Origin of the sequence: Iodobacter fluviatilis (genome assembly GCF_004194535.1) — a bacterium.
Lineage (GTDB): Bacteria > Pseudomonadota > Gammaproteobacteria > Burkholderiales > Chitinibacteraceae > Iodobacter > Iodobacter fluviatilis_A.
In genome coordinates this window covers 2533501-2764186 of sequence record NZ_CP025781.1, presented here as the reverse complement: position 1 = coordinate 2764186, position 230686 = coordinate 2533501, and the positions used below count along the sequence as shown (strand labels likewise).

Below are 230686 nucleotides of genomic sequence, written 5' to 3'. Positions count from 1 at the left end.
TTTAGCCTTAGCAGCGCTCATTAACATTACCGCAGCAGCGCCATCGTTAATGCCCGATGCATTACCTGCAGTTACCGTGCCTTCTTTATCGAAGGCAGCGCGTAATTTGGCTAAAGATTCGGTGGTTGTAGCGGGTTTGATAAATTCATCTTGATCAAACACGATAGGATCGCCTTTCTTTTGAGGGATCAGCACTGGGAAAATTTCATCAGCAAAACGGCCAGATTCTTGTGCTGCTGCTGCTTTCATTTGTGAAGACAGCGCTAATGCATCTTGCTCTTCACGCGTAATGCCGTATTTTTTAGCGATGTTTTCTGCCGTAACACCCATATGGTAGTTATTGTAAGCATCGGTTAAACCGTCATACACCATGGTATCGACAAGTGCGGCATTACCCATGCGAAAACCATCACGGCTGCCTGGTAAAATATGGGCCGATGCCGACATATTTTCTTGCCCGCCCGCAATAACAATCTCGCTCTCACCCGATAAAATAGCTTGCATACCTAGTGCTACGGCTTTAAGGCCAGAACCACACACTTGGTTAATGGTTAATGCAGGAATGGAATCGGGTAACCCCGCACGGCGCAGCGCTTGGCGAGCAGGATTTTGACCTAGGCCTGCGGTCAGCACATTACCTAAAATTACTTCGCTGATTTGATCTGCTGCAACGCCGGTTTTTGCAAGCAAACCACGAATTACGGTCGCACCTAACTCTGCAGCCGGCACTTTGGCTAGGCCTCCGCCAAAATTTCCTAAAGCAGTACGGCCAGCAGCAACAATCACGATCTCAGTCATGCGGTAGTTCCCTTAAAAAGGCTGTATCAAGAGTCGGCTTAAATACCCTCGGCACGATGGCGGTAGAGGGTATTTAAGCCTGTCAGTGGCAAGATGCCGATCAACATACAAATTAAAGCGTGTAAAACCTAACAAGATATCTAATAAGTTCTGACTAAATAATAAATGAGCAATCGCTTACTCTAAACGCTCTTTCACATAACGACCAGGCGCAGGTTCAATCGGTTTAAATGCCGCATTGCCATGTGTTTTAGGCGCTGCAACTTGCTCCCCTGAAAAGGGAATCAGCCATTGGCTCCAATCTTGCCACCAGCTACCTGGGCGAGATTCTGCCCCATTCAGCCAAGCCTCTGAATCCCCCGATAAATCTTCATTTACCCAGTAATTACGCTTATTGGCTTTTACCGGATTAATCGCGCCTGCGATATGGCCTGAAGCCCCAAGTACATAGCGTAGTGGACCTTTGAAAATACGGGTGCTTAAATAGGCAGATTGCCAAGGCACAATATGATCTTCGCGCGCAGCAAAGATATAAGTAGGTGCAGTAATCGTGGTTAAATCAATAGGCACCCCACAAAGGCTGAATGAATTAGGCTTTGTAAGATTGTTTTCTAAATACATATTGCGTAGGAAAAAAGTGTGCATCGGCAAAGCCAAATTCGCCGAATCATTATTCCAATAGAGTAAATCAAACGGTGCTGGTGTTTTACCCTTTAGATAATTATTAACCACGTAGTTCCAAATTAAATCATTTGAACGCAAGGCCGAAAAGGTGCGAGATAGCTCTTTGCCACCAATCACACCACCTTCGCTTAACAGTGCTTCACGTTTGCGAATCAGATTCCAATCAATAAAGTGCTTGATATCGCCAGGCTCAGTGTGATCGATCATCACGGTCATTAAAGTAACCGATTCGATCCAATCTAAACCACGCGATTGCATCACAGGCATAGAGGTAGACACTAATTCGCCACCAATGCAGAAAGACAGCACATTGATTTTTTCGGACTTGCCAATCTTGCGCACCACATCACAAGCGCTAATTACCCCATTTTCAACGTAATCATCCCACTCTAAGTGCCCCATCTCTGGCGTCACTGATTTCCAAGAAACCAAGAAGGTTTTAAAACCTTGGCTCACGGCGTAGGCCACTAAGGAATTATCAGGCTGCAAATCCATAATGTAGAACTTGTTTACACAAGGAGGAACAATCAACAAAGGGCGAGAATAAACTTGAGAAGTAGCGGGGGTGTATTGCAATAATTGGAACAATTCGTTTTCAAAAACGACTTGCCCTGGGCTGATACCAAGATTTTTGCCGACCTCAAATTGAGATTCGTCAGTCATGGTGATTGTGCCTTTTTGCATATCCGCCATTAACTTTTTCATACCTTCCTGCAGACTTTCACCTTTACTTTCTAAAGCCAGTTTCATGACCTCTGGATTGGTAAAAGCAAAGTTTGCTGGGCTCATCGCATCGACATATTGACGAGTAAAGAAACTCATTTTTTCGCGTGCGGCGTCGTCCGTATTGGCTTGGTCTACTAGCTGTAATAACCAGCGCGAGGTAACCAAATAATTTTGTTTAATGTAATCAAATAGTGGCTGTTCCCACTCTGGCGCATTAAAACGCCGATCACCTTTATCAGGAACTGCAACGGACGCCTTTTCTTTGGCACCAATTAAGCCCAGCCATAAATCGAGCTGCTGCTGATAGAAATCACCATTCTGAGCTAAAAAAGGATTGCTTTGCGTTAATCCAGACATCATCTGATGCATTGGAGCTAGCTCGGCGGCAGGTTCGCCTGGTTGAGCCAGATTTACCCAGCTTTGCAACAGTTTCTGGTTGGTGTCAGTAAGCTGCTTGAAAAATTCATCCATCGGTTTGTTATTAAACATCGGTTTTCTCCGAAAGCAACTCGAAAGGAACACCATTCTAGCAAGTTATTGCTGCGGTGCAACAACAAACTTGCCGCAAAAAGACAAAATCACTTAAAAATACTCTAATCCGATTTCTATCAAATCCTACCGTACTATTTGATTTAACATGACATTTTTAAATTCATTGCGTAAAATAAAACTACAATTATGAAGGATGGTAGTGTGATGTTTTGCTGTCCTTAGCCTTCGGAGTCTTATCTCATGCTGTACCGCATATTCTCTTGCTGCACCCTCGTTGCAGCGCTTGGCCTGATCGTGCCGGCCACTGCGGCGGCAAATACGGGTCATAAATCGGCTACAAAATCGTCGATCTCTAAAACCTCAAATCACAGCGCTAAAGCTAAACCTTCAGCGAAAAATAAGTCAGCCAAGGCAAAAACGTCTAAACCGGCGGCTAAAACATCAAAAACAGCCAAATCAAGCAATAAGCAGATCACCAACCGCGCCATTGCCAACGCGCGCAAAGATGTCACTATTTCTCGTACTTTAGCCATGTCCACCACACTTGATAACCCTGGCGTGCAATCCACGGGCGTATTGGTGCTTAATGAGCAAAGTGGCGAAATTATGTTTGAGAAAAATGCTGATGCGGTCACGCCTATCGCATCCATTACAAAACTAATGACAGCAATGGTAACGCTGGATGCGCAATTGCCATTAAATGAATTACTGACGATTAGCCAAGCGGATGTTGATACGCTAAAAAACACCACTTCGCGTCTAACGGTGGGCACCACCCTAACCCGTGGCGAATTACTGCTTTTAGCACTCATGGCTTCTGAAAATCGCGCGGCCGCGGCTTTAGCACGCACTTTCCCATCGGGCCAAGCTACTTTTATTCGTAAAATGAATGAAAAAGCCCAATCGCTTGGCATGCGTACTAGCCGTTTTTATGATTCAACCGGCCTAACGCCAAGCAATGTCTCAACCCCGCGCGAATTAGCTTTAATGGTCAAAGCCGCACATCACTATCCAGAAATTCACGACTTCACCACTAGCAGTGAATACAGCTTTATTTCTAGCCAAACCGGCAGAAACTTGGCATTTCACAACACCAATCCACTGGTCAAAGCAGAAGACTGGACTATCGGCGTGTCCAAAACTGGGTTTATTAATGAGGCTGGCCGTTGCTTGGTGATGCAAGCCACCATTGATGGCACACCTGTGGTCATTGTTTTACTCGATTCAAATGGTAAATACACCCGTATTGGTGATGCACAGCGTGTACGTAAATGGATTGAAACCACCTCAGCGAGCAAATTACGCGCTGGTTAATACTTGATATTCTGCCCATAAAAAAGCCCGACATGGTCAGTCGGGCTTTTCTATATCTGAAGAGTAATTAAGTGTTTTTCTGAATCACAATCTTTGGAAACTTGCTGGAGAAGTCTTGTGACTTAGCGCCAATTTTTACCGCTACTTTGCGTGCAATAGATTTATATAGCCCAGCAATTTTGCCATTTGGATCAGCCACTACCGATGGCTTACCAGCATCGGCATTTAGGCGAATCGACAAATCCAACGGCAACTGGCCTAACAATTCAATTCCGTAGTCAGCACCCATTTTTGCCCCACCGCCCTCACCAAAAATAGGTTCGGCATGACCACATTGGCTACAAATATGCATGCTCATGTTTTCAACTAAGCCTAAAATCGGCACGCCTACTTTCTCAAACATTTTAATGCCCTTACGTGCATCCAGCAGGGCAATATCTTGTGGTGTGGTTACAATCACCGCGCCAGTTACGGGTACTTTCTGGCTTAGAGTCAGCTGAATATCACCCGTGCCAGGTGGCAAATCAATCACCAAATAATCTAGCTCGCCCCACATGGTTTCATTCAAAAGCTGGGTCAAAGCTTGAGTGACCATTGGACCGCGCCACACCATAGGCTGCTCGGTATCAATTAAAAATCCAATCGACATCGTTTTAATGCCGTGATTTTCAATCGGTAAAATATATTTATTCTCTACAGCTTCAGGTTTTTGATCAGCAACGCCCATCATGGTTGGCTGCGATGGGCCATAGATATCTGCATCTAATAGCCCCACGCTCGCGCCTTCTGCCGCCAGCGCCAAGGCCAAATTAACCGCCGTGGTTGATTTGCCCACCCCCCCCTTGCCACTAGCCACCGCAATAATATTTTTAATGCCTTTTTGCAATGGCAAACCACGCTGCGCAGCATGAGCCACGATATGACTCGATACAGAGGCCTGGGCCGATTTCACCCCATCTACCGCCAATAAAGCTTGCTCTACTTGGCTTTTAATTGCAGAAAATTGGCTAGCCGCTGGATAAGCAAGCTCAATATTAAGGCTTACCGCACCCTGATCAGACTTTAAATTCTTAATACACTTAGCCGAAACATAATCGCGGCCCGTATTTGGGTCTATTTGAATAGCAAGTGCGGCAAGGAGGAGCTCGGTAGCGGGCATGGCAGATATTCCAGTGGTCTTGCTAAATAGGCGATTAAGAAATGTCATATTGGGTAGGATACGATAAATAATAAGGATGCTTCCCCCAATAGATTGGGATGATAAGGGCAAATTCAAGTTACCTAAAGCCAGACTTTATTTAAGCACCTTCTTTGTAAAAAGAAGCAGATAAGCTGCATCGCTCTACTAACCATATTCAGCTACAGCACGGCCGATCCTATCACTAGCAGATTAAAGCTGCCCACGTACCCAAATAGCGAAAGGGACAGTCTGAGCAGGCCCATTCGCTATTTATGCCACACAGTCTTTAAGAAGAGAAATAGCTATTCAATAGTTTAAGTGAAATTTCTTTTACAATTGCCCCCCCCATTTGCTTATCAGTAGCACTTGGGAGCGCTGTATCTGTAAGATTACTCACAAATATATATTGTTCACCTGCGTTTTCCACTAAGCCGATATACCAACCATCACGCATTTTATTTTGATTATTGCCATTGTCATCTCTGTTTTTCCAACCACTACCGGTTTTACCGTAATAATCAGCGCCATGGTTTAATTTTCCCACATAAATTATTTTTTTAGTTTCAGCCATGGCTTGCTGGCTAAGCCCTAAGCTACCATTTGCAAAATGCTGCAAAAAAGCCATTTGCTCTTTAGCCGACATTTTTAAACTACTACTCAGCCATGCATTGCTTAAACCATTATTTTTACCTGGGTCACCTGAAAAATCCTGATTGCCATAATCAAAATCAGCTAGATATTGTTTTATTTTATCTAAGCCCAGCTGCGGCGTGATTTGTTGAGACACCCAAACCACGGAGTATTTCTCCCAGCTAGCGGGAGTTTGATCACCACTCCAACCGGGAAGCTCATATCGATTACCATTCCACTTAAATACAGTGTTTTTATTAATCACTTTAGCATCAAAAGCCATTAGCGCTAAAGGAATTTTAAATGTCGAATTTACGGGAATTCGTTGTGAGCAACGATTATTTGGATTATATTCACTTACCATTTTTTTACTGCTGTTATCGTAAAGCATAAAACAGCCATCATAGCCCTTAAATATATTTTCATAATCAGGTTGAAATGCATGTGCAGAATGAACCATTGCAATCAACAAGCCTATTACTAGTGTAGATTTATTTAATAACATCTTTCATTACCTATCTATTAATGGGTCACTTAATCGAGAGGCACATAGTAATAAAAGCCATGCTATTTGGTAAATATGCTATTTTGTAACATCTGTAACCTAGTCATAGCTTTTAAATTTAAATAGATAATTAATTAATTCAATATGATAGTGTATTGCAGCTACAACATTTAATTACGCCTATTGCATAATTGCTATTTACGTTGTTTACTTCACAGCAAGGTAAACACGGTTTTATTTGAATTTAAAGTACCCATGACTAAACCACACCTCCCTATCGTGATTGAATTATCTCCCCCCTATCAAGCAGGAGATGAGCCTATACGCTACCAATCCTTGTGGCTGTTACTGCGTATAGTTTACGCTCAGCAAGTCGAAAAACGCTGCTTAACCGCCGCCGCCATCCGTGCCCATTTCCCACGGGCACAAGCTATTCGGATGCTCATTTCGCGTGCATTTGCAGAATACTCTCGCCTACAAATCACCGTGGGCTGGGGACATGATCAACAGCTAGATGTATCGATGTTAAATCCGGCACAACGCAGCCGAGGGCCATTTTGGCTCGCCAAGCAAAGCCTAGATCGCCTCACATTTACCCAGCAAGGCGCAAGCCTAGCCCCTAGCGATCTGACCTCTTTCTTAGGAATACAAACCTCTACCCACCCCCAAATGAGCATAACAGCTGAGCGTAAGGGCGTGGATTATGTAATGCAGGATATGAGCTTTTGGAAGCATCTCACTCAAGGAATGCGTGAAGGTCACGATGGCTTTGTCCGTCCAGCCGCTCTACGTATGAGTGATCCATTTTTGCTTGCTCAAGAGTGCGCACACGATGATTTCCAGCAGGCGCTCGCCCTAATGAAAGCCAGTTTAGCGTGGCGTCGCAGCGATTTACTACCAGAGAGCAAACAAGCCTTAAAACGCTTTGAACATATTATCGCAGTGGGGCAATTAGCGAGTGCTCAGCCCACATTTGCGGCAATGGCACAAATCGTACACGCATGGGACCGCTACACTCATGGCGATATTGAAACATCACGCATGCTGCTGCTTCAGCTGGAAGCCTCCCCCTCCCTTGGACCTGTGGTGCGTTACAACCCTCGGGTACGCTTTGAATACCTTAATTTAAGTGCCTTATTGTACAAATATGACGCCATGGCCGAAGGCTGCACACTACGGCACGAATCCGCTGATGCCGCATTACAAGCGCTAAGCTATGCCTTAGAAGCCGCATGCGAGGCCGATTCTATCGATGCAGTCCAACATGTGGCGGCTAATATTGGCTGGTGTTTATGGCTATTTAGCCAGCTCAAATTATTAAAGCTCACCCAAGCCAGCGTACAAGTTCAGGCGATGCGCTGGCTGGGCTTATCAGAATGGATCTGTGATCGGTTTGGAGTAGGGAGTGCCTCGGCATGGAATACCATTTTTATTCTGCGTATTGCACGGGGTAATTGCTTGGCTGAGGGCGCGGCTTCCTTAGAGGGATTTCGCCTACAGCAGCCTTTGTCATTAACAGCAGCTGCCACAGCATTACAGCCTTTCCCTGCCCCCTTTTCACCTAGCAAAGGCTTTAGCAGTTGGTTTTCTTGGGCGCAATTTACACTAGAAGAATACGATAGTGGCCATGTTAGCTTCCCCTCCTTACAACTCGCTAATCTCTTACTGGAAGCAGCATGGTTTTGTGTATATGAGCAAGGGGCAAGCCTGACCGCCTATCAAATCATAGAGCGATTGCGCGCCCTGCTATTTGAATTACTCCCAAGCGAGCGGCTCTTTTTTCGTGATGCTTTGGCGTGTATCCCCCTACCCTAGCAGCCTGTCGGACTTAAGACTGATCTACTACGGAAAAGCCGGATTTGGCCATATTTCACGCATTTTCTCGTTGAATAGCCAGCTATTCGCCTCGAAAACCCACGAAATCTGTCTCAAACCGGCCTTTCCCTCGCTACGATCGCTTAAGTCCGACAAGCTGCTAGCAGCCATACGCTATACGGGGAGCGTGAAAAGGGTCAGAGCCGAAACTACAGTAGCGCAACTTAATATCGGCCAGACTCTGCATCTGGCCGATATTAAGACTTATTTTTTCAGGCAAGTACTCATAAAGGCTTTACGCTCATCACCTTTCTTACCCGTTGCATCTTTATTGCATTGCTTCATTTTATCTTGCTGAGTCATGGGTGCTGAAGCAGGAGCGGCCTTTAAACAACTACTCATAAATACTTTTCGTGCATCACCTTTTAAAGATTGTGTTGCCGCATCTTTATTACACGTTGCCATTTTTTCTTGCTGTAGGCCCGCATTAGCAGTGCCAACACACAATGCCAACAAACTAGCTACTAGACTTAATTTCAACATTGCCATCTCCCTTTAAAAAGCAAATTAAAACTGATTTCCCAGCATCAAGTAATAACGCAGCTTTTTATTATCACCATAAGCAGCACCTAAATAGAAAGGCCCAAGGTAAGTGTCTGCAGCCCAAAACCCAGTTACAGAGTTATGCCAACCTTCTTTGTCAATATCCGAAGAATTAAACGCCCGCCCCATTTCAAATGCTGCCCCTAAATAGCTCCCCCCTACGCTCAAACCTAATAGAGTAACCGGCGAATAAATCTGCGCCTTAGCATAAAGAGTATGCTTCCCAAGCAATTCATTTTGGCGATAACTCGATAAATTTAAAAAACCACCTAAAGATTGAGAGTCTGGCATAAATGGCGCTTGCTTATGCGAGTAATGGCCGCGTACAGAGAAATTACCTTTTACCTCCCCCACAGAAAACGCGTGTTCCGCATCCATGACTACTCGACCATATGGATTAAAATCACCCTGCCCTTTTAAAGCATAATAAGAAGATAAATGAAATAAATTACCCTTACCAGGGAAATTAAGATTATCTAATTGATCATAATACATGCTCATACTAACGCCATAATCCCCAAAAACATCATAGGGCCCAAAGTTTTCTCCGATTTGCTTTGCGGCATCATAGTGCTGATACGCCACGCCTAACCGCACCTCACCAAAACGCGTCAAGCTTGATCCTAAATCTAAACCAATCCGCGATTGTTTATAGCTATATTGAGCTACATTTTCACCATTAAACCAAAAAGATACGGGGCTAGATTTAAACTGTATTGAGGGCGCAATAAAAGCATAGCCATCTAATTGTAATGGCTGGTAAAACTCTGACTGAAACGCCATCGTGTCCCCAACCCTAAGTGAGGTCTTCCACTCCGCCCTAAAGAATTAATCCAGGTACGGCGGTACATGGCCGTTAAACTATAAGGATTATTACCTTCAAAATCAGTACCCATCCCCAAGCCAAAAGATAAGTAATTTGGCCCCCAATCTTTTTCTATGGGGATTAAAGTCAGCCGCTGCGCGCCACCGTGCTCTGTAAGCTCATAATCTAACTGAGAAAAATCACCTCGGGCGTAAACTTCAGACAAACGCTTGTGAAAAATATCTGACTCTAATGGGATGCCAATTCGCACATCAACCGCTTCTTTCAAAACGTCTGGATTAATGTTGCGCATAGGGGTTACTTCAACCATTTGCACTGGTTGAGGTGACATTTTTTTAGCTAATCTTTGCTGTTGCCAAGCTTTATACTCCGCCTCAGGTAATGCATATTTACTCAGTTGATATAAGCTGAGCGTCGCTGCCTCTTCACCCTTGCTAATCAAATCTTTACCGCGTTTAAAATCAGAAGAACTTAATTTAGCTAAATTAGGCGTAATCAAAATATCACGCAAAGTAAGGCTATCTAATTGCGGCTTAACATTTTGAGCCACCATCAAGCGAGTATATTGATCAGCAGTACTTAAAATACTATTAATATCTTCTCTATTTAAGGGCTGAGCACCTACATCCACGGCAATAATCACATCAGCGCAAAGTGAGCGGGCCACATCCACCGGTACATTTCTGGCCAATCCCCCATCCACTAATAAACGTGAGCCATGAGAAACGGCTGGAAATAAGCCTGGTACGGCCATACTTGCCCGCATGGCGGTAACAATGTCCCCATCTTTTAACACCACCATTTCACCGTTTTCAATATCAGTTGCCACGGCCCGATAAGGAATGGCTAGCGCATCAAAAGATGAAACCGTGCCGCCAAAAGTCATTTCACGTAAAAATAATTCAATTTTTTGTGTACTAATTGCAGCAGAAGGCAGAGCTACTTCGCCAGAATCTTTCAGCCCCAACTCAATACCCACTAAATTGAGCTTATCATCTTGTTTTTTACGAATAGCACTTAATTGCCTTGGCAAGTTAGAGCTTAATAAGTCATCCCAATTAGCTTCCGTAGCCCTTTCTTCCATTTCAGCCGGTGTGCGGCCCGCCGCATAAGCTCCAGCCACTAAGGACCCAATGCTGGTTCCCACTACGCAATCAATAGGGATTCGAGCTTCTTCAAGTACCTTTAATATACCGATGTGAGCCAAGCCACGAGCGCCGCCCCCGCCTAACACCAAACCAATACGAGGACGCTCAGACGCAGATACAAGTGGTGATAAGCCCATCACTGCTAATAAAAAAATAATGCCGGATTTCTTCAGAAAACCTCTAGCATGAAACATGCACCGCATCCTATTATTGAAAGATTGAATTTTTCCAAAAGTGTAACCCATTCTATGTTGCAACTAGCACATCGCGGTTTACACCGTACAGCACCTGAAAATACACTTGCCGCCTTTGCATTAAGCCTAACTGCAGGTTTTAAAGGAATAGAGACTGATGTTAGGTTGGCAGCCGATGGCGAAGCCATTTTATACCATGATAGAAATGCCCCCAATGGCATTGCAGTATCAGCATTAAGCCGCAATGAATTATCTCATTTAACGGGTTATTTAGTTCCAACTTTAGCCGAAGCGCTCGATGCGTTTCCAGATGCTTATTGGAATATAGAAATAAAAACACCATCTGTATTGCCTAGCTGCATTAATATACTAAAAAATTATATCGATCATTGCCAACTACTTGTCACCTCTTTTCGGCATGAAATCATCATTGATGTTGCTAAAGAGTTAAAAATTGATTGCGGCTTGCTGATTGCTCATCGCCCCGCGCAAATCCATGAGCTTCTGCTCTGCGCCCTGCCATACCCACGTTTACGAGCCATAGTTTGGGATTATGAAGCTCTAGATAATGAGTTAATCCAACAAAGCCATGCACAAGGGTTTAATAACTTTGTCTATGGTGCACACACAGAAGCTGAGCACCTTATTTGCCAAGCATTTCCCTTGCAAGGCATTATTACTGATTATCCAGAGTTTATTGGCTTAATGCCTCCTCCCGCACGGCAATAAATACTCGATTAGCATAAGTGTTTAGTTTCGGATAATCATGTCCCTGTGCGTAGCTGCCCCTTGTGTCTAGCGAGGTACATCATGCATGATCTGATTAACCAAATAACTCACCTCTACTAATCATGTGCCTTAGAAGTAGCCCATAAAGGAATATTTGGTGGTAGCTTTGGCTGGGCTATCTCTGCAGATCGGCAGCTAGATTTTCTTTATACCGATCCAGTTATTACTACCAATATGGTTTTTTTAGTAAGTAAAAAAATCAATGGGATAAATTAAGTGATTTAAAAAATGCCCGTATTGGCATTACTACCAGGGTCTGTTGACGTTTTCCGGCTCAGCGTAATTGCGAATGAAACGTCAACAGATCCTAAGCAATTTTTATTCTGAATAATTTGCTCTACTGCAAAAACAGCGAATATTGGTAACTGATACCGGTGCAGATGATATCACTGGCTTTCGCAAGCTGCTGGCAGCGCATATAGATTTGTTTCCTATCAAGATAGAAGTAGGCCAGTATTTATTGCAGAAAAATTTCCCTGCGGATAAACGCGCGCAAATCAGCTGGAAAAAGCATCCCCGAGCCAAAGAGCTTATTTCTCGCTTTAATCGAGGCCTTAAAACAATAAAAAGTAGCGATGATTTTTAAAAAATGATTATTGAACCTCGCAGTAAAATAAATCAATCAAAGAAAAAAGGGGATCAACTCGCCTTTTTACTCTGTGCTTTTTGTAGCTACAAAATTGTTCTACATAACTTCCGCAAAAAAAGCCGTAAAATGCAACGCTTCATGTACTTATTAGAATCTGCCTTATGCTGCCTTCCATTCACCAACGTATTGCCAGCGAAATCGCCTGCCGCCCCGCCCAAGTTGAAGCGGCAGTTCAGCTTTTAGACGATGGAGCCACCGTCCCCTTTATCTCCCGCTACCGTAAGGAGGTAACCGGAGGGCTGGATGATACCCAGCTGCGTAATCTGGAGGTGCGGCTTAGCTATCTGCGTGAATTAGAAGAGCGCCGTAGCGCCATCATTAGCAATATCACCGAGCAGGGTAAACTTAGCCCAGCGCTAAATATTCAACTGCTTAGTGCAGATAATAAACAACGACTAGAAGACCTCTACCTACCATTCAAACAAAAACGCCGCAGCAAAGCACTGATCGCCAGAGAAGCCGGCTTGGCCCCGCTGGCCGAACAGCTCCTTGCCAACCCGAATCTCACCCCAGAACACGCCGCCAATGCTTTCCTGAATGCGGATATCACAGATGCCAAAGCGGCACTAGATGGTGCGCGCGCCATCCTGATTGAAGGCTTTAGCGAAGACGCAGAGCTGATTGCTAAGCTTCGCAGCCATTTGCATAGCCAAGCCAGCAGCAAAACGAGCGTGATTGAAGGCAAGCAAGAAGAAGGCGCTAAATTCACCGATTATTTTGATTACCATGAAAAAATATCGGCCATGCCATCGCACCGTATTCTGGCGATTTTGCGCGGTAGAAACGAAGGCATTTTGCAATTATCGGTGCTGCTACCCGAAGAATTAGAGGCAACTAGCCTGCGTAATGCGCCCCCAAATAGCTGTGAGATGCGCATTGCCGAGCGCTTTGGCGTGCAAAACTTAGGCCGCCCTGCTGACAAATGGCTCAATGACACCGTACGCCAGAGCTGGCGCACCAAAATCTTTACTAGCCTTGAGGCGGAGCTGCTCAGCCAGCTGCGCGAACAAGCCGATATTGAGGCGATTAAAGTCTTTGCCAGCAACATGAAAGATCTACTACTGGCCGCACCTGCTGGCCCCAAAGTCACCATCGGCCTAGACCCTGGCCTGCGTACTGGTGTAAAAGTGGCCGTAGTAGACCGCACCGGCAAGCTGCTCGATATCGCCACGATTTATCCGCACGAGCCGCGCAAAGCTTGGAACGAATCAATCGCTACCCTTGCTGCGCTAGCCAAAAAACACCGCGTAGAACTGATCTCTATCGGCAATGGCACGGCCAGCCGTGAAACCGACAAACTAGCCATTGAGCTGATCAAGCTGCTGCCTGAGCTGGCGATGCAAAAGCTGGTGGTATCTGAAGCGGGAGCCTCAGTTTACTCCGCGTCCGAGCTGGCTGCTAAAGAATTCCCAGAACTGGATGTCAGCATCCGTGGCGCGGTATCCATTGCTCGGCGCTTGCAAGATCCGCTGGCAGAACTGGTAAAGATCGATCCTAAGGCCATTGGCGTGGGCCAGTATCAGCACGATGTAAACCAAAATGAGCTAGCTAAAATGCTCGATACCGTGATTGAAGATTGCGTAAATGCGGTGGGAGTGGATGTGAACTCTGCATCAGTGCCGCTGCTAAGCCGCGTCTCTGGGCTAACGGCCACTATGGCGGCCAATATTGTGAGTTATCGCGATCAACACGGCGCTTTTGCAGAACGTAAAGCACTACTAAAAGTACCGCGTATTGGCGATAAAAGCTTTGAGCTGGCGGCAGGATTTTTACGCGTAATGGCGGGCAGTAACCCTCTAGATGCTTCAGCGGTTCACCCAGAAGCCTATCCGCTGGTGGAAAAAATCATCGCTAAGGTTGGCAAAAATATCGGCCAAATTATTGGCGACAGCACGCTACTCAAAAGCCTAAACCCAAGCGAGCTGGCCGATGTGCAATTTGGCATACCCACCATCAAAGATATTCTGAGCGAATTGGAAAAACCCGGCCGCGACCCACGCCCAGAGTTTAAAACCGCCAGCTTTGCCGAAGGCGTAGAAAAAATTTCTGACCTAAAGCTAGAAATGGTGTTGGAAGGCGTAGTGACCAATGTGACCAACTTTGGAGCGTTCGTCGATATTGGCGTACATCAAGATGGCCTTGTACATATCTCGGCACTGGCCAACCGCTTTATTAAAGACCCGCGTGAAGTAGTTAAAACCGGCGATGTTGTCAAAGTGAAAATACTGGAAATCGACGTACCACGTAAACGCATTGCACTGACCATGCGCCTGACTGATAACGCAACGCCAAGCGCAGATATCTCCAAGCAAAGCATGACACCAAAAGACAGGAAAATAGTGGAGCGCCAGCCAGAAGCCCAAGGCGCAATGGCTGCAGCGTTGGCTGCCTTAAAAACGAAGCGGTAAAAGGATGAAATATAACTTGGGCTTACCAAGCCCAAGTTATATCTTTATCATCGCCTTCAAAATCAATTTAACCCAACCTAAGCGCTGGTTGACAAGCCTGCTTCAGACTCTGCCTCCCCAATGGAGGCGATAGCCTGATACTTTGCCAGCGCATTTTCAATCCGCTGCGCTTGCCGAGGATGAAAAGGTGTTTCCTGCCTGGTACTTGCTTGCTGAGCCGCATAGATGGCGGGAGCCATCCAGATCTGCGATTGCATGAGTTGATTCTCTACCGATTTGCTATCGGCGATATTTCTTGCTGGCCCATCAGAGAGAGCAGCACTCACGATCTGATGAGCACTGTGATTAACTTGCTGCGCCTTAATCTCGGCCTCGGCTCGCGCAGCCAACACTTGCAAGCGAAACTGCTGCTTTTGGTTCGCAACATCAAGTTGATTGTGCGAGCTCCTAGCCGGAGCAGAGATTTGCATTTGGGCGTCCATAGCCCCTATCATCTGCGATTTTTCTAAGATACGGCCAGTGAGCATTACCCAGAGTTAAAGGTAATATTCTTTATATTACAATAGGATACGTGCCAAAGCGAAGCCAGAACCCACAGAAACCACGGAACAGACTAGCCCTGGCAACATAAAACTATGATTTAGTAAATATTTGCCAATTCGTGTTGTTCCAGTGCGATCAAAGTTAATCGCCGCAATCACGGTTGGATAATTAGGAATAAAAAAGTAACCATTAACGCTCGGAAACATAGCAATAAGAGCTGGGGCAGGTATGCCTAAGGCAATCCCCAAAGGTAGCAAAGCGCGAATCGTTGCAGCTTGCGAATAAAGCATAATTGACATACCAAACAAGGCAATCGAGAACAACCAGGGTTGTGCCGTTACAATCTCTTTTACTGATCCAGAAAACAGCGTCATATTGGCGTGAATAAACGTATCCCCCATCCAAGCCACACCAAAAATCCCAATCACAGCAGCAGAGCCAGCACGGAATACCGATCCCTTCACCACTTCATCTGGCTTTACTTTGCAGAACAATAAAATTAGCGCCGAAGCAGACAACATCACAATTTCAATCGCCTGAGACATCTCGAGCTGCACGCTTTTACCTGCCACATCCCAAGTAGGGCGCAAGGCTGGGAAAGTACCGAGCATCACCACCGCAATCACCGCAAGCAAAAAAACCCATACCGAACGACTTGCCTCTTTAGGAAGTAGTTCTTGTTCTGCTTTTTGCAGCGCTTGAATTTCACCCCGCTCTAATTTCTCGCGATAAACTGGATCAAGCTGTAATTCACAGCCTTGTCGACTTGCTGCAAATGCCCCTGCCAAGGTTCCCAATAGTGTTGCTGGGATAGCAATCTGTAAAATATCCCCCAAATGAATCCCCGCAGGGGAAAGCAAAGATAACAATGCTACCGTTGCCGCAGAAATAGGGCTCGCTGTAATCGCGGCTTGTGACGCAATCACCGCAATGGATAAAGGCCGTTCAGGCCGTACCCCAGACTCATGAGCAACTTCGGCAATGACTGGCAATACGGCATAAGCAACGTGGCCAGTGCCTGCAAAAAGAGTAAAGCAGTAAGTCACTAAGGGCGCATACAAAGTGATGCGCTTAGGGTCTTTGCGCAGTAATTTTTCAGCAATACGCACCAAAAACTCCATCCCACCTGCAGCCTGCAGCCTGCAAACACCCTGCCGTGGTGATCACGGCAAGAATCATCAGCATTACATCGATTGGGGCCGTTGTGGGTCGCAAACCAAAGATAAATACCAAGATTGCCAAGCCTAAACCGCCCATCACTCCAAGGCCAACTCCAGAAAGCCTAGCCCCAAGCAAGATGGCAGCAATGACCACCAAAAACTGTAACGCAATCACAATAAATATCCTTATAAAATTCTAGTAAGCATACTGCCATGACCTTAATGAAACGCTAATGAGGTAACGCAAACCTAATCCAGATTTAGATATATTGACCACAGGTCTGTGTTATGGCGCGCGATGATTGAAGCTGTTCAGCAAGCGGAGTATGGTTAAGGAGTACTTCTGTTGGAGAGCAAATCATGGCTATCGGAATCACTACTAATCTGCCCTCGCTTAATGCGCAAAATAGTTTAAGCGGCACACAAAAAGCACTCGGCAATACGCTCAGTGAGCTTTCTTCTGGCCAGCGCAGCTCAACAACAAACCCTGCTAGCACCATCCTGATAGAACAATTTGCGGCGCAAATTGCTGGCAGCAATCAGGCTAGATCAAATCTTAATGATGGTATTTCACTCACCCAAGTTGCCGATGGCGCACTTGAAAGCCTGCAAGATAATACCCAGCGTATCCGTGAGCTATCTGTCGCGGCGGGCAACGATACGCTTAGCAGCCAAGATCGATCTGCTATTCAAGAAGAAGCCAATCAACTGGCTTTATCTAATAGCGATATCGTAAAAAACAGTAGTTTTAATGGGCAGCCTTTGCTGCAAGGCCAAGGGAATTTGAATTTTCAGGCAGGGGCTAATGCGGGGGATCAGCTATCTATTTCAAGACCAGACCTTACTCAACTTAATAGCAGCTCAGGGCAAATCAATTTATCCAGTGCAGCATCTGCTGGTCAGGCGCTATCTAGGTTGGATAGTGATTTAGCCTCGGTTTCTAGTGCAAGATCTGATTATGGCGCAGTTAGTAATCGGCTAACGGCAAGCGCCGCCAATTTGCAAAACCGGGCAGAAAACCTTTCGGCAGCAAAAAGCCGGATTGCCGACACAGATTACGCAGCCAGCACTGCAAACCTCGCGCAACAACAAATCCGCGCACAGGCAAATACCGCAGCGCAGGCTCAAGCAAACGCCTCTCCACAGCAAGTATTGTCTTTGCTTAAATCGACCTAAACTGGTTCATCAATCCCATATTGGCCGCTGCTAGCAGCCTGTCGGACTTACGCGATCGTAGCGAGGGAAAGACCGGTTTGAGACAGATTTCGCGGGTTTTTGAGGCGAATAGCTGGCTATTCAACGACAACAAGAAGAATAGGCTGGTGAATCAAGACAAGCTCCAATGCATTAAACGACCTCAAACTTGGTCGGAAACCTTTAGAGCGCGATATCTGCGCTTATAAACTTAAATTATTTAGCCAAAATCACTTTTAATATCAAAGGATTGCAATGCGTTTCTTGCCGTTTGAAAATCCAACTGATCTAAAGCTTGTGCCATCATCAGCGCCTTACTTTTATTGAGTTTACGCAAGCTAGTTTGTAGCTCTAAAAAGCACTTACGAGCTCGCAAACTTCTGAGCCTAAGCAGCTCATCTAGCTCATTTACCCGCTGCAAGGTAATCTCTTCAGCGCAGTTCGGCTCTTCAAGCAGTGGCTCTGCCGAACCTTTCACGCCCAGCCAAGTATCAATACTTGCCACCACCACGGCTAAGGCTGCGTGTAACTCTGCCAGCAAGATCTCTAGTTCTGTACGCCCAAGGTGTAACTGGTCTTCTAACTTCTGGGCAATCTGATAAATGACAACAGCTTCTAATGTGCCAGCCACCCCTTTAAGGGAGTGAGCCAAGCGCTCTGCCTCAAATAGCTCCCCATTCGTAATCAAAGCTTGAATTCTAGGGGCCGCATCGGCGTATTGATCTCGCAGTCTAGGTAACATACGCTTTAATAAAGCCAAGCTACCTAAACGCTCCAAAGCCTTATCCAACCCCAAACCTGCCAACTCGGGCAGTCTCTCGGGGGCATTATCAGTAACAAATAACACGCTTGAAGCGCTCACATTACTTCCTATCCAACGCAATAATACTTTCAACAAATGCTGAGGGTTAATGGGTTTTGCCAAATGATCATTCATCCCCACTTCTAAGCAGCGACGACGTTCTGCATCCATTGCATGCGCGGTTAAGGCAATAATGGGTAAATCGCTGGCACTTAATTTCATCCGAATAATACGCGTTGCCTCCATGCCGTCCATTTCCGGCATTTGCACATCCATTAAAATGGCATCGTATTTTTTATGTTGCTGCAAAATAAGATCAACCACCTCACGCCCATTTTCAACCGTATCTACTACTGCGCCTAAGGAAGTTAATAAAGCCGAGCTCATTTCACTTAATAAGAGGGTGTCTTCTGCTAATAAAATACGCATGCCTCGTAATGGCTCGGCTTTAGGGGGAAATAACATATTTGAAATTGCAGTGTTATTTAATTTCAAGCTAGAATCTATTGTTGCATATAGTGAATGCGCAATAATAGGTTTACTTAAAGAATAAACACGAGATTGTGGCCCCCAGCGGCTCATTATTTCATCATGGCTTAATACCGAGGTAAGAAAGACAGCGGCAATTTTTGAGCGGATATCCCATATTTTTTGCACAGCCTCTACATTTGTATCCTCTAATATATAAGCGTCAATAATCAATACATCATAGGGTTGCTGCTGTGCCCTTTCTAGTTCCTGCACTACTTCAACGGCAGTACAAACCGTCTTAACTTGCAGCCCCATTTTCTCTAAATACAAGCACAACTGAATTCGTGTTGCCGTGTGCGCTTCAGCCAATAAAACTCGACGGCCTATATACTGCGGTATTTGCATTGCTGCTTGATGACTTTGTTTTAAACAAAGTGAAAAATTAAAACAAGACCCTCTTCCAAGGCTACTCTCAACACTAATCTCCCCGCCCATAATATGCGCCAACTGCTGACTAATCGCTAAGCCTAGGCCAGAGCCGCCGAAACGCCGAGTGGTAGAGGAATCTGCCTGAGTAAAAGGTTGAAACAAACGGTTTAATGCCTCAGAGCTAATTCCAATCCCCGTATCATGAATACTAAAGTTAAACTCAAATTGCTGATCACCTTTATTGTAACAAGACACCGCCAACTCAACTTCTCCCGATTCAGTAAATTTAATTGCATTATTAATTAAATTTAGTAAAATCTGCCCAAGGCGTAAAGAATCACCAATCAACCATTGTGGGGAATTAACATCCACGCTATAAATCAGAGCTAATTTCTTTTTTTCGGCTTGAATAGCACCAATTCCCGCCAAGTTTTCCAACAAAATAAACAAATCAAAGGGCGACTCTTCTAACTCCAACTTGCCCGCTTCAATTTTTGAAATATCTAAAATATCATTAATTACCCCAAGCAATAAATTAGCCGAGGATTGCACCTTGACCAAATAATCGCGTTGCTTATTTGCTAAGGGTGTATCAAAAAGCAAATGGGTATAGCCCAAAATTGCCGTTAAAGGCGTTCTTATTTCATGGCTCATATTAGCCAAAAAATCACCTTTAACTTGTAAAGCCTCCTGAGCCTGATCTCTAGACACGACTAACTCTGCTGATTGTTCTCTTAATAAGGCACTTGCATTCCTGAACACCAATAAGCTTTGTGCCATAACTGAAATTTCATCTTGGCCACTGGTATTGATTTCTACATCCAAATGTCCATCAGCAATGTGATGCATATTACTTGATAAATCAACAAGCCTAGAGCTAATTCTTTTTCTTATATAAATTGAGCTAATCCCCATCGACATAAACAAACTAAATAATGCAAGCCCAGTCAATAGCCATGTACTTTTATTTAGCCGCTGTGAAAGCGTAGACATCTCTCCATCAAGCTCATTCTTTAGCCTGTATTCAGTGGTTAATGCTTGATTTATAAGTGATTGAGTCGCAGTTTTATTTCTTAAAACAAGCTGTTGTAATTCACTATCTAATTTAATTTTTTTCAAACTAATCGAGAAAACACCATCCTCTCCATTGGCCAAAAAAATCAAGCTATACAGCTCTCGTTGTAGCTTCTTTAGCTCACCACTATACTTAATTTCAATTAAAGTTTGTTTCGCTTTAGTGGTGGCTTGCGCGAATGTTCTTTTTATTTCTTCTAATTGAATCACACTTTGTGCATTTGCGGCTTGGGCAATTAAACTAGCCAATAGCACCACATCCCCGCGAAAATGCTGCACAGCACTTAAAGACGCCACCTGCTCAGCCACCAAAACCACCACTGCATTGGTAGAATCCAGCGTTATTTGATCACTGCGGGAAATCATTTTTAGCGTTGTTTGACTAATTAATGGTACTAAAATGGCATCAAAGTTCGCCACCGATCGCGCAACTTCCCGCCTTACATCCTGCAAAGGGTGATACAGACTGGCCGCTAAGTCTTTTCCAGCCGCTTGAGCGTAAGGGTCAGCGTGTAGTAAATGGGCTTGGATGCCCGCTAGTAAGCTGATACCCCGTTTTGAAAAGCCCGTCTCCCCCTGCTCCCCCACTAGTGCTGCCAATCGGAAGGCGTCAGCCCTAGCCTGCTGCAAGGAATGTAACTCTGAAAACTCAGTATCAATTAAAGAGTGAACAGATGCACCTGCAGCAATTGATGCTCGCCTAGTGGCAGAGAGCAGATCTGCATTTTTAGCCAATAAGATAGGATCAATCGCCTGCAAAAACCGCTGTTGAGCATCCCCCGTGTTTTGCAAAATAATGTTTTTACGCTCGCTAAGCAGCAGCTGTTGAATCACTAGCTCATCTGTTGGAGCTACGTTTTTTGATAGCTGTTGCAACAAAACGGTCAGCGCTTCAGTATCTTTTGTGCGGCTTAAAGCCAACGCATTAATTTGCTTAGGTAGCTCTGATAGCGCTAAGTGCACACGGGATAAGGCGCTATCGCGCGCGGGTACATTTTGGGCATTTGCAAGACTGGCAAGCGCAGATGAAAACTCCAAACTACTCGCCTCTAAACGTGCAGATGCAATCGCAGCAGGAAAGCTTTGCTGAGAAACGACCGAGTATGTATTGTCAACGGAATGAAAAGCCCATAGAGCAGCGCCCGATGCAAGTAGTGTCGTGGCAGCAACCACACCAAAAGCTAAGCGAAGGCGCAGCGCAATCGACTGCATAAATAAACGTTTTAGTGTGGGCATTCGCCCCATCTCCAGCAAAACAGCCTTAGGGCTAGGGTTTATTTCACGTGTTTGAATATTAAGCTACCGAATAGAAACATTCTTTAAAATTTCCAATACCTTACACTTAAATACGATATATGATTTTAAAATCAACTTTTTCATGAAATTATAACGTCATTTATGTGTAACCGTTATCTGGAGCCCATCATGCAAAACGCATCGCTTATGTTCGCAAACGTTCCCAGCAAACAACCATCATTACGTGCAGCTTATGAAGCTTGGCTTAAAGCCCGCTCTGCGCTGCCTAAAATTGAAAAACAAAACAACGCTAGTCAATTAAAAGTGGGTATTGTTGGTGCAGGCATGGCGGGGCTTTATGCGGCTTTATTGCTTAAGAGTAGGGGGATAGATTGTCATTTATATGAAGCTCATCCCACACGATTAGGCGGGCGCGTATACACCCATCGCTTTAATGATGAACCCAATCAATATTTTGAAGCGGGCGCAATGCGCCTACCAGAAACGCCTGAGCAACAACCGGTATTTGATTTGATTAGCTTTTTAAATGAACAAATCGCTCCTGAATCGAATATCGAACTCATTCCTTATAATTTATATGATCCGAATGGCAACTTAGTGTATGTCAACGGCAAGCGTGCTTTTAGTGGTGCCACAATGACTTTGGAATACGCAAATCAGCACCCAGAAGCGCTTGGTTTTAAGCTACCACCCGATGAGTGCAACAAAACGGCCTCGCAGCTATTAGATGAAGTGTTGCAGCCCTTTTTTGACTTACTAGAAGTCGATTTCGACTTAGGCTTTGCCAAAATTGTGCAGTACGATAATTACTCGCTCTATACCTATCTGACAGAAATTGCAGGCTGGAGTATGGAGAAGGTTAATTATGTAGAGGTTATGACCTCGGCCACCAATCAGTTTCACAGCAGCTTTACCGAGCTGGTCATTGAAAGCATGGATTTTTCTGGCGCTAAATGGCGCACCATTGCCAATGGCATGGATAGATTACCCAATGCTTGCGCCCAGTTAATTGGTGAAGACGCGATTTCAATGAATACGCCTGTTCGGCAAATTGAGAATCTGGCAGATGGCCGAGTGGCCGTGCATTACGGTGATATGGGCGAATTCGCAATTTATGACCGTGTAATTATGGCGATTCCGCCTGCGGCACTGCGCATGATAGACACCCCACAATGGTCGCCCACCAAGATGCAAGCGATTCGCGCCATGCATTACGAGCCGCTATATAAAATTGGCCTGCGCTTTAAAACACGTTTCTGGGAGCAAGTTCCGCAGCCTGCTATGGGCGGGCAGTCTGCCACTGATTTACCAATGCGCTGGTGCGTTTATCCCTCCTATGGCCTTGGCGATTCGGGTGCGGGGGTGTTGTTGCTGTATTCATGGATGAGCGATGCTTATAACTGGCTGCCACAAAGCCAAGAAGAACGCGTACGTTTGGCCCTCAGGGATTTACAAAATCTCTATCAAGATACGGTAAATATAGAGGCCGAGTTTATCGAATCCTATGATGTGGCTTGGCCTTCAGAATGGGCCACTGGGGATGCGATGTTTTTCCCTGGGCAATTTAGGCAGTTATTTAATAACGCCCGCCAGCCAGAACAGCACATTTACTTTGCAGGTGAGCATTTAAGCGTGCATCACACTTGGATTGTTGGCGCATTAGACTCTGCACTGCTCGCCTGCCAACAGCTACTTGGCGATGACTCACTTAGTCCATTGCGCGCCAGCGCTATGCCCGCCTTGAGCCCACATCAGCATGACTACAGCAAATGTGCTGCCGCCCCCTTGTTGCAGCGCTAAGGGCGCCCCCATGTGGATGAGTAAACTCGCTATCGCCATTGCACTACTCTTTAGCCACAGCCTATACGCTGAAGACAATGTCGCCACCGAGCCACTGAAAGCCATAGGCTCTTGGAGCATGCTGAGCCAGTTTAAAGATTATGAAAAACCCTTCTGGACTGAGCTGCTCCCCAAGCAAAGCCAAGGCAGAATCCAAGTAAGCCTCAACGCTTTTAATGATGTGGGCTTAAAAGGCAGCGAAGTATTACGTTTGATGAAGTTAGGGATGACCGACTTTGGCACCACCATCTTGTCGTATATCTCGGAGCAAGATCCACGGGCAGAAGCGGTGGATCTTGCTGGACTGACCATCAATGCCGAAATGGAGCGCAATGTAGTTAACAGCTACCGCCCCGTGCTAGAGCAGTATTTTGAGCACAAGCATGGTATTAAAGTACTGGCCATGTGGCCCTATTCTGCTCAGCTTTTAATGTGCAATGGGCCTGTTAAAAACCTAGAAGGGCTAAAGGGTAAAAAAGTACGCGTTAGCATGCGTACTACCAGCGATCTAATCGAGGCCTACGGCGCAATCACGCTGAGTATTCCTTTTGATCAGGTTTATAACAAAATGAAAGATAAGCAGCTCGATTGCCTGATTACTTCGGCGCTAGCCGCCCACACGGCGCACTTTTATCAAGTTGCAACACATATCTACAATCTGCCGCTAGGCTGGAGCGTAGTGATGCTTGGGGTAAACCAAGCCTCATGGGCAAAGATAGAAGCCCGCGATCAAAAAACCATTGAAGTAGGCATTAATAAGCTCGCTGATGATCTATGGAAAGCCGCTGATACACAAACAGCCTTAGGAATCGCATGCAACACAGGAAAAAACTGCAGCCTTGCCGAGCAGGGATCAATGACGCTGATTACCCCAAGTGCAAATGATGAAGTGAGATTAGCCAAGACAGTCAAACAAGTTGTACTTAAACGCTGGGCTGAGCGCTGTGGCAAAGAGTGTGTTAATGAATGGAATAAAAGTGTTGGAAAATTGCTAAATATAAGCTTGGTAGAATAATAGCCAGTTTATAAGCAGCGCCCTTGGCTACCTAGCAGCCTGTCGGACTTAGCATCAGTCAGCTGCACAATCACCTGATCGGCCTATATTTCACCAGATTTTTGACCAATAACTCGTTATCGGCGCTGCAAATCCGGCAAAATCTTATCTCGACCATGCGATTTTTCGCTTCGACCGTCTAAGTCCGACAGGCTGCTAGCCTGAATTAAACAGGGTAGGCCACACTTATTTCCAGCCCTTTAGCACCGTTTGTTTACAAAAAAATGACCGTCAAGCAGCAGTGCACAAAAAATAATCAATGCTATTTACCATCAAATAAACAACAACTTAAACACAGCATCAACAGCTTATCCACAGCACAGCACTTGGTTTTAGGGGATAAAACCCAAGATACCCACAAGACGCTCAAGTAAGCTGCAGTGCAGCACTTATTATCCTTTGGACACCATGCTTATTCCTCTAAAACGCTGCGCTTGGTGCAGCGACGATCCACTCTACCAAAACTATCACGATCATGAATGGGGCGTACCACTCCATGATGATCAAGGGCTATTTGAGTTGTTATGCCTAGAAGGCGCGCAGGCGGGGCTATCGTGGATCACCATTTTAAAAAAACGCGCTCACTATCGCGCCGTATTTGATGGCTTTGAAGCACAAAAAATGACCAATTACAACGCAGAGAAAGTCGCCAGCCTGCTCGCAGATGCGGGCATTATTCGCAACCGCGCCAAGGTAGCGGGCTTTATTAGTAATGCCGCAGCTTATTTAAAAATCCAAGCAGAGGGAGAGCACTTTGCAGATTTTATTTGGCAGTTTGTAAACCACCAAACCATAGTTAACCACTGGGCCACAGCCCAAGACACACCTGCATCTACACCAGAATCAGAAGCCATGAGCAAAACGCTCAAAAAACGCGGCTTTAAGTTTGTTGGCCCCACCATTTGCTACGCTTTTATGCAGGCCAGCGGCATGGTAGATGACCACAGCCCCGATTGCTGGCGGCGTAGCGGTAGCGAATAAATATTGACCAACATGATCAAAAAGTACGGAGCACACTATGCGCACAAAAAACACGAATACAGGCTCAAACACTCATTGACCCTGCTCGTGTTTTTTAGTGTTTATGATTGGCGAACAATCCGTCGCAACCCTTTTTAAGTCTCCGCCATTTCATCCGCAGTAAATAAGCGTGAAATCAAAGATTTTTCAAAGCCCTCTTCCATAGGAATAGAGATTTTCACACCATTACCAGCGGCGATATCGCATGGATTACCACTTTTATCGCGCATTGCTGCCAAGGTGATAATCCGATTGCCACTTGGGTGGATAATTTCTAGCTGATCGCCAACGGCAAAGCGATTTTTTACTTCGATTTTGGCCCAGCCTTCTTTAATACTGATGACTTCACCGACAAACTGGCTTTGCTTGGCTTTAGAATGCCCATCTAGGTAGTTTTGCGCTTCATGGGTGTAATGGCGCTGATAAAAACCATCGGTGTAACCACGATTAGCCAAGCCATCTAGATCAGCCAAGAGCGCCGGATTAAATGGACGCCCCGCTACCGCATCATCAATCGCTTGGCGATAAACCTGAGCGGTACGCGCCACGTAGTAGAGTGATTTAGTCCGACCTTCAATCTTGAGCGAATCCACGCCGATCTTAGTTAGGCGATCGATATGCTGCACCGCACGCAAATCTTTGGAATTCATAATGTATGTGCCGTGCTCGTCTTCCAGAATCGGCATCAGCTCATCCGGGCGGCTTTGCTCAGCAATTAAATAAGTTTTATCCGCAGATGGATGGCGCTCAGCACCACCACAGGCGGCAAAGCTTTGATTGGCTTCTTCCATGGCTTTATTAAAATCAAACTGAATCACCTGCGGCTTCACATCCCCCGCATCGTCTTCCACCGTATCATTCATTTTGTAATCCCAACGACAGGCATTGGTACAAGTGCCTTGATTAGGATCACGGTGGTTAAAGTAACCCGATAAGAGGCAGCGGCCAGAATAGGCAATGCATAGTGCGCCATGCACAAACACTTCTAATTCCATATCTGGGCAGAGCTGGCGAATTTCTTCGACTTCATCAAGGCTCATTTCACGCGATAAAATGACGCGCTCTAACCCCATCGATTTCCAGAATTTCACCCCAGCGTAATTGACGGTATTGGCTTGCACCGAAAGGTGAATCACCTGCTCTGGCCATTTCTCCCGCACCATCATAATCAGGCCAGGATCGGCCATAATCAGTGCATCAGGCTTCATGGCGATTACCGGCTCCATGTCCGCCAGATAAGTTTTTACTTTGGCGTTATGCGGCAAAATATTGCTAGCTACAAAGAACTTCTTGCCCCGCTGATGCGCCTCAATAATCCCTTGGCCAATTTGCTCAAGCTTAAATTCATTATTACGCGCACGCAGTGAATAACGCGGCTGACCGGCGTAAACCGCATCCGCGCCAAAATCAAAAGCAGCGCGCATTTTGTCTAAAGTACCAGCGGGAAGGAGAAGTTCAGGGGCTTTCATGGTTTAGTGTCTCGTGCGGCCTGAATTATGCAATTCAAGCGAGGAAAAACCGCGATTATAGCACGGCCTTTTTGCCTATTTTTTAATCAGCCACAAAAACACATCTTAAAACAGCAGCTTAATTGGCTTATCCACAAGCCATCCACGGACTTGCTGGATCAATTCTTGGATAAACGGCCAATACTGCTTAAAAAATATGCAGTACAAAAAAAACCTGCCAGAGCAATGACTTGGCTAACTTGTCCACAGGACGTACACAGCCTTGTGCGCACGAGGCGGGGATAAGCTGAGCCAAGAGCTCACATTTCATAAAATGCTGTTTTACAACTTTAAATCCAGCTAATAAACCTTGGCATTGCCAAGCCAGGCGACGTGTAGGTGGTGAATTAATCATCAGCCATTCTGCACTCACAGCACCAGAAAGGGGTTAGCTTAACGAAAGCTCATTTACCCGTGGTAAGTAGTTAGATATAAGTTATCACGCATTTTACAAAGAAAAAAATATGTGCTTTTCATAGGGTATGCAAGTGCCTTTCTTGCGCTCCAGCTCTTGGTGCGCAATGAATTCGTCGTTATCACTCCCTACGAAAAAAATATGATTGATAAATATTGGTTAATTTATGCCAAAGTACTAAACACCATTGATGCAAACAATTAAAAATTTCACGTCATATTACAAAAAATAAATTTTAAAAAAAGATTGGTGTAATTATTCACAAATTATAGATTTCCCCAGTATTACTTTATAGATAAAAAATATTTAATACAGTTTTTCCAATCCGCAAAAGCATTTATAAAAAATGAATAAATACTTAGGCATAAATTAAGCAGCACTTGCCGTTCAGCCTGAGCTTGTCGAGGGGCACTTTAATTAAATTAACGGGTTCAACAGACTCACCCCGAATCGCTGATGTTGGTTTAATTATGCAGAACTTCTTACAAAATAAACCCGCGCTAAATACAAAAAAAGAGTTGTTACTTTATGTTTAAATTCACTGAAACACCTGTAATTACTAGCAAGAAAACATCCGTATTAAACATATTAACTTTTGATATGCAGCAAGCTTTGCAACTTGAAAACGCATCTATAGAATTAGCGAAAATGGGTGGAATACAAGTTGTTGGTGTTCAATTAAAAGCCAAACAATATGCAATTGAAATTTTCGCAACATTAAATAATCAACAAGCAGAAATAGCAAAAAAATTTTCCAATGGGGACATTCCATCATTGGTATTTGAAGGGATGATAGATAGAGAAAAAGGAAAAATTCCTGCATCTCTACCAGATATTGAAGAGCTTCAAATAGATTTCCACTGCCATAGATTATCTTCACGAAGCCAAATTCTTCTACACCTTGTTGGGCATCGAGCTTTTGCTTATGATATTGATAACGAGGGAAAATTGCTTCGATATGTTGCCAATTTCAAAGGTGGCGGACATGAAATTCTCTCCAATGAAAACCTTCCCGATAAAATTGAGTTAAGTTCGCATTCTGGATTAACTCTTGGCCCGCATACAGAGGCTCCATATAACTGCTCATTGCATTCATTAGATGGTCATTCTCCTGCACCATCAGCACTCATTCTTACAGCTCGCTGGAATCCCAAAAATGAGCCTACAAAGGTGATTCCCATCTCACCAATTATTAAAAAAATTAATCCAGATGAAGTACTAGCACTTACCTCTACAGCATTTAACTTTACTCGCAGCGATTCATTTACTGTAGGCAAAGGAATCGCAGGAAATAACATATCTATTCTTGATATATATGAAAATAATTCATTTAGTATACGATATAATTCATACCGATTTTCAGCAAGTAAATTTGCATCCACAACTGAAAAATTAGCCTTTGAAAAGCTAAACATTGAAATAGCCAATGCTGATATAATCGAGTATTCACTCCAGCCAAGCTCAGCACTTATTATTAACAATGATATTGCGCTACACTGTAGAGACATTATTAAGGACAATCGAAGACTTCTTCTACGTATATTTGGATATTCAAACAGAGCGACACCAATTATATTAAATAAAGACCCTCTACTGGTTCAAGGCTAGTCCATAAAAAAAATCATATATACTATTATTTCAATATAATAGTCATTATTGATGAGTAATATATCCAATGGAAAATTTCATGCTTGATGTAATAGACTTAAATACCATGATGGCCTTAGCTGCAGTTGCTATGCTAGCTGGTTTTTTTGATGCCATTGCCGGTGGAGGTGGTCTAATAACTCTTCCTGCTTTGTTTATTGCAGGGATTCCACCTGTCGCAGCCATTGCAACAAATAAATTTCAAGCGGCAGCTGCAACTATTTCAGCCACAATAGCATTCGCAAGGAAAGGACAAATAGAATGGAGATCTGGCTTTCCAATGGCTCTCATGTCACTTCTAGGCGGTGGATTTGGTGCATTATCAATTAGTTTAATTCCTAAATCTGCTCTTGAGTTTTTAGTTCCTATTTTACTTATTTTAGTTGCAATCTATTTTGTGTTAGCACCAAAATTAAATAATGAAGAACGGCATGCTAAAATTTCTTCTTTTTTATTTACCGCTATGATTGCTCCATTAATTGGTTTTTACGATGGTGTATTTGGCCCAGGTGTTGGATCATTTTTTATGATTGCTTGTGTATTATTGCTTGGCCAAGGGATTGTCCGAGCAATGGCAAACACAAAACTTTTAAATGCTTCAAGTAATATTGGTGCATTATTTGTATTTATTTTAACCGGCCATATTATTTTTACTGTGGCAATAGCCATGGCGATAGGTGCATTTATTGGTGCTCAACTTGGTGCTCGCTGTGCTGTAAAGTTTGGTCCAAAATTAATTAAGCCTTTGCTTATAAGCATCTGCGGTCTAATGGCAGTTAAATTACTGCTAGACCCAGATAATCCCCTAAGAGTTTATATTTCAACACATATCGCATGAATGTAAATAATATCAGATTACTCAAAAAATCTCGTGTCGCCGATGAGCTGATTTTCAATGATTCCTACATTGCTAATGTAGGCTATTTTTCTCTTAATCTAGGCTACTATCACCCAGAGGGAAGAATTTTATTTTCACCAACTAAAAAATGGCCATCTTTTCTTGCAATTCATGGGGCACGGTCAGATTATACAAAACTAAATACGATACTTTATTTTCTACAAAAAGAAGGAGTATCGTCATTAAGCTTTAATTTATCAGGCCATAATTTAGCAAGCGGCATTAATTTAGAAGAAACTTCACTCGCTAACAATCTTAATGAATCCTACCGTTTTCTAAACATATTAGATAGAGAAAATATAGCCGTAATGGGGTACAGCTTAGGCGGGGCCCTGGCTTTAAAATTAGCTGCTAGCAATTTAAATATAAATAAAATAATTCTATTTTGTCCAGCGGTGTATTCTGACTCTGCATACCTAGAAAACTTTGGGCCTAAATTCAAAAAAGAAATTTCAATTCCATTTGGTTTTTTAAACACAGATTCTTTTGATTACTTATCAACATATCATGGCGATATCATGCTAATAATCGGTCAGTATGATGGGGTAGCCTCAATACATTCTGGTGGCATTTTAGGTACCTCCGCAGGAATATTTAAAATTAACGGGAAAGAACAATACAGTGCTATACCTGCAGAAGTAATAGAAAAAATTAAAAATTCTTTGCCAAACAAACAACTTAATATTTTACAGATTGCAGGCTGCGATCATGGTTTATCTACTTGGTTTAGAAAAAAGCCTCTGGTAGCTAAACTTGTTGCAAATCATATTTCAAAGTTCTTAAATGGAGAGGCTGGCTTACAGGGACAATTTTTAGTTATCGATTGATCCAATAGCGTATCAAGCTAGCAGCCTGTCGGACTTAAGCGATCGTAGCGAGGGAAAGACCGGTTTGAGACTGATTTCGCGGTTTTTTGAGGCGAATAGCTGGCTATTCAACGAGAAAATGCGTGAAATATGACCAAATCCGGCTTTTCCGTAGTAGAGCAGTCTTAAGTCCGACAGGCTGCTAGCGATAATACTGAGGGGTGTACATAGTGTGCTGGCATTATGGGTGGAGTTACCCGAGCAGCTATCGTCTAAGCGGGTTTTTGATGCTGCGCTCAAACAAGGTATTTTAATTGCCCCTGGGCTGATGTTTTTTAACTCAAATCGCTTTGAGTACTTTATTCGCATCAACTGCGGCTGGCCGTTTAAGCCCAGAAATAGATCGCGCGTTACTAAGCTTAGGCAAGCTCATTGAGGAAATGAGCAGCAGCTTAAGCACGGCCCATTCTGCCTAAATTTAACTTTCCCGCAAATGTAAGATTAAATCTTGTAATGCTTCTTGAGAAACGCCATCCAATGTAGGGGAACGGCGCTCTATTTCATTGGCTAAATCAAAAAGCATCCATTCCATTTCGCTCAGCATGGCTTGCAATTCAGCCAGCATTTCAGGATCTTCTTCCCCAAAGGTATGCATAGACTGCACATCATCGGGATTTAAACCTGCCTGAACAATCAGCGCACGAATGCTTTCCATACGCTCAAATAAAAATCCCAGCGGTGAATTAAGGCTCGCCCCTTCATTTATTTGTCCTTTTAACATGGTATGTAAAGCCAGCCATGCTTCAAGAAAATCAGCAATATGCGCTAACTGCAAGGTGATATCTCTTTCTACCACGCTCTGATGTTCATCATTACTCAGCGAGCCTAATATATCCCTTAAAGCCTTAACCGCTGCTGGATCAAAGCGGGAATGAAGCAAAGTAAATAAAGCGTCTAATCGTTTTGAATCAAAACGATTCAATACCGCATCGGTGACGTCAGCAATGGCAATGATCTGCGCTAAACGACTCACCGCTTCACCGCGTAAACCATGTGGATAACCGCTGCCATCCAGCCGTTCATGATGTTGCAAAATAGCATACTCGGCAGCCAGCGAAAACGCAGGGAAACTATGCACCAGCATATAGCTAGTAATTGGATGCACATAGATATAGCGGCGCTCTTGCTGTGTAATTATATGCGTAGGCGTCAGCAGTTCTGGATCCGTATGCATCTCACCTAAATCGTGGCATAGCGCCGCCAGCACTAAGGCCGTCTTATCTGATTCAGGCAATTTCAGTTGCTGAGCTAGGGAATAAGAAACAATACAATTTCTTAGTGCATGTTCAAATAAATTAGGCCGCTGATTTTGCATCACCGTTAGCCTAAATCGAATAGGCATAGGCAAGACTAATGCCGCTAGCTGATGCTTAATGGCTAAAGGATCACCCGCCCTCGTTAGCAGTCTCGCCAAAATGGGGTCTTTCTCTAGTATGTTGCCAACCTCAAAGGCCAATTGGCCACCATCAAGTGGCCGATCCGTTGCTAAAAGTTGGTCGAGAGGTGTGGCTAATTTGTGCTTAACCAAAAGATCAAATTGGTGACTGCTAATCTTTGCTCCTTTTGCGACCAACTTCATCCCATTGGCCGCAAAAATATCTTGATCAGCAATCACATCAAGGTTATCCCCCATTTGCGTAGCGGCACGCAAATAGTGAGGATTTTCTTCTGGCAATTCAGATAACTGCGATAAAGTATCTGGGCTCATATTGATGTAATTAAATAAGTGAACTTTCTTAGTCTAGGTTATTTAAAACCTTACTGAGGTTTATCTTATTTAAATAAAAATGAATCCCTGAAACACAGTATTTTTAGCCACTATTACCCACTTTAAACCGCTGATAGCATGGACTCATGCATATAAAAAAACGAGGCGATGCCTCGTTTTTTTAACGTAATCAAGCCACAGATTTAGATGGCCCAGCGCTCACGAATACTGGCTTCAATCCCTGCGGCATCTAAGCCACATTCTGCCCATTGCACCTGCTGCTCTGCATGCTCGATATAACGATCAGGAATCCCCAATTGCAGGCAGGGCTTAAAGTTATTCTGCGCCATCATGCTCTCTAATACTGCCGAACCTGCCCCCCCATGATCGAGCCTTCTTCCACCGTAACTAGGTAATCGTGGCTAGCGGCCAATTCAAGAATTAAAGCAGTATCAATGGGCTTCACAAAGCGCATATTCACCACGGAGGCATTCAGCGCCTCGCCAGCCTCTAAAGCTGCAGCAAGCACCGTACCAAACGCAAGGATAGCTATTTTACTGCCACGACGGCGAATTTCTGCACTGCCCATGGCAATAGCGATCATGGTGCTTTGCACCTCAACACCGGGGCCCGTGCCACGAGGGTAGCGCACCGCACTTGGCCCATCGTGTAAAAAAGCCGTATACAGCATCTGGCGGCATTCGTTTTCATCCGCAGGTGTCAGCACCACCATATTAGGGATACAACGCAAAAAGGAAATATCAAAAGACCCTGCGTGGGTTGGGCCATCCGCCCCCACTTGGCCAGCACGGTCAATCGCAAACACCACGGGTAGATTTTGAATCGCTACATCGTGAATCAACTGATCATAAGCGCGCTGCAAGAAAGTTGAATAGATCGCCACCACCGGCTTAAAACCTTCACAAGCCAAACCAGCAGCAAAGGTCACCGCGTGTTGCTCAGCAATGCCCACATCAAAATAGCGCTCAGGGTTTTCTTGCTCAAAGCGCACTAGGCCCGAGCCTTCGCGCATGGCAGGCGTGATGCCAAGCAAACGCTTATCCATTTTGGCCATATCGCATAGCCAATCACCAAAAACCTTGGTGTAGCTGACTTTAGTGGCTTTAGCGCCCAACATGCCGTCTTCTTTTGCAAACGGGGTAACCGCATGGTATTTCACCGGATCGGCAACGGCTTTTTTATAGCCCTCGCCCTTACGCGTTACCACGTGCAGAAACTGTGGGCCTTTTAGCTGCTTGATGTTCGCTAGTGTTGTGACCAGCGTATCTAAATCATGGCCATCAATGGGGCCAATATAATTAAACCCAAACTGCTCAAACATCGTGCCCGGCGTAAGCATGCCTTTGACGTGTTCTTCACCTTTTTTGGCAAGTTCTTTCAAAGGCGGTACAACATCTAGCACGCGGCCCGAGGCACTGCGAATACCGTTGTAAAACTTACTGGAAAGCAATTTAGACAGGTAATTAGTAAGCGCACCTACATTTGGTGAGATCGACATTTCATTGTCGTTCAGCACCACCAGTAAATTCACCTCACGATCACCCGCATTATTAAGCGCTTCAAAAGCTTGACCAGCCGTCATTGCCCCATCACCAATCACAGCAATAGCATGGCGATCCTCACCCTTTAGCTTAGCCGCTTCAGCAAAACCTAATGCCGCAGCAATTGAGGTGCTGGAATGACCCACACCAAAAGTATCGTATTCGCTTTCTTCGCGCTTAGGAAAAGCGGCCAAGCCATGCTGCTTACGCATGGTATGCATGCGCTGGCGACGGCCGGTGAGGATTTTATGCGGATAGCTTTGATGGCCAACATCCCAAACCAAGCGGTCATATGGCGTGTTAAACACGTAATGCAAGGCCACCGTCAGCTCGATAGCGCCTAAATTAGAGGCAAAATGGCCGCCCGTCTGGCTGACTGAATCGAGTAAGCAACTACGTAATTCATTGGCCAGTTGTGGCAAATCATCTCGGGCAAGCTTTTTTAGCTCGGCTGGACAGGAAACCATATCAAGTAAGGGATAACTCATCTCAAGCTTCTTCATTTTTAATGCGTTCCACTTTAAAACTGACCAGCAGACGCTGTTATGGGCTGTGGCAGGCTGTTCTTTACGCGTTTTTTAAGCGCAATGACTCTTGGGATGCGCCTAACTTGAGCGCTCCACAATAAAATCGGCCAACATAACAAGGTGGCGCGCTTTTTCACCAAAAGGTGCAATCATCGCTAATGCATCGGCCTTTAGCTCAGCCGCTTTCTCTTTTGCAGCGGCTAAACCCAATAAAGAAACATAGGTTGGCTTATTATTGGCCGCATCTTTGCCCGCTGTTTTACCCAAAGTTGCCGAATCTGCTTCTTCATCCAAGATATCATCAACCACTTGAAACGCTAGCCCAATGCATCGCGCGTAGTAATCTAAGCGATGTCTATCCTCATCACTGATCGCTTCGCCACAATAAGAGCCCAATAGCACGGCGGCCCGAATCAAAGCACCGGTTTTTAAGCCGTGCATTCGTTCTAGCTCGGTCAAGCTCAAGGCTTGCCCCACGCTATAAAGATCAATCCCCTGTCCACCACACATGCCTAAGCTGCCTGAAGCACGGGCTAAGATATTCACCATGGTGAGTTGGTGGCTCGCCGAATCGGCAAGGGTATGCATGGAAAGTAAATCAAAGGCCAACGTCTGCAGTGCATCCCCAGCCAATAAAGCCGATGCCTCACCAAAAGCCACATGGCAGGTAGGCTTACCACGGCGCAACACATCGTTATCCATGGCGGGCATATCGTCATGCACAAGGGAATAAGCGTGGATAAGCTCCACTGCAGCTCCCACATATTGCAAACGCTCAAAAGGTGCATTAACAACCGCACCAGCGGCAAACACCAATAATGGACGAACACGCTTACCACCATCCAACACAGAGTAACGCATCGCGGTATGCAGCTGGGCAGGAATAGCATCTTGTGCGGGCAGAACAGCCGAGAGGGCTTGTTCCATCTGGGACTGAACGCCTTGCATCCAGAGATTAAATTCTAAAGTCATTTATGCATTATCCGCAGGGAAGGGCTTGAGTTCTGCACCTTCAAGCACTCGAATACGTTGTTCGGCGTCTGCCAAGCGGCTTTCGCAAAATTGTAGTAATTCTGTGCCGCGCTTGTACGTAGTTAGAGCAGTTTCTAGCGGCAAATTGCCCGCTTCCATTTCAGCAATCAAGCTCTCCAACTCTTGGAGGCCTACTTCAAAGCTCTCGGGGGTTTAGTTGCTTTCGGCATGTGCTAAATTTCCCGAATAAAGTTGTAAACGATAGTCCTCAGAGACTACCCAGTCAATCTTGATAATAACGCTCACCCAAGCCCACTTCGCCCATTAAAGATCAGCGAACCGCCATTCATACAGCAATTTATAGGTAAGGGAGCGGCAAAAGCCTTTAATTCTTACAGTAGTCAATACAAACTGCGCCAATTTTACCTCAAAAATTATTTATAAAATATTCGAGTTAGAATAAAGCGCTATTTATTTATGGTTATCTCAATGCGAATTGCCTACTTGATCCTTTGCCACGCCCATCCAGAGCAATTAGGCAGGCTTTGCCAGCAGCTACACCACCGTGATGCCCACATTTATATTCATGTGGATGGCAATACCGCCGATCAAACTGTGCAGGCCATGCAGGCCAATGTACCCAGTGGGGCTCAGTTTATTCACCGGCAAGCTTGCCGCTGGGGGGATTTTCATTAGTCAGTGCCAGCCTTGAGCTCATTAAAGCCGCACTGAAAGATGGTTGTGATTATTTAGTTTTGCTTTCTGCCCAAGATTTTCCACTTAAAACACATGAGCAAATTGTGGCTAAACTCAGCGGGCACGCTGGTTTTATTGAGTTTCTCCGACAGCCAGATCCCCATTTTGATATCCGTTATCGCTATCAAAGCTATCACCCTGAACGACTTAATGGCCGTTTGGCTGGCAAGTTATTGCAAAAAATACTGCGACCTTTAAACCGACTCGGTTTATTCAAGCGCCCACTACCCGCACCTTTAAAAGCAATTTATTCTGGCTCGCAATGGTGGTGCTTATCGGCAAATGCCTGCCAAACACTACTTGATTATTGCGAAATTTATCCAGAGTTAATTCGCTTTTTTCGCCACACATTGGTACCGGACGAAATGTTTGTGCAAAGCGTGTTAATGCACACGCCATTGGCAGATGTGCTGATTAATGATTCTTTGCACTATTTAGAATGGGAAACCGGGGCTTGGTCACCGCGTGTGTTTGAAATAAGCGATCTGCCGCGCTTACAAACTAGCCCCGCACTTTTTGCCAGAAAATTCTCTGCTAATGGCGAATTAAGCGAGCAACTCAAACAGTATTTAAGCCCTATATAATCAAAAATTTATTAAATAAGTCATGCACAATTGACATGTGATTTTTCACGATCATCGACGCATGATCAATCAAGCCCAAACCCCGCAAAAATTACCGCAAGCCACCTAAGCAAAAAGCCCCAATGATGCAGATCTGGGGGCTTTGCTTAGCGACGTTTTTTGATAATAAATCGAGCTATTTGCAATAAGCCCATGCCAATCGTAAGATGCTTTTTCCATCCTTCAGTGCGTAAAGCGAGCCTTGCTAATTTAAGCCAGCCTAAGATTCCTGATTGAGGCTGACTCATGGCTAAACCCTCTTGCAGCATATTCATAGGCTGGGCCAAAGATCTTAATTCTTGCCTCAGCGCTTGCCTCAGCGCTTGGCGCTGCTGCTCTGCTTTTAACTGCAAAAATTGCTTACGATAGAAGCGCGCTAGTTTCATGCTTCATCCTCAGCACTTTGCCGCAGTAAGGCCTTGCGATCCCTCACCAGCTCCGCGCACGTCGCTGGAAATAAATCCGCAGCATGCTTTAAGCGATAACGCAGCCAACATAGGCAAACCAAGGCACCACCGCCGTAAACCAGCATTAACCCTGACGCGACTACAATCCGATGACTATCCCAAAAAATAATCAACAGTAGCACCGCAGCAAGGGCAAGGCTTAAACCACCCAAGACTGCCGCCAGTATGCCTAAAATTAAATGCCCCAGAAAACGCTGCAAAGCATCTTGCAGCTCTAAACCCAGTAGCTCTAGATGCGTACTTGCTAAGCCCACAGCCTGCGCTAAAACACGCCGGACACCTGCAAAATAGGGAGACACGATTAGCGGCGCGAGATCAGCATGCCTACCAATGCACCCACCGCAGCAGCCACGCCAATGGCTTGCCAAGGATGATCGTGGACATATTCATCCGTTACTTTTGCGGCTTGCTTAGCCTTTGCTACCGCCACTTGTTCAACTTCAACTAAACGTGTTTTAGCCGAACGCAAACGCTCAACGGCACGCGCGTACAATGCCTCTGCATCTTTGCCGCCTGCTTGCGAGGCCTCTACCAAGAGCTGCTCAGCTTCTTGTAAAATGTCTTGGGATTGGTCGAGTAAAGTTTCACTTTTGGTATTCATAAGAAATGCTCCTTAGAACTACGTGAGAAAAAAACTGACACTACATTGGATTACTTTAAATAGAAAAAGCTCCATGTACTTGCAACACATGACAACCATAGCAAATAAACATCATCCACGACATCTACAAAAATTACGAATAAATGCAGCGAACCTTATATTAATAAAAAAGCATTAATAAATAATTTCATCGTACAAATTATTTTATTTATCATGAATAAAAATCAAGCAAAACGCATTGATAAATCTATTGCTTGAATATCTTTCGTTAATTTACCAATTGAAATTCTATGCACACCCGTCTCTGCGATCTCGCGCACCGTGCTCTCATCCACGCCACCCGAGGCTTCTAACACAGCACTCTGCCCAGCCAAAGCCACCGCCGCACGCAGATCCGTTAAGTTCATATTATCTAACAACACTGAAACAGCCCCTGCGTGCAAAGCCTGTTCTAGCTCATGGATGGTTTCTACTTCAATTTGAATAGTGACATCCGCCGGAGCCAACTTTGCCGCAGCAGCTAAAGCAGCAGAAATACTGCCCGCCGCCATAATATGGTTTTCTTTAATTAAAATGCCATCATACAAACCAATCCGCTGATTTAAGCCCCCGCCCACTGTTACCGCATATTTTTGCGCCAATCTGAGCCCAGGGATTGTTTTACGTGTGTCATGAATCTTGGCCGAGGTGTGTGCTACTAAATCCACATAACGGCGCGTCTCAGTAGCCACCGCGGAGAGGGTTTGTAAATAATTAAGCGCACTACGCTCGGCAGTGAGTAAGCTACGAGCGGGGCCAAGAATAAGACAGAGCACTTGATCTGCCTCGACACACTCTCCTTCTTTTACCATCCACTGCACTTGCACTTCATCATCCACTTGGCGAAAAACTTCATCAAACCAAGCCTGCCCGCACAGCACCGCGCTCTGCCTTGCTATCACCGTGGCACTACTTTGGGTATCTGGGGCAATCAGCATGGCTGTCCAATCACAGCGACCAATGTCTTCCTGTAAAGCGGCAGCCACTTGAGAGGCGATAAGGTGTGGAGCAGGAATCATTGTTTTTCCAATCGTGGTTCAATGTAGGATATTTTATTAAAAATTGAGCAAAACATTATGGCATTAAAGGGGGCAACTGCAGCGGCGCGATGGCCGCGGCTAATTCGGCGCGAATTCTTGCTAAGCCCAGCGCAGTTTGCGATTCCATTCTTAGCGTTAATACCGGTGTGGTGTTTGAGGCACGAATCAAGCCAAAACCATCGGCGTATTCAATCCGTAAACCATCAATCGCAAAAATACGTAGGGCTAAGGGAAACACTGCTTTTTTAGCAATTTCTGCCACCAATTGATGGCCATCTTGCGCTAATGCCACTTGTAATTCTGGCGTAACGAGCGATCTAGGTAATATTTGCAGGGCCTCTGATAAATCTTGCTCTGCCATCATTTGTAAACATTTTGCCCCAGCAAACAGGGCATCATCATCAGGCCAATCATTAAAGGCAAAATGCCCAGACAACTCACCAGCCACCAGTGCCTGAGTTGATTGCAAATGGCGCTTCATATGCCCGTGGCCAGTTGGGATCGCCTCGCAGCTACCGCCTTTGCTCCTTACCCAAGCTGCAATCAGGCCGCTGGATTTTACATCGTAAAGAATGTGCCCAGGCTGCTTGGCTAGAGCGGCAGCAGCAAATAGCATTAATAACCTATCCCCTGCAATGCTCTCACCATCCCGTGTCACCACGCCTAAACGATCCCCGTCACCATCAAACGCCAAGCCCAGATCTGCAGCATGTGCCACGACGGCCCGCTTTAAATCAGCTAGGTTTTCTTCTACCTGAGGATCCGGATGGTGATGAGGGAAAGCACCATCCACCTGACAGTACAACTCAATCACCTCACAGCCCAAGGCGCGATATAAAGCAGGAGCAAACGCGCCTGGCACGCCATTCCCACAATCCACCACCACCTTAAAAGGCCGTTGTAGTGAAACAGCCGCCACCACAGCAGCGTAATAAGCTTGGCTAATATCTAAGGGCTGAACCTGACCTTGCCCTACAATAAAATCATCGTTTTCTATACGCAGGCGTAAAGCTTGCAAAGCCTCGCCATCAATGGTTTCACCGGCCAACGTCATTTTAATGCCGTTATAATCACTCGGATTATGGCTACCGGTAATCATTACACCAGAGCCATCACTATACTGACGCGCCGCAAAATACAGCAAGGGGGTAGCTGCCAAGCCCATATCCAGCACCGTGATCCCACTAGCAACGAGGGCATCAATTAAAGCGCTTGCTAAGGCCGGGCTAGAAAAGCGGCCATCTCTTGCCACCGCAATTTGCTGTACTCCCCGTGCATGCGCTTCCGCCCCCAGTGCCCGCCCAACAAAATGGGCCACTTCAGGGGTAAGCAATGAGGTTTGAGCACGAATATCGTAAGCTTTAAACAGACCATGAGCTAAGACGGGCACAATCAAATCCCTTTAACGAGGCAACGGTAAATGGTACTGAAAAAAATGATGCAATGTGTGCGGTAACCATTGCAATTGCCCAGGAATAGCACCAGACACAAAGCCAACGTGTCCCCCTTCCAAGGTGTGCAATAAGGTAACGCTATTTGATACTCCTGCCGGCAAAGGCAAAGATTCAAACGGCACAAAGGGATCATTTTTTGCATTAATAATTAAGCTGGGTAAGCGGATCAAAGGCAAAAAAGGCTTACTACTGGCTTCTTGCCAATAATGCTCTACGCTTTTAAAACCATGTATCGGTGCGGTCAATAAATCATCAAACGCTCTAAGCGTATTTACACGACGTAAACCTTCTTGATCTAAGAAAGGATTATCGACAAGCTTCAGCTTAGCAAAGGTCTTCTTGCGTAAGCTGCGTAAAAATTCACGCGTGTACACGCGGCGGTTAAAGCCTTGATCAAGCGACTCGCTCGTCGCCGCTAAATCGATTGGGGCACAGACCGCAGCAGCTGCATCAATCACTGCTACCGCTGCATCTCCTTGCTCACCCAGCCACTTTAATAAAGCATTGCCACCCAGCGATACACCAACGGCAAAAATAGGCACACCTGGATTTTGAGCGCGAATCTGGCATAGTACCCAATCAATTTCGGCAGAATCCCCTGCGTGATAGGCCCTAGGCAGGCGATTGAGCACATTGCCACAGGAGCGAAAATGCGGCACTACACCACGCCAACCAAGCGAATACAGGTAATCGAATAAAGAGGTAGCGTAATGGCTGCGCGAACTGCCCTCTAATCCATGAAACAACACCACCAACGGCGTGCCAGCACCGCCATCCAGACAATCCACGACAATCGAATCTAAATCAGGTGTAATCCACGATTCTCGCCGATAAGCAGGCGTTTTTTTCCACATTAAGGTGGCAGGATAAAGCGTCTGCGCATGCCCGCCAGGTAGCCAGAAAGGTGCTAGATACTCGGTGGCTTTAAAGGGGGTAGCACGAGACATAGCGATTCGCAGCCAAAATAAAATAGAGGGGCGAATAATCGCCCCTCTATTTTACTACAATCACTTACACACTACGTCAATTAAATACTTGCAATAGTACAAGCGCGCTTGCGTTCTCAGCTTTAGCTTATTGAAGCCTCTGCTTAATCTAAACCACGGCTAGCCAAATAGTCTTCGTAACCGCCCACATAGTAATTGTATGTTCCATCACCATTCAGCTCTAGGATTTGCGTCGCCAGCGAGCTTACAAAAATTCGGTCATGCGATACAAATAGCAAAGTACCTTTATATAAATCCAAAGCTAAGTTTAAGGACTCGATCGACTCCATATCCATATGGTTAGTCGGCTCATCCATAATTAATACATTCGGTGTTTCTAAGATCAGCTTACCGTACAGCATGCGGCCTTTTTCACCACCAGATAGCACCTTAACTGATTTCTTAACATCATCACCACTAAATAACAGACGCCCTAAAATACCTCGGATGACCTGATCATCCGTGCCTGGCTGGCTCCACTGCTTAACCCAATCAAACAGCGTAATGTCTTCTTCAAAATCAGCTTCATGATCCTGTGCAAAGTAACCCAGCTGGGCTTTTTCGGCCCACTTAATCTTGCCACTATCTGGATTAATTACATCCATCAAAAGCTTCACTAGCGTGGATTTACCCACACCGTTACCACCAATCACGGCAATCTTTTGACCTGCTTCTAAAATCAGATCCAAATTTTGAATCAAAGGCTTATCGAAAGACTTAGACACACCAGCAAGCTCTACAGCCTGGCGGTGTAACTTGGATTTTTCATCAACCTCAAAGCGGATGTAAGGGTTCTGACGGCTAGAGGGCTTCACCTCAACCATCGCTTCCTTAATTTTATCTGCCAGTTTCAGGCGGCTTGTAGCCTGACGCGCTTTAGATTTATTTGCCGAGAATCGTGCAGCAAAAGAATTTAACTCGGCCACTTTTTCTTTAGCCTTTGCGTTGTCTGTTAGCAAGCGATCACGCGCTTGCGTAGAAGCAATCATATAATCATCGTAAGTGCCTGGGTAAATACGAATTTCGCGGAAATCAACGTCAGCAACGTGAGTACACACTTGATTTAAAAAGTGGCGATCATGGGAAATAATAATCATGGTGGAATCGCGTTCATTCAGCGCATCTTCCAACCAACGAATTGTGTTGATATCCAAGTTATTGGTTGGCTCATCCAGCAGCAGTACTTCTGGGTTAGAAAACAAGGCTTGTGCCAGCAAGACACGTAGCTTCCAACCCGGCGCTACATCGCTCATTGGGCCAACGTGCTGCTCAATAGGAATCCCAGCCCCCAGCAATAGAGCACCAGCGCGCGCTTCAGCAGTGTAACCATCGTACTCGGCCACTTTGCCTTCTAAATCAGCCGCGCGCATATAATCGTCTTCGGTGGCTTCTAAATTGGCATAAATTGCATCGCGCTCGGCCAGCACCGCCCATAGCTCAGTATGCCCTTGCATCACAACATCAATCACGCGGCAATCTTCAAAAGCAAACTGATCTTGCTTAAGCTTACCCAGGCGAACACCAGGCTCTAGACTTACATTGCCAGCAGTAGGCTCTAAATCACCACCTAAAATTTTCATAAAAGTGGATTTACCACAACCGTTTGCGCCAATCAAGCCATAACGATTACCGTCACCAAACTTAACTGAAACCCTTTCAAATAAAGGTTTCGCGCCAAATTGCATTGTAATATTTGCAGTACTAATCATGGTTTGTTTGCCCTATTGCTACCCAGATACATCGTTGTATTCTTTAAAAGAAACGGTCATTGACCTGCGCAGCGCGCAAGCTCATCGTTTCATCACTGATAAAAACTAAAAATTTCCCCGCCCGATCGCGGGTTGGCTTCTACACCGCAGCTTGTCATAAAACACCAATCCTAGCTAAGGATGACTGTTAAGCCCTAAACTAAGCGAGGATCGTTCTTTACCCATAGTAAATTTGATTTTAGCTACGTTTTTTCTTTTAACGATGCCAAACATCATTAAAAGTAAGAATATTGACTCTGCCCGCGCGATTTGAATTCACACTACGCCAACACAAAGCGGCTGATTTTATCACACCGTAGCGCCACTATGCCCTTGCCTCACAGCAGAGGGTTTTAGTTTGCTATTTTTGTAGAAAAAGAAGCGAGTTGAAGTGCTGTAAATCTAAGCAATCCGCCCTTTAATGACAGCGGCCCAGCAACCGCTTGACTATACTCTGACGAAGAAAATTCAAAACGAGGCGCTGCTTTGTTTTTTACACCACACACTTCTTTGATTTTAAATTACACAAAGCGTAAAGAATATATAATCAAAATTTGGTTAGATTAAATTATTACGCCCATTGATTATTAATCATTTTATAACACTGCTGTAAACTGTAATACCTTACTTGTAATACATAACTAGACGCTTTACTCTCAAAACGAATTAGTATCATTGGGTAAAATAATGATGTTTGATATAAAAGGCCTAGTAAACTCACTCTTTCGCCCCACTACACAAGAAGGCGTATTTGATCTTAAATCAGCAACGATCTTTATGGATGAGCTGCCAGAAAGCGATATTTTACAAGCCCAGATAGAAATCGTAAAAGCGTTACAACAGCTTAATCAAAATCCACAAATTAGTAGCAACGAGCTATTCAAAACTATCCCTTATCTTGACGAAAAAGCTGGACCATTACAAAGCCATTTACTCGATATTTACCACGGACGGATTATCGAAGAAGGCATTTCTCCTCACCAAGTCCTGCCTACTGTATTATCATTCTGGCAAGAAATGGCCACAGGCTACCTAATTGGCATCAAGCTAGCCAGTCAAAAAGTTGGTCGAACCCAAGATAAAAAGCTACAGTTATTCACCTTAAGAGCCATCGAGCTTTTTGCGACTCAAGCACGCTACGCTTATATGCGTCATCTGGATTTAGACAACCATATCTGGCGAAATCTTAATCGCCTGTATCATTTTTCCGAGCAAAACAATTTCGCAAAAACACCACAAATTACTTACAGCAGCAGTGAACCATCAAATATTCAAGATCATTATATTCAAACGCTCATGTTATCGCTCGCGAACCCTGACAAAGTTCAATCTAGCCAAATCAACTTGATTGCGACTTGGCTAAAAAAATGGAGCGCGCTTATTGAGCTTGAGCCAGAGCTAAAACCACAAAAGCACTTATTTGCAATAAATATCACCGGAACCGGCAAGCCCAAACGTATACGTCGAGATATGGTTGGCGAAAACTGGCGCTATTGGACAACCACTCCCATTGCAGAGCATATAAACCAGCTTATTCAACAGCTAAACCAAGGCCAATCCGCTGCATCCCTTGGCTTGCCAGAAGAAACATCCTCGCCTGCCAATTTAGACCTATTGCAAACGCTTAGTAATCTTTGGTCACGAGATTCGCTAACTCCAGTAAGACAACATGAAAGGCAAAACAATACAAAATCGATTCATGTTATTACCGGGATACAAAAAATAATCCCGTTTATCACACAGCAAACCACAGCAAGCAGCGCAGACCTTTTAGAGGCACAAAAATGGGAGCTAGCAGACGCAAGCGCGGGTGGATTTGGCTTGAATTATCACAGTGACACGCCATTGGAGGTCGGCGAGTTTCTGGGGCTAGCTAATATTGGCCAACACCCATTTACCATTGGTATAGTGCGCCGAGTGAATCGCAGCCAAAAAGGCATTATGAGTATCGGCGTAGAAACACTCACTCAAAACCCTGTAATCGTTAGCCTCTCCCCTTTACTAACAGAAGAGAGATTCCAGTGCATTTACGCGCCAGAAGGGCCAAGCACCAACCCCGCACGCTTTCTGATTATCCCTAGCGCTGTTTTTGCCGAGAACCAAGAATACAAATTCACCGCACAAGAAAAATCCTACCGCATTCGCTTATCCCCAGCGATGGAGCATACAGAGCAATGTGTGTTAGCTAAGTTTGCGGTGCTTGAGAAACTCTAAAAGACTTGGGTGCAGTGATTAATCAGCGCGTTGTGTAGAATTTCTAAGCGTTTGCAAAAAAAAAACGTTATCTCATTCAAATAGTTTACACAAGCCTAGAAAAGCTGCTAGAATGCGTTCCTGTCTGAGTCGCAAGACAAAGATGAAAGGAAGTGTGGCCGAGTGGTTTAAGGCAGCAGTCTTGAAAACTGCCGAGGATGCAAGTCCTCCGTGGGTTCGAATCCGACCGCTTCCGCCAGGATTCAAAAATAAAGCCCCTGATAAAAATCAGGGGCTTTATGCGTTTATAGCAACGAAAAACACTTCCCCCCAGCCTCCCTTTGCACCCAAATAACAAACGCAAAAAACCCCACCTAAGCGGGGTTTTAATTTCGTTTAAATGACTTAAACGATTAGAAACCTGTCCATGTACCAACAAGCAGACGTTGCATGCTGTCTTTGGTACCAGCAATACCTTGGTTTTGCGTTACAAAGCCAACAGGGCTCTTACCTGCATCACCCAGTTTGATATAACGATACTGAACAAATGCCATCGTATTTTTAGATACGTTGTAACCAAGCTGTGCACTCAGCTGATCAGCTTTTTTATCGCCGCCACCGCTATCCTTGATATTAGTCCAACCCGCGTTCAGAGACAGCTTGTCATTGAAGTTGTAACCAACTTTACCGTGGATCGCATCTTCTTTGATATCTGTCATGCCAAACTTGTCATGCGCCCAATCCAGAGACAAAGTCAAAGCACCAAAAGTACCACGGCCACCCAAGAAGAATGTACTGTCGTACTCAGCACCTTTTTTAGCGGCTAAATAAGAAGCATCAACATGGAAAGCGCCAATATTTGCGCCACCACCTAACTCATAGCCTTGTGAGCCATTTTTCTTATCGGTAAAACCATTGCCCAAATCAGCAGATGCAAATACGTTTACAGCGCCGAAAGAGCCTTCATAAGCAACGGCGTTATCCCAGAATGCCGCTTCAGTAACACCACGGTCTTGCCCAGCGTTACCCGAACCGTCTGTCAGGTAAGGCCAATCTTTTTGCAGGTAAGTTGCTTGGAACATACGACCAAATTTAACAGAACCCAAACCACTCTTAACGCCGATATAAGCTTCACGAGTACCAAATGCAGCAGGGCCAGTAGCTTTATCGCTACCGCCAGGACCTGGCTTTTGCGAAATGCGCCAGATAGTGGACATACCGTTATCCCACTTATCCACACCATCAAAATTCAGAATAACGGGTGCATCAATAGCAAACTTACCCTTACCATCAGCCGTTTGATTGCTGTAGTACATTACATTCAGTTCTGCTGAACCGCTAATAGTGACTTCAGCATAAGCAGAAGCGGAGCAAGCAGCTGCAACAGCAGCCACAATCAGAGCACGTTTAAACATAATTCATCTCTCCTAAAGGCGAATTTGATTTTTTTAACTTCAGTACATCAAGGCATATATTGCTTGTGTTACGAAACAAGAATACTCAATAGGTACAAACCCACGCAATATTGCGTCGTATATCTGCAACATTGTGTGGCCCAAACGCAACACCGATTGGCTATAAGTGGCGCAGATGCTGGCACGCACAAAAAAACGCCACGATTTGCATCATGGCGTTTTTTAAGTGGCTAAGCGTTCAACCGACGTATTGCCGGTGTCTTGCTTATGAGCAGGTTCTAAATTAGAACGCTGTCCATGTACCTACCATCAGACGTGTTGCGTTTTTCTTGTCTGAACCGATAGCAAAACCATCAAGCTGTGAAGCACCTGTCATTACGCTAGCTTTGCCCGCTGTATCCAACATGTGGTGACGAACTTGAGCAAATGCAACAGTGTTCTTAGACAGTGTGTAGTTGTACTGAGCGTTAAGAACGTTCATGCCGTTATCAACTTTTGTGCCATCAGTCTTGCTGTCTTGCACACGTTGATAACCAAGGTTGAAGTTGTTTTTGCCCATAGTGTAACCAGCAGCAACCAAGAATTGGTCAACTGTAGTTTTTTGGCCAGCTACAGCCAAATCAACAGCGCCATTCCATTCGTTACGCTTGTAACCAGCAGCTAAATCAAACGCGCCAGTCTTGTACTTCGCATCGATATTGTAAGTACGCAGTTTGTTTTCTGCATTAGTACCTACAGTGAAGTCACCTGAGTTTCCCCAGCCCTTACCATTGGCACCGAATGTACCAGCTTCAGATGAAGCGCTCTTGCCATTCTTAGCTTCAGCAGCACCAGCAGCAACATTAAAGCCGTAGCCAGTGTAGTTTGCTGTCAATTCCATAGCGCGGGCTGAGTTACGGCCGTTACCTAGATCGTATTGACCAGCAAAGCTAAAGCCGCTGAATTTAGGAGAGAAGTAGCTTACGCCGTTCGCGTATTGAACTTGTTGTGAACCAAAGTCAGCCCACAAGTTGCCTGAACCATTGTTCGCGAAACCATCCATTTCAAGGTATTGGTTAGAGAACTGGTTACCGAAGCGAACTTCACCAAACTTAGTTTCGTAACCGATCCAAGCTTCACGTTGACCGAAGCTATCGTAACGACCTGGAGTTGCTACTTTTTGCGCCAGACGCCATTTCAGCGTATCGCCAGTATCAAGCTTATCTGTACCGTCGATGTTTACGATAACTGCAATTTCTTCAGCAACTTTGCCCTTACCATTTGTACCAGCTTGGTTAGTCTTGTACATCAAGTCCATTTCAGCAGAACCGCTGATAGTTACGTCAGCGAATGCAGGAGCTGCAAACATTGCGGATACGGCAGTAGCGATAAGAACGCGCTTAAACATACTGAGATTCCTTTATCTTGGTTGAGCCACGAATTCACTGTGTGAATTCGGATTCATATGATTTTAAATGGATTACCTTGCAGCGCTTTACTTAAAGCTAATTCATCAATACGAATCCACTTATAAATAAATATGCGTACTAGGTGCTCCGAAGCCCATATATAAACACAGCGATTAATTTTGTTCTGCTGTAAAAATACCAAACCCTTATAAGTAAAAATACCAACAAACAAAAAACCCAAATACACTAAGCAATAAACATTATTTTTAATAAACAGGCGCGATATACGTTAATTTAAAAAAAATATCTAATAATAAAAAACACAAAATAAAACAAAAATTACCAAAACAAATTACTTAAATGGTGATATGTACTACAAGGTATTTATACTAAAACATTAGAAATACTTACAGCAAACTCTTACGGTATAAATAAAAAACAAAGCCAATAAATTCATTTGGCATTTTAATTGGTACTTTAAAACAATTAGCCTCTACACCAAAAAAAGAGCTGATGTTGCTGATCTGCAACATCTAATAGCCTCAAAAGAGAAACAAATAAATTCCATCACACCTCCAGGGGTTTATCCCTAGCTGCCGTAATCATCCCCAAACACATCAAAATCAGAACTCGCCGCTAGCAGCCTGTCGAACTTAAACGATCGTAGCGAGGGAAAGACCGGTTTGAGACAGATTTCGCGGGCTTTTGAGGCGAATAGCTGGCTATTCAACGAGAAAATGCGTGAAATATGGCAAAATCCGGCTTTTCCGTAGTCGATCAGTCTTAAGTCCGACAGCCCGCTAGGGTCTGTTGACGTTTTATTCGCCATTGCGCTGAGCCGGAAAACGACCTGGCACAAAGCATGTGACGAAGGCAATAACGGGTTATTGTCGAGGAGCATCACGCAGTGAATGGCCATTTTCCGGCTCAGCCCTTCGGGTTTAGCCCCTTTTTGGGGCTGAACGAAAGTTAAAAATCGCTCATGGTGCTCGTACCATGTCGCCATTTTCTCCTTGTTCAGCCCCAAATCGGGGCCAAACGCAGCCGTGAATGAAACGTCAACAGAACCTAGGCTTAAGTGAGCGACACAAACCCATCCCACGGCAGGATACTGTGGAATATAAAACAATCACACACGATGCTTTGAGTGCTCAGTGCAGTCTTATTGCATGATGCAAAAATAGTGGGCAAAAAAATACCCACATCGCTGTGGGCACTTTTTTACAAGCAATAATGGACGCTTATTTTGCGTTCCACAAAGCCTTAGTGGTATCTAGCATACGGTTGGAGAAGCCCCACTCGTTGTCGTACCAAGACAGAACTTTCACCAAAGTACCACCGGAAACCTTAGTTTGCGATGCTTCATAAGTAGAAGAAGCGGGGTCATGGTTGAAGTCAATCGACACTAAAGGCAGGTCGTTGTAGTTCAACACGCCTTTTAGTGAGCCTTCCGACGCTTCTTTCATGATTTGGTTAATTTCTTCAACCGTTGTTTCACGCGCAGCGGTGAATGTCAGGTCAACCAAAGACACATTGATCGTTGGTACGCGCACAGCAAAACCATCCAGCTTGCCTTTTAATTCTGGCAATACCAAGGCCACAGCCGCCGCAGCGCCGGTCTTAGTAGGGATCATAGAATGAGTTGCTGAACGAGCACGACGTAGATCTTCATGATAAACATCAGTCAGAACTTGGTCGTTGGTGTAGCTATGAATCGTGGTCATCAAACCAGAAACTAGGCCAATTTTATCGTTCAAAGGCTTAACCAAAGGCGCTAAGCAATTGGTTGTGCATGATGCATTTGAAATAACAGTGTCTGTTGATTTCAGTGTGTCATGGTTTACGCCAAACACGATGGTTGCATCTACATCGCTGCCACCAGGAGCGGAGATGATGACTTTTTTCGCGCCAGCAGTAATGTGCGCAGAAGCCTTTGCTTTACTAGCAAAAAAGCCAGTACATTCCATCACGACATCCACGCCGATCTCTTTCCATGGCAAATCAGCGGGGTTACGCTGAGCGCAAACGCGAATTTTATCGCCATTTACGATCATAAAATCGCCATCTACCGATACTTTGCCAGCAAATTTACCGTGCACAGTATCGTATTGTGTTAAGTGAGCGTTGGTTTTAGCATCGCCCAGATCGTTAATTGCCACAATTTGGAATTCATCAGTACGGCCAGACTCATACAAAGCGCGCAGTACATTGCGACCGATACGACCGTAGCCGTTAATTGCGATACGAATTGCTGCCATTGCCTGGTGCTCCTCAGAGAGTTCAGAAAAAACGCGCCCGTTATAGAGCCGCGCATAAAAAAATCGAATACAAAGAATACCCAACTGTCGCCTTGCTGACGATATGGCTATTCCCTATAAATAATGAAATATTGATTTAAATCTGAGGGTGAGCACGTTTTTATGCCCACCTTACAATTTAATTACTTTCCAAATGCCGCCGCAGCACGAGCAAGCGCTGTAATACCAGCCCAATCACCCGCTGCAACCATTTCCTTAGGCGCCAACCAAGAGCCACCCACGCAACCTACGTTTGGCAAGGCCAATAACTTAGGTGCAGATTCAGGGCTTACACCACCAGTTGGGCAAAATAAGATTTGTGGCAGCGGTCCACCCATTGCTTTCAGCATACCCAAGCTACCGGCTTGCTCAGCAGGGAATAACTTCAGCGCATCAAAGCCTTCTTCCAAAGCAGCAATCGCTTCAGAAGGCGTCATTACACCGGGTAGTAATTCAATTTGTGCAGCACGAGCGGCAGCAGCTAACTTAGGTGTCAGCCCAGGGGTTACAGCAAAGACTGCTCCGGCAGCTTTCGCTTCAGCAAATTGTTCAGGTCGAACCACGGTGCCCACACCCACAATAGCGCCAGGCACATTATCAACAATCGCACGCACTGCAGCTAAAGCTGCTTCGGTACGTAAAGTCACCTCAAGAACACAGATGCCCCCCTCTACCAAGGCTTTAGCCAATGGCACGGCGTGTTCTACTTTCTCGATGACCAAAACCGGCATCACCGGACAAGAGCGCATGATTTCGCGAATTTGCATGGGTTGTTCTTCCTGTTCTGTAGTAAATGATGTGATGAGTAGGATGGGTTAAACGCAGCTCCACCCATCCGATGTACAACTTAATTAATGAGCCAAGCCCATACTGATCGCGCCCTCTTCTGCGCCGGTTGCTGCACCACGGAAAGTCGCGAACAGCTCGCGCCCCATGCCATGTTCATTTGCAGATAAATCTGCAGTATCCACGGTTCGAGCAGCCCATTCAGCCGCATCAACCAAGGCTTCAACGATGCCCGCATCGGCATCTAAGCGAATCATATCGCCGCTTCTCACCTTACCGAGTGGCCCACCATTTAATACTTCTGGCGTCATATGGATAGCCGACGGTACTTTACCCGATGCGCCCGACATGCGCCCATCGGTAACCAGCGCTACTTTAAAGCCACGATCCTGCAATAAACCCAGCACAGGGGTGAGCTTATGCAGCTCGGGCATACCATTGGCACGTGGCCCTTGGAAACGCAGCACCACCACAAAGTCTTTTTCTAGCTCGCCACGTTTAAATGCCGCCAGTACATCGTCTTGATCATTAAACACAATTGCAGGGGCAACTACGTTACGGTTTTCTGGCTTAACGGCCGAAATTTTAATCACGGAGCGGCCCAAATTACCAACCAAAAGACGTAAACCACCATCGGCGCTAAATGGATTACTTGCATGACGAACTACATTGTCATCCACTGGCTCGGTAGGCGCTGCACGCCATACCGCCTTACCATCTTCACCAAGGAAAGGCTCATTGGCATAAGGGCGCAAGCTCTTACCTGCCACGGTCAACACGTCTTCGTGCATCAAACCTGCATCTAGCAATTCACGAATCAAGAAACCCATACCGCCAGCGGCATGGAAGTGATTTACATCTGCAGAGCCGTTTGGATAGATTTTTGCGAGCAATGGAATAATTGCGGATAAATCGTCGAAATCACTCCAATCAATGATGATGCCAGCAGCCCGTGCAATGGCAATCAAATGAATGGTGTGATTGGTTGAGCCACCGGTTGCCATCAGGCCAACAATACCGTTCACAATGCATTTTTCATCAACCACTTTTCCGACAGGGGTAAACTCATTGCCCTTATAAGTAATAGCAATAGCACGTTGTGCTGCCGCAACAGTTAAGGCATCACGCAGTGGGGTATTCGGGTTTACAAAGGCCGCACCAGGCAAGTGCAAGCCCATGACTTCCATCAACATTTGATTAGAATTGGCCGTACCAAAAAAGGTGCAGGTACCGGCACCGTGGTAAGAGCCTTCTTCAGAGGCTAATAATTCTTCACGGCCACATTTACCTTCGGCAAATAATTGGCGCGCCTTGGCTTTTTCACTGTTAGCGATGCCAGAAGTCATTGGCCCAGCAGGAACAAATACCGTTGGTAAATGGCCAAACTGCAAAGCACCAATCAACAACCCCGGTACGATCTTGTCACAAACGCCTAAGCAAACTACGCTATCAAACACATTGTGTGATAGTCCAACCGCAGTAGACATTGCGATCACATCGCGGCTAAACAAGCTCAGCTCCATGCCCGGCTGGCCTTGGGTTACCCCATCACACATTGCGGGTACGCCACCGGCAAATTGCGCAGTCGCACCGGCTTGACGAACGGCTTCTTTAATCAGGGCAGGGAAAGCTTCAAAGGGTTGGTGCGCGGACAGCATGTCATTGTATGCAGAGACAATTCCCAAATTAGGCTGACGCATTTCACGCATCATAATTTTGTCGTTTTCTGGCGCAGCAGCCCAAGCATGAGCCTGATTGGTACAGGCTAAACCTTTACGTGAAGGCTCCTTACTTGCGGCCAACTCAAGGTGGGCCAAATAACGCGAACGGGGGCCTTGGCTTCTTGCAATAATACGGGCGGTGACTTCAGCAAGCTTGGGATGAACAGACATAAACAGGGGCTCCGAGTTACGGCGGCATCACGACGCCACGTACATTTCTATAAAATTGATCGTAGTTTTACTACAAAGCATCTATAACTTCAACCGCATCGACTGGGAAATACAATTTCGTTGCGCTGCATCAATAGTCAACATTTACACAGGGTTACCATTCTACGCTACGTGTTAACCCCCATCATTAACGGCCCTTGGCGAATTTCGTTTGCGCCACTATTTAGCTGTGTAGTAAGATTACAAAGTCTTACGCGCCAAGTAGGCTCTGCTCTGTTTTTACGAAGCAGTTGTGCTAAGGGCCAAAAACCGACTCAAGTATAAGGATTCTCGCGGATGACTCAGATCGACGCTTTCGACATGGTGCTGTTCGGCGGCACTGGCGACTTGGTAATGCGTAAATTATTACCAGCGCTCTATCACCAACATCAAGAAGGGAATTTGCCCCTAGAAGGGCGCATTGTCTGTTTAGGCCGTAGTGTTCCTGATACCGCAGCTTACCTCAATAAAGCCCACGCTTTAGCTGTAGGCTATCTGGGCAAGCACTACAATGACGCCGACTGGGCTACATTTGCTGAACGGATTGAATATTTGCATCTTGATTCCAATCATCCAGAAGAATTCACCAAATTAGCCGATGCGCTGAATGCTTTTCCTAAGCGTGTTCGTGTGTTTTACCTCTCGACTGCACCTGATTTATTCGCTCCTATTTCCAAGAGTCTTTCTGAAGTGGGCCTTGCCGCTGGTAATGCCCGCGTGGTGCTTGAAAAGCCACTTGGACACGATTTAGCCTCATCAAATAAAATTAATGATGAAGTCGGTGAATATTTCCAAGAACACCAAATTTATCGAATCGACCATTATTTGGGCAAAGAGCCCGTCCAAAACCTAATGGCGCTGCGTTTTGCCAATACGCTGCTTGAGCCACTTTGGCGCAGGGAATGGATTCGCGACGTACAAATTACCGTAACCGAACAAGTTGGTGTTGAATCCCGTGCGGATTTTTACGATAAAACGGGTGCACTGCGCGATATGGTGCAAAACCACCTCTTGCAACTGCTCACCATCGTTGCGATGGAGCCACCAGCATCGATCGATGCCGATGCCGTCCGTGATGAAAAACTCAAAATTTTACGTGCACTAAAACCCCTATCCCCTGAAGATGTACACACCAAAGTAGTACGTGGTCAGTACCGTGCTGGGGCCGTGGCTGGCAAACCTGTGCCTGGCTATTTAGATGAGCCAGATGTGCCTGCTGGCTCCAAAACCGAAACCTTTGTTGCCCTTAAGGCAGAGATTCAAACTTGGCGCTGGGCAGGTGTGCCGTTTTACCTGCGCACAGGTAAACGTCTATCTGACCGCCTTGCCGAGATCGTGATTAACTTCCGTGAAACGCCTCATTCTATCTATGGCCGCGCCGCCAGCACGCCGAATCGCTTAGTGATTCAGCTGCAGCCCGATGAATCCGTGCGCCTCTATATGATGGCAAAAGAGCCGGGTAATCAAGGCCGCTTGCGCCCTGTGCATTTGGATATGGATTTCAAAGAAACCTTCCAAACCCGCAGCCCAGAAGCTTATGAGCGTCTGTTGCTAGATGTGATTCGTGGTGATCTATCGCTATTTGTACGCCGCGATGAGCAACGTGCCGCATGGCGTTGGGTGGAGCCTATTATCGATAACTGGGAAAGCAGCCCAGATGGTCCTAAGCCATACACGGCAGGCACTTGGGGCCCAGCGGCTTCTTCTGCTTTACTATCCCGTGATGGCCTATGCTGGCACGAAGAAGATTAATTTAAATTAACAAGCGGGCCGGTTTTCTGGCCCGTTCTTTCATCATCATTAAAGGTAACTACATGTCGTCTCTGTCCTGGCAGGAATTTGTCTCTAAAGGCGAGCTAGATCAACAACTGGCTGACTTTATCGCACAAACATTAAGCGAGGCCATTGCTGCACGTGGCCAGGCAGGGATTGCGGTATCTGGTGGCAGAACGCCAGCAGGCATGTTTAAAGCGCTACGCGTTAAAGAGCTAGATTGGTCAAAAGTCATCATTACTTTAGCCGATGAGCGCTGGGTTGCCCCCGATCATGCCGATAGTAATGAGCGCCTCACCCGCGAGAATCTACTGCAAGATAAAGCGGCAAGCGCCACATTTATCTCACAAGTCTCCAGCGCCCAAACAGCCCATGAAGGGCAAGCCACAATTGAAGCTCGCCTTGCAGCCCTGCCCGCTCCGCTTGATGTATTAATTTTAGGCATGGGAGATGATGGCCATACCGCCTCGCTATTTCCTAAGGCCGCAGAGCTAGAATTTGCCTGTGCCTCAACAGCGCGCTGCGCTGCAGTTACCCCACCAGCCGCACCGCATCAGCGTATTACACTGACGCTGCCGACCTTGGCGGCAGCCCGCTCGGTAATCGTACATATCACTGGTGAGAGTAAAAAAGCATTATTGCAAGAAGCTTTACTTGAGCAAAAAACCGAAACCGAGCTATTTCCTATCCGCCGAGTACTGAATCAGTGCAATGGGCTTAAACAGGTATTTTGGGCCGCATAAGAGATGTAGGGTGGGCATCATTGCCCACGCGTCGATGTCAAAGTTCTGCGTGGGCAAATGCCTAACCTACAGAGAGAAAAATACATGCTCGAACGTATCAAGGCCGCACTCGATAGCCTCAGCAAATCAGAACGCAAAGTCGCAGAGTTGGTGATTGAGCAACCTAATTTGGTGGCTAACGCCCCGATCGCTCAAATTGCCGAACTGGCATTGGTTTCACAACCGACTGTGATTCGATTCTGTCGTTCACTCAACTGCTCTGGCTTGCAAGATTTCAAGCTACGTCTCACACGCAGCTTGGTGTCTGGCGTGCCCTATGTGCACTCTATGGTGAGCCGCGATGATTCAGCACACGATCTAGCACGCAAATTATTTGATAACAATATTTCGCACCTACTGCGTTGCCGTAATGAGCTGGACACCGATGTATTGGAGCGTGCAATTACCATCATGTCGAATGCCAAAAAGATCGAAGTCTATGGTCAGGGGCAATCTGGCGCGGTGGCTATTGATGCGCAAAATAAGTTTTTCCGCTTAGGCGTGCCTACCGTTTCCTATACCGATCCACATATGCATGGCATGAGCGCATCCATGCTTGGGCCAGGGGATGCGGTAGTTGCTGTATCTAACTCAGGCCGCACTTTGGATTTACTGCGCTCAGTAGAAATTGCCCGCGATGCTGGAGCCGACGTAATCGGCATTACCCATTCCAAATCGCCATTGGCTAAGCGTTGCACGCTTTGTCTATATGCCGACACGATGGAAGACCCCGATCTCTACACTCCAATGATTACCCGCATTGTGCATCTGGTAATTATCGACGTACTTGCAGTTGGCGTGGCGCTCAGGCGTGGGCCAGAACTCATAGACCAACTCGAAAAAATGAAGCGCAGCCTTAAAGAAAAGCGCGTTCGTGGTCATGACAATTACAGCTGATTAGATAAGGATAGATTAGATGTCAAACCTCACTCAAACACCCGCGTGGCTGGCGTTAGAAGAGCACTTCAAAGAAGTGTCGCACCTGCATCTGCGTGATTTGTTTAACGACGACCCACAGCGCTTTGACAAATTTTCGCTTGAATCAGGCGGCCTGTTTTTTGATTATTCAAAAAACCGCATCACCGCCCAGACCATGACTTTGCTGATGGACTTGGCACGTCAGTGCGGCCTAGAAGCGCGTATCAAAGCGATGTTTTCTGGGCAAAAAATCAACAGCACCGAACACCGTGCCGTGCTACACACCGCATTGCGCAATCTAGACAAGCATCCATTAATCGTGGATGGCGAAGATGTCATGCCCAAGGTCAATGCCGTTAAAGAAAAAATCGGCGACTTCTCAGATAAAGTTCGCTCAGGTGAATGGCTGGGTTACACTGGAAAAGTGATTACAGATATTGTCAATATCGGCATTGGCGGCTCCGACCTTGGCCCGCTGATGGTGTGCCAAGCACTCAAAGATTACGGCCACAAACGCTTAAAAATGCATTTTGTTTCGACGGTAGACGGCGATCAAGTGATGTCAGTACTAGCGGAACTTAACCCAGAAACAACGCTCTTTATTATTTCATCCAAAACATTTACCACCCAAGAAACGCTGACCAATGCCCGCACATCACGTGCATGGTTTGTAAAAGCATCGGGTGATGAAAAACATATTGCCAAACATTTTGTGGCCGTTTCGACCAATGCCAAAGCCGTAGGCGAATTTGGTATTGATACCAATAATATGTTTGAGTTCTGGGATTGGGTTGGTGGCCGCTATAGCCTATGGAGCGCAATTGGTTTACCGATTGCTATTTATTTAGGCAAACATAATTACCAAGATTTGCTGCATGGTGCATATACCATGGATCAGCATTTTTGCAGCAAGCCATTAGAGCAAAATCTGCCAGTCATTATGGGCATGTTAGGTGTTTGGTACGTTAATTTCTTTGGCGCATCTACTCAGCTGATTTCCCCTTATAACCAATCGCTTTATCGCTTCCCTGCATATTTGCAACAACTGGATATGGAATCAAACGGTAAAACGGTTGATTTGGATGGCAAACGCGTGAATTATCGCACCGGCCCCGTGGTATGGGGTGACACCGGCATTAACGGGCAACACGCTTATTACCAGTTATTGCATCAGGGCAGCCAAATTGTGCCCGTTGATTTTATTGCCACAATCGAGCATCCAGATATTCCTGAACCGCATAACACGATTCTGATGGCCAATGTATTTGCCCAAACAGAAGCGTTTTTACGCGGTAAAAATGAAGCCGAAGTACGGGCAGAATTAGATATCCAAGGCATTACCGGCGAAGCCCAAGATGCTTTAGTTCCGCATAAAGTATTTGAAGGTAATCGCCCAACGAATACCATCTTAATGCAGCGTTTATCTCCGCGGCGTTTAGGTGCATTGATTGCGCTGTACGAGCACAAAGTATTCGTACAGGGCACGGTCTGGAATATTAATTCCTATGACCAATGGGGTGTTGAGCTTGGCAAACAATTGGCAAAAGCCATTGAAGCCGATTTAACTACTCCGGGTTTAACCACAAACCATGACGCTTCGACCAATGGTCTGGTGAATTATTACAAGCGAAATACCCCCCGTTAAACGGGATGTATTTTTATATGGCTATTACAATGCAGCCCTTTTAAAGCTGGCAGGTCCACACAACCCGTCAGCCTCCGCAGCAAAATCTGCGGAGAATTAACCCACTCACAAGGTAGAGAGACCAATGGCAGAGCAGCTTCATGACCTCGATCCCCAAGAAACGCAAGAATGGCTAGAGTCACTCGATAGCGTCCTCGAAAAAGAAGGCGCAGAGCGCGCTCATTTCCTGGTTGAAAAGCTTGTTGATCATGCGCGCCAAGATGGCGTCAATATTCCGTATACCGCTACTACAGCTTATATCAATACGATCCCAGCACACCTGCAAGCCAAGCACCCAGGTAAGCCTAATCTGGAAGAACGTATTCTGGCCTATACCCGCTGGAATGCAGCGGCGATGGTGGTTAAAGCCAATCGCGACGAAGCAGAGCCAGGCGGCCATATTTCTTCATTCGCCTCCGCAGCCACTTTATACGATATCGGCTGGAACCACTTCTGGCACGCGCCTTCAGAAAACCACGGCGGCGACTTAGTTTACTTCCAAGGCCACTCTGCACCTGGCGTTTATGCACGGGCTTTCCTTGAAGGCCGCATTACTGAAGACCAACTGAATAAATTCCGCCGTGAAGTAGAAGGCGGTGGTTTGTCGTCCTATCCACACCCTTGGCTGATGCCTGATTTCTGGCAGTTCCCAACGGTATCGATGGGTCTTGGCCCGCTGATGGCCATTTACCAAGCCCGCTTTATGAAATACCTGGACGATCGTGGCTTTAAGCAAAAAGGCGATCGTAAAGTTTGGTGCTTCTGCGGCGATGGCGAGATGGACGAGCCAGAATCTCTGGGCGCGATTTCCCTAGCTGGCCGTGAAAAGCTCGACAATCTGATCTTTGTGATTAACTGCAACTTGCAGCGCCTTGATGGCCCTGTACGCGGTAACGGCAAAATTATTCAAGAACTGGAAGGCGATTTCCGTGGCTCGGGCTGGAATGTGATTAAAGTTGTCTGGGGCACAGGCTGGGATGCCATCCTTGCTCAGGACAAAAAAGGCCTGCTGCAAAAACGCATGATGGAAGTAGTCGATGGTGAATACCAGACTTACAAATCCAAAAACGGCGCTTATGTACGCGAACACTTCTTTGGTGCTTACCCAGAATTGCTCGACTTGGTTGCGGCGATGTCAGATGACGATATCTGGCGTCTGACTCGCGGTGGTAACGATCTTTATAAAGTGTACGCAGCTTATAAAGCGGCTTCTGAGCACAAAAATCAACCGACACTGTTGCTGGTTAAAACAGTGAAAGGCTTTGGCGTAGGCGCGGCAGGCGAATCGCAAAACGTAGCGCACAACACCAAAAAGTTGTCCGATACCGATCTGCTTTACCTGCGTGATCGCTTTAATATCCCGCTAACCGACGAAGAAGCGATTGCTTGCAAATTTTACCGCCCTGCTGACGACAGCCAAGAGCTGAAGCATATGCACGAGCGCCGTTCGGCACTTGGCGGCTTTGTGCCATCCAGAAAGCCAATCGACGAGCCTCTAGAAGTACCTAGTTTAGACGCATTGCAAGGCTTATTGGGCAGCAGCGGTGAGCGTGAAATGTCCACCACCATGGCCTTTGTTCGCATCTTGAACACCTTGGTTAAAGACAAAAAAATCGGTAACCGCATCGTGCCTATCGTGCCGGATGAATCGCGCACCTTTGGTATGGAAGGCATGTTCCGCCAGCTGGGTATTTGGTCACACGTGGGTCAGTTGTACGAGCCACAAGATGCAGACCAACTAATGTTCTACAAAGAGTCCAAGACTGGCCAGGTATTGCAGGAAGGGATTAACGAAGCCGGTGCGATGAGCGATTGGATTGCTGCGGCAACGTCCTACGCCAACCACGGCGTCACCATGATTCCGTTCTACATCTACTACTCGATGTTTGGTTTCCAACGTATTGGCGACTTGGCATGGGCAGCGGGCGATTTACGCGCTCGCGGCTTCTTGGTTGGTGGTACGGCTGGCCGCACTACGCTGAACGGCGAAGGCTTGCAGCACCAAGACGGCCACGGCCATCTGTTTGCTGAGTTTATCCCGAACTGCGTGTCTTACGATCCAACCTTCGCTTACGAGCTGGCGGTGATTGTGCAAGACGGTATGCGCCGCATGTATCAAAACCAAGAGAACATCTATTACTACTTATCAGTAATGAATGAAAACTACAGCCACCCAGCTATGCCAGAAGGCTCAGAAGCCAGCATCCTGCGCGGCATGTATATGTTCCAAGAAGGTAATAAAGATACTGCACTGAAAGTGCAGCTAATGGGCTCAGGAACGATCTTCCGTGAAGTAATCGCTGCGGCAGACTTACTGAAAGCCGATTTCGGCGTGGATGCAGATATCTGGTCTTGCCCAAGCTTTAACGAATTGCGCCGTGATGGTATGGCGGTTGAGCGTCACAATATGCTCAACCCAATGGCAGCGCAGCAAGTGCCTTATGTAACTGAATGCTTGACTGGTCGTACAGGGCCTGTGATTGCGGCAACCGATTACAAACGCGCCTTTGCAGATCAAGTTCGTGAATACGTTCCTGCTAAATACGTAGTGCTGGGTTGTGACGGCTATGGCCGCTCCGACTCACGCAAAGCATTGCGTAGCTTCTTTGAAGTGGATCGCTACCACGTTGCGGTTGCTGCACTGAAAGCACTGGCTGACGAAGGTAAAATTCCTGCTGCGAAAGTAGCAGAGGCCATCGAAAAGTACGGCATTGCCAACCGCCCAGCGCCTTGGACCGTGTAAAGCAGTGAGACTTTGTCTTAAGCAGCACGCTTAAAAGACAAGGAGAAGGGATTCGTCCCTTCTCCCCTCTCACTCCATACCCCTCACAGGATTCGTATATATGAGCACATTGATTGAAGTAAAAATCCCCGACATCGGCGGCCACGAGGGCGTTGAAGTGATCGAGGTTTTTGTAAAAGTTGGCGATACCATTGAAGTAGAGCAATCACTGATTACACTCGAAACCGACAAGGCAACGATGGAAGTGCCATCGACCCACGCCGGTGTAGTAAAAGAAATGAAGATTAAAATTGGCGATAAAGCGTCTGAAGGCAGCATTGTTTTACTGCTAGAAGCTGCAGATACCGCCAGTGCAGCTGCACCTGCTGCGGCTACCGTTGCAGCTGCGCCTGCGCCTGCTCCTGTAGCTGCTCCAGCACCGGCTGCGGCTCCCGTAGCCAGCGTTGCCAGCAGCATCGAAGTGCGCGTACCGGATATCGGTGGCCACGATGCAGTTGATGTGATTGAAGTGTTTGTAAAAGTCGGCGATGTGGTTGAGAAAGAACAATCACTGATCACGCTAGAAACCGACAAAGCCTCGATGGAAGTACCGTCCCCTGAAGCGGGTGTGGTTGAAAGCATCACGCTCAAAGTAGGCGACAAAATCAGCGAAGGTGGCTTGATTCTGGTACTGAAAGGCACTGCTTCATCAGCTGCCGCAGCACCTGTGGCTGCATCTGCTAGCGTGGCGGCTCCGACTCCAGTTGCAGCGCCTGGTCCCGTTGCAGCTCCGGCAGCAGCAGCGCGTACAGTTGACGAAGCCAGCTTCAAAAAATCCCATGCATCGCCTTCGATTCGCAGCTTTGCGCGTGAATTGGGCGTTGATCTGGGCCGCATCACCGGCACTGGGCCTAAGGGCCGTATCTTGCATGGCGATGTACAAGCTTATGTGAAATCCATCATGAGCGGCCAAGCTGCAGCGCCAAATGCGCCCGCATCAACAGGTACAGGCTCTGGCCTTGATCTATTGCCTTGGCCAAAAGTTGATTTTGCCAAGTTTGGCCCAATCGAAACCAAGCCTTTAAGCCGCATCCAGAAGCTATCTGGCGCTAATCTGCACCGCAACTGGGTGGTGATTCCGCATGTGACGTTTAACGACGAATGCGATATCACCGAGCTGGAAGAATTCCGCAAATCCATCGGTAAAGAGTGGGAAAAGAGCGGCATGAAGCTCTCGCCACTGGCCTTTATTATTAAAGCCGCGGCTGAAGCGCTTAAAGCTTTCCCTACCGTCAACGCCAGCCTCGATGGCGACAATTTGATCTTAAAACAGTATTACAACATCGGCTTTGCAGCTGACACGCCAAATGGCTTGGTTGTACCTGTTATTAAAAATGTCGACCAAAAAGGCCTGAAGCAAATCGCCAAAGAATTGACCGACCTTTCCGCCTTAGCGCGTGAAGGGAAACTCAAGCCAACCGATATGCAAGGCGCAACCTTTACCATTTCTAGCCTTGGCGGCATTGGTGGCACCAGCTTTACGCCTATTGTCAACGCGCCTGAGGTGGCGATTCTTGGTGTGTGCAAATCCCAAGTTAAGCCGATCTGGAATGGCCAAGAATTTGTGCCTCGCCTGATGTGCCCATTGTCGCTGTCCTTCGATCACCGCGTAATCGACGGCGCAATGGCTGGCCGCTTCACCGTGCAACTCGGCAAGCTCCTAAGCGACATCCGCCGCTTGGTGTTGTAAGCAGACAAAGATCTGTAGACACAGAGAAAAAATAAGAACACAGAGCACACAGAGAAAAACAAAGATTAAGGTTTTCTCCGTGTTCTGCTTTTAAGCTCTGTGTACTCTGTGTCTACAGAATTTTTAGACGTTCAGCCCCTTGCACAGATCAAATGGAATAAATGATGAGCAATCTAATCGAAATTAAAGTCCCCGATATCGGTGGCCATGACAATGTGGATATCATCGAAGTCTTCGTTAAAGTCGGCGACACGGTGGCCGTTGAAGAATCTTTGATTGCGCTAGAAACCGATAAAGCGACGATGGAAGTGCCTTCCACCCATGCTGGCGTAGTAAAAGAAGTCAAAGTTGCAGTTGGCGGTAAAGTTTCTGAAGGTAGCCTGCTGGTGATTTTAGAAGTAGCCGCAACGGCAACCGCTACTCCAGCACCAAGCTCAGCAGCTCCTGCCCCAGCACTACAAGCCGCCCCCGTCGCTGGCAGCCACAGCGGCGCTGCCGACTATGAATGCGAAATGGTGGTACTCGGTGGTGGCCCCGGTGGCTACTCCGCCGCTTTCCGTGCTGCTGATCTTGGCATGAAAACCATCGTCGTTGAGCGTTTTTCTAAGCTGGGCGGTGTGTGTTTAAACGTCGGTTGTATTCCTTCTAAAGCCTTGCTACACAATGCGGCGGTGATTGACGAAGTGAAACACCTAGCGGCCAACGGGATTAAATTTGGCGAGCCAGAGATCGATATCGACGCGTTACGTGGCTTTAAAGAAAAAGTCATTGGTAAGCTAACTACGGGCTTAGCCGGTATGGCCAAGGCGCGCAAAGTTGAGTTTGTACGTGGTATAGCGCGCTTTATTGATCCTCACCATATGGAAGTGCAAATCACTTCGGGTGATGGCAAAGAAGTCACTGGCGAGACCAAAATCATCAAGTTCCAGAAAGCGATTATTGCCGCTGGCTCTTCAGTATTTAAGCTGCCTTTCGTGCCGAACGATCCACGCGTGGTTGATTCAACTGGCGCGCTGGAGCTCAAATCAGTGCCAAAACGCATGCTGATTTTGGGTGGCGGGATTATTGGCCTAGAAATGGGCACGGTTTACTCCACACTGGGCGCACGCCTTGATGTGGTAGAAATGCTCGACGGCCTGATGCAAGGTGCTGATCGCGACTTGGTTAAAGTATGGGAAAAATGGAATTCCCATCGCTTTGACAACATCATGCTCAAGACCAAAACCGTCGCACTAGAGGCTAAAGAAGATGGTATTTGGGCCACTTTTGAAGGCGAAAACGCCCCAAAAGAGCCGCAATGCTACGACCTCGTACTCCACGCTACCGGCCGTGTGCCTAACGGCGGCAAAGTTGGCGCAGAAAACGCCGGTGTGATCGTCACTGATCGCGGCTTTATCCCTGTCGACAATCAAATGCGCACCAATGTGCCGCATATTTTTGCGATTGGCGATTTAGTTGGCCAGCCTATGCTGGCGCACAAAGCCGTACACGAAGCGCACGTTGCCGCTGAAAACGCAGCCGATCATAAAGCCTTCTTTGATGCCCGCGTAATTCCTGGCGTGGCTTATACCGATCCAGAAGTCGCCTGGGTGGGTGTTACCGAAGATGAAGCCAAGAAAAACGGTATCAACTACGGTAAAGGCGTATTCCCATGGGCCGCATCTGGCCGTGCCATTGCCAATGGCCGTGACGAAGGCTTTACCAAATTGATCTTTGATCAAGACACCAAGCAAATCATCGGCGGCGCGATTGTTGGCCCGCACGCTGGCGATATGATCGGTGAAATCTGCCTAGCGATCGAAATGGGTTGCGATGCCGTGGATATCGGCAAAACCATCCATCCTCACCCAACCATGGGCGAATCGATTGGTATGGCCGCCGAAGTATTCAAAGGCGTATGTACAGATCTACCTCCGCAAAAAAAGAAATAACACTTCTTCTGTAAAAAAACCCAGCTTGCTGGGTTTTTTTATGCCCCACAACTAGTGTCTGTTAACGTTTCATTCACAATTGCGAATAAAACGTCAACAGATACTAGAGAACAAGCATTTAATTTCAAAAAATTACTTAAAACTTTCTTTATTTTTTATAAAAAACAATAAAATAAAAAGAATATACACGTTTAAAAATTACAATTAGCTTGACGCTTGCCAAGACTAACCTAAGCTAGGAGAAGGAATAAAAAGTATCGCAGAGAGGGCCTTGCTTCATGCCTAGCACTTTACCTGATCTTGTCCAAGCAAAACTGATTGACCAGCTCCCCAGCTGCGTTTACCTCAGCGAAGCCAGCGGGCAATACAGTTACACTAACTTAGCCCTTCAAGCGCTATTTCAGCTTTCTGCTGCAGAGTGCACGGGCTTAGGCTGGTTAAAAAAAATCCACCCCGATGATCGTCATACCGTGCAAGAGCAATGGCTTAAAACGCTCAGCACTCAAGATCATTTTGAAATGTGCTTTCGCATCTTGCCCTCAGCTCAAGATCAGCGCTATGTTCGCTCAAAAGCGCAACCACTTATAGACGAGCAAAGCGGAGTAGTTAGCTATATCGGTAGTGTTGAAGATCTCACGCTGCCCCATACCAGCCATCTAGAAGAACAAGATGCAGGTACTTTTTATACTCTGATTAAAGCTTCGCCGATCCCCAAAATTATTTACGACACTCAGCACCAAGCCATTTATCTCAATCCCGCCTTTAGCCGCACATTTGGCTATTGCTTAGCGGATGTGCCCAAACTAGAAGACTGGCTAAAACAAGCTTATCCAGATCCTGATTACCGGCATTGGGTAATAGAACAAAGCCAATATCCCACTCAACTGGCTAAAAACGAGGTATTTCCTACCTTAGAGCTACGTATTTGCTGCAAAGATGGCAGCTATAAAACCGTAACAGCTAGCCGCGCTGTTTTTCCTTTTGAGCAAAGTGAAGCGCTGCTCATTACCCTGGTTGATTTAAGCGAGCTTTATCAACAAAAAAGTGAATTACAAGAACGGGCCCAGCGCTACCGGCAGTTGTTTGATAATGCCGATCTATCGATCTGGAACCAAGATATGACCGCCCTGCTAAGCCATATCACCACTTTGCGCGAAGCAGGCATTACCGATCTTGCCACCTACCTTGATCAAACACCTGCGGCCTTGCTCAATATGATCAGCATGATTCGCGTCATTGATATCAACCCCGCCACGCTCGTCTTGTTTGATGGTCAAAGCAAAGAAGAATTTATAGAGGGGTTTTCCTCTTTATTTGGCGAGAATGCATTAGCAGTGATACGGCAGGAGCTTCTTGCTTTTTGGCGTGGTGACACCGTTTTTCGTAGTGAAATCAATTTAAAAACCCTACATGGCAAAGCCTTTCAGGCACGGCTTTCCTACCCGATTCCCTCTACGGCAGAAGAAGCACGGATTGTGCCGGTAAGTATTCAGGATATCAGCGAGCGTAAAGCAAGCGAAAGCCGCTGGCAATTTGCAATTGAAGGCTCAGGCGCTGGGCTGTGGGATTGGGATCTCAGCTCAGATACGATTTTTTACAGCCGTCGCTGGAAAGAAATGCTGGGTTTTAGCGAAGATGAAATCAGCAATCATTACAACGAGTGGAAAAACCGCGTACACCCAGACGATTTTCTTCGCGTAATCAGCAATATACAAGCGCATTTACAAGGCTCAACGCCCTTTTTCAGACATGAATATCGGATTTGCAATAAAGAGGGAAAGTGGAAATGGATCGTTGAACGAGGAGTGGTGGTGGCGCGGGATGATAAGGGCTTACCGCTGCAAGTCCTCGGCACGGTTCATGATATTACCGAGCGCAAGGATAATGAAAATGCACTGTCAGCCAGCCAAGCCCAATTGGCAGGCATGATTGATTCGGCTATGGATGCCATTATCAACACCGATGCCGAATTCAATATCATTTTATTTAATCAAGCCGCAGAAAACATGTTTGGCTATCCAGCCAGACAAATGCTGGGTTGCCCTATTGAAGTGCTCATCCCCATCAAGCTTGTGGCTAAGCACCGCGAATTAATGCATCAATTTGGAGCCCAAGGTGAAGGGCATAGAAAAATGGGGGGAAGCGCGGCTCGCCAAGTGATGGGCACACGCGCCGATGGCAATGAGTTTCCAATCGAAGTGTCGATTTCTTACTTAGAGAATTTTGGTAACCCCATTTACACCGCAATGGTACGCAATATTACGGATAGGTTAGCGTATGAAACCAGCCTATTACAATTAACTAACACCTTAGAGCAGCGGGTTATTGAACGTACCCAAGAATTAGAAACCGCCAAGCTACGGGCGGAAGATGCCAATCAAGCAAAAAGTGCTTTTCTAGCCAATATGAGCCATGAAATTCGCACCCCACTTAATAGTGTATTAGGCATGGCTCATTTAGCCCAACTCACCACTTTAAATACCAAGCAAGGGGATTACCTACACAAAATTACCCTATCTGCTAACCACCTGCTTGATTTGATTAACGACATTTTGGACTTCTCTAAAATTGAAGCGGGCAAGCTAGAAATTAGCCATCATGATTTTTCACTGCCTGAGCTGATCAATAATGTTCGAGAGTTAATCCAGCAAAAAGTCGAAGAAAAAGGCCTACAGCTCCATATTGTCATTGGGGCCGCAGTTCCACTGTATTTGCAAGGCGATGATCTGCGAATCAAACAGGTGTTGATAAATTTGCTAAGCAATGCAATCAAATTTACAGAAGATGGAAAAATCACACTAACGATCAGCCAAGCCCCAGATAGTCAGATTATTTTCAGCATTAAAGATACTGGAATTGGTATTTCGCTCAGTGCACAAGCGCAGTTATTTCAGTCTTTTCAACAGGCAGATAACTCCATTACCCGTAAATATGGAGGCACCGGCCTTGGGTTAGCGATCAGTAGCCAGCTCGTGCTGCTGATGGATGGAGAAATCAGTGTTCAGAGTCAACTAGGCTCGGGAAGCGAGTTTACTTTTAGCCTCACCTTGCCGCAAATCCAAACGTTAATCCAACCGCCGCATATTAATAAACAAGGTATGGAGCCGCATTTACTGGCTGGGAAACGCATTTTGCTGGCCGATGATCACCCCTTTAATCAGCAAATTGGCGCAGAACTATTACAAATTGTTGGCGCAGAGGTCGTTATCGCCAGCCATGGCATTAAAGCACTACAACTGGCAAATGAAGGGCATTTTGATGCCATTTTAATGGATGTGCAAATGCCCAAAATGGATGGCATTAGCGCCAGCAAAGCCCTCAGAAAAAACCCAAAATTCAACCATGTTCCCATCATTGCCATGACCGCGAATGTCTCTGGGGAATACCGGCAAAACTGCCTAGATGCGGGCATGAATGATTTTATCGGTAAACCGGTACAGGCAGAGAAGCTGTACCAAACCTTAGCTTACTGGCTGGATCCGCAAGCCAAAGCAATGACAGAAATTAAACCCGCCGACCTTCTCGAAAAGCCACAAGCTGAGCCAGAGAACATCACAGAGCACGCCAGCTGTGTAATAGAGCTTGCCGAAATGCAAAGCATGCTTGGCGATGACCCCGATCGCCAGCGTAAATATTGTAAAAAATTTGCTCAATCGTTTGAAGAAGGGATAGCCGTCATCTGGCAAGCCCACAGCAGTAATCAGCCAATTGGCCCAGAATGCCACCGCTTAAAATCAATCGCCCGCACCATAGGGGCCATGTTGCTTGGTCATCAGCTGGCCTTAATGGAAAAAATAAACGATCAAAACAGCACTGCCGAGCGTTGTGAGCATATTAAAAAACTACAGCAACTTTTCAATGAAGCCTGTGAGTATTTGCAACAGGTTGGCTTGCTAGATATAAGCTCACTGCCTAGCTGGCAAGCCCCAACACTAACTACCCAATCTTCGCTTTGCATCTTTTTGGTCGACGATGATGCCTTTATGCTGGAAGTGATAGAGCAGCATTTAAATGATTCAGGCATCACCCAAGTTTTACCTTTTTTAAGCGCCAAAGCCGCTTTAGAAAGACTGGCTCAACTGCCTCAGCCCGATTGGGTTTTTTGCGATCTGCAAATGCCAGATATGGATGGAGTCGCTTTTTTACGGCAATTAGGCTTACTTAAGTATGAAGGCTATATCGCGATACTTTCTGCGATGGATAAGCAAGTACTTAAAGCCGTAGTGCTGCTGGCCCAATCATTTAATCTAAAACTAGGTGGAACACTCACCAAACCCATCAAAAAAGACCAACTGGCTCAGATGTTGCTGCAAAACCCAGTAAAAAACGATTTGTTACCAAGCGTAAGCCGCCAGCCAGAACTGCAACTGCTTGAAGAAGAGCTCCGTCGTGGCCTAGCGAATGGCGAGGTGGAGTTGTATTTCCAACCCAAGGTCTCCACCAGTAACCGCAGCGTACTAGGGGCCGAAAGCCTTGCGCGTTGGCGGCACCCTCAACGCGGCCTACTTGGCCCACAATTGTTTATCCCTGCTATCGAAGCGCTTGGCTTAATTGATGAATTCACGCTCTGTGTATTTAAGCTCGCCAGCCTCCAATTAAGACAGTGGCTAGATCAGGGCGAGCAGATTCACTTATCCATCAATGTATCCATGGGAAACCTGCATCGCTTGGAGCTACCAGATTTATTTAATGAAATACTCCAAGCCAGTGGCATTAGCCCAGAGCTGATCACGCTGGAAATTACCGAGACCCAGCTCTCGCACGATTATGTACTGAGCCTAGATATTCTAACCCGCTTACGCATTATGGGATTTGGCTTGTCTGTAGACGATTTTGGTACGGGGTTTTCCACCATGGAGCATCTGATTCAGATTCCATTTACCGAGCTAAAAATAGACAAAGCCTTTGTTAGTGGAGCCGCCCAAGACCCCTCCGCTCAAACCATTCTTGAGCACAGCGTTAACTTGGGCCAAAAATTCAATCTAAACCTTGTTGCTGAAGGCGTAGAAACGCAAGCGGACTGGAATTTAGTGACCAGCATTGGCTGCCATGAAGTGCAAGGCTATCTGATTGGCCACCCTATGCCTGCTACTGAATTTATGCAATGGAAACAAATGTGGGAAAGCCACCCTCCCAAAGCCAATAGCCGCTAAGGATTAACTTTATGAATGATCACGACAAACCACTGGTACTCATCGTTGATGATGATCTGTTTATGCTGGATTTTATCTTCGACGCTCTGAGCGAAACGTGTAATGTCATCACCGCTGAAAATGGCAAAACCGCCCTCCTGTTGGCGCAGCAGCAACACCCCAAGCTGGTATTGGCCGATGTCAAAATGCCAGAAATGGATGGCTATGAATTATGCCGCCAGATCAAAGATGATTTTGATATCAGCGACACCCCAGTATTGTTTTTATCTGCCCTTGATGGCATTGAAGACCGGCTGCAGGGCTTTGATGTGGGGGGAGAAGACTTTGTGCTCAAACCCGCTAACCCTAGAGTGCTGCAAGCTAAAGTGGCCCATGTTTTGCAGCTGATTGAAGAGCGCCAGCAATTAAAATCACAGGCCCAATACGCCACCAATACCGCCATGCTGGCGATGGTGAGCATGAGTGAAACAGGGCTATTGATTGAAGGGCTCAAATATTTTAACAACTGTAGCGCACCGCTCGATCTGGCCAAGGCACTGATCAACGCCCTTGCACTATTTGAGGTGGAAAGCGTCGTTGAGCTGATTCTCCCCAATGATGAATCACTCGCCGTGAATGCGCGCGGGCCTGCCAGTGCGCTAGAAGTATCGATCATGCACCATATGTCGAGCATGGATCGCATCACCCAATTTAAAAGCCGGATGTCGATTACCTACCCGCATAGTCGTGCCTTTATCAGCAATATGCCCGTGCATGATCCTGATCGCTGTGGCCGCTTGCGCGACAATTTAGCCATCTTAGTCGAATTTACAGAATATCGACTCGAAGCCCTCAACATCATGCTACAAGCCAAACAGCGCGATATTACCATTGCCGCCACCGTTAAATCGCTGACGATGGCACTCAGCAATATCGACGAAAAACAAAGAAATGGCCGCGCTTCAGCTGCCATTATTTTAAACAGCGTCACCGCGCGCATTGAAGCATCTTTGGTTGGATTGCAGCTTACAGAACGTCAAGAAACATCTTTTATCGATATCGTGCGTTACGGGCTAGAAGATGTCTCCAACACCCTGCATGCCGATGCTGATTTTCAAGATCAACTCAGCCAAGCCATTAAAGCACTACAAAACACGATTACAAAAACATAAACGCGGTGAGCAGGCTCTCGGACTTAGCACTGAGCTACTGTGCAGACGGATGAAACTGGAGCGGTAATGACGGCAAAGCACTGGCCATTGAGCTCACTCAGTACCAGAGTGACTCTTTTTACTCTGCTCATTTTTGTGATCAGCCTATGGGCACAGGCATTTTATGCGCAGCGGATGCTGCAGCAGGATATGCAGCGCCTACTTAGCGACCAACAATTCTCTACCGCCTCCATCGCCGCCGCGCATATCAACCAAGATCTACAAGAACGGCTCAATATACTCAGCAACTTTACAACTAAAATCCCCCCTATCAAGCTTAATAATGCCGCAGCCTTACAATCCTATTTAGAAGACAACCGCTATCTGCTTACGCTGTTTAATGGCGGCCTATTTATTGCCCAAGCCAAGGGCGCTGTCACTGCATCCATCCCCTCCCTCCTTGGCCGACACGCAGAGCACGAGCTCGAAAGCGATTTCATCACCACCACGCTTAACAATAATCGCAACACGATCAGTGCCCCCTTTATGGGAAAGCAGCACCGGCCATTTTTTGTGATGACAGCCCCTATACGCAATGCTCAGGGCAAAGTAATAGCCAGCCTGATAGGCGTCATTGATCTTACCCAGACTAATTTTTTAGATACCTTTATTGGGCACAACTATGGAAAAACAGGCAGTTACCTACTGATTGCCCCAAAAGATAAGCTCATTGTAAGCGCTACCGATAAACGCCTGATTATGACGCATACCCCTGAGCTAGGGATGAGCCCACTGATTGATCAATTTACAGCTGGCGAAGAAGGCACGGGCATAACCGTCACTTCACTCCAAACAAAAGTGTTGATCTCCGCCAAGCGCATTACTGCCGCAGATTGGTATGTCGTCGTGACTCTACCGACAAACGAAGCCTTTGCCCCTATTGAGGCCATGAAGCAGCGAATGTTTTTGATTACCCTGCTGATGACACTGCTAGCGAGCGTGCTAAGTGCTTGGCTATTAAGGCATCAAATGGGCCCATTGCGTGCGGCCGTCAGCGCCCTAAACCGAATGGCCAGCAATGATCAACCCTTGCAAGCCTTGCCGATTCATCATAACGATGAAATCGGCCAACTGCTCGGCAGCTTTAACCTGCTACTTAAAACGCTGGCGGAGCGTGAAGATGCGCTGAAACAAAGTGAGTACTTTATCCGTGCTATCACAGAAAATATTCCCTGTATGGTGTCTTACTGGACACCCAGCTTGCACTGCGCATTTGCTAATAAATCTTACGCCACACTTTTTAATCGCTCGCCAGAACAGATGCAAAACATCCAAATGCAGGACTTGCTAGATGGTGCCTTATTTAAAACAATAAACAGCTATGTCAGCGCCGCACTTAATGGAGAAAACCAATGCTACGAGCGCAACGGTATAGATAGCGCAGGGGAAACAACCCATCTACTGGTGCAATATATTGCAGATAAAACGGATGGTGTACTAAAAGGCTTTTTTGTATTACTGACAGATATCAGCACAATTAAGCGGGGACAGGAGCAATTAAAACTCAGTGACCTTATTCTAAAATCTATTTCTCAAGGGGTGATCATTAGTAATGCTGAGCAAAAAATTATTTCAGTCAATGACGCTTTGCTCAGCATTACCGGCTATCAGCGTGAAGATTTTATTAACAAAAACTGCCGGTTTCTCCAAGGGCCTCAAACAGATCTGCAAACCATTAGCCAGATCCGTAGCGCTTTAGAGCAAGGCCAGCCGTTTGCGGGGGAAATTATAAATTACCGCCAAGATGGCAGTATTTTTTGGAATGACTTAATTATCACTCCTGTGCTTAATCAGCAAGGCATCATCAGCTATTTCATTGGTATTACCCGCGATATCACCACCCGCAAAAACGCTGATGCCGCCCTACTTGCTCAGCAGGCACAACTAAAGGGAATGATAGAAACGGCGATGGATGCCATTATCAGTACCGATGCAGCATTCAATATTATTTTGTTTAACGGTGCTGCAGAAGAAATGTTTGGCTACGCCCAGCAAGATATCTTGGGCCACCCCATTGAAGCCCTCATCCCCCTAGCTCTGGCATCTGGCCTCCGCCAACAGATGCATCACTTTGCAAACATAGATAGTAATCCAAGGCAAATGCATGGCCGATCGGTACGCTCCGTAGAGGGCCGCAAAGCGGACGGTAGGATCTTTCCGGCCGATGTCACCATTTCTTATCTAGAAAACAATGGCAACCCGGTATTTACCGCCATGATCCGTGATACTACGGAGCGCAAAGCACTCGATGATGCACTCATACAATTTACCGCAACCCTAGAGCTGCGCGTCATTGAGCGCACTCAAGCGCTAGAAGCCGCTAAATTGCAGGCCGAACAAGCCAATCAGGCTAAAAGCACCTTTTTAACAAATATGAGCCATGAAATTCGTACCCCGCTCAATAGCGTGTTAGGCATGGCTCAGCTTGCTCAGCTCACCGCGCTAAACCCCAAGCAGCGAGGCTATTTAGAAAAAATCACGCACTCTGGAACGCATCTTTTAGAACTAATGAATGATGTGCTGGATTTTTCTAAAATTGAAGCGGGCAAGCTAGAGCTCAATCCGCAAGACTTTGCCCTAGCTAAATTAATCGCACAGATTGAAGAGCTACTGCGGCTTAAAGCCGAGGAAAAAGGCCTACAGCTCAATATTAATATCGAGCAGCACATCCCTGATTATCTACATGGCGATGATTTGCGTCTCAAACAAGTTTTGCTGAATTTACTCAGCAACGCCATTAAATTTACAGCAAAAGGGCATGTCAGCCTCAACATAAAAGCCAAAGGTGACACGCTGCTATTTTGCATCATCGACAGTGGCATTGGGATTTCAGCGGCAGCGCAAACGCAGTTATTTAACTCCTTTCAGCAAGCAGATAATTCAATTACCCGAAAATACGGTGGCACTGGGCTGGGGCTAGTCATTAGCCGTGAGTTAGTCCAATTAATGGGGGGAGAGTTGAGCCTGCAAAGCCAGCTGGGGATAGGCAGTGAGTTTAGCTTTCAGCTGCAATTACCCGCCGCACATGCCCCACTAGCTTTAGCCCCGCCTCCTTTAAGCCAAGCAGCGCACTTCTTAAGTGGCAAACGTATTTTGCTAGCCGATGACCACCCTTTTAATCAACAAATAGGCAGCGAGCTATTAGAGCTAATGGGGGCCGAAGTTGTGATCGCCAATAATGGTCTTGAAGTGATGCGCCTAAGCAGTGAGTCTGTATTTGATCTTATTTTACTTGATGTACAAATGCCTGAAATGGATGGCATTACCGCCTGCCAACTACTCAGGCAAAACCCTGCCTTTGATCAAATACCTATTATCGCCATGACCGCGAATATCTCGCCGGAATACCAGCAGCATTGTAGTAATGCGGGGATGAATCATTTTATTGCCAAACCGGTGCAGGCCGAAAAACTGTACCACACCGTAGCCGAATGCCTAGGGCTAGGGCTAGGGCTAAACATCACTCAGCCCCAGCCCACCCCTCAAGTACCATTAGAAAACACACCAAACCAAGTGCTTATCGATCTCACAGAGCTAGAGAATATGCTAGGCAGCAACATCGAGCGGCAACAAAAATATTGTGAGAAGTTTGTCAGTGCTGTCCATGAAGGGCTAGGAACACTGAATCAAGCTTTTATCAACAAAGATTTTCTTAAGATACAAGAAGAAAGCCATCGCCTAAAAGCCATCGCCCTAACCATAGGTGCCATGCCGCTTGGAGCCATGCTGGCTGAGCTAGAAAATAACACCTCAGCCACCGAGCTGCCGGAGCAAATAGCTACGCTTAACTCGCTCTTCCAGCAAAGCTGCAATGCGCTCAGCCAGTTGGGCCTGTACCCGCCACAAACTTAAGCTCCGCGCTTTGTGCATCGCCCAGCGTTGATCCAAAACCTAAACAAATTTGGACAGCACCCGATTTGTTACTCATTCGCCTCAACAAACACTCAATGTAATAAATTTTTACTATTTTTATCAAAATAAACCCAATTTAATGTTTTTAATGCTTTCAAAAAATCATCTGACAGAGATCAGAGATTCCCTTTCAATAACGATGGATGAGACAACAATGAATAAATACGCCCTACCCGCCCTGCTGGCCAGCCTGCTATCGCCACTTGCCAGTACTCACGGCAGTATGGAAGTTCCGATAAGCCGCATTTTAAGCTGTTCTAAAGAAGGCCCTGAAAACCCTAAATCTGCGGCCTGCCAAGCTGCTGTGGCTACATCTGGCCCACAAATGCTCTACGACTGGTCAGGTGTAAACCAACTGCCAAACGGCAATCACCAAGCCTTTGTTCCTGATGGCCAACTCTGTGCAGGGGGTAAATCTAATTACGCAGGCATGAATCTGGCCCGCAGCGATTGGCCAGCCACACCGATCGCCGCCGATGCCAATGGCCAATTCGATTTTATCTACACCGCACCAGCACCCCACCAAACGCGCAACTGGCAGTTTTTTATTACCAAAGATGGCTGGAACCCAAACAAAACACTGGCTTGGTCTGATCTAGAAGACACGCCGTTTTGCACGCTGGGCAATACGGCAGCCATAGATAAAAAATACACACTCAGCTGCCCGCTGCCTAAAAAAACCGGTGTGCATATTATTTATAATGTGTGGCAGCGCAGCGACAGTGCTGAAGCGTTTTACTCCTGCTCGGATGTCAATTTCTCCGGAGGCCTTTCTACCTATAAGGAGCTAGGACAAATCCGTGCTCAGCAGGATTTAAAAGCCGATAGCAAAATCACTTTCCGTCTATTTGATAAAGATGGCCGCGACGTAGAAAGCTTCTCCATTACCACCGGCTACGACACCCAAACCGGCGAAAATACCGCGCTGGCAGCAAACTGGCCTTTCTATCTAGCCCAGAAGGTCAATATCAGCTCACGCTATATTAGCGTGGGGGTACTGGCCACCAATGGCAGCGTATCGCCGGTTAAATCTGTGCAGGATAATCGCGTTTACGCCCGCAATAATGGTGAATACACCTTTAAAGTGGATATCAGTGGAGTCATTGTTCCAACCCCCGTGCCGACTCCAGTACCAACACCTGTACCAACACCAGTGCCAACACCAGTGCCAACACCAGTGCCAACGCCTACGCCGTCCACAAGCTGCGCACCGGATTGGAAAGCTGCCAATACTTATGCCACGGTCAATACCAAAGTCAGCCAGAATCTGCATAACTATCAGAATAAATGGTGGACTACTGGTGAGGAACCAGCAAAAAGCGGTCAGTGGGGTGTATGGCAGGACTTAGGTAGCTGCAAGAAATAAACCATGCAAGGCGCGGCATGCCGTGCCTTTTACGCAGGCATCAGGCTTATACTGATGCCTGCGAATACACCTACGGCGAGGAAACACCATGCGTGCACTATTACTTTTACTCGTCAGTGGCATCAGCAGCGCTGCCTGCCCGCCCTTACTCGATTTTCAAAGCAAAACGCTGCAAGGCAAACCATTTGATTTATGCGCCTATAACGGCAAGCCAATACTGGTGGTGAATACCGCCAGTAAATGCGGCTTTACTCCGCAATTTGAAAAACTAGAAAAAATCTACGCCAAATACAAAGAGCAAGGATTACTAGTGGTGGGCTTTCCATCCAATGACTTCAAACAAGAACTAGCCGATAACAAAGAAATCGGCGATTTTTGTAAACTCACCTACTTTGTAGAATTCCCCATGCTAGAGAAATCCAGCGTACGCGGCTCAGACGCAAACCCGCTGTTTAAAAGACTCACCACCGCCTCTGACACCTCGCCCAAGTGGAACTTCTACAAATATTTAATCGCCCCAGATGGCAAAACAGTCAATGCCTACAGCTCAGTCACCGAACCAGACGATAAAGAAATTATTGGCAAAATTGAAGGCTGGCTGAAGAAGTAAAACTTGTAGGGTGGGCACAAAAATGTGCCCACCCTACATTTTAATGACGCATCAAGTAATCAAACGCGCCCAGCGATGCTTTTGCACCATCGCCCATCGCAATCACGATTTGCTTGAAGGGCACGGTAGTGACATCCCCTGCGGCAAACACCCCAGCTAAAGAAGTTTGCCCACGGTTATCAACCTCAATTTCGCCATGTTTACTTAATTCAAGCGTGCCTTTTAGCCAATCGGTATTCGGCAGCAAGCCAATTTGCACAAAGATTCCTGCTAAGTCGACTTGATGCGATTCACCTGTTTGGCGATCGGTATATTGCAGGCCGCTGACCTTTTGCCCATCGCCCAATACGGATGTAGTTTGCGCTTGTTTCAGCACCACCACATTGGGCAGGCTATAAAGTTTTTTCTGCAACACCGCATCGGCGCGTAGCTCGCTACCGAACTCCAGCAGGGTAACGTGCTCTACAATCCCAGCCAGATCAATGGCGGCTTCAACGCCAGAATTGCCTCCCCCCACTACCGCTATGCGTTTGCCTTTAAATAGTGGCCCATCGCAATGCGGGCAATATGCAACGCCTCGACCACGGTATTCTTTTTCACCTGGCACATTCATTTCGCGCCAGCGTGCACCGGTCGCAATAATCACCGATTTGCTTTTTAAGGTAGCGCCACTAGCAAGGCGAATCTGGCTAATGCCATTTTCATCTAGGCTCAGCGATTCGGCGCGTTGCAGATTAATAATATCCACATCGTATTGCTTCACGTGCTGCTCTAATGCGGTGACCAGCTTTGGCCCTTCGGTTTCTTGTACCGAGATAAAATTTTCGATACTCATAGTGTCAAGCACTTGCCCACCAAAGCGCTCGGCCACCACGCCGGTACGAATCCCTTTACGTGCTGCGTAAACAGCAGCCGCTGCGCCAGCGGGTCCACCACCAATCACCAGCAAATCGAACGGTGCTTTAGCAGTGATCACTTCAGCCTGACGCTCTAACGAGCCGGTATCGAGCTTGGCAACAATTTCTTCTACGCCCATCCGGCCTTGACCAAAAGCCTCGCCATTGAGATAAACCGAAGGCACGGACATAATTTGCCTAGCATTCACTTCATCTTGATACAGCGCACCATCAATCATCACATGGCTAATCTTTGGATTAAGCACCGCTAGTAAATTCAGCGATTGCACCACTTCTGGGCAATTTTGGCAGGTCAGCGAAATAAAAGTTTCAAAACGCAGCTCGCCAGGCAAAGCTTTAATTTGCTCAATCAGCGCTGCTTCAATCTTGGGCGGATGCCCACCAACTTGCAGCAGGCCCAGCACCAAGGAAGTAAACTCATGCCCCATCGGAATCCCAGCAAAACGCACACGGGCCTCTTCCCCAATACGTGCAATGCCAAAGGAAGGTTTCAACGCAGCATCATCAAAGCGCAGGGTGATTTTGTCTGAAAGCTCGGTGATTTCTTGCAGCAAGCTTTTCATCTCTAGCGCAGCGCTGCTTTCATCTAAAGAAGCAATCAGCTCAATGGGGAATTGCAGTTTTTCTAAATAGGCAGCAAGTTGGGATTTAATATTTGATTCAAGCATGGTGAATTCTCCGGAATAGTTTTTATTGAAAAAGCGCTTTGCGCTGATAAAGAAAGTGCTTTTGCAATAAAAGCGATAATCGTAGGGCGGGTATAACCCACCCTACGCGTTTAATTAAATCTTACCCACTAAATCAAGCGATGGAGCCAAGGTTGCAGCACCTGGTTGCCATTTAGCTGGACAAACTTCACCTGGGTGCTTTGCAATATATTGAGCGGCTTGCACTTTGCGCATCAGCTCAGAAGCAGAGCGGCCAATGCCGTTATCGTGAATTTCGCACAGCTTGATCTGGCCTTCTGGGTTGATCAAGAAAGTGCCGCGCAGTGCCAGGCCTTCTTCTTCGATCATCACATCAAAATTGCGGGTCAGTGTGCCGGTAGGGTCAGCCAGCATCGGGTAGTTGATCTTTTTGATCGTGTCCGATGTATCGTGCCAAGCCTTGTGAGTGAACTGGGTATCGGTAGAAACCGAGTAAACCTCTACACCCATTTTTTGGAATTCTGGGTAAAAATCAGCCAAGTCGCCCAATTCGGTAGGGCAAACAAAAGTAAAATCAGCTGGGTAGAAGAACACAATCGACCACTTGCCTTTTAGATCGGCTTCGCTTACCGAAGTGAATTTACCTGCATGGTATGCGTTAACTTTAAATGGTTTAATTTCGCTATTAATCAAAGACATGGTGTTACTCCTAGCTAGTGAATGTGTTGTTTGTGAAGCAGTGAAGTCATCTTAACGCCCCTACTCACTGAGGTCTAATTGATAGTTTAAATAATTAACATTGTTAAATACTATTGAGTAAAACTATAGCAAACCACTAGTTAGGCTAGGCTGGGAAAATGAAATCCAGCTAGAATGACATTTCAATATACAAATAAGGGGGAAATCATGGGGGCAATCGGGAAGACACGTTTGGAGGCGTTTAGTGATGGGGTGATCGCCATTATTATCACCATCATGGTATTAGAATTAAAAGTGCCGCATGGCGAAGATGCCCGCGTGCTTTTGCCAATGATCCCCATTTTTTTGGGTTATATCTTTAGCTTTATCATGGTAGGGATTTACTGGAATAATCATCACCATTTATTCCATATGGTGCAGAGAATTAATGGCAGCGTGCTTTGGGCCAATCTACACCTGCTTTTCTGGCTGTCGTTAATTCCGGTCACCACGGGCTGGATGCAGGAAAGCCATTTCTCCCCTCTGTCCGTGGCGCTTTATGGTGTGGTGCTATTGATGGCAGGCATTGCTTGGCCAATTATGATGCATATTTTGATTAAGATTCATGGCTATGAATCACCATTGGCGATTGCAATGGGCAAAGATAGAAAAGGCAAGCTATCAGTTACTTTATACGCGGCGGCGATTCCTCTTGCGTTTGTCAGTAGATGGATTGCAATCGGTCTTTATATTGCGGTGGCGGTGATTTGGTTTATCCCAGACCAGCGCGTCGAAAAAAGCTTGCCTCAGGATTAACGCGAGCAGGCGCTAAATTTGCAGCAAAGGAATACGCTTTCTCTGCTCCATGCAATCAAAATCACCCGCTTCATACTCACGGCAAATCCATGGCCTTTGCTCGTAAATCGTACAAAGCATGGTTTGCCGATTTAGCGCTGCGCACCAGCCATCGCTAAGGCGATGCATAATCTCGCCGCCCCATGCGTCTTGTTCAATATATTGCGGCGGCACATCGTCGTCACCAGCGATAAGCATCACTTCTAGCTGGCAGCAACAGGCTTTGCAAGTACTACAGGTTATTGTTGTCATAGGCCGCCTTTTTACAGCATTTTCACTACCCACTTCAGACCATTATCCTCAGGATGGGTCTGAATGGTGAAACCAAGGTATTTCATAAACGCCAGCATGGTCTTATTGCTACTTAGCACTTCACCCTCGATCACCGAAATACCCATATCCCGTGCGGCGGTAAATAGTGCTTCCATCAGGCGGTTGCCCAAGCCCTTACCCTGCCAAGCATCATCGATCACCACTGCAAATTCGCAGCTATCTTTATCTGGATTGGCAGTAAAGCGTGCCACGCCAATAATTTGCTCACCCTGCCCTGCCTGCACCGTCGCGGCAATGGCCATTTCTCTGGCGTAATCTAGGTGGGTAAAGCGCGCCAGCAGACTTTGCGGCAGGGACTTAAGCACGCTCATATAGCGGTTGTAACGTGTTTCATCCGATAAACGACTCACAAACTGGATCAGCAGCTCTGCATCCTCAGGACGGATAGGCCGTAACACCATCGGCATACCGGTTTTTAACTGAGTAAGCTGCATTAGATGTGATGGATAGGGATGAATCGCCATATGCGCGTAGCGGCGGGCTTTGCTATCCACGGCCCCCACAATAATACTTGCATCAACGGCGATCACGCCGTTTTCATCGGCGACCAGCGGGTTAATATCCAGCTGCTGAATCTGCGGCAGCTCACAAACCATCTCAGAAACACGCAATAGCACATTTTTAACCGCCTCGATATCCACCGCAGGCTGGTTTCTAAACGGTGCAAGCATTTTTTTTATGCGGGTACGGCGGATTAAATTCTCGGCCAGATAACCATTGAGCGGCGGCAAAGAAACTGCAATGTCATTAAATACTTCAACCGCAATCCCGCCCGCACCAAAGCTGATAACTGGGCCAAATGCCGAATCACTGACCACCCCAACCATCAACTCACGCGCATTTTTTTTGCCATGCATGGGTTGTACCGTTAACCCACGCACCCGCTCTACACCTAAGCGATCATGCGCACGGCTCAGCATTTTATTCGCCTCAGTGGCCACGCTAATTAGGCTGTTTAGATTGAGCACTACACCGTCTATATCCGTTTTGTGCATCACATCAATGGCGTCTATTTTCAGCACCACCGGCAGGCCCATCCCCATGGCAGCGTTTACCGCATCATCGGCGCTATTGGCCCTTACAGTGAGCGCAACTGGAATATGAAATGCCCGCAGCACGGCCTTAGATTCGATTTCATCGAGCATGCTGCGCCCTGAAGCCAGCGCGTTATCAATCACCATGCGCGCCGTTTCCATATCTGGCGCAATCCACTCACCAAGCGGTGCAGGCGTTTGTAACAAGAGCTGCTGGTTATGCTGCCAAGCAGCTAAAGAATAAAACACCTCTACGGCGTGCTCTGGTGCAGAAAAACTAGCGCAACCGGCCTTATTTAATAATTTACGACTGGCATCGACTTTCTTGCCGCCTATCCACGCCATCAACAGCGGTTTATCGCTGGTTTTTTTCAGCGCAATCATGGCTTCGGCAGTGCGTAAATGATCGGTACCCGCTTGCGGGGTAAATACCACCAACACACCGTCAATATTAGCGTCCGCCAGCAAGGCCTCTGCCACTAGCTTAAAGCGCTCAGGGGATGCATCGCCCAGAATATCCACTGGATTATTTCGCCGCGCCTGCGCGGGTAGGTTTTTTGTCAACCAAGCGACCGTGCCAGCGGTTAATTCAGGCAGCTCCACGTGTAAATCGCGCGCTCTATCTACCGCCATCATGCCCGCACCAATGCCGTTGGTAACAATCGCAAGACGGCGGCCCTTGGTTTTAAAAGTGCCATTCAGCACTTTGGCTGCGGTAAAGAGCTGATTCATTGAACGCAAACGCAGCACACCAGCGCGTTTCAGCGCCGCATCAAACACATCATCACGGCCAATTAAACGCTCAGAATGGGTACGACCATGCGCTACCGAGTTATCGTTATAGCGGCCGACTTTCAGCGCCATCACCGGTTTGGAACGTGCAGCAGCCCGCACCGCCGACATAAAGGTGCGCGCCTCTTGTAAATCTTCGATATACAGCAAAATACTTTGCGTTTTAGGATCTGCCACTAGGTAATCGAGCACCTCGCCCACATCCACATCCACCGCTGTGCCTAAGGACACCACCGATGAAAACCCTACATCATGCGATTCAGCCCAATCTAAAATCGCAGAGGTAATTGATGAAGACTGCGACACCAGCGCCATGCTGCCGTTTTTAAGCTTGCCTTGATAATTGCCAGCCATCAGCTTGGAGCTAACGCGGCACAGGCCAAATACCGTTGGGCCAATAATCCTCAGGCCATAATGCCGTGCACGCTCCATGATTTTATCGAGCAGAAGCTGGCTTTTTTTATCTGTGCCCACAAAATCGCACGACATAATTACGGCGGCTTTTATGCCTTTTTTGCCACACTCTTCTATTAAATCAGGCAGCGTTTTCGCCGGAGTTGTAATGATGGCTAAATCCACCACCATTGGCACTTTGGCAATCGATTTAAACGCGGCAATACCCAAGACCTGCTCGCGATGTAAATTAACAGGGAATAATTTACCGCCATACCCCCCCTCCAGTACATTGGCAAAGACAGTTGTGCCTACCGCCCCTAGCGTTTCAGAGGCACCAATCACGGCTATAGAGCGCGGATCAAATAATGGGGAAAGATAATGTGGCTTCATCGCAGTCAAATCATAAAAGATTGACCGTAGTGTATACCGCCAAAGTGTTGGCTGCTGCGTAGCTATGACTTTTATGCATAAGCATTTGTACATGGCAGAGCTGCAGGCTTTATAATTGCCGCCGTTCTCAATTGAAACTATGGAATCATCCAATGGACATCAGCAAAATTGCCGCTGGCAAAGATTTACCCAACGATTTCAATGTCATTATCGAAATCCCTGCTAATGCACCCCCAATCAAATATGAATTCGATAAAGCATCGGGCGCTATCATTGTCGATCGTTTTGTTGGCACATCGATGTCCTACCCAATGAACTACGGCTTTGTGCCGCACACCCTGTCCCTAGATGGCGATCCTGTGGATGTGCTGGTTCACACCCCATTCCCGTTGCTGCCAGGTATGGTTATCAAATGCCGCGCGATTGGCGTATTGGGCATGGAAGACGAAGCAGGTATGGACGCAAAAGTGATTGCCGTACCCGTAGAAAAAGTTTGTGCTATGTATGCACACATCCAAAAACTGGAAGACCTGCCAGAACTGTTGTTGGCTCAAGTAAAACACTACTTCGAGCACTATAAAGACTTAGAAAAAGGCAAGTGGGTGAAGATTACGGGTTGGGGCGACAAAGCCGCAGCCCATGCTGAGATCATGGAAAGCTACGATCGCGCACAGAAGTAATAAATACTCGGCACCCTGCCGATAGATACACGATAAAACGCGGGTTTCACCCACCCTACAAGATAATTGATCTTAAAGGGTGGATGGGGCCCGCGTTTTTTATTGTAATTTTAGCTTACAAAACTCAAATATTGAACCACGGAGAACACGGAGAAAAACAAGGCTTGAGTTATGTTGTTTTGTAGATTTTGAGTATTTTAAAGCCCCGCAATAAGGATTCATATAGCGGCTGGTGGCACGGGGCTTAAATCTCCCCTTGAAACACGCCGGAGAGAGGAACAAGCGGGGCGGGGTTTCGGCAAGGGAGCGAGGAACGAGCCAATCCCGCCCGCCGCCGACTCGATTGTCCGCAGCGCAGGGGCCTTCGTGTTTCGTGGGGTCGCCTTCTTTGCTTACTTTCTTGGCGAAGCAAGAAAGTGAGTCCCAGCGGGGATCCCGCACCAAAACCAACGTGCCGAAGGCACTAAAACTGAACTACACCCCCAAATGATCCGCATGAAAACGTAAATGCGCTTCAATAAAGCTGGCGATAAAGTAATAGCTGTGGTCGTAGCCCGGCTGGATATTTAATGTAAATGGCCATTGTTTGGCCAAGGCGATTTTCTCTAAGGCCTCCGGCTGCAATTGCTGTGGCATAAAGCTATCTTGATCGCCCTGATCAATCAGTAGCGGCAACATTCGGCTTGCGTGCTGCATTAAATGGCAGCTGTCATAAGCCAGCCATTTATTTCTATCATCCCCCAGATACTCACTAAACGCCGTTTCACCCCAAGGTACTTGGGCGGGATTCACAATCGGAGCAAAAGCCGAGGCGGATCGATAGGCTTGCGGGTTTTTTAAAGCAATCATCAAAGCGCCATGCCCACCCATCGAATGCCCGCTAATGGACTTTATATTCGTTACAGGAAAATGCCCTTCGATTAAAGCAGGCAATTCGCTGACGATATAATCGTACATCTGGTAATGCCGCTGCCACGGTGCCTCGGTGGCATTCACATAAAAGCCCGCGCCCTGCCCCAAATCATAACGCCCCGCATCGGCGACTTCACTGCCGCGCGGGCTGGTGTCTGGCATGACCAAAGCAATCCCCAACTGTGCCGCCACCCGCTGCGTACCTGCTTTGGTGGCAAAGTTTTCGTCATTGCAGGTCAGGCCAGATAGCCAATAAACCACCGGCACCTTGCCACCTTGAGCCGTTTGCGGCGGCAAATACACCGCAAACGTCATCTCGCACGAAGTGCTGCTGGCCTGATGCTTATAACGTTTATGCCAGCCACCAAAGCTGCGGTTACTGCTGATAAGTTCCAGAGACATAAGCATCCTTTAAATATCCAAAAGCTAAATACAAAAAACCTAAAACAGATCTGTAGAGACAGAGAACACGAAGAAGAACAGCGAGAAAACCATTAAGAAAAACTCAGAATTCATTCGTTTTTCTCTGTGTCTACAGAACTTAGGCTTTTTATACGCGGATAAAACCTTAAAAATGGATCACAGAGCGAATTGATTTGCCTTCGTGCATTAACTCAAAGGCGGTGTTGATTTCTTCCAGCGGCATGGTGTGGGTAATGAAATCAGAAAGCGCAAATTCGCCTTTCATATAGCGATCAACAAAGCTTGGCAGCTCGCTGCGGCCACGCACGCCGCCAAAGGCCGAGCCACGCCATACGCGGCCGGTGACCAGCTGGAATGGTCGAGTGGAGATTTCTTCACCAGCCCCAGCCACGCCAATAATCACCGATTCGCCCCAGCCCTTATGGCAGCATTCCAGCGCCGAGCGCATCACATTCACATTGCCGATACATTCAAATGAGAAATCCACGCCGCCATCGGTCATTTCTACGATCACATCCTGAATCGGCTTTTCAAAGTCTTTAGGATTAATCACATCGGTTGCACCTAGCTGCTTGGCCAATTCAAATTTGCTGGTATTGATATCGATACCAATAATCCGACTCGCCCCGGCCATACGCGCACCTATCACTGCCGAGAGGCCAATCCCGCCCAGGCCAAAAATCGCCACGGTGTCGCCGGCTTTTACCTTGGCGGTATTCATCACCGCGCCCATGCCGGTAGTCACGCCGCAGCCCAGCAGACAGACCTCTTCTAAAGGCGCTTCTTTATTGATTTTTGCCAGCGAGATTTCTGGCAGCACGGTGTATTCAGAAAAAGTAGACGTGCCCATATAGTGATAAATCGGCTGACCATCTTTATAAAAACGCGTGGTGCCATCCGGCATCACACCGCGGCCTTGGGTGGCGCGGATTTTTTGGCACAGATTGGTTTTGCCAGATAAGCAAAACTTACATTCGCCACATTCTGGGGTGTAAAGCGGAATCACATGATCGCCAATTGCAACGCTAGTTACTCCCTCGCCAATAGCCTCCACCACACCAGCACCCTCATGCCCCAGCACCACAGGGAAAACCCCTTCCGAATCCTTGCCCGATAAAGTGTAAGCATCAGTATGGCAAACCCCACTCGCCACGATACGCACCAATACCTCGCCTTTTTGCGGCGGCATCAGATCAAGCTCTTCAATCACCAAAGGCTGATTAGGCCCCCAAGCAACAGCAGCACGTGTTTTAAGCATCTTCATGACGAATCCTTGCGTTTTGATTACCACCATTTTAACCATTACCCAATTAAAGATAATTAGCCTAATAAGAAAGATATTGTTACTGATGTGTAATAATTAATACGCGGGAGAACCCCATCAAGCGAAAAAACCCAAATCTTGACCACTTCGGCCCCAGAGAACACGGAGTTTCACGGAGAAAAATAGATTTTGAATTACGATATTTAAATAGGTTTTAAATGTTTTCAAACCCAGCGAACTAACTTTTTATCGCGACTCGTGACATGGGGCTTAAATCCCCCCTTGAAGCACGCCGAAGCGAGGAATAAGTGGCTCGGGGTTTCGGAAAAGGGGTAGCGAGGCAGCGAGCGAGCAGCCTTTTTCGCCGAGCCGATTATCCGCAGTGAGGGGCCTTCGTGCTGGTCGGGGCGGCCTTCTTTGGCTTCGTTTCTTGGCCGCGCAAGAAAGGAAGGTCCAGCGGGACGCCCGCGCCTAAATCAATGTGCCGCAGGCACTAAAAATAGTTTTTGGACTTAAGTTAAACCGAGAATCAAACCATGCAATGGCAAGGAATTGTTGAATTCATCAGCGTGGCAGAAACGCAAAGCTTTACGCTAACAGCGCAAAAGCTGGAGATGTCAGTGGCGCAGGTTAGCCGCCAAGTCAGCGCACTGGAGCAGCGCCTTGCCGCGCGTTTATTGCACCGCACCACACGTAAAGTCAGCCTGACCGAGCAAGGCCAGCTTTATTATCAATACTGCCGCCCGCTACTCGATGGCCTGCACGAAGCCGAGCTGGCGCTACTGCAAACGCAAGATAAGCCCGTAGGCAAATTGCGTATCACCGCGCCAGTTTATTACGGCGAAACCGTAGTGGCGCCCATCTTGCACCAATACCTGATCGACTTTCCCCAGCTCAATGCTGAATTACTGCTTGATAACCGCAAAGCCGATCTGGTGGCAGATCATATCGACTTGGCCATTCGGCTGGGGCCGATGGATGAATCATCCCTGATGGTGACGCAGCTAGGCAGCCGTATTCACCATGTATGCGCATCGCCGCAATATTTAGATCAACACGGCACACCGCATACGCTGGCCGAGCTAAAGCAGCAGCAATGCTTAATTGGTGCGATGAATATGTGGCGATTTAAGGAAGGCACGCAACACCGCGAAATATCCGTCAACGGGCGTTTGCGCTGTAATAGCGGAGGCAGCCTAGTGCAAGCGGCTTTAAAAGGCTTGGGGCTGGTGCAATTGCCGGATTATTACGTCGATACATATTTGCAAAGCGGCCAGCTGATCAGCGTGCTCGAGCCTTTTGCACTCACAGACGGCATCTGGGCCATCGCGCCCCGCAGCCGCTTTATCCCGCCCAAAGTCAGCCGCTTTATTGAATACTTGAAAGCGGCCTTATTGGCGGAATAAAAATACGGGATAAACCCAAACCTTGAAACACGGAGAAAATCAGGCTTTAAATTAAATCAACTCAGTGATCCCGCCCGACTTGCACGAGACTTGTGCAGATATTCGTAGCGCGGGTGAAACCCCATACACACTAAGCAAATTAGTTTTTCATTAGCAAAAGCGAAAAAGCATAACAACCACGCTCTTTGCTCGGGGCTTAACAATCCCCTTGCAACACGCCGGAGCAAGGACTAAGCGGGGTGGGGGATCGCTTGGGAGCGAGGGAGCGAGCCAATCCCGCCCGCCGCCGACTCGATTGTCCGCAGCGAAGGGGCCTTCGTGTTTTTGAGGTTGCGGCTTTGGTTCTTTTCTTGGCCGTTCAAGAAAAGAACGCCCCCGCGGTGGCCACCGCTCCAAAATCAACGTGCCGAAGGCACTAAAAAGATCTTTTTGACTTTGGTTAGCGCGTATGGGCTGCACCCCGCGTATTTATCCAATATTGCTCGCGGGTTTCACCCGCCCTACATAAAAACACAGCCTAGCCACCCGCCCTCTTCACCACCCAGCCTTTAGGCTTTAAGAATTCCAGCACCACATCGCAATGGTCCCCTTGCACTTCGATCACACCGTCTTTAACCGTGCCACCTGAACCGCAGCGGGTGCGCAACTGCTTAGCCAGCACAGCTAATTCATCATCATCCAAAGGCACACCTTTGATCAACGTGACGCCCTTACCCTTGCGGCCCTTGGTTTCCATAGAAACGCGCACAACGCCATCACCCGCTGGGCGCGGCTGTTTTTTGCAAATGCACGCGTCTTTGGGCTGGCTGCAATCTGGGCACATTGTTCCGTGTTCGGTGGAATAAACGAGGCCACCTAAAGCTTTTTTCATCATGATATTTTTTATAGCTAAAAACTCGACAGCGGCAGTCTAAGCCATTCCAGAACGTTTTATGAAGAAAATATGACTGATTTGCGGAAAGGGCGTTGACAAGCCGCCAGATGAATCGTACTATTCGGGCCTCTGTGGGGGGGTTACCCCAGCGGTCAACGGGTCCGGACTGTAAATCCGGCGGCTAAGCCTTCGAAGGTTCGAATCCTTCCCCCCCCACCAGCAACAAAATCAACAGGCGTTCAGCCTGTTTTTTTTCGCCTGCAGTTTATCGCACGCGGCACTTTGATAACATGCCACAGCGATCAATACCCCAAAACCTAGGATCTCCCCCAAGCAGCTCTTTCATTAATAAACTGATAGTAGCGCAGCAGCATAATCTGGTTATTTCTATCCAAAAGCGCCGGAGGTACGGGGCCAAAGGTGGCTGAGCGGCGCACAATCTGCAAAGCCGCTTCATCCAAAGCAGGGTTGCCAGAGGTTTGCTCTAGTGTCAGTGCGGCGATATTGCCATCACCGTTAAGCACCAGACGAAACTGCAAAGTGCCAAACATTGAGCGGCCATTTTCATCCTTAGGGAAATTCATTTGCCCGATACGCTCTACCTTGCGACGAATTTGTGGCTCCCAAATCGCAAATAAAGCACGTGTATCCACGCTTTGCTGCGCCCGATTAGCCCCATCTTCTTGTCTATCTTCTTTAGGCTTGATATCGGCGTAATGGGTAATCAATTCGCGTGGCTTATTAGTCGTCAACGCGTCCCCTAAGCCATCGATCACCACTTCTTTCGTAGCTAGCTGCTTGCTTGCAACGGCGCTTGCTGGGCGAGCAGGCACTGAGTAGTCTTTCTTTTGGGGCACTCTAGTTGGCGCTTTAGTCATCACCGGTGGCGGGGTAGGTACCAAGGTAGGCTCTGGCGTTGGGCGTGGCTTAGCCTTAGTTGCTGGCTTGGGCTGCAATTGCAGCTGAATCGATGAATCCCCCTGCTGTGGCAAAGCACGCGGCGCAGCAGCAGGTAGCAACAAGAATAACAGGTGTGCAAGAATAGAGATCGCAAGGCCAGACCATAGCCATACCGAGCTTTTCTTGATTTCATAAAACGAAGCGTTATCCATAGCACCCGAATAGAAAACTGTGCGGGGCATTCTACATAAGCACTGGCCCTTATAACAGTAAACTTCTGCCATTCACTGGCATAACTACCAACGCAGCTTAAGTTTCACTTCATATTTAAGGCGTTAAATACAGGCTTAAAGCGTGAATAACAGAGAATCCCCGTGCTAAAGAAACCTATCCCACTCCTCCTGCTACTTGCAACGGTGCTCTACGCCGTTTGTAGCTATCTGCAAAACGGCCTGCCCACTCAATATTGGGATTGGCGGCATGAGCTGGTGCTGCTGAGCGGCGTGCAATTAATGAGCGTGATGTCGGCAGCCATGCTGCTCGCTGCGCGCCCAAGCTGGCTAGAAAAGCCGCTCAATGGCTTAGATAAGATGTATGGCCTACACAAGCAGCTAGGAATTGCTGCGGGCTTACTACTCGCCTGCCACTGGCTGATTAAACTATCACCCAAGCTGGTAATGGCGATGGAGTGGGCTGCCCCAAAACTTAAGCATGGCAAAGGTGCAAAAGACCCGCTGATGTCGCTAGCCAAAGATATGGGGGAGTGGGCCGCTTGGGCGGTATTGGCTATGATAATCCTCGCCCTGCTTCGCGCCGTGCCATACCGTCTGTGGAGAAAGGTTCATAAGCTGTTTGCACCACTGTATTTGATGGGTGTTTTTCATGCGCTGATTCTAATGCCTAAAAGCTTATGGTTCAGCCCTGTTGGCGCTTTAATGGCAGCTTTGCTCGGCATTGGCTCAATCTGTGCGATCTACTCCCTATCGGGGAAAATTGGCAGCCGCAAGCAAGTTAGTGGCCAAATTAGCCAGATCACAGCACTCCCAGCCAATCAGCTCGAGGTTATTTGCCAGATGAATAGCACATGGCCTGAGCATCAAGCTGGGCAATTTGCTTTGCTGAACTTTGATCCAAAAGAAGGCTCACACCCTTACACTATTGCCTCAGCCCCACGTAAATCTGATGAGCTGCGCTTTATTATTAAGTCACTAGGAGACTACACCAGCACATTAAGCAGCACGCTAAAAGTAGGCCAGCGGATCAAGGTAGAAGGGCCTTACGGCTGCTTTGATGGTGGGAAAAACATGCAGCGCCAAGCGTGGATTGCGGGTGGTATTGGCATCACGCCCTTTTTAGCTTGGCTAGAAAGCCCTAGCTTTAGCAACGCTCAAATCGATTTTTATTACTGCGTAAAAAACGCAGCTGAAGCCACCAGATTGGATGAGATTCAAGCCGCTTGCCTCGCAAAAAATATTTACCTACATCTGATCGAAAGTGACTTAGGCCAAAGGCTAAATATCACCCAAATACAGCCCGAAACACTGGCCGATATCTGGTACTGCGGCCCACAAAGCTTAGGCTCGGCGATTAGCGAACATCTAGCCCAGATGAGCCGACCACCACGCTTTCATCACGAAGCATTTTCCATGCGTTAAAAATAGCTATTACCGCCTAAATATCGCGCTTTAGGCGGTAATTTATCTCACCCCTTAGCCCATCAACGCAATAGGCTTAAATAAAAACCAGCCCAGTACACTAGGGTCTGTTGACGTTTCATTCGCGGCGATGTTAGTTGCAGTTTTGCGGCTGAACAAGGTAAAAGACGTGAGGTGGTACGGGTACCATGAGCGTCTTTTAACGCCGTGCAGCCGCAAAAATGTAGCCAAACCGAAGGGCTGGGCCGGAAAACGGCCATTCACTGCATTATACTCCTCGGAAATAACTCGTTATTGCCTTCGTCGCATGCCTTGTGCTTGGCCGTTTCCCGGCTCAGCATAATTGTGAATGAAACGTCAACAGACCCTAGGGCAATCGCATTTAAATTGACTGGTAAAACAAGTTCCTAAGTTTTTCCTTCACCAACAGGCGCTTGGCCAGTCACAACTAGCAGCAAATCATCGTCATTCCAGCCCGCTTTTAGGCATTTGATTTTGACGCCAACCTTGGCAGTTTTCTCAGCACTAACCAAATTTAGCCCCGAATCCCGAATAATCGACATATTGGCCGCACTATTTCCCTCTCGATAGCGCAGCGAATCTTCATCAAATGCCATATCCAATACCCAGTGCAATTGGTTTTCAACGCCCCAGTGCGCACGCACTACTTGCCCAAGTCATTTCGGGTCGGTGGCATTCATACTGCGGATAAAATATCGCGTTTCTATCGTGGTCTGGTCGTCCCCTTGCCCTTGAGTTCGCGCTGAGTCATTCCCCGTTTCCACAATGTGGCAATGGTGCGTCAGCCGATCCAACAACGCCGTGGTCATCTTGGCATCGCCAAATACACTCGACCATTCCGAGAAGTTCAGATTCGTGGTGATGATCACGCTGGTGTGCTCATAGAGCTTCGACAACAAATGAAACAGCAATGCGCCTCCTGCCTGACTAAAGGGTAAGTAGCCCAGTTCATCCAAAATCACCACATCCACTCGCATAAGAGCAAGTGCAATACGGCCTGCTTTGCCTTCACGTTTTTCTTTTTCCAATAAATTGACCAAATCCACGGTCGAATAAAAACGGGCGCGCTTGCCGTGATGCGTGATCCCGCCGATCGCTAGCGCCGTAGCCAAATGCGTTTTGCCCGTGCCCGGACCACCAATCAGTACGGTATTTTGTGCCGTGTCGGTAAAGGCCAATGTCGCCAGTTGACTGACCAGTGCTTGATCTACCTTGCTCGCACTAAAGTCGAATCCCGCTAAATCTCGATGCACGGGGAACTTCGCTGCGCTCATTTGATGCTGAATCGAGCGCACCTTACTATCGCTGTGTTCTGCTTGCAATAAATGCATCAAAGCTGCTGAACTTGATACTTTGCGCCTCCAACCAGATTCGCCGCCGACTATCTTGTACATTCTTTTCAACCACGCCCTTTTCCCAGCCAGAGGCGACATTGCAGAAGTAGGGATCAAAAAAATAATGGGCGCACATCACCGAGAATCGGGCATTCACGATCCGGCCTTTGCCTTTCAATACCTTATCACCAGCGGTTTTCATATTGTCGTAAATGCCCCGGCGCGGCACACCCCCTAAAACCGCAAAGGAACGGGTGTGCGCATCGAACAACATTTCATGCCCTTGGCTGGGATAGGCCACTCACCAGAAGGCGCGACTGGCACACCATTTCAGATGGGAAACTTGAATACGCCGATAAATACCACCGATAAGCAAATGCTCCTCACTCCAATCAAATTGAAAGACTTCGCCCAAAGCAAATTGCAAGGGCACAAAACCCTGTGTGGGGTCTTACCGGCTTTGCCACACCAAGCACGAACGAAATCAGTGACGCCACTGTAAGCCCCTGTATAACCCTCAGCTTGAATTTGCTCGAACAAGGCTTTGGCGGTCGACGATTCTGCTTAGCGCGAAAGGAGTCGGCAGTCAGAGCTTGTTCTAGGGCCTGTTGGCGTTTCATTCACCACTGCGCTGAGCCGGAAAACGGCCAGGCACAAGGCATGTGACGAAGGCAATAACGGGTTATTGTCGAGGAGCATAACGCAGTGAATGGCCATTTTCCGGCTCAGCCCTTCGGGTTTAGCCCATTTTTGGGGCGGAACGAAAGTTAAAAATCGCTCATGGAACTCTGAGGTAGGCTGCTAATTATGGACACCTTCAATTGAGATAAAATCTTCTCTGGAGGTAAGTCATGGCCAGTAGTTACACCACTGCATTTCGTGCAGAAGCCGTTAAATTAGTACTCGAACAACACTTGAATGTGCCGCAAGCGATGCCCAAACAGACGCTGGATAAGTGGGTCAAATTGGCACAGCAAGGCAAGCTAGCGGGCCTGGATCAACATCGCGTTCAGCCTGTCGACGAGCTCAGCGCCGAGGTCGCCAGGCTCAAACGAGAACTGGCCGAAAGCAAAATGGAGTGCGCTTTTTTAAAAAAGGCCGCCACGTACTTTGCCAAGGAATTCACGCTAAGTACGCGTTCATGAAACAGCAAAGAAAGCAGTATCCGATTTCACAAATGGCACAATGGCTTGGCCTGTCGCGCAGCGGATTTTATAACTGGCTACAGTCCAAATCAGCACCAAAGCAGGCGCATCGCCTGCTGCTGGAAGTCAAAATACGTGCAGCACATGCGCACGGCAGAATGACTTATGGGCCACGACGTTTACAGAAAGAGCTTGCGGCTGATGAGGTACAAATTGGCTTGAGTCAATTGCGCTATTTGAGGCGCAGACTGGGTTTGCGCTGCATTCAAGCGAAGAAATTCAAGGCGACGACCCATTCAAATCATAGCTTGCCAGTGAAAGAGAATTTACTCGGGCAATGTTTCGAACCGGTCAAGCCGAATGAAATGTGGGTGAGCGATATTAGTTACAGTACGCCCAGCCAGCGTAGCCTGCATTGATTGGGGTGATGCTGCTTGAGCATGTTTGGAATGCAGTATCCCAGCAAGTCGTTGATGTTGCGCTGGGGAATGCCCTTCTTCTGCTACAAGGGGAAGTGAGCCGAAGCGGCGGTGACCTGCTGACACTGGCAGGGTGACGAAGTCCGTGGGAAACGGGGTTTGCGGCGAAGCGGTTACGCCAAGATGAACCTCTAGGCTGAGCATGGGACGGTTGAGGAACACGTACCTATTAAACCGCATCTGAGGATTGAAATGTCACCACGGCCTACACCGTTTAACAGGCTGGATTTGGATTGGTATCAGTGACATATATCCACTGATGCCGCGATTGTAGCCAGAAATGTAGACTGGTCTGTATGGAGTCATGGGGAGTGTGTAGCTAGACCATGGCATCTAAATCGACTTGCGGAAAGCAAGGATAAAGACTGCGATAGGCAACCTCACCCATGCGTTGAGTCCAGCATGTGAACTGGGGAAGGCTTGCACAAATGCCAAGGGAGTGTGCCCCCGATGATGTGCGAGTTGGCGGAGCCTCCGTAGTAGTCCGAAACTGGGAAAGCCAGTTACATGGCGAAGGGAGGCAGTTTAAGTGGTTTGCTGGGTCGACTAACTGACCACAATAAGGTGAAGACCTTTGATAATCAGTGAAATGCAAAGCAAGCTGGCAATATGGTCTTCAAAGGATAAAGAACGCAAGTTCGATCGTCTGCTGAGGCTCATTGCTGAACCGGTCTGGCTACGCGAAGCTGCTCACACTACGCTGGCGTCAAGTGGAGCAAAGACACCGGGAATCGATGGTGTCACTCGGGTTTATATGGAAAATCATCTCCAGCATGAACTTGAAACCTTACGCACCGAGCTACTTGCTGGCACGTTTCAGCCACAAGCCGCCCGTCGTGTGTAAATTCCAAAAAGCAATGGCAAGATGAGGCCTTTGGGCATCCCTTGCCTGCGTGATCGGATTGTACAGCGTGCCATTTTGATGGTGATGGAGCCGATATGGGAAAGTGATTTCCATACCGTTTCATACGGATTCAGAAAAGCGCGCAGCGTACATCACGCCATTCGCACGGTGAAATTACAGCTACAGGATGGGGGAGAACAAAGCACAGCTGGGCGCTGGATTATTGAAGGCAATCTGGCCAGCTACTTCGATACCATTCACCATCGATTACTGCTTAAAGCAATGCGCAAGCGTATCGCAGACCCGCGTTTACTGGCTATGGAAGTTCATCAAAGCGGGCTGTGTAGATCGCGGTTTATTTCGGGCGGCAAGTGAAGGCGTACCGCAAGGTGGGGTTATTTCACCTTTGTTATCAAACATCATGCTGCATGAGTTTGATACTTGGATGGAAGCGAAATACCTTAACAAGAAAGTACGTAAAGATCGTTGGGCATGGAACTTTGGCATACAAAACCAGCGCCCATTGCGGTACGGGAGCAGCGCCAGTGGAAACCGGCAATATCTTATTGTCGATATGCTGATGATTTTGTTGTGATTGTCAAAGGCAGCAAAGCGCAAGCTGAAACTGCGCGCGCAGACTGCCGAGCATTTCTTGAAGATCAGCTTAAATTGACGCTGAATCTTGAGAAAACCCACATTCCGCATGTTAACGATGGCTTTGTGTTTCTGGGGCATCGAATCATTCGTAAGCGTGGCGCGCGCGGTCAGATGCGGGTGGTGAGTACAATTCCATGGGATAAATATCGGCGCTTTACCGAGAAGTTGGTAAAGCAACTGTCGAGTAATTACAGCACGAATCGAATGGATATGCTGGCGAGTCTTAACCGACACCTCACTGGGTGGGCAAACTTTCACCAATACACCGACTTTACTGCCACTTTATTCAGCAAGTTAGATCGCGCCATCTTCTGGAAGTTTGGCTATTGGCTGGCGCGTAAATACCGACGCGGCTTTAGATCGCTCATGCGAGATTATGTTAAATCGCCAGCAAACGGTGTCGCTAAAACTTGGTTGATTGGAGGGCAAAACACTCATGGCTAGTATGGAGCCCTCACACTCCGGCGGCTGATTACAAGCCGGAAGAGTCGGTTCAAATGGCGAACCTTGACTGAAAATCCATTCATATTGCACGACGAGCCGATCAGCACCATGGAGTCGAGGTATGGTGAGGTTGCCTTTGCGATGAGCAGCACTTAGATGAAGAGCCGGATGCATTGAAAGGTGCAAGTCCGGTTCGGAGAGGAGAGACGGGGAAATAGTACGACTACGCCCCGTCTCTTACTCCACTTCCGACCACAGAAGGCTGGCTTTATTTGGCTGGAATCAAGGATGTGTTTACTTGTGAAATCGTCGGTTATGCGATGGGTAGTCGAATGACAAAAGAGTTGGTGAGTGCCTCATTGAAGCTGGCCTTGGCGCAAAAGCGACCTAAGGAAGGATTGATTTTACATTCGGATCGAGGGAGCCAGGCAAGTGGCATTGGCGGGCTTGCGGGGGTCTATGTCACGCAAAGGGAACTGCTATGACAATGCGCCAATGGAAAGTGGGCTCATTGAAGAATGAATTGGTTCATCACCGTAGCTACAAAACACGAGTGGAAGCGCAGGAGGAAATCACCGAATATATTGAAATTTTTTACAACCGAATTCGCCGTCATTCACGTTTGAACGATGAAGAGCCAGCAGTATTTGCCAAGCAATTTGAGCTAGCAAATCAGGAATAAACCCAAAGCGTGGTGTCCGTGATTGACGCAGCCCTCGGTATTGCGACTCAGCCTTGGCAGCGAGTTTGCGAACCCAAGCGCGAATGGTGTTACGCGCCAGCCCTGTGCGCGTGGTGATTTCCATCATTTCCATGGTGTGTTGACGCCGACCGAAAACTGACCCACCACAGCTAGTTCTGCCGATCCAAAATTGACCCAGGTGCTTTACTTATTCTGCTTAACTCTTGAGCAGAGGATAAAAGGTGATCACCATGGAAATGATGGGCAAAATCCGCAGGATGTATTTTCGCGATAATCTGTCGCTGCACGAAATCACCAAGCGCACGGGGCTGGCGCGTAACACTATTCGCGCTTGGGTTCGCAAACCCGCTGCCAAGGCTGAGCCGCAATACGTACGGCAGCGTAAGCCTGGCAAACTGACGCCCTATCATGCCACTCTAGAACAAGCCCTGACTGCCGACTCCTTCCGATCCAAGCAGAATCGTCGCACCGCCAAAGCCTTGTTTGAGCAGATTCAAGCTGAGGGTTATACAGGGGCTTACAGTGGCGTCACTGATTTCGTTCGTGCTTGGCGGGGCAAAGCCGGTAAGACCCCACAGGGTTTTGTGCCCTTGCAATTTGCTTTGGGCGAAGCCTTTCAATTTGATTGGAGTGAGGAGCATCTACTTATTGGTGGTATTTATCGGCGCATTCAAGTTTCCCATCTGAAATTGTGTGCCAGTCGCGCCTTCTGGTTAGTGGCCTATCCCAGTCAAGGGCATGAAATGTTGTTCGATGCGCATACTCGATCCTTTGCGGCTTTAGGGGGTGTGCCGCGCCGAGGCATTTACGACAATATGAAGACCGCTGTTGATAAGGTATTGAAAGGCAAAGGCCGGATCGTGAATGCCCGATTCTCGGTGATGTGCGCCCATTATTTGTTTGATCCCGACTTTTGCAATGTCGCCTCTGGCTGGGAAAAAGGCGTGGTTGAAAAGAATGTCCAAGATAGTCGGCGGCGAATCTGGCTGGAGGCGCAAAGCATCAAGTTCAGTACCTTTGACGCATTGAATGCGTGGCTGGCCGAGCGTTGTCGCGTCTTATGGGGCGTGCTCAGGCATCCCGAATTCAAAGGTCTGAGCATTGCCGAGATGTTGGAGCAAGAGCGTTTAGAAATGATGCCGATGCCGACCCCGTTTGATGGTTACGTTGAGCATCTGGCTCGGGTTTCCAGCACCTGTTTAATCACCGTCGCGCGCAATCGTTACTCGGTGCCTTGTGAATGGTCGCGGCAGCGTGTGAGTGTGCGCTTGTATCCCACGCAAGTTGTGGTGGTGGCGAATAATGAAATCATGGCCCGACATCAGCGGCTGACGGGGCAACAGCAGGTGAGCTTTGATTGGCTGCACTATATTCCGCTGATTGCCCGTAAGCCGGGGGCCTTACGCAATGGTGCGCCCTTTACGTCGATGCCTGCGCCCTTATTGCAGCTCAAGGAAAGGTTGTTACGGCGTAACGGGGGAGACAAGGTGATGGCGCAAGTGCTGGCCACGGTTCCGGTGGCGGGTTTGGATGCAGTACTGGTTGCGGTTGAGTTGGTACTGGAGTCAGGCGTCATCAGCATTGAACACATTTTAAATGTAGTGGCGCGATTGAATGACCCACCGTCCGCTATTAGCGCTGAAACGCAGCTGCAATTAGTAGAAGAACCGCAGGCGAACACCCAGCGTTACGACGGCTTGCGTGCAGCGAGCGAGTTCGACAGCGACCACGAGGAGTCGAGCCATGCATGAGATGAGTGTTGAACTCAAAGCCTTGCGCTTGCATGGGATGGCGGCCGCTTGGCTGGATCTGAAGAGCCAGGGCGGCCAGAGTATGGAAACGTGTGGCTGGCTGATTGAGCATTTATTGCAAGCAGAACACAGCGATCGTAAGGTGCGCTCGATTCAGCATCAAATGAGCGCAGCGAAGTTTCCCGTGCATCGTGATTTAGCGGGATTTGACTTTAGCGCGAGCAAGGCAGATCAAGCACTGGTCAATCAACTGGCGACATTGGCCTTTACCGACACGGCACAAAATACCGTACTGATTGGCGGCCCAGGCACGGGTAAAACACATTTGGCCACGGCGTTAGCGATCGGCGGGATCACGCATCACGGCAAGCGCGGCCGTTTTTATTCGACCGTGGATTTGGTCAATTTACTGGAAAAAGAAAAACGTGAAGGCAAAGCAGGTCGTATTGCACTCGCGCTGATGCGAGTGGATGTGGTGATTTTGGATGAACTGGGCTACTTACCCTTTAGTCAGGCCGGAGGCGCATTGCTGTTTCATTTGTTGTCGAAGCTCTATGAGCACACCAGCGTCATCATCACCACGAATCTGAACTTCTCGGAATGGTCGAGTGTATTTGGCGATGCCAAGATGACGACGGCGTTGTTGGATCGGCTGACGCACCATTGCCACATTGTAGAAACGGGGAATGACTCCTACCGTTTCCAGCACAGCAGCTTAGCAGCAAAAACGAAGATAAAACAAAGGGAGCAAAGCAGAAAGGAGGAAGCGCGTACCGAGGCTGAGCGGTTTTAAGCCGAACCTGAAGGCGTAAAAATAGCGGGTGAGTGGCCCGCTATTTGCTAGACTTATGCACAGTTGCTCCGATAAAAAGCAACGCTCGGCCCTGGGTCAAAATTCGATCGGCAGGGTGGGTCAAATTTCAATCGGCGTGAACACCATGGTGATCACCTTTTATCCTCTGCTCAAGAGTTAAGCAGAATAAGTAAAGCACCTGGGTCAGTTTTCGGTCGGCGTCAACATGCGTACACCTGCCAGCCGACCATTTTTCGGCTGAAGATATCGAGAAACACATACAGATAAAAATTAGTGCATTCTTACCACTGCCGCCATTTTTTCCGCCCAAAGCAAAACCCCCGCCTCTTTCGAGTACGGGGGTTTTGTTTACGGCTTAGGGTGTCTGGCAATGACCTACTTTCACACAGGTAATCTGCACTATCATCGGCGCTAAGGTGTTTCACTGTCCTGTTCGGGATGGGAAGGAGTGGGGCCACCTCGCTATGGTCACCAGACTTTAACGGGTTAACTCGTTGCACTTATTGCTCTGCAACGCGTTCAGTTCAATAGAAGAAGTAATTCAATACTCAAATTTAACTCTAATCTGGGTAGATTATACCGTCGCACACACGCGCTTCAGGTTATAGGATCAAGCCTTACGGGCAATTAGTATCGGTTAGCTTAATGCATTACTGCACTTCCACACCCGACCTATCAACGTCCTGGTCTCGAACGACCCTTTAAAAGGCTTAAAGCCTTGGGGAAATCTCATCTTGAGGCGAGTTTCGCGCTTAGATGCTTTCAGCGCTTATCTCTTCCAGATTTAGCTACCCGGCGATGCCACTGGCGTGACAACCGGTACACCAGAGATCTGTCCACTCCGGTCCTCTCGTACTAGGAGCAGCCCCCCTCAAATTTCCAACGCCCACTGCAGATAGGGACCAAACTGTCTCACGACGTTTTGAACCCAGCTCACGTACCACTTTAAATGGCGAACAGCCATACCCTTGGGACCGGCTACAGCCCCAGGATGTGATGAGCCGACATCGAGGTGCCAAACTCCGCCGTCGATGTGAACTCTTGGGCGGAATCAGCCTGTTATCCCCGGAGTACCTTTTATCCGTTGAGCGATGGCCCTTCCATTCAGAACCACCGGATCACTATGTCCTGCTTTCGCACCTGCTCGACTTGTCTGTCTCGCAGTTAAGCCGCCTTATGCCATTACACTATCAGTACGATGTCCGACCGTACCTAGGCGACCTTCGAGCTCCTCCGTTACAATTTGGGAGGAGACCGCCCCAGTCAAACTGCCTACCATGCACGGTCCCCGATCCGGATAACGGACCAAGGTTAGAACCTCAAAGGGGTCAGGGTGGTATTTCAAGGTCGGCTCCACGCAGACTAGCGTCCACGCTTCAATGCCTCCCACCTATCCTACACAAACCACTTCAAAGTCCAATGCAAAGCTACAGTAAAGGTTCACGGGGTCTTTCCGTCTAGCAGCGGGGAGATTGCATCTTCACAAACATTTCAACTTCGCTGAGTCTCAGGAGGAGACAGTAGGGCCATCGTTACGCCATTCGTGCGGGTCGGAACTTACCCGACAAGGAATTTCGCTACCTTAGGACCGTTATAGTTACGGCCGCCGTTTACTGGGACTTCAGTCAAGAGCTTGCACCCCATCATTTAATCTTCCAGCACCGGGCAGGCGTCACACCCTATACGTCGTCTTTCGACTTTGCAGAGTGCTGTGTTTTTGATAAACAGTCGCAGCCCCCATTTCTCTGCGACCCATTTCAGCTCCAGCCGCGAGGGCCTTCACTTAATATGGGCTCACCTTCTCCCGAAGTTACGGTGATAATTTGCCGAGTTCCTTCTCCTGAGTTCTCTCAAGCACCTTAGAATTCTCTTCCTACCCACCTGTGTCGGTTTGCGGTACGGTCAATATAAAGCTGAAGCTTAGAGGCTTTTCTTGGAAGCATAGGATCAATCACTTCAGTCCGAGGACTTCGTCGTCACGTCTCAGCGTTATAGCAGCCCGGATTTGCCTAAGCCACACGCCTACTCGCTTAAACCACCTATTCCAACAGATGGCTGACCTACCTTTCTCCGTCCCCCATCGCACTTTATATCGGTACGGGAATATTAACCCGTTGTCCATCGACTACGCATTTCTGCCTCGCCTTAGGGGCCGACTCACCCTGCGCCGATGAACGTTGCGCAGGAAACCTTGGGTTTTCGGTGTGCGGGCTTTTCACCCGCATTATCGCTACTCATGTCAGCATTCGCACTTCCGATACCTCCAGCATCCTTCTCAAGACACCTTCGCAGGCCTACGGAACGCTCCTCTACCATATGCACATCGTGCATATTCGCGTCTTCGGTTATCAGTTTGAGCCCCGTTACATCTTCCGCGCAGGACGACTCGACCAGTGAGCTATTACGCTTTCTTTAAATGATGGCTGCTTCTAAGCCAACATCCTGGCTGTCTATGCCTTCCCACCTCGTTTTCCACTTAACTGATTATTTGGGACCTTAGACGGCGATCTGGGTTGTTTCCCTCTTGACCATGGACGTTAGCACCCACAGTCTGTCTCCCATGCTCGCACTTGACGGTATTCAGAGTTTGCCATGGTTTGGTAAGTCGCGATGACCCCCTAGCCATAACAGTGCTTTACCCCCGTCAGTGATACATGAGGCACTACCTAAATAGTTTTCGAGGAGAACCAGCTATTTCCAAGTTTGTTTAGCCTTTCACCCCTATCCACAGCTCATCCCCTAATTTTGCAACATTAGTGGGTTCGGACCTCCACTGCGTTTTACCGCAGCTTCATCCTGGCCATGGATAGATCACTTGGTTTCGGGTCTACGCCCAGCAACTATGCGCCCTATTCGGACTCGGTTTCCCTACGCCTCCCCTACTCGGTTAAGCTTGCTACTGAACGTAAGTCGCTGACCCATTATACAAAAGGTACGCAGTCACCCCATTTTGCAAGGGCTCCCACTGTTTGTATGCATCCGGTTTCAGGTTCTATTTCACTCCCCTCCCGGGGTTCTTTTCGCCTTTCCCTCACGGTACTGGTTCACTATCGGTCGATGATGAGTATTTAGCCTTGGAGGATGGTCCCCCCATCTTCAAACAGGATTTCTCGTGTCCCGCCCTACTTGTCGCATGCTTAGTACCAACCAATCTCTTTCGTGTACGGGGCTATCACCCACTGTCGCCAGACTTTCCAGACTGTTCCACTAAAGTTTGATTTATCACATGCAGGCTCTTCCCATTTCGCTCGCCACTACTTTGGGAATCTCGGTTGATTTCTTTTCCTTCGGCTACTTAGATGTTTCAGTTCGCCGAGTTCGCTCTACATCACCTATGTATTCAGTGATGAGTGACCCAAAAGGGCCGGGTTTCCCCATTCGGATATCTACGGATCAATGCTTATTTGCCAGCTCCCCGTAGCTTTTCGCAGGCTAACGCGTCCTTCTTCGCCTATCATCGCCAAGGCATCCACCAGATGCACTTAGTCGCTTGATCCTATAACCTCAAACACGTGAAAAATATTCGCCAAGCTACTGCGAAGTACAATGACTGCGTTAAAAAACGACTCGAAATCCTCATTTACATACGTAAACTCCGGTTTCTCGTCTTTTTTTGCCTTGTCCTTGCACTTCTCGCCACGTCTGACAAAGATTTTTATGGCCGAAACCAATCACATCTTTAAAGTATCTGATTTCGCTTTGTTTGCGACACTTAAACCTCAGTTCTGACTTCGAGATTTAAGTTTTGATACAATCTACCCTTATTTATTTCTAAATTTGAGTATTACTTCTTCTATTTTTTTAAAGATCAATGTACTGGCTTGCTGTGAAGCAATCAGAACTAATGTGACTTTTTAATCGCATTAGTGCTCAATCCTTCAATCACAATCCTTAAACCTACAGTCGATGAGTGTGAGTACTCAATCCAAAAGACTTTTCTCTTGAAAGGAGGTGATCCAGCCGCAGGTTCCCCTACGGCTACCTTGTTACGACTTCACCCCAGTCATGAATCCCACCGTGGTAAGCGGCCTCCTTACGGTTAGCCTACCTACTTCTGGTGAAACCCATTCCCATGGTGTGACGGGCGGTGTGTACAAGGCCCGGGAACGTATTCACCGCGACATGCTGATCCGCGATTACTAGCGATTCCGACTTCATGGAGTCGAGTTGCAGACTCCAATCCGGACTACGATCGGTTTTATGAGATTAGCTCCACCTCGCGGCTTGGCAACCCTCTGTACCGACCATTGTATGACGTGTGAAGCCCTAGCCATAAGGGCCATGAGGACTTGACGTCATCCCCACCTTCCTCCGGTTTGTCACCGGCAGTCTCCTTAAAGTGCCCAACTAAATGGTAGCAACTAAGGACAAGGGTTGCGCTCGTTGCGGGACTTAACCCAACATCTCACGACACGAGCTGACGACAGCCATGCAGCACCTGTGTTCAAGTTCCTTGCGGCACTCCCCGATCTCTCAGGGATTCTTGACATGTCAAGGCTAGGTAAGGTTTTTCGCGTTGCATCGAATTAATCCACATCATCCACCGCTTGTGCGGGCCCCGTCAATTCCTTTGAGTTTTAGCCTTGCGGCCGTACTCCCCAGGCGGTCTACTTCACGCGTTAGCTGCGTTACTAAGGAACGAATTCCCCAACAACTAGTAGACATCGTTTAGGGCGTGGACTACCAGGGTATCTAATCCTGTTTGCTCCCCACGCTTTCGTGCATGAGTGTCAGTATTAGCCCAGGGGGTTGCCTTCGCCATCGGTGTTCCTCCGCATCTCTACGCATTTCACTGCTACACGCGGAATTCCACCCCCCTCTGCCATACTCTAGTTGACCAGTTTGCAATGCAATTCCCAGGTTGAGCCCGGGGCTTTCACATCACACTTAATCAACCACCTGCGCACCCTTTACGCCCAGTAATTCCGATTAACGCTTGGACCCTACGTATTACCGCGGCTGCTGGCACGTAGTTAGCCGGTCCTTATTCTTCCGGTACTGTCATCCCCAATGGATATTAGCCACTAGGATTTCCTCCCGAACAAAAGCGCTTTACAACCCGAAGGCCTTCTTCACGCACGCGGCATTGCTGGATCAGGCTTGCGCCCATTGTCCAAGATTCCCCACTGCTGCCTCCCGTAGGAGTCTGGACCGTGTCTCAGTTCCAGTGTGGCGGATCGTCCTCTAAGACCCGCTACAGATCGTCGCCTTGGTGAGCCTTTACCTCACCAACTAGCTAATCTGATATCGGCCGCTCTAATAACGAGAGGTCTTGCGATCCCCCTCTTTCCCCCTCAGGGCGTATGCGGTATTAGCTATCCTTTCGGATAGTTATCCCCCATTACTAGGTACGTTCCGATATATTACTCACCCGTTCGCCACTCGTCAGCGGTGCAAGCACCCTGTTACCGTTCGACTTGCATGTGTAAAGCATGCCGCCAGCGTTCAATCTGAGCCAGGATCAAACTCTTTAGTTTAATCTCTAAGCTAGTACTTACTGGCTTACTTTATTCAGAGCAACCATCGCTGGTCACTCCTTACTAATGCAAGCACTTGTTCGCTTCCGAATCAAGCACTCACACTCATCGACTGTATTTTTTTAAAGATCATTCGCTACTGCTAGAACACCGTGTTGCTGTGTGTGCTGCAGCGAGAGGCCGAAATATACGGCCCTAGCCGGACTAGGTCAACCACTACCGTACAAAAAAAGCGTAGTAATACTGTAAGTATATGATTTAATAGATTACTAATTTGTTGAATTGCTTGCTCACATCAACGCCCCTCTTCCATAGATGGCGCTTAAACCAATAAAAATGACAGCACCACGCATGAAAAAGCCAAGAAATATACAAACTATCCGGCTGCCACGCCCCCCCTCCATGCGATAGATACAAAAAAGACGCTGTATATATACAGCGTCTTTTCTTATTAGCTACATCCTTACTTTTCGCTTAAAACACGGACCACATCGGCTAGAGCGATTTTTTCCATCTCGCCACCGGCACGGGCGATGTATTCGACCATTCCATCAACCAAGCCTTTTTCACCGATGGTAATGCGATGCGGGATGCCGATTAACTCCATATCGGCAAACATCGAGCCCGGACGCTCATTTCTGTCATCCAGCAAGACATCAACGTCTGCTGCAACAAATTCGGCATACAGCGCATCGGCCGCAGCTTTAATAGTTTCTGAGCGGTGATAGCCCATAGGCACAATCGCGACGGTAAATGGTGCGATCGCTGCTGGATATTTAATACCGCGTTCGTCATGGTTTTGCTCAATGGCAGCGGCAACGATACGCGATACGCCAACACCATAGCAGCCCATTTCCATGTTTTTTAGAGAGCCATCGGCATCGGTAAACTGGCACTTCATCTTTTCTGTGTAAGTGCTGCGCAGTTGGAAGATATGCCCCACTTCGATACCACGGCAGATTTCTAATGTGCCTTTGCCATCTGGGCTGGCATCGCCGTTTACAACATTACGAATATCGGCAACGATACTTGGCTCTGGTAGATCACGGCCAAAGTTAACGCCAGCCAAGTGAAATTTTGGCCTATTAGCGCCACAAACAAAATCGCTCATTACAGCCACGGTACGATCACTGATAACACGCATGCCAGCAGGAATGCCAACTGGACCGAGAAAACCTGGTGGGCAGTTAAATGCAGCACGAATTTCTTCATCAGTAGCAAAACGGAAATCCGCCATGCCTTCAATCTTACCTAACTTCACTTCATTTAAGCTGTGATCACCGCGCAATAAGGCAATCACTAACTCTTGAGTAGTGGTCATCAGCGCCAGCAACTTCACTGTGTGCTCGATACTGATATCGAGCAGCGCCGCAACCGCTTCGCATGAGGTTTGCTTTGGAGTATCTACATCACGCATGGCTTCAAGCGCCGCCGCACGAGGTGCCGCAGGTGCAAATGCTTCTGCCAGCTCCGTATTCGCCGCGTAATCAGAATCTGGGCAATAAGCGAGCAAATCTTCACCAGCATCGGCCAGCACATGAAACTCATGGCTGCCGGAGCCGCCAATTGCGCCGGTATCTGCCGCAACAGCACGGAACTTCAAACCTAGACGCGTAAAGATTTTTGAGTAGCTCTGATACATCAAGCCGTAAGTTTCTTGCAGTGACTCATGAGTAGCATGAAAAGAATAAGCATCTTTCATGGTGAATTCGCGTGCGCGCATCACGCCAAAGCGCGGGCGGATTTCATCACGGAATTTGGTCTGAACCTGATAAAAGCTCACTGGCAATTGCTTATAGCTTCGCAATTCTGAGCGGGCGATGTCGGTAATGACTTCTTCGTGAGTTGGCCCAAAACAGAACTGGCGCTCGTGGCGATCGGTGATTTTCAGCATTTGCGGGCCGAACACATCCCAGCGGCCCGTTTCTTGCCACAGCTCAGCGGGCTGCACTGCAGGCATTAGCAACTCTTGCGCGCCCGCTTTATTCATTTCATCGCGGATCACGGCTTCAACTTTACGCAGTACGCGTAAGCCCAGCGGCATCCATGTATAGAGGCCAGAACCAAGGCGCTTGATTAAGCCTGCGCGCAGCATCAGCTTGTGCGAGATCAGTTCGGCCTCGGAAGGCGCTTCTTTTAAAGTCGAGAAATAAAATTGTGACGTGCGCATGGCGGCAACCGAGTTCATTTAAAAACAAAAAAGGGATTTTAAACGATAGACCTACTTGTGTGCCAACCTTGCTCACACATTTCATAAATTAGTTACTTCAGGCAGGAAAGGCTATTCAAAATAGCTGCGGCCATCTGAGCTTGGGTGGCAGGCTCTTGCAGAGTCAGCGCTTCTGCACGGTTCACGATCACACCCGCTTCAAATAAAATAGCAGGCGTTTTCCCCAAGCGAACCACCACAAAATCAGCATCATAAATACCAAGCAGCGGATCAAGCTGAACGCGATCTTCACCAGCGACACCAGGAGCATGATGATTTGTTGGCTTAAAGCCCTTAGCCTGTAAAGATTGCGACATTGCCTGTGCACAAGCCAGTGAGCGGCCAAACTGGGCGCTCTGCGAATGCACGAATAAAGAATACCCACTAAACTGATCGGCATAACGCTGGCTTTTACCCGCCACATCCCATAACTGAAGATACTGCGGCTGTACAGAATCATGATGGATGGATATCAGTAAATCCGCCCCTGCCGCCGCTTGTACGCGCGCGCGTAATTCACGCATCTGCCCATCGCCATTAATCAGATTAACCTGGTGCCCAGCCGCCTGCAGCGTGCTTTGCACGCTACGGGCTAGCGCTAGGTTATAGTTGAACTCGCCCACACCATAAGCACTTATTGCGCCGGGTGCGGCCAAATGATGGCCGACATCCACGGCAATGGTGGCAGATTGCACCGAACAGGCATAACTAAAACTAAGCAGACTCAGTAGTAGCCGCATTCATTTTCTCAGCACGTTTAATAGCAATTTTCGGGCGCAGCACGTTCATCATCACTACATCACGCAACCACATCAACAGCAGTAGCCATACCACCAACACGCCACCATAAGCCATACTATTACTTTGAAAATTGGGCCAGATCGACGCCAAAAGTGGGTTAATCAAAAACTGCACGCTCCCAATGACTAACACCAATAAAACCAGCGTAGACATCGCACGTTCTTTTAAAAATGTACCGCGCAACAAAACACGCTGCTCCCAGCGGCTTAAACCATCGAGTTCAGGAACATTATCAGAGCGGAAATAAAAAGACATGGTTACCTCACAAAAGAGCGACTAGTGTCGCGTCTTGTTTCTACCTTGGCAAGTCAAACACACTAGATTCACGCCTTTTCACGATCTCAGGCAAGCTTGAGCTTCGTTCTGCCAGCAGCAATTGCAATTAGTAAAAATAAAAAATCACAAAAACAAACGAAAAGTCAAGTAACTATTCAATTAGGAAAAAAAATAACGAGTCAGGCTTAATATACAGTTACCCACTTAAATCATAAAAAGCCACAAGCCTTTATTGGTTTATTAAAGATAGCCATTCAGCAAATCCGCTTATTGATGCAATCTTTTCGAAATCTGTCTTTCAAAAAAATGACGGGGTATTCATATGTCCTTTTTTTCAGCAGTACCCATTTCGGAAAATGATCTATGTCTCGTGCAAATTGGGGTTCACGCCTCGGCTTTATTCTGGCCGCCTCCGGCTCTGCCGTTGGCCTTGGTGCCATCTGGAAGTTTCCTTATGTAGCAGGTAAAAATGGCGGCGGCGTGTTTCTGCTCGCCTACTTAGCATGCGTATTCACCGTTGGTATTGCCCTCCTTCTAGCAGAAATGGTGATTGGCCGCGCCGCCAACCGCTCTGCAACCACGGCATTTCGTGATTTAAAAGGCGGCTTATGGCCGTGGGCCGGACGTTTATCCGTGCTTTGTATTTTTATTGTGATGGCTTACTACAGCGTGGTTGGTGGCTGGGTGATTGCTTACATTGGTAAATCAATTACCGGTGAAGCTCTTGGGCATAGCACCACAGAACTAAGCTCCGCCTTCAGCAAATTTATTGCCGACCCTGCCAGCTCGCTCTTTTATACCGCACTATTTTTAGGGGTGACCGTTGCCGTTGTTTTAGGCGGAGTACAAAAAGGCATTGAGCGCATGAGCAAGGTACTGATGCCAGCGCTGTTTATCCTAATGCTAGTGCTAATTGCCCGCTCGCTTACCTTGCCTGGCGCATGGGAAGGGGTTCGCTACTTTATTACACCAGACTTTAGCAAACTGACTTCTGCCATGGTGGTAGATGCACTTGGGCTGGCGTTCTTTTCCTTATCACTGGGCATGGGAATTATTATTTCCTACGGCTCTTATGTAGATAAAGACACTAACTTGGCTGGCGCAACGCTCTGGATTTCTATCTTAGCCACCTTAGCCAGCGTACTCGCAGGCTTTATGGTCTTGCCTGCGGTATTTGCATTTGGGGTTGATCCAGCCGCTGGCCCAGGGCTGACTTTTATCACCATGCCCGCTATTTTTGCACAAATGCCATTTGGCCAAGCATGGGCGATTGCCTTCTTCTTGCTGCTGTTATTTGCCGCACTGACTTCATCAGTATCCATTGTTGAACCTATTGTCAGCTACTTTATTGATGAGTTTGGCTGGGAACGTCGCCGTGCGGCCTATATCACTACTGCGGCTGTTTTTATCGCCAGTATTCCAGCAGCACTATCCTTTGGCCCGATGGCAGAAACCAAACTATTTGGTAAAACGGCCTTTGACCTAATGGATTACGCAACGTCTAATATCATGATGCCTGCAGGCGGTATCTTGGTTGCCATTTTTGCAGGCTGGATCATCTGGCCTCGCATTCACAGCGAATTGCTCAGCAATGGTGGCGGACGCTGGATTCCAGCTTTCCGTGGTATTTGTGCCGTGATTGCACCAGTCATGATCGGCGTAATCTGGGTACATAATCTGTAAAGTCAGAAGTAAATTCACATATAATCTAGCGGGGCTTTAGCCCCGCTTTTTTTAATTTTTCGGAACACCTGCGTGAGTGGTTTTAACTTTCAGCCCATCGGCTATCTCGCAACTCCCTTTGCAGATAAATTTGGCATTCCACGCCAGCCCAACCTTGCTCCTCATGCACAAGGTGTACTCAAGCTACTTTCCCCCTATAACCGAGCCGAAGCGGTGCGAGGCTTAGAAGCGTTTTCGCACGTCTGGCTTACTTTTGTGTTTCACCAAAGCGCCAGCGACTGGAAACCAACGGTCCGCCCACCACGGCTGGGTGGCAATACGCGGATCGGTGTTTTTGCCAGCCGCTCACCGTTTCGACCTAACCCAATTGGCTTATCTTTAGTTGAGCTGATTAAAATTGACACAGATTCTGGCGTTGCCCTGACATTTAAAGGGATTGATTTAGTCGATGGCACGCCCATCTTAGATATCAAGCCCTATATTCCTTACGCAGAAAGTATTCCCACTGCGCGTGGCGGCTTTGCAGGCAGCCCACCGCCAGAGCTGGCGGTGATATTTAGCCCTGAAGCCGAATCCCGCTTAAAACCAGAGCTACGCGCGCTCATTGAAGACGTTTTAAAACAAGACCCACGCCCAGCCTACGCCAATGATGCAGAGCGCATCTATGGCGTAAGGCTTTATCAATATGATGTGAAGTGGCGCTGCGACGGGCAAACTACCTACGTCATCGCCCTGGAGAAAGTTGCATGAAGAAGTTACTAAGCAGCCTGATCACACTGAGCTTTTTGGCAGCTTGCACGACCAACCCTCCCCCTGCCCCCAAACCCCTACCCAAACTAAAAATTGGCCTGGCGCTTGGGGGAGGAGCGGCCAAAGGCTTTGCCCATATTGGGGTAATTAAAATGCTCGAAGCCAACGGTATTGTGCCAGACGTGGTTTCGGGCACCAGTGCGGGTAGCGTGGTTGGCGCTCTTTACGCATCAGGCATGGATGGCTTTACCCTGCAAGAGCGCGCTTTTGGCCTAGATGAATCACAAATCCGCGATATCAGCCTGCTTTCAGGCGGCTTAGTCAAAGGGCAGAAACTACAAGATTACGTTAATAAGTTAGTCGATAATCGCCCCTTAGATAAGCTCAACAAACCCTTTGCAGCGGTTGCTACAGAACTAGATACCGGTACACGGATTTCTTTTGCACGCGGTAATACCGGGCAGGCGGTGCGCGCATCATCCAGCATTCCAGGCGTATTTGAACCAGTGATGATCAGCGGACGACGCTATGTAGATGGAGGCGTCATTAGCCCCGTACCGGTTGATGCCGCTAAAGAACTTGGGGCGGATTTTATTATTGCCGTCGATATTTCATCAAAAGCCAACGGTAAAAACACGCCCAGTAATATGTTTGGCATCGTCAATCAAGCCGTAATGATTATGGGGCAGAAACTAGGCGAGCAAGAAATGATCCGCGCCGACGTGGTCCTGCGCCCTAAAGTCGGAAAAATTGGTCCAGCAGACTTTGATCAGAAAAACGTGGCCATTTTAGAAGGCGAAAAAGCCGCACTGGCTTCTATTTCTGACATCAAACAAAAAATGCTAGAAAAACAAAAAGCACTGGCGCTAAGTAAGTAAGCTCGCCTCTACCGTACAACAGGCCGTGCAGAAAAGTGATTTTCTTCGCGGCCTTTCCTTTTTTAACATCCACTCACCCAGCTAAGGCCACAGGCAAAGCTGCTCGGGCTGCAACCTTTCCTCCTCAAATCTTGCCCCAACCCCCAGTAGGCGCACTGGCTTTTTACCACGCTCAAAGCCCTCAGCCAATAACAGCCCAAATGTTTCTATCGAAGGATGCAGGCAAACGCACTCGACCGTGGTTTGGCTAAAATCATTAAATTTTATTTTTACAAAGGCCTTATGCTGACGATCGCCACTGGCACGCTGCATACGCAGCTGCCAATCACTCACTAAAGCGGGCAAAGCTTGGTAGCAGGCCGCTAAATCAGGCAGATCATGATTAAACGTGTTTTCTACAGAGAGTGATTTTCGCCGCTCATCAGCAGCAACTGGGCGCAAATCAACGCCTCGGCACTGCTCAAATAGCTGGCTACCAAATTTACCAAACTCACGCAGTAATCGCTCTAATGGCCAAGCCTGTAAATCGGCACAGCAGTGTGCGCCCTGCCTTGCTAACCGAGCAGCCGTTACCTTGCCAACACCCCATAGTTTTTTCAGCGGCAGACTCAGCATAAAAGCATCAATATCTTGAGGGCGGATCACAAACTGGCCGTTGGGCTTGTGCCAATCACTGGCAATTTTAGCCAACAGTTTATTAGGCGCTATCCCTGCGCTGGCGGTGATGCCCACTTCGGCAGCAATACGCTTACGAATCTCTAGTGCCATTCTAGAAGCGCTGCCTTGGCAGTTGGATAGGCCCGTTACGTCTAAGTAGGCTTCATCTAAAGACAAAGGCTCGATTCTATCGGTGTAATCTGCAAAGATGCTTCGCATGGCCTGCGATGCGGCACGGTAGCGGGGGAAATCAGGAGGAAGCAAAACTAAATTTGGGCAGGCTTGCTGCGCCCGATAAGTGGACATCGCCGAATGCACGCCAAACTCACGCGCTGGATAGTTACAAGTTGCAATCACGCCACGCCGATCGGCGGCTCCACCAATAGCAAGCGGCACATCGCGCAAAGCTGGCTGATCGCGCATTTCTACCGCAGCGTAAAAGCAATCGCAATCAATATGGATAATCTTGCGCTGAGCGTACACGGCATAATCCAAGGGGAATCTGTGCCATTATTGTACGATCGTTCTATAAAAATGTCAGCATGATCATCATTGATGCTGATGTAAGGCTAATAGATCAAAGAGCTCAGGCTCAAAATACTCGCCTTTTTCATCCCAATGCCGCAATTGAAAAGCGAGCTTTTCTAAGGAAATCTGCCCAACAGCAAAGCGATCACGCGTTCTTTTAAGCTGTTGTGCCTGGCCTAGATAAAAAGCGCGCCGGTCTTCTACTTCTTTTCTTTCCCGCTGATGCGCCCCGCGTGATAAATGCAGCCAAATGACTAAGGGCGCGGCTGCCCACCACCACTCCATAAATAAACAAATCAAGGCCAATAGGGCCAAGCCTATATACCAACACTGATCTGCAAATTCAAAATTTGGCAGCCAATTAGATAAAGAAGGCCAACGGCGCTTTAGTAAAGAAGCGGTCAGTTGATCGTCTAGTGCATCATGTTTTTTACGTGCCAACCCCGTATCCAATGCCAGCGTGACGTACCACTGTGAAATCAACGGGCAATACAACCAAGGAGAAGCAAGATAGCGCTGCATATGCTCGCTTAACTGCACTCGAAAGGCTTCGCTAAGCAAGGGGGGCACGCTGTCATTTTGTGATTCGCCATGCGCATGCTCAACCAGCAAAGGGTAACCGGCCACATCGGTCAACTCACGACGGCGATTAGACAATAAATCAGGTGCGAGTGCTAAGTCAGGGTGATCAAGGCGAACATAATGAAACAGCAGTTTTTCCATCATAGAGAAATCTGGCGTCTTACCCTGCTCATTTTTGAGTTGATTGCGTAACCGTGCGACTTCCTCGGTGATGGCAGCCCCAATTGGCGCAGCTTCTGGCACCCATGCAAAACGTAATAGGTTTTCTGCCTTATAAAAGGCTTCTTCGTATTGACGGGCATAGCCGTCGTAATACATGCCCATTGCTTCAGCATCACGCGTTTTATCGCCAGTTAATAAAGGCGGAGTAGGGGGAGAACGCTTTAAATCCAAACAAATGCGATTTGCATTCGTTTCCAGCTCTGGCGCAACTCCTGCCCGGGCAAATAGCGGATCAAGCTCGCGCTTTTTTTGCCTAGCCTGCTCCAACGCTTTCCAAACACCCCATTCCGCCATTATTTTCCTCATGCTTAATTACATCATTATCAAAAAAAAATTAAAGTCGTGATCACTCACGCCCCGTTAGGCTTTTCAGCATTACTCAATTCGGCAAGCCTGTGCAAAATCTAAACGTGGATTTCTTGGATATAGCTGAGTCTTATCCCCATAGCCTAAATTAATTAAGAAATTAGCGCGCCACTGACTACCGGCAAAAAATATCTCATCTACTTTCGCTTGATCAAAACCTGACATTGGGCCGCAGTCTAAACCTAATGCACGCGCCGCCATAATTAAATAAGCACCTTGCAAACTGCCATTTCTTTGCACCGTGCTATTTATTGCCGCTTCATTACCAGCAAACCAGCTTTTGGCATCTGCTTGTGGGAACAGCGAGGGAAGTTGTTCATAAAACTCTAAATCATGCGCTACGATCACGGTAACAGGTGCCGACATGGTTTTTTCAACATTGCCTTCACTCAAGCTTGGCTTTAATTTCGCTTTTGCCTCTGGCGATTTAACAAAAATAAACCGTGCAGGCGCTGCATTGGCTGAAGTAGGCGCCCACTTTAGTAAATCATATAACTGCTGCAATATTTCATCACTCACCGGCTTATCTTGCCAAGCATTGTGAGTGCGAGCTTCGGTAAATAATTGTGCGCATGCTTTTGCATCGATACTCAAAGTCATCGTTTTTTATCCTTGCGTTGTAAGCGAGACTCTAAAGCCTCACAGAGTTTTTCTAAAATACTGATACGGGCTTGATATTTATTATTGGCCCCAATCATGTGCCAAGGCGCACTCAAGGTATTGGTACGATCAATCATATCGCTAGCAGCCACGATATATTCATCCCATTTATCGCGATTACGCCAATCCTCATCAGTGATTTTAAAACGTTTAAATTCAATTTTTTCGCGCTCTTCAAAACGCTTTAATTGCTCATCTTTACTAATAGCTAACCAGAATTTCAGCACAATGCTGTTCGCGGCATCTAGCTCGGCTTCGAAATCGTTAATTTCGTTATACGCACGCATCCAATCGGCCCGAGCTGCAAAGCCCTCTACCCGCTCCACCAATACGCGGCCATACCATGAGCGATCAAAAATAGTCATGCGCCCATGCTGCGGAACATGCCGCCAAAAACGCCACAAATAGGGCTGAGCACGTTCTTCCTCAGTAGGCGCGGCAATCGGAATTACTCGATACTGCCTTGCATCCAAGGCGGCAGTGATACGCCGAATACTGCCCCCTTTACCAGCAGCATCCATGCCTTCAAACACCAACGTGACCGACATTTGTTTAAATTTAGGGTGCCGGGTTAATAGATTTAAGCGCCCTTGCAAATCCTCTAATTTTTTTGTGTATTCAGCCTTACTTAGATTACTGCCTAATTCTAATTTATCAAGTAATCGCAACCCATCGATTGAGGGTAAGAGTGGCGCAGCTTCAACACGCTTTTGCATTTGTGTGCCACGCTCTAAATGATGCTTGATTGCTTCTTCAACTTGCTTTCCCACCGTTAGCGAGCGGTAGTTTGCGTCGGAGCCTTCAATCACTCGCCATGGCGCATCGGCCAGATTAGAGCGCATTACCATCGCCAACTGCGCCTTCATAATCTGATCGTAATACTTTAAAAATTGCCGATCTTGCTCAGTCACCCGCCACGCGGTGCGATCGTCAGCTTCTAGCTTTTTAATACGCTTTTTCAACTCGTCCTTGGGAAGGTGTAACCAAAACTTCAGCAGCAATACGCCTTCATCAGCAAGCATTTTTTCAAAACGCGCAATGCGTTCTACCTCATGCTCAAACTGCCCAGAGTAAGCCTCTTGCAAGTAATCCCACATCGGCCCCGCATACCAGCCACCAAACATCAGCGCAATTTTTCCCTTAGGCGGCAGTGCTCGCCAAAAGCGCCACATTGCAGGTCTTGCTAGCTCTTCATCACTTTTTACCCCAAAGGCATGACTTTCAATCAACCGAGGATCTAGCCACTCCAGTAATAAATTAGCCGTTTCTGCCTTACCCGCAGTGGGCACGCCTCCCAATAGAATCACCACAGGGAAATTAGCCTGCTCTTTCAATTGATATTGCACGGCGAGCAACGCTTCGCGCAATAAAGGCTCTTGCTCTTTATAAACGACTTTATCTACTTTATGGCCTAACTGTGCAGATTCAAACATAGCCTAACCCCTGAGTTGAGTAAGCTCATTATCAGTCAGGAGTACGGAACTACACCAGCCCCAATATGACTTAACCTAAACCAGCGAACTACAGACGAAAAAAAAGGAAGCAAGCTTCCCTTTTTGCACCGCCACAAAGCGATTTAAACCGAAAATGAAGAACCACATCCACAGGTAGTCGATGCATTCGGGTTTTTGATGGTGAACTGCGAGCCCTCAAGGCTTTCCACGTAATCAATCTCAGCACCTACCAAGTATTGATAGCTCATTGGATCAACCAGCAGAGTCACACCGTTTTTTTCGACGGGGGTATCGTCTTCATTGGTGATTTCGTCAAAAGTAAAACCATACTGGAAGCCAGAACAGCCGCCGCCGGTTACAAATACACGAAGTTTAAGATCCGGATTGCCTTCTTCGATAATCAGATCGCGCACTTTTTCCGCAGCAGAATCAGTGAAAACAAAGGGGATTGGCATGTCGGTCACAGTGTTCATGGGACACTCCAAAAAATAGTTGACTAAAAGGATAAGGTATTATCTACCGTGCAAGCCACAGCGGTCAATCTTGGCTAGTGGTAACGGTCAATCTTTCAGTGTAGCCACACTAGCTAGCTCGACTTCCTCACGCTGGCCATTGCTTAAATATAGCAATTTGCCCTCGATCATCGCACCAGCGTGCATTTCTAATGTTTTATAACTTAAGTCGCCAATAATGCGCGCCTTGGCTTGTAATTCAACGTACTGAGTGACTTCTATCGGCCCAATAATTGCTCCATTATGGATAAGATGAGAGCACTGCACGCTTCCTTCAATACGTGCTTTTTCACTGACTACCAAAGTACCATTTTTAGCGTCACTCGCTGAAACACGGCCAAGCACCGTACCATCAATTCTTAAGCCGCCAGTAAAACTAATATCGCCGGTCACCGTTGTGCCTTGGCCGATCAGGCTATCAATTTTGGTCGAGCCTTTTTTATTTTTAAACACGATCATCCTCCTTTCTTTTGGCAGCTGGCAATCGCCTGCTTATTACTATCGGTAAATACACGCGCTTCAAATACTTGTGGCACTGCGCCAACCGGCAAAGTGAGCTCGCCTTCTTGCCGCAAATAATGACTAAACTTTACAGTTAAAGGCTCAATCTGCTGGCTCTGACGTTTACCGTGCTCTTGAAACTGCACACTCGCTTGCAAGCGGCCAGCAAACTCAGTGCTACGATCCATACCCTGCACTAATAAGAGTCGATAGCGCCAACGCCCAGCTCCTACAGATTGCAACTCACATGCGCTAAAGCTAACCGCTCGACTACGATCATTGCTTTGCAATAGCGATTCAAAAAAAGCCAAGGTTTCTTGCTTGCCCGCCAACTCGCCTTGAGCCGCGGTCAATGCTTGTAGCAAGCCATTACGCTCGCCTTGCCCTACTTTAATTTGCTGCTCTAGCAACTGCTGTTTGGCCTGCACCGCGCCCAGTTGCTCGGATTGACTAGCTAAACGTTGCACTTTTTCGGCAGCGCTAAGCGCATTACGATTCAATGCATATTGGAAGCCTAAATAGCCCCCCAAACCCAAGAGCGAAGCGCTAATACAGAGCAAGAAAAAAATACGCAGTAAGCGACCACGCCAACCTATTACCGGCTGCAGCGACAAAGGCGCGGCGGTGAGCCGAGCTCGTTGTAAACGATAAAAACGTTTAATAGGCACTTAAGGCAGTAATGGAACGATGTCGAGACCCATACTTTCAGGTAGATCGAACAAGATATTCATATTCTGCACGGCCTGGCCTGCAGCACCTTTCACAAGGTTATCGATTGCAGACAAGACCACCACAGTATCTCCCCCCTGTGGGCGATGCACCGCTATCCGGCAAGTATTTGCACCGCGTACTGAGCGTGTTTCTGGATGCGAGCCCGCAGGCAACACATCCACAAAGGCTTCATTTTGATAACGCAGCTCAAACAAGGCTTGCAGATCAACGTCTTTAGTGAGCTTTGCATAGAGGGTAGCGTGAATGCCACGAATCAACGGCGTTAAATGCGGAACAAAAGTTAAATCTACCGAAGCCCCTGCTGCACGTGCTAAACCTTGGCGAATTTCCGGCAAATGCCGATGCCCAGCCACGCCATAGGCTTTAAAATTGTCCCCAGCCTCAGCAAATAAAGAGCCTACTTCGGCTTTACGCCCGGCGCCCGATACTCCAGACTTGCAATCAGCAATCAGGCTAGTCGTATCAATCACACCCGCCTCAATCAGCGGTAAAAAGCCAAGCTGCACGGCCGTTGGGTAACAACCAGGATTAGCAATTAAGCGAGCGCCTTTGATTGCAGCACGGTTGATTTCTGGCAAGCCATAGACGGCTTCTTCAACTAACTCTGGCGAGGCATGCTGCATGCCATACCATTTAGACCATTCGGCAAGATCTTTAATACGGTAATCTGCCGCCAGATCAATCACTTTAACACCAGCATCTAGCAGCTCACGCGCTTGCTGCATGGCAATGCCATTGGGGGTGGCAAAGAACACAACATCGCACTCAGTAAGGCGGGCTTCTTCAGGCGTAGAGAAGACCAAATCGACCCAGCCACGCAGGCTTGAGTACATTTCGGCCACTTTCATACCGGCTTCTTTACGTGAAGTCACGGCTTGTAAGCTCACACCCGAATGACGGGCCAGCAAGCGTAGTAGCTCTACACCGGTATAACCCGTACCACCAACAATCCCCACCTTAATCATGTTTTGTCGTCTCTTTTGCTAGATTTGGCAAATACAGGCTGTATTTGCCCGATACAAGGGAATATAAAGCCGAACCTGTAAGCGCGTCTAGTTTGTAAGTGAATTTGTTTTAGAATAAAATTTCTAAACAGTACAAAACACAAAAGCCACCCGAGGGTGGCTTTTGTAGAAAGCAGTACCAGCGAATTAACGCTTGGAGAACTGTTTGCGACGACGAGCGCCGTGCAGACCCACTTTCTTACGTTCAACTTCACGAGCATCGCGAGTAACAAGACCTGCTGCTTTGAGGCTGCCTTTAAGAGCTGCATCAAATTCAATCAGAGCACGAGTTACACCGTGACGGATCGCACCGGCTTGGCCGGTTTCACCACCACCAACAACATTAACCATAATGTCGAAGGATTCGAGGTTTGCGGTCAATTCTAGAGGCTGGCGAACGACCATGCGACTAGTTTCGCGAGGAAAGTAAGAATCAACCGGCTTGCCGTTGACTATGATATTGCCGCTACCCTTGGCTACGAACACACGAGCAACTGCGCTCTTGCGACGGCCGGTACCGTAATAGTATTTACCTACCATGATACAAATTCCTTAGTAGAAAACGCGTTAACGCTTAGATAGAAAAGGCTTTAGGCTGTTGCGCGGTATGCGGATGTTCGCTACCTGCATAAACCTTCATCTTTTTGATCATAGCGTAGCCGAGAGGACCCTTTGGAAGCATGCCCTTAACAGCCATTTCTAGCACGCGACCCGGGAATTTTTCTTGCATCTCGGAAAAGGTGCGCTGGTAAATACCACCTGGGTGACCAGTATGGCGGTAGTAAATTTTATCTGTTGCTTTGTTGCCGGTTACGCGGATCTTGTCTGCGTTCACCACCACGATGTGGTCACCACAGTCTACGTGAGGGGTGTACTCGGCTTTGTGCTTGCCACGCAGGCGTTTAGCGACTTCAGCCGCGAGACGACCGAGAACCATATCGGTAGCATCAACAACGAACCACTCGCGCTTAACTTCGTGCGGCTTGGCAGAAAAGGTTTTCATGACTGCTCTTCCACGTTACGATTTTGAGAAAGTCGCGGATTTTATCTGAATCCGCATTCACTTGTCAAATCTGGTGACGTGCCATTTTGAAAATATGTTCCAAAATTGACCACGTCTAAAAAAAACGCAACCCAATTGGATTGCGTGAAATCCCACCAAAATGGAGGATGGAGGAGACAACAACAAAGTAAAAAACACTCTGATGTTAGGCGCATTATCGCGTGAGACAGAAAGCATGACAAGACATTTTTGTAATGCAAAAGACTAAGTGTCGCAATTTGCATGCAGCAAATGAGATGAATCATGCGTTAAAATCCCCGCTAATAAAGGGAGAAGCACATGAAAGTACGCGTGAAATGGGTAGAAGAAGTGAGCTTTTTAGCACAGTCTGAATCGGGTCATTCGGTACTAATGGATGGCCCTCCAGCGGGTGGGGGCCGCAATTTAGGCCCAAGACCGATGGAAATGGTGCTGATGGGCACGGCAGGATGCTCGACCTACGATGTGATCCATATCTTAAAGAAGAGCCGTGCCGATGTTAGGGACTGCGTAGTAGACGTTGATGCAGAGCGCGCAGAAACCGAGCCTAAAGTGTTTACTAAAATTCATTTACATTACACCGTTACTGGCAAAGGTTTAAAGCCAGAACAAGTGGAAAGAGCCATCAAGCTTTCTGCTGAAAAATATTGCTCGGCCTCGATTATGCTAGCAAAAAGTGTGCTGATTACACACGATTTTGAAATACTTGAAGCTGCATAAAAAAACGCGCCATTGGCGCGTTTTTTTCTTAATGACCTGCGTCTATTCTTTTAACAAGAGACTGTATTTTTTCAGGCTCGGTATTTCTTTCAGATTTGGTATATAGCCACACATAGGGCAAACCGACAAAAATAGCCCCGCCAACTAAATTCCCCAAGGTAACGGGCACTAAGTTAGCTATGAAAAAGTGGCTCCAAGTCACATCAAAACCCGCCAACATCGCCGCAGGAATAAAGAACATATTTGCAATACTGTGCTCCATGCCTAAAGCCACAAAGCCCATCACCGGCAGCCAAATCCCCACCATCCTGCCTAAAGTATCTTTAGCCGAATAACCTTGCCACGTTGCAATACAGACCAAAAGATTAGCTAACACCCCGCGCATAAAGCTCACCATAAAGGGGTTTTCTAATTTGTGGTGCGCCATACTCAGCAGATATTGAGTCCACGGCTGATCAGGGGTAAATAGATCGGTAGCGCTGGTGTAAGCCCATGCTGCAAAGCATGCGCCCATAAAATTACCTAAATAGGAAACACACCAAACACGCACAACCGTTTTAGGGCTGACATTTTTACGCCATAAAGCCACCACTTGCGTAGCGCAATTAGATGTAAATAAATCAGTACCAGTTAACACCACCGCAATAAACCCCAGTGGGAAAACGGCGCCAAACAACAGTTTAACCAGCCCAGGATTACTTGCTTGCAGAGCAGGTGAGCCCCCCGCAACCACTAAGGCTAACAGGCCGCCCAGCCCGATATACACGCCTCCCATAATGGCCATCACCAGCAATCTGGAAAAAGGTAGTGCAGCTTTCTCTGACGCAGCGTGATCGACATAATCAACAACCTGTGCAGGTGAATTCATTTCCGACATAAATAGCCCCAAATAACGTAATAACGTGAATCGTTAATCAGCGTTATATCTGTAAGCCTAGCTACAAATCTGTAAACTATTTACTCGTCATACACCCTATTTAAACTTGCTCTGATTTAGCGCAAATTTTAGACACGATAAGAAAGTGAAGTCATCACAATTGAGCTGAGTTGCATCGCTTTTGCTATCGGAAATGGCAGCGCTGCCGCACCTAGCTCTTCGGCTTTTTCGGCATGATGCGTTTCATCAATATGCATTTGCGCCACAATCGCGCGGCTTTTTGCGTCTTGTTCTGGTAGCTGGCTCAGATGCGATTGCAAGTGTTCTGCAACTTGGCGCTCAGTTTCAGCCAAAAAGCCCAGATTCCACTTGTCCCCGATCACCCCCGCTGCAATCCCAATCGCCAACGAGCCGGCGTACCACAGTGGGTTGAGCAAGCTTTTATGGCTACCTAAATCAGCAATCCTTGCCTCAGTCCAAGCCAGATGCTCAACTTCTTCGTGTGCCGCTTCACGCAGTGCATCACGGGTAGCAGGATTACGCGCGGTGAGGGCTTGGCCTTGATAAAGTGCTTGAGCGCACACCTCGCCACAATGATTAACCCGCATCAAACCCGCAGCATGTTGCTTATCTGCAGCGCTCATTTCCAACTCGGCAACGCTGGCATCAGGATGAGGGCGCTCGCTCTGTGCAGACGCGGCTAGGGTTCTAAGCACGGTATCAAATTCAGAAATAAACTGATCGATTGAAGGTAATTTCAGCATGGTGGACACTATCCTTGGAATATTGTGATTTTACCCCAGAAAAGCCGCAGATACCGAGCACAGCAAAGACCGGCTTGGCTTGCTGAGGGAGAAGGTCTGCTATAATTGCCCCGAATTTTCACCTCAATCCTTTTTGCAGGAATGCACGATGAAACGTTTTATTATTGCAACGAGCCTTGTCTTAGCTAGCCTGAGCGTATTTGCCGCGAATCCACAGGTAGAATTGATCACGTCAAAAGGTAAGGTCGTGATTGAGCTTTATCCCGAAAAAGCCCCACTTACCGTGGCAAATTTTTTGCAATACGTTAAAGATAAACAATACGACGGCACTATTTTTCACCGTGTAATTAAAGATTTTATGATTCAAGGTGGTGGCATGAACGACAAAATGGCTGAAAAGCCAACGCGCCCACCGGTTAAAAATGAAGCCAAAATTGCTTTTGAAAAAGGCTTGAAAAATGATCGCGGCACCATTGCTATGGCCAGAACTGCCGATCCTGACTCCGCCAGCGCACAATTTTTTATTAACTCGAAGAACAACGATTTTTTAAACTACCCAAGCCGTGATGGCTTTGGCTACACCGTATTTGGCAAAGTCATTTCTGGCTTGCCTGTGGTTGATCAAATCAACGTTAGTCCAACTGCGCCAGGTGATGTACCGATTAATACCATTACCATTCAATCTGTACGCGAACTTGGCAAAAAGTCAGACAAATAATTTTTCTAGCGCATCTGATTTCAGTGATTTTGGCTTTAATTGAAACCATTTATTTATTTCTCATTCAAACTTAACCAGAATGATTACTCAAAAGGAAAAACACCATGAGCAATGTAAAACTCACTACCACTTTTGGCGATATCATCGTTGAACTGAACGCAGAAAAAGCACCGCTAACCGTTGCTAACTTCTTGCAATACGTTGAAGAAGGCCATTACGACGGCACGATTTTCCACCGCATTATTGATGGCTTCATGGTGCAGGGCGGTGGTTTTGCGCCAGGTATGGACGAAAAGAAAGAAGGGCGTGCTCCAATCAAAAACGAAGCCGCCAATGGTCTAAAAAACGACGCTTACACACTAGCAATGGCACGCACTCCAGATCCACACTCCGCTTCTTCACAATTTTTTATCAACGTTGCTAATAACGATTTCCTAAATTATCAGAGCGCTACCGCACAAGGCTTTGGCTACTGCGTATTTGCTAAGGTTATCGAAGGCAAGGAAGTGGTTGATCAGCTAAAAAATGTTAAAACTGGCAGCAAAGGCTTTCACCAAGATGTGCCTAAAGAAGATGTCATGATCATTAAGGCTGAAATTTTAGCTTAATGTTTATAGGCTCTGTTGACCTTGTTAAGAGTACATCAAGCGTTAACAGAGCCTAAGTACCAGCCCAAGCCTGCTCCTCCCGCCCAATGGGCACACAGACCCCGCCCATATCTATGCCTTCTCCCATTTTATTTATCTCTGATCTGCATTTGTCACCGGAAGACCCGGCCACAACAGCGGCTTTTCATGCCTTTTTACAAGGCCCAGCAATGCATGCCAGCGCGCTGTATATCTTGGGCGATTTATTTGAATTTTGGATCGGTGACGATAGCTTAGATGAAGTATTTAATGCCGAAATTGTTGCGGCGATCGCCCAATTGGCCAAGCAAGGCGTCAACATTTTTTTTGTCGCCGGCAATCGTGATTTTTTACCGGGCCAGCGCTTTGCATCGGCTGCCGGGCTTACCCTATTAGCGGATCCCAGCCTCATTGATCTGAACGGGCAAGCCGTACTCATCAGCCACGGCGACGCACTATGCACCGACGATCTGGCTTACCAGCGCTTTCGCCGCATCGTCAGGCACCCAGTGGTGCAAACCCTATTTTTGGCACTGCCACGCCGCTGGCGGCAAGGTCAGGTCGAAAAACTACGCCAGCGCTCTAAAGCATCCAATCAAATGAAGCGCAGCGAAGTGATGGATGTCAACGCACAAGCGGTAGAACAACTGATGGCGCAGCACCACGTTCAAACACTGATTCATGGTCATACGCATCGCCCAGCCATGCACATACTCCCGCAAGGGCAACGCTGGGTCATTCCCGACTGGTATCAGGGACAAGGCGGCTATTTAAAGCTTAAGAATAACAATATCAGCATGCATCAGCTTGATGGTTCACCATTTTAATAGCTTAATCTGCATCAACCTTAAGCCACACCTGATATTGCCTCTGCCCTTTAGACTGCGAGCCTGTTGTGGCTTGTATGGTCTCGCCAGCCAATACCCACTCACCCAATCGGGCAGAAAGATCGCTGCTCATCCGGTGTATGACCACACTATCATCACGCTCAAACCGACTGCTTTTTGGAAAAATACGTAAGTGAATGGTATCTCCCACTAAACGAGGCTCTGCCCAAAAACCACTCGCAGCCGTTTGCCACTCCCCCACAAAGCCTGAGCGCCAAGCCGGTACAAAGCGCTCACTTCCCAGCTCTATCAAGGCTCGGCCACCATCCATCACGCGCAGGGTTTGCAAAGACTGCTGAGAAGATGCCTGATCATCAGCAGAAATTTGTACTCCGCCTCTTATTCCCTGATGAGAGATCACCGCCCGCCCATCCAGTACCCATTGTGCGGATGATGTGCCATCCCGCTGCTGCACGCTAATTTGCAAACGGCGGCTGGGCTGATCCAGCTTGCGCGCCATCGCTGCAATTCGATCAAAACTGGCCTGATCCGCGGCCCGAATCAATAATTGCCCTTGAATCCCTTGGATTGATGCGTCAGGAAAAGCCTCACGTAATATAGGCACAAGTTGATCCGGCACTTGATGCTGTAAGACCAGCGTATCTAGCTGATCAGCAAATGCGAGAGATGACAATACACAAGTCAGTAAGAAAAAACGCATAAGCCTTCCTCACATCACAAAAGCAAGAGCAAGCACACCGCCTGGGCCTCAACCGCTTCTGAGGCCCCCACTGGCCCCAGCTTCTCGTATGTTTTCGCCTTTACATTAACTTGCCCCGATGACACGCCCAAATCGCTGGCGATATTAGCCACCATCGCAGCAATATGCGGAGCCATTTTTGGTTGCTGTATCAAGATAGACGCATCCACATTGCCCACCCTCCAGCCTGCTTCCCGCACGCGGCGCACCGCCTCGCGCAGCAAGACTCGGCTATCCGCGCCTTTAAATTCGATGGCGGTATCGGGAAAATGCCGGCCAATATCACCCAAGCCTGCGCCCCCCAGTACCGCATCGGTAATCGCATGCAGTAGCGCATCGGCATCAGAATGGCCAAACAATCCCTTATCAAAGGGGATATCCACCCCACCCAAAATTAATTTACGCCCTTCAACCAGACGATGTACGTCCCAACCTTGCCCTATTCTCATTGTTTTCTCTTGTTAATTTGCCGATGGGCCCAGATGCTCATGAATAATGACCCACTTCTCACTGTCATTCACAATAACGGTTGTTCCTCGCCCACTACCCTGCTCGCTCACCCCATCAATCAGGCCAGACCAATTAAACTCATAAGTACAAGTCGCACAAAGATCACTGACATAGATCCAGACAAGGTTTTTAATTAAATAATGTTCGCTTTTAATTAAGTCAAAAGTCTTAGTCACGGCAGCTTCAATTGCAGCCTTACCCAAATAAGTGCCCTCACTAAAAATAAAGCATGCATCCTGATGGATCAGCGGGGCCACTTTATTCCAGTCCTGAGTGGCTAAGGCATTTTTATAATCAGATAATAGTTTTTCATAAGCCATTATTTATATCTCCGAGTTATCACCAGTAGCCGCCAAAATCAGCTTAGCCAAGCGTAAATCCTGTGGATAAGTCACTTTCAAATTCCATGGGCTGCCCATGACTAATTTTGGCTGCAAGCCAAGTTTCTCTATGGCACTTGCTTCATCGGTAATATCCGGCCCCATTCCTGCGGCAAGAGCATGAGCCAACTGCGCTACACGGAACATCTGTGGCGTTTGTGCCTGCCACAGTCCATTTCTTGGATGAGTATGGGCAATATGCTGGCCAGCCTGTGCCAGCTTTAAGGTGTCTGCCACCGGCACGGCCAAAATACCGCCAATGGGATGATTGACCAGCTCGATAATCATTTGACTAACCAAGGCAGGATCTAAGCAAGGCCTTGCGGCATCATGCACCAAGGCCCAGTCCTCAGGCCCCGCTTGCAAAGTTTGCAAGCCATTGAGCACCGATTCGGCACGGCTGGCCCCGCCGCAGCGCAGCACTTCTAGGCGCTTGAACTCGCTCCAATCAAAGCTATCCCACCATTCATCTTCCGGCGAAATCACCACCACAATGCGATCCAGCTCGGCCACCTTGGCTAAGGCAGACAGGGTATGCCAAATCAGCGGTTTGCTCGCCAAATCAAGGTATTGCTTAGGCGTGACCGACGCCATGCGCGAGCCACTACCCGCAGCAGGAACCAAGGCAATATTCATAAGCCGCTTTTTCCCATTTGCCGCCACAGGCACTCACCCTTCACGCTTTTATCCAAAGCAGCAAGATAAGCCTCGTGCTCAGCCAGCTCGGCAGCGGTAGCGCTCACAACTCGCAATGGCTTACGATTACTTTTGGCAAAAGCCAACGCCGCATCGTTGCCTGCGTAAGGGTCAAAATCAATCATCAGGCTATCTTGACCACGGGTCAGACCCAGATACACTTCAGACAATAATTCGCAATCGATCAGCGCCCCGTGCAGGGTACGGTTACTGCGGTCGATATCAAAAAAATCGCACAGCGCATCCAAGTTATTACGCTTACCTGGCCGCTGATCTTTGGCCATGGCCAAAGTATCAATCACATTGCCCACGTGCTCTTGAAACTTGCCTCGCCCTAGCTTGGCCATTTCCATATTCAAGAAGGCCAAGTCAAATGGTGCGTTATGGATAATGACTTCGGCACCGGCAACAAAATCTAAAAACTCATCCGCAATTTGCGCAAACTTTGGCTTATCTGATAGAAACTCCGTGGTTAAGCCGTGCACATTCAGTGCGCCCTCTTCACTGTCACGCCCTGGGTTGATATAGCAGTGAAAATGCCGGTCTGGCGAGGATAAACGTCGGTCTATCATTTCAACCGCAGCAATTTCCAAAATGCGGTTGCCGTCATCAACGCGTAAACCCGTTGTTTCGGTATCTAAAATAATTTGCCGCATTATCCACGCCCCAGTGCAACTTCCACACCTTTATTGGCGAGCTGATCGGCACGCTCATTGCCTTCGTGCCCCGCATGGCCTTTCACCCAGCACCATTCGATCTGATGCTGTGCTGCAGCAGCATCCAGCTCGCGCCAAAGATCAGCGTTTTTAACCGGCTGCTTCGCCGCAGTTTTCCAACCGTTTTTCTTCCAACCGTGGATCCAAGTGCTGATGCCATTCTTAACATATTGCGAATCGGTCCAAATCACCACATCACAAGGGCGGCTTAAAATCGCCAGCGCCTTAATCACGCCCATTAATTCCATGCGATTATTAGTGGTGTCTAGCTCGCCACCGCACAGCTCTTTTTCTTTATCGCCATACTGTAACCACGCACCCCAGCCGCCAGGACCGGGATTACCTTTACACGCGCCATCGGTGTAAATCACTACTTTATTCATGCTTATTTCCTGGAAAAACGCACTATTAGACCTACGCTTGTTACATGTGGCTCAAACAAACCCGCCATCTTATTGATGCCTAAGCTCATGGAAAACACACGATGCAACGACGCTTTATGCTTATATCACTAATACTTTGCCAAACAGCCCTCGCCTCACCCTTTTGCCCTTGGCCTGTACCAGGTAGCGATAGCAAACGATTTATCAATCTCACCGTGGTACAAACTATTGATATCAACGACGAGGAAATAAAAGTGGCTTTTGGTGGCGGTAACTTAGGCAGTGGCCATGAAATCAAAACCGCCATCAAAAATCGTGCTGAAGGGCAGAAAATTCTGCAAGAGATGAGCGAAGCTGCACGCCGCTGCGACTTGCCCAATATGCACAAGTAAAGCCACAAATTAACGTTGAAGGTCTTTTTTGAGCACGATGCTCTTATCTGCCCCTGTAGCCCTCACCGCCCCCGCAACCACCGGCACATTGCGCCATTTTGGCCCAATTAAACGCATACCATGCACACGCTTCACCATATCAATGCAATAAACCCCACCAGCGGCTGGCCACCAGCGATCGCCCGCATCTTCTAAAAAACGGCTTCTAGATAGCCATTTTTCACGCTGCACTGGCAAGCCATAGCAAAGGAACTCACCCTGCATTGTTTCAAAACCCAAACTTGCTAACCAATCTTTCAACCTAGGCAAAGCCACAAAATTGCCCCGCCAAGGCGCAGGATGCGAACCATTTCTTAAACGGCGCAGCCCCAAAGGCTCCAAGGATTAAACCCCGTAATCAATAAACGCCCCTCAGGCATTAATACCCGCTCAGCTTCATTCAACACGGCTTGGGGGTTGGCGGCAAAATCCAGCACATGCGGTAGCACCAAGAGATCTAGACTTTGGCTGGCAAACGGCAAAGATTCGCCCATGCAGCGCAAATCCACGCCTAGCGATTGCCCAGCGCACAAATGCCATGCCATACGATTAGCCCGCAAGCAATCGAGCTGTGGCAACTCTAGCTGCACCGCTTTGTAGCCAAAGATATCTGTCACGGTGCGATCGTACCAATCCATCTCTGCACTAGCCAAATAGTGACCTAATGGGGTGGCGAGCCAATCTGCAAAGTGGTTCAATCGAGCATTAACATTTAAAGGCATTCTTTTATGATCCGCATTAGCGCTGTGCCAATTTTCGAAGACAATTATATCTGGGTTTTGCAACTAGGCACGCATGCCATCGCAGTAGACCCCGGCGACGCACTTCCCCTTATTCATTATCTTAAAGAAAATGGCCTAGAACTGACTGCAGTATTGATTACACATCACCATCACGATCATATCGATGGCCTGCCTGTGCTCTGGTCTCACTACCAGATGCCCGTATATGGACCTGCTGGCATTAAAAATGTTTCCAACCCCGTAAAAGAAGGGGAAACGTTACGGCTACTGGATACCCATATTCAGGTAATAGCCACCCCAGGCCACACTTTAGATCACCTTAGCTATTTGGCAGCCGACGCGCTATTTTGTGGCGACACGCTGTTTGCGAGCGGCTGCGGCAGGATATTTGAAGGAAGCCCAGCACAAATGCACGCCTCCCTACAAAAACTAGCGGCCTATCCTGATTCAACCCTTGTTTGCTGTACGCACGAATATACCCTAAGCAATCTCAACTTTGCCCTTAGTGTTGAGCCTAATAACACGGCACTGATAGCAAGAATGCAAAGCGCTAGCACACTCCGTCAGCAAAACTTATCCACCTTACCCTCCACCATTGGCCAAGAAAAAGCTATTAACCCCTTTTTGCGCTGCGAGCATAGTGATGTCATTGCCGCCGCTCAAACACAAAATCCACAGGCAAAATCCACTGTGGATGTTTTTGCTGCGCTGCGCAAATGGAAAGATAACTTCCGTTGATTTCAAAGGAATATCCTCCATTAGGCATAAACAGATTGACAAGATTAGACAGCAGCGGCAGCATCGCTTGATTATTAGATTTTAAATGGCGCAGGTACCCATGAAACAAAGACTCCTTGTTGGCCTTATTACAGGTCTATGTGCCTTGGGTTCACACGCAGAAACCATTACTCCAGCCAAAATCGATTACCAGCTGCATAACCCCACTTTTATCTCCCCTGACGATACAAATCGCACCATTAACGCCTTGTTTTCTGACGCAGTAATGGCGCCTGAATACGCGGATTTATGGGAGCGCGTTCGTACCGGCTTTACAATTCCTGAGCTAGAGCATCAGCTGGTTAAGAAATGGGAAAACTACTACGCCAGCCGCCCAGAGTATCTCAACCGAATTATCAAACGTGGCACGCCCTATTTGTATTATGTGGTGAATGAAGTTGAGAAACGCGGCATGCCAATGGAAATAGCGCTTTTACCCATGATTGAATCTGCTTTTAATCCAAGAGCAGAATCATCGGTAAAAGCGGTGGGAATGTGGCAATTTATGCCTGCCACAGGCAAAGATTACGGCCTAGAGCGCACTTGGTGGTACGACGGGCGCCGTGATGTTGTAGCCGCCACCAGCGCCGCTTTGGATTATCTAAATGGGAGTTATACGCAGTTTGGCGACTGGCAACTGGCCTTGGCATCTTATAACTGGGGCCCAACAGCGGTGGCACGTGCGGTTGCCAAAAATGAAGCCGCCAATCTTGGTACCCAATTTATTGATTTACGCATGCCAGACGAAACGCGTAATTACGTGCCTAAGCTATTAGCCGTGCGCAATATCATCGCCAATCCACAAGCCTACGGCGTGACCTTAACCTCCCTACCTAATAAGCCCTATTTTGCCACGCTAACCGTTGGCAAACATATGGATGTAAAAGTGGCCGCTGAGCTGGCTGAAACGCCGGTTGAAGAATTACTTAAACTCAACCCTGGCTTTATCCGTCCAGTGATTGCCTATAAAGATGACCGAGCCTTAGTTTTGCCCATCGCTCAAGTTGAAATATTTCAAAAAAACCTTGCTGAATACGAAAAGCCACTGCTGAACTGGCAGCCTTATGTAACCAAACAAGGTGAGTCTTTCGATAAGCTAGCAGAAGCCTTTGGCGTAGCCGCGAACGAGCTTAAAGACATCAATGATATCTCGAGCCGTGATCGCCTAGCCCGTGGGCAAACTATTCTTGTTCCTAAAATAAGCGGCCTAGATGTTTCTGACCGACAAACCTTAACTGCTTTAGCCGCTAACCGAAGCGTAGAAGCCATTGATACCGGTGCAAACGATAAACCGCACGCTCCGATTATTGCCAGTAGCGAGCATCGCGTTAGCAAAGGTGATACTGCCTATAATATTGCTAAGCGCTACGGAATGAATATTGCCTCCCTACAAAGCATGAACAACATCTCGGATGGGCAAGTACAGCTAGGTCAAATCTTACGTGTCTCGGTTAAAACAGAAAGTGCTGTTTCAGGCAAAGATGGCCGCAAATACACAGCAAAGCGTGGCGACACTTTTTCATCGATTTCTAAGCGCTATAATGTCGCTGCTACCGACCTAAAAAGATGGAATAACGCCAAGCCGATTCAAGCGGGTACTAAGTTAGTTATTTATTAAGCTAATATTAAGCATAAAATAAAAGCCCCAACTGGGGCTTTTATTTTTTTATTGATTTAATTATTCAAAGAATACCCCGTTTGCTGCCATTTTTCATGGTGCTCACGGATCAATTGTACAGCATCTTCAATCGTATCCACCACGATTGGAATCTGCATATCTACTTCACTCGCTAGCCCTGCGTTATTTTCCACCATATAACGCCGTGCCCAATCAACTTGCTCGTGCCACATTTCACCAACTAAAATCAATGGAGTATCATATAATTTACGCACCTGAATTAACTGCCACACCATAGCTAATTCCAATAAAGTACCAATCCCGCCAGATGTCACAATAAATGCATTAGAACGCAAAATGAAATGATGCAAACGAGAAAAGAATGTTTTGTGTTCATAAACTTTGCCGACAAAATCGTTCACATTTTGTTCAAAATCTAAATCAACTCGAATTCCTACTGATGCCTCTGGACGATCCGGTGCACCATCGCGCGCCCCTTCATTGGCAGCCTGCATTAAACCTGGGCCACCTCCAGTGACAATACGGCAGCCCATGGCGGCTAATTCACTAGCAAGCTGTTTAACCGCCTCATAGGCTGCCGAGCCTTCTTGAATGCGGGCTGAGCCAAAAATAGTAACGTGATAATCAGGCGTATGCGCAGGGCGCAGGCGAGCCAATTCATCCACTACATCCCACAGCTTAAGCACCGCATCACCCACGATATCCAGCGCTTGCTCATCATCAATCACACCAATCGGCTTATTATTTGGATTTATCATTTTTTATATCCTACGCGGCCAATAAAATGGAATGTGCAGTCTACACTAGGTAATTATGGGCCAGCTAAGTGTAATTTTCCCAACAATAATAGGGATTTTTTACTTTATATCAGCGCAGATTAATTTTATTTAAATAAATAAAGCCCGCATAGCCAAAGGCTTTGTGGGCTTTATATGAAAACACGATAAAACTAAGAAATAATCACCCCTGAATACGGAATGTACGTGGGAATGGTGTATTACTTTGTGGGCCAAACCAACGATTAAAGATTAACTCTGCCTCGCCTGTTTTCTCGGTTTCAAGTAATGTTTCATTAACTAAATTAAGTAAACGCTTTTCATTTAACTTAACAGCAATAGAAAGAATTTCAATGGCATTAGAATAACTAGATATCTCATACTGAGCTTTAGTAGTCATGATATTCAATGCGCCTGCTAAAGTAGGCTCATCATCCATCACTACATCCACTCCGCCCTGCTCTAAAGAGCGTACTGCATTCGAAATATCAGAAAAAGCGGTAATCTGCGCCTTAGGATAAAGCTTTTTGGAAAGCTCCTCACCCGTTGTACCGCTAGAAACCGCAATGCGTAATTTAGCTAAAGACTCTGGACTAGGGTATTTACCCTTTTTATTTAAAGCTTTTTGCGCGGCAACAAAATAGCCAATGCTGCAAGCCACTTCACGCTCACGCTCTGGCGTTTTGGTAAATGCCGCAACAATCACATCCACCTTACCAGACTTAACGCTAGGTATACGCTCTGCAGGGTCAACATCCTGCACCACCAACTTTACTCCGAGTTTTTTTGCAATAGCGGCAGCAAAATCAACGTCATAGCCTGAAACAGTATGATTTTTATTTCTTTGCCCAAACGGGGGTACGTCTGCCGAAACCCCCGCGACCAAGGTCCCACGAGCTTTAATCGTATCAATTAAATCGGCGTGGGCCAATACGCTACAAACACTCAAAAAACCAGCCAGAATTAATCGTTGCATAATCAAGCTCCAGACTAATGACACCTCTAGATCGCATCATTGCCATATCAGATTAGAATATTCTGATCTTAAAGCGCATTAGCTTGCCTTCTATACTGCGACAATCTCCAACTGTGCTAAGTAAGAATTTGTGCACATACCAAACAACACCAAAACAAGTAAAAGCACCCACTCAAACATTCCATTTATTACATCAGCATAAACAATTAACTCAGCAAACTTAGTCATAAACGAGGCAAAGTGTTGCTAAATTACCCACGAATTTTAAATGTACGAGGAAATGGGGTTGCTGTTTGTGGTCCAAACCATTGGTTAAAAATACGCTCTGCTTCGCCCGTTTTTTCCATTTCAAGTAAAGTTTCGTTAATGATATTCATTAAACGTTTTTCACCAAGCTTAGCGGCAATAGCATAGATCTCGGTAGCATTGGCGTAACTTGATAATTCAAACTGCGCCTTGTTTGACATTGTGCTTAGATTACGTGCAAGCGATGGTTCGTCATCCACCACCGCATCAATTTTCCCTTCTTCTAAGAAACGCACCGCCTCAGGAATATCATCAAAAGCAACAACCGTAGCTTTTGGATAGAGCTTGCGCACCAAATCTGCCCCTGTTGTCCCTCGCGCCACACCAATATTAGCCTTGGCTAAGGATTCTGGGGTTGGAAACTTACCTTTTTTAGACAACACTTTTTGTGCAGCAACGAAGTAGCCACTACTGCAATTTACTTCGCGCTCGCGCTCAGGGGTTTTAGTAAAGGTAGCAACCAAAATATCAATTTTACCTGATTTGACGGCAGCGATGCGCTCATTGGGATCTAAATCCAGCACCACCAATTTAACCCCCATCTTTTTAGCGATTGCCCCTGCAAAATCAACATCATAGCCAGAAACTGATTGATTTTTATTTCTTTGCCCAAACGGCGGAATATCAGCCCGCACCCCTGCCAACAAAGTACCACGGGCCTTAATGGTATCCACCAAATCTGCATGCGCCAGCATGCTACAAGCACTAAGCAAAGCAGCTAAGAATAAATTTTTCATTTAAAACTCCAAGTATGCAAAATACTAAAAATGATTGTTTAGATAACCATAAAAATTTAATTATATAGCATACAGCCTAATGCGTTTATACCATTAGCAAGGACCGAGGGACATACATCAAACTCGCACTGTAGCCTGTGATTTATCATGTTTTTGCATAAAACATGGAATAAAGGGAGTGCCAAGCCTAGTATTAAAATAAGCCGAGCAAATCTGCCCCCCCTAATGGATAGAAGCCATTTAAACATGTTTTTTAGCACCGCAATAAATAGTACAGAGCAAGGCAGACTTCAATATCGAGCAGAAGCCAAGCAATATAAACCATAAAATTTGGCTAAGAATAAATCGTGGAATAAAACTGAATCCAGCAGAATAGCTGAATAATTAAAAGTACAAAAAACATAACGAAGCTGTTTATAAACAATCACTTGTAGTGGACTAGTAAAATTCGCTTTTTTTGATTTTCACGCCAAAACCTAGCGAATTTCCCCAGCAGGCTAACTACCTATTTAAACCACCAAGTTAACAAGAAACCCGCCAACAGCGCGGCGATCACGCCCAGCAGCCAGTTGCGTTTTTTCTGCTCCCACATCAAGCCGCTATAGCCTGCCATCAATAGCTCGGTATGATTTTGATCGAGCAATACGCCTAATTTCCGTGGCAACATCGGTAATAAAGCGGCCCATTGCGGTGCTTCTTTTTTTAGATTGCGCAACATGCCACGCCAGCCAATTTGCTCGTGCATCCAGCGCTCTAAAAACGGCATGGCGGTTTGCCACAAGTCTAAATCTGGATCAAGTTGACGACCTAAACCTTCAATATTCAGCAAGGTTTTTTGCAAAAGCACCAGCTGTGGTTGGATTTCCACATTAAAGCGGCGCGAGGTTTCAAAAAGGCGCAGTAGCACTTGGCCAAAAGAAATTTGCGACAGTGGTTTGTTAAAGATCGGTTCGCAAACGGTGCGCACCGCCGCTTCTAACTCTTCTACCTGCGTGTCTTTTGGTACCCAGCCAGATTCAATATGCGCCGTAGCAACACGGTGATAATCACGGTTAAAGAAGGCTAAAAAATTAATCGCCAGGTACTGCTTATCGCTATCTGATAAGGTGCCGATAATGCCAAAATCCAGCGCAATATAACGATTATCTGCCGCCACTAAGATATTACCGGGGTGCATATCCGCATGGAAAAACCCATCACGAAACACTTGAGTAAAAAAGATCTCCACCCCAAAGCGCGACAGTTTTTTTAAATCCATCCCTGCTGCTAGCAGCTGATCGATGCGCCCAACCGGAATGCCATCCATCCACTCCATCACAAACACATTACGCGCACAAAAATCGTAGAAAACTTCTGGTACCAAGAGCTGTGGGGAATTTAAAAAGTTGCGGCGCAGCTGGCTAGCGTTAGCCGCTTCACGCATTAAATCTAACTCGTCGTGCAGATAGCGATCAAACTCGGCCACCACCTCTCTAGGGCGTAAACGCTTGCCATCGGCAGAGAGTTTCTCTAGCAGCAGCGCCATAATGCGCATCAGCGCCAGATCAGACTCAATCACCGGCAAGATATCAGGGCGTAAGACTTTAACCGCCACTTGCTGGCCATTATGTAAGCGCGCCTTATGCACCTGCGCCACTGATGCGCTGGCAACAGGCGTTTGATCAAATTCAGCAAACAACTCATCGAGTTTACGGCCCAAGCTCGCCTCAATCACCGCTACAGCCGTAGCGGCTGCAAAGGGCGGCACATTGTCTTGTAGTTTAGCCAGCTCATCAGCGATATCTAGCGGCATTAAATCTCGCCGGGTCGACAAAACCTGACCAAACTTCACAAAAATCGGCCCAAGCTCTTGCAACGCCAAACGCAAACGAAGCGCCCTTGGCGCGGTTAAATCTCGACCATACAGCAGCGACTGAATCAACTTACCCAAACCACGCACACGCGCATGGCCGAGTAAAAACTCATCCAGACCATAGCCAAAAACCACACGGACAATTTTAATCAAACGAGAAAGACGCATTGGTTCAACTTAAGATTTTAGTGCCATCGGCACATTAATTTAGGAGCGGTAGCCACCGCGGAACCTTCCTTTCTTGTCTTGCTTCACAAAAAACAAAGACAAAAAAGGCTCCCCCACGAAGCACAAAGGTCCCTCATCTGCGGGCAGCGGCGGCTGCGAAACTCGCTTAGCTCAAACAGAGTCCTAGCCGAAACCCCGCCCGCTTGTTCCTCGCTTGTGCGTGCTTCAAGGGGGCTATAAAGCCCTATGCAACGAACCGAGATAAAAATAATGAGAACTGAGTTTAAAAAAATATAAAGCTTAATGAAAAAACGGTATTTCTCCGTAAAATTCCGTGCCCTCTCAGGTTCAGGACTTGGGTTTATTAAGCATTTTTTTCACACAGTTGCAGCCGTTTTTCCAGCCTTGCCAACGCATCGCGCAATTCATCCACTTCATTGCAAAACTGATTCACATCGCGCTTATGCGCCAACAACGGGGACTCATCGCGCCAATATTCGGCCAAATTGGCCACCATTTTTGACCCCATAGCGCCAGGTACCCCGCCAATTTTACCCGCCAGCTTCACCACCCGCTGCGTAGCAGCGTCGCCAAGATATTTGGATAATTCCTCCGCCGCATCCCAGCGCAAGCCACTCAGCACATGGCCAATGCGGCTGGCGAACTCCATATCACCGCTGAGGCGCACATGGCGGGCTGCAGCGGTTTTATCATGCATGCGCTGGGTAAAAAAGCTCAGCGGCAAATCGAGTGTGGCTTCTGCTTCGGCCTTGCTTTCTGCTAAGCGACCATCATTCATCAGCACCAAGGTTTCGCTCACCAAGGGCAGGGAGATCTTGATGCTGCGGCCAGCAAATTGCGCAAGCTCAGCCTTAGCGGCCGCGTCCTGCGCCAAGAGGCGGTTGAGTACGGCGGCCAGTATCATTAGATTTTTATCCCTTTATGCAGGGCAACCACGCCACCCGTCATATTATGAAAATCGACGCGGCCAAAGCCAGCATCTTTCATCATTTGCTTTAAGGTTTCTTGATCTGGGTGCATGCGAATCGATTCCGCCAGATATTGGTAAGAATCTGCGTCATTAGCCACCAGCTTGCCCATAAAGGGCAGCAATTTAAACGAGTAAATATCGTAAGCAGGCTTCAGCGGGGCCCAAACCTTAGAAAACTCAAGCACCAGCAAACGGCCACCGGGCTTCAGTACGCGACACATTTCGCTCAGTGCCACATCCTTATGTGTCATATTTCTAAGGCCAAACGCCACCGACACACAGTCAAAATAATGATCTGGAAACGGCAGCTTCTCTGCATCACATTGCGCAACGGGCAGCGCATAGCCCTGATCCAACAGACGATCACGCCCCACACCCAGCATCGAGCTATTAATGTCTGTCAGCCAAACTTGACCGGTTTTGCCGACTTTTTTAGCAAAAGCTTTAGATAAATCGCCTGTGCCGCCGGCAATATCCAGCACCTTGTCACCGGCTTTTACACCACTGGTTTCAATAGTGAAAAATTTCCAGATGCGGTGTAAACCACCCGACATCAGATCATTCATCACATCGTACTTTTTAGCTACAGAATGAAAAACCTCAGCGACTTTTTGCGCTTTTTCGGATTCATTCACCGTTTTAAAACCAAAATGGGTACTTGGATCAGTCATTTTTCACTCTCAACAATTATTACATTTCTTACAAAACATAAAACTTGCAATACTGCACCGCAAGATGAATGCATCGTCCACGAAATACACAAAAATCACACACGGAAGGGCGCTCCCATTCTGATTAAAAATCAATCCAGCAAGTATCATTACTGTTTTATTACTTTTTCCGTATATTTAGTGCTTTTCGTAGACTATTTATATTAAGCCCGCGCAGCGCCTGCCTGCTCTAAACGCGCAAGATAATCTTGCCAGTTGGCTTCCCGATTACGGCCCAGCTCATAGAGGTGATCCCAAGAATACAGACCTGAATCATGACCATCATCAAATACCAACTTCACTGCGTAGTTGCCCACGGGTACGATATCTATAATATTGACACCTTGCTTACCCACTTGCAGCGTACCAGGGCCAGCACCGTGGCCGCGCACTTCGGCGGAGGGGCTAAATACCCGCAGATATTCACAAGATAAATCAAAATGACAGCCATCATTAAAGTGGATCTCAAGTATTTTAGAGACTTGATGCAGTTTAATTTCGCTGGGTTGCGGGGTTGTTGCGCTAAGTCCGGCCATGGGTCACGACGCTCTTGAATGAACCTTCGCATGATACCCCGCTTCAGGACTTTGCTGTCAGCAGCTTGCGGGCTATGAATTTACTTTTGAGTGTGAAAAATACGCCACGGTAATTTAAAATAAGACCACTTCTTCAAGACTTGTAATATTAAAGACATATTTAGGCCTTAATCTTGCAACAAATGTGGAACTTCATTCCGCGAGGTCAATCGCTATGCCTGCAAATATTTTACTTGTCGAAGACGAACCCGCCATTCAAGAGCTGATTGCTTTCAATCTGTCTCAAGCAGGACACCATGTGATGCGGGCCGACTCTGCAGAAAGCGCGCAAAACATCGTCCGCAATGCCCTCCCTGATTTGATTTTGCTCGATTGGATGCTGCCCGGCATGAGCGGCATCGATTTTGCCAGGAAGCTACGCTCTGAAGAACGCACTCGGCAAATTCCTTTGATCATGTTAACCGCCCGCTCAGACGAGCAAGATAAAGTGATCGGCCTAGAAACTGGTGCGGATGATTACATTACTAAACCATTTAGCCCACGCGAATTGCAAGCGCGCATTAAGGCTGTACTGCGTCGCCGTGCACCGCAAATTACCGATGACACCGTTGAAGTACAGGGCCTACGTCTAGATCCGGCTACGCACCGTGTCACTGGCAATGGCGACGCCATTGATCTGGGGCCAACAGAATTCCGCCTACTGCACTTTTTTATGACCCATCCAGAACGAGTGCATTCACGTGCACAATTACTTGATCATGTTTGGGGCGATCATGTATTTGTGGAAGAACGCACCGTGGATGTACACATTCGCCGATTACGCTCGGCGCTTGAATCAACTTGTTTTGATCGGCTGATCCAAACTGTGCGTGGCACAGGCTATCGCCTCTCTGCACATAGCAATTAAATGATTGGCCAATGCTCAGCAGCTAGCTGGGATATACTTACACAAAGCTTTTTAAAATACTTAACTAGAAATGATGAATGATTTATAGCCTTGCATTCGTAAGCGCTTTTCCTTTGGAACAAATCTAAATGCTTTGGCTACGATCTCTGATTTATTATTTGGCAATGGCTCTATTCTCTGCAGCAATTGGCGGTATTTACGGTTTGATATATGGCATGGCCACGGCAATTGGGCTGTTATCGCTCTCGGTTTTGTATCACTTAATTAATCTTGGCCGTTTACACCGTTGGGTAGAAAACTCCCGCGTTGATAATGTCCCAAGCGGTATTTTGCTTTGGCAGGAAGTATTTGATCGGGTTTATAACCAGGTCAGGCTGCAAAGCAAGATCAAAGAACGCCTCACCAATACGCTAGATCGCTTTACCAATGCCAGCGAAGCGCTACCCGATGGCGTAGTTATTTTAGATGAGCACGATCGCATCGAATGGTGTAATCGCTCCGCTGCGGCGCATATGGCCATCAACCGTGTAAGCGATGTATGGCAAGTGATTAGCAATATTGTTCGCCATCCATCACTGCGCGAATACTTACGCAGTCAAGATTTTGCCCATCCTTTGGTGTTACACACGCATAGGCCACAAGAGCAGGTGTTATCGGTGCAACTGGTTCCTTTTGACTCAAGCCGCAAGCTTCTTTTATCCCGCGATATCACCCAACTTGATCGCGTACAAACCGTACACCGTGATTTTGTTGCCAATGTATCGCACGAGCTACGCACGCCACTCACCGTAGTGGGCGGCTTTATCGAAACCATGATCGATATGCCTGACACGGATGCCAATGTCCGCCGTCAACATTTACAGCTAATGTATGACCAAACGCAGCGTATGCAGCGTTTGGTTGATGATTTACTGACGCTTTCTCGTTTAGAAAGTGGCCAGCAAATGCGTGAAGAAGAAGTAGATGTGCCGCAGCTAATACGCCTACTCGCCGCCGAGGCTGAAGGCCTATCCCAAGGCCGCCATATTGTATCTATTGGTCAACTCGATTCGATCCGCTTAATTGGCAATCACGACGAGCTGCATTCTGCCTTTAGCAATTTGGTCTCTAACGCGATTCGCTACACCCCAAATGAAGGCAAAATCACGCTAACTTGGGATCTGATCGACGAGCACGGCGTATTTAGCGTGCAAGACTCGGGCATTGGTATTTCTCCCGAACATGTGCCCAGACTAACTGAGCGTTTTTACCGAGTAGACCGAGGCAGATCGCGCTCTACTGGCGGCACCGGCTTAGGCCTCGCCATTGTAAAACACATTATTCAGCGCCATCAGGCTCAACTGGTTGTGCAATCGCAAGCCGGCACGGGCAGCCAATTTGCGGTGAAGTTTCCACCACAGCGAGTCATTAAATGACGGATGTTACGCAATAAGATTAAAAAATGCGTAGTCCACGAAAATCACGAACATAAAGCCGTAAATTGTGGCTTGTTTATCAATCGAAAAGATCCGCTACAATCAGCTTTAAAGCGTTTTTTGTGTATTTTGCGGACAAAAAGCACCTTTCCCCCTTACCTTCATCCCATTCTGCACACCCATTTTAAGCATTCCCCCCTGTCAACCTTCGTGAATCTTAAAAAATAGTAATAATTATTGCATGATGACAAATGCTAAATCACGGAGGATAGAGGATAATTTGCTGTTGAGTACTCACTTTCCTTCTATCTCTTTATTTGAGGTGTCACCCCATGAGCAAAATCGCAGCTATTAAACCCCTAGGTCAAAGCATCTGGTTGGATAATTTATCCCGTGGTCTGATTCAATCTGGCGATCTTGCCAAGATTTTGCGCGAAGATGGCATTGTGGGGGTGACATCTAACCCAGCGATTTTCTTTAAATCTATCAGCTCCGACCCGCTTTACACCGGCGATCTAGCAGAATTAAAAAAACAAGATCTCACAGCAGAACAACGCTACGAAGCGCTGGTGATCCCAGATTTACAAGCTGCTTGCGATGTAACCCGCGCCATTTACGATGAAACAAACGGTAAAGATGGCTATGTATCGCTGGAAGTATCTCCAACACTATCACACGATGCCCTGGGTACGATCTCTAATGCAAAACGCCTCTGGGCCGCCATTAATCGTCCTAATCTGATGATTAAAGTACCTGCTACCTCGGCAGGTATCATCGCCATTGAAGAGCTAATTGCCTCTGGCCTGAATATCAACGTCACTCTGATGTTTAACCTGAAACACGTTGATGAAGTGCTCACCGCTTATATCCGTGGCCTCGAAGCGCGCGTCGCCGCTGGCCAGCCAGTGGATCGCGTTCACGCCGTAGCATCGGTATTCTTATCCCGAGTAGACAGCCTGATCGATCCACAACTGGAAGCGATTGGCACTCCAGAAGCACTAGCTCTACGCGGGACCGTGGCCAAATCATTTGTAAAAGTCTCTTACGAGCATTATAAAAAACTCTTCCACGGCACACGTTTTGCTGCACTAAAAGCACTGGGCGCAAATCCGCAACGCATGTTGTGGGCCTCTACCGGCACCAAAAATAAAGCCTATAGCGATGTGATGTACGTGGCAGACCTGATCGGCCCAGAAACAGTAAACACCGTGCCAGATGCAACGCTCGATCTATTCCGCGACCACGGCGTAGCCGCGCTAACGCTTGAAACGGGCACAGACACAGCCGTTGCCAATATGGCCGCACTGCGCAAGCTAGGCATCAACTACAACTTGCAAGGCGAACAGCTACAAACCGAAGGTCTGAAGCAATTTGATGATGCCTTTGTAAAACTACTGGCACTGACTGCTTAAATCTTGATTATTTGAAACACCAAGAGCGCACAGGGTGCGCTCTTGTTTTCCTGTGATAACAATAATTTGCAGACTATAAAATCTTATCGAACCCAGAAAAAAACATATAACGGCAATAGCAAACTTAATTAAAACTACATAAAAGCACAGAAAAACTATGTTCATAGCGCATATTCCTTCGGGCTACATCTACGCTGTATCTATTATAAAAAGCATTAAGAAAATAGCGATACCAACGCATCTTATTATTTTTTCTGCTGTACTAGGCTCAATTCTTCCTGATTTTGACCTTATATACTTTTATTTAATTGACCATCGCCAGACACACCACCATAAATATATAACTCACTGGCCTTTGCTTTGGATTTCTTTGGTTTTTATTTCATACTTAATTTATGCTTTTTCTTCACATAAAAAACTGGGGCTCCTCTCGCTGATTGCTTTCTCATCCTGCATGATACATATTATTTTAGATACAGTAGTTGGGGATATCTGGTGGTTTTTTCCGCTCATTGATAAACCTTTTGCTCTGTTTACAGTAAACGCCCTATATAAACCCTGGTGGCTTAATTTTATACTTCATTGGTCATTTGCTTTAGAGCTAGCCATTTGCAGCTTTGCGGCCTTTATTTACATTAAGCGCAAAAAAAATAATTAATTTCTTATTGCCTGCCATCAGCCCAATCTCTCCCCACGAGAGACCCTTTGGGCTGATACAGCCTCATTCACTAAACACTCTTCGCTTTACGAATCAGCAAATAAAGTAAATACACCATCAATACCGGTACGGCCAATGAAATCAGCGCAGGCAACAGGCAGGCTAATACGGCAAACAAGCCAATTGCTAAAATAAGTAAGGCCACGCCAGAAAATACAAAGAATAAAATTGTACCCACAATCAACAAAACAGGAATAGTGATCAGCGCATCAGCACCACGACTCGTCCATTCCCAATTATCCCCATCACCACTAAAACTTAAGTTCATGCTGTGATTAAAGAAATCTGCCCCTAGATAAATCGCCAGCAGCACAAGTAATAATGAAATCAGTATTTTTTTCATCATAAATCCAATATTCTTGGTTAGAATAAGCCCAGTATGCCGCCATTGCGGATCAATTAAAACGTTAGAAAGACAGATTACCGTTTAGGCAGAACAGACTGCATATTTCGCGGGCTGGAATGCAGCAAGTGGGCGAATTTGCACACTCCATAGCCATAAAAACCGCATTCCCAAGCAGCACAATCAAATAACTCTTACAATTTCAAAGGGCAAAATAAGCCTGCCCGCAGTCAGTCAAACTCAGACCGAGCCCCATGATGAATAAAGCCTTGCAGATTTGCTTACCCGCTTTCCAGCTTTTATCTCGCGGGATATCCTGGGTTTTAACGTTGCTGTTTGGCGAGGTGAACTGGCAAGCGCCGGGCTGGCTCAAAAAATTAGCGCTTTGGCTGGAGGTGGCAGTGCGCTGGATGCGCGCCAAGCCCAAGCAAGCCGGGATTGCCCTGCTGGCTTTTGCCCTGCTGGCAACAGGAGGAACGATGGGCTGGCGCTGGTATCAGGCTCAGCCTAAGCAGCAGCGAGTGAGCTATGTAGTGACCGCACCCGCGCTTACGCCTTATGACGAAAAAGACCGGCCGCAGCCTTTGCCGCTGGTGGTGGAATTTAACGAATCCACAGCACCACTCAAGCAAATCGACAAACCCGCTGGCGATGGCGTGCAACTATCCCCTGCCTTGGCTGGCAGCTGGGTTTGGGAAGGCGATAGAAAACTGGTTTTCAGCCCCAAAGCCGACTGGCCAATTGATGCCGAGTTTGAAGTGACACTCGCCAAGAAAAAACTCTTTGCAGAGAGCGTAAAGCTGGAGGAATACCGCTTTACTTTCAAGACCGCGCCCTTTGCCGCCAATGTGGCCGAATCACGATTTTACCAAGATCCAAGGGATGCTAATCTTAAGAAGCTGGTCGCCACCCTGCACTTTAGTCATCCGGTAGACCCTGCCAGCATCCAAAAAAACATCAACCTAAAATTAGGCGGTGGGCTGGGCTTTCAGAGCGATAAAGTGCCGCCCTATTCAATCAGCTTTGATAAAGCCAAGCTCAACGCTTTTATTCACTCCGCCCCGCTCACCGTGCCTAAAGAAGACAGCGATATTCTGCTCACTTTGGCAAAAGGCGCTAAAGCCAGCCAAGGTGGCAATGCCCTAGACGCAGAATTAACCAGCCAAATCAGCGTGCCCGGCCTCTACAGCCTGCGTTTCGATAATGTGCAAATGCTGCTGGCCGATAACGAGCGCTACGAACCCGAACAAGTGGTGATGATGTCCAGCAATGTGCCGGTTTCTGAAGCCGCACTAAAAGGTAAAGTCCATGCTTGGCTCTTGCCGGAGTACCCGCCCAACACGCCCAAAGAAGATCAACATGGCAACTATCAGTGGGGGGCAAGTCAAGTTGGCAAAGCCCAGCTAACAACAGAGCTAGCGCTTAAAGCCCTGCCTGCTGCCGATGAATACGGCACCCAACATAGCTGGCGCTTCTCAGCCCCAGTTGGGCGCTCGGTGTTTTTACAGGTAGATGCCGGCGTGCAGGCTTTTGGTGGCTATCAATCCGGCAAGATTATGAGCCGTGTGTTTCAAGTAGCACCCTATCCTAAGGCCGTGAAGTTGTTATCCGATGGCGCGCTGCTCTCTATGGCCTCAGATAAAAAAATCGCCTTTGTGGCGCGCGGCCTACCAGGGGTGCGGATTGAAGTGGGGCGCTTATTGCCCAATCAGCTCCACCATTTGGTTGACCAAAGCAGCGGCAACTTTGCCAAGCCCGAGATAGCCGATCAGTATCTAGATACCTTAGTCGAGCGTTTTACTGAAGAGCGCACCCTGCCTGCCACCGAGCCTGGCAAGCCCTACTACGACAGCATCGATCTGACGCGCTATCTGGCCGACAAAACCGGCAACCGGCGTGGTGTATTTATGCTTAAGCTCACGCCTTTTGACCCTAAGCATCCTAAAAACCGCGATGAGGAAACCAGTGACAGCCGCTTTATTCTGGTCTCTGATTTAGGCGTACTGGCCAAAACCGCCGTGGACGGCAGCAATGATGTATTTGTGCAGTCCATCTCCGGTGGCAATGCAGTTGATGGCGTAAAAATTGATGTGATAGGTCGCAATGGCCTCACCGTTGCCAGCAGCCTTACCGACAGCAGCGGCCGCGCCCATCTGCCTGCACTAAAAGATTTAACCCGTGAAAAAGCGCCGCTGATGTATTTAGTCAGTAAGGGGGACGATGTCTCGTTTCTGCCAATTAACCGCTACGATCGGCAGCTTGATCTATCGCGCTTTGATATTGGCGGCATTGCCAATGCGGCCTCGGCGCAGCAGTTATCCAGCTTTGTGTTTTCTGATCGCGGCATGTATCGCCCAGGCGAAACCGCGCATATCCATAGTATTACCCGCACAGCTAACTGGGTGGGCTCTTTAACTGGCCTGCCACTGGAAATTGAAATCACCGATCCGCGTGGGCAAACCGTCAAAAAAGAACGAATAAAGCTCAGCAGCTCTGGTTTTGAAAGTATTGATTTTGCCAGCAGCGATACCTCAGCCACCGGCGATTATCAGATTGGCGTTTATCTAATCAAAGGCAAAAACGATCACGAGCAGATCGGCAGTGGCAGCATCAAGGTTAAAGAGTTTGAGCCAGACCGGATGAAAGTCAGCGCCACGCTTAGCCATGCGCCAGTAGCAGGCTGGATTAAGCCGGAAGATATTAAGGCGAATGTAAAAGTCATGCATCTATTTGGCAGCCCAGCGGGCGGGCGGCGGGTAGAGGGCGAGATGGTCTTAACGCCTAGCGTGCCAGCCTTTGCCGCCTTCCCGGATTATCGCTTCAGCGAGGCGGGCCAGTTAAAAGAGCCGTTTAGAGACGCGCTGCCCAGCGCCACCAGTAATGATCAGGGGGACGCCGAGCTCAATCTTAATTTGGCGCGCTTTGCCCGATCCACCTACCAGCTGCATCTCACCGCCCGCGCTTTCGAAGCGGGTAGTGGCCGTGGCGTGGCGGCAGAAAGCGCCGTGCTGGTATCCTCTGCTCCGTATTTGATCGGGGTAAAAAGCGATGGCGAGATGGCATATATCCAGCGCAATGCCAAACGTGCTGCGCACTGGCTGGCTCTTGGCCCAGATCTAAAACCCATTATTGCTGAGCAACTTACAGTGAACTGGGTGGAGCGCAAATATGTGTCGGTGTTAGTGAAGCAGCCCGACGCTACATTCAAATATCAATCACGTAAAAAAGAAATCAATCGCGACAGCAAGCCACTCAGCCTACCCGCCTCAGGCAGCAATTTGACGCTGCCAACTGCCGAGCCAGGTGATTTTGCGCTGGTGATCAAAGGGCCGGATGGCGCAGAGCTCAACCGTATCGAATACACCGTGGTGGGCGCAGCCAATATCGCCCGATCCTTAGAACGCAACGCCGAGTTGCAGCTCACTTTAAATAAAAAAGACTACAAAGCAGGTGAAGAAATCGAAGTGAATATCCGCGCGCCCTACACCGGCGCGGGGCTCATCACCATAGAGCGCGACAAGGTATATAGCCATATCTGGTTTAAAGCGGATACCACCAGCTCGGTACAAAAAATTACCCTGCCCAAAGACTTTGAAGGCAATGGTTACATCTCGGTGCAATTTATCCGCAGCCCAAGCAGCGATGAAGTCTATATGAGCCCGCTTTCTTATGGCGTAGTGCCGTTTGCGGTGAATCTGGACGCCAGACGCCTAGATGTAAAAATCGCCAATGCCAAGGAAGTAAAACCGGGGCAAAAACTGGAGCTTAAAGTCTCCAGCAATCAGGATGCGCGCATCGTGGTATTTGCAGTGGATGAAGGCATACTGCAAGTGGCACGATATAACACACCCAAGCCGCTGGATTTTTTCTTCCAGAAACGCGCCTTAGACGTACGCACCAGCCAGATTTTAGATTTAATTCTGCCGGAGTTTGCAAGGCTGATGCAGGGTGCAGCGCCGGGGGGCGATGCAGCAGGTGCGCTTGGCAAACACTTAAATCCCTTTAAACGCAAACGCCAGAGCGCCGTGGCGTGGTGGTCTGGGCTGATTGATGTGGGGCCACAGGGCAAAACGCTGAGCTACACCGTGCCGGATACCTTTAACGGCAAATTACGGCTGATGGCCGTAGCGGTTACGCCAGATAAAATCGGCGTATTTGAAGGCGGCACACAGGTACGCGGTGATTTAATTCTTAGCCCGAATGTGCCGTATATCTTGGCCCCTGGTGATGAATTTACCGTGAGCTTAGGGGTGTTTAATAATCTACGCACAGCGGGCATAACCCCCGTACAGCTCAAACTAGATGCCGATGTGGCCTTTACCCTACTCTCCCCTGCCCAGCAAACGCTGAACATCGCCAGCCAGCGCGAAGCCAGCGCAGAATTCCGCCTGCGTGCCAACAGCGTGCTTGGCTCGGGTAGCCTGCGCTTTACCGCTAGCAGTGGCAGTAAGCAAGGTATCGCCAGAGACGCAGTCAGCATTCGCCCCGCTGTACCTTACTCCACCAAACTCAGCGTTGGCCGCTTTGATCATGCCACGCAGGAAGTGGCGCTAAGCCGCGATTTATTTAAAGAGTATCGAAAGGTCAGTGCCGGTGTGGCGGGCTCGCCCTTAGTTTGGGCTCAAGGTCTAGCGGTTTATCTGGATGGCTATGCTTACAGCTGCACCGAGCAAGTGATCAGCAAAGGCTTCCCTGCCCTGCTCTTGCCTAATTTAGACCGCACAAAAACACAAACCGCCTTTAATAAGCTGAAGCAAACCTTGGCCGAGCGGCAAAATGATGAGGGCAGCTTTGGCCTGTGGGCCAGCAATCCGGATATTTCGCGTTTTGCCTCGGTTTATGCCGTGCATTATTTAATTGAAGCCAAAGAACGTGGCCTGCCGGTTTCAGACGACATGCTCAAAAGAGCCAATAGCTGGCTAGAAACACTGGCTACCGGCAGCAGCGAAAACTTAAGCGAAGCAAGGGAGCGAGCCTATGCTATTTACCTACTTAGCCGTCAGGGTGTGATGACCAGCGGCATGATTGCCGCACTGCAGCAGGAGCTTGAAGCGCACCACGCCAAAGTATGGCAACAAGACCTTACCGCCGCCTATTTGGCCGCTAGCTACAAGCTGCTAAAACAAGATGCGCTGGCTAAAAGCCTATTTAAAACTGTACCTTGGCTATTGCTTGCAAAAGCCACGCCAAGCACCGGAGAGAGCTACTACAACCCGCTGGTACACGATGCACAGCGGCTGTATCTGCTATCACGCCACTTTAAAGAACAGCTCAACAGCGTTCCAGCCGCCGAGCTAGCTCAGCTAGGCAATGCCATCAGCGCTCAGAACTACCACTCGCTTTCTGCCGCGTATTTAATGCTGGGGCTGGAGGCTTATAGCAATAATGCCGGTACATTTACGCTGGCCGAAGTGGATAAAAGCGGCAAGGTAAGCAAACTAGACAACACGGCGATGCTTTCAAACACCGCTCACAGAGTACGCTTTGGCAAGGAAGGCGCCCTACCTGGCTTTTACCTCTTAAGCGAAGCAGGCTTTGATAAGCTGCCACCCAAGGCAGCCATTAAGCAAGGGGTGGAGATCATCCGCGAATACACCGATCTTGCGGGAAAAGTCATCAGCAAAGTCAAAATTGGCGAAGAGTTTTTAGTGCGGCTACGGCTGCGCTCAGAACAAAAGGGCTCGCAAATGGCGATTGTTGAGCTATTACCAGGCGGGGTAGAAATTGTGCCATCACCTAAAGAAGACGCCCCAGCTCAGGCAAGCTTGGAAGGAGAAAGCGAAGGGGATGGCGACCCACAACGCCCCACTTGGCAAGCACCGCTGGGAGAAAAACAATCCAGTTGGCGGCCAGATTACCTAGATATGCGCGACGACAGAATCGTGCTGTATGGCAACATCAGCAAAGACGCCGCCACCTTCGTCTATCGCCTGCGCGCCACCCACGCCGGAATCTTCCAGACCCCAGCCCCTTATGCTGAAGCCATGTACGGCACGCAACAAGGTCGAGGCGTAGCAGGTAAGCTAGAAATTGTAAAACCATGATCTATTGCGTGGGCACGATTTTGTGCCCTCGCGTGGCAATGCCCTAGCATATGGGCACACAAAACACGGAGCGCAACAAGGCCGAGGCATAACGTGCGATAAAGAATGTGAAACCTTATGCGGGGGAGTGGAGTCGGGAATTACTCTGCCCCCCTAATCCCAACTCCCCATTTCCCCTCCCAGCAGTTAAAATACCCTGATGACGACCTCTATTGCCACTGCGGTTTCTGCAGAAATTATCATTAAAAAAAGCCGCTTTATCGCCCATATTCATCCGGTTTCTGGCCGCGCTGAGGCGCTAGCGCTGGTGGACGCTTACTGGCAGCAGCATCCAGAAGCCCGCCATGTTTGCTGGGCGCTGCTAGCGGGCGGTGAATCAGGGATGAATGACGACGGCGAGCCATCCGGTACGGCAGCCAAGCCCATTATGAATGTCTTACAGCACAAACATCTGGATGGCGTTTTGGGTGTGGTGGTGCGTTATTTTGGTGGAATTAAGCTGGGTGCTGGTGGGCTGACCCGTGCCTATACCGATGCCATTGCCACCGCCTTGCTAGGGGCCGAATACATTAGTAACATCGCTCAAGCCCAGCTCGAAATCGCCCTGCCCTTTAGTGAAGAAGGAAGAATCCGCCGCTTTGTAGCCCAGCATGATGGTGTGGTTTTAGGCGTGCACTACAGCAATATCGAGGCCTTTTTACAGCTACAGCTAGCGCAGGATCAGTCGGCTCCCCTCCTGCAAGAAATCAAGAATCTATGCTCAGGCCAGCTACGACTTACAAGTAGCTAGAGCTAACCCATCCCTCACGCTTCATTCCACACTTTCACAACCAGCCCTGCCTCGACTCCAACACCCAATCACATCTGTTTTAAAACAATTTTCAGTATCTACTTAGGAAATATCCTTAAATAGCTGACACCTAGGGAAAGCACCTATGGGCGGGTGGCTTACATCGTTTCATTATCGGCCTACAAGGTAAGGGAGCTTCAAAAAAGCGCTCTCTCATCATAAAGTAGCGTTGAGCTTTAAAAAATTTTCCTTATATATCAAACCCATATAGCGATCAATTTTTCAGGCGCGTTTTTTCTTATTGAGTAGAGACTTTTTTTAAACCCCCGTCGCTAATTTAACGGATGTTATGCCGCGATATTAGAAAAACACTTACTCCGCATCAATTTCAATCAAGGGCGCAGCAAGTAGCAGCCCTAAGATTTGTGGTTTTTCAAATATTGCCCAATCGTATCCGTTATTTAAAACAAAATAGTTTTAACAAGGGAAGAAGGCTATGAATCATTTTAAAAAATGGGGAGTCTGGCTGCTGGTTGCACTTGGTGGTGCATTCTCGTTTGCCATGCTGGCCTTAAGCCGAGGTGAGCATGTTAATGCAGTCTGGCTGGTACTGGCCGCTATCTCCTGCTACAGCATTGCTTACCGTTTTTACTCTAAATTTATCGCCGAAAAAGTGTTCGAGCTCGACGATAACCGCCTCACGCCCGCCTACCGCCGTAACGACGGGCTAGATTATGTGCCAACCAACAAATGGGTATTGTTTGGCCACCACTTTGCCGCCATTGCTGGTGCCGGCCCCTTAGTTGGGCCCATTTTGGCCGCACAAATGGGCTTTTTGCCTGGCACCATCTGGATTCTAGTTGGCGTAATGCTGGCAGGGGCGGTGCAGGATTTCTTAATTTTATTTATCTCTACCCGCCGCGATGGCCGCTCCCTGGGGGAGATGGCCAAGCAAGAGCTCGGCCCCTTTGCTGGGGTGATTGTGATGCTGGGCGCACTGGGCGTGATGATTATCATCTTGTCTGCACTGGCTCTGGTGGTGGTTAAAGCGTTAGCAGAAAGCCCATGGGGCGTGTTCTCGATTGCCGCGACCATCCCAATTGCGCTATTTATGGGCGTGTATATGCGCTATATCCGGCCAGGCCACATTGGTGAAATCTCGCTGATTGGCTTTGTGCTGATGATGGCAGCCATTGTGTATGGTGGTGATATTGCGGCCAACCCTGAGTGGGCACCGCTATTTACCATGAGTGGCACTGAGCTAACATGGGCCTTGATTATCTACGGCTTTATTGCTTCAGTTTTACCGGTGTGGCTACTGCTGGCACCGCGTGATTATTTATCTACCTTCCTAAAAATTGGCGTAATTGCTGGCCTTGCTGTTGGAATTGTTTTTGCCGCACCCGAGCTAAAAATGCCCGCCGTCAGCCGCTTTATTGACGGCAGTGGCCCAGTCTTTGCTGGCAGCCTGTTCCCATTTTTGTTTATCACCATTGCCTGCGGCGCGATCTCTGGCTTTCATGCGCTAGTCGCATCCGGCACCACCCCTAAGCTAATCGAAAAAGAAAGTCATATCCGCCTAATTGGCTATGGCTCGATGCTGATGGAATCCTTTGTAGCGCTCATGGCGCTGATCTGCGCATCGGTACTTGATCCTGGCGTTTACTTTGCCATGAACTCGCCAGCAGCGCTGATCGGCACCACCGTAGAGCACGCAGCAAGCGTAATCAACGGCTGGGGCTTTGTGATTACGCCGGAGTACCTCACGCAAATTGCTAAAGATGTAGGCGAGCATTCAATTTTATCGCGGGCAGGTGGCGCGCCAACCTTTGCGGTGGGCATGGCACATATCATCAGCACCATTACCGGCAGCACCGCCATGATGGGCTTTTGGTATCACTTTGCGATTTTATTTGAAGCACTGTTTATTTTGACGGCTGTAGACGCAGGCACTCGCGCCTGCCGCTTTATGGTGCAAGACACCGTAGGCGTGTTTATTCCTGGCCTTGCAAAAACCCAATCATGGGTCGGCAATTTAATCGGCACCGCCGTGGCTGTTGCTGGCTGGGGCTTCTTTGTTTACCAAGGCGTAACCGATCCGCTAGGTGGCATTAACACCCTGTGGCCGCTATTTGGCATTGGCAATCAAATGCTGGCGACAATGGCGCTGCTGCTAGGCACCGTTGTGATCTTTAAAATGAAGAAACAGCGCTACGCTTGGGTCACCCTGCTGCCCACCGTATGGCTGTTTATTACCTCGATGACGGCGGGCTGGCAAAAGATTTTCCATGAAAATCCTAAAATCGGCTTTCTAGCGCAGGCAAGCCGCTTTAAGAGTGCCATTCATGACGGCACCCTACTGGCCCCAGCAAAAAGCATTGCGGATATGGAAAGAATTGTCTTCAATAACCAGATCAACGCGGTGCTATGCAGCTTCTTTATGCTAGTTGCGATCACCATGCTAGTTGCAACCATTATTCAGATTCGTAAAGCACTAAATAATAAAGAAATATCGGTGCATGAAGTAGGTGGACCATTAACCACGGAGGCCGGCCATGCTTAAATTTTTACAATCAGGATCAGCATTTAGAACCAATGCCAAACGCGTGGTACAAACCTGCCGCCTGATGGTGGGCATCCACGATTACGATGCATATCTACTGCATATGCACGGGCATCACCCAGAGATTGAGCCTAAAACTCGCGATGAGTTCTATCGCTACTGCCTAGAAGCTCGCTTCCCAGGTGCAGGCAAAATCAGTAAATGCCCTTGCTAAAATAGCCTAGCAGCCTGTCGGACTTAGCATCAGCCAGCTGCAAAATCACCTGATCGGCCTATATTTCACCAGATTTTTGACCAATAACTCGTTATTGGCGCTGCAAATCCGGCAAAATCTGGTCTCGACCATGCGATTTTTCGCTTCGACCGTCTAAGTCCGACAGGCTGCTAGGGGCACGGCATGCCGTGCCCCTACTCATTATCTTCTTCCCGTTTACGCTCTTTCACGATCTGCTTGCCGCGCTTTAGCCAGACTATCAACATGGTTGGCAAAAAACCAAAAATAAAAAATATCGTTAAGCCTTTAGCAATGCTGCCTGCCACCGCAGAAAACATCAGCACCACGTATAAATAGCCAATCAAAATAATATACATTATCGCTCCCACAAATTGAAAAAAGCCCCGTTGCCGGGGCTTTAATCTCAATCTATCTAAAACTAGGCATCCGCTTTGGGGCTATTACAAACCAACTACGTTTGCAGCTGAGGGGCCTTTCTGCCCCTGCTCAATAGTAAACTCAACACGCTGCCCTTCATCCAAGGTTTTAAAGCTCGTAGACTGAATGGCAGAGAAATGTACAAACACATCTTTACTGCCATCTACAGGAGAGATAAAACCAAATCCCTTTTCCGTATTAAAGAATTTTACAGTACCGGTCATTTTGCTAGACATTTTGTATTCCCTGATGATTATTAGATAGCTTTGTTTATGCAGCGTCATTTATTGTTTACTTAGACGTAGACAAAAAAAGACCCAAGCCAAAATCTAAGTGTCAACTGGTACACGAAAATAAGCCTGTGTAATCATGTTCACAGGCTTACTACGCTGCAAAAAAGTGCTGCTGTCAAAATACCAGACTTACGCACTTTGACACACCCTGCAACTAAAATACGCCGAAAAGTGTGGCAAAAACAAATCCCAAACCTCGTGAAACAATTACGCTTCGCGCTTATCGTACTCAATCAGGGCATAGGCGGAGTGATTGTGGATAGATTCAAAGTTTTCTGATTCAACCACATAAGCGCTAACACGCGGATCAGCGAGTACACGTGCCGCAACATCACGCACCATATCTTCTACAAATTTAGGGTTATCGTAAGCACGTTCTGTAACATATTTTTCATCTGGGCGCTTAAGCAAGCCATACAGCTCGCAAGAGGCTTCAGCTTCCACCAGCGCCACCACTTCTTCAATCCAGACGCTTTGCGCCAATGTGGCTGTCACGGTCACGTGTGAGCGCTGATTGTGCGCGCCATAAGCTGAGATTTTTTTCGAGCACGGACATAGGCTAGTTACTGGAACCAATACCCTTAACTTTTGCTCAAATACGCCATTTTTAAGCTCGCCAATCAGCGTAACATCGTAATCCATTAGACTTTGTACGCCGGATACAGGTGCTATTTTATTAATAAAATAAGGGAAACGCATTTCCAAATAGCCTGAATCCGCTTCTAAACGCTGGCACATTTCACGCAAAATCGTTTCAAAAGAATCAACCGAAATTTCTTTTTCGTGGCTATTTAAGATTTCCACAAAGCGCGACATATGCGTGCCTTTGAATTGCTTAGGCAAGAACACATACATATCAAACATGGCGATAGTGTGCTGCACGCCATCGGTACGATCCGCTACTTTAACTGGGTGACGAATGGACTTAATGCCCACTTTATTGATCGCAATATTGCGGGTATCCACCGTGTTTTGCACGTCGGCAATCGCCATGGTCATGGGGTATAACTCCAAAAAAATAATTCTGATGGGTGAGATTATAACACTGAGAATACCCGAGTAAAGCACTCGGGAATTATTGTAAAAAACTACAGGATTGATAGGTAAAAACTTATATAGAAAAAACAACGAGCTAATCGAAAATATCAGGTTTTTCCAGCAAACGCAGCCAACATTTTAACAACAAAGCGCGAGCCTTCACTCAACATAATATCAATATGAGCAGGCATATAAGGCAGCGATAAATACATCGCACCTAAGCCAATGCCCATCATCAAAGGAAAACCTACAGCAAACACATTCAGCTGCGGTGCGGCACGCGTCATCACTCCCACTGCTAAATTGGTCACCAACAAAGAGCCAACCACCGGCAAAGCAAGTAATACGCCGTAGCGAAAAATTAATGACCCATATTCCGCCAGCATTTTAAACCCTAATCCAGAAATAGGCTGCACTCGAATAGGCAAGGTATTAAAGCTATCTAATAAAGTATGCAATACCAATAGATGGCCATTTAAAGCCAAGAATACCAAAATGGTCATTAAGCTTAAAAACTGAGCCACAATCGGCACACTCGTAGCATGCAAGGGATCGTAAAACGTAGCAAAGCCCAAGCCCATTTGCAAACCGGATAAGTGCCCAGCCATTTCCATGGCAGAAAAAATAATTCGTACCACATAGCCAATTGCAATGCCAATGAGTAGTTGATTAATAACGATTAAAATCCCTTCGGGGGAAACAATCGGTACTTGTGGCATAGCAGGTAATACTGGGCCAATAATTAATGACAAAAAGATAGCAATTGCCACGCGCACTTTTACGGATATGGCTTTACTGGAATAAAATGGGTCGGATAATAAAAATCCAAAGATGCGACAAAATGGCCACCAAAAAATACCCAACCAGAGGTCAATTTGCGCGTGGCTAACAGTCCAAATATCCTTCACGTTACCCCTAGCCTATCATTTGCGGAATACTTTGAAATAAGCGAATAGTGTAATCCATTGCCGTTTCAATCATCCAAGGGCCAATCAGTACAAAGACTAAAAAGGTAATCAACAGCTTGGGAATAAAGGATAAAGACGCTTCATTGATTTGCGTAGCAGCTTGAAAAATGCTCACCACCAAGCCAACGACTAGCGCGGTTAGCAATAATGGCCCACCTAACAGCACCATGACTTCCATGGCCCTTTGAATCACTGTTACAACTGTTTCTGGCGTCATGGCTATCCTGAAACGTAAAAGCTTTGGACTAGCGAGCCCATTAATAGTGTCCAGCCATCAACCAAAACAAATAGCATTAGCTTAAAAGGCAATGAAATAATCACAGGAGACACCATCATCATCCCCATTGCCATTAAAATACTCGCCACTACAAAATCAATGATAATAAATGGGATAAAAACAATAAAGCCAATTTGAAATGCGGTTTTAAGCTCACTGGTCACGAAGGCGGGCACCAGAATACGTAAACTCACATCCTCTGGGCCATTCGGTTTTTGTATGTCAGATAATTCAATAAAAAATGCCAAATCTTTTTGCCGTGTTTGCTTAAGCATAAAGTCTTTTAACGGTACTACGCCTTTTTCTACCGCTTGATTAAAACCTATTTTTTGCTCTGCATAAGGCTGATAAGCAACCTGGTATATATTATCAAATACTGGTGACATCACAAAAAAAGTAAGGAACAAAGACAAACCGACAATCACTTGATTAGGCGGGGCTTGCATCGTGCCAAGGGCTTGGCGCAATAAAGACAATACAATAATAATACGAGTAAATGCCGTCATCATTAACAATATAGCGGGTAAAAAGCTAATGGCGGTTAAAAATAATAGTGTTTGAATCGGTAAGCTATATTGTGTACCACCTGTTTGCGCATTGGCGGTCATAAAGGGAATTCCCGGATCAGCAGCACCCGCAACGGCAGCAATGCATAAGCCAAATAAAATCCCCAAGAGAGCCATCATCAAGCGTTTCAATGTGGTGCCCTTTGCAAAGCTGCGGCCAATTTAGCAGAAAATTGCTGAGAAAAAGCCTGTGGAACCAATACTGTCTCAGCTTGCTCAGGTGCATCCAAGCTATGTAATAAATTAACGGTATTAGCCGTAACGCCCAGCACCAGCCAACGCCCCTCTACTTCCACCACAACGACCCGTTCTTTAGCCCCTACCATCACACCAGTAACCACCTTTAATACCTGCCCTTTAGCCCCCATAGGCATTAAAGAGAACCTACGCACTAGCCAAGCACTAAATACAATCAGGGCAATAACAAAACCTAATGCCAACACTACTTGAGCAATAGACATTAAACTTGAAGCGGGGGCGGTAGCAGGGGAAGACGCATTTGCATGAGCAGGTAAACAGCCGGCAAACATAAAGCAGAAAAAAAACAACACTTTGCAGCATAGAGATTTCATAAATTCTCACGATAATCGTGTAGGCATGTATTAGTAATGAAGTTTTGTAAAGCGCTCTCGCTATAAACAACCCGCTGTAAATCTCTGAACAAATAAAGGACAGCGGGCCATTGACAGTATCCGAAGCTATTTATGTAAGCGGCGAATTCGCTCTGCGGGGGTAATAATATCGGTGAGGCGAATACCAAACTTATCATTCACCACCACCACTTCCCCTTGGGCAATTAAGCAGCCATTCACCAGTACATCCATTGGCTCCCCCGCCATCCCATCTAGCTCTACCACTGATCCCTGCGCTAATTGCAGTAAGCTACGAATCGCAATTTTAGTCCGCCCCAGCTCCACAGTCAGTGAAACAGGGATATCCAAAATCATATCAATATTGCTAGGTGCATTAGCAATAGGTGCACTTGCGTCAAAACGCTGAAAAATATCCGCAGCCTGCACTTCAGGGCCAGAAGCCGATGCTGCATCGGCTACATCTTGCTCGGCAAGGGCCGCAGCCCAATCATCCATTGCCATTTCATCTTCATCAGCCATTACAAAATCCTCATTGGCTTACCATTTAATCTCAACCACGATCAATTTACCTTGGCTAAGTATTTTTATTTGCTATTCATTAGCCGCTAGATATTTTTATTTCTGCTCCTCGTCATTTAATTGGCTTTCTGTTTCGCTCCCCGTTAAAGCTTCAGCGGAACCCAATACTTTACTTACCCTTAAAGCATACTGCCCATTTAAAGTGCCGTATTTGCACTCCAATACGGGCACATTATCTACCGCAGCAATAATGGCCTCAGGGATTTCTAAAGAAATAATATCCCCCAGCTGCAGCTCTAAAATCTCTCCTAAAGTGACCTTGGCATTGCCCAAAGTGGCCACCAAATCAACCTCAGCATGCTGAATTTGCTTTTGCATTAAAGTGGTCCAACGATTATCCACTTCAATTCGGTCAGCCTGCATCGTGCTATACAGCACATCGCGAATAGGCTCGATCATTGAATAGGGGAAGCAGATATGAAAATCCCCACCACCCGCACCCAATTCAATTTTAAAGGTATAGGCCACCACTACTTCAGTTGGCGTGGCAATATTAGCAAACTGAGTATTCATTTCTGAACGGATGTAAACAAATTCGCAAGGAAAAACCGGAACCCACGCTTTTTCGTACTCTTCAAAAACCACATCCAAGAGACGCTGAATAATCCGCTGCTCGGTGGCTGTAAAATCACGCCCTTCAACCCGCACATGATAACGACCGTCCGAGCCAAATAAATTATCCACCACCAAAAACACAAAATCAGGATCAAAAATAAATAATCCTGTTCCGCGCAGCGGCTTCATTTGAATCAAATTTAAATTGGTAGGGACCACCAGATTACGAATAAATTCGCTATATTTTTGCACCCGAACGGGGCCAACGGAAATTTCAGCATTGCGGCGCATAAAGTTAAATAAGGCCACGCGCAAATTACGTGCAAAGCGCTCATTTAAAATTTCAAGCGTAGGCATCCGCCCACGAACAATGCGCTCTTGGCGACCAATGTCATAATCGCGAACAGCAGAAGCATCGACCTCGTCGTCGGAAGAATCGTCTTCACCGGTCACACCACGCAGTAGCGCGTCAACCTCTTCCTGAGAAAGGATATCGTCTGACATAATCCTTAGCCCGGATAAACTATTACCCGTTATTTAATATAATTTGTATTCAACTCGGCTGAGCTGTAGATATTTGCAACTAAAGCACATTCGCTGATGCTGGGTAAACACACCATCTACCCAGCATCAATTATTTACTTAGTTACTGCACAATAAATGATGTGAAATTAACTGAAATAACCCCTTCATCTTCACTCTCTGCCCCTAAAATTTTATTTACCATTTCACGAATTTCTTTACCCAGCTTATCGGTGCCGTCGGGTGCTTTTACTTCTGCCATCGTTTTACCACGAAGCAGCTTATTAATTTGTCCTTGAATTTTAGGCGACAAACTTTTAATTTTTTCGGCTAACTTTGGATCACCCAGTTCTAAAGAAATATCCGTCTGCAAAATGCCATCGCCATCTTCCGAATGCAAGTTAACGGTAAATTGTGGCAATTTTTCAAAAACAGCAGCGTGCTCTTCTTTCTTTTTATGATCTTTCTTTTTCTTTTTTGCATCGTCGTGTGCAGTGGCTTCTGCCGCCACTTCATCCGCAGCAGGATCGCTACTTTTTGTCAGCAAAAACGCGGCCACCCCCCCCACAATGATTAACAAGACCACTAATAAGCCAATCACAGCAAATAAAAGAATATTTTTCTTCGCTTTAGGCGCGGCTTCCACTTTGGCATCTGACATGACATCACCTTGAATGGATTGAAATATTTGATAAAAAATAAAATAAAAACCAGAACAAAGCGCCCCAATAAAATGCGAGGGGCGCTGGCCTTGGAATTAAGTCATTTGATTATAGCTTAAAAAGCATTAACAAACAGAGAGTAAGGCGCTGCTCTTGCTGCAAAACAACAAGACGCGCCTTGTTTAAACATAAAGATTTAGACCGCTACGCGCTACAGGTACGTGAACATCCGTCATCACTCGTGGCAACCCATCGCTATAATTATCTGTCAGATTTCCAGCAAATTGCCTCGATCTAGATTGATGCTGCTGCTGCTCCATCTGTTGACTACTAGCTTGCTGCTGCGCCTGTTGCTGGGCATGTTGATTTAATGAATCAGAGGCAACTTGCACATTACTCAGCTGAATACCTTGGTCAGCCAGCAACATTGTTAGCCTAGGTGTAGCTGCAGCAAGCGCCTCACGTACCGAAGCATGTTGCGAGCTAAACACCACACTCGCTTGCTCTCCCGACATGGTTAAACGCACTTCCATTGGGCCAAGATGCGGTGGATTAAGCTGCATATCAATCTGCTGATGCTTATCTTGCAACATCATTGATACCCGCTGCGCAACCGCATCGCCCCAACGTGAGCTACCCACCGGCTCTGCCACGGTATGTGTAGGCCCAGCAGGTTTAGCCTCTGCAACAGGAGTGTGCAAGGCCACCACGGGTGCAGCTTCTGTTTTAAGCAACGGCGCATTTTCTTTAGATACGGCCAAAAGAGCTGCAAAGTCTTCTTCTGGCGCGGTAAAGCCATTGGCATCACCGGCCGCTTTCTGCCGTAAAGAGGCAAATTTTGCCGCGTTAATATCACCTGCCAAAGCTTGGCTAGGGTTTAGATCAGTCTGCCCTAAGGCCGTTAATCCATTTCCCTCGCCGTCTTCGCCGCTCAACAAGCCCTTACCCAGCTTAGTGAGATCAAGGCCCACAAAACTTTTATCGCCATCTGGCTTAGCAACATTACTCAACGCACTGGCTTGAGCCAGAGCTTGCACCTGCAGCATGGCCAACCATGGCTGAGCAGCTTGCGCGCTGTTTGCTTGGGATTTTTGCTCATCTTCGCCGGTATTTTCTTCTTTTTTTGCGGGCGCTGGTTTTTCAGACTCAGCTGATTTGCCTTCCTGACGAGAGCTCACCTCCCGCTCTAGCGTTTTAGCAAATGTTTGCCCAGCAGCAGGCTCTGCCCCCATCGCGACAGAAGCACGAGGGTCAGTTGACCGGCTAGTTTGGGCACTGGCTACAACAGTGAGATTGCTCGCCATGACGAGGCTCCTCGATAGGGGCTTATTGCTAATAGCACTTGATTAAGCAATTGCAGTGCCAGCCCGAATAAATCACAGTAAACTCGCACTTGGCTGCATCTTTTCTCTGCACCGAGTAAATTGGTCTATCTTTTCAATCGGCCAGCGAGGATTAAATAATGGCTGAAGATTCAGACGCAGAACGCACGGAGCCCGCCTCTAGTAAGCGCTTAGAAGAAGCGCGAGGTAAAGGGCAGATTCCGCGCTCACAAGAATTAGCAACGTTCTCCATTTTAATGACCGGCATCGTCATGCTGATTTCGCTTGGGCCTGAATTACTCGGCACTTTAAAAGCTATTTTCATTGCCGAGCTCAGCTTTAGTCGAACCACCATTAGCGACCCTAATCAAATGCTGCTGCATTTTACTGGCTCAGCGCAAAAAGCCTTAATGGCTTGCCTACCGATTATTTTACCCTGCGCCCTGATGGCGATTATCACGCCAGTATTGATCGGTGGCTGGCTATTTACCGTTGAAGCTTTAACGCCCAACTTTGCCCGAATGAATCCCATGAATGGGATAGGCCGGATGTTTTCACTAAAAAGCATCGTTGAAATGACAAAAACCATTCTTAAATCCAGCCTGATTGGCGGCGTGGCGGCGTGGGTGTTATGGGGGCAAAGAGAAGAATTTATCCAGCTGATTACCATGCCACTCGAAATTGGCATGCCCTATATGTGGAAAATGGTTCAGCACACCCTGCTACTGGTGATCAGCTCTTTAGCTATTTTAGCTGCGATTGATGCGCCCTATCAGCTCTGGGATTATTACAAGGGCTTGCGCATGACTAAAGAAGAAGTAAAGCAAGAAGGCAAAGATGCCGAGGGCTCGGCTGAAATTAAAGGTAAGATTCGTCAACTACAACATGAAGCAGCCAGAAAGCGCATGATGAGCGAGATTCCAAAAGCCAACGTGATTGTCACCAACCCAACTCACTTTGCCGTGGCCTTGCAATATACCGAATCCATGCGTGCGCCCAAGATTGTGGCTAAAGGCGCTTTTTTGCTGGCAGAACGAATTATCGAGCTAGGTAAAGAGCATAAAGTAGCGATTGTCCGCACCCCGCCTTTTGCCCGTGCGCTCTATCACCATGCTGAACTTGGAGAAGAGATCCCTGCCGCGTTGTATACTGCTGCGGCAGAAGTACTGGCTTATATCTATCAGCTTAAGCACTGGCAAAATTTTGGCGGCGAAGAGCCAAATCTATCAACCGAGCTCCCTGTACCCAGTGATTTAGATCCAGGGGGCGAAGTCTAAGACCGCTTTATAATCTCAACCGAAGAGCATTGAACCTCGTGTACATAGCCGCAAGTGTAGCTTACGTTCTTATTCAACATACTTTTATGCGCTACAAAATTTAACGAGTCGTTACGTTTATTTTCTGTATGGGGGAATGAACCCCCTCCCCAGCTTTTGAATCAAATAAAGAGAATTTAAAGCCCTATGTGGCGCACTTTTAATTACAGCAAGCTCGCTGGCCCCGCGCTGGTACTGATGGTTCTCGGCATGATGGTTCTGCCGCTGCCTGCCATTGCGCTCGATTTATTCTTTACTTTTAACATCGCTATATCCATCATCGTGCTGATGGTGGCGCTCTACACCCGTAAGCCGCTCGAATTCTCTAGTTTCCCAACGATTTTGCTGTTTACAACACTACTGCGACTCTCGCTCAACGTGGCGTCTACCAAACTGGTGCTCACCGAAGGCCATAACGGCGCCGATGCGGCTGGTAAGGTGATTGAAGCCTTTGGCCACGTCCTCATTGGCGATAATTTAACTGTGGGCGTGATCGGTTTTATTATCCTCACCATTATTAATTTTGTGGTGATTACCAAGGGTGCTGGGCGAATTGCTGAAGTATCTGCCCGCTTTACCCTTGATGCTATGCCGGGTAAACAAATGGCGATTGATGCCGATTTGAACGCCGGCATGATTGGCGAAGAAGAAGCAAGACGCCGTCGTACCGAAATCTCCTTAGAAGCCACCTTCTTTGGCTCTATGGATGGTGCTTCTAAGTTTGTGCGTGGGGATGCGGTGGCTGGGATTATGATCATGGTGATCAATATCATCGGCGGCTTGATTGTGGGCATGGCGCAACACGATCTGCCCTTTGCCGAAGCTGGAAAAACCTACACTCTGCTTACCATTGGTGATGGTTTAGTTGCCCAGCTTCCATCGCTGATTATCTCGGTTGCTGCCGGTATTGTGGTTTCGCGGGTTGGTGATGGTGAAGATTTATCTGAGCAAATCTTAGGGCAAATGTTTTCACAGCCACAAGTACTCTATGTTACCTCGGCGGTACTAGGTATTTTAGGGGTGATCCCTGGCATGCCGCACACGGCGTTTTTACTAATGGCCGCCATTTTGGCGGGGATAGGCTGGCAGATCGACCAAAAGAAAACTGCACTCGCACTACAAGGCGCAGGCGTAGCGGGCGGGGGAGGTGCACCGGGCCAATCCGGAGCCGCCGGCCCTGCCGCAGCGCCCACTCCACCCTTGCAAGAGGTCAGTTGGAACGATGTGCAACCTGTTGATCCAGTTGGCTTAGAGGTCGGCTACCGGCTGATTCCCTTGGTAGACCGTAACCAAGATGGTGAACTACTTCGCCGTATTCGCGGCATTCGTAAAAAAATTGCACAGGAGCTGGGGTTTTTAGTGCCCTCCGTGCATATCCGCGATAATTTGGAGCTTAAGCCTAATCAATATCGTATTCAGCTCAAAGGGGTGGATGTAGGTACTGGTGAAGCATTTGCTGGTCAATGGCTAGCCATTAACCCCGGTAATGCGATTGGCCAATTACCCGGCACGCCAACCCAAGACCCTACTTTTGGCCTTCCCGCCGTTTGGATTGACGCCAGCTTGCGCGATCAGGCGCAAGCTTTTGGCTATACGGTGGTAGATGCTGCCACCGTGGTGGCGACGCATATTTCTAATATTTTACAAAGCCACTCTGCCGAACTTTTAGGCCGCGAAGAAGTCCAGCAATTGCTGGAGCATTTTGGTAAGGAAGCGCCAAAATTACTGGAAGATTTAGTGCCCAAAATTATTCCCGTTGGCACTTTACAAAAAGTTTTACAGAACTTACTTGAAGAAGGGATGCATATACGCGATTTGCGAAGCATCTTAGAAACACTGGCCGAACATATTGTCCGCACCCAAAATATTGACGAGCTGACCGCAGCAGTGCGGGTAGCATTAGGCCGAGCGATTGTTCACCAGCTATTTCCTGGTGAAAACGAATTGCAAGTTGTTACCTTAGAGCCACAATTAGAAAATATTCTGCTCTCTGCCGTATCGGGTAATGCACAAGGTGGATTGGAACCAGGACTTGCGGAACGTGTACTCAAGCAAGCTTCTGAATTATCTGATCAACTAGAGCAGCAAGGCTTAAGCACGGTATTAATCGCTCCAGCCCAGCTCCGCCCTATGCTGAGCCGTTTTTTACGCCGCTCGATTCCCGGATTACGCGTGATTGCGCATACCGAGATACCCGACAGTAAAACCATTCGAATTGTGGGGATGCTAGGTGCAAATTAAACTGATCTGCTAGATTGGTCTTAAAATAAATACTCAGCCCCCTCAAGAACCGTGCAGCATTTCTAGCACAAAGCGCATTAATGCAAACAATATTTATAACTCAGCAAGCAGCGCTAGCAATACAAAAAAGCTTTAAATTAAAGATAAACTAAAAATTAATTGTCTTTTTATAACAAGATCATAAATAATTAATTAGTCACTCAATATCCTTAAACCATAAAAACCAACATTGAGAATGACTATTTACTCAAGCCAGAACAAACAAGCCGCCTTTTACAGCGCACATAATGTGCCTCTTCTGTATGCTTACCGATCTTTTTGATTTTCGTTAGCTTATAAACTAACACCCAAAATACGCATTGCTCACAATGCATAAGGATAACTCGTGTTTTCAGACGGCAACTGGATATGGTCGTAAAAAAATTCTACGGAGCAACGACGCGTGATGCACTGCGCCAAGTTCGAGATGAGCTTGGCCCAGACGCACTAATTCTATCAAACCGCCAAGTATCAGGTGGTGGAATAGAGATCATGGCCGTAGCCGATGCTGATGTAGCCGCTCTGACCAACGTCCAAAGCGTTGCTGCACAGCCACGCCCCGCGACCAGCAGCCGTGGCGCGCAAAATGGCGCAAAACTGCTACAAAGTGCCCAAGCCGCTGCGCCTATTAGCAAGGCCCTCGCTCGCTCTTATGCTATTCCTGATGACGACGATACAGAGCCCAGTACCGATCACATCATGCACGATGAGCCTATGGTGCTGCGTAGTAACCGCAACACCATAGTTGCATCGCCACGAGTAGAAGCCCCCTTACCGTTAGATAGCAATCCAGAATACCAGCAGCCACGGCCAAGCCGCCCTCCGCCACGTGCCACCACACCTCCGCCACGCCGCCCAGCACCAGAACGCGCCTTACCCACATTTAGCTTTGAAGACGATCAAGTACCTGCAGCGCAAAACCCTGCAGATAAAGAAGCTATGGATGACATTGCGCGGGAAATCCGCTTATTGCGCGGCTTATTAGAAAGCCAATTAGCGGGCATGGCTTGGGGCGAGTTATCTCGCCACGCACCAGAAAAACTAGAAGCGCTACGTCAGTTACTATCGGCTGGATTTTGCCCCGCGCTATCGCGGCAGCTGGTTGAAAAAATGCCTGCGCAAATGACACTAGATCAAGGCATGCGCTGGGTTAAAGCCGCACTCACGCATAATTTAGCCGCAGCCACTACCGATGATGATTTAATAAATCGTGGTGGTGTGTATGCACTCATCGGCCCTACTGGCGTCGGAAAAACCACCACAGTCGCCAAGCTGGCAGCGCGTTGTGCACTGCTACACGGGCCAGATTCGGTAGCGCTCTTGACTACCGATAGCTACCGGATTGGTGCGCACGATCAGCTGCGTATTTACGGGCGCATTATTGGTGTGCCAGTACATGAAGTCAAAGACGAAACCGACCTACAATTTACCCTCGCCGATCTAAGCGAAAAACACTTGGTACTGATCGATACCGTCGGCATGGGTCAGCGCGACCAACGCATCAGCGAGCAACTGGCGCTCTTTGATGAAGACAACGTCTCTACCCTGCTACTGCTAGCGGCCAATGCCCAGACCGGTACGCTAGACGATGTAGCCCGCCGCTATCGCAACACCCATTTAGCGGGATGTATTCTCACTAAGCTCGACGAAGCCATGAATCTAGGTGGCTGCTTAGATGTAGCGATCCGGCACAAGCTACGCTTGCACTTTTTAACCAATGGCCAGCGCGTGCCAGAAGACTTGCACCGGGCCAATGTATCTTACTTAGTAGACCGTGCTTTTAGGGCTGAAACACAAAATAGCGCTTTTACCTTAAAGCCCGATGAGTTCCCGCTCTATATGGGAGCACAAGGCGGCACCATGGATAATCCGCTGGATTTTAATATGAATCATGCGAGCCATTCCCGTGCCTAGCCTGTGGCTCGATCAAGCCGCTGGCCTGCGCGCCATGATTGCCCCCATACCCTGCCGCAGCATCAGCTTAAATGGTGGGCGCGGTGGCAGTGGCACCACCACGCTGGCAATTAACCTAGCCGCAGCACTGGCCGAGCGCAATCGTGAAGTGATTCTATTAGATGAATTTAGCGGCATGGGCAATGTGGCGCACCGCATGCGTCTAGAACAAAAACACGAGCTAGACCATGTGCTCCGCCGTGAAGTGACCCTTGCCGATACCCTACTAGCAACCGATGCAGGCTTTTCTATCCTGCCTATCTGCGCTAAAGCTACGGTGCTAAGCAGCTTGAACGAGCGGGAGTTAACTTGGCTATCGGCCGAGTTTGAGCAACTCATCCAGTATGCTGAATTTTTGCTGCTCGATACCCGCCCCTCCGCCAGCCACGGCGTACCCTGTCTCAGCTTGGCGGCCGATGATGTGATAGTGATAGTTTCCAATAGCGCCGAATCGCTAACCGATGCTTACGCCACCATTAAATTGCTCAGCACAGAATACGCAAGGCGTGAATTTAGAATTTTAGTGAATCGTGTCGATACCATTACCGAGGCGGGGCTGATTTTCAACCGCCTAAAAAGCGTTGCCAAACAGTATTTAGGCGATGCAGCGCAAATGAAGCTGATTGGCTATGTGCCCGAAGACGAAAAACTACAAAGAGCAGGACGCTTAGGCCGTACGGTGCTGGATGCTTTCCCCGATGCAGAATCCAGCCATGCTTTTCGGCAACTCGCCGATGTGATGCTGCGCTGGCGTAAACCCAGCCACTGCCTAGATCGCACCGGCTTTCTTTATCGCTTAGTTGAATCCAGCCGCCTGCTTACCGAGCAGCTCCAACATTAAGCAGCTTAAAACCATCGAATAGCCTTGGATAAAAACACTGCTCCCAAAAAGCGGCTACCCAAGTGGCATGACCTCCATAAATCCCTCGCCTACTTGTGCCGCTTAAACAAATGCATCAAGTAACTAAGCAGATCGGTTTGCTCATCAATGCCGTAATGCTCATGCCATCTATTTAAAAGAACATAACAGCCTAGTGTCTATTGGCGCTTCATTCGCGGCTGCATTGGCTGCAGTTTTGGGGCTGAACAAGGCAAGCCATGCCGCCCCAAAAATGTAGCTAACCCGAAGGGCTGGGCCGTTTTCCGGCTCAGCGCAATGACGAATGAAACGTCAACAGCCCACTCATGATAATCACATTGACCAAGAATTTAATTAGCACAGGGCCAGTGGTGCAATGCTATGTAGCAATCAATCATTCAAAGAGTTAACAAGCAAGCTACTTTTGTAAGCTAAACAGTAGGAATCACTGCTAAATCAAGGTAAATTGTAAATTTTGTAAGGCACTAGGTATTTACAATTAAGTACAATTAAACTTTTCTTTAACTACCTATGTAAATTCTATTAAATCTTACATAAGCAACGATTGGTGTATGCTGCGCTCCGTCCTTACAGCACAAACTTAAATTAAGATCTTCAATGGCTCAAATTGAAATTCAAACCTTTCCCGAGGGCAAAGTTCTACAACTCTCAGGCCGATTAAACGCCCAGGCAGTTGCCCCACTTTGGGCTCAGGCCAGCACACTTGGTGTCTGCGAAGTAGATGCCAGCAAAGTAACTTATTGTGATGGGGCCGGTGTGGCCCTGTTTTATCTGCTCATTCAAGGCGGGGCCAGGATTAAGGACTTAGCACCTCCTTTTACCGAGCTACTTGATGCCTTTCAAGCAGATACACCTCTCTATCAAGCGCCTATCCCTGCAAAAATAGGCTGGCTCACCACCCTTGGCAAAGCAACGGCTGAGCATAATACGGCGATGCGCTGTGCCATCACCTATCTAGGCGAGCTAAGCGCTGCAATGCATCAAGTGCTGCGCTCACCCAGTAAATTGCGCATTACAGAGATTTTCACCACCGCTAGTAAAAATGGCGCGGATGCACTGCCTATCGTGGCACTGATTGCTGCCTTACTAGGGATGATTTTAGCGTTTCAATCAGCGATTCCGATGCGCCAATTTGGCGCAGAAATGTTTGTTGCCGATTTAGTGGGCCTCTCCTTGGTCCGTGAGCTGGCTCCCTTAATGATGGCAATTTTATTAGCTGGGCGCACTGGGGCGGCATTTGCCGCAGAGCTTGCCAGCATGAAAGTAAACGAAGAATTAAATGCCCTGACCACCTTAGGCCTCAATCCAATACGCTATTTAGTACTACCCAGAGTGATTGCCACCACGCTAATGGCACCGCTGCTATCGGCTTGTGCTGTGTTAATTGGCTTGATAGGTGCAGCGATTGTGATGCTAAGTTTTAATATCCCCATCCAAACCTATATCACACGCGTTTCAAGCATTGTGCATCTGGGCGACTTTGCGGGGGCCTATTTAAGGCGGCGATCTTCGGTTTGGAAATCGCGCTGATTGGTTGTTTTAGGGGGTTGCAAGCAGGCAGCGGAGCCAGTGCCGTAGGTGCGGCTACCACGCAAGCCGTTGTGAGCAGCATTGTTGCAATTGTGATCAGCGATGGCCTGTTTGCTTTTGTTTTCTATTTATTGAGGTGGTAATGCAACACGCCATTATTAAAGTCAAACAATTGCAATGCGGCTATGGCGATCACGTTATCTTGCGTGATGTGAGCTTTGAGGTTAACAAGGGTGAAATCATTACCATCCTAGGTGGCTCTGGCTGTGGCAAATCTACCCTACTCAAACATATGATCGGCCTTTTGCCCGCGCAACAAGGCACGGTGCTGATTGGCGACGAAGACATCATTAGTGCTCAAGGCGAAGTGCGCCAACGCATCTTGGCCCGTATTGGCGTGATGTATCAATCGGGGGCGCTATTTGGCTCGCTAACGGTGCTAGAAAACGTCATGCTGCCGCTGGCAGAATATACCCCGCTTAATGCTGCCGCCCGTGAAATCGTCGCCCGCTTAAAATTACGCTTGGTAGGGCTAGATGCCTATGCAGATTTTTTACCCAGCGCGCTATCAGGTGGGATGCAAAAACGTGCCGCCATTGCCCGCGCCCTCGCCCTAGACCCTCAGGTTTTGTTTTTAGACGAGCCATCAGCAGGGCTAGACCCAATCACCGCCGCCGAGTTAGATGCCTTGATTTTGCAATTAGCGCATAGCCTGCATACCACTTTTATTGTGGTCACCCACGAGCTAGCCAGTATTTTCACCATTGCAGACCGCGCCATCATGCTGGATAAACAAGCACAAGGCGTGATTGCCATCGGCGCGCCGAAAACGCTAGCTGCAGATCCCAACCCACGGGTTAGCGATTTTTTTACTCGGCATACGTATTAATTATTATTTATATCTGGCCAAATTATGACCGCTCAAAAGCACTATTATCGCCTAGGCCTATTTGTTCTATCCGCGCTCTGCATATGTCTTATTCTCGCCATCTACTTTGGCGCGGGCCACTGGACGCGCTCCACCATTACCCTAGAAAGCTATTTTAATGAATCGGTGCAGGGTATTGATATTGGGTCCAAAGTAAAATATCGCGGCGTGGTCGTAGGGGAAGTCAGCCATATTGGCTTTACCTATTCACGCTATCAGCAGGATTTATCCCCCAATGAGCGCCAACAATATGTGCTGATCGAAGCCAAACTTCGCCCCGAGCTATTTGGTGGCAAAAACATGCCGTTTCCTGATCAAAGCTATTTAGATAAAGAAATCGCCAAAGGCCTGCGGGTTCGGCTTAATCCTCAGGGCCTAACGGGCACCAGCTACCTAGAAATTGACTATCAAGATTTAGAACGCAATCCCAGCCTTACCATGCAATGGCAGCCTAAGCATCTGTATATTCCATCGACTAGAAGCACGATGGCGCAACTCGTTAACTCCACCCAAAATCTTGCTATACGCCTACAAAAACTAGATATTGAAGGCTTAATCAGTAATTTAAATCAGGTATTAAGCACAGCGAATAGCAAGATGAATGACATTCCTTTGCAAGCGCTCGCACAAAAAATGCTGTTGATTACAGAAAAGTTAGAAAAGATCCCCTTTTCTGAGCTCAGCAGCGAAGCCAGTGGCCTTATGCACGAAGCCCGTAGCAGCAATCAAGCCTTACAAACGCTTCTGACCGATCCGGCATGGGCCAGCGCCCCAAGCGATCTAGCCGCCAGTGCCAAGCAGGCACGCGCCCTGCTAGAAAACCCACATCTGGTTGGTAGCTTACAGAAAATGGAAAGTAGCTTTAGCCGCCTAGATAAACTACTAGAGCAACATGAAGGCGGCTTAGATAGCACACTAAATAATATGCAACAAATCAGTGAAGACTTACGCGTGATGAGTGAAGCAGCAAGGGCTAATCCAACTGGGCTACTGCTTGGCAAACCACCTGCGCCTTATGTTTTACCAAATAAATAACGGATGTTCCGCAGTAAAAAGCGTCGACCTCTTACCATAAAAAAATAACTCTAAAATGGCCGCATACCTATGAAACGCCTAATTATTTTACTTTGTAGTGCTTTGATCGCCGCCTGCGGCACCACGACCCCTAGCAAAGAAACGTACTTACCCGTGATTGAGCGCAGCGGGCCTAGCCATGCGGTGCAATTTAAAGGCACACTACAAATAAATGCCTTTAGCGCCCAAGCCCCGTTTGGCGAGCGTAATTTTTTTTACCGCGAAAGCACCCAACGCTTTGTCAAAGATCCTTACCGTGAATGGCTCTCCTCCCCCACAGGGCTTATCACCACTCATACGCAAACTTGGTTAAAAAGCAGTGGCTTATTTCGCGAAGTGCTGCCCTTATATTCAAAGCAAACCGCAGATTACCAACTCAAGGGTGAATTACTCACGCTACATACCGATTTACAAGCCCAGCCTCTCGCCGTTGCAAAACTGCACATACGCTTAAGCTCAGCGAAATCCCCTGTTATACTCGACACTATTCTTACGGCAAGTGAGCCCTTATCTGGAATGAGTGCTAACGATATAGCTGCAGGATTAGATCAAGCGCTCGCTAATACCCTTAAACAATTAGAACGCAAACTGATTTCGCTCCCAACTTCTTAGACGGTCGGCTAAACTGATTTAAGCCTCCTCATAGTAGAAACAAATGGCAGCGCCACGCGCACTCTCCCTTTATCGTCAGACTCAGGCAAGCCAAGACGAGGATTATGTCTCTCGGCATGCGCCCTTGGTCAAACGGATCGCCTATCATATGGTGAGCCGTTTGCCTGCGAGTGTAGAAGTCGATGATTTGATTCAAGTGGGTATGATGGGCTTGATGGAAGCGGCAAAAAACTTTGATCCAAATGCGGGCGTACTGTTTGAAACTTTTGCCTCACAACGCATTCGTGGCGCCATGCTTGATGAATTAAGAAGCTCCGATTGGATGCCCCGCCACGCCCGTAAGCATATGCGCGAAATTGAAGCCGCGATGTTAGCCCTAGGGCACAAACTAGGCAGAGCACCACTAGAAAGCGAAGTCGCCCAACACCTACAGCTCGATTTAGAAGCCTATCAAAACATGCTCAGCGAAGCGCGAGGCCACCAACTGGTGCACCTCGAAGATATTGAAGACGAAGATGAAAACCACCACAACGTTCAATACTCTGCCGACCATGCAATTAACCCGCTGCAGCAACTTGCGGATGCAAATTTTCAGCGAAATTTAATCAGGGGCATCGACGAGCTACCCGAACGTGAAAAACTGGTTATGGCTCTGTACTACGATGAAGAACTAAACCTTAAAGAAATTGGTGCCGTACTAGGCGTAACCGAGTCTCGAGTTTGCCAGCTACACAGCCAAGCCATTGCCCGCTTAAGGGCCAGATTAGGCGATTGGACGAGTTGATAAAAACATATGGATAAAATTAGTATTTTTGGAGTTTTACTTGGTTTAACCGCTGTGATTCTTGGCCAAATTTTAGAAGGTGGCCACGTTGCATCCTTGATGCAAGCCACGGCATTTTTAATTGTGACAGGTGGCACCCTTGGGGCCGTCATGTTGCAAACTCGGCAAGATCACTTTATTGCTGGCGTAAAAATGGTGAAGTGGGTGTTTATCCCCCCTCAACACGATTTTAAAAAACAACTGGGTGTGTTATTAAACTGGAGCCAGCAAGCTCGTCGTGGAGGTTTGCTTGCTTTAGAAGCATATGTGCAAAGCGAAAAAGATATTTTTGTAAAACGCGCTCTGCAAATGGTTGTAGACGGAGCCGAACCAGAAGTGATTCGCCGCGCAATGGAACTTGATATCGATTCATTTGAAGATCGTGCACGCTCTGCCGCTAAAATTTGGGAAGCGGCCGGTGGCTACTCCCCTACTATCGGCATTATTGGCGCGGTGATGGGGCTGATTCATGTAATGGAAAACCTAACCGATCCATCCAAGCTAGGCGCAGGCATTGCCGTTGCCTTTGTCGCCACCATTTATGGCGTTGCCATGGCCAACCTGTTGTTTTTGCCCATTGCTCACAAGCTAAAACAACATATTCAAACCGAAATAAAACGTCGTGAAATGCTACTTGAAGGCTTAGTCGCCATCGCCAATGGTGAAAATCCAAGGGTGCTAGAAAACAAACTGGCAGGTTTTTTACCCTGAGCTCGTTTTTTGTAAGCGCCGTACGCAAGCAGCTTTGATCTATATATAAACATACTTATGCCATATTTTTGCATTTTATCCCAGCACCACCATCGCTCAGTGGAGAACTCCCATGCTTTGGCTTGCAAAATGGCTTCGTCTTCTCATTGCTGGGCTTGATCTGCTATGTTTTACACTTTTGATGATGGCCTTAGCCCGCCTGCCTATAGCTTGGCTCGGTTTTTACCCCAAACTATTTCAGAGCTGGTGTCGTTGTTTTGTAAGGGCGCTGGGGGTCGAGCTGCGATTACACCAACACCATCAAGCACCACTTCCTCGGCAGTATATTCTGATCGCCAATCACCCTTCAGTCTTTGAAGACGTTGGCATTCCGGCTTTTTTCCCCGTTAGAAATCTGGCCAAAGCCGAAGTGCGTGACTGGTGGTTTGTTGGGAGAATTGCTGAGGCGGCGGGGACTTTATTTGTGCGCCGTGAGCAAAAAGACGCTCGGCAAGCGGCCTTGCAAAATATGATCAGTGCAGTACAAGCAGGCTATTCAATTGCGCTTTATCCAGAAGGCGGCTGCAAAGGCCGGCGTTTATGGGATAAATTTCTTTATGGCGCATTTACCGTTTCATTAGAAACAGGCGTGCCAATCTTACCTGTTTTTTTACATTACGAAGCGCAAGAGGCTTTTGAATGGGGTCCAAATACCACACTACTGCAAAAAATATGGCAGATCATTTGCGCCCCAAATAAAGTAGCCCATTATCATATTTTTGATCCACTCCATGCCAGCCAATTTAAAGATAAGGACGAATATTCGCGGCACACTTATGCGCTTTATCTAGCATGGCAACAACGCTTTTTAGAGTAGCGTCCTCCGTACCCTTCACATAAAAACAGGAAACAGGATGCTGATATACCCTGCAATATCATGTTGTTTTACCTCCCCTTTATTGCCCAAGCAAGCGGTTGATAATCCCCCTCCCCCACAAAACCAGCTCATTTTTAAGTAGAGTTTTCTCGCAGTGTTTGAGGAGCATCTACATGAAAGCAGCAGGTTTTCTGATAGCCAGATTATGGCGATTTTAAAGCAGGCCGAATCTAGCTCAGCCGTCCTCAATCTTTGCCGCGAGTACGGCACGCATGCCGCATCCTTCTATAAGTAGCGTGCTAAGTTTGGCGGCATGGACGTTTCTATGATGACGCGGATGAAAAGCAGCTACTGCATTCAGATCCGGGTTGGCAGTATCAAATGGCAAAGTATCGCCAGCAATTGGTAGAAAAAGGGCTGGTGCAAAGTATGCCAATAACTTTTATACGGTCCAACTAACTAGCAGTTAGTCAGACTTAAGCGATCGTAGCGAGGGAAAAACCGGTTTGAGACAGATTTCGTGGGTTTTTGAGCCGAATAGCTGGCTATTCAACGAGAAAATACGTGAAATATGGCCAAATCCAGCTTTTCCGTAGTAGATCAGTCTTAAGTCCGACAGGCTGCTAGGGTAGTTCAGCTGTCGTGACGTCGTTTTTTCCTACATCGACCTACGCCAGCAAACGTGATCTTGCCCCCCTGAAATCAGAGATGCGTTTCTCGGAATATTCTTGCCACCGGTGGTTTCTCATGTTTATTTGCTATTTCCTCCAGCTTTTGAGCGAACCCAATTAAGGAGACTCTCTTGCTCTTTTGGGCATATGGCTCTACGACCTCCAGCAGCTTACTATGCACATAGGTGGTATTAGATTCTCTTTCAGATTCTGCTTTAAAATTCGAGGGAAACTTTGTGCGCGCAGAACCTAAAATGTTATTTAATAAAGGGTTGGCGCCGGCCCCATTGGGAGTAAATATGCCGTTCTTTTCAATACAGGGCAATCCCACATTCTGTGCTGCCTCGCCAATTTCACGCTGATAACTTAGAGGAATAATGGTGTGTCCAAGATCTACCAGACGCTGACAACATTGATCTTTGGCGCGACTATAAACGGCGGCAAGACTCGCTTCGACTGTTTGCTTTATATATTCAGGATCCTTAACCGAGGCCCTATTCAGTTGCGTCGCCACTTTTCCCAGCTCATTATCCATTGCTTTTTTCACTTTTGGGTTCTCAATGGGCATCCATTCCCTTGCACTAGGATCAAAACATTTGTTAACTGTTTCCTTTTGAGGGCGAATTACTGCCTTCGATTGAAATAGCTGAAATGAGCGCCCCCGATAAGACGCTGAAGGCGGTTCGTTGGCATTAGACGAAGCGACACTCGAATCGCTAATGCAGCAAAAAAGTTTTCTAGGACTAAAATTAAGTGACAGGGGCATAACCGTATTTCCTTTGCAATGAGGTGAGATGCCTGATCAATAGGCTGAAGTCAGCCACAGCTTGTTTTTTTCTTCAGGAAAGTAGCTGTGTGTAGATGCTGTTATTAGCGTTTCGACAAGTACCAGTAATGCGTCAAATGCGCTCAATAAGGCAGATAAATCGGGCACTGGTAGTGAGAGCTTGAGCCAGCAGACAAGCTGCTGATCCTCAGTGAGCGAGATGATGGGCTGATAGTGGTCAGAACTGATCTGATTGTGTTTCAGGCAAAGATGGCTGAAAGCGAGATCTTCCTCAGGGTAGCTGCCAAGATTGACTTCCAGTAGCAAGGTATCCGGTGCAATGCTTTCAAAAAAAATACTGTAGCGGCCATCGACCAGCAGGCCAACGAAATCTCCAAATATGGCATCGTGATCGACAGGAAGCTCGAGGTATTGAAATAATTCGCGAATAAGCAGATTACATTGTACGGATGGCATGAGAGTAGTATTCACCTAAGATAGCGAGCTTGTAATTCATTCATATAAATTGACTAGGGGCGTCATACATAAATTTGTAGGCATAACTAATTCTTTTAAAAAAGCGTATTGAAAATACTAATAATATAAATCAAAAATTTTTCATCACATCGAAGATATTTAACTATAAGTAAGTCAAATAAAAGTACGTAATGGGACGCGTACTAATCGTAATGTTGTAGAAGTTCAGACATGATCTGACAGTCACCATTTTGAGTGCATTAATTCTTCACGATTTGCGTGCGATACAACTAGAATTTTCACTCTGAGAACTAAAGATTTAATCTTACTACTAGGGGGAGGGAGGGGCTTGTAGAAATCGCTCGTGAATTCAAACAGTTAAATGCAACGCTGGGTGGCATAATTCACCTTGCGATCGAACAGGCTTCAAAGAAATAAACGATGCCAATTCAAAACTAGCGGATGGCGCTGAATCATTTCGTTATCAAATTTGGTGACCGGCTGAACGGCCACCAGTCATTCCAAAGGCATTTACACAAAAAAATTTACAGGCCCTTTATGAGCACGGCATGCAGTACCCTCCGTAATTTCATCAGGGTAACGCTTTAAAAGACTGCACAAAATGCAGCACGCCCATCCCCCTTATATTATGGTTTATTACCCAAATGCAGTAGCCCACTGCTGTTTGTAGGATGTTGCCGCTATAATTAGTCCCATATCTATTGAGTAGCATCAGTCCAAATGGCCATATTTCGTAAAAAAAACGTCGCGAATGTCTCTAGCCGCGCCGCCTTACCGCCGCAAATCGCCATTTTATTACGCGAATCATGGTGGTTTATTCTGGTTGTTCTGGTCATTTATCTGGTGCTTGTTCTGAGTACCTATAGCCCCTTTGATCCTGGCTGGTCGCACAGCGCCACTCGGCCAGAAATTCATAACCGTGGCGGAGCCGTAGGTGCGTGGATTGCCGATGTATTGCTTTATTTATTTGGCTTTTCGGCGTGGTGGTGGGTAGGCTTTTGTTTCTCAGCCATTTTATGGGGCTATCGCCGCATCGATCATGTAAGCGATGGTGCTCGCCCTACCGTATTGTTTGCCTGCATTGGTTTTTTATTAATTATTTTATCCAGCTCTAGCTTTGAAGCCTTGCGGCTGCATAGCCTCACGGCTGCACTCCCCCAAGCCCCTGGCGGCATTCTCGGCGTGTCCTTAGGGGGCTGGCTATATTTAAGCTTTGGTTTTTCTGGCTCAACATTATTTTTAGTGGCGACACTATGCATCGGCGTGTCGCTATTCACAGGGCTTTCTTGGCTACACTTAATGGAGAACCTAGGCACGGCAATTGAGCTAGCTTTCCTTAAAACACAGGATGCCATCCAAGCCTATCAAGATAGAAAAATTGGCCGAGAAGCCACGGTAATCCGTAGTGAGAAAGTGACTTCAGAGAAAAAACGCTTTGAAGAAAAAGCACCCGTGCGGATTGAAGCCACACATAGCGAAGCCCCCGCAGTGCCCAAGCCCCTTAGCAAAAAAGCCCAAGAAGAGCAGCAAAAAGCCACGCAAGTGCCGCTATTTAATGCTGAAGACCTACCGCTGATTACCGGCAATCAAGCCCTGCCATCAATCAAGCTATTGACCCCAGCGCCGCCTGCTAAAGAAACCATTAGCAAGGACACACTGGAATTCACCTCCAGATTGATCGAGAAAAAACTCGCCGACTTTAATGTTGAAGTCAAAGTCATTGCCGCCTATCCAGGCCCCGTAATTACCCGTTACGAAATCGAGCCTGCGGTTGGGGTAAAAGGCTCACAAATTGTGAACCTGATGAAAGATTTATCCCGAGCCTTAGGCTTGGTCTCGATTCGGGTGGTGGAAACCATCCCAGATAAAACGTGTATGGGCCTAGAGCTGCCTAATCCAAGCCGCCAAATCATTCGTTTATCAGAGATTCTCTCCTCCGAGCCGTATCACGCTATGGGTAGCAAGTTGACCATTGCATTAGGTAAAGACATCACAGGCAAGCCAATTGTGACTGATCTTGGCAAAGCGCCACATATGCTGGTAGCTGGGACCACCGGATCGGGTAAATCCGTGGGTGTAAATGCCATGATTTTAAGTCTGGTTTACAAAGCCACCGCCAACGAAGTGCGCTTTATTATGATCGACCCAAAAATGCTGGAATTATCGGTTTATGAAGGGATTCCTCATCTATTAGCGCCGGTAGTTACCGATATGAAGCTGGCCGCCAACGCGTTGAACTGGTGCGTGGCAGAAATGGAAAAACGCTACCGCCTAATGAGCACCTTTGGCGTGCGTAATCTTGCGGGCTACAACCAGAAAATACGTGAAGCCGAAAAAGCCGGTAAACCACTCACTAATCCATTCACGCTTACGCCGGAAGATCCTGAGCGCTTAGAGCACCTGCCCTTTATTGTGGTGGTGGTAGATGAATTTGCCGACCTGATTATGGTGGCAGGCAAGAAGATTGAAGAGCTGATTGCGCGGCTGGCACAAAAAGCCCGTGCGGCCGGTATCCACTTAATTCTGGCAACCCAGCGCCCTTCCGTGGATGTAATTACCGGCCTAATTAAAGCCAATATCCCAACTCGGCTGGCGTTTCAAGTCTCCAGCAAAATTGATAGCCGCACTATTCTTGACCAGATGGGCGCAGAAGCATTGCTAGGGCAAGGCGATATGCTGTTCTTACCGCCTGGCAGCGGCTACCCACTGCGCGTGCATGGTGCGTTTGTGGATGACAACGAAGTGCACCAAGTGGTGGAAAACCTGAAGCAGCAGGGCGAGCCTAACTATATCGATGGCATCTTAAATGGAGGCTTTGAGGCAGAAGCCGCAGCGGGTGGTGGCAACAGTGAAAGCAATAACGAAAGCGACCCGCTGTACGATGAAGCCGTGGCCTTTGTGCTAAAAAGCCGCCGAGCATCCATCTCATCGGTACAGCGGCAATTGCGCATAGGCTATAACCGGGCAGCAAGGCTGATTGAGCAGATGGAAGCCTCTGGACTAGTGAGTGGCATGGAAACCAATGGCAATCGCACTGTACTGGCTCCTGCAAGTGAATAAGCCGCTGCGCAAGTTTTCCAATCCAAAGTATCGTAGCGGCCTGCTGCTCGCTGTTTTTTTTAGCAGCCCTCTCCACGCTAAAAACGTAGAGATACTGCATTGGTGGACATCCCCTGGCGAGGCAAGCGCAGTTCAGGCGGCCAAACAACAACTAGAGAGCCAAAACTTACAGTGGCAAGATTTTGCAGTGATGGGTGGCGCAGGTGAAAACGCCATGTCGGTCTTACAACAGCGGATAAACGCAGGCAATCCGCCATTAGCCGCGACCATTGGTGGAATCAAAATTCAAGCTTGGGGCGATAAGCTGGCTAATATTAGCCAGCTGGCCACCGAGCAAAGCTGGAACAAATTACTCCCCCCTATTCTTAATGAAATGGTGCAATACAAAGGCCAGTATGTTGCTGTGCCGCTTGGAATTTCACGGGTAAATACGCTCTGGATCAATAAGCATTTATTGGATAAAAGCGGTGCAAAAGTTCCCAAAACTTGGGATGAATTCATTGCCACCGCCAAGCTACTACAAAAAGCTGGCATAACCCCACTCTCCGTTGGGCAGCAAGGCTGGCAAGTTGCCACGCTGTTTGAATCGCTAGCCTTGGGCATAGGTGGGGCCGACTTCTATCGTAAGGCCTTTATAGAGCTAGATGCGGCTGCTTTAAGCAGCCCAACGATGCTACAGGCCCTGAGCATGCTCAAACGACTAAAAGCCTATACCAGCCCACATAGCGCCGCAGAATGGAGTAGCGCCACGGCAAAGCTCATCCATGGCCAAGCTGCCATGCAGTTTATGGGCGATTGGGCAAAAAGTGAGTTTACTGTTGCGGGACAAGTTGCTGGAGTGGATTACCTTTGCGTTCCCGCACCCAGCCAAAATCAAGCCTATAGCTTTGCAGCCGACACAATGACCTTATTTCAACTTCAATCACCCTCACAGCAAAAAGCCCAGCAAGCTTTTGCCAGCACCATGATGAGCAAAGCAACGCAAATTAATTTTAACCTGCACAAAGGTAATTTCCCTGCACGCAACGATGTAAGCTTAGAAAAATTTGATGCTTGCGCCAAAGAATCGGCTCAAAATTTTAACCTAGCTAGCTCAAAAAACATCTTAGTGCCATCTTGGTCCCATAATATGGCCCAATACGATGCCACAAGAAGTGTATTTTTTGATATCATTTTTTCCTACTGGAAAAATAACAACATCAGCCCCGCCAAAGCCGCAGAAAGACTGGTCTTAGCAGCAAAAACCCTTGAAAAATAGCAATATAGTTTTCTACTCAACTTAGTCCAAAGTGACATAGCTCTTGAAACAGGTAGTGGATCTATGCTATAAATCCGGTTTTTCTCAGAAGTCAGGGAATTACCCGCCATGGCACGAGTATGTGAAGTCACCGGCAAGCGCCCAGTGACAGGGAACAATGTTTCCCACGCCAATAACAAAACTAAGCGTCGTTTTCTTCCTAATCTACACAGCCGTCGTTTCTGGGTAGAAAGCGAAAACCGCTTTGTTCGTCTGCGTGTATCTAACGCTGCACTCCGTACTATCGATAAACTAGGCATCGAAGTCGTCCTCGCGGATCTCCGCGCTCGTGGCGAAGTTTGAGGCTGAGGTAAGAAATCATGCGTGAAAAAATCAAGCTGGAATCCAGCGCAGGTACTGGTCACTTTTACACAACGACCAAGAACAAGCGCACTATGCCTACTAAGCTAGAAATCAAGAAGTACGATCCCGTGGTTCGTAAACACGTGATCTACAAGGAAACCAAGCTGAAGTAATTCAGTTGCTGTACGGTGCCTCCATACTAGAACCCTGCTCCCAGTGGGGTTTTTGTATTTCTAGTAAAGCAGTAGCAAGAAATAAGAAGCATCTGTTCTACCAGATCATTATGCTTTATTGAAGCCAGACATCGTCTGGCTTTTTTATTTGGCGGCTAACTAGGGTCTGTTGACGTTTCATTCGCGGCTGCGTTTAGCCCAGTTTTGGGGCTGAACAAGGAGAAAATGGCGACATGGTACGAGTACCATGAGCGATTTTTAACGCCGTGCAGCCCCAAAAATGGGCTAAACCCGAAGGGCTGAGCCGGAGAATGGCCATTCACTGCGTTATGCTCCTCGACAATAACCCGTTATTGCCTTCGTCACATGCCTTGTGCCTGGCCGTTTTCCGACTCAGCGCAATGGCGAATGAAACGTCAACAGACCCTAGGGTCTGTTGACGTTTCATTCACGGCTGCGTTTGGCCCAGTTTTGGGGCTAAACTCGAAGGGCTGAGCCGGAAAATGGTCATTCACTGCGTTATGCTCCTCGACAATAACCAGTTATTGCCTTCGCCACATGCCTTGTGCTTGGCCTTTTCCCGGCTCAGCGCAATGGCGAATGAAACGTCAACAGACCCTAGCAGCCTGTCGGACTTAAAAACACAAACCACGACACAATCTGCCATGCGGCCACGGACCATTGATATTTAAAATACCACTGCACGAAGCCCCTTCAAGCAATTTTCACGTCTTTTCGTGATTTTCGTAGGCAAGCCTTTCAGCCCAAATCCCACTCTGTTTTCAGCGAGCTACGCAGCATACCAATCAAAGGATCATGCTCTCTATCTGCCGAATAAATAAACTGTAGCGGTACTCGTACTGCAATCTCCCCGCCCCGCCACAATGCAATTGAGCCATCCGCAGCAAAGCGCTTTGCCGTTCGCTCCGCCAGAATAGCCACCCCCACCCCTGCTTTTACTAACTCTACCAAAGTAGCTTCTTCATCAAATTCGCCAACAATTGTTGGCGCAATATTTTGGCTACGCCACAGCTCTGAAGTGATTTCGGCAAGACTAGTAAATTGCGACAAACCAAGCCACGCCGTTTTACCGAGTGCTTTCCAATCTGCATTCGCCAATTCACCCGCTAAGGCTGGCGGCAAGGCGACACAAAAGCCAATATCAGTGAGCTGTAAAGTGGTTACGTTTTGATAGGGATTGCGCCCCAAATAAAAACCACCATCGAGAATTTTTTTCCGCACATCATTCAACACACTCACCGAAATACCATGTGTGGTTTGTGCCGAAATCAACGGATATTTCTCGCGTAAACGCGCCAGCCAAGAGCCCAAACGCAGCCTTGCGGGCACGCCAATGGTGCCGATTTTTACCTTGCCTCTGGGCTCACCAGCCAGCCCTTTCGCGCGGTTTTGCATCGCTCTAGCTAAAGCCAAAATATTTTCTGCATCGGGCAATAATAATTTTCCAGCCTCTGTGAGCTGCACACCGCCAGGGAATCGCTCAAATAACGGCAGGCCAAACTCCTCTTCCAAGGCTTTAATTTGCGCAGTAACGGCTGGCTGCGATAAATGCAGCAGCTCTGCGGCTTGGGTGAGGTGCCCCTGCTGAGCAACGGCCACCAAAGTGCGTATCTGATAGATTTCCATAGAGAAAGTATGCTCAAAAACCATTGCCCTGTCAGCTTATTCTCAGGGACCTGCCCAGAGAATGTGTATTTGAAAGACTAGCAATATTCATCAAATCGCAATGCAACATCAGCTTTGCTGATTTTGTGCATCAAAAATTGCAATTAGCATCTCTACCCCCCTCTCGAATAGAGTAAGTGTTGCCTATCCCCTATTGGCCACTCTAGGGGATCTCACCTTGTTTTAGGAGGATATCTAAATGAATGACCTTATCATCGACCGAATTCAGCAAAATCCAAAGTTTGCAGAATTGGTCCAAAAAAAATCCAGCCTCTCCTGGCTTTTATCATCAGTGATGCTAGTGATTTACTACGGCTTTATTCTGGTTATTGCATTTTCGCCCAAAACATTGGGGATCCCCCTTTCAGCAGGCAGCGTCACCACCATTGGCATTCCCATTGGCATCTTGGTGATTTTATCGGCCTTCGTGCTCACCGGCATTTATGTACGCCGTGCCACTGAGTTCGACCAGTTGACCCGTGAAATTATCGAGGAAGCAAAGCAATGATGCATAAATTGCACAAGCAGCTAGGCTGCGGCGCGCTGATGGCGCTTGCCAGCTTGTCGACATGGGCAGCGGGCACCATCGATGGCCCAGTCGCCAAACAAGCGTTGAACTGGCACGCCATCATTATGTTTTTTCTGTTCGTCGCCTTTACCCTTGGGGTAACTTACTGGGCGGCACGTAAAACCCGCTCAGCCAAAGATTTTTACTCTGCTGGCGGCGGCATTACCGGCTTTCAGAATGGCTTAGCCATTGCGGGCGACTATATGTCGGCTGCGTCCTTTCTTGGGATTTCCGCGCTAGTATTTGATACCGGCTACGACGGCCTGATTTACTCGCTAGGCTTCTTGGTAGGCTGGCCAGTGATTACCTTCTTGGTGGCAGAGCGTCTGCGTAACCTTGGTAAATACACTTTTGCCGATGTGGCCTCTTACCGCCTGCAACAAGGCCCAGTGCGTACCTTTGCAGCAACCGGCACGCTGGTTGTGGTGGCGTTATATCTAATCGCACAAATGGTGGGTGCAGGTAAGCTGATCCAACTGCTATTTGGCATGAATTACAACACGGCCGTCATTATGGTCGGTATTTTGATGGTGATTTACGTGATTTTCGGTGGCATGTTGGCCACCACATGGGTGCAAATTATTAAAGCAGTCCTGCTCTTATCGGGTGCCAGCTTTATGGCCTTTATGGTGCTTAAACATGTGAACTTCAGTGTTGAAGGCATGTTTGCCCAAGCTGTACATGTTAAACAAGCAGGCGCTCAGCTCTTAGCCATTAAAGCCAGCGCCGCATCAGATGTCGCCGCACAAGCCGTAGCCAATCACTCGCCTGATGCCGCTACGCTGGTCGAAAAAGCATCAGATGCCGCCAAAGCCGCAGTGAAAGCCGCCAAAAACATTATGGAACCGGGTGGGCTGGTCTCTAATCCAATCGACGCTATTTCGCTTGGTCTAGCGCTGATGTTTGGTACGGCAGGCTTACCGCATATTCTAATGCGCTTCTTTACCGTAAAAGACGCTCAAGCGGCACGTAAATCGGTGTTTGTGGCCACGGGTTTTATTGGCTACTTCTACATCCTGACCTTCATTATCGGCTTTGGCGCGATCATGCTGGTTGCAACCGATCCATCGTATAAAGATGCGGCAGGCAAATTGCTGGGCGGCTCTAATATGGCGGCGATCCATCTTTCACATGCCATCGGTGGCGATCTATTCCTTGGTTTTATCTCAGCAGTTGCCTTTGCCACCATTCTGGCGGTGGTATCTGGGCTAACTTTATCCGGTGCATCGGCCGTTTCACACGATCTGTATGCCAGCGTTTGGCGTAAAGGCCGTGTGGACGAAGCCACAGAAATCCGCGTTTCTAAATACGCAACCGTGGCCTTAGGCGTAGTCGCCATCTTGCTAGGCATTATGTTCGAGAAGCAAAACATCGCGTTTATGGTGGGCTTGGCCTTCTCTATTGCTGCATCGGCCAACTTTCCAGTGCTGTTTTTATCGATGTTCTGGAAAGGCTTAACCACTCGCGGTGCCGTGATTGGTGGCTACTCAGGGCTGATCTGCGCGGTGGTGTTGATTATCCTCGGGCCAGCCGTTTGGGTAGATACACTAGGCAATGCCAAGGGCAGCGAATTATTCCCTTATAAAAACCCAGCGATTTTCTCAATGACTTTAGCGTTTCTGATGACGTGGATTTTCTCTATCACCGATAAGAGTGCTCAAGCGGATTCTGAGCGTGCCGCATTCCTGCCACAATTTATCCGCTCTATGACAGGGGTGGGTGCAGAAGGCGCATCAAAGCATTAAGAATTTTTAATTAAAAAACATAACGCCATGCAACAACGCATGGCGTTTTTCTCGAATACGACCCAGCCACCAAAGCCACCCGTATGTTTACCTACCCGATTGACGCCAACTATGCCAAAAGCAAAGAGCTGAAAATTGGCGACCTGCTGGCAATCTCTGACACGCGCTTCCCACTGATCGAACAAGGCATTCAAAAAGATGGCCTGATGCATCGCAGTATTTATCCGATCGATATCAGCAGCGCCACAGATCTAAGTGGCAAAACGCTGAGCGATAAGAGGGATCTGCAATTTGGCGCGGCAGCCGATTTGGCTAATATCCAAATGGTGAAACGCACTAAGCTCTTTGATTACGATGCGCTCAGTGGCGGCTTTGGCTATTTAGCTGAGAAACCAGTTCAGGGGCAGGCTTAGCGCCTGATCAGGCGTTACGGCTACGGCAAGCGGCATACTCACCAACACATCCAGCTCTTTGCGCTCAAAAGCAGCAAACAGTGTTTGTTTATCGGCCACATCCACCCGCAGCCGCAAACGGGGGTGGCCGCTGACAAAAGCTTCTACCAAACCAATACTGCGTTGCTGCTCGCTTGGCAATACAGGCTTGAGGCTAAGCTGATCCGTTAAACTTAAAATACGCTCGGCATAGGGCAAGAGGGCCTCACCAGCGGGGCTTAAACGTATGCCTCTAGGCGAGCGCAGCAATAAAGATTGGCCTAATTGCTGCTCTAAGCGCTGAATTTGCTGGCTGAGCGCAGGCTGTGTTTTGCCTTGCAAAATAGCCGCCCGATTGATGCTGCCGCTACGCACCATACCGACAAAAGAACGTAGCAAGGCGGCATCCTGCGAATTAAATGCCAACCGCTTCATCCATAATCTCTTGCGCCATTTCGCCCAGCCGCACTAAAGCTTGGATATAGCTTTCATCCAAAGGCTGGCAGCAGGATAAACGCAGTGCCGAGGTATGGCGGCCGCTGGGGGAATACAGCGGGCCGGGCGAGATGCTGATTTTCTCGGCAATGGCGCGATGAAATAACTCAACGCTATCGCAGCTGGCGGGCAACTCCACCCAAAATAAAAAACCGCCAGCTGGCTGGGTGGCGCTGGTGCCCTGTGGAAAATGCTCGGCAATCAGCGCGCGTACTTTATCCACCTGAATGGCGTAGCGGCGTTTGAGCTGGCGTAAATGATGATCGTAACCGCCTGATTCTAAAAACAGGCCCAGCGTTTCGCTCAACACCATAGACTCGGCAACTGAATAAGAAAATTTAAGTTTACGAATCTGCTCGGTAAAACGCCCACCTTCTACCCAGCCAATTCTAAAATCAGGGGCCAGCGTCTTGGTATAACTGGCGCAAATTAACACCCAGCCCTCATCGTCAAACGCTTTTACGACAGGTGCAAAAGCATCACCAAATTGCAATTCGGCGTAGAGCGCGTCTTCAATCAAGGGGATTTGATAACGCTTTAATAGGCCAGCCAGCCGCCGTTTGTTTTCCAGCGGCATGCTGCAGCCTAGGGGATTGTGCACATTGGGCATGGCCACGATGGCCTGCAACTGGCCATCAATCAGTAATTGCTCCAGCGCATCGAGTGACATGCCCGTTTGTGGATCAGTCGGTATTTCAACCGCCTTTAAACCTAGGCTGCTAAACAATGGCAACAAATTAAAGTAGGTAGGCGATTCAATCCCTACAGCGTCTCCACGCACACAGATGGCACGTAAAGATAATTGCAAAGCCTCCATACAGCCATGGGTGAGCACGATGTTTTCAGCCTGCAAAGACATCCCCAGCTCTACACTGCGGCGAGCAATTTGGGTGCGTAATCGCTCTGAGCCAGGCGGCAAAGCATAGCTGCTGACCATGCCAGGATTTTGCCTAAGCACCTGCCCCATAATCCGCGCCAGCTTATTGCTGGGGTAAAAATCGCCCCCCTTGGGGCAGGCTAAAGCCAGATTGATATAACCCGGCGTTTGCTGAGCCAATAAAGCGGCACCGATTAAATCAAGCACCTCACCGGCGGGGCCTTGAGCCTGACCAGGCGCTGCACCTACTTTGCCTGCTGGCAGCATAGGCAGATGGCTGCGTACGTAATAACCGGATTGCGGCCTAACCACCACAAGGCCGCGGTCTTCCAACATTCGATAGGCAGTGAGTACCGTATTCAAAGACAGCCTGCGGCTTTGTGCCGTTTTACGTACCGATGGCAATCTGGAGCCAGGCGGCAAAGAACCGTGGCTGATCGCCAGCGCAAAATCATCTGCCAGCTGCTGATAAAGCGTATCCATTTGCATCATAAGTACCGAGTAAGGCCGCAATGTCTAAATTGTACCCATAAAAATAAGCAAGTAATGCCACTGTAACCTTTATGACGATACTTTTATGATGAATTGTCTTTTACCTACACCGAGCCAAGTCTATGTTTAACCCCGCCTTACTGAGCTATGTCTCGCTGATGTCCGTCACCCCCGGCCCCAATAACCTGATGCTGGCGGCTTCTGGCGGTAATTTTGGCTTTCGCCGCAGCATTCCGCATTTATTAGGCATTAGCATTGGCCACGGCATTCAGGTGTTTATCGTTGGCGTGCTCTTGGCTTGGGTGATGGCCAGTATTAATACAGTACGCCCAATTTTAGGCGTATTTGGCTGCGCTTATTTATTATGGCTATCGTGGAAAATATGGAAAGCCGCATCGCCTGAAGGCAAAGAAGCCGCCAAACCCATGAGCTTTTTAGCCGCAGCGCTATTCCAATGGATAAACCCCAAAGCATGGGTGATGGTGATCAACACCGTGATTCTGTTTTTGCCTGCTGAGCAAAATAGCATGCTCGCCGCAGCGGGCTTAGCCGTTTTATGTGCGGTGATTAATTTACCCTGCATCTGTATCTGGGCATGGCTAGGTGATGCTTTACGCCAGCATTTGCTGATCCCCAAAATATTAAAACTATTTAACGGCATTATGGCCAGCCTGATGGCGATCACGGCATTCTTTTTATTGCATGGTGAGTTGGCTTTGTTAGCTTAGGGGAAAATAATGAAAACCATAGGCATGATAGGCGGCATGAGCTGGGAATCCAGCCAGATTTATTACCAAAGAGCAAATCAGCTCATTAAAGAAAAATTGGGCGGGCTGCACTCTGCCAAAGTAATTCTGCTCAGTGTAGATTTTGCAGAAATCGCAGCACTGCAAAGTACAGGGCAATGGGATAAAGCTGGCGAAATCATGGCTAAAGCGGCTTATTCTTTGCAATTAGCCGGTGCAGATCTCATTATTTTATGCACCAATACCATGCATAAATTAGCTGCTGAAATTGAAGCTAAAATCCAGATTCCATTTCTGCATATTGCGGACGCCACCGCCGCAGCAATTAAAACAGCAGGCCTTAAAAAAATTGCCCTATTGGGGACAAAATTCACCATGGAGCAAGACTTTTACCGTGGCAGGTTAAGCAGGCTGCACCAGCTGGAAGTGATTACCCCAGAAGAAGCTGGCCGTAACAGAGTGCACGATATTATTTATCAGGAGCTTTGCCATGGTCTTGTGAAAGAATCATCCAAGCAAGAATATATTGCCATCATTAATCAATTAATTGAGCAAGGTGCGGAAGGCGTCATACTGGGCTGCACAGAAATTACCATGCTGATTCAGCAGCAGAATGTGGAGATCCCGATCTTTGATACCACCGAGCTGCATATACGCTATGCCATTCATGCAGCCTGCGCCTAATATGCAACTGCTTTGGAATAATGATGAATATAAAACTAAATACACTCAGCTTAAGAGCATTCAGGCCCGATGATTTAGCCTTTGTTTTTTCAGGGCTATCTCACCCCGATGTTATCAAGCACTATGGCATTTCGTACCAAACAGAAAGCGCTTGTGAAGCGCAAATGAGCTGGTATCAATCCATTACCGAGCAAGGCACAGGCTATTGGCTGGCGATTGAATCGGCAGGTACACCGCTGGGCGCTTTAGGGCTGAATAATATCTGCCAGAAAAACAAAAATGCCGAATTAGGCTACTGGCTACTACCCCAGCACTGGGGTAAAGGCATTATGCAGGAAGCATTACAGGGTTTACTCAGTTACTCCTTTAATGAATTAAAACTGCACCGCATCAGTACCGAAGTAGAAATAGAAAATTTAAAATCGCAGCAGCTTTTACAAGCCTTTAATTTTACTTTAGAGGGCATCAGCCGGGAATGCGAAATCAAAGAGGGTAAATATATATCACTGATGAATTATTCATTACTCATCCATGAATTAAAAAACAACAGGCCATAAGATGAGCATCTATTTAGAAACAGCAAGATTAATCCTTAGACCTCTTACCGAAGCAGACAGAGTTTTTTTTAGCCAGCTTCAACAACACCCGGATGTCATGCGATATGTATTTATCTGCCGATGCAAACAGGTTTGGCAATCCTTGGCTATAGCACCCGCTTGCAAGCCTTTAAGCTAATTGCCGAAGGTAAAACCCGCTATCTTCTGATTGAGCAAAATAAATCGCTGAATGATAATGGCAAAGATTTTATTTATTTATGGAAAAAATAAAAGTACAAATTTTAGCGCTCCATTTATATTGGCATACCCTTTATTGCGGCCCATGCAATAACAAAAGGTGCGGATAATGCAGAATTTACATTCGATAAAAAGCTCAAAAATCACTCAATCATTTCAATGAGAAAAAAATGGAAGCTGAAATCAACTACACAGATATAAACCGGAAGATGTGGAATTTGACTGCCGAAATCAATCAGAAAGATGGTTTTAGCGAGCTGCTTAGCGCCATAAAAAACCCAGCGTTCTCAAGCTTTGATGCGGTAGAAAAAGAGCTATTTACTCAGTTTCCACTCAATGGCAAAGACGTACTACAAATAGGCTGCAATAGTGGCCAGGAATTATGCAGCGTAAAACGCGCTGGTGCTGGCCGCTGCGTGGGTGTGGATATTTCTGACTCGTTTATTGAACAAGCCAGAGTGCTGGCCCAGCATGCGGAGCTGGATATCGAGTTTATTTGCAGCAATATTTTTGATCTTGAAAATCAGTTCCAGCGCTCTTTTGATCTGGTTTATATCACGGTTGGGGTATTAGGCTGGATGCCCGATCTGCCACGTTTATTCGCTTTGATCCATTCTTGGCTTAAGCCCAATGGGCAGTTATTTATTTATGAGCAGCATCCTATTTTGGATATGTTGAATCCTATTCCTCCACATAGAATGGATAGCTCTTATTTCCGTACAGAGCCTTTTATGGATGAAATGCTGCCAGAGTATATTGATACCGAAGGCACAGGCAGTGCGCCTTCTTATTGGTTTCCACATACCCTCTCTGACATTATTGGCGGCTGCTTGCAGCAGGGTTTGCAATTACGCCACTTTGCAGAATATCCCAATGAAATATCAGTAACCTACGCCGCATTAGAGCAGCACGAGGCCCGCTTGCCACTCAGCTATAGCTTGATTGCAGAGCGGCTAGCAGCCTTTCGGACTTAGACGGTCGAAGCGAAAAATCGCATGGTCGAGACCAGATTTTGCCGGATTTGCAGCGCCAATAACGAGTTATTGATCAAAAATCTGGTGAAATATAGGCCGATCAGGTGATTTTTCAGCTGACTGATGCTAAGTCCGACAGGCTGCTAGGGTAGCAAATACAAGTATTTATTAGCTCAAGGTCTAATACCGTAGGAGTGGTTTGCGCTCGAATCGCTTTTAACAATGCTTTCGCGGCTGAACCGCTCCTACAAAAAGCCACCATCCACATAAAAACCCTCAGATCAGCCTTTCTGATTCTCCCCATCAAAAAACACGATTGGCCTTGAGTCAGACCGGCTGATACTCTGGCTTCAATCCGATTTTTCTGACTATCTCTGCAAGAAGGAAGCCTAAATGAGCAGCATTGATTCCGTACTTAAGGAAACCCGCCTGTTTCCACCTTCCGACGATTTCCGTACCAAGGCAAATGTATCCGGCATGGAGTGCTATCACACCCTTTGCGAGAAAGCCAATAGCGATTATCAAGGCTTTTGGGGCGATTTAGCGCGCGAGTTAGTCAGCTGGCGCAAGCCTTTTACCAAGGTATTAGACGAATCGAATGCGCCGTTTTTCAAGTGGTTTGAAGACGGTGAAATGAATGTGTCTTACAACTGCCTAGACCGTCATCTTGAAAGCAAAGCGAATAAAGTAGCGATTATTTTTGAAGCAGACGATGGCTCAGTCTCCCGCGTAACTTACCGCGAGCTGTATCACCGCGTTTGCCAATTCGCCAACGGCTTAAAGAGCCTAGGTGTGGTCAAGGGTGACCGCGTTGTTATCTACATGCCGCACACCGTTGAAGCGATTATCGCCATGCAGGCCTGCGCCCGTATCGGCGCAATTCACTCGGTGGTATTCGGCGGCTTCTCTGCGGGCGCGCTGCGTGATCGCATCCAAGATGCCACGGCCAAGATTGTGATTACCGCCAATGAATCGGTACGCGGCGGCAAGGCCACACCACTGAAAGCCATGACCGACGAAGCGCTGGGCATTGGCAACTGCGAATCCGTCGAAAAAGTCATCGTATTCCAGCGCACCGGCACCAAGCCAGATCACTGGAGCGAGAGCAATAATGTTTGGTGGCATCAGCTGGTTAAAGGCCTGCCAGATATTTGCGAGCCAGAATGGATGAACGCCGAAGATCCACTCTTCGTGCTGTATACCTCCGGCTCCACAGGCAAGCCTAAGGGCATTCAGCACTCCAGCGCGGGCTACTTCCTTGGCACGCAAGTATCGATGAAATGGGTATTCGATTACAAAGAAGACGATGTGTACTGGTGCACCGCCGATGTGGGCTGGATTACTGGCCACAGCTATATTGCTTACGGCCCGCTGGGTATTGGTGCAACACAAGTGGTGTTTGAAGGCGTGCCAACCTATCCAGACGCTGGCCGCTTCTGGGCGATGATTGAAAAACATCAAGTCACCACCTTTTACACCGCGCCTACTGCGATTAGGTCCTTGATTAAACTAGGTGGCGATCTGCCTAAGCAATACGATTTATCCAGCCTGCGTCTCTTGGGCACGGTGGGTGAGCCAATTAATCCTGATGCGTGGATGTGGTATCACGAGACCATCGGCGGCGGCCGTTGCCCGATTGTAGATACTTGGTGGCAGACCGAAACCGGCTCGAATATGGTGGCCCCATTACCAGGCGCAGTGGCGACCAAACCGGGCTCTTGCACCCTGCCTCTACCAGGCATTATGACCGCCATTGTCGACGAATCCGGCGCGCCGGTAGAGCCGGGCAAGGGTGGATCATTGGTGATTACTCGCCCATTCCCATCCTTAGTTCGCACCATTTATAACGATGCTACGCGCTTTAAGAGCACCTATTTCCCAGATGAATTTAACGGCAAGTTTTATCTGGCTGGCGATTCGGCTCACTACGATGAGCACGGCTATATCTGGATTATGGGCCGCATCGACGACGTGCTAAACGTATCTGGCCACCGCCTTGGCACCATGGAAATTGAATCGGCTCTGGCCGCCAACCCGCTGGTCGCAGAAGCCGCCGTAGTCGGCAGGCCGCACGACATCAAGGGCGAATCAGTGGTGGCCTTTGTGGTGCTCAAAGGCGATCGTCCTGAAGGCGAAGCTGGCAAGCTGATAGCCAAGCAGCTACGCGAATGGGTAGCGCACGAGATCGGCAAGATTGCTCAGCCCGATGAAATCCGCTTTGGCGACAATCTGCCTAAAACCCGCTCCGGCAAAATCATGCGCCGCCTGCTCAGAAATATCGCCAAGGGTGAAGAAATCACTCAGGATATTTCTACGCTAGAAAACCCAGCGATTCTGGAACAACTGCGCCACAGCGCACTGTAATCAGACGCAAAAATTACTGCTTCACGGCAGCTTTTTAGGCCCCAAGCGATGCTTGGGGCTTTTTTTTAATCTTTGGAATGTATGAATATTTAAAGAGTGCCCCCTTCATTCACACCTGCGACTCTGCCAGCCGTTTCAAAGAAAGCAAGGTTTTAGGCAGCCCCTTACGAACTTGCGCCCCAACGATACGCCCAAGAATAAAAGTTAAAGGCCCAGAGAAAACCACACGGTGCAGCACTTCGGTACCTGCCTCGCTGAGGGACAACTCATGATCAAACACCATTTTAAACAATGGGATTTTGCATTGAACCGTAAATGAGCGATTAGGCGTCAGCGCAGTCAGCTCCATCGGCACTGCATTACCCTTAGTAGGGCAAATACGGCCCTTACTACCAATCGCAAATGGGCCTTTCAAAAACGAGGATTTGGTATCTGGGTCCCAAGTGTTCCAGCGCTCAACATCAGCATAAATAGAGAATATCGTTTCTGGCTTGGCAGACGTCGTAATACGTTCTTCAATTTGCATAATGGCTAGGCTCGCATGGTTTATGGAATAAATGGCATGGACGTATTTACCTGCCCAACCCCTCCCCATCAATATTGGGTAAAAAAAGGGGTTAAGCTCCTTTGAGTATACGCATTACATATTACGTCAGGAGTTATTGATATGCTGACCTTTGCATTTAAAATGTACCCCATAGCCTTACAATCCCCTATCACACCCGCCATTGCCCATCGATATACACATTTTCATCGCCTAAATACACCCCTGTTGCAGCAACAAATACATCGATATGAAAACGCGTGTCTTTGCGTTTAAATTGCGGCTTGTTATAGCTGCCGTGCTTAGCGCCAAGCGAGAGGTGAATGCCACATTGCCGCTCAAACGTGCCGATATCGCTCACGGTGCGCTCGCGGCTAAAGGCTAGATTGAGGCCCAAGCCCAATTCACGCACCCATACTTCGCCTTCAACAGCGCGGATTTTGGCCAGTACTTCATCAAAATACGCCGTACTGTTTTCTACCCCAATCACGCAGCCTTGCTCAACAATCAAAGTAATCGGCAGGGCAGGAAAATTGCAATGAAAGCTGGTATCCCCAAACACAAAAATATCGGCACGGCCGCTCAGCTGCGTTAAATCACGCGCCTCGGTAAACACCTCGCCAATCGGAAACTGCCCGCCAATATGCTTCATCTGGCGATAATCGCCCACATTCAACTTAGCGCCCTCAAGTGGCCCCGCGTAGATCAGCTCATGGCCCTCGCCGCTGCTGATACGCGCATGCGGAGCCACATTCATCCGCGCCTGCAAGGCCGCGCCCGTGCCGCGATAATAGTCGGCATCGTAAGCCAGTGATTCGATATACAAAGGCGCTTCATCCGCCACCATGCGCGCCAAATGCACGTGCTCTATCACTTTTAGCTCTTGATTAAACAATTGCACGCGCAAGCGATAGGCATCGAGGCGAAAATGCGTCGACTGAATCAACACCACCAAGGCCCCCGCAGGCTGAGCATGAAACGCCGCCATCACCGCATCATTATCAACGCTGCTGATTTCAATCACCTGCGCGCTAGGCAAAGCCAACTGATAGCAATCCGCCAACACCTGCGCCAAAGGGCATTCAACATCATAAACAATCAAAGCCGCTTCATCCGCACCGTGGCCAATCGCCACGCTGACAATATCGTGTACATATGTGGCCGCCGCAGCACGGTGCTGAGCATTCAGTTCGCAGTAATGGAGAGCATTTATCATTGGGTGTGCTTCTGTGCGTGATTCAACAATGGCGACAGTTTAATGGATACGCCGCATGGCAGCGAATGCAAAGCAAAATGAGGAATAGGATATGGCACGAAATAACTTCCGAAAATGCCTCCTTAATAAGATCGTCATTCCCGAGTGTTCCCATCGGGAATCCAGTACCTATGCTGGATCCCCGATAAATACATTCGGGGATGACGTATATGTCAATTGGGTAATGAATACAAAAAGGCCTTAGCTCCTTATACATCAACAAGCGCATCCTTATTAACGCTTAACTGCTGCAATAGTTAATAACAGACTGCTTATTGATGCTTATATGCCCTTCTGATCTTCACCCACTTCTCCGAAAAACAGCGGCTCCAATGCAAATCACTCACAAGGCAGTAAGTCGCATGGTTTTGTAGGGTGTCATAAGCTCCGCGTGCGATATTTATATCGCTCAGCGATGGGCGCATTGCACCAGCGATCTAAAACAGAATCAATAACCGCGCCAAATTTCATACGGCGTAATGCGTCTGGAAAAACCCCCAGACTTATTACGCCCTACGAATTCATTACGACTAATGGTCTTAATAAAAAACCATATGGTTAGCAAGTAGCTTGGGCATATTTTATCTGTCAAACGCCTCTCATAAAAGACCATAAAGTAGATGGTGTTGTAGGGTGTCAATAAGCGGAGCGCATTGCACCAGCGATCAAAAGCAGAATCAATGGCCCCATCAAATTCCATACGGCGTAATGCATCTGGAAAAACACCCAGACTTATTACGCCCTACAAATTCATTACGACTTACGGCCTTTTTAGTGCCTACGGCACGTTGATTTTGGAGCGGTAGCCACCGCGGGGGCCTTCCTTTCTTGAACGGCCAAGAAACGAAGCCAAAGAAGGCCGCCCCGACCAGCACGAAAGCCCCTCACTGCGGATAATCGGCTCGGCGAAAAAGGCTGCTCGCTCGCTGCCTCGCTACCCCTTTTCCGAAACCCCGATCCGCTTATTCCTCGCTTCGGCGTGCTTCAAGGGGACTTTAAAAAGCCCTATGCAATGAGCTTAGTTATTATGATTTTTCGCTGTTTGCTAATAAAAAAACTATGTGGTTAGCAAGTAGTTTGGGCATGTTTTATCTGCCCAATGCATCCCAGAAAAGACCATAAAGTAGATGGTGTTGTAGGGTGTCAATAAGCGGAGCGCATTGCACCAGCGATCGAAAACAGAATCAATGGCCGCATCAAATTCCATACGACGTAATGCGTCTGGAAAAGGCCCCAGACTTATTAAGCCCTACAAATTCATTACGACTTACGGCCTTGCTCAAAGTCAGGTTCAACTTCGGGCTTTATTTCTATGTGAGAATAATAGCTTTGTTGATCAGGCCCCCAATCAAAGTATATTCCCGCACTCGGTTTTACCAACGCCATAGCTTGCACCTCACTTATTGCAAGTTCAATGGATGCCAGTTCATGCTTGCTTGACTGCCCGACCAACTTAGCAATGACAGTTAGCTTGTATACGCCTGAATTAAAATTAAAATTAGCTCCATCTTCAGGCAGTAAAAAATGATGATCAAAAATCACGCCCTCTTGCGGTACAAATAGGCCACTACCTCTTTTTAGATTTCCTTTCTCGCCGTAAACCCAAATGTTGAAGTTCTGCTTTGACTCATTGCGATGGAGAGCAACGTGAAGACTCTCCAATACCTGCCCACGTTTGGCTGTGCTATAGAGCAAGGTTCGCAGATAAATCTTATTGCTCTTACTGTCGAATTTAGAACCATCGGGGCCAAAAAATATGACTGTCGGCTGAGTTATTAGTAGCCGCCCCTTACGGAAAAAAGTCAGCCACGCGGTCACGCCTGATACGGACAGAGCGAGACAGGAAATTATGAAGCTAAACCATGGTGACATCTCGAAACTTCCTTAATTGTCAAACCAAACTCAAATAACTTAAGCAATAATATTACACCAAATTGACTTTAAACCACGTTAGCACCAAAAACTCAAACAAAACAACTGAACAATTACTGACACAACTACCAATTTTCAAACAAATGTACTCAGACATGCACTTCTACCCTGCACAATAAATTGCCCCTTCTTTAAAACCCACACCCCTAAACCATTAAAGCGCACGAGCGTTCTATTGGGTAGAATAAGCATACTTCGCCTCGTCAACACAGGATCTTGCCCATGTTTGTCGATTACCCCGGCAGCCCCTATCGCCTGTTTCAGCCATTTGCGCCTGCTGGCGATCAGCCAACGGCCATTGCTCAGTTGCTTGAAGGGCTGGATGATGGTTTGCAATATCAAACCCTGCTTGGGGTAACAGGCTCGGGTAAGACTTATACGATGGCTAATGTGATTGCCCAGTCTGGGCGGCCGGCTATTTTGATGGCGCCGAATAAGACGCTGGCGGCGCAGCTTTACTCGGAGATGCGTGAATTCTTTCCGCAAAATGCCGTTGAATATTTTGTGTCTTACTATGATTATTACCAACCCGAAGCCTATGTGCCCAGCCGCGATTTATTTATCGAGAAAGATTCGGCGATTAATGAGCATATCGAGCAGATGCGGCTCTCTGCCACCAAGGCGATTTTAGAGCGGCCGGATTGTATTATTGTCGCCACCGTCAGCGCGATTTACGGGATTGGCGATCCTAGCTCCTACCATAAAATGATTTTGCATCTGAAAGAAGGCGAGCGCGTTGCCCAGCGCGATATGATTAAACGCCTAACCGCCATGCAATACGATAGAAACGATACCGATTTTAGCCGTGGCTGTTTTCGGGTGCGCGGCGATGTAATCGATATCTTCCCTGCCGAATCGGCCGAATTAGCGCTGCGGGTGAATTTATTTGATGATGAATTAGAAACGCTGCAATTATTCGATCCACTTACAGGCCACATCAAACAGCGCGTGGGCCGCTTTACGGTTTTCCCTAGCAGCCATTACGTCACCCCACGTGAAAAAGTACTGGAAGCGATCGAAACCATCAAGGCTGAGCTGACTGATAGGCTAGCGTTTTATTACAAAGAACACAAACTGGTTGAAGCGCAGCGGCTGGAGCAGCGCACCCGTTTTGATTTAGAAATGCTGATCGAAATGGGCTTTTGTAAGGGCATTGAAAACTACTCGCGGCATTTCTCTGGCAAGCCAGCAGGCTCGGCTCCGCCAACACTGATTAACTATATGCCGCCCAATTCGATCATGATTATCGACGAAAGCCATGTCACCATTCCGCAAATTGGCGCGATGTATAAGGGCGATCGATCACGTAAGGAAAATCTGGTCGATTATGGTTTTCGTATGCCGTCCGCCTTGGACAACCGGCCGCTGAAGTTTGAAGAATTCGAGCAGCTGATGCCGCAAACGGTATTTGTCTCCGCCACGCCATCGGATTACGAAGCCAAGCATCAGGGCCAAGTGGTGGAGCAAGTGGTGCGGCCAACCGGCTTGGTTGACCCGATTATTGAAGTGCGGCCTGTCGGCACGCAAGTGGATGATTTGCTCTCGGAGATTCGCTTACGCACTGATATTGGCGAACGGGTGCTGGTGACCACGCTAACCAAACGCATGAGCGAGCAGCTAACTGATTATCTAAGCGAGCACGGCGTAAAAGTGCGCTATTTGCATTCTGATATTGATACCGTAGAGCGCGTCGAAATCCTGCGCGATTTGCGCCTAGGCGTATTTGATGTGCTGATCGGGATTAACTTATTGCGCGAAGGCTTGGATATTCCTGAAGTATCGCTGGTGGCGATTTTAGACGCCGATAAAGAAGGCTTTTTAAGATCAGAGCGCAGCTTAATTCAAACAATAGGCCGCGCCGCGCGTAATTTAAATGGTAAAGCCATCCTTTACGCCGACCGAATTACCAAGTCGATGGAAAAAGCCATTAGTGAAACAGAACGCCGCCGCGCCAAACAAACGGCATTTAATCTGGCCAATGGCATTACGCCGCGCAGCGTAGTTAAACGCATTAAAGATATGATTGATGGCGTATATAACGAGGAAGAAGCCGTAGCCACAAGATTAGAAATGAAGCGGCAAAAAATGCTCAATGAATTTGACGAAAAATCCCTCGCCAAAGAATTGAAACGTCTCGAAAAAGAAATGATCGATGCGGCGAAAAACTTAGAATTTGAAAAAGCCGCCCAATTGCGCGATCAGCTAAAAATGCTGAGGGATCAAGTGTTTGGGGGGTGATTTAAACCCAAATATTGAAACACGGAGGCCCCAGAGAACACGGAGTTTCACGGAGAAAAAAAAGATTTGAATTAAGTTGTTTTATAGGTTTTAAGTGTTTTTAAAACTCAGCAATTAAGATTCGTATCGCAGCTAGTAGCACGGGGCTTAAATATCCCCTTGAAACACGCCGGAGCGAGGAACAAGCGGGGCGGGGGATCGCTTGGGAGCAAGGTACGAGCCAATCCCGCCCGCCGCCGGCTCGATTGGACCGCAGCAGGAGCCTTCGTGTTTCGTGGGGTCGCCTTCTTTGGCTTCGTTTCTTGGCGAAGCAAGAAAGGAAGGCCCCGCGGTGGCTAACCGCTCCAAAATCAATGTGCCGAAGGCACTAAAAAGGTCTTTTTGACTTTGGTTAGCGCACATGGGGTGCAACCCGCGTATTTTTCAGCATTGCTCGCGGGTTGCGCCCTACAAAACGTACACAGATGCCACTTATTGCTTAATCCCCTCCTGCCTTGGGCAAATATGCTATATTTTCCGACCCGAATGGCATATTTTCGCAAGCCCACCTGCCAGCCTGTTTAATCATTGATTTCAGTAAGGAAGAATATGCAAAAAGTATTACTTTCAATGGCACTGGCCAGCGCCAGCCTGCTAGCCCATGCAGCCAGCGATCAATTTGAATGGCTTGAAGATGTAGCGGGTAAAAAATCATTAGATTGGGTAAAGGCGCAGAATGCCATTAGCCACGGCATGCTAGAAAAAGAAGCTGGCTTTGCTCCGCTCAAAAATCAAGTATTGGATATTCTTAATTCCAAAGAGCGCATTGCCTATGTGAATAAAATGGGCGGCTATTTTTATAATTTCTGGCGCGATGGCGATCATCAACGCGGTATTTGGCGGCGCACGACCTTGGCAAGTTATAAAACAGCCAATCCAAACTGGGAAACCGTATTAGATTTAGATGCATTGGCCAAAGCCGAAAGCGTCAATTGGGTTTATAAGGGCGCAGACTGCCGCTATCCCCAATACGATAGATGTTTAATTAGCCTTTCACGCGGCGGGGCCGATGCGGTAGAAGTACGTGAATTTGATTTAAATAAAAAAACCTTTGTAAAAGACGGCTTTAGTTTGCCTGAGGCTAAATCAGAGCTGAGCTGGCAGGGCAAAGATAGCCTGTTTGTAGCTAGCGATTTTGGCAAAGACAGCCAAACTGATTCAGGCTACCCGCGCATCGTTAAACTTTGGCAACGCGGCACGCCGCTGAGCGCCGCTAAAACAATTTATGAAGGGCAAAAAACAGATATTTCTGTCTCTGCCTTTGTGGCCGAAGAGACAGGCTACCGCCGCGAGATTATCCGCCGTGGCGTTACCTTTTATACCAATGAAACCTATTTACGCAGCGGCGAAAAACTCAGCCGCATTGCGGTGCCAGACGACGCCAATATCAGCTTCTTTGGCCCACAAATCCTGATCACGCTGAAATCTGCATGGACGATTGGCGGCAAGACTTGGCCTAGCGGCAGCCTGATCGCCTGTGATTTTGAAAAGTTCCAAGCGGGCGAGCGTCAATTTACTCAGCTCTTTAGCCCAAGCCCAACCACCGCACTCAATGGCACCACCGCCACCAAAAACTTTCTGATCGTTGAAGCGCTCGATAATGTAAAAGGCCGCCTGACTGAATGGCGCTTTAAAGAAGGAAAATGGTCGCAACGCGCCATTAATGCGCCTGCTTTTGGCACGATCGGTGCAACGGCCATTGATGCGGATAGCACGGATGATTACTTTTTCACCCATGCTGATTTTCTCACGCCTGATTCGCTCTACCTTGCCCATGCAGGCAACGATGAGCGAGAGCTACTGAAGCAGCGCCCTGCTTTCTTTGACGCTAGTAGTATGGAAATCGCGCAAAACGAAGCCGTTTCTAAAGATGGCACGCGTATTCCTTACTTTATCGTCAAGCCTAAAAACTTAAAACTCGATGCCAATACCCCCACGCTACTCTATGGCTACGGTGGCTTTGAAGTCAGCCTCACGCCATATTATTCGGCAGGGGTAGGTAAGGCATGGCTAGAAAAAGGCGGCGTATATGTGCTGGCCAATATTCGTGGCGGCGGTGAGTTTGGCCCGCGCTGGCATCAAGCTGCGCTTAAAGAAAATCGCCAAAAAGCTTACGATGATTTTATCGCCGTGGCAGAAGACCTCGTTGCCAAGAAAATCACCCAGCCTAAAAAGCTCGGCATTATGGGCGGCAGCAATGGCGGGCTCTTGATGGGGGTAATGATGACGCAGCGCCCAGATTTATTTGGCGCAGTGGTTTGCCAAGTGCCGCTCCTCGATATGCGCCGCTTTAATCAGCTGCTGGCAGGGGCTTCATGGATGGGCGAATATGGCAATCCGGATGTGCCTGCCGAGTGGGATTACATCAGCAAATACTCGCCTTATCAAAATATCAAGGCCAAGACGCAATACCCGAATATTCTGTTTACCACCTCCACCCGCGACGATAGAGTCCACCCAGGACACGCGCGTAAAATGATGGCCAAAATGCAAAGCGAGGGCGTTAAATCGGCGTGGTACTTTGAAAATATGGAAGGCGGCCATGCTGGCGCGGCAGACAACAGCCAGAAAGCCGACATGACTGCGCTGGAATACAGCTTTTTGTGGAAGATGTTGAAGTAATCATGGCTTAGGGTAGAGCTGTTTTTAGCCCTACCCTAAAGCTTAGCGAATAAATACTAAGCCATGATATTTTGCAGAAAGCTATTGCACACACACTCTCGATTTACCCGCTCGCTTAGCCTCGTACATTGCGGCATCGGCGGTACTGACTAATTGATTCGGTGTTATTTCAGAGCCCGGCAAATAAAGCGTAATACCAATACTGGCACTCACATGTGCGGTATTCTTTCCAATGAAAATGGGTTCCTGAATACGCAACAGCAGCTTTTCTGCCAATAGCCGCGCATCCTGAACACCCCCACTTAAAAACTCTAAAATCAACGTAAATTCATCCCCAGCCAAGCGTACAACGGTATCTGTATCCCGCACACTTTCGCGCAAACGCTGGGCAACTGCACATAAAACAGCATCGCCCGCTTCATGCCCCTGAGTGTCGTTTACAGCTTTAAAGCCATCTAAATCAAGAAATACAATGGCCAGAGGAATTCGCTGACGATTTACCCTTGCGATCGCATGTGGAATCAGCTCAAACAGCATTCGCCGATTAGGTAGACCAGTCAACACATCATGCCTAGCCTCATGTTCGCGCTTTAATTCTGCCTGCTTGTGCTCAGTAATATCATGCAAAAAAGCACTAAAAATAACGTGCCCTTCAATATGTAAAGCACGAACTCTGACCTCTGTAGGCAACACACTCCCATCACGCCGCAAGGCCATCAGCTCTAGCCGCTGATTAAGCACCTTGTGCTCACCAGAAGCGTGATAACGCTTCATCCCTGCTCGGTGAGCCTCACGCATTTCTGGGGGAATAATCAATTCATCTAGGGCACAGCCAATGGCTTCTGATGCGCTCCAGCCAAAAGTCTGCTCAGCCTGATGATTCCACTCAATGATGACGCCTGCTTGATCCATGCATACATAGGCATCATTGGCACTTTCAATCACCATGCTTAATTCGGCTTCACGCTTACGCAAAACTAACTCTGATTGCATTTTCTGAGCCATAGCTAAAGAAAGCTTTTCATTCGCCTCTTGTAAATCATGAGTACGAGCCAGCACACGTACTTCCAAAGAAAGCCGTAAAGCTGCAAGTGATTCTTCTGCCTCTTTCCTATCTTGCGTGTCTTTAATAATCGACACAAAATAATCAAGCTCCCCGTTCTGGCCCACATACTTGGTCACCACCAAATTCACCCATACCGTACTACCGTTTTTACGGATATAGCGCTTTTCAAGCTGGTAACGATCAATTTTATCAGCTACTAGCTGCTGTAAAAGATGGAGATCAGCGTCGAGATCCTCTGGATAGGTAATATCCTGAAATGTGAGCTGGAATAATTCAGCCTTGCTATAACCAACGATCTGACAAAACGCTTCATTCATACTAATCCAACTGCCATCTGGTGCAACCAAGGCAATGCCCACTCCCGCTCGCTCAAATACAGTACGGAACCGTGCCTCAATAGCCTGAACTTTTTTCTGTGAGTAATTCATCTGGCTGCGTGTCAGCAGCACTGCTTCACGCATTTGCACTTCTTTATTAATCAAGTCAGCTAGAGCAATCAAAATATTTACTTCATCTGGCGTGAGAACACGAGGCTTTGAGTCAATGGCACAAAGCGTACCGAGGGCCAAACCGCCAGCGCTTCGAATCGGCATTCCTGCATAAAAACGAATCTTGGGCTGCCCAGTGACCAAAGGATTATCCGCAAAGCGCTCGTCTTGCGTGGCATCCTGCACAAGCATAGGCCCTCTATTCATAATGGTATGAGCGCAAAAAGCGAATTCACGCGGGGTTTCTGTGGCATCTAGCCCTACTCGGGATTTAAACCATTGCCGGTTCTCATCAACCAAAGAAACCAAGGCAATAGGCACATGCAGGATTTGAGAAACTAAGCGTGTAATTAGATCAAAAGCGGGCTCTGCCTCGCTATCAAGCAGCTCTAAAGCATGTAAAAGATGCAAGCGCTCGGTCTCGTCGGGGGGGATAGGGGGCATGGTCATAAAGAGTGATATCCAATAAGGCTAATACCACTATAGCTATTGCAAGCCAATTTCTCAGATACTTTATTTATTCAAGCATAAAAAAAGCCACCTTCGTAAAGGTGGCTCATTTGATTATAAACGGCGATTAAGCGCGTTTTTTAAATTCATTGGTGCGTGTGTCGATTTCGATTTTGTCGCCGATTTCAATAAATGCAGCAACTGGCAATTCAAAGCCATTTACCAGACGCGCTGGCTTCATTACTTTACCTGATGTATCGCCGCGAACGGCTGGCTCGGTGTAAACCACTTCACGCACGATGGTGGTAGGCATTTCAACCGAAATAGCTTTGCCTTCGTAGAAGGTTACATCGCAAACATCTTGCATGCCGTCTTCGATGAAGTTTAATGTTTCGCCCAGATTATCTTTTTCTATTTCGTACTGTTCGAACTCAGTATCCATAAATACATACATTGGATCAGCGAAGTATGTGTAAGTGCATTCTTTGCGATCTAATGTCACTACTTCAAATTTTTCATCCGCTTTGTAAACGTTTTCTGAAGCAGAAGTGCCCAGCAAGCTTTTTGCTTTTACTTTTACAACAGAAGAGTTACGGCCAGACTTGCTGTATTCGGTTTTTTGAACGACCCAAGGTTGAGCATCAACCATGATTACGTTACCAACGCGAACTTCTTGTGCGGTTTTAATTGCCATTGCGGTGTTTACCTAGAGCTTAAGATGATGGTTAAAATTTAACGCCGTATTTTACCTTGCTATTGACGAATTTGACCAGATTAGTGGCAAGATCCCCTCGCAGTAATAATTGCTCTGCCCAGCCATGAGCGTGGCTCCTAAGGCTAGGAAAGGCGGGCAGAAGCTTATGCCATGCGGCCTGCAGATCACCACCATGATTCCACACCTGCCAAAATGCATTTAAAACTAGCGCCGCTTCACGTGGACAAGTGACTAAATAATGCGTCAAAAACGCATCTAATTTCACCCTATGCGCGTCGTCATCTTGCGGATAAATATGCCAAATCATAGGCAAACCAGCCCACTGCGCCCGCACAAAGGAATCTTCACCGCGCACAAAGTTTAGATCGCAGCTCCATAGCAGCCGATCATAATCATCTTGAGATTGCATTGGCAGCACCGTAAGCGTTAGCGATCCACATACGATAGTTTGCCCAACGCACAGATCCTGCCTAAGCGCGGCGCTGGCCAAAGGCAGCAGCAAGCCTTCTGGCATAAATACTTGCACTGGCCGTGGCGATTGCTGCCAAAGCTGTAATAACTCGGCCAAAGCAGAATTTGCATAGGCAAACAGCGAAATCCTAATGGAGTTCACCTGCGTCATTTGCCACTGCGCCAAATACGCATCAGCATCCGCCTCCGTCCATTCGGCCCTTGCCATCCGCTGTACCCGCTCACCCAAGACCCCACCCGTGCCATCAACAAAGCCAGGAAAGAAAAAAAACTTAGGCAAGCCTTGCGCTGGGGATGGCAGCCCATGACAGCCAATCACCCAATCTTCGGCAGAAAGGTATTCCAAATTGAGCCACACACGATCCCCCAGCGTGGCCTTCATCGCGGCGATATAGCTAGCGGGTAAATCGCAAGCAAAGGCCTCAATCACTACATCACTGGGCTCTAACTCAATAGCAGGCTCGCGCCAGTGCAAGACTTCTACGCCGCGACAGTGCTGCTGGCTTTGATCAAGGGCAATATCGTTTTGAATACGCTGAAAGCTGGCTAAATCATCCACTACCAGCCGCACGGTACAGCCGTATTCAGCGTGTAATTGCCTTGCTAATCGCCAACACACACCAATATCACCGTAATTATCCACCACGCGGCAAAAGATATCCCAACTCTGCGTGCTCATTGATCTGTCACTTTTGCTTCTTCACTTGCATAAACATTTCTATCCGCCATAAACAGATCGTGCATCTGCTTACGATTTTCTTTAGCCAATGCCATTAAGGCCGGCATATCATCTTTATGCTCCAATTGCTCTAATAAAGACGCTTCATCATGGCGCTGAAAAATATCAATCATTCGCTCAGCGTGAGCCGGAGCATAGCCTAAGGCGAGTAAAGTATGCTCCGCAGCTGTTAAGCTGCTCTCCCATACCTCACGAATCACCACATCAACATTTAAATCCATTAAAGACAAAGCATGGGTACGATTGTGCGCTCTGGCTATAATCGTTAAATGCGGGAATTTACGCTTTGCCATTTGGGCTAAATGCAGGGAATCGCTAATATTATCAATAGCAATTAATAAAACACTAGCCTGCTTAGCACCAGCTTTTCTTAATAAATCATAACGCGTTGCATCGCCAAAATAAATTTTATGTCCTACTTTCTTTAAAAATTCAATATGCTCTGGATCTTTATCTAAGGCGGTAAACTGCATACCCTTAGCCGCTAATAATCGCCCTGTAGCTTGGCCAAATCGCCCAAAGCCCGCAATAATAACTTTATTGGTTTCAAATTTTACATTGCTATAATCAACTTTCTTCTCTTTTCCTTTACGCTTAATTAAGGATTCAAACAACATTAGCAGTGGGGCATTCAGTGCCATCGATAAGCCAACAACAATCGTTATTTGCTCGGTCGATTGCTTATCTAAAATATGTAATGACAAAGCCTGCGCCATCACCACAAAAGCAAATTCACCACCTTGTGCCAACATCAAACCCAATCTAAAGCTATGAATCTTAGATTGTCCTGTATACGCAATAATACTGCCAATAACAGAGGTTTTAACCAGTAACAGCAATAAAGCCCCTGCCAATAAAATCCAAGGATCCGCGAATAGAAGATTAAGATTAATGCTAGTACCAATAGTAATAAAAAACAGCCCAAGTAATAAACCTTTAAAAGGCTCAATATCTGCCTCTAATTGATGCCTAAAGCTAGAATTAGCCAGCATAATCCCCGCAATAAACGCTCCCATCGGCATCGATAAGCCTGCATATTCAAAACCTAATGCGGCGCCTAATACGATCAATAATGCTGCCGCAGTCATCACTTCAGAATTGCCATATTTAGCTACAATTCTAAGTAAAGGGTTAAGCAAATAGGTGCCAATAGCGAGGGTAATAAGCACGGCGACTAAGCCCAACCACCAAGGTGCAATATGCCCATTGGCGTTAGGAGCCATTGCTTGTACGCCAAGTAATACCGGAATCACCGCTAAATCTTGCATAAGTAAAATAGAAAAACCAATTCGCCCAAGCGGTTGATTTAGCATACTACGCTCTTTTAATAATTGCACAGCAAACGCAGTAGACGATAAAGCCAACGTAATGCCAATTAAGAATGATAATTTAAAATCAAGACTCAATGCTAAGGCTGCCAAGCCGCCCAAGGCCAAGCCACAAAGCAGCAATTGCGCACCGCCAAGGCCAATGATCTTTTTACGCATTTGCCATAATGATTTTGGGTTTAGCTCTAGCCCCAAAACAAACAATAACAGCACCACACCGATCTCAGCAAAATCAAGCACAGCGGCTGGATCTTCAATAAACCCTAAGAAATAGGGCCCAACCACCACGCCTGCTGCTAAATAACCAAGGATAGAGCCTAAATTAAATCGCTTAAAAATGGGAACTGCAATCACCGCAGCAGCCAATAAGACCACCGAAGTATGTAATAGCTGATTATTCTCCAACGCATCCTTCCTTATTGTTTTCTATTGATGTCAATATAATCGATTGTCTAACCAAAAAAATGCCATTCTGCTCTCTTGCATTTGATCGCCGCAGCATTTATAGCACTTAGCCCATCTCATTGATGCGATAATTTTCCCGATTACTCAAAAAATATTGCACAAACAGGCGAAGTACCAATACTCCTAATTTATTATGTTGTGATTAAAAAACATCGTGCTATCTGTTTAGAAATCATATGAAACTGAGCTAAGAACAAGCTGTGGTTTAAATACAAATTTACATAAAATACTTTGCCCCATCAGCTGCAATAGTCAATTATATGTCATTGCAATAGAATAATTATCCCCACCGGACTAGGCCTCTATCAATGAGTATCTCAAGCAATCCACTATTACAAAATTGGCAAACGCCTTATGGCCTGCCACCATTCGATCAAATTTTGCCAGAGCATTTTACCCCTGCTTTTGCTAGCGCCATGGCACAACATCATGCAGAGCTAAATGCCATTGCAGCGCAAACCAGCCTACCTAATTTTGCCAATAGCGTGGCGAGCTTCGATGCAGCAGGCGCTTTGCTAAGACGTGTGAGTAATGTTTTTTATAATCTGACTTCATCAGAAACGAGCGACGAGCTACAAGCCATAGAGCTGGTATTAGCCCCAGAGTTAGCGGCCCACGATAATGCGGTTTACCAAAACACCGCGCTATTTGTACGCTTGGATGCGCTTTACCAGCAGCGCCATGAGCTAGATTTATCCACAGAACAAATGCGTTTATTAGAACGTATTCATTTAAATTTTATTAGAAATGGGGCCCAATTAGAGGGTGAAGCGCGCCAGCGTTTTGCCAGCATCGTGGCAGAGCTAGCCAACCTTTGTACGCAGTTTGCACAAAACGTACAAAATGATGAAGCTGAGTATCGCTTAGCCTTAAGCGATGAAAACGATTTTGCTGGCCTGCCCGTATCCATCATTAATTCCGCCAAGCAAGCTGCGGCAGATCGCGGCATTGATGGCCATGTAATTACCCTAAGCCGCTCATCTGTCGTACCTTTTCTGACTTACTCTAGCCGTAGAGATTTACGTGAGCTTGCCCATACCGCATGGAAAGCCCGTGGTGAGCACACGGGTAAAACCGACAATCGCCCCATCGCACCGCGTATTTTAGCCTTGCGACAAGAGCAAGCACAGCTATTGGGCTACACTCATTTTGCCGATTATGCGCTGAGTGATCGGATGGCAGGCACGCCACAAGCCGCCCTAGAGCTACTGCAAAAAGTATGGGCGCCCGCACTAGCCCGCGTTAAAGATGAGCAAGCCGATTTGCAAACCCTTGCTGCCCAGTTGGGTGAGCCACTGGATATTCAGCCTTGGGATTGGTTTTATCTGGCAGAAATGCAGCGCAGCGCACGCTTTGATTTAGACGATGCTGAAATCAAGCCGTATTTTGCGCTTGAGAATATGCTAGCTGCCGCCTTTGATTGTGCTGGCCGTTTGTTTGGCCTCAGCTTTACCGAGCGCTTTGACCTGCCGCTGTATCATCCAGATGCTCGCCTCTGGGAAGTAAGCCGCAATGAAGAAGTGATTGGGCTGTTTATTGGCGACAATTTCTCCCGTACCAGCAAGCAAGGTGGGGCATGGATGAATGAATTCCGCCCACAAAGCCGTAGCAATGGCGAGCGCATCCTACCGATTGTAATCAACAATAATAACTTCTCTAAAGCCCCAGCTGGTCAGGCTACCCTGCTGTCTTTTGACGATGTGCGCACCTTATTCCATGAATTTGGCCACGGTCTGCATGGTTTGCTATCCAATGTTGAATTTGAAGCCTTGGCAGGGCCCAATGTTGCACGGGATTATGTAGAACTGCCATCGCAGCTATTCGAAAACTGGGCCGAGCAAGATGAGGTGCTCAAAAAACACGCACTGCACATTGATACGGGCGCGGCGATTCCTGATGCACTCTTGGCTAAAATCCAAAATGCCCGCTTCTTTAATAAGGGCTTTGAAACTGTGCGCTACCTAGGCTCTGCTCTCTTGGATTTACAAATCCATATGGATTTAAGCCATGGGCTACACGATATCAGCCGCTTTGAAAGCGAAGCATTAAGCGCTTTAGGCCTACCCAAAGCCGTTGGCATTAATCATCGTCTGCCACATTTTGGGCACATTTTTGCCAGCGATGGCTACGCGGCAGGCTACTACGTGTATATGTGGGCAGAGGTTTTAGAAGCAGATGCTTTTGATGCCTTTATCGAAACCGGCGATGCTTTTGATACCGCCACTGCCGAGCGGCTCTATCGCAATATTTATAGCGTTGGTAATTCAATCGATCCGGCCAGCGGCTTTCTGGCTTTCCGTGGCCGCAGCGCAAAGGTGCAACCCTTGCTTCGTAAACGAGGCTTCAGTGATTAAGTACCTATTTTTAATCATCTGCGGCGGTCGCCTTGTCATTAAGTCCTCCTGACAATACGTCTACCCGCAGATTTAAATACCGTACTAAAACAAACAAAATACAATCTATAAAGTTACCCACAACACACCGAAAACTCCAAAACGCTGCTGGAATATGCAGATTTAGCACTCTATGTATCCATAGCATAATGGGCGTAATCGAGTTTCGATATTTTCTTTATAAACAAGCTGATTTACGGAGCCTAGTACTACTCCGCCATTTCAATCAAGCCACGGCCATTGCGCTTTGCAATATATAAAGCCTCATCCGCTCTTAACACCAAGGCACGGCCATTTTCATCGCTGCGTAATGCTGCAATACCCGTTGAAAAAGTAATTTCTAAACGCTGCTGTTTATACATAAATGGATTGCGGCGGCACATTTGCTGCAAGCGCTCTAATACATAACGCGCCCCATTCATATCTGTTTCTACTAATAAAATTAAAAACTCTTCGCCACCGTAGCGCACTAAAATATCGGTATCTCTTAATACTGATTTGGCCAAGCCCGCGATATGAATTAATACATTATCGCCAACGCCGTGCCCAAAGCGATCATTAACCAATTTAAAATCGTCTAAATCAAATAACGCAGCTGACAATTGATGATTATGCCGCTGCGCTAACTTTGCTTCACGCACCAATCGATTATCAAAACCTTGACGATTCATCGCCCCAGTTAAGGCATCTTGCTCTAATATCTGCCGGTTAACAGCTAAATCTTGTTCAATATTGCTTATTGAATCACGGATCGACTGCAAATCAACGCTAGATGCCGATACCGATGAGTGCAATTCTGAAGTCGAGTTAATAATGCTATTGAGTAAGGACTCTAACTTGAAGTGTGTATCATCAGTACTGGCGCCCAGCTCCAAATGAGCACGGCGCGTATCTTGCAACTGCCCCAAGCTAGCCGACATCGCTTCACCTCCACCGGCCAAGGTACACAGCAATTGCTCGGCTGAATCGCCCATTTCGCCTAAAATATCTTCAACTTTATACAGTAGCTGCCAAGCTTGTAAGGTTTCAAACGAAGTTTTTGCGTTTGGGGATTTAATCGTAGCAATCGCATTGTAAAATTTGGTGTAATTTTCTGGGGTGGGAGGCAAGCCTCTTTCTGAAAGCTTTTTAAGTGCAATCCGTGCAACTTCTACCGGAATGACGGACTCTGATGCATTAGACATAGACAGGCAAGGCCATTACACAATAATTTGGAAAAATGATTGTACGCAATCACGAGCGATGAATCTATGACAACACCTTTAATTCCCTAGGAATTTCAATCACTATGCACATTCATATCCTTGGCATTTGCGGTACTTTTATGGGTGGTATTGCCGCATTGGCGCGTACTAGCGGTCATAAAGTGACCGGCTGCGATGCAAATGTTTACCCACCAATGTCCAATCAATTAGAAGCGCTGGGTATTGAGCTAATCGAGGGCTGGGGCTTAGAGCAGCTTGATTTAGGCGCAGATCTTTACGTAGTAGGCAATGTGGTGACGCGCGGCAATCCCTTGATGGAAGCCATCCTTAACCGTGGCCTACCTTACACCTCGGGGCCACAGTGGCTTGGTGACAATCTCTTGCGCGATAAATGGGTGTTGGCTGTTGCCGGCACGCATGGCAAAACCAGTACCAGCTCCATGCTGGCTTGGATTTTAGAATACGCGGGCTTAGCGCCTGGCTTCTTGATTGGCGGCATCCCCGAAAACTTCGGCATTTCTGCACGAGTGCCTGGGGTTCCCAAGCAAGATGCGGCCTCCACCTCACCTTTTTTTGTGCTTGAGGCCGATGAATACGACACCGCTTTCTTTGATAAGCGCAGCAAATTTGTGCATTACCGCCCACGCACCGCGGTACTGAATAATCTTGAATTTGATCACGCCGATATTTTTACTGATTTAGCCGCGATTGAAACCCAATTCCATCATTTGGTTCGCACCGTACCAGGCCTTGGGCGCTTACTGATCAATGGTAAAGAAGCCAGCCTAAAGCGAGTGTTAGATAAAGGCTGCTGGAGCGAAGTAGAGTACTTTGGCGGCGCCTCGGGCTGGCGAGTTGGGCAATGTTTTGACGATGGCTTTGAAGTTAAATTAGGCGAGCAGTTATTGGGCGAGCTGCACTGGGATCTGATCGGTGAGCACAACCAAATGAACGCACTGGCCGCCATTGCCGCCGCACGTCATGTTGGCGTTAGCCCCGAAGTGGCGATCGCTGCACTTGCAGAATTTAAAAACGTGAAGCGCCGAATGGAAATCAAGGGCAATAGCAAAGGTATCACCGTTTACGACGACTTTGCTCACCACCCTACTGCCATTGCCACCACCGTAGCAGGCTTGCGTCAAAAAGTTGGCAACGCCCGTATTTTGGCCGTGCTAGAACCACGCTCTAACACCATGAAGCTGGGTAGCATGAAAGAAGCGCTACCTGGCAGCTTAAGCGATGCCGATCTCATCTTTTGCTACGGTGCCAACTTAGGCTGGAGCTGCCAAGACGCACTCGCCTCTCTTGGCGCACGCGCGCAAAGCTTTGATGACTTAGATCAACTGATTGAAGCCATTCGCAAAATAGCCAAGGATGGCGACCACATTCTCGTGATGAGTAATGGTGGCTTTGGCGGTGCACACGGCAAAATATTGGCCGTACTTTAATTGGGGCGTTGAAAGACGGAAGAGTTCCTAGGGTGGTAAGCCAGCCGGCACAAACACACTGTAAATCGCTTTGCGAAATCACAAGCTCGCCACCTTTAGTGCCCCTATTCCACTTACAAAAGTTTATACTTACTAAGTATTTTTACTTACAATTAAAAACCAGTACGCAGGCACGGCATACCGCGCCCCCTACATCATAAGATTGGAGAAGACTGCATGAGCAATCCCTATATCGAGCTGGTTAAGGCCCACGATGCCCAATTACAGAAACTAGATGCACCGCTGTTTAGTGCATTAGATGGCCTAACGATCGCGGCAAAAAACACCTCTGGCCCCGTGGCAATGGTGTTTGCTCCACACCCAGACGATGAATGTATTATTGGTGCGCTCCCCCTGCGTTTAGCTCGTGAAGACGGCTATTGCGTGGTTAATGTTGCCGTTACGCTTGGCTCTAATCTACCCCGCCAGCCAGAACGTTTAGCCGAGCTTGATCGTGCCTGTCAGGTGCTTGGTTTTGAATTACAAGAAACCATCCCTGGTGGCTTGATGGCAGTAAACCCCCAAACACGCGACAGTGCCCCAGTCGCATGGGCCGAAAAAGTAGCCGTCATCGCCGCGCTAATTAAGCAATACCAACCAACAGTGTGCGTCGTACCAAACGATAATGACGGCCACGCCGTGCATATCGGCACGCATTACCTCTTGCTGGATGCCTTGGCTCAACTCGGCCACGCCTGCTGGGTTGTGCAATCTGAATTCTGGCGCGCAATGGCCACACCGAATGCGCTGATTGAAACGAATACCACTGACACCGCCGATCTAATCGCCGCACTGGCCTGCCACGTGGGTGAAGTACAGCGTAACCCCTACCATCTGCGCTTAACATCTTGGATGGCCGACAATGTACGCCGTGGAGCCGAAGTAGTAGGTGGCGCAGGCGTCGCCGCCCCTACCTTCTCGTTTGGAACTATTTATCGTATTGATCGTTTTGATGGCAAGGCATTGCAAGATTCTGGGCAGAAATACATTCTTTCTGCTGGGGATAATATCGGTAGCATCTTTAAATAGTGCCTGTTGGAGCGGTGGGCACAGGTGCCCACCCTACATATATTGCAGCCCTTCCCACAGCGCATCCATCAACACCCCATCTCTGTCTTCTGAGTATTCCCAAAAAAATGCCCCAGCCAAGCCCTGTTGCTTCACAAAAGCCATTTTGTGAGCAATAGAAGCTTCATCTTCATAGCTCACAAATCGATCGCCAGCCATGAGCCACGGCGCTTTTGCATCATCATCCCAGTGTTTTACTGCACCAGCAGGAAGCAGCTCGTGGACGATTTTGCCATAGCTGGCCGCGCCATTACTGTTTTCGATGCCAACCGCTCCCAAAGCGGGGGCAAGCAGGCTGCGACCATAAAAGGCGCAACCCAAAACTAATTTATTTGCGGGTAAGCCATTAGCGGTAAATAGCGCCACTGACTTAGCACAGCTATCGCCTTCAGGATCAAGCGGGGTATTAAAGAGATTGCTATGGTGGCCCGCTCGCTTGGCCCAACCATTATAAAAATCGTAAGTCATAAGATTAACGAAATCGCATAGCTCGGCCACTGCCGGCATATCTACGCCATCTAAGTAGTATTGGCCTGCTCCGGCGGCAATACTTAGTAAATAGGCTTCTGAGCGTGATTCACGCTTAGCAAGGGCATTTAATTGCCTGCGGATTTCAGCCAACATCAGCGTGAAATTCGCCTTATCCTCGGCACGGGATTTAATCCCCGCCATATTATTACTTGGATATTCCCAATCTAAATCAATACCATCAAAGCCATGCAATTGCATAAACTGAATAGCTGATTTGGCAAAATGCTCTCGCGATTTGGGCGTCAACGCCGCATCAGAGAAGCCATCCGCCTCCCAGCCTCCAATCGAAATCAGTAATTTAAGGTGAGGATGGCGCGAGCGTAAGCCGCGCAAATGGGCAATTCCTTCAACCGCCCGAGGCTGGCTTTGCTCAAGCGTTTGCTCCGTAAACAGCACAACATCGCCATCATGGATATTGGCGAAGGCATAACAAATATGCGTGAGCCTTGCTGCATCACGCTCTAAGGGCAAGCCTGACCAATCCGCCCTGCCCGCGATATAGCCCAATAGAATATGCTTCATTTACCCTTTTCCTCATCGAGCAGCCTGTCGAACTCAGCCGACCATCGCAAAAAATAGCCGGTTCGAGACAGATTTCATGCATTTTTAAAACGAAGAGCAAGCTCTTAAACGAAAAAATGCGTGGAGCATGGACCACTCCGGCATTTTTGCAGTCAGTGCTAAGTCCGACAAGCTGCTAGGCACGGCATGCCCCGGCATTAAAGCGCGGCAACTACCGACATTTCTACTTTATAACGTGGATTAGCCAAACGAGCTTCCACTGTGGCACGGCAAGGGGTATGGCCGACAGGCACCCATTCTGACCAAGCAAGATTCATTGCGTCGTAATCCGCCATATCAGCTAGATAAATCGTTACCGAAAGGATTTTTTGTTTATCTGAGCCAATTTCACCCAGTAATTTATCAATAAAGCCCAATACTTCAACCGTTTGGCTTTTTGCATCGGCCTCTAAATTTTCCGCAATTTGCCCTGCTAAATAAACAGTATTGTTATGCACCACAATTTCAGATAAACGCGGGCCGACGTGATAACGTTGAATTGAAGACATTTAAAACTCCTGAGTTAAATAACATTAAAAATAATCCCACAATGCGCCGAGATTGCCAAATCTTAAACGACTCACCAAAGACCAAACCTAAAACCCAAAGGGAAACATAAACAAAGAAGGTTTTCTTTATGAAACTTCGTCCCCTCTACATCTCAAAATTGGAGGTTTATACTGGAGCGGGATGCCAGCGACAGTGTACTAATAACAAAAAAGGCGAACCTTCGTTCGCCCTTTTTATATCATCAAACCATGGTACGCAGTCGGAAAGAAAAGTCTTGCAGTGCGGCAATACCGCTGGCCTCGGCACGATTGCACCAATCTTGCAGCAGCTTCACCAGCTCGGGGCGAGATAGTGTGGAACGCTCCCAAAGCCGTGTTAACTCTTGACGCATTTGGTAGATTTGCTCTAGCACGGTGCTTTCTGCCAGCACCTTGGCTAGAATTTGCTGATCGCGCACTGGCGTGTCCTTAGCATCCTGCTTAAGCCATATTTTCATTTGGCGCACCGGATCAAAATCGATTTGTGGCAGCTTGGCATTGCTGCGCATCCGCTCCACTTCAACCCCTACCGTCCCTTTTAATGTGCGTGCGTAATTGGCGGCAATTGCATAACGATTAGCAATAATCGCCTGCAAAGAGGCTTCATCCAATTCACGCTTAGCAGCATCGGCTAAGGTCATTTTAGGCGCAATTTTACGCACCTTGGCCATACCCAGCGTTTCAATAATACGGATATACATCCAGCCAATATCAAACTCAAACCACTTATACGATAGCTTGGCCGAAGTACCAAAAGTGTGATGGTTATTATGCAGCTCTTCGCCACCAATAATAATTCCCCAAGGTACAATATTGGTTGAAGCATCTTCGCATTCAAAATTGCGATAGCCCCAATAATGGCCCACGCCATTGATGATGCCAGCGGCAGTCAACGGAATCCAGATCATTTGAATGGCCCAAATCCAGATGCCATTCGCCCCAAACAAGCACAGATCAATCAACAACATAAGCACAGGGCCCAAGGTATTGTGCTTGCTATAGAGATTACGCTCTAGCCAATCATCCGGCGTGCCGTGGCCATACTTTTGCATCGTTTCTGTATTGGCAGCTTCAGCCCGGTACAGCTCGTAGCCTTCCCATAGCACCTTTTTAATACCGTAAATCTGCGGGCTGTGTGGGTCTTCATCCGTTTCGCACTTGGCATGATGTTTACGATGAATAGAAGCCCATTCTTTAGTGATCTGCCCTGTGGTGAGCCACAGCCAGAAACGAAAGAAATGACTAGGGATTGCGTGTAAATCTAAAGCGCGGTGAGCCTGATGGCGGTGTAAAAAAATTGTTACCGAGGCAATGGTGATATGGGTTAACACCAGTGTCAGCACGATATAGCCCCACCAAGGCAGCTCAATTAGGCCGTTTAGCCAAGTCATCTCATTTCTCCAGCACGGCTATAAGCCTGTGTTATTTTCTGTAAGGGTGGATTCTACGCAAGACTTAACAATCAGGCGGCATCAATCGGCGGCTGCATTACCGCTGGATTAAGTAGCGTGACTTCTCGACGTGGATATGGAATTTCAATTTTATGCTCTTGAAATAATCGCCATATCTTTAGATTTAGACTAGATCGCAAAGAAAGCTGGCCATTTTCAGGATCGGCCAGCCAAAAGCCTAAAATTAAATTAATACCGCTATCTGCAAAGGCGGAAACAAATGCCCCCGGAGCTGGCTCAGTCAGAATACGGGCCTCGCCTTCCGTCACCGAACGCAGTAATCCTAAAACAAAATCTAGATCCGTACCGTATGCCACTTGAATCGGTAGCGAGGTCCAAATCGATTTGTCGTTATACGATTGATTCACCACGGTAGAGGTAATTAAGGTGTCATTTGGCACCAAAGCCTCAGTGCCATCGGCTGATTTCAAAACCACATAGCGTGCCGTAATACTGCTGATGGTACCTAGGCGATTATCAATCTGTACTAAATCGCCAATTTTGATCGAGCGATCTAGCAAAATAATAAAACCAGATAAATAATTTGATGCAATTTTTTGTAGGCCAAAACCCAAACCCACCCCCACTGCACCACCAAAAACCGACAATACAGTGAGATCAATTCCTACTAGTGGCAGAGCAATTACAATCGCAAAAATCAACAGCAGGATGCTAGATATTTTGGATAAAACTACTCGAACATTCATATCCATCATTTGGCTGGACATCAAACGCCGCTCTAGCTCGCGCCCAATCCACATGGCAATCAGCAAAGTAGCCGCAACCGAAAACAACCCCTGACTAATGGTTAAAACAGAGATATGCGCTTTACCAATCGGTAAACTAATTTCATCTAATACTTCGGCCACTTCTGGCAAAATACCTAGCACATGCAAGGCATAAATAACCCAAATTAAACCTGCAATATATTTTTCCCAGCGCATAACCCACGCTGCGCCATCAAACACACGGCGAATCACGTAAACCAGAATACGAATATTGGCCATTGCCAATAATAAGACACTAGCCAGCGCAATTAATTTAAGCGGATGCGCATACCATACCTTGAGCAATGCGCCAGATAACATCACCAATAAATAGGCATTTAAAGGGAAAAGCGCGCGTAATAAGCCCTCCCCGCCCAGCCTCCAATGCCAGCTATTTTGATCAGGATTAACTCTATTTTTTACCGTGCGATTCACCCACCACGATACCCCCAGCGCTAATACAATTAGGCCAATTTGCGCAAAAAATATAGGATTTAAATAGCCCTGATCACTCAGGTCATTAATAAAATCAATTAATAAATTATTACGTGTGCTCATCAGTTTTGGCGTATCCGCTTAATGGTTTCGGTGGTGGAAGTTGCAAATAAAAAGGGGATGGAATGCACGTTGCCCCCCCAAGCGAGCACCTGCTGGCTCCCCACAATTTGCTCCGGCGCCCAATCGCCGCCCTTCACTAACACATCAGGGCGCACCGCTAAGATCAGCTCAAGCGGGGTATCGGTATCAAACCAAGTCACTATGCTAACGCATTCTAAAGCAGCTAACACAGCAGCACGCTGCAATGTTGAATTGATCGGGCGATCATCCCCCTTACCTAGCCTTTTGACTGAGGCATCGGTATTAATGGCCACCATCAAGCCCGCCCCTAAGGCGCGAGCCTGAGCCAAACAGGTAACATGACCGCGATGCAAAATATCAAAACAGCCGTTGGTAAAGACTAGAGGCCTTGGCAGGCAGGCAAGCCGAGCCACTAATTGCTCGGGTGGGCAAATTTTTTGCTCGAATAATGGTGAAGGATAATGATGCATATTAAGTATGGGTTCCGAAAGGATTGATCATAAACAAGCGCGGCATATGAACAAAGTAATATTTTGTAGTAAACCCTCTAATATTGGGCATCTAAGCCGCATAATTAAATGTACAGTTCAAACAAATACCAAAATACGCCCCATAAATACCCAGTATGCATACACAAACATAGATACCCCTTAAATATCTCTTATTTTTTTAGGAAAAAACACCATGGCAACATTTCATCTTTTTATTATTGGTGACGAAATTCTTGCTGGCCGCCGTCAAGATAAACACTTTGCGCATATGCTGGAAACACTTAAAACTAGAGGGCATAAAATTGCTGCTGCTTATTACTTGCCAGACAATAAAGAAGTCTTGGCAGAGGCCTTTCAGCGGAGCCTAAGTGCTGGCCATCAAGTGATTTCATGTGGCGGAATTGGCGCAACACCCGATGATCATACGCGCCAAGCCTTTGCCCAAGCATTAAGGCTGCCACTGAGCTTGCATCCAGAAGCCGCAGAGCTGATTACCCACCGTTTTGCAGAAGCTGCTTACCCTTATCGAATTCAAATGGCTTATTTTCCTGAAGGCAGCCAGCTTATCCCCAATCCGGTTAACCAAGTACCTGGCTGTTTTTTAAAAACACATTATTTACTACCCGGCTTTCCTAGCATGGCATGGCCGATGTTAGATTGGATCCTTGATCAGCATTACATCGATACCAGCCCAGAAACAACACTCTCTTTCATTATGATCAACGCACGAGAAGGTGAATTGATTGGCAAGATGCAAAACTTTACCCAGCGATATCCTCATGTTGCCTTTAGCAGCCTACCCTCTTATGGCAACGCCCAACATCAAGAACCACATATCGAATTTAGTATTACCGCAGAAGCCGTATTAGCTGCAGAAGCAATTGCTTATTTAAAAGAATGCCTGAATAACACAGAAAATATTTAAAACAACAAAACCACTTTGAATGCTTTTAATTAATTTAAAAACTCAATACAACTATATAATTATTTACTAACATCACAATCAGTATCATTTAACAATCATTCAAACTATAACTTACAAAAAAAACGATAAACTGTTGAAAAAATACAAAAAATTAATAAAAAAACAACCTTATTTAACCTAAACAAAAAAACCAATGGGTATAATCAAAAAGCTTTAAACCGTACCATTTTAGCAAACAATAAATGACAAATATTAAACAGGGGTTTTTAATGAAACTACTTAAAACGTTAGTTGCAACTTCATTTTTCCTCGCCGCTGGTTTATCTCAAGCGGCAATCACTTCTATTCCTTCAGTTCCATTTAGCTTTAATGCTGACGGCGATGGTGCGGCTACTTTTCAAGTGAAAGGTGCCGTTTCTAAAATGTTTTCTTTTGATTTAACTGAAGCAACACTTTTAACTAGCTGGTGGTCAGTTCGCCCAACAGCAGTTAGCGACTCAACAATCAACAATCTGAGCGCCGTGCTGACATCGGTAAACAACCCTATCACTACATTTTCCTTGGGGTCTTACACCAATTTGTCTGGCACTAAAGAAATCATCACCCCAATTATGTCTTTTGTATTAGCCGCAGGTTCATACACTGTTAGCTTTCATGGCCTAGCGACTTCTGGCTACAAAGGCACAGGGACTCTGACAGTAAACGCAGTGCCAGTTCCAGAACCAGAAACCTATGCTCTGATGGGTTTGGGCTTGGTTGCCCTACTAGCACGTCGTCGTAAAGCGGCTTAATCGTTTTTAAGCCATAAAAAACGCCCCGAAATCACTTCGGGGCGTTTTTCATCCCGCCAGCGCTTATTCAGCGTCTAAAAGACGCAAAATTGCCTCGGTATGCTGCTGCATTAAAGCCATATCTGCGCGCGATTCTACATTTAAGCGCACTACCGGCTCAGTATTACTAGAGCGCAGATTAAAGCGCCAATTAGCAAACTCCATGCTTATCCCATCAGTTTCATCCACCAGCAAGGCAGCAGCCTGATACACCGCACAAACGCGTGCAATCGCCGCTTTGGCATCGGTCAGCTTGCGATTAATCTCACCCGAAGACGGGTAGGCCGCTATACGCTGCTCCACCATGGCCGATAATTTTTGCTCGCGGCGGCTCATGAGCTCGATCACTAATAACCACGGGATCATGCCACTATCGCAGTAGGCAAAATCGCGGAAATAATGATGAGCACTCATTTCGCCGCCATACACCGCATCTTCTAGCCGCATGCGCTCTTTAATAAACGCGTGACCCGTTTTGCTTTGAATGGCCACTCCACCTGCGGCTTGCACCACATCCACGGTATTCCAAGTTAAACGTGGATCGTGAATGATGTTTTGACCGGGATTCTTTTGCAAGAAAGCCTCTGCCAATAGGCCAACGATATAATAGCCTTCAATAAAATCACCGCGCTCATCAAACAAGAAGCAACGATCAAAATCACCATCCCAAGCAATCCCCAAATCTGCCGTATGGGCAATCACCGCATTCGCAGTATCTGCACGGTTTTCTGGTAACAACGGGTTAGGTATGCCATTTGGAAAAGTACCATCGGGCAGGTTATGCACTTTAATAAATTCAACAGGCACACCTGCAGCAGCAAAACGCGCTTCAAGTGCATCCACCACATGCCCAGCAGCGCCATTACCCGCGTTCAAAACAATCTTTAATGGGCGCAAGGCGGATAGATCCACATAGCCCATTAAATGATCGATATAAGCATTCAGAACCGATAGCGAGCTGATGCTACCGCGCTCTGCCACGGCGGCAAAATCAGCAGATTCGGCCAATTTTTGAATATCACGCAGGCCGGTATCACCACTAATCGGTACCGCGCCACGTTTTACCAGCTTCATGCCGTTGTAATCCAACGGATTGTGGCTAGCGGTGACTTCAATCCCGCCATCCACATCTAAATGAAACGCGGCGAAGTAGACTTCCTCTGTACCGGTCATTCCCAGATCAATGACATCGCAGCCCGCATCCATCAGGCCGTTGGCCAGTGCCAACTTCAGCTCTTCGCTGGTCAGGCGGACATCCCCCCTAGCGCAATACGCTTAGGTTTAAGCAACTGGCCGTAAGCACGGCCGATGCGGTAAGCGATATCGGTATTCAGCTCAGTGCCAAGCTTGCCTCGGATATCGTAAGCTTTAAAACAAGTTAAATGAGTCATTGTTTGCTCGAAGTAATAAAACCCAAACCTTGCAGCACACAGGATTTGGGTTTTCAGGTTTTACATCACCAATGTGCCTACTCAAAATAAGCGCGGGAATGCAGGTGCACAGCGGTGTCTTGAATAATTTCAACTTTACTGGCCCAGCGGTAACGAGAATGCTGCTCACCCAGCGGCAAAGCCATGTCAGCTTCATCTAGCTGCAGGGTGTAAGCAAGCACCACATAATGCGTGCCAAAACCATCCAGCCTGCCGGCATTGCTATCGTAAAAGTGCTCGTAAACGCCCAGCCATTGCCCTGCGCTACGCGATAAGGCCACGCCTAGCTCGGCTTGAGTTAGGCGCAAAAAAGCCGCATCCAGTGTTTCATTTTTTAGCACTCGCCCACCTGGCACAAACCAGTGATCGCAGGCAGGTTGATTAGTCCGCCAGCCCAATAGAGCTTGCCCTGAGGAGTTTTGTACCACCAGATCAATCGAGATCAACGGTGCACGCTCCACCACCTGCAAAAAATCTGCAAAAGTCAGCGGACTGCTGGCTGATGCTTTATTTGCTTCGGCCATAAACATCTTCAAAGCGCACGATATCGTCTTCACCAAGGTATGAACCAGACTGCACTTCGATCAGCTCTAGCGGCATCTTGCCAGGGTTTTCCAAGCGGTGCGTCGTGCCCAATGGAATATACGTGGATTGGTTTTCAGAAAGTAAAATTACCTGATCGCCATTCACCACCTTGGCCGTACCTTTCACCACAATCCAGTGCTCGGCACGGTGATAGTGCATTTGCAGGCTCAAAGAAGCGCCGGGATTAACCACAATCCGCTTCACTTGGAAACGCGAACCGGCATCAATCCCTTCATAGCTACCCCAAGGGCGATACACGCGGCGATGCGTTACCGATTCGCTACGTCCGGCCTTATTTAAGCGCTCAACAATCTTTTTAACATCCTGCACATGATCTTTATGCGCCACCAAAATCGCGTCGGCGGTTTCAACAATCACCAAATCTTGCACGCCAATCGCCGCAATCATGCGCGTTTCACTGCGGATATAACTACCGGAAACACGATCAAGCATCACATCACCCAATACGCTATTGCCCGCCTCATCTTGCTCAGTAACATCGCGCAGCGCCGACCACGAGCCAATATCGCTCCAACCCAAGCCTGCCGCCGTAATCACCGCAGCGTGCTGGGTTTTTTCCATCACCGCATAATCAATAGAATCCGCAGGAGTCAGCGCAAACTCATCCGCATCTAAACGCAGGAAGTCTAAATCGCGCACGCCTTTGGCTACGGCTGCTTGCACCGCTGTCAGCATCGCGGGCTGATAGGCGGCAAGCTCACGCACATAGAGATCCGCACGGAACATAAACATGCCGCTATTCCAGTAATAATCGCCAGAAGCCACAAAGCCAGCAGCACGCTCAGCATCAGGCTTTTCTACAAAAGCCGCTACTGCGTAGGCATCGCCAGATAGGCTATCACCACGGCGAATATAGCCGTAACCAGTGTTAGGCTCGGTAGGCGTAATTCCAAAAGTAACCAATTTGCCGCTTGCTGCCACGTTAGCCGCTTGCGCCACCAAGGCTTGAAACACCTCGCCAAACTGAATCACATGATCTGATGGCAACACCAGCAACATCGCATCTGGGTTGTCTTCCAGCGCAATGACCGCCGCAGCCGCCACCGCTGGGGCAGTATTGCGCCCCACTGGCTCTAACACCACACGGGAATGCCCCATGCCCACCGCACGTAATTGTTCGGCCACCAAAAAACGATGCTCTTGATTGCTGATCAGCAATGGTGCCGCAATATCCGCCATTCCAGTCAGCCGTGTTGCGGTTTGCTGTAACAGGCTTTGATCACCGTGCAATTTTAAAAATTGCTTAGGATAGCCACCACGCGATAACGGCCACATACGGCTGCCAGAGCCGCCACACAGAATGACAGGAGTAATTGACATGAAAATTCCATCAAATTTTTATTAAAAAATAAAATAACGGAGGCAAATAAGCCAAGAGCTGATTACCACGCAGCGTATTGCCGACAAGCACCATGCGGCTATCGATCACCTTGCAAAATAATATTTACAACGCTAAAAAACCGCCTTATTTAATCTAAGATCATACAAGACGATTTATCACGCGGCTTATCGTGTTACTTGCTGACGCCCAATTGGATAATACTCAAAGCCTGCTATTTCCATCTTTTTAGGGTCGTATAAATTACGGCCATCAAATATCAATGGGTTTTTAAGCTGAGTTTTTACATCGGCAAAATCTGGGCTACGGAATGCTTTCCATTCTGTCACAATCACTAGTGCATCGGCATCCGGTAATACGGCCATTGGGCTATCAGCATAACTTAAACCTTGCCAATCTGGCATAACACGTTGTGCCTCGTGAATAGCCACCGGATCATGCGCAGCTACCGTTGCGCCATGGCTCAATAGGTATTCAATAATCACGCGGCTAGGCGCATCGCGCATATCATCGGTATTGGGTTTAAACGCTAGGCCCCACAGTGCAAAATGTTTACCTTTTAAATCATTACCAAAGCGTTTAACAATCTTATCTACTAAGACTGATTTCTGCGCTTGATTGGCTTTTTCAACCGCATCTAAAACTTTTAAACTAATGCCATGTTCATTCGCCGTGCGCTGTAAGGCCTGCACGTCTTTAGGAAAGCACGATCCACCATAACCTACGCCTGGATATAAAAAGTGATAGCCAATGCGTGGATCAGAACCAATCCCCTTTCGAACCAACTCAATATCAGCCCCCATCACTTCAGATAAATTAGCCAATTCATTCATAAATGAAATACGCGTTGCCAACATGGCATTCGCAGCGTATTTAGTCATTTCAGCCGAGCGCACATCCATAAATAAAATACGATCATGGTTCCGCACAAAAGGCGCATACAAAGAATTCATCAGATCTTTGGCAGTATCATCATCCGTGCCAATCACAATACGATCTGGGCGCATAAAATCTTCGATCGCAGCGCCTTCTTTTAAGAACTCGGGATTAGAAACAATGGCAAAGCTGGTTTGCTCCCCACGCTGAGCTAATTCATCACTAATGGCCGCTCTAACTTTATCCCCAGTCCCCACCGGCACCGTAGACTTATCCACAATCACTTTATAGCCGTGCATATAACGGCCAATGCTGCGCGCTGCGGCTACCACGTATTTTAAATCAGCCGAGCCATCTTCATCTGGCGGCGTACCCACGGCAATAAACTGAATCGTGCCATGCTCGACCGATTCTTTAATATCGGTAGTAAAGCGTAAGCGCCCAGCGGACACATTACGCTTGATCATTTCCTCAAGCCCAGGCTCAAAAATCGGTACACCACCTTCTTGCAAGATACGAATCTTGTTTGCATCTACATCCAAGCACACCACGTCATTGCCATATTCAGCAAGACAAGTGCCGGTGACCAAACCGACATAGCCTGAGCCTATCACTGTGATTTTCATTTATTAAAATACTCCCAATTAAATAATTAATTTTTACTGATAAGCTGGCGAATCGCTTTAATAATAAAAATGGTATTTGTAACAAAATAACGTTTCCACAACCTACGCGGTTCAGAGCATAAACGATGCAGCCATTCTAATCCGGAATTCTGCATCCATAGCGGAGCACGAACAATAGTGCCCGCATGATAATCAAATGCCGCCCCCACACCAATCATTACCGCATTTATCTTACCCCGATGCGCCGCCATCCATTTTTCTTGTTTTGGACAGCCCAGACTAACCCACACAACACCCGCAGCTGAATCATTAATATCACGAAGAATATTCGACTCTTCTTGCTGCGATAAAGCACGAAAAGGAGGTGAATAAGCACCAACAATTTTTAAAGCGGGGAATTCAGACTTCAATTTACGCTGCAAAATACCTAACGTATCTTCACTACTACCGTATAAATAAATAGCCGGCCAATCATTTTGGCGGTTAGCCTCTGTGCAGTATTTCCACATCAAATCTGGGCCATTAATACGCTGCTGTTCATGGCTACCCATTTTACGCATTAACCAAGCAACAGGTGCGCCATCTGATGTTGCCATATCAGCATTTTTAACTACAGAATAAAAATCTGGATCATTGGTAGTGGTCACTACAGAATGCGCATTACATATACAAATATAACGAGACTCGCGGCTACTACCCCAGCTCTTAATTCGCTGCAAAGCAGTATCCCAGTCCAGCACATCAATAGATGCTCCAATAACAGATGTAGTCTGCCTTAGCACCAAGGGCCTATCAATTATTTCAGACATGCAGCGATCGCCTCATCATAAATATTCATTAATATTTGATAATTAATATCTTCGGTATATTCAGCTAAGTATTTTGTACGTGCATTTCGGCCCATTTGCGCCATAGCATCAGGGTTCTTATATGCCCAAGCCATTTTCTCAGCAAGATCAGCTGCATCTCCGGCATTAAATAGCAGGCCAGTATGACCATCGGTAACCAAATCACATAGAGGGCCTAAGCGACTAGCAATAACCGGCAAACCTGACGAATAAGCCTCTACTAGGGTCATCGGCATGTTTTCATAACAAATACTCGGTAAGACCAGCGCGATACTCTTACGCATTGCATCTCTAACAGTTTGTGGAGCCTGCGGGCCAAGCAAATTCAGCTGCTCAATACCTGTTAAATAAACCGATTCCTCCCCAGCCCCCATGACCGCCAAACATCCATGCAGCTTTGCATTAAATGCGCTTGCAAAAATACGAGCACCTTTTTCTGGAGACAAACGGCCAACATATAAAAAGCCACTTCTTTGCTCTATGCCTACACCCATATCATCTACAAAATTAGGTTTGATTCGTATTTTTTCGCTAGGAATTCCACCTTGAATATATTTATTTTTACAAAATTCATTTAAGGCAATATAACGATCCACTCTATTTTTATATGTACTTAAAGAACGATGAATTGTTAGCATTCCAGATAAAACAGCAGTTTGAACAAGAGATCCCCGATAGCAACGATGCATCACACCTCGCCACGGCACTTTTCCTACGCAATCATCACAAACACGACCATTGCGTAAAAAAGTAGCTTGAGGGCATAACAAACGAAAATTATGTAGTGTTTGCACCAGAGGTACATTTAATTTTTGCGCAGCCCAATATAAAGAAGGGGAAACTAACGGAAAAGTATTATGCACATGAATAATATCAGGCTTAATTTTTTTTAAGAGATCTAAAGATTCACTGTATGTTTTTTTAGACCACATGGTTTGTGTTAATAATGATAATTTGGATTGGTTAGCAATCTCATCATTATGGCGAAAATAAACTTCAACATCGTGGCCATGTTTTTTTAGCAACGATATTTCATTGGCAACAACAGAGTCTTCCCCCCCAGTTTGTTGATAAGCATTATGCACCATTAATACACTTATCATTATCTGCTACCTCGATAAATAGGCTGAGAAAGGCATTGCATAATTCCTTCCGCAAAATTTCTAGCCATATTTTCGACGCTATATTCTTTAGCGCTTGCTAAGCAAGCCAACTGCATTTCCTTTAGTGCTTGCTCATCATGAAGCAACCTTATCACTGCAGCGGTATATTCTTCTAAAGTATTGCCGGTTATAACACCATTATTCCCATTACTAACATACGCAATTTCAGGGCTATGCAAGCCACAATGCGTGGTTAACATTGGAACAGCACATACAAATGAATCTAAAACACCCAGCCCAACTAAGCCAGGGTTGATCATTACAGAAGAAACCGCTAATAAATCTACTTTTGCTTTTCCTTTGCACACCCCCATATATCTAGCCCAAGGGTACTCTTTGCAAAATTGAATGACCAAATCGCGCTGCACACCATCACCTACAATGAGCATTTCAAAATCAGGAGTAGCCTTTTTTATGGCAAGCAGAGCAGCCAGCATAAAATCAATACGCTTTTCATCATAAAACGAACCAATAAAAATACCGACATTCTGTGTCTTAATATTTAAGCGAGCTCTAATCAATACTTTTTCATCATCATGAATATCATCAAAAAGTTCTGACATTTTCTGCGTATCAATTGAGTTGTTAGCAATCGTAATGCGATTAGATGGGAAAGAAAAACGCTTAATTAATGGCAAACTCATGGCCGTATAGCCAAACCACCAATCCGCTCTTTTAGCAAAAAAACGTTTAACCGTTTCACTCCAGCTCTTTGGATTACCTTGAAGATTTGCGCCATGCCCAAATAATGCCATACGAATAGATGTGTAATAGTATTGAACAATTAAATTAAAAATAAGTTTATTTTCATGGCTACAAATAACTAAATCAGCATCCTTAATTCTGCCAGCAAAAGGCTGCCAGCAAATTCTGCCTGAGAAAAAATAATGAGTAGGTATTTTCTCAGCCCATGGCAATTCGCCAGAGTCATTCTTACTTAATTCGTGCTTATTGGGCATGCCGTGTAATAATCTAAACTTACACCCCCTCATTTCAAGCTCCTGGCGCAAAGCTTCAAAAAAAGGCAATCGATAATGCGGTAAGCGCCTTTGCACAAAAACCACAGTAGGAATTAATAAGGAGTTAATGTCATTTTTAGTCATAATTAATTTCAAGTTAAATAAGCGCCAAGTGACTTCATTCGCTAATTTAACACAAATTAACGAATTTTTATCTATTTGAATGCGGTGAGCTCACATCAAAATATGGAATACGGCATCGTTATCACTAAATCGCTCAAGCTATTTTTTATATAAATAAAAAAGCTGGCGTAGCCCAACGAAATTCCCCAAATAAAATGGAGTGTTTTTACGGTTATTGTGTAAGAAAACTCTGCGCGTTTAACTACATCAATTAATTTTGCAACATACTTACCACACATATAGCAAAACTTATTAATAATATGCCCAATCATATTTTACAGAGCAATCTTACTACCCGTAATTTCAAAAGTTTCATCCAACAACTAAATTTTCAAAGCACTTAAAACCTCCTTGCCCTCCCTTGCTCAATAGGGATAAAGAAAGTAGCTTTAAAGCCACACTTACATAGCAAATCGAAAATATTGAGGCTAGCCATCACTGCAGAAATTTAAAGTCATCATAAATCAACCTAATCTTAGTAAAACACAGTATCTTTATATAAAAACTACCTTATTCCATTTAACCATAAAACACAACAATGTATTGTACATTCAATGACACAACTCATTTAGTAATCAAAAATAACTTACAAAATATTATTTAAGCAATATAGGTATTTTGGAAATAGTTATATCTTCTCCAACTATTGGCACACTCTCGCCCAGTGGAAACGTCGTTTTGTTTTCGACTTCTCCTATCTTCGAACGTGAAATTTTATTAACGCTTTCATCCGTAGTCCAAACATAAAACAAAGCTAAATTAGTGCTATTCGTAAATTTACATATCCAAACCACAGAGCGATCAATACTGCATCCCTGCGCTTTACTACCCATAAGTTGTAAAGCAAGATTCTGATACGCGAATGCAGCCGCTTTTTTATGCTTACTTTTTGGCTCAGATAAACCCATTTCGGCGTGGTCGTATGAATACCAATAAAACCGCGACACGCCCTGCGTTAAAGCTAGAATATTTGCACGTAGTACTATTGCAATAGCATTTCCTTGGTCAAGCCGCAGCCACTCTGCACTATATGAATTAGTAATCTCTGGGCCTAATAAATTTTCAATAAGCCAGCCCGACTCCGTATTCCATAAAGGCTTATTTTTTAAATTGTGTCTAGCCATTATCTGATACAGACGTTCAACCAAGCCATAGGCTACTTCTGGATCAGAAGTTGGCACGTATAAATGATAAGAGACAATATCTAGATATTCCCCCGCCCCCATCGCCAAATACTTATCCCATTTGGATAATTCACTTTCTGAATTTCCTGTCATGCTTGGGCCAATTAAGCGATTTTTTTGATTAATTGCTTTTAATTCCACATACGCAATTTTTTGCATTTCCAAAAGCGCATCAAGGCTACCAGACCAAAAAGGCTCTAAATTCACTTCATTAAGTAGCTCATAATCAAATATAACGCCATTATAACGATTAGCAACGGTTTTAATATATCGACGCCAATGCATCATATCCGTAGGTTCAGCTGCACAGCCAAAACCATACGCACATTTTTCTCTAGGCCGGCTTGAAGCCCACTCTGGCGTAACTCCTAATGGCAATAACAAACTAATATTATTTTTTTTACTAAATTCAACAATTGCATCAAGCTTAACAAAATCAAATTGACCATTTTTTGGCTCAATATCTTTCCAGCCCGCATATATATCCCATAATCGCCAACTATGTACATTGGAAAGTGGCCAGCTCTTATTCAGATCAGGCCTATGTACATGCATGCCAAAGTATTCGCTTGAAATCTCTTGCACTAATCTGGCCGACACTTTATTGACAGGCATCGCTAATAAAGAAGCCGCATTGCTTTTCTTTAACATCAACTGCTCATCAACGGCAACGGCCGACTGCAGGAATAATATGGAGAACAATAGCAGGACGAATAATCTAGTTGCTTGCATGATTTGCAATAACTTGGTCATAAATATTCTCTAAAAGCAGTGTCTGACTCCGGATATCTAAGCTTTGTGCAAATGCCCTCCCTGCTAGCCCCATTGTTTTTCTCCACTCATTTGACTGTGCCAATACATAATTTAACTTTTCAGCCAGTTCATTGAAATTTCCAGGCTCAAACAAATATCCTGTTTCATTGTCAATTACGCCCTCGGGCATTCCACCACTCCTACTAACTAACACTGGAACACCTGAAGCCGCCGCCTCAAGTAAAACCATGCCAAACGCTTCAGTTTGCCCATTTTTATCAGGTAAGCTTGCTTGCACATAGCAGCTACACTCTTGCATTAAACGCTGCACAACATCATGCGGTTGCGCCCCTAACCACTCCACTCGATCATCGACAGCTAATTCAGTAGCCAGTTTTTTTAACATTATTGTTTCATATCCTGCCCCAACTTGAAGCAATTTCCAGCCTAAACTTGCAGGAACTTGAGCAAAAGCCTTAAGTAAAACCTCTACGCCTTTCCATGAAACATGACGTGAAACATTTAAAATAAATTTACTTTGCTGCTTGCTAGGGGCAAATTTTTTTGTATCAATCCCAATGTAATGGGTAAATATTTTATCGCTAGGAATACCCCTAGCTATCATTTTGTTACGCATAAAATTAGATACTGCAATAAAAGCATCTGCATTTTTATATAAATATTGTTCATGCAATAGAAATTGAACATTAGTTGGCCGCAGGGTTTTAAACTGAGACCAGCGGCTCATTTGAGTATCAAAACCATGGCTAGTTGCAATTAATGGCAAACCTAATTTTTTAGCCGTTGGCATAATCATTACCGCATCAGGTAAAAAATGAGCATGTATAAGGGATAATTTTTTTTTTCCTAATCCACGCACAAAGGTGTTTGATGTTCTGCAAAGTGTATACTTAACTCTAGATAATTTAGAATTGGAATCAATTGAAAGAGAGTCAGCTGCAATGGGGGAATTCAAATCCCTACAAACATAAATTGGAGAATACTTTATTAACGAACGAGCTTGCTCTATTATGAAAGATTCAGACACAATTGGCATTACCGTTCTATAAATTGCAACATTTTTCACTATAATCTCCCTCTTATTTTTCTTGCTATATAAATAAGACCAAATAATGAGAAAAATTGAGATTGCGTCAAAACCCCTTCTGCTGCAGGCTCAAAAAAATAAATTCCCAGCAAGC

The 230686-nt window shown here is 47.2% G+C and carries 193 protein-coding genes, 2 tRNA genes, 3 rRNA genes and 8 pseudogenes (2 of these 206 running past the window's edge); 92 read left to right on the top strand and 114 right to left on the bottom strand.

Going from position 1 to position 230686, the window contains the following annotated elements; all coding sequences use genetic code 11:
• Both C1H71_RS12320 and C1H71_RS12315 read right to left on the bottom strand, forming a co-directional pair.
• Nucleotides 1–798, bottom strand: the 5' portion of a protein-coding gene (locus tag C1H71_RS12320) for an acetyl-CoA C-acetyltransferase (protein ID WP_130106805.1). It extends 381 nt beyond the left edge of the window; the window shows 798 of its 1179 coding nt (coding positions 1–798); it begins with the start codon at nucleotides 796–798; the stop codon falls past the left edge of the window.
• 177 nt (nucleotides 799–975) lie between these two features.
• On the bottom strand, nucleotides 976–2697 hold the full coding sequence (locus tag C1H71_RS12315) for a PHA/PHB synthase family protein (protein WP_130106804.1): 1722 nt from the start codon (nucleotides 2695–2697) through the stop codon (nucleotides 976–978).
• Nucleotides 2698–2940: 243 nt separating this feature from the next.
• Between C1H71_RS12315 and pbpG the strand changes: the two genes are divergently transcribed.
• Nucleotides 2941–4014: a D-alanyl-D-alanine endopeptidase gene (pbpG, locus tag C1H71_RS12310; protein ID WP_130106803.1), complete on the top strand. Its 1074-nt coding sequence runs from the start codon at nucleotides 2941–2943 to the stop codon at nucleotides 4012–4014.
• A 67-nt stretch (nucleotides 4015–4081) separates the two neighbouring features.
• Here the strand turns inward: pbpG and apbC are convergent, their stop codons facing one another.
• Nucleotides 4082–5173 (bottom strand): iron-sulfur cluster carrier protein ApbC, encoded by a 1092-nt coding sequence (gene apbC / locus C1H71_RS12305; RefSeq protein WP_130106802.1) that lies wholly within the window; start codon nucleotides 5171–5173, stop codon nucleotides 4082–4084.
• Between the two features lie 307 nt (nucleotides 5174–5480).
• On the bottom strand, nucleotides 5481–6329 hold the full coding sequence (locus C1H71_RS12300) for a class D beta-lactamase (RefSeq protein ID WP_130106801.1): 849 nt from the start codon (nucleotides 6327–6329) through the stop codon (nucleotides 5481–5483).
• A 255-nt stretch (nucleotides 6330–6584) separates the two neighbouring features.
• On the opposite strand from C1H71_RS12300, the gene C1H71_RS12295 reads away from it, so the two are divergent.
• On the top strand, nucleotides 6585–8144 hold the full coding sequence (locus C1H71_RS12295) for a hypothetical protein (protein ID WP_130106800.1): 1560 nt from the start codon (nucleotides 6585–6587) through the stop codon (nucleotides 8142–8144).
• A 264-nt stretch (nucleotides 8145–8408) separates the two neighbouring features.
• Here C1H71_RS12295 and C1H71_RS12290 read toward each other — a convergent pair whose 3' ends face one another.
• From C1H71_RS12290 to C1H71_RS12280, 3 genes are read right to left on the bottom strand one after another with little or no spacing between them, the layout of a single operon-like run.
• Nucleotides 8409–8687: a PsiF family protein gene (locus tag C1H71_RS12290; RefSeq protein WP_223145860.1), complete on the bottom strand. Its 279-nt coding sequence runs from the start codon at nucleotides 8685–8687 to the stop codon at nucleotides 8409–8411.
• A gap of 24 nt (nucleotides 8688–8711) precedes the next feature.
• The gene (locus tag C1H71_RS12285; RefSeq protein ID WP_130106798.1) at nucleotides 8712–9530 is read right to left on the bottom strand and encodes a BamA/TamA family outer membrane protein; all 819 of its coding nucleotides are present in this window, start codon (nucleotides 9528–9530) and stop codon (nucleotides 8712–8714) included.
• Complete coding sequence (locus C1H71_RS12280; protein WP_188053236.1) at nucleotides 9491–10915, bottom strand: patatin-like phospholipase family protein; 1425 nt, start codon at nucleotides 10913–10915, stop codon at nucleotides 9491–9493. Before C1H71_RS12280 ends, C1H71_RS12285 begins: the two co-directional genes overlap by 40 nt.
• A gap of 54 nt (nucleotides 10916–10969) precedes the next feature.
• On the opposite strand from C1H71_RS12280, the gene C1H71_RS12275 reads away from it, so the two are divergent.
• The 3 genes from C1H71_RS12275 (at nucleotide 10970) to C1H71_RS12265 (ending at nucleotide 14761) form a co-directional block, all read left to right on the top strand.
• Nucleotides 10970–11644 carry a glycerophosphodiester phosphodiesterase gene (locus C1H71_RS12275; RefSeq protein WP_188053234.1) on the top strand — a complete coding sequence of 225 codons (675 nt, stop codon included), beginning with the start codon at nucleotides 10970–10972 and terminating at the stop codon, nucleotides 11642–11644.
• A gap of 418 nt (nucleotides 11645–12062) precedes the next feature.
• The gene (locus C1H71_RS12270) at nucleotides 12063–12290 is read left to right on the top strand and encodes a hypothetical protein (RefSeq protein WP_130106795.1); all 228 of its coding nucleotides are present in this window, start codon (nucleotides 12063–12065) and stop codon (nucleotides 12288–12290) included.
• A 164-nt stretch (nucleotides 12291–12454) separates the two neighbouring features.
• Nucleotides 12455–14761, top strand: a complete 2307-nt coding sequence (locus tag C1H71_RS12265; protein ID WP_130106794.1) for a Tex family protein — start codon at nucleotides 12455–12457, stop codon at nucleotides 14759–14761.
• A gap of 77 nt (nucleotides 14762–14838) precedes the next feature.
• On the opposite strand, the gene C1H71_RS12260 is transcribed toward C1H71_RS12265, so the two are convergent.
• The 3 genes from C1H71_RS12260 to C1H71_RS21825 all read right to left on the bottom strand — a co-directional run bounded on the left by C1H71_RS12260 (nucleotide 14839) and on the right by C1H71_RS21825 (nucleotide 16639).
• On the bottom strand, nucleotides 14839–15231 hold the full coding sequence (locus tag C1H71_RS12260) for a hypothetical protein (protein WP_130106793.1): 393 nt from the start codon (nucleotides 15229–15231) through the stop codon (nucleotides 14839–14841).
• A gap of 87 nt (nucleotides 15232–15318) precedes the next feature.
• Nucleotides 15319–16413, bottom strand: a complete 1095-nt coding sequence (locus C1H71_RS12255; RefSeq protein ID WP_308418284.1) for an anaerobic C4-dicarboxylate transporter — start codon at nucleotides 16411–16413, stop codon at nucleotides 15319–15321.
• Nucleotides 16400–16639 carry an anaerobic C4-dicarboxylate transporter family protein gene (locus tag C1H71_RS21825; RefSeq protein ID WP_308418283.1) on the bottom strand — a complete coding sequence of 80 codons (240 nt, stop codon included), beginning with the start codon at nucleotides 16637–16639 and terminating at the stop codon, nucleotides 16400–16402. Before C1H71_RS21825 ends, C1H71_RS12255 begins: the two co-directional genes overlap by 14 nt.
• Nucleotides 16640–16824: 185 nt before the next feature.
• Here C1H71_RS21825 and C1H71_RS12250 point away from each other — a divergent pair, with 185 nt between their 5' ends.
• On the top strand, nucleotides 16825–17640 hold the full coding sequence (locus C1H71_RS12250) for a flagellin N-terminal helical domain-containing protein (RefSeq protein WP_130106792.1): 816 nt from the start codon (nucleotides 16825–16827) through the stop codon (nucleotides 17638–17640).
• Between the two features lie 238 nt (nucleotides 17641–17878).
• Here the strand turns inward: C1H71_RS12250 and C1H71_RS12245 are convergent, their stop codons facing one another.
• On the bottom strand, nucleotides 17879–21670 hold the full coding sequence (locus C1H71_RS12245; protein WP_188053232.1) for a response regulator: 3792 nt from the start codon (nucleotides 21668–21670) through the stop codon (nucleotides 17879–17881).
• A 189-nt stretch (nucleotides 21671–21859) separates the two neighbouring features.
• On the opposite strand from C1H71_RS12245, the gene C1H71_RS12240 reads away from it, so the two are divergent.
• The 3 genes from C1H71_RS12240 to C1H71_RS12230 all read left to right on the top strand — a co-directional run bounded on the left by C1H71_RS12240 (nucleotide 21860) and on the right by C1H71_RS12230 (nucleotide 25565).
• A complete protein-coding gene (locus tag C1H71_RS12240) occupies nucleotides 21860–23491 on the top strand; it encodes a flavin monoamine oxidase family protein (protein WP_188053230.1) in 1632 nt (543 codons plus the stop codon).
• A gap of 16 nt (nucleotides 23492–23507) precedes the next feature.
• The gene (locus tag C1H71_RS12235; protein WP_188053228.1) at nucleotides 23508–24545 is read left to right on the top strand and encodes a TRAP transporter substrate-binding protein; all 1038 of its coding nucleotides are present in this window, start codon (nucleotides 23508–23510) and stop codon (nucleotides 24543–24545) included.
• Nucleotides 24546–24992: 447 nt separating this feature from the next.
• On the top strand, nucleotides 24993–25565 hold the full coding sequence (locus tag C1H71_RS12230) for a DNA-3-methyladenine glycosylase I (protein WP_130106788.1): 573 nt from the start codon (nucleotides 24993–24995) through the stop codon (nucleotides 25563–25565).
• A 134-nt stretch (nucleotides 25566–25699) separates the two neighbouring features.
• Here C1H71_RS12230 and trhP read toward each other — a convergent pair whose 3' ends face one another.
• Nucleotides 25700–27073, bottom strand: a complete 1374-nt coding sequence (trhP, locus tag C1H71_RS12225) for a prephenate-dependent tRNA uridine(34) hydroxylase TrhP (protein ID WP_130106787.1) — start codon at nucleotides 27071–27073, stop codon at nucleotides 25700–25702.
• 982 nt (nucleotides 27074–28055) lie between these two features.
• Between trhP and C1H71_RS12220 the strand changes: the two genes are divergently transcribed.
• The 3 genes from C1H71_RS12220 (at nucleotide 28056) to C1H71_RS12210 (ending at nucleotide 30899) form a co-directional block, all read left to right on the top strand.
• Nucleotides 28056–29135: a hypothetical protein gene (locus tag C1H71_RS12220; protein WP_262488284.1), complete on the top strand. Its 1080-nt coding sequence runs from the start codon at nucleotides 28056–28058 to the stop codon at nucleotides 29133–29135.
• Nucleotides 29136–29214: 79 nt separating this feature from the next.
• Entirely contained in the window at nucleotides 29215–30012 is a 798-nt protein-coding gene (locus C1H71_RS12215) for a TSUP family transporter (RefSeq protein WP_130106786.1), read from the top strand.
• Nucleotides 30009–30899 (top strand): serine aminopeptidase domain-containing protein, encoded by an 891-nt coding sequence (locus C1H71_RS12210; RefSeq protein ID WP_130106785.1) that lies wholly within the window; start codon nucleotides 30009–30011, stop codon nucleotides 30897–30899. The genes C1H71_RS12215 and C1H71_RS12210 overlap by 4 nt, the downstream gene beginning before the upstream one ends.
• A gap of 457 nt (nucleotides 30900–31356) precedes the next feature.
• Here the strand turns inward: C1H71_RS12210 and C1H71_RS12205 are convergent, their stop codons facing one another.
• The 4 genes and pseudogenes from C1H71_RS12205 to xseB form a co-directional block, all read right to left on the bottom strand.
• The gene (locus C1H71_RS12205) at nucleotides 31357–32646 is read right to left on the bottom strand and encodes an HD-GYP domain-containing protein (RefSeq protein WP_130106784.1); all 1290 of its coding nucleotides are present in this window, start codon (nucleotides 32644–32646) and stop codon (nucleotides 31357–31359) included.
• Between the two features lie 203 nt (nucleotides 32647–32849).
• Nucleotides 32850–34696, bottom strand: a pseudogene (gene dxs, locus C1H71_RS12200) (1-deoxy-D-xylulose-5-phosphate synthase).
• 117 nt (nucleotides 34697–34813) lie between these two features.
• Nucleotides 34814–35707, bottom strand: a complete 894-nt coding sequence (locus C1H71_RS12195) for a polyprenyl synthetase family protein (protein WP_130106783.1) — start codon at nucleotides 35705–35707, stop codon at nucleotides 34814–34816.
• Nucleotides 35708–35878, bottom strand: a complete 171-nt coding sequence (gene xseB / locus C1H71_RS21965) for an exodeoxyribonuclease VII small subunit (RefSeq protein ID WP_374704439.1) — start codon at nucleotides 35876–35878, stop codon at nucleotides 35708–35710.
• A 318-nt stretch (nucleotides 35879–36196) separates the two neighbouring features.
• Here xseB and C1H71_RS12185 point away from each other — a divergent pair, with 318 nt between their 5' ends.
• Both C1H71_RS12185 and C1H71_RS12180 read left to right on the top strand, forming a co-directional pair.
• Nucleotides 36197–36403 carry a hypothetical protein gene (locus C1H71_RS12185; RefSeq protein WP_130106782.1) on the top strand — a complete coding sequence of 69 codons (207 nt, stop codon included), beginning with the start codon at nucleotides 36197–36199 and terminating at the stop codon, nucleotides 36401–36403.
• Entirely contained in the window at nucleotides 36379–37047 is a 669-nt protein-coding gene (locus tag C1H71_RS12180; protein WP_130106781.1) for a beta-1,6-N-acetylglucosaminyltransferase, read from the top strand. The genes C1H71_RS12185 and C1H71_RS12180 overlap by 25 nt, the downstream gene beginning before the upstream one ends.
• 146 nt (nucleotides 37048–37193) lie before the next feature.
• Here C1H71_RS12180 and C1H71_RS12175 read toward each other — a convergent pair whose 3' ends face one another.
• From C1H71_RS12175 to C1H71_RS12145, 7 genes are all read right to left on the bottom strand, one after another.
• Nucleotides 37194–37472 carry a hypothetical protein gene (locus tag C1H71_RS12175; RefSeq protein WP_130106780.1) on the bottom strand — a complete coding sequence of 93 codons (279 nt, stop codon included), beginning with the start codon at nucleotides 37470–37472 and terminating at the stop codon, nucleotides 37194–37196.
• The gene (locus C1H71_RS12170; RefSeq protein WP_188053226.1) at nucleotides 37469–37852 is read right to left on the bottom strand and encodes a phage holin family protein; all 384 of its coding nucleotides are present in this window, start codon (nucleotides 37850–37852) and stop codon (nucleotides 37469–37471) included. Before C1H71_RS12170 ends, C1H71_RS12175 begins: the two co-directional genes overlap by 4 nt.
• 2 nt (nucleotides 37853–37854) lie before the next feature.
• Nucleotides 37855–38154 carry a DUF883 family protein gene (locus tag C1H71_RS12165; RefSeq protein ID WP_130106778.1) on the bottom strand — a complete coding sequence of 100 codons (300 nt, stop codon included), beginning with the start codon at nucleotides 38152–38154 and terminating at the stop codon, nucleotides 37855–37857.
• A 224-nt stretch (nucleotides 38155–38378) separates the two neighbouring features.
• The gene (nadC, locus tag C1H71_RS12160; protein ID WP_130106777.1) at nucleotides 38379–39212 is read right to left on the bottom strand and encodes a carboxylating nicotinate-nucleotide diphosphorylase; all 834 of its coding nucleotides are present in this window, start codon (nucleotides 39210–39212) and stop codon (nucleotides 38379–38381) included.
• Nucleotides 39213–39267: 55 nt separating this feature from the next.
• On the bottom strand, nucleotides 39268–40623 hold the full coding sequence (locus C1H71_RS12155; RefSeq protein WP_130106776.1) for a phosphomannomutase/phosphoglucomutase: 1356 nt from the start codon (nucleotides 40621–40623) through the stop codon (nucleotides 39268–39270).
• A gap of 12 nt (nucleotides 40624–40635) precedes the next feature.
• Nucleotides 40636–41634 (bottom strand): YheT family hydrolase, encoded by a 999-nt coding sequence (locus tag C1H71_RS12150; RefSeq protein ID WP_130106775.1) that lies wholly within the window; start codon nucleotides 41632–41634, stop codon nucleotides 40636–40638.
• 143 nt (nucleotides 41635–41777) lie between these two features.
• Nucleotides 41778–43382 carry an ABC-F family ATPase gene (locus C1H71_RS12145; RefSeq protein ID WP_130106774.1) on the bottom strand — a complete coding sequence of 535 codons (1605 nt, stop codon included), beginning with the start codon at nucleotides 43380–43382 and terminating at the stop codon, nucleotides 41778–41780.
• Nucleotides 43383–44108: 726 nt separating this feature from the next.
• Between C1H71_RS12145 and C1H71_RS12140 the strand changes: the two genes are divergently transcribed.
• Together C1H71_RS12140 and C1H71_RS12135 are read left to right on the top strand one after the other, a co-directional pair.
• The gene (locus C1H71_RS12140; RefSeq protein ID WP_130106773.1) at nucleotides 44109–45635 is read left to right on the top strand and encodes a hypothetical protein; all 1527 of its coding nucleotides are present in this window, start codon (nucleotides 44109–44111) and stop codon (nucleotides 45633–45635) included.
• Between the two features lie 148 nt (nucleotides 45636–45783).
• A tRNA-Ser gene (locus C1H71_RS12135) sits at nucleotides 45784–45873 on the top strand.
• Between the two features lie 154 nt (nucleotides 45874–46027).
• Here the strand turns inward: C1H71_RS12135 and C1H71_RS12130 are convergent.
• The 6 genes from C1H71_RS12130 to edd all read right to left on the bottom strand — a co-directional run bounded on the left by C1H71_RS12130 (nucleotide 46028) and on the right by edd (nucleotide 53392).
• Nucleotides 46028–47029 carry a porin gene (locus C1H71_RS12130; RefSeq protein WP_130106772.1) on the bottom strand — a complete coding sequence of 334 codons (1002 nt, stop codon included), beginning with the start codon at nucleotides 47027–47029 and terminating at the stop codon, nucleotides 46028–46030.
• Nucleotides 47030–47312: 283 nt separating this feature from the next.
• Complete coding sequence (locus tag C1H71_RS12125; RefSeq protein ID WP_130106771.1) at nucleotides 47313–48416, bottom strand: porin; 1104 nt, start codon at nucleotides 48414–48416, stop codon at nucleotides 47313–47315.
• A gap of 590 nt (nucleotides 48417–49006) precedes the next feature.
• Nucleotides 49007–49546 carry a hypothetical protein gene (locus tag C1H71_RS12120; RefSeq protein ID WP_130106770.1) on the bottom strand — a complete coding sequence of 180 codons (540 nt, stop codon included), beginning with the start codon at nucleotides 49544–49546 and terminating at the stop codon, nucleotides 49007–49009.
• Between the two features lie 112 nt (nucleotides 49547–49658).
• Nucleotides 49659–50675 (bottom strand): type I glyceraldehyde-3-phosphate dehydrogenase, encoded by a 1017-nt coding sequence (gene gap / locus C1H71_RS12115; RefSeq protein ID WP_130106769.1) that lies wholly within the window; start codon nucleotides 50673–50675, stop codon nucleotides 49659–49661.
• Nucleotides 50676–50857: 182 nt separating this feature from the next.
• Nucleotides 50858–51481 carry a bifunctional 4-hydroxy-2-oxoglutarate aldolase/2-dehydro-3-deoxy-phosphogluconate aldolase gene (gene eda / locus C1H71_RS12110; protein WP_130106768.1) on the bottom strand — a complete coding sequence of 208 codons (624 nt, stop codon included), beginning with the start codon at nucleotides 51479–51481 and terminating at the stop codon, nucleotides 50858–50860.
• Nucleotides 51482–51565: 84 nt separating this feature from the next.
• Nucleotides 51566–53392 carry a phosphogluconate dehydratase gene (gene edd, locus C1H71_RS12105; RefSeq protein WP_130106767.1) on the bottom strand — a complete coding sequence of 609 codons (1827 nt, stop codon included), beginning with the start codon at nucleotides 53390–53392 and terminating at the stop codon, nucleotides 51566–51568.
• A gap of 336 nt (nucleotides 53393–53728) precedes the next feature.
• Between edd and zwf the strand changes: the two genes are divergently transcribed.
• The 12 genes from zwf (at nucleotide 53729) to C1H71_RS12045 (ending at nucleotide 77222) form a co-directional block, all read left to right on the top strand.
• Complete coding sequence (gene zwf / locus C1H71_RS12100) at nucleotides 53729–55183, top strand: glucose-6-phosphate dehydrogenase (RefSeq protein WP_130106766.1); 1455 nt, start codon at nucleotides 53729–53731, stop codon at nucleotides 55181–55183.
• 62 nt (nucleotides 55184–55245) lie between these two features.
• Nucleotides 55246–55947, top strand: coding sequence for a 6-phosphogluconolactonase (gene pgl, locus C1H71_RS12095; protein ID WP_130106765.1), 702 nt, complete (start codon nucleotides 55246–55248; stop codon nucleotides 55945–55947).
• An 84-nt stretch (nucleotides 55948–56031) separates the two neighbouring features.
• Nucleotides 56032–56883: a transcriptional regulator HexR gene (hexR, locus tag C1H71_RS12090; protein WP_130106764.1), complete on the top strand. Its 852-nt coding sequence runs from the start codon at nucleotides 56032–56034 to the stop codon at nucleotides 56881–56883.
• 19 nt (nucleotides 56884–56902) lie between these two features.
• A complete protein-coding gene (gene pgi / locus C1H71_RS12085) occupies nucleotides 56903–58549 on the top strand; it encodes a glucose-6-phosphate isomerase (RefSeq protein WP_130106763.1) in 1647 nt (548 codons plus the stop codon).
• A 124-nt stretch (nucleotides 58550–58673) separates the two neighbouring features.
• On the top strand, nucleotides 58674–61331 hold the full coding sequence (gene aceE / locus C1H71_RS12080) for a pyruvate dehydrogenase (acetyl-transferring), homodimeric type (RefSeq protein ID WP_130106762.1): 2658 nt from the start codon (nucleotides 58674–58676) through the stop codon (nucleotides 61329–61331).
• A 100-nt stretch (nucleotides 61332–61431) separates the two neighbouring features.
• Nucleotides 61432–63060 (top strand): dihydrolipoyllysine-residue acetyltransferase, encoded by a 1629-nt coding sequence (gene aceF / locus C1H71_RS12075; RefSeq protein ID WP_130106761.1) that lies wholly within the window; start codon nucleotides 61432–61434, stop codon nucleotides 63058–63060.
• A 164-nt stretch (nucleotides 63061–63224) separates the two neighbouring features.
• The gene (lpdA, locus tag C1H71_RS12070; protein ID WP_130108218.1) at nucleotides 63225–64991 is read left to right on the top strand and encodes a dihydrolipoyl dehydrogenase; all 1767 of its coding nucleotides are present in this window, start codon (nucleotides 63225–63227) and stop codon (nucleotides 64989–64991) included.
• A gap of 278 nt (nucleotides 64992–65269) precedes the next feature.
• Complete coding sequence (locus C1H71_RS12065; protein WP_130106760.1) at nucleotides 65270–70144, top strand: EAL domain-containing protein; 4875 nt, start codon at nucleotides 65270–65272, stop codon at nucleotides 70142–70144.
• An 11-nt stretch (nucleotides 70145–70155) separates the two neighbouring features.
• Nucleotides 70156–71295 (top strand): response regulator, encoded by a 1140-nt coding sequence (locus C1H71_RS12060; RefSeq protein WP_130106759.1) that lies wholly within the window; start codon nucleotides 70156–70158, stop codon nucleotides 71293–71295.
• 66 nt (nucleotides 71296–71361) lie between these two features.
• Complete coding sequence (locus C1H71_RS12055; RefSeq protein WP_130106758.1) at nucleotides 71362–75186, top strand: PAS domain S-box protein; 3825 nt, start codon at nucleotides 71362–71364, stop codon at nucleotides 75184–75186.
• Nucleotides 75187–75400: 214 nt separating this feature from the next.
• Nucleotides 75401–76612 (top strand): lytic polysaccharide monooxygenase, encoded by a 1212-nt coding sequence (locus C1H71_RS12050; protein ID WP_130106757.1) that lies wholly within the window; start codon nucleotides 75401–75403, stop codon nucleotides 76610–76612.
• An 88-nt stretch (nucleotides 76613–76700) separates the two neighbouring features.
• Complete coding sequence (locus tag C1H71_RS12045) at nucleotides 76701–77222, top strand: glutathione peroxidase (RefSeq protein WP_130106756.1); 522 nt, start codon at nucleotides 76701–76703, stop codon at nucleotides 77220–77222.
• Nucleotides 77223–77262: 40 nt separating this feature from the next.
• Here the strand turns inward: C1H71_RS12045 and ahpF are convergent, their stop codons facing one another.
• Both ahpF and ahpC read right to left on the bottom strand, forming a co-directional pair.
• Nucleotides 77263–78807 carry an alkyl hydroperoxide reductase subunit F gene (ahpF, locus tag C1H71_RS12040; protein WP_130106755.1) on the bottom strand — a complete coding sequence of 515 codons (1545 nt, stop codon included), beginning with the start codon at nucleotides 78805–78807 and terminating at the stop codon, nucleotides 77263–77265.
• A 114-nt stretch (nucleotides 78808–78921) separates the two neighbouring features.
• A complete protein-coding gene (gene ahpC / locus C1H71_RS12035) occupies nucleotides 78922–79485 on the bottom strand; it encodes an alkyl hydroperoxide reductase subunit C (RefSeq protein ID WP_130106754.1) in 564 nt (187 codons plus the stop codon).
• A gap of 207 nt (nucleotides 79486–79692) precedes the next feature.
• Between ahpC and C1H71_RS12030 the strand changes: the two genes are divergently transcribed.
• Entirely contained in the window at nucleotides 79693–80280 is a 588-nt protein-coding gene (locus tag C1H71_RS12030; protein ID WP_262488283.1) for a TMEM175 family protein, read from the top strand.
• 12 nt (nucleotides 80281–80292) lie between these two features.
• Here the strand turns inward: C1H71_RS12030 and C1H71_RS12025 are convergent, their stop codons facing one another.
• Nucleotides 80293–80571, bottom strand: coding sequence for a YkgJ family cysteine cluster protein (locus C1H71_RS12025; protein ID WP_130106753.1), 279 nt, complete (start codon nucleotides 80569–80571; stop codon nucleotides 80293–80295).
• A gap of 11 nt (nucleotides 80572–80582) precedes the next feature.
• On the bottom strand, nucleotides 80583–83264 hold the full coding sequence (locus C1H71_RS12020) for a bifunctional acetate--CoA ligase family protein/GNAT family N-acetyltransferase (RefSeq protein ID WP_130106752.1): 2682 nt from the start codon (nucleotides 83262–83264) through the stop codon (nucleotides 80583–80585).
• A 152-nt stretch (nucleotides 83265–83416) separates the two neighbouring features.
• Between C1H71_RS12020 and ppa the strand changes: the two genes are divergently transcribed.
• Complete coding sequence (ppa, locus tag C1H71_RS12015) at nucleotides 83417–83944, top strand: inorganic diphosphatase (protein WP_046350966.1); 528 nt, start codon at nucleotides 83417–83419, stop codon at nucleotides 83942–83944.
• Nucleotides 83945–84418: 474 nt separating this feature from the next.
• Here ppa and fghA read toward each other — a convergent pair whose 3' ends face one another.
• Together fghA and C1H71_RS12005 are read right to left on the bottom strand one after the other, a co-directional pair.
• Complete coding sequence (gene fghA / locus C1H71_RS12010) at nucleotides 84419–85252, bottom strand: S-formylglutathione hydrolase (RefSeq protein WP_223146073.1); 834 nt, start codon at nucleotides 85250–85252, stop codon at nucleotides 84419–84421.
• Nucleotides 85253–85424: 172 nt separating this feature from the next.
• On the bottom strand, nucleotides 85425–86537 hold the full coding sequence (locus tag C1H71_RS12005) for an S-(hydroxymethyl)glutathione dehydrogenase/class III alcohol dehydrogenase (protein WP_223146072.1): 1113 nt from the start codon (nucleotides 86535–86537) through the stop codon (nucleotides 85425–85427).
• 542 nt (nucleotides 86538–87079) lie between these two features.
• Here C1H71_RS12005 and C1H71_RS12000 point away from each other — a divergent pair.
• Nucleotides 87080–87949 (top strand): LysR family transcriptional regulator, encoded by an 870-nt coding sequence (locus C1H71_RS12000; RefSeq protein WP_130106749.1) that lies wholly within the window; start codon nucleotides 87080–87082, stop codon nucleotides 87947–87949.
• Between the two features lie 517 nt (nucleotides 87950–88466).
• Here the strand turns inward: C1H71_RS12000 and C1H71_RS11995 are convergent.
• Nucleotides 88467–88823 carry a translation initiation factor Sui1 gene (locus C1H71_RS11995; RefSeq protein ID WP_130106748.1) on the bottom strand — a complete coding sequence of 119 codons (357 nt, stop codon included), beginning with the start codon at nucleotides 88821–88823 and terminating at the stop codon, nucleotides 88467–88469.
• A gap of 133 nt (nucleotides 88824–88956) precedes the next feature.
• Here C1H71_RS11995 and C1H71_RS11990 point away from each other — a divergent pair.
• Nucleotides 88957–89042 (top strand) — tRNA-Tyr (locus tag C1H71_RS11990).
• A gap of 98 nt (nucleotides 89043–89140) precedes the next feature.
• On the opposite strand, the gene C1H71_RS11985 is transcribed toward C1H71_RS11990, so the two are convergent.
• Complete coding sequence (locus tag C1H71_RS11985; protein WP_188053224.1) at nucleotides 89141–89965, bottom strand: TonB family protein; 825 nt, start codon at nucleotides 89963–89965, stop codon at nucleotides 89141–89143.
• A 132-nt stretch (nucleotides 89966–90097) separates the two neighbouring features.
• Between C1H71_RS11985 and C1H71_RS11980 the strand changes: the two genes are divergently transcribed.
• The gene (locus C1H71_RS11980; protein ID WP_130106746.1) at nucleotides 90098–91378 is read left to right on the top strand and encodes a ferredoxin reductase family protein; all 1281 of its coding nucleotides are present in this window, start codon (nucleotides 90098–90100) and stop codon (nucleotides 91376–91378) included.
• A 407-nt stretch (nucleotides 91379–91785) separates the two neighbouring features.
• Here the strand turns inward: C1H71_RS11980 and C1H71_RS11975 are convergent, their stop codons facing one another.
• From C1H71_RS11975 to istA (C1H71_RS11965), 3 genes and pseudogenes are all read right to left on the bottom strand, one after another.
• Entirely contained in the window at nucleotides 91786–92043 is a 258-nt protein-coding gene (locus tag C1H71_RS11975) for a transposase family protein (RefSeq protein WP_130106745.1), read from the bottom strand.
• A 12-nt stretch (nucleotides 92044–92055) separates the two neighbouring features.
• Nucleotides 92056–92748: pseudogene (gene istB, locus C1H71_RS11970) on the bottom strand (IS21-like element helper ATPase IstB); the annotation flags it as partial.
• A pseudogene (gene istA / locus C1H71_RS11965) lies at nucleotides 92702–93338 on the bottom strand (IS21 family transposase); the annotation flags it as partial. The pseudogenes istB (C1H71_RS11970) and istA (C1H71_RS11965), both read right to left, overlap by 47 nt.
• Nucleotides 93339–93584: 246 nt before the next feature.
• Between istA (C1H71_RS11965) and C1H71_RS11960 the strand changes: the two are divergent.
• The 9 genes and pseudogenes from C1H71_RS11960 (at nucleotide 93585) to istB (C1H71_RS11930) (ending at nucleotide 99549) form a co-directional block, all read left to right on the top strand.
• Nucleotides 93585–93878, top strand: a complete 294-nt coding sequence (locus C1H71_RS11960) for a transposase (RefSeq protein WP_130105791.1) — start codon at nucleotides 93585–93587, stop codon at nucleotides 93876–93878.
• Nucleotides 93875–94297 (top strand): IS3 family transposase, encoded by a 423-nt coding sequence (locus tag C1H71_RS11955; protein WP_130105792.1) that lies wholly within the window; start codon nucleotides 93875–93877, stop codon nucleotides 94295–94297. The genes C1H71_RS11960 and C1H71_RS11955 overlap by 4 nt, the downstream gene beginning before the upstream one ends.
• A gap of 8 nt (nucleotides 94298–94305) precedes the next feature.
• Nucleotides 94306–94434, top strand: coding sequence for a hypothetical protein (locus C1H71_RS21480; protein WP_262488282.1), 129 nt, complete (start codon nucleotides 94306–94308; stop codon nucleotides 94432–94434).
• Between the two features lie 497 nt (nucleotides 94435–94931).
• Nucleotides 94932–95201, top strand: a complete 270-nt coding sequence (locus C1H71_RS21475) for a hypothetical protein (RefSeq protein ID WP_262488281.1) — start codon at nucleotides 94932–94934, stop codon at nucleotides 95199–95201.
• Nucleotides 95202–95576 carry a reverse transcriptase/maturase family protein gene (locus tag C1H71_RS21470; RefSeq protein WP_262488444.1) on the top strand — a complete coding sequence of 125 codons (375 nt, stop codon included), beginning with the start codon at nucleotides 95202–95204 and terminating at the stop codon, nucleotides 95574–95576.
• Nucleotides 95577–95693: 117 nt separating this feature from the next.
• On the top strand, nucleotides 95694–96302 hold the full coding sequence (locus C1H71_RS21465; RefSeq protein ID WP_262488280.1) for a reverse transcriptase domain-containing protein: 609 nt from the start codon (nucleotides 95694–95696) through the stop codon (nucleotides 96300–96302).
• Nucleotides 96303–96526: 224 nt separating this feature from the next.
• A pseudogene (locus C1H71_RS21460) lies at nucleotides 96527–96984 on the top strand (DDE-type integrase/transposase/recombinase); the annotation flags it as partial.
• 251 nt (nucleotides 96985–97235) lie between these two features.
• Nucleotides 97236–98756 carry an IS21 family transposase gene (gene istA, locus C1H71_RS11935; protein WP_130104993.1) on the top strand — a complete coding sequence of 507 codons (1521 nt, stop codon included), beginning with the start codon at nucleotides 97236–97238 and terminating at the stop codon, nucleotides 98754–98756.
• Nucleotides 98749–99549, top strand: a complete 801-nt coding sequence (istB, locus tag C1H71_RS11930) for an IS21-like element helper ATPase IstB (protein ID WP_130104872.1) — start codon at nucleotides 98749–98751, stop codon at nucleotides 99547–99549. Before istA (C1H71_RS11935) ends, istB (C1H71_RS11930) begins: the two co-directional genes overlap by 8 nt.
• A 383-nt stretch (nucleotides 99550–99932) precedes the next feature.
• Here the strand turns inward: istB (C1H71_RS11930) and rrf are convergent.
• From rrf to C1H71_RS11900, 6 genes are all read right to left on the bottom strand, one after another.
• A 5S ribosomal RNA gene (gene rrf / locus C1H71_RS11925) occupies nucleotides 99933–100046 on the bottom strand.
• Nucleotides 100047–100176: 130 nt separating this feature from the next.
• Nucleotides 100177–103066 (bottom strand): 23S ribosomal RNA (locus C1H71_RS11920).
• Between the two features lie 448 nt (nucleotides 103067–103514).
• A 16S ribosomal RNA gene (locus tag C1H71_RS11915) occupies nucleotides 103515–105047 on the bottom strand.
• Together the 16S, 23S and 5S rRNA genes form the textbook arrangement of a ribosomal RNA operon.
• A 463-nt stretch (nucleotides 105048–105510) precedes the next feature.
• Nucleotides 105511–107217 (bottom strand): proline--tRNA ligase, encoded by a 1707-nt coding sequence (locus C1H71_RS11910; protein ID WP_130106744.1) that lies wholly within the window; start codon nucleotides 107215–107217, stop codon nucleotides 105511–105513.
• 92 nt (nucleotides 107218–107309) lie between these two features.
• Nucleotides 107310–107996 (bottom strand): N-acetylmuramoyl-L-alanine amidase family protein, encoded by a 687-nt coding sequence (locus C1H71_RS11905; RefSeq protein WP_130106743.1) that lies wholly within the window; start codon nucleotides 107994–107996, stop codon nucleotides 107310–107312.
• Nucleotides 107971–108312 carry a hypothetical protein gene (locus C1H71_RS11900; protein WP_130106742.1) on the bottom strand — a complete coding sequence of 114 codons (342 nt, stop codon included), beginning with the start codon at nucleotides 108310–108312 and terminating at the stop codon, nucleotides 107971–107973. Before C1H71_RS11900 ends, C1H71_RS11905 begins: the two co-directional genes overlap by 26 nt.
• A 384-nt stretch (nucleotides 108313–108696) precedes the next feature.
• Between C1H71_RS11900 and C1H71_RS11895 the strand changes: the two genes are divergently transcribed.
• From C1H71_RS11895 to C1H71_RS11885, 3 genes are all read left to right on the top strand, one after another.
• The gene (locus C1H71_RS11895; RefSeq protein WP_130106741.1) at nucleotides 108697–110016 is read left to right on the top strand and encodes a sodium-dependent transporter; all 1320 of its coding nucleotides are present in this window, start codon (nucleotides 108697–108699) and stop codon (nucleotides 110014–110016) included.
• A gap of 72 nt (nucleotides 110017–110088) precedes the next feature.
• On the top strand, nucleotides 110089–110766 hold the full coding sequence (gene tsaA, locus C1H71_RS11890; RefSeq protein WP_130106740.1) for a tRNA (N6-threonylcarbamoyladenosine(37)-N6)-methyltransferase TrmO: 678 nt from the start codon (nucleotides 110089–110091) through the stop codon (nucleotides 110764–110766).
• A complete protein-coding gene (locus C1H71_RS11885; RefSeq protein WP_130106739.1) occupies nucleotides 110763–111644 on the top strand; it encodes a patatin-like phospholipase family protein in 882 nt (293 codons plus the stop codon). Before tsaA ends, C1H71_RS11885 begins: the two co-directional genes overlap by 4 nt.
• An 81-nt stretch (nucleotides 111645–111725) precedes the next feature.
• Here C1H71_RS11885 and dinB read toward each other — a convergent pair whose 3' ends face one another.
• The 10 genes from dinB to rplM form a co-directional block, all read right to left on the bottom strand.
• Nucleotides 111726–112784, bottom strand: coding sequence for a DNA polymerase IV (gene dinB, locus C1H71_RS11880; RefSeq protein ID WP_130106738.1), 1059 nt, complete (start codon nucleotides 112782–112784; stop codon nucleotides 111726–111728).
• A gap of 66 nt (nucleotides 112785–112850) precedes the next feature.
• Nucleotides 112851–113927, bottom strand: coding sequence for a hypothetical protein (locus C1H71_RS11875; RefSeq protein ID WP_130106737.1), 1077 nt, complete (start codon nucleotides 113925–113927; stop codon nucleotides 112851–112853).
• Between the two features lie 81 nt (nucleotides 113928–114008).
• Nucleotides 114009–114599 (bottom strand): malonic semialdehyde reductase, encoded by a 591-nt coding sequence (locus C1H71_RS11870; RefSeq protein WP_130106736.1) that lies wholly within the window; start codon nucleotides 114597–114599, stop codon nucleotides 114009–114011.
• Nucleotides 114596–116092, bottom strand: a complete 1497-nt coding sequence (gene pap, locus C1H71_RS11865) for a polyphosphate:AMP phosphotransferase (protein WP_130106735.1) — start codon at nucleotides 116090–116092, stop codon at nucleotides 114596–114598. Before pap ends, C1H71_RS11870 begins: the two co-directional genes overlap by 4 nt.
• Nucleotides 116093–116235: 143 nt before the next feature.
• The gene (erpA, locus tag C1H71_RS11860) at nucleotides 116236–116586 is read right to left on the bottom strand and encodes an iron-sulfur cluster insertion protein ErpA (RefSeq protein WP_046352180.1); all 351 of its coding nucleotides are present in this window, start codon (nucleotides 116584–116586) and stop codon (nucleotides 116236–116238) included.
• Nucleotides 116587–116673: 87 nt separating this feature from the next.
• Nucleotides 116674–117078, bottom strand: coding sequence for a bactofilin family protein (locus tag C1H71_RS11855; protein WP_223145858.1), 405 nt, complete (start codon nucleotides 117076–117078; stop codon nucleotides 116674–116676).
• Between the two features lie 2 nt (nucleotides 117079–117080).
• On the bottom strand, nucleotides 117081–117794 hold the full coding sequence (locus C1H71_RS11850; protein WP_130106733.1) for a DUF6776 family protein: 714 nt from the start codon (nucleotides 117792–117794) through the stop codon (nucleotides 117081–117083).
• Nucleotides 117795–118823, bottom strand: a complete 1029-nt coding sequence (argC, locus tag C1H71_RS11845) for an N-acetyl-gamma-glutamyl-phosphate reductase (RefSeq protein WP_130106732.1) — start codon at nucleotides 118821–118823, stop codon at nucleotides 117795–117797.
• Nucleotides 118824–119009: 186 nt separating this feature from the next.
• Nucleotides 119010–119402, bottom strand: coding sequence for a 30S ribosomal protein S9 (gene rpsI / locus C1H71_RS11840; protein WP_046352176.1), 393 nt, complete (start codon nucleotides 119400–119402; stop codon nucleotides 119010–119012).
• A gap of 34 nt (nucleotides 119403–119436) precedes the next feature.
• On the bottom strand, nucleotides 119437–119865 hold the full coding sequence (rplM, locus tag C1H71_RS11835; protein ID WP_046352175.1) for a 50S ribosomal protein L13: 429 nt from the start codon (nucleotides 119863–119865) through the stop codon (nucleotides 119437–119439).
• A 339-nt stretch (nucleotides 119866–120204) separates the two neighbouring features.
• Between rplM and C1H71_RS11830 the strand changes: the two genes are divergently transcribed.
• The gene (locus tag C1H71_RS11830) at nucleotides 120205–120624 is read left to right on the top strand and encodes an OsmC family protein (RefSeq protein ID WP_130106731.1); all 420 of its coding nucleotides are present in this window, start codon (nucleotides 120205–120207) and stop codon (nucleotides 120622–120624) included.
• A gap of 28 nt (nucleotides 120625–120652) precedes the next feature.
• Here C1H71_RS11830 and C1H71_RS11825 read toward each other — a convergent pair whose 3' ends face one another.
• Together C1H71_RS11825 and coq7 are read right to left on the bottom strand one after the other, a co-directional pair.
• Nucleotides 120653–121501, bottom strand: coding sequence for a formate/nitrite transporter family protein (locus C1H71_RS11825; RefSeq protein WP_130106730.1), 849 nt, complete (start codon nucleotides 121499–121501; stop codon nucleotides 120653–120655).
• 128 nt (nucleotides 121502–121629) lie between these two features.
• Entirely contained in the window at nucleotides 121630–122265 is a 636-nt protein-coding gene (coq7, locus tag C1H71_RS11820) for a 2-polyprenyl-3-methyl-6-methoxy-1,4-benzoquinone monooxygenase (protein WP_130106729.1), read from the bottom strand.
• Between the two features lie 148 nt (nucleotides 122266–122413).
• Between coq7 and C1H71_RS11815 the strand changes: the two genes are divergently transcribed.
• The 3 genes from C1H71_RS11815 (at nucleotide 122414) to C1H71_RS11805 (ending at nucleotide 124436) form a co-directional block, all read left to right on the top strand.
• Nucleotides 122414–122983, top strand: coding sequence for a peptidylprolyl isomerase (locus C1H71_RS11815; RefSeq protein ID WP_130106728.1), 570 nt, complete (start codon nucleotides 122414–122416; stop codon nucleotides 122981–122983).
• Between the two features lie 104 nt (nucleotides 122984–123087).
• Nucleotides 123088–123591, top strand: a complete 504-nt coding sequence (locus C1H71_RS11810; protein ID WP_130106727.1) for a peptidylprolyl isomerase — start codon at nucleotides 123088–123090, stop codon at nucleotides 123589–123591.
• 113 nt (nucleotides 123592–123704) lie between these two features.
• The gene (locus tag C1H71_RS11805) at nucleotides 123705–124436 is read left to right on the top strand and encodes a UDP-2,3-diacylglucosamine diphosphatase (protein ID WP_130106726.1); all 732 of its coding nucleotides are present in this window, start codon (nucleotides 123705–123707) and stop codon (nucleotides 124434–124436) included.
• A gap of 4 nt (nucleotides 124437–124440) precedes the next feature.
• On the opposite strand, the gene C1H71_RS11800 is transcribed toward C1H71_RS11805, so the two are convergent.
• The 6 genes from C1H71_RS11800 to rnhA are packed head-to-tail and all read right to left on the bottom strand — an operon-like array spanning nucleotide 124441 to nucleotide 127881.
• Entirely contained in the window at nucleotides 124441–125157 is a 717-nt protein-coding gene (locus C1H71_RS11800) for a hypothetical protein (RefSeq protein WP_130106725.1), read from the bottom strand.
• A gap of 14 nt (nucleotides 125158–125171) precedes the next feature.
• The gene (gene ispF / locus C1H71_RS11795; protein ID WP_130106724.1) at nucleotides 125172–125645 is read right to left on the bottom strand and encodes a 2-C-methyl-D-erythritol 2,4-cyclodiphosphate synthase; all 474 of its coding nucleotides are present in this window, start codon (nucleotides 125643–125645) and stop codon (nucleotides 125172–125174) included.
• 12 nt (nucleotides 125646–125657) lie between these two features.
• Nucleotides 125658–126026, bottom strand: a complete 369-nt coding sequence (locus C1H71_RS11790) for a YybH family protein (protein ID WP_130106723.1) — start codon at nucleotides 126024–126026, stop codon at nucleotides 125658–125660.
• A 3-nt stretch (nucleotides 126027–126029) separates the two neighbouring features.
• Nucleotides 126030–126722: a 2-C-methyl-D-erythritol 4-phosphate cytidylyltransferase gene (gene ispD / locus C1H71_RS11785; protein ID WP_130106722.1), complete on the bottom strand. Its 693-nt coding sequence runs from the start codon at nucleotides 126720–126722 to the stop codon at nucleotides 126030–126032.
• A complete protein-coding gene (gene dnaQ, locus C1H71_RS11780) occupies nucleotides 126719–127438 on the bottom strand; it encodes a DNA polymerase III subunit epsilon (protein WP_130106721.1) in 720 nt (239 codons plus the stop codon). The genes ispD and dnaQ overlap by 4 nt, the downstream gene beginning before the upstream one ends.
• Nucleotides 127438–127881 carry a ribonuclease HI gene (gene rnhA / locus C1H71_RS11775; protein WP_223145857.1) on the bottom strand — a complete coding sequence of 148 codons (444 nt, stop codon included), beginning with the start codon at nucleotides 127879–127881 and terminating at the stop codon, nucleotides 127438–127440. The genes dnaQ and rnhA overlap by 1 nt, the downstream gene beginning before the upstream one ends.
• A 116-nt stretch (nucleotides 127882–127997) precedes the next feature.
• Between rnhA and C1H71_RS11770 the strand changes: the two genes are divergently transcribed.
• On the top strand, nucleotides 127998–128273 hold the full coding sequence (locus C1H71_RS11770; protein WP_130106719.1) for a hypothetical protein: 276 nt from the start codon (nucleotides 127998–128000) through the stop codon (nucleotides 128271–128273).
• A gap of 9 nt (nucleotides 128274–128282) precedes the next feature.
• Here C1H71_RS11770 and C1H71_RS11765 read toward each other — a convergent pair whose 3' ends face one another.
• Complete coding sequence (locus C1H71_RS11765; protein ID WP_130106718.1) at nucleotides 128283–128645, bottom strand: hypothetical protein; 363 nt, start codon at nucleotides 128643–128645, stop codon at nucleotides 128283–128285.
• Nucleotides 128627–129034 carry a class I SAM-dependent methyltransferase gene (locus C1H71_RS11760; protein WP_130106717.1) on the bottom strand — a complete coding sequence of 136 codons (408 nt, stop codon included), beginning with the start codon at nucleotides 129032–129034 and terminating at the stop codon, nucleotides 128627–128629. The genes C1H71_RS11765 and C1H71_RS11760 overlap by 19 nt, the downstream gene beginning before the upstream one ends.
• A gap of 6 nt (nucleotides 129035–129040) precedes the next feature.
• On the opposite strand from C1H71_RS11760, the gene gloB reads away from it, so the two are divergent.
• Nucleotides 129041–129793, top strand: coding sequence for a hydroxyacylglutathione hydrolase (gloB, locus tag C1H71_RS11755; protein ID WP_130106716.1), 753 nt, complete (start codon nucleotides 129041–129043; stop codon nucleotides 129791–129793).
• 100 nt (nucleotides 129794–129893) lie between these two features.
• Nucleotides 129894–131450, top strand: coding sequence for a lytic transglycosylase (locus C1H71_RS11750; protein WP_188053220.1), 1557 nt, complete (start codon nucleotides 129894–129896; stop codon nucleotides 131448–131450).
• 56 nt (nucleotides 131451–131506) lie between these two features.
• Here the strand turns inward: C1H71_RS11750 and C1H71_RS11745 are convergent, their stop codons facing one another.
• The 7 genes from C1H71_RS11745 to C1H71_RS11715 all read right to left on the bottom strand — a co-directional run bounded on the left by C1H71_RS11745 (nucleotide 131507) and on the right by C1H71_RS11715 (nucleotide 138523).
• Complete coding sequence (locus C1H71_RS11745; RefSeq protein WP_130106714.1) at nucleotides 131507–132229, bottom strand: LOG family protein; 723 nt, start codon at nucleotides 132227–132229, stop codon at nucleotides 131507–131509.
• Between the two features lie 202 nt (nucleotides 132230–132431).
• On the bottom strand, nucleotides 132432–133223 hold the full coding sequence (locus tag C1H71_RS11740; protein WP_130106713.1) for a transporter substrate-binding domain-containing protein: 792 nt from the start codon (nucleotides 133221–133223) through the stop codon (nucleotides 132432–132434).
• A 251-nt stretch (nucleotides 133224–133474) separates the two neighbouring features.
• Nucleotides 133475–134266, bottom strand: coding sequence for a transporter substrate-binding domain-containing protein (locus C1H71_RS11735; protein WP_130106712.1), 792 nt, complete (start codon nucleotides 134264–134266; stop codon nucleotides 133475–133477).
• A gap of 505 nt (nucleotides 134267–134771) precedes the next feature.
• A complete protein-coding gene (gene ubiB / locus C1H71_RS11730; RefSeq protein WP_130106711.1) occupies nucleotides 134772–136286 on the bottom strand; it encodes a ubiquinone biosynthesis regulatory protein kinase UbiB in 1515 nt (504 codons plus the stop codon).
• A gap of 364 nt (nucleotides 136287–136650) precedes the next feature.
• Complete coding sequence (locus C1H71_RS11725) at nucleotides 136651–137211, bottom strand: ubiquinone biosynthesis accessory factor UbiJ (RefSeq protein WP_130106710.1); 561 nt, start codon at nucleotides 137209–137211, stop codon at nucleotides 136651–136653.
• On the bottom strand, nucleotides 137211–137948 hold the full coding sequence (ubiE, locus tag C1H71_RS11720) for a bifunctional demethylmenaquinone methyltransferase/2-methoxy-6-polyprenyl-1,4-benzoquinol methylase UbiE (protein WP_130106709.1): 738 nt from the start codon (nucleotides 137946–137948) through the stop codon (nucleotides 137211–137213). The genes C1H71_RS11725 and ubiE overlap by 1 nt, the downstream gene beginning before the upstream one ends.
• Before the next feature lie 203 nt (nucleotides 137949–138151).
• Complete coding sequence (locus C1H71_RS11715) at nucleotides 138152–138523, bottom strand: gamma-butyrobetaine hydroxylase-like domain-containing protein (protein WP_130106708.1); 372 nt, start codon at nucleotides 138521–138523, stop codon at nucleotides 138152–138154.
• Nucleotides 138524–138737: 214 nt separating this feature from the next.
• On the opposite strand from C1H71_RS11715, the gene phoB reads away from it, so the two are divergent.
• The 4 genes from phoB to C1H71_RS11695 all read left to right on the top strand — a co-directional run bounded on the left by phoB (nucleotide 138738) and on the right by C1H71_RS11695 (nucleotide 142915).
• Nucleotides 138738–139430 (top strand): phosphate regulon transcriptional regulator PhoB, encoded by a 693-nt coding sequence (gene phoB / locus C1H71_RS11710; RefSeq protein WP_130106707.1) that lies wholly within the window; start codon nucleotides 138738–138740, stop codon nucleotides 139428–139430.
• 128 nt (nucleotides 139431–139558) lie between these two features.
• Nucleotides 139559–140845 carry a phosphate regulon sensor histidine kinase PhoR gene (gene phoR, locus C1H71_RS11705; protein WP_130106706.1) on the top strand — a complete coding sequence of 429 codons (1287 nt, stop codon included), beginning with the start codon at nucleotides 139559–139561 and terminating at the stop codon, nucleotides 140843–140845.
• A gap of 332 nt (nucleotides 140846–141177) precedes the next feature.
• Nucleotides 141178–142257 (top strand): transaldolase, encoded by a 1080-nt coding sequence (gene tal / locus C1H71_RS11700; protein ID WP_130106705.1) that lies wholly within the window; start codon nucleotides 141178–141180, stop codon nucleotides 142255–142257.
• Nucleotides 142258–142414: 157 nt separating this feature from the next.
• A complete protein-coding gene (locus tag C1H71_RS11695; protein ID WP_130106704.1) occupies nucleotides 142415–142915 on the top strand; it encodes a metal-dependent hydrolase in 501 nt (166 codons plus the stop codon).
• A gap of 70 nt (nucleotides 142916–142985) precedes the next feature.
• Here the strand turns inward: C1H71_RS11695 and C1H71_RS11690 are convergent, their stop codons facing one another.
• Nucleotides 142986–143321 carry a hypothetical protein gene (locus C1H71_RS11690; protein ID WP_130106703.1) on the bottom strand — a complete coding sequence of 112 codons (336 nt, stop codon included), beginning with the start codon at nucleotides 143319–143321 and terminating at the stop codon, nucleotides 142986–142988.
• Nucleotides 143322–143572: 251 nt separating this feature from the next.
• Here C1H71_RS11690 and C1H71_RS11685 point away from each other — a divergent pair, with 251 nt between their 5' ends.
• From C1H71_RS11685 to C1H71_RS11670, 4 genes are all read left to right on the top strand, one after another.
• A complete protein-coding gene (locus C1H71_RS11685; RefSeq protein ID WP_223145856.1) occupies nucleotides 143573–149362 on the top strand; it encodes an alpha-2-macroglobulin family protein in 5790 nt (1929 codons plus the stop codon).
• 199 nt (nucleotides 149363–149561) lie between these two features.
• Nucleotides 149562–150152 (top strand): IMPACT family protein, encoded by a 591-nt coding sequence (locus C1H71_RS11680; RefSeq protein ID WP_130106702.1) that lies wholly within the window; start codon nucleotides 149562–149564, stop codon nucleotides 150150–150152.
• 496 nt (nucleotides 150153–150648) lie between these two features.
• Entirely contained in the window at nucleotides 150649–152715 is a 2067-nt protein-coding gene (locus C1H71_RS11675) for a carbon starvation CstA family protein (RefSeq protein ID WP_130106701.1), read from the top strand.
• Nucleotides 152708–152929, top strand: a complete 222-nt coding sequence (locus tag C1H71_RS11670; RefSeq protein ID WP_130106700.1) for a YbdD/YjiX family protein — start codon at nucleotides 152708–152710, stop codon at nucleotides 152927–152929. Before C1H71_RS11675 ends, C1H71_RS11670 begins: the two co-directional genes overlap by 8 nt.
• Before the next feature lie 194 nt (nucleotides 152930–153123).
• Here C1H71_RS11670 and C1H71_RS11665 read toward each other — a convergent pair whose 3' ends face one another.
• From C1H71_RS11665 to C1H71_RS11615, 11 genes are all read right to left on the bottom strand, one after another.
• Complete coding sequence (locus tag C1H71_RS11665; RefSeq protein ID WP_130106699.1) at nucleotides 153124–153306, bottom strand: hypothetical protein; 183 nt, start codon at nucleotides 153304–153306, stop codon at nucleotides 153124–153126.
• An 84-nt stretch (nucleotides 153307–153390) separates the two neighbouring features.
• Nucleotides 153391–153603, bottom strand: a complete 213-nt coding sequence (gene cspE, locus C1H71_RS11660) for a transcription antiterminator/RNA stability regulator CspE (protein ID WP_130106698.1) — start codon at nucleotides 153601–153603, stop codon at nucleotides 153391–153393.
• Between the two features lie 264 nt (nucleotides 153604–153867).
• Complete coding sequence (gene folE2 / locus C1H71_RS11655; protein ID WP_130106697.1) at nucleotides 153868–154659, bottom strand: GTP cyclohydrolase FolE2; 792 nt, start codon at nucleotides 154657–154659, stop codon at nucleotides 153868–153870.
• A gap of 146 nt (nucleotides 154660–154805) precedes the next feature.
• Nucleotides 154806–155606 (bottom strand): flagellar biosynthetic protein FliR, encoded by an 801-nt coding sequence (gene fliR / locus C1H71_RS11650; protein ID WP_130106696.1) that lies wholly within the window; start codon nucleotides 155604–155606, stop codon nucleotides 154806–154808.
• Nucleotides 155607–155613: 7 nt separating this feature from the next.
• Nucleotides 155614–155883: a flagellar biosynthesis protein FliQ gene (gene fliQ / locus C1H71_RS11645; protein WP_130106695.1), complete on the bottom strand. Its 270-nt coding sequence runs from the start codon at nucleotides 155881–155883 to the stop codon at nucleotides 155614–155616.
• Nucleotides 155884–155885: 2 nt separating this feature from the next.
• Nucleotides 155886–156629 carry a flagellar type III secretion system pore protein FliP gene (gene fliP, locus C1H71_RS11640; protein WP_130106694.1) on the bottom strand — a complete coding sequence of 248 codons (744 nt, stop codon included), beginning with the start codon at nucleotides 156627–156629 and terminating at the stop codon, nucleotides 155886–155888.
• An 8-nt stretch (nucleotides 156630–156637) separates the two neighbouring features.
• On the bottom strand, nucleotides 156638–156970 hold the full coding sequence (fliO, locus tag C1H71_RS11635; protein ID WP_223145855.1) for a flagellar biosynthetic protein FliO: 333 nt from the start codon (nucleotides 156968–156970) through the stop codon (nucleotides 156638–156640).
• Between the two features lie 237 nt (nucleotides 156971–157207).
• Nucleotides 157208–157621: a flagellar motor switch protein FliN gene (gene fliN, locus C1H71_RS11630; RefSeq protein ID WP_130106692.1), complete on the bottom strand. Its 414-nt coding sequence runs from the start codon at nucleotides 157619–157621 to the stop codon at nucleotides 157208–157210.
• Between the two features lie 96 nt (nucleotides 157622–157717).
• Nucleotides 157718–158740: a flagellar motor switch protein FliM gene (gene fliM / locus C1H71_RS11625; protein WP_130106691.1), complete on the bottom strand. Its 1023-nt coding sequence runs from the start codon at nucleotides 158738–158740 to the stop codon at nucleotides 157718–157720.
• A 142-nt stretch (nucleotides 158741–158882) separates the two neighbouring features.
• Nucleotides 158883–159419 carry a flagellar basal body-associated FliL family protein gene (locus C1H71_RS11620; protein ID WP_130106690.1) on the bottom strand — a complete coding sequence of 179 codons (537 nt, stop codon included), beginning with the start codon at nucleotides 159417–159419 and terminating at the stop codon, nucleotides 158883–158885.
• Nucleotides 159420–159602: 183 nt separating this feature from the next.
• Nucleotides 159603–160724, bottom strand: coding sequence for a flagellar hook-length control protein FliK (locus C1H71_RS11615; protein WP_130106689.1), 1122 nt, complete (start codon nucleotides 160722–160724; stop codon nucleotides 159603–159605).
• 158 nt (nucleotides 160725–160882) lie between these two features.
• Here C1H71_RS11615 and flhB point away from each other — a divergent pair, with 158 nt between their 5' ends.
• The 12 genes and pseudogenes from flhB to C1H71_RS21960 form a co-directional block, all read left to right on the top strand.
• On the top strand, nucleotides 160883–162019 hold the full coding sequence (gene flhB, locus C1H71_RS11610) for a flagellar biosynthesis protein FlhB (protein ID WP_130106688.1): 1137 nt from the start codon (nucleotides 160883–160885) through the stop codon (nucleotides 162017–162019).
• A 186-nt stretch (nucleotides 162020–162205) separates the two neighbouring features.
• Nucleotides 162206–164299: a flagellar biosynthesis protein FlhA gene (gene flhA, locus C1H71_RS11605; RefSeq protein ID WP_130106687.1), complete on the top strand. Its 2094-nt coding sequence runs from the start codon at nucleotides 162206–162208 to the stop codon at nucleotides 164297–164299.
• 408 nt (nucleotides 164300–164707) lie between these two features.
• Complete coding sequence (gene flhF / locus C1H71_RS11600; RefSeq protein ID WP_130106686.1) at nucleotides 164708–166252, top strand: flagellar biosynthesis protein FlhF; 1545 nt, start codon at nucleotides 164708–164710, stop codon at nucleotides 166250–166252.
• Complete coding sequence (locus C1H71_RS11595; RefSeq protein ID WP_130106685.1) at nucleotides 166230–167132, top strand: MinD/ParA family ATP-binding protein; 903 nt, start codon at nucleotides 166230–166232, stop codon at nucleotides 167130–167132. The genes flhF and C1H71_RS11595 overlap by 23 nt, the downstream gene beginning before the upstream one ends.
• Nucleotides 167133–167768: 636 nt before the next feature.
• A pseudogene (locus C1H71_RS11590) lies at nucleotides 167769–168844 on the top strand (ABC transporter permease).
• Nucleotides 168844–169590 (top strand): ABC transporter ATP-binding protein, encoded by a 747-nt coding sequence (locus tag C1H71_RS11585; RefSeq protein ID WP_130106684.1) that lies wholly within the window; start codon nucleotides 168844–168846, stop codon nucleotides 169588–169590. The pseudogene C1H71_RS11590 and the gene C1H71_RS11585 overlap by 1 nt, the downstream one beginning before the upstream one ends.
• Nucleotides 169591–169614: 24 nt before the next feature.
• Complete coding sequence (locus C1H71_RS11580) at nucleotides 169615–170664, top strand: MlaD family protein (RefSeq protein WP_130106683.1); 1050 nt, start codon at nucleotides 169615–169617, stop codon at nucleotides 170662–170664.
• A gap of 69 nt (nucleotides 170665–170733) precedes the next feature.
• Nucleotides 170734–171315 (top strand): ABC-type transport auxiliary lipoprotein family protein, encoded by a 582-nt coding sequence (locus tag C1H71_RS11575; RefSeq protein ID WP_130106682.1) that lies wholly within the window; start codon nucleotides 170734–170736, stop codon nucleotides 171313–171315.
• Between the two features lie 43 nt (nucleotides 171316–171358).
• Nucleotides 171359–172099: an RNA polymerase sigma factor FliA gene (locus tag C1H71_RS11570; protein WP_130106681.1), complete on the top strand. Its 741-nt coding sequence runs from the start codon at nucleotides 171359–171361 to the stop codon at nucleotides 172097–172099.
• A 9-nt stretch (nucleotides 172100–172108) separates the two neighbouring features.
• A complete protein-coding gene (locus C1H71_RS11565) occupies nucleotides 172109–172849 on the top strand; it encodes a flagellar motor protein (protein ID WP_130106680.1) in 741 nt (246 codons plus the stop codon).
• Nucleotides 172850–172961: 112 nt separating this feature from the next.
• Nucleotides 172962–173705: a lysophospholipid acyltransferase family protein gene (locus tag C1H71_RS11560; protein ID WP_130106679.1), complete on the top strand. Its 744-nt coding sequence runs from the start codon at nucleotides 172962–172964 to the stop codon at nucleotides 173703–173705.
• 154 nt (nucleotides 173706–173859) lie between these two features.
• Nucleotides 173860–173997, top strand: a pseudogene (locus tag C1H71_RS21960) (transposase); the annotation flags it as partial.
• Nucleotides 173998–174407: 410 nt separating this feature from the next.
• Here the strand turns inward: C1H71_RS21960 and C1H71_RS11550 are convergent.
• Nucleotides 174408–175142, bottom strand: a complete 735-nt coding sequence (locus C1H71_RS11550; protein ID WP_130106677.1) for a hypothetical protein — start codon at nucleotides 175140–175142, stop codon at nucleotides 174408–174410.
• A gap of 36 nt (nucleotides 175143–175178) precedes the next feature.
• Entirely contained in the window at nucleotides 175179–175619 is a 441-nt protein-coding gene (locus tag C1H71_RS11545; protein ID WP_130106676.1) for a CesT family type III secretion system chaperone, read from the bottom strand.
• A 741-nt stretch (nucleotides 175620–176360) separates the two neighbouring features.
• Here C1H71_RS11545 and C1H71_RS11540 point away from each other — a divergent pair.
• From C1H71_RS11540 to rpmG, 4 genes are all read left to right on the top strand, one after another.
• Nucleotides 176361–178700, top strand: coding sequence for a DNA translocase FtsK (locus tag C1H71_RS11540; RefSeq protein WP_130106675.1), 2340 nt, complete (start codon nucleotides 176361–176363; stop codon nucleotides 178698–178700).
• The gene (locus tag C1H71_RS11535; RefSeq protein ID WP_130106674.1) at nucleotides 178663–179958 is read left to right on the top strand and encodes an ABC transporter substrate-binding protein; all 1296 of its coding nucleotides are present in this window, start codon (nucleotides 178663–178665) and stop codon (nucleotides 179956–179958) included. Before C1H71_RS11540 ends, C1H71_RS11535 begins: the two co-directional genes overlap by 38 nt.
• A gap of 108 nt (nucleotides 179959–180066) precedes the next feature.
• Entirely contained in the window at nucleotides 180067–180300 is a 234-nt protein-coding gene (gene rpmB / locus C1H71_RS11530) for a 50S ribosomal protein L28 (RefSeq protein WP_082752868.1), read from the top strand.
• Nucleotides 180301–180317: 17 nt separating this feature from the next.
• A complete protein-coding gene (rpmG, locus tag C1H71_RS11525; RefSeq protein WP_046350383.1) occupies nucleotides 180318–180473 on the top strand; it encodes a 50S ribosomal protein L33 in 156 nt (51 codons plus the stop codon).
• 759 nt (nucleotides 180474–181232) lie between these two features.
• On the opposite strand, the gene C1H71_RS11520 is transcribed toward rpmG, so the two are convergent.
• Complete coding sequence (locus tag C1H71_RS11520; protein ID WP_130106673.1) at nucleotides 181233–182120, bottom strand: LysR family transcriptional regulator; 888 nt, start codon at nucleotides 182118–182120, stop codon at nucleotides 181233–181235.
• Between the two features lie 238 nt (nucleotides 182121–182358).
• On the opposite strand from C1H71_RS11520, the gene C1H71_RS11515 reads away from it, so the two are divergent.
• From C1H71_RS11515 to C1H71_RS11505, 3 genes and pseudogenes are all read left to right on the top strand, one after another.
• Nucleotides 182359–182667, top strand: coding sequence for a DUF485 domain-containing protein (locus C1H71_RS11515; RefSeq protein WP_130106672.1), 309 nt, complete (start codon nucleotides 182359–182361; stop codon nucleotides 182665–182667).
• Nucleotides 182664–184472: a cation acetate symporter gene (locus C1H71_RS11510; RefSeq protein ID WP_374704436.1), complete on the top strand. Its 1809-nt coding sequence runs from the start codon at nucleotides 182664–182666 to the stop codon at nucleotides 184470–184472. The genes C1H71_RS11515 and C1H71_RS11510 overlap by 4 nt, the downstream gene beginning before the upstream one ends.
• Nucleotides 184473–184531: 59 nt before the next feature.
• Nucleotides 184532–184885 (top strand): annotated as a pseudogene (locus C1H71_RS11505) (esterase-like activity of phytase family protein); the annotation flags it as partial.
• Here the strand turns inward: C1H71_RS11505 and C1H71_RS11500 are convergent.
• Both C1H71_RS11500 and C1H71_RS11495 read right to left on the bottom strand, forming a co-directional pair.
• Complete coding sequence (locus C1H71_RS11500; RefSeq protein ID WP_130106670.1) at nucleotides 184853–185338, bottom strand: LysR family transcriptional regulator; 486 nt, start codon at nucleotides 185336–185338, stop codon at nucleotides 184853–184855. The pseudogene C1H71_RS11505 and the gene C1H71_RS11500 sit on opposite strands and share 33 nt — an antisense overlap.
• Nucleotides 185319–186758, bottom strand: coding sequence for an aminotransferase-like domain-containing protein (locus C1H71_RS11495; RefSeq protein ID WP_262488278.1), 1440 nt, complete (start codon nucleotides 186756–186758; stop codon nucleotides 185319–185321). Before C1H71_RS11495 ends, C1H71_RS11500 begins: the two co-directional genes overlap by 20 nt.
• Before the next feature lie 131 nt (nucleotides 186759–186889).
• Between C1H71_RS11495 and C1H71_RS11490 the strand changes: the two genes are divergently transcribed.
• From C1H71_RS11490 to acs, 6 genes are all read left to right on the top strand, one after another.
• Entirely contained in the window at nucleotides 186890–187495 is a 606-nt protein-coding gene (locus tag C1H71_RS11490; protein WP_130106669.1) for a LysE family translocator, read from the top strand.
• A gap of 9 nt (nucleotides 187496–187504) precedes the next feature.
• On the top strand, nucleotides 187505–188197 hold the full coding sequence (locus C1H71_RS11485; RefSeq protein ID WP_130106668.1) for an aspartate/glutamate racemase family protein: 693 nt from the start codon (nucleotides 187505–187507) through the stop codon (nucleotides 188195–188197).
• 23 nt (nucleotides 188198–188220) lie between these two features.
• Nucleotides 188221–188754 carry a GNAT family N-acetyltransferase gene (locus tag C1H71_RS11480; RefSeq protein WP_223145854.1) on the top strand — a complete coding sequence of 178 codons (534 nt, stop codon included), beginning with the start codon at nucleotides 188221–188223 and terminating at the stop codon, nucleotides 188752–188754.
• A 132-nt stretch (nucleotides 188755–188886) separates the two neighbouring features.
• A complete protein-coding gene (locus tag C1H71_RS20670; protein ID WP_188053218.1) occupies nucleotides 188887–189024 on the top strand; it encodes a hypothetical protein in 138 nt (45 codons plus the stop codon).
• Between the two features lie 137 nt (nucleotides 189025–189161).
• Nucleotides 189162–189965 carry a class I SAM-dependent methyltransferase gene (locus C1H71_RS11475; protein WP_130106666.1) on the top strand — a complete coding sequence of 268 codons (804 nt, stop codon included), beginning with the start codon at nucleotides 189162–189164 and terminating at the stop codon, nucleotides 189963–189965.
• A gap of 393 nt (nucleotides 189966–190358) precedes the next feature.
• Nucleotides 190359–192329, top strand: a complete 1971-nt coding sequence (gene acs / locus C1H71_RS11470) for an acetate--CoA ligase (RefSeq protein WP_130106665.1) — start codon at nucleotides 190359–190361, stop codon at nucleotides 192327–192329.
• 109 nt (nucleotides 192330–192438) lie between these two features.
• Here acs and C1H71_RS11465 read toward each other — a convergent pair whose 3' ends face one another.
• From C1H71_RS11465 to C1H71_RS11455, 3 genes are all read right to left on the bottom strand, one after another.
• A complete protein-coding gene (locus C1H71_RS11465; protein ID WP_130106664.1) occupies nucleotides 192439–192855 on the bottom strand; it encodes an SRPBCC family protein in 417 nt (138 codons plus the stop codon).
• A gap of 190 nt (nucleotides 192856–193045) precedes the next feature.
• Entirely contained in the window at nucleotides 193046–194089 is a 1044-nt protein-coding gene (locus C1H71_RS11460) for a hypothetical protein (RefSeq protein WP_130106663.1), read from the bottom strand.
• 1299 nt (nucleotides 194090–195388) lie between these two features.
• On the bottom strand, nucleotides 195389–196000 hold the full coding sequence (locus C1H71_RS11455; RefSeq protein WP_130106662.1) for a hypothetical protein: 612 nt from the start codon (nucleotides 195998–196000) through the stop codon (nucleotides 195389–195391).
• Between the two features lie 282 nt (nucleotides 196001–196282).
• Between C1H71_RS11455 and uvrB the strand changes: the two genes are divergently transcribed.
• Both uvrB and C1H71_RS11445 read left to right on the top strand, forming a co-directional pair.
• Nucleotides 196283–198298: an excinuclease ABC subunit UvrB gene (gene uvrB / locus C1H71_RS11450; RefSeq protein WP_130106661.1), complete on the top strand. Its 2016-nt coding sequence runs from the start codon at nucleotides 196283–196285 to the stop codon at nucleotides 198296–198298.
• 588 nt (nucleotides 198299–198886) lie between these two features.
• Nucleotides 198887–200959, top strand: coding sequence for a prolyl oligopeptidase family serine peptidase (locus C1H71_RS11445; RefSeq protein ID WP_130106660.1), 2073 nt, complete (start codon nucleotides 198887–198889; stop codon nucleotides 200957–200959).
• Nucleotides 200960–201040: 81 nt separating this feature from the next.
• On the opposite strand, the gene C1H71_RS11440 is transcribed toward C1H71_RS11445, so the two are convergent.
• The 4 genes from C1H71_RS11440 to C1H71_RS11425 all read right to left on the bottom strand — a co-directional run bounded on the left by C1H71_RS11440 (nucleotide 201041) and on the right by C1H71_RS11425 (nucleotide 206621).
• The gene (locus tag C1H71_RS11440; RefSeq protein ID WP_130106659.1) at nucleotides 201041–202963 is read right to left on the bottom strand and encodes a PAS domain S-box protein; all 1923 of its coding nucleotides are present in this window, start codon (nucleotides 202961–202963) and stop codon (nucleotides 201041–201043) included.
• A gap of 127 nt (nucleotides 202964–203090) precedes the next feature.
• Nucleotides 203091–203651 (bottom strand): elongation factor P, encoded by a 561-nt coding sequence (efp, locus tag C1H71_RS11435; protein ID WP_130108213.1) that lies wholly within the window; start codon nucleotides 203649–203651, stop codon nucleotides 203091–203093.
• A 37-nt stretch (nucleotides 203652–203688) separates the two neighbouring features.
• Nucleotides 203689–204828: an elongation factor P maturation arginine rhamnosyltransferase EarP gene (gene earP / locus C1H71_RS11430; RefSeq protein WP_130106658.1), complete on the bottom strand. Its 1140-nt coding sequence runs from the start codon at nucleotides 204826–204828 to the stop codon at nucleotides 203689–203691.
• A complete protein-coding gene (locus C1H71_RS11425; protein WP_130106657.1) occupies nucleotides 204825–206621 on the bottom strand; it encodes a monovalent cation:proton antiporter-2 (CPA2) family protein in 1797 nt (598 codons plus the stop codon). Before C1H71_RS11425 ends, earP begins: the two co-directional genes overlap by 4 nt.
• Nucleotides 206622–206989: 368 nt before the next feature.
• On the opposite strand from C1H71_RS11425, the gene C1H71_RS11420 reads away from it, so the two are divergent.
• Nucleotides 206990–209035: a M3 family metallopeptidase gene (locus C1H71_RS11420; RefSeq protein WP_130106656.1), complete on the top strand. Its 2046-nt coding sequence runs from the start codon at nucleotides 206990–206992 to the stop codon at nucleotides 209033–209035.
• A gap of 248 nt (nucleotides 209036–209283) precedes the next feature.
• On the opposite strand, the gene C1H71_RS11415 is transcribed toward C1H71_RS11420, so the two are convergent.
• Nucleotides 209284–210258: a GGDEF domain-containing protein gene (locus C1H71_RS11415; RefSeq protein ID WP_130106655.1), complete on the bottom strand. Its 975-nt coding sequence runs from the start codon at nucleotides 210256–210258 to the stop codon at nucleotides 209284–209286.
• 104 nt (nucleotides 210259–210362) lie between these two features.
• Here C1H71_RS11415 and mpl point away from each other — a divergent pair, with 104 nt between their 5' ends.
• Complete coding sequence (gene mpl, locus C1H71_RS11410) at nucleotides 210363–211727, top strand: UDP-N-acetylmuramate:L-alanyl-gamma-D-glutamyl-meso-diaminopimelate ligase (protein ID WP_130106654.1); 1365 nt, start codon at nucleotides 210363–210365, stop codon at nucleotides 211725–211727.
• 216 nt (nucleotides 211728–211943) lie between these two features.
• Nucleotides 211944–212795: a PIG-L deacetylase family protein gene (locus C1H71_RS11405; RefSeq protein ID WP_130106653.1), complete on the top strand. Its 852-nt coding sequence runs from the start codon at nucleotides 211944–211946 to the stop codon at nucleotides 212793–212795.
• Nucleotides 212796–212828: 33 nt separating this feature from the next.
• On the opposite strand, the gene C1H71_RS11400 is transcribed toward C1H71_RS11405, so the two are convergent.
• The 5 genes from C1H71_RS11400 to C1H71_RS11380 form a co-directional block, all read right to left on the bottom strand.
• Nucleotides 212829–213887 carry a glycoside hydrolase family 18 protein gene (locus C1H71_RS11400; RefSeq protein WP_130106652.1) on the bottom strand — a complete coding sequence of 353 codons (1059 nt, stop codon included), beginning with the start codon at nucleotides 213885–213887 and terminating at the stop codon, nucleotides 212829–212831.
• A gap of 197 nt (nucleotides 213888–214084) precedes the next feature.
• Nucleotides 214085–214435, bottom strand: coding sequence for a RidA family protein (locus C1H71_RS11395; RefSeq protein WP_130106651.1), 351 nt, complete (start codon nucleotides 214433–214435; stop codon nucleotides 214085–214087).
• 242 nt (nucleotides 214436–214677) lie between these two features.
• Nucleotides 214678–215865 (bottom strand): DesA family fatty acid desaturase, encoded by a 1188-nt coding sequence (locus C1H71_RS11390; RefSeq protein WP_130106650.1) that lies wholly within the window; start codon nucleotides 215863–215865, stop codon nucleotides 214678–214680.
• Nucleotides 215866–215936: 71 nt separating this feature from the next.
• Complete coding sequence (locus C1H71_RS11385) at nucleotides 215937–217250, bottom strand: mechanosensitive ion channel domain-containing protein (protein WP_130106649.1); 1314 nt, start codon at nucleotides 217248–217250, stop codon at nucleotides 215937–215939.
• Nucleotides 217250–217741: an adenylyltransferase/cytidyltransferase family protein gene (locus tag C1H71_RS11380; RefSeq protein ID WP_130106648.1), complete on the bottom strand. Its 492-nt coding sequence runs from the start codon at nucleotides 217739–217741 to the stop codon at nucleotides 217250–217252. The genes C1H71_RS11385 and C1H71_RS11380 overlap by 1 nt, the downstream gene beginning before the upstream one ends.
• A 214-nt stretch (nucleotides 217742–217955) precedes the next feature.
• Between C1H71_RS11380 and C1H71_RS11375 the strand changes: the two genes are divergently transcribed.
• Both C1H71_RS11375 and C1H71_RS11370 read left to right on the top strand, forming a co-directional pair.
• Nucleotides 217956–218687, top strand: a complete 732-nt coding sequence (locus tag C1H71_RS11375; RefSeq protein WP_130106647.1) for a competence/damage-inducible protein A — start codon at nucleotides 217956–217958, stop codon at nucleotides 218685–218687.
• A gap of 269 nt (nucleotides 218688–218956) precedes the next feature.
• Entirely contained in the window at nucleotides 218957–219478 is a 522-nt protein-coding gene (locus tag C1H71_RS11370; RefSeq protein ID WP_188053216.1) for an FxDxF family PEP-CTERM protein, read from the top strand.
• 63 nt (nucleotides 219479–219541) lie between these two features.
• Here C1H71_RS11370 and C1H71_RS21955 read toward each other — a convergent pair whose 3' ends face one another.
• From C1H71_RS21955 to C1H71_RS11320, 11 genes and pseudogenes are all read right to left on the bottom strand, one after another.
• A complete protein-coding gene (locus C1H71_RS21955) occupies nucleotides 219542–219823 on the bottom strand; it encodes a hypothetical protein (protein ID WP_374704458.1) in 282 nt (93 codons plus the stop codon).
• A pseudogene (locus tag C1H71_RS11365) lies at nucleotides 219809–220908 on the bottom strand (phosphomannomutase CpsG); the annotation flags it as partial. The pseudogene C1H71_RS11365 and the gene C1H71_RS21955, both read right to left, overlap by 15 nt.
• 77 nt (nucleotides 220909–220985) lie before the next feature.
• Entirely contained in the window at nucleotides 220986–221471 is a 486-nt protein-coding gene (locus C1H71_RS11360; RefSeq protein WP_130106645.1) for a GDP-mannose mannosyl hydrolase, read from the bottom strand.
• Nucleotides 221455–222873 carry a mannose-1-phosphate guanylyltransferase/mannose-6-phosphate isomerase gene (locus C1H71_RS11355; RefSeq protein WP_130106644.1) on the bottom strand — a complete coding sequence of 473 codons (1419 nt, stop codon included), beginning with the start codon at nucleotides 222871–222873 and terminating at the stop codon, nucleotides 221455–221457. Before C1H71_RS11355 ends, C1H71_RS11360 begins: the two co-directional genes overlap by 17 nt.
• A gap of 186 nt (nucleotides 222874–223059) precedes the next feature.
• Nucleotides 223060–224394, bottom strand: a complete 1335-nt coding sequence (locus C1H71_RS11350) for a UDP-glucose dehydrogenase family protein (RefSeq protein ID WP_130106643.1) — start codon at nucleotides 224392–224394, stop codon at nucleotides 223060–223062.
• Between the two features lie 26 nt (nucleotides 224395–224420).
• A complete protein-coding gene (locus tag C1H71_RS11345) occupies nucleotides 224421–225203 on the bottom strand; it encodes a WecB/TagA/CpsF family glycosyltransferase (protein ID WP_130106642.1) in 783 nt (260 codons plus the stop codon).
• Nucleotides 225191–226345 carry a glycosyltransferase family 4 protein gene (locus C1H71_RS11340; RefSeq protein WP_130106641.1) on the bottom strand — a complete coding sequence of 385 codons (1155 nt, stop codon included), beginning with the start codon at nucleotides 226343–226345 and terminating at the stop codon, nucleotides 225191–225193. The genes C1H71_RS11345 and C1H71_RS11340 overlap by 13 nt, the downstream gene beginning before the upstream one ends.
• On the bottom strand, nucleotides 226345–227508 hold the full coding sequence (locus C1H71_RS11335) for a glycosyltransferase family 4 protein (RefSeq protein ID WP_130106640.1): 1164 nt from the start codon (nucleotides 227506–227508) through the stop codon (nucleotides 226345–226347). The genes C1H71_RS11340 and C1H71_RS11335 overlap by 1 nt, the downstream gene beginning before the upstream one ends.
• A gap of 635 nt (nucleotides 227509–228143) precedes the next feature.
• Nucleotides 228144–229484, bottom strand: a complete 1341-nt coding sequence (locus tag C1H71_RS11330) for a GH39 family glycosyl hydrolase (protein ID WP_130106639.1) — start codon at nucleotides 229482–229484, stop codon at nucleotides 228144–228146.
• On the bottom strand, nucleotides 229450–230571 hold the full coding sequence (locus C1H71_RS11325) for a glycosyltransferase (RefSeq protein WP_130106638.1): 1122 nt from the start codon (nucleotides 230569–230571) through the stop codon (nucleotides 229450–229452). The genes C1H71_RS11330 and C1H71_RS11325 overlap by 35 nt, the downstream gene beginning before the upstream one ends.
• On the bottom strand, nucleotides 230571–230686 hold the final stretch of the coding sequence (locus tag C1H71_RS11320; protein WP_130106637.1) for a hypothetical protein. 1144 nt of this gene lie beyond the right edge of the window; 116 of the gene's 1260 nt are visible here — the last part of the coding sequence; its start codon lies beyond the right edge, outside the window; it ends in the stop codon at nucleotides 230571–230573. Before C1H71_RS11320 ends, C1H71_RS11325 begins: the two co-directional genes overlap by 1 nt.

Excerpts from the sequence above, each read along its gene's own strand:
- C1H71_RS12315 (WP_130106804.1), bottom strand. The coding sequence starts at position 2,697 with ATGTTTAATAACAAACCGATGGATGAATTTTTCAAGCAGCTTACTGAC.
- pbpG (WP_130106803.1), top strand. The coding sequence starts at position 2,941 with ATGCTGTACCGCATATTCTCTTGCTGCACCCTCGTTGCAGCGCTTGGC.
- apbC (WP_130106802.1), bottom strand. The coding sequence starts at position 5,173 with ATGCCCGCTACCGAGCTCCTCCTTGCCGCACTTGCTATTCAAATAGAC.
- C1H71_RS12300 (WP_130106801.1), bottom strand. The coding sequence starts at position 6,329 with ATGTTATTAAATAAATCTACACTAGTAATAGGCTTGTTGATTGCAATG.
- C1H71_RS12295 (WP_130106800.1), top strand. The coding sequence starts at position 6,585 with ATGACTAAACCACACCTCCCTATCGTGATTGAATTATCTCCCCCCTAT.
- C1H71_RS12290 (WP_223145860.1), bottom strand. The coding sequence starts at position 8,687 with ATGTTGAAATTAAGTCTAGTAGCTAGTTTGTTGGCATTGTGTGTTGGC.
- C1H71_RS12285 (WP_130106798.1), bottom strand. The coding sequence starts at position 9,530 with ATGGCGTTTCAGTCAGAGTTTTACCAGCCATTACAATTAGATGGCTAT.
- C1H71_RS12280 (WP_188053236.1), bottom strand. The coding sequence starts at position 10,915 with ATGTTTCATGCTAGAGGTTTTCTGAAGAAATCCGGCATTATTTTTTTA.
- C1H71_RS12275 (WP_188053234.1), top strand. The coding sequence starts at position 10,970 with ATGTTGCAACTAGCACATCGCGGTTTACACCGTACAGCACCTGAAAAT.
- C1H71_RS12265 (WP_130106794.1), top strand. The coding sequence starts at position 12,455 with ATGCTGCCTTCCATTCACCAACGTATTGCCAGCGAAATCGCCTGCCGC.
- C1H71_RS12260 (WP_130106793.1), bottom strand. The coding sequence starts at position 15,231 with ATGCAAATCTCTGCTCCGGCTAGGAGCTCGCACAATCAACTTGATGTT.
- C1H71_RS12250 (WP_130106792.1), top strand. The coding sequence starts at position 16,825 with ATGGCTATCGGAATCACTACTAATCTGCCCTCGCTTAATGCGCAAAAT.
- C1H71_RS12245 (WP_188053232.1), bottom strand. The coding sequence starts at position 21,670 with ATGCCCACACTAAAACGTTTATTTATGCAGTCGATTGCGCTGCGCCTT.
- C1H71_RS12240 (WP_188053230.1), top strand. The coding sequence starts at position 21,860 with ATGCAAAACGCATCGCTTATGTTCGCAAACGTTCCCAGCAAACAACCA.
- C1H71_RS12235 (WP_188053228.1), top strand. The coding sequence starts at position 23,508 with ATGAGTAAACTCGCTATCGCCATTGCACTACTCTTTAGCCACAGCCTA.
- C1H71_RS12230 (WP_130106788.1), top strand. The coding sequence starts at position 24,993 with ATGCTTATTCCTCTAAAACGCTGCGCTTGGTGCAGCGACGATCCACTC.
- trhP (WP_130106787.1), bottom strand. The coding sequence starts at position 27,073 with ATGAAAGCCCCTGAACTTCTCCTTCCCGCTGGTACTTTAGACAAAATG.
- C1H71_RS12220 (WP_262488284.1), top strand. The coding sequence starts at position 28,056 with ATGTTTAAATTCACTGAAACACCTGTAATTACTAGCAAGAAAACATCC.
- C1H71_RS12215 (WP_130106786.1), top strand. The coding sequence starts at position 29,215 with ATGCTTGATGTAATAGACTTAAATACCATGATGGCCTTAGCTGCAGTT.
- C1H71_RS12210 (WP_130106785.1), top strand. The coding sequence starts at position 30,009 with ATGAATGTAAATAATATCAGATTACTCAAAAAATCTCGTGTCGCCGAT.
- C1H71_RS12205 (WP_130106784.1), bottom strand. The coding sequence starts at position 32,646 with ATGAGCCCAGATACTTTATCGCAGTTATCTGAATTGCCAGAAGAAAAT.
- C1H71_RS12195 (WP_130106783.1), bottom strand. The coding sequence starts at position 35,707 with ATGACTTTAGAATTTAATCTCTGGATGCAAGGCGTTCAGTCCCAGATG.
- C1H71_RS12185 (WP_130106782.1), top strand. The coding sequence starts at position 36,197 with ATGCGAATTGCCTACTTGATCCTTTGCCACGCCCATCCAGAGCAATTA.
- C1H71_RS12175 (WP_130106780.1), bottom strand. The coding sequence starts at position 37,472 with ATGAAACTAGCGCGCTTCTATCGTAAGCAATTTTTGCAGTTAAAAGCA.
- C1H71_RS12165 (WP_130106778.1), bottom strand. The coding sequence starts at position 38,154 with ATGAATACCAAAAGTGAAACTTTACTCGACCAATCCCAAGACATTTTA.
- nadC (WP_130106777.1), bottom strand. The coding sequence starts at position 39,212 with ATGATTCCTGCTCCACACCTTATCGCCTCTCAAGTGGCTGCCGCTTTA.
- C1H71_RS12150 (WP_130106775.1), bottom strand. The coding sequence starts at position 41,634 with ATGTCTCGTGCTACCCCCTTTAAAGCCACCGAGTATCTAGCACCTTTC.
- C1H71_RS12145 (WP_130106774.1), bottom strand. The coding sequence starts at position 43,382 with ATGATTAGTACTGCAAATATTACAATGCAATTTGGCGCGAAACCTTTA.
- C1H71_RS12140 (WP_130106773.1), top strand. The coding sequence starts at position 44,109 with ATGATGTTTGATATAAAAGGCCTAGTAAACTCACTCTTTCGCCCCACT.
- C1H71_RS12130 (WP_130106772.1), bottom strand. The coding sequence starts at position 47,029 with ATGTTTAAACGTGCTCTGATTGTGGCTGCTGTTGCAGCTGCTTGCTCC.
- C1H71_RS12125 (WP_130106771.1), bottom strand. The coding sequence starts at position 48,416 with ATGTTTAAGCGCGTTCTTATCGCTACTGCCGTATCCGCAATGTTTGCA.
- gap (WP_130106769.1), bottom strand. The coding sequence starts at position 50,675 with ATGGCAGCAATTCGTATCGCAATTAACGGCTACGGTCGTATCGGTCGC.
- eda (WP_130106768.1), bottom strand. The coding sequence starts at position 51,481 with ATGCAAATTCGCGAAATCATGCGCTCTTGTCCGGTGATGCCGGTTTTG.
- edd (WP_130106767.1), bottom strand. The coding sequence starts at position 53,392 with ATGTCTGTTCATCCCAAGCTTGCTGAAGTCACCGCCCGTATTATTGCA.
- zwf (WP_130106766.1), top strand. The coding sequence starts at position 53,729 with ATGACTCAGATCGACGCTTTCGACATGGTGCTGTTCGGCGGCACTGGC.
- pgl (WP_130106765.1), top strand. The coding sequence starts at position 55,246 with ATGTCGTCTCTGTCCTGGCAGGAATTTGTCTCTAAAGGCGAGCTAGAT.
- hexR (WP_130106764.1), top strand. The coding sequence starts at position 56,032 with ATGCTCGAACGTATCAAGGCCGCACTCGATAGCCTCAGCAAATCAGAA.
- pgi (WP_130106763.1), top strand. The coding sequence starts at position 56,903 with ATGTCAAACCTCACTCAAACACCCGCGTGGCTGGCGTTAGAAGAGCAC.
- aceE (WP_130106762.1), top strand. The coding sequence starts at position 58,674 with ATGGCAGAGCAGCTTCATGACCTCGATCCCCAAGAAACGCAAGAATGG.
- aceF (WP_130106761.1), top strand. The coding sequence starts at position 61,432 with ATGAGCACATTGATTGAAGTAAAAATCCCCGACATCGGCGGCCACGAG.
- lpdA (WP_130108218.1), top strand. The coding sequence starts at position 63,225 with ATGAGCAATCTAATCGAAATTAAAGTCCCCGATATCGGTGGCCATGAC.
- C1H71_RS12065 (WP_130106760.1), top strand. The coding sequence starts at position 65,270 with ATGCCTAGCACTTTACCTGATCTTGTCCAAGCAAAACTGATTGACCAG.
- C1H71_RS12060 (WP_130106759.1), top strand. The coding sequence starts at position 70,156 with ATGAATGATCACGACAAACCACTGGTACTCATCGTTGATGATGATCTG.
- C1H71_RS12055 (WP_130106758.1), top strand. The coding sequence starts at position 71,362 with ATGACGGCAAAGCACTGGCCATTGAGCTCACTCAGTACCAGAGTGACT.
- C1H71_RS12050 (WP_130106757.1), top strand. The coding sequence starts at position 75,401 with ATGAATAAATACGCCCTACCCGCCCTGCTGGCCAGCCTGCTATCGCCA.
- C1H71_RS12045 (WP_130106756.1), top strand. The coding sequence starts at position 76,701 with ATGCGTGCACTATTACTTTTACTCGTCAGTGGCATCAGCAGCGCTGCC.
- ahpF (WP_130106755.1), bottom strand. The coding sequence starts at position 78,807 with ATGCTTGAATCAAATATTAAATCCCAACTTGCTGCCTATTTAGAAAAA.
- ahpC (WP_130106754.1), bottom strand. The coding sequence starts at position 79,485 with ATGTCTTTGATTAATAGCGAAATTAAACCATTTAAAGTTAACGCATAC.
- C1H71_RS12030 (WP_262488283.1), top strand. The coding sequence starts at position 79,693 with ATGGGGGCAATCGGGAAGACACGTTTGGAGGCGTTTAGTGATGGGGTG.
- C1H71_RS12025 (WP_130106753.1), bottom strand. The coding sequence starts at position 80,571 with ATGACAACAATAACCTGTAGTACTTGCAAAGCCTGTTGCTGCCAGCTA.
- C1H71_RS12020 (WP_130106752.1), bottom strand. The coding sequence starts at position 83,264 with ATGAAGCCACATTATCTTTCCCCATTATTTGATCCGCGCTCTATAGCC.
- ppa (WP_046350966.1), top strand. The coding sequence starts at position 83,417 with ATGGACATCAGCAAAATTGCCGCTGGCAAAGATTTACCCAACGATTTC.
- C1H71_RS12005 (WP_223146072.1), bottom strand. The coding sequence starts at position 86,537 with ATGCTTAAAACACGTGCTGCTGTTGCTTGGGGGCCTAATCAGCCTTTG.
- C1H71_RS12000 (WP_130106749.1), top strand. The coding sequence starts at position 87,080 with ATGCAATGGCAAGGAATTGTTGAATTCATCAGCGTGGCAGAAACGCAA.
- C1H71_RS11995 (WP_130106748.1), bottom strand. The coding sequence starts at position 88,823 with ATGATGAAAAAAGCTTTAGGTGGCCTCGTTTATTCCACCGAACACGGA.
- C1H71_RS11985 (WP_188053224.1), bottom strand. The coding sequence starts at position 89,965 with ATGCCCCGCACAGTTTTCTATTCGGGTGCTATGGATAACGCTTCGTTT.
- C1H71_RS11960 (WP_130105791.1), top strand. The coding sequence starts at position 93,585 with ATGGCCAGTAGTTACACCACTGCATTTCGTGCAGAAGCCGTTAAATTA.
- C1H71_RS11955 (WP_130105792.1), top strand. The coding sequence starts at position 93,875 with ATGAAACAGCAAAGAAAGCAGTATCCGATTTCACAAATGGCACAATGG.
- C1H71_RS21480 (WP_262488282.1), top strand. The coding sequence starts at position 94,306 with ATGCTGCTTGAGCATGTTTGGAATGCAGTATCCCAGCAAGTCGTTGAT.
- C1H71_RS21465 (WP_262488280.1), top strand. The coding sequence starts at position 95,694 with ATGGAACTTTGGCATACAAAACCAGCGCCCATTGCGGTACGGGAGCAG.
- istA (WP_130104993.1), top strand. The coding sequence starts at position 97,236 with ATGGAAATGATGGGCAAAATCCGCAGGATGTATTTTCGCGATAATCTG.
- istB (WP_130104872.1), top strand. The coding sequence starts at position 98,749 with ATGCATGAGATGAGTGTTGAACTCAAAGCCTTGCGCTTGCATGGGATG.
- C1H71_RS11910 (WP_130106744.1), bottom strand. The coding sequence starts at position 107,217 with ATGCGCACGTCACAATTTTATTTCTCGACTTTAAAAGAAGCGCCTTCC.
- C1H71_RS11905 (WP_130106743.1), bottom strand. The coding sequence starts at position 107,996 with ATGCGGCTACTACTGAGTCTGCTTAGTTTTAGTTATGCCTGTTCGGTG.
- C1H71_RS11900 (WP_130106742.1), bottom strand. The coding sequence starts at position 108,312 with ATGTCTTTTTATTTCCGCTCTGATAATGTTCCTGAACTCGATGGTTTA.
- C1H71_RS11895 (WP_130106741.1), top strand. The coding sequence starts at position 108,697 with ATGTCTCGTGCAAATTGGGGTTCACGCCTCGGCTTTATTCTGGCCGCC.
- C1H71_RS11885 (WP_130106739.1), top strand. The coding sequence starts at position 110,763 with ATGAAGAAGTTACTAAGCAGCCTGATCACACTGAGCTTTTTGGCAGCT.
- C1H71_RS11875 (WP_130106737.1), bottom strand. The coding sequence starts at position 113,927 with ATGGCGGAATGGGGTGTTTGGAAAGCGTTGGAGCAGGCTAGGCAAAAA.
- C1H71_RS11870 (WP_130106736.1), bottom strand. The coding sequence starts at position 114,599 with ATGACTTTGAGTATCGATGCAAAAGCATGCGCACAATTATTTACCGAA.
- pap (WP_130106735.1), bottom strand. The coding sequence starts at position 116,092 with ATGTTTGAATCTGCACAGTTAGGCCATAAAGTAGATAAAGTCGTTTAT.
- erpA (WP_046352180.1), bottom strand. The coding sequence starts at position 116,586 with ATGAACACTGTGACCGACATGCCAATCCCCTTTGTTTTCACTGATTCT.
- argC (WP_130106732.1), bottom strand. The coding sequence starts at position 118,823 with ATGATTAAGGTGGGGATTGTTGGTGGTACGGGTTATACCGGTGTAGAG.
- rpsI (WP_046352176.1), bottom strand. The coding sequence starts at position 119,402 with ATGGTAGGTAAATACTATTACGGTACCGGCCGTCGCAAGAGCGCAGTT.
- rplM (WP_046352175.1), bottom strand. The coding sequence starts at position 119,865 with ATGAAAACCTTTTCTGCCAAGCCGCACGAAGTTAAGCGCGAGTGGTTC.
- C1H71_RS11830 (WP_130106731.1), top strand. The coding sequence starts at position 120,205 with ATGAAAGTACGCGTGAAATGGGTAGAAGAAGTGAGCTTTTTAGCACAG.
- C1H71_RS11825 (WP_130106730.1), bottom strand. The coding sequence starts at position 121,501 with ATGTCGGAAATGAATTCACCTGCACAGGTTGTTGATTATGTCGATCAC.
- coq7 (WP_130106729.1), bottom strand. The coding sequence starts at position 122,265 with ATGCTGAAATTACCTTCAATCGATCAGTTTATTTCTGAATTTGATACC.
- C1H71_RS11815 (WP_130106728.1), top strand. The coding sequence starts at position 122,414 with ATGAAACGTTTTATTATTGCAACGAGCCTTGTCTTAGCTAGCCTGAGC.
- C1H71_RS11810 (WP_130106727.1), top strand. The coding sequence starts at position 123,088 with ATGAGCAATGTAAAACTCACTACCACTTTTGGCGATATCATCGTTGAA.
- C1H71_RS11805 (WP_130106726.1), top strand. The coding sequence starts at position 123,705 with ATGCCTTCTCCCATTTTATTTATCTCTGATCTGCATTTGTCACCGGAA.
- C1H71_RS11800 (WP_130106725.1), bottom strand. The coding sequence starts at position 125,157 with ATGCGTTTTTTCTTACTGACTTGTGTATTGTCATCTCTCGCATTTGCT.
- ispF (WP_130106724.1), bottom strand. The coding sequence starts at position 125,645 with ATGAGAATAGGGCAAGGTTGGGACGTACATCGTCTGGTTGAAGGGCGT.
- C1H71_RS11790 (WP_130106723.1), bottom strand. The coding sequence starts at position 126,026 with ATGGCTTATGAAAAACTATTATCTGATTATAAAAATGCCTTAGCCACT.
- ispD (WP_130106722.1), bottom strand. The coding sequence starts at position 126,722 with ATGAATATTGCCTTGGTTCCTGCTGCGGGTAGTGGCTCGCGCATGGCG.
- dnaQ (WP_130106721.1), bottom strand. The coding sequence starts at position 127,438 with ATGCGGCAAATTATTTTAGATACCGAAACAACGGGTTTACGCGTTGAT.
- rnhA (WP_223145857.1), bottom strand. The coding sequence starts at position 127,881 with ATGAATAAAGTAGTGATTTACACCGATGGCGCGTGTAAAGGTAATCCC.
- C1H71_RS11770 (WP_130106719.1), top strand. The coding sequence starts at position 127,998 with ATGCTTATATCACTAATACTTTGCCAAACAGCCCTCGCCTCACCCTTT.
- C1H71_RS11760 (WP_130106717.1), bottom strand. The coding sequence starts at position 129,034 with ATGCCTTTAAATGTTAATGCTCGATTGAACCACTTTGCAGATTGGCTC.
- gloB (WP_130106716.1), top strand. The coding sequence starts at position 129,041 with ATGATCCGCATTAGCGCTGTGCCAATTTTCGAAGACAATTATATCTGG.
- C1H71_RS11750 (WP_188053220.1), top strand. The coding sequence starts at position 129,894 with ATGAAACAAAGACTCCTTGTTGGCCTTATTACAGGTCTATGTGCCTTG.
- C1H71_RS11745 (WP_130106714.1), bottom strand. The coding sequence starts at position 132,229 with ATGATAAATCCAAATAATAAGCCGATTGGTGTGATTGATGATGAGCAA.
- C1H71_RS11740 (WP_130106713.1), bottom strand. The coding sequence starts at position 133,223 with ATGCAACGATTAATTCTGGCTGGTTTTTTGAGTGTTTGTAGCGTATTG.
- C1H71_RS11735 (WP_130106712.1), bottom strand. The coding sequence starts at position 134,266 with ATGAAAAATTTATTCTTAGCTGCTTTGCTTAGTGCTTGTAGCATGCTG.
- ubiB (WP_130106711.1), bottom strand. The coding sequence starts at position 136,286 with ATGCGTCTTTCTCGTTTGATTAAAATTGTCCGTGTGGTTTTTGGCTAT.
- C1H71_RS11725 (WP_130106710.1), bottom strand. The coding sequence starts at position 137,211 with ATGATACTGGCCGCCGTACTCAACCGCCTCTTGGCGCAGGACGCGGCC.
- ubiE (WP_130106709.1), bottom strand. The coding sequence starts at position 137,948 with ATGACTGATCCAAGTACCCATTTTGGTTTTAAAACGGTGAATGAATCC.
- C1H71_RS11715 (WP_130106708.1), bottom strand. The coding sequence starts at position 138,523 with ATGGCCGGACTTAGCGCAACAACCCCGCAACCCAGCGAAATTAAACTG.
- phoB (WP_130106707.1), top strand. The coding sequence starts at position 138,738 with ATGCCTGCAAATATTTTACTTGTCGAAGACGAACCCGCCATTCAAGAG.
- phoR (WP_130106706.1), top strand. The coding sequence starts at position 139,559 with ATGCTTTGGCTACGATCTCTGATTTATTATTTGGCAATGGCTCTATTC.
- tal (WP_130106705.1), top strand. The coding sequence starts at position 141,178 with ATGAGCAAAATCGCAGCTATTAAACCCCTAGGTCAAAGCATCTGGTTG.
- C1H71_RS11695 (WP_130106704.1), top strand. The coding sequence starts at position 142,415 with ATGTTCATAGCGCATATTCCTTCGGGCTACATCTACGCTGTATCTATT.
- C1H71_RS11690 (WP_130106703.1), bottom strand. The coding sequence starts at position 143,321 with ATGATGAAAAAAATACTGATTTCATTATTACTTGTGCTGCTGGCGATT.
- C1H71_RS11685 (WP_223145856.1), top strand. The coding sequence starts at position 143,573 with ATGATGAATAAAGCCTTGCAGATTTGCTTACCCGCTTTCCAGCTTTTA.
- C1H71_RS11680 (WP_130106702.1), top strand. The coding sequence starts at position 149,562 with ATGACGACCTCTATTGCCACTGCGGTTTCTGCAGAAATTATCATTAAA.
- C1H71_RS11675 (WP_130106701.1), top strand. The coding sequence starts at position 150,649 with ATGAATCATTTTAAAAAATGGGGAGTCTGGCTGCTGGTTGCACTTGGT.
- C1H71_RS11670 (WP_130106700.1), top strand. The coding sequence starts at position 152,708 with ATGCTTAAATTTTTACAATCAGGATCAGCATTTAGAACCAATGCCAAA.
- C1H71_RS11665 (WP_130106699.1), bottom strand. The coding sequence starts at position 153,306 with ATGTATATTATTTTGATTGGCTATTTATACGTGGTGCTGATGTTTTCT.
- cspE (WP_130106698.1), bottom strand. The coding sequence starts at position 153,603 with ATGTCTAGCAAAATGACCGGTACTGTAAAATTCTTTAATACGGAAAAG.
- folE2 (WP_130106697.1), bottom strand. The coding sequence starts at position 154,659 with ATGACCATGGCGATTGCCGACGTGCAAAACACGGTGGATACCCGCAAT.
- fliQ (WP_130106695.1), bottom strand. The coding sequence starts at position 155,883 with ATGACGCCAGAAACAGTTGTAACAGTGATTCAAAGGGCCATGGAAGTC.
- fliP (WP_130106694.1), bottom strand. The coding sequence starts at position 156,629 with ATGATGGCTCTCTTGGGGATTTTATTTGGCTTATGCATTGCTGCCGTT.
- fliO (WP_223145855.1), bottom strand. The coding sequence starts at position 156,970 with ATGTCTATTGCTCAAGTAGTGTTGGCATTAGGTTTTGTTATTGCCCTG.
- fliN (WP_130106692.1), bottom strand. The coding sequence starts at position 157,621 with ATGGCTGATGAAGATGAAATGGCAATGGATGATTGGGCTGCGGCCCTT.
- fliM (WP_130106691.1), bottom strand. The coding sequence starts at position 158,740 with ATGTCAGACGATATCCTTTCTCAGGAAGAGGTTGACGCGCTACTGCGT.
- C1H71_RS11620 (WP_130106690.1), bottom strand. The coding sequence starts at position 159,419 with ATGTCAGATGCCAAAGTGGAAGCCGCGCCTAAAGCGAAGAAAAATATT.
- C1H71_RS11615 (WP_130106689.1), bottom strand. The coding sequence starts at position 160,724 with ATGGCGAGCAATCTCACTGTTGTAGCCAGTGCCCAAACTAGCCGGTCA.
- flhB (WP_130106688.1), top strand. The coding sequence starts at position 160,883 with ATGGCTGAAGATTCAGACGCAGAACGCACGGAGCCCGCCTCTAGTAAG.
- flhA (WP_130106687.1), top strand. The coding sequence starts at position 162,206 with ATGTGGCGCACTTTTAATTACAGCAAGCTCGCTGGCCCCGCGCTGGTA.
- flhF (WP_130106686.1), top strand. The coding sequence starts at position 164,708 with ATGGTCGTAAAAAAATTCTACGGAGCAACGACGCGTGATGCACTGCGC.
- C1H71_RS11595 (WP_130106685.1), top strand. The coding sequence starts at position 166,230 with ATGCGAGCCATTCCCGTGCCTAGCCTGTGGCTCGATCAAGCCGCTGGC.
- C1H71_RS11585 (WP_130106684.1), top strand. The coding sequence starts at position 168,844 with ATGCAACACGCCATTATTAAAGTCAAACAATTGCAATGCGGCTATGGC.
- C1H71_RS11580 (WP_130106683.1), top strand. The coding sequence starts at position 169,615 with ATGACCGCTCAAAAGCACTATTATCGCCTAGGCCTATTTGTTCTATCC.
- C1H71_RS11575 (WP_130106682.1), top strand. The coding sequence starts at position 170,734 with ATGAAACGCCTAATTATTTTACTTTGTAGTGCTTTGATCGCCGCCTGC.
- C1H71_RS11570 (WP_130106681.1), top strand. The coding sequence starts at position 171,359 with ATGGCAGCGCCACGCGCACTCTCCCTTTATCGTCAGACTCAGGCAAGC.
- C1H71_RS11565 (WP_130106680.1), top strand. The coding sequence starts at position 172,109 with ATGGATAAAATTAGTATTTTTGGAGTTTTACTTGGTTTAACCGCTGTG.
- C1H71_RS11560 (WP_130106679.1), top strand. The coding sequence starts at position 172,962 with ATGCTTTGGCTTGCAAAATGGCTTCGTCTTCTCATTGCTGGGCTTGAT.
- C1H71_RS11550 (WP_130106677.1), bottom strand. The coding sequence starts at position 175,142 with ATGCCCCTGTCACTTAATTTTAGTCCTAGAAAACTTTTTTGCTGCATT.
- C1H71_RS11545 (WP_130106676.1), bottom strand. The coding sequence starts at position 175,619 with ATGCCATCCGTACAATGTAATCTGCTTATTCGCGAATTATTTCAATAC.
- C1H71_RS11540 (WP_130106675.1), top strand. The coding sequence starts at position 176,361 with ATGGCCATATTTCGTAAAAAAAACGTCGCGAATGTCTCTAGCCGCGCC.
- C1H71_RS11535 (WP_130106674.1), top strand. The coding sequence starts at position 178,663 with ATGGCAATCGCACTGTACTGGCTCCTGCAAGTGAATAAGCCGCTGCGC.
- rpmB (WP_082752868.1), top strand. The coding sequence starts at position 180,067 with ATGGCACGAGTATGTGAAGTCACCGGCAAGCGCCCAGTGACAGGGAAC.
- rpmG (WP_046350383.1), top strand. The coding sequence starts at position 180,318 with ATGCGTGAAAAAATCAAGCTGGAATCCAGCGCAGGTACTGGTCACTTT.
- C1H71_RS11520 (WP_130106673.1), bottom strand. The coding sequence starts at position 182,120 with ATGGAAATCTATCAGATACGCACTTTGGTGGCCGTTGCTCAGCAGGGG.
- C1H71_RS11515 (WP_130106672.1), top strand. The coding sequence starts at position 182,359 with ATGAATGACCTTATCATCGACCGAATTCAGCAAAATCCAAAGTTTGCA.
- C1H71_RS11510 (WP_374704436.1), top strand. The coding sequence starts at position 182,664 with ATGATGCATAAATTGCACAAGCAGCTAGGCTGCGGCGCGCTGATGGCG.
- C1H71_RS11500 (WP_130106670.1), bottom strand. The coding sequence starts at position 185,338 with ATGAAGCGGTTGGCATTTAATTCGCAGGATGCCGCCTTGCTACGTTCT.
- C1H71_RS11495 (WP_262488278.1), bottom strand. The coding sequence starts at position 186,758 with ATGGATACGCTTTATCAGCAGCTGGCAGATGATTTTGCGCTGGCGATC.
- C1H71_RS11490 (WP_130106669.1), top strand. The coding sequence starts at position 186,890 with ATGTTTAACCCCGCCTTACTGAGCTATGTCTCGCTGATGTCCGTCACC.
- C1H71_RS11485 (WP_130106668.1), top strand. The coding sequence starts at position 187,505 with ATGAAAACCATAGGCATGATAGGCGGCATGAGCTGGGAATCCAGCCAG.
- C1H71_RS11480 (WP_223145854.1), top strand. The coding sequence starts at position 188,221 with ATGAATATAAAACTAAATACACTCAGCTTAAGAGCATTCAGGCCCGAT.
- C1H71_RS11475 (WP_130106666.1), top strand. The coding sequence starts at position 189,162 with ATGGAAGCTGAAATCAACTACACAGATATAAACCGGAAGATGTGGAAT.
- acs (WP_130106665.1), top strand. The coding sequence starts at position 190,359 with ATGAGCAGCATTGATTCCGTACTTAAGGAAACCCGCCTGTTTCCACCT.
- C1H71_RS11465 (WP_130106664.1), bottom strand. The coding sequence starts at position 192,855 with ATGCAAATTGAAGAACGTATTACGACGTCTGCCAAGCCAGAAACGATA.
- C1H71_RS11460 (WP_130106663.1), bottom strand. The coding sequence starts at position 194,089 with ATGATAAATGCTCTCCATTACTGCGAACTGAATGCTCAGCACCGTGCT.
- C1H71_RS11455 (WP_130106662.1), bottom strand. The coding sequence starts at position 196,000 with ATGTCACCATGGTTTAGCTTCATAATTTCCTGTCTCGCTCTGTCCGTA.
- uvrB (WP_130106661.1), top strand. The coding sequence starts at position 196,283 with ATGTTTGTCGATTACCCCGGCAGCCCCTATCGCCTGTTTCAGCCATTT.
- C1H71_RS11445 (WP_130106660.1), top strand. The coding sequence starts at position 198,887 with ATGCAAAAAGTATTACTTTCAATGGCACTGGCCAGCGCCAGCCTGCTA.
- C1H71_RS11440 (WP_130106659.1), bottom strand. The coding sequence starts at position 202,963 with ATGACCATGCCCCCTATCCCCCCCGACGAGACCGAGCGCTTGCATCTT.
- earP (WP_130106658.1), bottom strand. The coding sequence starts at position 204,828 with ATGAGCACGCAGAGTTGGGATATCTTTTGCCGCGTGGTGGATAATTAC.
- C1H71_RS11420 (WP_130106656.1), top strand. The coding sequence starts at position 206,990 with ATGAGTATCTCAAGCAATCCACTATTACAAAATTGGCAAACGCCTTAT.
- C1H71_RS11415 (WP_130106655.1), bottom strand. The coding sequence starts at position 210,258 with ATGTCTAATGCATCAGAGTCCGTCATTCCGGTAGAAGTTGCACGGATT.
- mpl (WP_130106654.1), top strand. The coding sequence starts at position 210,363 with ATGCACATTCATATCCTTGGCATTTGCGGTACTTTTATGGGTGGTATT.
- C1H71_RS11405 (WP_130106653.1), top strand. The coding sequence starts at position 211,944 with ATGAGCAATCCCTATATCGAGCTGGTTAAGGCCCACGATGCCCAATTA.
- C1H71_RS11400 (WP_130106652.1), bottom strand. The coding sequence starts at position 213,887 with ATGAAGCATATTCTATTGGGCTATATCGCGGGCAGGGCGGATTGGTCA.
- C1H71_RS11395 (WP_130106651.1), bottom strand. The coding sequence starts at position 214,435 with ATGTCTTCAATTCAACGTTATCACGTCGGCCCGCGTTTATCTGAAATT.
- C1H71_RS11390 (WP_130106650.1), bottom strand. The coding sequence starts at position 215,865 with ATGACTTGGCTAAACGGCCTAATTGAGCTGCCTTGGTGGGGCTATATC.
- C1H71_RS11385 (WP_130106649.1), bottom strand. The coding sequence starts at position 217,250 with ATGAGCACACGTAATAATTTATTAATTGATTTTATTAATGACCTGAGT.
- C1H71_RS11380 (WP_130106648.1), bottom strand. The coding sequence starts at position 217,741 with ATGCATCATTATCCTTCACCATTATTCGAGCAAAAAATTTGCCCACCC.
- C1H71_RS11375 (WP_130106647.1), top strand. The coding sequence starts at position 217,956 with ATGGCAACATTTCATCTTTTTATTATTGGTGACGAAATTCTTGCTGGC.
- C1H71_RS11370 (WP_188053216.1), top strand. The coding sequence starts at position 218,957 with ATGAAACTACTTAAAACGTTAGTTGCAACTTCATTTTTCCTCGCCGCT.
- C1H71_RS21955 (WP_374704458.1), bottom strand. The coding sequence starts at position 219,823 with ATGGTGGAGCAGCGTATAGCGGCCTACCCGTCTTCGGGTGAGATTAAT.
- C1H71_RS11360 (WP_130106645.1), bottom strand. The coding sequence starts at position 221,471 with ATGGCCGAAGCAAATAAAGCATCAGCCAGCAGTCCGCTGACTTTTGCA.
- C1H71_RS11355 (WP_130106644.1), bottom strand. The coding sequence starts at position 222,873 with ATGTCAATTACTCCTGTCATTCTGTGTGGCGGCTCTGGCAGCCGTATG.
- C1H71_RS11350 (WP_130106643.1), bottom strand. The coding sequence starts at position 224,394 with ATGAAAATCACAGTGATAGGCTCAGGCTATGTCGGTTTGGTCACCGGC.
- C1H71_RS11345 (WP_130106642.1), bottom strand. The coding sequence starts at position 225,203 with ATGTCTGAAATAATTGATAGGCCCTTGGTGCTAAGGCAGACTACATCT.
- C1H71_RS11340 (WP_130106641.1), bottom strand. The coding sequence starts at position 226,345 with ATGATAAGTGTATTAATGGTGCATAATGCTTATCAACAAACTGGGGGG.
- C1H71_RS11335 (WP_130106640.1), bottom strand. The coding sequence starts at position 227,508 with ATGACTAAAAATGACATTAACTCCTTATTAATTCCTACTGTGGTTTTT.
- C1H71_RS11330 (WP_130106639.1), bottom strand. The coding sequence starts at position 229,484 with ATGACCAAGTTATTGCAAATCATGCAAGCAACTAGATTATTCGTCCTG.